At 72.7% G+C, this 227,359-nt stretch carries 200 protein-coding genes, 5 tRNA genes, 3 pseudogenes and 1 riboswitch (1 of these 209 running past the window's edge); of the genes and pseudogenes, 84 read left to right on the top strand and 124 right to left on the bottom strand.

Features of this window, described 5'->3' with window-relative positions; all coding sequences use genetic code 11:
* From ACGF07_RS05265 to ACGF07_RS05295, 7 genes are all read right to left on the bottom strand, one after another.
* A protein-coding gene (locus tag ACGF07_RS05265; protein ID WP_392895620.1) for a pyruvate dehydrogenase crosses the window boundary here: on the bottom strand, window positions 1-454 show its start. It extends 1,280 nt beyond the left edge of the window; only the first 454 of its 1,734 coding nucleotides appear in the window; its start codon is at window positions 452-454; its stop codon lies off the left edge, out of view.
* Window positions 455-582: 128 nt separating this feature from the next.
* On the bottom strand, window positions 583-2,988 hold the full coding sequence (locus ACGF07_RS05270) for a glycoside hydrolase family 65 protein (RefSeq protein WP_392895622.1): 2,406 nt from the start codon (window positions 2,986-2,988) through the stop codon (window positions 583-585).
* The gene (locus ACGF07_RS05275; protein WP_392895624.1) at window positions 2,985-3,734 is read right to left on the bottom strand and encodes an HAD family hydrolase; all 750 of its coding nucleotides are present in this window, start codon (window positions 3,732-3,734) and stop codon (window positions 2,985-2,987) included. Before ACGF07_RS05275 ends, ACGF07_RS05270 begins: the two co-directional genes overlap by 4 nt.
* Before the next feature lie 122 nt (window positions 3,735-3,856).
* Window positions 3,857-4,657, bottom strand: a complete 801-nt coding sequence (locus tag ACGF07_RS05280) for a VOC family protein (RefSeq protein ID WP_350743099.1) — start codon at window positions 4,655-4,657, stop codon at window positions 3,857-3,859.
* Between the two features lie 192 nt (window positions 4,658-4,849).
* On the bottom strand, window positions 4,850-5,359 hold the full coding sequence (locus ACGF07_RS05285) for a PT domain-containing protein (RefSeq protein ID WP_392895626.1): 510 nt from the start codon (window positions 5,357-5,359) through the stop codon (window positions 4,850-4,852).
* A 149-nt stretch (window positions 5,360-5,508) separates the two neighbouring features.
* On the bottom strand, window positions 5,509-7,200 hold the full coding sequence (locus tag ACGF07_RS05290; protein ID WP_392895628.1) for an LCP family protein: 1,692 nt from the start codon (window positions 7,198-7,200) through the stop codon (window positions 5,509-5,511).
* A 343-nt stretch (window positions 7,201-7,543) separates the two neighbouring features.
* On the bottom strand, window positions 7,544-8,530 hold the full coding sequence (locus ACGF07_RS05295) for a helix-turn-helix transcriptional regulator (protein WP_350746220.1): 987 nt from the start codon (window positions 8,528-8,530) through the stop codon (window positions 7,544-7,546).
* Window positions 8,531-8,892: 362 nt separating this feature from the next.
* Here ACGF07_RS05295 and ACGF07_RS05300 point away from each other — a divergent pair, with 362 nt between their 5' ends.
* From ACGF07_RS05300 to ACGF07_RS05310, 3 genes are all read left to right on the top strand, one after another.
* On the top strand, window positions 8,893-9,129 hold the full coding sequence (locus ACGF07_RS05300; RefSeq protein ID WP_350746217.1) for a hypothetical protein: 237 nt from the start codon (window positions 8,893-8,895) through the stop codon (window positions 9,127-9,129).
* A 273-nt stretch (window positions 9,130-9,402) separates the two neighbouring features.
* On the top strand, window positions 9,403-10,293 hold the full coding sequence (locus ACGF07_RS05305) for a hypothetical protein (protein WP_392895631.1): 891 nt from the start codon (window positions 9,403-9,405) through the stop codon (window positions 10,291-10,293).
* Entirely contained in the window at window positions 10,227-10,934 is a 708-nt protein-coding gene (locus tag ACGF07_RS05310) for a VOC family protein (RefSeq protein WP_350746212.1), read from the top strand. Before ACGF07_RS05305 ends, ACGF07_RS05310 begins: the two co-directional genes overlap by 67 nt.
* Window positions 10,935-11,022: 88 nt before the next feature.
* Here ACGF07_RS05310 and ACGF07_RS05315 read toward each other — a convergent pair whose 3' ends face one another.
* Complete coding sequence (locus ACGF07_RS05315) at window positions 11,023-13,545, bottom strand: AAA family ATPase (protein ID WP_392895633.1); 2,523 nt, start codon at window positions 13,543-13,545, stop codon at window positions 11,023-11,025.
* A gap of 241 nt (window positions 13,546-13,786) precedes the next feature.
* Here ACGF07_RS05315 and ACGF07_RS05320 point away from each other — a divergent pair, with 241 nt between their 5' ends.
* The 8 genes from ACGF07_RS05320 (at window position 13,787) to ACGF07_RS05355 (ending at window position 25,457) form a co-directional block, all read left to right on the top strand.
* Window positions 13,787-16,063: a TOMM precursor leader peptide-binding protein gene (locus ACGF07_RS05320; RefSeq protein WP_392895635.1), complete on the top strand. Its 2,277-nt coding sequence runs from the start codon at window positions 13,787-13,789 to the stop codon at window positions 16,061-16,063.
* 20 nt (window positions 16,064-16,083) lie between these two features.
* Window positions 16,084-17,709: a SagB family peptide dehydrogenase gene (locus ACGF07_RS05325; RefSeq protein WP_392895637.1), complete on the top strand. Its 1,626-nt coding sequence runs from the start codon at window positions 16,084-16,086 to the stop codon at window positions 17,707-17,709.
* Complete coding sequence (locus ACGF07_RS05330) at window positions 17,706-18,518, top strand: HlyD family efflux transporter periplasmic adaptor subunit (RefSeq protein ID WP_350746200.1); 813 nt, start codon at window positions 17,706-17,708, stop codon at window positions 18,516-18,518. Before ACGF07_RS05325 ends, ACGF07_RS05330 begins: the two co-directional genes overlap by 4 nt.
* An 11-nt stretch (window positions 18,519-18,529) precedes the next feature.
* Window positions 18,530-20,806, top strand: a complete 2,277-nt coding sequence (locus tag ACGF07_RS05335; RefSeq protein WP_392895639.1) for an NHLP family bacteriocin export ABC transporter peptidase/permease/ATPase subunit — start codon at window positions 18,530-18,532, stop codon at window positions 20,804-20,806.
* Window positions 20,803-23,757, top strand: coding sequence for an NHLP bacteriocin export ABC transporter permease/ATPase subunit (locus ACGF07_RS05340; protein ID WP_392895641.1), 2,955 nt, complete (start codon window positions 20,803-20,805; stop codon window positions 23,755-23,757). The genes ACGF07_RS05335 and ACGF07_RS05340 overlap by 4 nt, the downstream gene beginning before the upstream one ends.
* Window positions 23,758-23,782: 25 nt before the next feature.
* Window positions 23,783-24,133 (top strand): YciI family protein, encoded by a 351-nt coding sequence (locus tag ACGF07_RS05345; RefSeq protein WP_392895643.1) that lies wholly within the window; start codon window positions 23,783-23,785, stop codon window positions 24,131-24,133.
* 5 nt (window positions 24,134-24,138) lie between these two features.
* Window positions 24,139-24,486 carry a YciI family protein gene (locus ACGF07_RS05350; RefSeq protein ID WP_392895645.1) on the top strand — a complete coding sequence of 116 codons (348 nt, stop codon included), beginning with the start codon at window positions 24,139-24,141 and terminating at the stop codon, window positions 24,484-24,486.
* 251 nt (window positions 24,487-24,737) lie between these two features.
* Window positions 24,738-25,457, top strand: a complete 720-nt coding sequence (locus ACGF07_RS05355; protein WP_392895647.1) for a G1 family glutamic endopeptidase — start codon at window positions 24,738-24,740, stop codon at window positions 25,455-25,457.
* 121 nt (window positions 25,458-25,578) lie between these two features.
* Here ACGF07_RS05355 and ACGF07_RS05360 read toward each other — a convergent pair whose 3' ends face one another.
* From ACGF07_RS05360 to ACGF07_RS05390, 7 genes are all read right to left on the bottom strand, one after another.
* A complete protein-coding gene (locus tag ACGF07_RS05360; protein WP_392895649.1) occupies window positions 25,579-26,352 on the bottom strand; it encodes an alpha/beta fold hydrolase in 774 nt (257 codons plus the stop codon).
* Window positions 26,345-27,286, bottom strand: a complete 942-nt coding sequence (locus ACGF07_RS05365; protein ID WP_392895651.1) for a Rieske 2Fe-2S domain-containing protein — start codon at window positions 27,284-27,286, stop codon at window positions 26,345-26,347. The genes ACGF07_RS05360 and ACGF07_RS05365 overlap by 8 nt, the downstream gene beginning before the upstream one ends.
* Window positions 27,287-27,291: 5 nt before the next feature.
* On the bottom strand, window positions 27,292-28,515 hold the full coding sequence (locus ACGF07_RS05370; protein WP_392895653.1) for a flavin monoamine oxidase family protein: 1,224 nt from the start codon (window positions 28,513-28,515) through the stop codon (window positions 27,292-27,294).
* Window positions 28,512-29,747, bottom strand: a complete 1,236-nt coding sequence (locus ACGF07_RS05375) for a cytochrome P450 (protein WP_392895655.1) — start codon at window positions 29,745-29,747, stop codon at window positions 28,512-28,514. Before ACGF07_RS05375 ends, ACGF07_RS05370 begins: the two co-directional genes overlap by 4 nt.
* 19 nt (window positions 29,748-29,766) lie before the next feature.
* Window positions 29,767-30,636: an ABC transporter permease gene (locus tag ACGF07_RS05380; RefSeq protein WP_350747527.1), complete on the bottom strand. Its 870-nt coding sequence runs from the start codon at window positions 30,634-30,636 to the stop codon at window positions 29,767-29,769.
* Window positions 30,633-31,628 (bottom strand): ABC transporter ATP-binding protein, encoded by a 996-nt coding sequence (locus tag ACGF07_RS05385; RefSeq protein ID WP_392895658.1) that lies wholly within the window; start codon window positions 31,626-31,628, stop codon window positions 30,633-30,635. The genes ACGF07_RS05380 and ACGF07_RS05385 overlap by 4 nt, the downstream gene beginning before the upstream one ends.
* Window positions 31,629-31,721: 93 nt before the next feature.
* Window positions 31,722-32,090, bottom strand: a complete 369-nt coding sequence (locus ACGF07_RS05390) for a hypothetical protein (protein WP_223886012.1) — start codon at window positions 32,088-32,090, stop codon at window positions 31,722-31,724.
* Between the two features lie 397 nt (window positions 32,091-32,487).
* Between ACGF07_RS05390 and ACGF07_RS05395 the strand changes: the two genes are divergently transcribed.
* From ACGF07_RS05395 to ACGF07_RS05405, 3 genes are read left to right on the top strand one after another with little or no spacing between them, the layout of a single operon-like run.
* Complete coding sequence (locus tag ACGF07_RS05395; protein WP_392895660.1) at window positions 32,488-33,768, top strand: cytochrome P450; 1,281 nt, start codon at window positions 32,488-32,490, stop codon at window positions 33,766-33,768.
* Window positions 33,765-34,724 (top strand): class I SAM-dependent methyltransferase, encoded by a 960-nt coding sequence (locus tag ACGF07_RS05400; protein WP_392895662.1) that lies wholly within the window; start codon window positions 33,765-33,767, stop codon window positions 34,722-34,724. Before ACGF07_RS05395 ends, ACGF07_RS05400 begins: the two co-directional genes overlap by 4 nt.
* Window positions 34,725-34,748: 24 nt before the next feature.
* The gene (locus tag ACGF07_RS05405; protein ID WP_030245889.1) at window positions 34,749-34,934 is read left to right on the top strand and encodes a hypothetical protein; all 186 of its coding nucleotides are present in this window, start codon (window positions 34,749-34,751) and stop codon (window positions 34,932-34,934) included.
* 133 nt (window positions 34,935-35,067) lie between these two features.
* Here the strand turns inward: ACGF07_RS05405 and ACGF07_RS05410 are convergent, their stop codons facing one another.
* Both ACGF07_RS05410 and ACGF07_RS05415 read right to left on the bottom strand, forming a co-directional pair.
* Entirely contained in the window at window positions 35,068-37,074 is a 2,007-nt protein-coding gene (locus ACGF07_RS05410) for a carbamoyltransferase C-terminal domain-containing protein (protein WP_350748210.1), read from the bottom strand.
* Window positions 37,075-37,404: 330 nt separating this feature from the next.
* Entirely contained in the window at window positions 37,405-37,914 is a 510-nt protein-coding gene (locus tag ACGF07_RS05415; RefSeq protein WP_392895665.1) for a hypothetical protein, read from the bottom strand.
* A gap of 716 nt (window positions 37,915-38,630) precedes the next feature.
* Between ACGF07_RS05415 and ACGF07_RS05420 the strand changes: the two genes are divergently transcribed.
* Complete coding sequence (locus ACGF07_RS05420) at window positions 38,631-39,923, top strand: TerD family protein (protein ID WP_392895667.1); 1,293 nt, start codon at window positions 38,631-38,633, stop codon at window positions 39,921-39,923.
* Between the two features lie 245 nt (window positions 39,924-40,168).
* Here ACGF07_RS05420 and ACGF07_RS05425 read toward each other — a convergent pair whose 3' ends face one another.
* The 5 genes from ACGF07_RS05425 to ACGF07_RS05445 all read right to left on the bottom strand — a co-directional run bounded on the left by ACGF07_RS05425 (window position 40,169) and on the right by ACGF07_RS05445 (window position 43,615).
* Window positions 40,169-40,885: a hypothetical protein gene (locus tag ACGF07_RS05425; protein WP_392895669.1), complete on the bottom strand. Its 717-nt coding sequence runs from the start codon at window positions 40,883-40,885 to the stop codon at window positions 40,169-40,171.
* A gap of 22 nt (window positions 40,886-40,907) precedes the next feature.
* On the bottom strand, window positions 40,908-41,594 hold the full coding sequence (locus ACGF07_RS05430; protein WP_392895671.1) for a pentapeptide repeat-containing protein: 687 nt from the start codon (window positions 41,592-41,594) through the stop codon (window positions 40,908-40,910).
* A gap of 76 nt (window positions 41,595-41,670) precedes the next feature.
* Window positions 41,671-41,841, bottom strand: a complete 171-nt coding sequence (gene amcA / locus ACGF07_RS05435; protein ID WP_355366996.1) for a multiple cyclophane-containing RiPP AmcA — start codon at window positions 41,839-41,841, stop codon at window positions 41,671-41,673.
* Window positions 41,838-42,980: a cyclophane-forming radical SAM peptide maturase AmcB gene (gene amcB, locus ACGF07_RS05440; RefSeq protein ID WP_392895673.1), complete on the bottom strand. Its 1,143-nt coding sequence runs from the start codon at window positions 42,978-42,980 to the stop codon at window positions 41,838-41,840. The genes amcA and amcB overlap by 4 nt, the downstream gene beginning before the upstream one ends.
* Window positions 42,981-43,000: 20 nt before the next feature.
* Complete coding sequence (locus ACGF07_RS05445) at window positions 43,001-43,615, bottom strand: ATP-binding protein (protein WP_392895675.1); 615 nt, start codon at window positions 43,613-43,615, stop codon at window positions 43,001-43,003.
* A 273-nt stretch (window positions 43,616-43,888) separates the two neighbouring features.
* Here ACGF07_RS05445 and ACGF07_RS05450 point away from each other — a divergent pair, with 273 nt between their 5' ends.
* On the top strand, window positions 43,889-45,154 hold the full coding sequence (locus ACGF07_RS05450) for a helix-turn-helix domain-containing protein (protein WP_392895677.1): 1,266 nt from the start codon (window positions 43,889-43,891) through the stop codon (window positions 45,152-45,154).
* A complete protein-coding gene (locus ACGF07_RS05455) occupies window positions 45,151-45,681 on the top strand; it encodes a GNAT family N-acetyltransferase (protein ID WP_392895679.1) in 531 nt (176 codons plus the stop codon). The genes ACGF07_RS05450 and ACGF07_RS05455 overlap by 4 nt, the downstream gene beginning before the upstream one ends.
* Window positions 45,682-46,254: 573 nt before the next feature.
* Here ACGF07_RS05455 and ACGF07_RS05460 read toward each other — a convergent pair.
* From ACGF07_RS05460 to ACGF07_RS05470, 3 genes are all read right to left on the bottom strand, one after another.
* Window positions 46,255-46,581: a DUF3631 domain-containing protein gene (locus ACGF07_RS05460; RefSeq protein WP_392896064.1), complete on the bottom strand. Its 327-nt coding sequence runs from the start codon at window positions 46,579-46,581 to the stop codon at window positions 46,255-46,257.
* Window positions 46,571-46,643, bottom strand: a tRNA-Lys gene (locus ACGF07_RS05465). Before ACGF07_RS05465 ends, ACGF07_RS05460 begins: the two co-directional genes overlap by 11 nt.
* 200 nt (window positions 46,644-46,843) lie before the next feature.
* The gene (locus ACGF07_RS05470; RefSeq protein WP_392895681.1) at window positions 46,844-47,554 is read right to left on the bottom strand and encodes a DNA polymerase beta superfamily protein; all 711 of its coding nucleotides are present in this window, start codon (window positions 47,552-47,554) and stop codon (window positions 46,844-46,846) included.
* A gap of 295 nt (window positions 47,555-47,849) precedes the next feature.
* Here ACGF07_RS05470 and ACGF07_RS05475 point away from each other — a divergent pair, with 295 nt between their 5' ends.
* The 3 genes from ACGF07_RS05475 to ACGF07_RS05485 all read left to right on the top strand — a co-directional run bounded on the left by ACGF07_RS05475 (window position 47,850) and on the right by ACGF07_RS05485 (window position 50,705).
* A complete protein-coding gene (locus ACGF07_RS05475) occupies window positions 47,850-49,073 on the top strand; it encodes a DNA glycosylase AlkZ-like family protein (RefSeq protein ID WP_392895683.1) in 1,224 nt (407 codons plus the stop codon).
* 10 nt (window positions 49,074-49,083) lie between these two features.
* Entirely contained in the window at window positions 49,084-49,845 is a 762-nt protein-coding gene (locus ACGF07_RS05480; protein ID WP_392895685.1) for an SDR family oxidoreductase, read from the top strand.
* Window positions 49,846-50,009: 164 nt separating this feature from the next.
* Window positions 50,010-50,705: a tyrosine-protein phosphatase gene (locus ACGF07_RS05485; RefSeq protein WP_350741492.1), complete on the top strand. Its 696-nt coding sequence runs from the start codon at window positions 50,010-50,012 to the stop codon at window positions 50,703-50,705.
* A gap of 4 nt (window positions 50,706-50,709) precedes the next feature.
* Here the strand turns inward: ACGF07_RS05485 and ACGF07_RS05490 are convergent, their stop codons facing one another.
* Window positions 50,710-51,159 (bottom strand): RICIN domain-containing protein, encoded by a 450-nt coding sequence (locus ACGF07_RS05490; RefSeq protein WP_392895687.1) that lies wholly within the window; start codon window positions 51,157-51,159, stop codon window positions 50,710-50,712.
* A gap of 112 nt (window positions 51,160-51,271) precedes the next feature.
* Window positions 51,272-52,018 (bottom strand): low temperature requirement protein A, encoded by a 747-nt coding sequence (locus ACGF07_RS05495; RefSeq protein ID WP_392895689.1) that lies wholly within the window; start codon window positions 52,016-52,018, stop codon window positions 51,272-51,274.
* Window positions 52,019-52,083: 65 nt separating this feature from the next.
* On the opposite strand from ACGF07_RS05495, the gene ACGF07_RS05500 reads away from it, so the two are divergent.
* Window positions 52,084-53,202, top strand: coding sequence for a hypothetical protein (locus tag ACGF07_RS05500; protein ID WP_392895690.1), 1,119 nt, complete (start codon window positions 52,084-52,086; stop codon window positions 53,200-53,202).
* Window positions 53,203-53,312: 110 nt separating this feature from the next.
* Window positions 53,313-53,648, top strand: a complete 336-nt coding sequence (locus ACGF07_RS05505; RefSeq protein WP_392895692.1) for a hypothetical protein — start codon at window positions 53,313-53,315, stop codon at window positions 53,646-53,648.
* Between the two features lie 57 nt (window positions 53,649-53,705).
* Here the strand turns inward: ACGF07_RS05505 and ACGF07_RS05510 are convergent, their stop codons facing one another.
* The 6 genes from ACGF07_RS05510 to crcB (ACGF07_RS05535) all read right to left on the bottom strand — a co-directional run bounded on the left by ACGF07_RS05510 (window position 53,706) and on the right by crcB (ACGF07_RS05535) (window position 59,464).
* Window positions 53,706-54,569, bottom strand: a complete 864-nt coding sequence (locus tag ACGF07_RS05510; RefSeq protein WP_392895694.1) for a TIGR02452 family protein — start codon at window positions 54,567-54,569, stop codon at window positions 53,706-53,708.
* A 216-nt stretch (window positions 54,570-54,785) separates the two neighbouring features.
* Complete coding sequence (locus ACGF07_RS05515) at window positions 54,786-57,077, bottom strand: DEAD/DEAH box helicase (RefSeq protein WP_392895696.1); 2,292 nt, start codon at window positions 57,075-57,077, stop codon at window positions 54,786-54,788.
* Window positions 57,078-57,274: 197 nt separating this feature from the next.
* The gene (locus ACGF07_RS05520) at window positions 57,275-57,991 is read right to left on the bottom strand and encodes a hypothetical protein (RefSeq protein WP_392895698.1); all 717 of its coding nucleotides are present in this window, start codon (window positions 57,989-57,991) and stop codon (window positions 57,275-57,277) included.
* 140 nt (window positions 57,992-58,131) lie between these two features.
* Window positions 58,132-58,506 carry a fluoride efflux transporter CrcB gene (gene crcB, locus ACGF07_RS05525; protein ID WP_350741476.1) on the bottom strand — a complete coding sequence of 125 codons (375 nt, stop codon included), beginning with the start codon at window positions 58,504-58,506 and terminating at the stop codon, window positions 58,132-58,134.
* Complete coding sequence (locus tag ACGF07_RS05530) at window positions 58,503-58,952, bottom strand: DUF190 domain-containing protein (RefSeq protein ID WP_392895700.1); 450 nt, start codon at window positions 58,950-58,952, stop codon at window positions 58,503-58,505. The genes crcB (ACGF07_RS05525) and ACGF07_RS05530 overlap by 4 nt, the downstream gene beginning before the upstream one ends.
* Window positions 58,949-59,464 carry a fluoride efflux transporter CrcB gene (gene crcB / locus ACGF07_RS05535; protein ID WP_392896065.1) on the bottom strand — a complete coding sequence of 172 codons (516 nt, stop codon included), beginning with the start codon at window positions 59,462-59,464 and terminating at the stop codon, window positions 58,949-58,951. The genes ACGF07_RS05530 and crcB (ACGF07_RS05535) overlap by 4 nt, the downstream gene beginning before the upstream one ends.
* A gap of 91 nt (window positions 59,465-59,555) precedes the next feature.
* Between crcB (ACGF07_RS05535) and ACGF07_RS05540 the strand changes: the two genes are divergently transcribed.
* The 4 genes from ACGF07_RS05540 (at window position 59,556) to ACGF07_RS05555 (ending at window position 60,330) form a co-directional block, all read left to right on the top strand.
* Window positions 59,556-59,897: a metallopeptidase family protein gene (locus tag ACGF07_RS05540; protein ID WP_350741470.1), complete on the top strand. Its 342-nt coding sequence runs from the start codon at window positions 59,556-59,558 to the stop codon at window positions 59,895-59,897.
* A 127-nt stretch (window positions 59,898-60,024) separates the two neighbouring features.
* A tRNA-Glu gene (locus ACGF07_RS05545) sits at window positions 60,025-60,097 on the top strand.
* Window positions 60,098-60,155: 58 nt separating this feature from the next.
* Window positions 60,156-60,229 (top strand) — tRNA-Asp (locus ACGF07_RS05550).
* A 27-nt stretch (window positions 60,230-60,256) separates the two neighbouring features.
* Window positions 60,257-60,330, top strand: a tRNA-Phe gene (locus ACGF07_RS05555).
* 129 nt (window positions 60,331-60,459) lie between these two features.
* Here ACGF07_RS05555 and ACGF07_RS05560 read toward each other — a convergent pair.
* The 4 genes from ACGF07_RS05560 to ACGF07_RS05575 form a co-directional block, all read right to left on the bottom strand.
* Window positions 60,460-60,720 carry a helix-turn-helix domain-containing protein gene (locus tag ACGF07_RS05560; protein WP_392895702.1) on the bottom strand — a complete coding sequence of 87 codons (261 nt, stop codon included), beginning with the start codon at window positions 60,718-60,720 and terminating at the stop codon, window positions 60,460-60,462.
* A 13-nt stretch (window positions 60,721-60,733) separates the two neighbouring features.
* The gene (locus ACGF07_RS05565; RefSeq protein ID WP_359975481.1) at window positions 60,734-61,069 is read right to left on the bottom strand and encodes a helix-turn-helix transcriptional regulator; all 336 of its coding nucleotides are present in this window, start codon (window positions 61,067-61,069) and stop codon (window positions 60,734-60,736) included.
* Window positions 61,066-61,443, bottom strand: a complete 378-nt coding sequence (locus tag ACGF07_RS05570; protein ID WP_392895704.1) for a type II toxin-antitoxin system RelE/ParE family toxin — start codon at window positions 61,441-61,443, stop codon at window positions 61,066-61,068. The genes ACGF07_RS05565 and ACGF07_RS05570 overlap by 4 nt, the downstream gene beginning before the upstream one ends.
* 73 nt (window positions 61,444-61,516) lie before the next feature.
* Window positions 61,517-61,897 (bottom strand): hypothetical protein, encoded by a 381-nt coding sequence (locus ACGF07_RS05575; RefSeq protein WP_392895706.1) that lies wholly within the window; start codon window positions 61,895-61,897, stop codon window positions 61,517-61,519.
* Between the two features lie 550 nt (window positions 61,898-62,447).
* Here ACGF07_RS05575 and ACGF07_RS05580 point away from each other — a divergent pair.
* Window positions 62,448-64,109: an RICIN domain-containing protein gene (locus ACGF07_RS05580; RefSeq protein WP_392895708.1), complete on the top strand. Its 1,662-nt coding sequence runs from the start codon at window positions 62,448-62,450 to the stop codon at window positions 64,107-64,109.
* Between the two features lie 144 nt (window positions 64,110-64,253).
* Here ACGF07_RS05580 and ACGF07_RS05585 read toward each other — a convergent pair whose 3' ends face one another.
* The gene (locus tag ACGF07_RS05585) at window positions 64,254-65,768 is read right to left on the bottom strand and encodes a glycoside hydrolase family 28 protein (protein ID WP_392895710.1); all 1,515 of its coding nucleotides are present in this window, start codon (window positions 65,766-65,768) and stop codon (window positions 64,254-64,256) included.
* A gap of 329 nt (window positions 65,769-66,097) precedes the next feature.
* Between ACGF07_RS05585 and ACGF07_RS05590 the strand changes: the two genes are divergently transcribed.
* A complete protein-coding gene (locus ACGF07_RS05590; RefSeq protein ID WP_392895712.1) occupies window positions 66,098-68,533 on the top strand; it encodes a non-reducing end alpha-L-arabinofuranosidase family hydrolase in 2,436 nt (811 codons plus the stop codon).
* Between the two features lie 413 nt (window positions 68,534-68,946).
* On the opposite strand, the gene ACGF07_RS05595 is transcribed toward ACGF07_RS05590, so the two are convergent.
* Together ACGF07_RS05595 and ACGF07_RS05600 are read right to left on the bottom strand one after the other, a co-directional pair.
* Window positions 68,947-69,996 carry an alpha/beta hydrolase family protein gene (locus tag ACGF07_RS05595; protein ID WP_392895714.1) on the bottom strand — a complete coding sequence of 350 codons (1,050 nt, stop codon included), beginning with the start codon at window positions 69,994-69,996 and terminating at the stop codon, window positions 68,947-68,949.
* Window positions 69,997-70,146: 150 nt separating this feature from the next.
* Window positions 70,147-71,058, bottom strand: a complete 912-nt coding sequence (locus ACGF07_RS05600; RefSeq protein WP_392895716.1) for a zinc-binding dehydrogenase — start codon at window positions 71,056-71,058, stop codon at window positions 70,147-70,149.
* Window positions 71,059-71,267: 209 nt separating this feature from the next.
* Between ACGF07_RS05600 and ACGF07_RS05605 the strand changes: the two genes are divergently transcribed.
* Entirely contained in the window at window positions 71,268-72,242 is a 975-nt protein-coding gene (locus ACGF07_RS05605) for a LysR family transcriptional regulator (RefSeq protein ID WP_392895718.1), read from the top strand.
* Here the strand turns inward: ACGF07_RS05605 and ACGF07_RS05610 are convergent.
* The 3 genes from ACGF07_RS05610 to ACGF07_RS05620 form a co-directional block, all read right to left on the bottom strand.
* The gene (locus tag ACGF07_RS05610) at window positions 72,217-73,425 is read right to left on the bottom strand and encodes a serine hydrolase domain-containing protein (protein ID WP_392895720.1); all 1,209 of its coding nucleotides are present in this window, start codon (window positions 73,423-73,425) and stop codon (window positions 72,217-72,219) included. The two genes, ACGF07_RS05605 and ACGF07_RS05610, sit on opposite strands and share 26 nt — an antisense overlap.
* Before the next feature lie 177 nt (window positions 73,426-73,602).
* Window positions 73,603-74,508: a hypothetical protein gene (locus ACGF07_RS05615; RefSeq protein ID WP_392895722.1), complete on the bottom strand. Its 906-nt coding sequence runs from the start codon at window positions 74,506-74,508 to the stop codon at window positions 73,603-73,605.
* Window positions 74,505-75,023, bottom strand: a complete 519-nt coding sequence (locus ACGF07_RS05620) for a SigE family RNA polymerase sigma factor (protein WP_392895724.1) — start codon at window positions 75,021-75,023, stop codon at window positions 74,505-74,507. Before ACGF07_RS05620 ends, ACGF07_RS05615 begins: the two co-directional genes overlap by 4 nt.
* A gap of 141 nt (window positions 75,024-75,164) precedes the next feature.
* Between ACGF07_RS05620 and hrpA the strand changes: the two genes are divergently transcribed.
* Both hrpA and ACGF07_RS05630 read left to right on the top strand, forming a co-directional pair.
* Window positions 75,165-79,148, top strand: a complete 3,984-nt coding sequence (hrpA, locus tag ACGF07_RS05625; protein ID WP_392895726.1) for an ATP-dependent RNA helicase HrpA — start codon at window positions 75,165-75,167, stop codon at window positions 79,146-79,148.
* Between the two features lie 106 nt (window positions 79,149-79,254).
* Window positions 79,255-79,328, top strand: a tRNA-Asp gene (locus ACGF07_RS05630).
* 358 nt (window positions 79,329-79,686) lie between these two features.
* Here the strand turns inward: ACGF07_RS05630 and bldC are convergent.
* Both bldC and ACGF07_RS05640 read right to left on the bottom strand, forming a co-directional pair.
* Entirely contained in the window at window positions 79,687-79,893 is a 207-nt protein-coding gene (bldC, locus tag ACGF07_RS05635) for a developmental transcriptional regulator BldC (RefSeq protein WP_014137253.1), read from the bottom strand.
* Window positions 79,894-80,381: 488 nt separating this feature from the next.
* Complete coding sequence (locus ACGF07_RS05640; protein ID WP_392895728.1) at window positions 80,382-81,290, bottom strand: hypothetical protein; 909 nt, start codon at window positions 81,288-81,290, stop codon at window positions 80,382-80,384.
* Between the two features lie 197 nt (window positions 81,291-81,487).
* Between ACGF07_RS05640 and ACGF07_RS05645 the strand changes: the two genes are divergently transcribed.
* Both ACGF07_RS05645 and ACGF07_RS05650 read left to right on the top strand, forming a co-directional pair.
* Window positions 81,488-82,645, top strand: coding sequence for a Glu/Leu/Phe/Val dehydrogenase dimerization domain-containing protein (locus ACGF07_RS05645; RefSeq protein ID WP_392895730.1), 1,158 nt, complete (start codon window positions 81,488-81,490; stop codon window positions 82,643-82,645).
* Window positions 82,646-83,062: 417 nt separating this feature from the next.
* Window positions 83,063-83,317: a DUF3073 domain-containing protein gene (locus ACGF07_RS05650; RefSeq protein ID WP_350745700.1), complete on the top strand. Its 255-nt coding sequence runs from the start codon at window positions 83,063-83,065 to the stop codon at window positions 83,315-83,317.
* 209 nt (window positions 83,318-83,526) lie between these two features.
* Here the strand turns inward: ACGF07_RS05650 and purM are convergent, their stop codons facing one another.
* From purM to ACGF07_RS05665, 3 genes are all read right to left on the bottom strand, one after another.
* Window positions 83,527-84,660 (bottom strand): phosphoribosylformylglycinamidine cyclo-ligase, encoded by a 1,134-nt coding sequence (purM, locus tag ACGF07_RS05655; protein ID WP_350745697.1) that lies wholly within the window; start codon window positions 84,658-84,660, stop codon window positions 83,527-83,529.
* Between the two features lie 100 nt (window positions 84,661-84,760).
* Complete coding sequence (gene purF, locus ACGF07_RS05660) at window positions 84,761-86,344, bottom strand: amidophosphoribosyltransferase (protein WP_350745694.1); 1,584 nt, start codon at window positions 86,342-86,344, stop codon at window positions 84,761-84,763.
* Window positions 86,345-86,634: 290 nt separating this feature from the next.
* Window positions 86,635-87,633 carry a hypothetical protein gene (locus tag ACGF07_RS05665; protein WP_392895733.1) on the bottom strand — a complete coding sequence of 333 codons (999 nt, stop codon included), beginning with the start codon at window positions 87,631-87,633 and terminating at the stop codon, window positions 86,635-86,637.
* Between the two features lie 126 nt (window positions 87,634-87,759).
* On the opposite strand from ACGF07_RS05665, the gene ACGF07_RS05670 reads away from it, so the two are divergent.
* Both ACGF07_RS05670 and ACGF07_RS05675 read left to right on the top strand, forming a co-directional pair.
* The gene (locus tag ACGF07_RS05670; protein WP_392895735.1) at window positions 87,760-89,043 is read left to right on the top strand and encodes an adenylosuccinate synthase; all 1,284 of its coding nucleotides are present in this window, start codon (window positions 87,760-87,762) and stop codon (window positions 89,041-89,043) included.
* Window positions 89,044-89,230: 187 nt separating this feature from the next.
* The gene (locus ACGF07_RS05675) at window positions 89,231-89,833 is read left to right on the top strand and encodes a GNAT family N-acetyltransferase (protein WP_392895737.1); all 603 of its coding nucleotides are present in this window, start codon (window positions 89,231-89,233) and stop codon (window positions 89,831-89,833) included.
* 104 nt (window positions 89,834-89,937) lie between these two features.
* Here the strand turns inward: ACGF07_RS05675 and ACGF07_RS05680 are convergent, their stop codons facing one another.
* Window positions 89,938-90,069 carry a hypothetical protein gene (locus ACGF07_RS05680; RefSeq protein ID WP_350745684.1) on the bottom strand — a complete coding sequence of 44 codons (132 nt, stop codon included), beginning with the start codon at window positions 90,067-90,069 and terminating at the stop codon, window positions 89,938-89,940.
* 392 nt (window positions 90,070-90,461) lie between these two features.
* Between ACGF07_RS05680 and ACGF07_RS05685 the strand changes: the two genes are divergently transcribed.
* From ACGF07_RS05685 to metG, 3 genes are all read left to right on the top strand, one after another.
* Window positions 90,462-91,310 carry a helix-turn-helix transcriptional regulator gene (locus ACGF07_RS05685; RefSeq protein WP_350745682.1) on the top strand — a complete coding sequence of 283 codons (849 nt, stop codon included), beginning with the start codon at window positions 90,462-90,464 and terminating at the stop codon, window positions 91,308-91,310.
* A complete protein-coding gene (locus tag ACGF07_RS05690; protein WP_350745680.1) occupies window positions 91,307-91,507 on the top strand; it encodes a DUF397 domain-containing protein in 201 nt (66 codons plus the stop codon). The genes ACGF07_RS05685 and ACGF07_RS05690 overlap by 4 nt, the downstream gene beginning before the upstream one ends.
* Window positions 91,508-91,720: 213 nt before the next feature.
* On the top strand, window positions 91,721-93,454 hold the full coding sequence (gene metG / locus ACGF07_RS05695) for a methionine--tRNA ligase (protein WP_392895740.1): 1,734 nt from the start codon (window positions 91,721-91,723) through the stop codon (window positions 93,452-93,454).
* Between the two features lie 67 nt (window positions 93,455-93,521).
* On the opposite strand, the gene cutA is transcribed toward metG, so the two are convergent.
* The 4 genes from cutA to ACGF07_RS05715 form a co-directional block, all read right to left on the bottom strand.
* The gene (gene cutA / locus ACGF07_RS05700; protein ID WP_392895742.1) at window positions 93,522-93,869 is read right to left on the bottom strand and encodes a divalent-cation tolerance protein CutA; all 348 of its coding nucleotides are present in this window, start codon (window positions 93,867-93,869) and stop codon (window positions 93,522-93,524) included.
* A gap of 105 nt (window positions 93,870-93,974) precedes the next feature.
* Window positions 93,975-94,943 (bottom strand): class I SAM-dependent methyltransferase, encoded by a 969-nt coding sequence (locus ACGF07_RS05705; protein WP_392895744.1) that lies wholly within the window; start codon window positions 94,941-94,943, stop codon window positions 93,975-93,977.
* A 38-nt stretch (window positions 94,944-94,981) separates the two neighbouring features.
* Window positions 94,982-95,980, bottom strand: a complete 999-nt coding sequence (locus tag ACGF07_RS05710) for an NAD(P)/FAD-dependent oxidoreductase (RefSeq protein WP_392895746.1) — start codon at window positions 95,978-95,980, stop codon at window positions 94,982-94,984.
* 105 nt (window positions 95,981-96,085) lie between these two features.
* Complete coding sequence (locus ACGF07_RS05715; protein WP_392895748.1) at window positions 96,086-97,093, bottom strand: hypothetical protein; 1,008 nt, start codon at window positions 97,091-97,093, stop codon at window positions 96,086-96,088.
* Between the two features lie 166 nt (window positions 97,094-97,259).
* On the opposite strand from ACGF07_RS05715, the gene ACGF07_RS05720 reads away from it, so the two are divergent.
* Window positions 97,260-98,315 (top strand): aldo/keto reductase, encoded by a 1,056-nt coding sequence (locus ACGF07_RS05720; protein ID WP_392895750.1) that lies wholly within the window; start codon window positions 97,260-97,262, stop codon window positions 98,313-98,315.
* Between the two features lie 48 nt (window positions 98,316-98,363).
* Here the strand turns inward: ACGF07_RS05720 and ACGF07_RS05725 are convergent, their stop codons facing one another.
* The gene (locus ACGF07_RS05725; RefSeq protein ID WP_392895752.1) at window positions 98,364-98,993 is read right to left on the bottom strand and encodes a GNAT family N-acetyltransferase; all 630 of its coding nucleotides are present in this window, start codon (window positions 98,991-98,993) and stop codon (window positions 98,364-98,366) included.
* A gap of 23 nt (window positions 98,994-99,016) precedes the next feature.
* Entirely contained in the window at window positions 99,017-99,916 is a 900-nt protein-coding gene (locus ACGF07_RS05730; protein WP_392895754.1) for an NAD(P)-dependent oxidoreductase, read from the bottom strand.
* A gap of 97 nt (window positions 99,917-100,013) precedes the next feature.
* On the opposite strand from ACGF07_RS05730, the gene ACGF07_RS05735 reads away from it, so the two are divergent.
* Complete coding sequence (locus ACGF07_RS05735) at window positions 100,014-100,475, top strand: helix-turn-helix domain-containing protein (protein WP_350745728.1); 462 nt, start codon at window positions 100,014-100,016, stop codon at window positions 100,473-100,475.
* On the opposite strand, the gene ACGF07_RS05740 is transcribed toward ACGF07_RS05735, so the two are convergent.
* The gene (locus ACGF07_RS05740) at window positions 100,385-100,873 is read right to left on the bottom strand and encodes an LURP-one-related/scramblase family protein (protein ID WP_392895756.1); all 489 of its coding nucleotides are present in this window, start codon (window positions 100,871-100,873) and stop codon (window positions 100,385-100,387) included. The genes ACGF07_RS05735 and ACGF07_RS05740 overlap by 91 nt on opposite strands.
* 93 nt (window positions 100,874-100,966) lie before the next feature.
* On the opposite strand from ACGF07_RS05740, the gene ACGF07_RS05745 reads away from it, so the two are divergent.
* Both ACGF07_RS05745 and ACGF07_RS05750 read left to right on the top strand, forming a co-directional pair.
* Window positions 100,967-101,476: a GNAT family N-acetyltransferase gene (locus ACGF07_RS05745; RefSeq protein WP_392895758.1), complete on the top strand. Its 510-nt coding sequence runs from the start codon at window positions 100,967-100,969 to the stop codon at window positions 101,474-101,476.
* Window positions 101,477-101,628: 152 nt separating this feature from the next.
* Complete coding sequence (locus tag ACGF07_RS05750) at window positions 101,629-103,443, top strand: NHL domain-containing thioredoxin family protein (protein ID WP_392895760.1); 1,815 nt, start codon at window positions 101,629-101,631, stop codon at window positions 103,441-103,443.
* An 87-nt stretch (window positions 103,444-103,530) separates the two neighbouring features.
* Here ACGF07_RS05750 and ACGF07_RS05755 read toward each other — a convergent pair whose 3' ends face one another.
* Window positions 103,531-104,838: a M18 family aminopeptidase gene (locus ACGF07_RS05755; protein WP_392895762.1), complete on the bottom strand. Its 1,308-nt coding sequence runs from the start codon at window positions 104,836-104,838 to the stop codon at window positions 103,531-103,533.
* Between the two features lie 457 nt (window positions 104,839-105,295).
* Window positions 105,296-107,125, bottom strand: a complete 1,830-nt coding sequence (locus ACGF07_RS05760) for an acyl-CoA dehydrogenase (protein WP_392895764.1) — start codon at window positions 107,123-107,125, stop codon at window positions 105,296-105,298.
* 215 nt (window positions 107,126-107,340) lie between these two features.
* On the opposite strand from ACGF07_RS05760, the gene ACGF07_RS05765 reads away from it, so the two are divergent.
* The 4 genes and pseudogenes from ACGF07_RS05765 (at window position 107,341) to ACGF07_RS05780 (ending at window position 110,346) form a co-directional block, all read left to right on the top strand.
* Entirely contained in the window at window positions 107,341-107,844 is a 504-nt protein-coding gene (locus tag ACGF07_RS05765) for an SseB family protein (RefSeq protein ID WP_380413491.1), read from the top strand.
* A gap of 219 nt (window positions 107,845-108,063) precedes the next feature.
* Window positions 108,064-108,279: pseudogene (locus ACGF07_RS05770) on the top strand (pirin family protein); the annotation flags it as partial.
* Between the two features lie 108 nt (window positions 108,280-108,387).
* Window positions 108,388-109,353 carry a pirin family protein gene (locus tag ACGF07_RS05775; RefSeq protein ID WP_392895766.1) on the top strand — a complete coding sequence of 322 codons (966 nt, stop codon included), beginning with the start codon at window positions 108,388-108,390 and terminating at the stop codon, window positions 109,351-109,353.
* A gap of 147 nt (window positions 109,354-109,500) precedes the next feature.
* Complete coding sequence (locus tag ACGF07_RS05780) at window positions 109,501-110,346, top strand: PE-PGRS family protein (protein WP_392895768.1); 846 nt, start codon at window positions 109,501-109,503, stop codon at window positions 110,344-110,346.
* Here ACGF07_RS05780 and ACGF07_RS05785 read toward each other — a convergent pair.
* The 13 genes and pseudogenes from ACGF07_RS05785 to ACGF07_RS05845 form a co-directional block, all read right to left on the bottom strand.
* Window positions 110,276-111,814 carry a PE-PGRS family protein gene (locus ACGF07_RS05785; protein ID WP_392895770.1) on the bottom strand — a complete coding sequence of 513 codons (1,539 nt, stop codon included), beginning with the start codon at window positions 111,812-111,814 and terminating at the stop codon, window positions 110,276-110,278. The two genes, ACGF07_RS05780 and ACGF07_RS05785, sit on opposite strands and share 71 nt — an antisense overlap.
* A gap of 341 nt (window positions 111,815-112,155) precedes the next feature.
* Window positions 112,156-113,733 (bottom strand): N-6 DNA methylase, encoded by a 1,578-nt coding sequence (locus ACGF07_RS05790; RefSeq protein ID WP_392895772.1) that lies wholly within the window; start codon window positions 113,731-113,733, stop codon window positions 112,156-112,158.
* Window positions 113,733-115,166 (bottom strand): restriction endonuclease subunit S, encoded by a 1,434-nt coding sequence (locus tag ACGF07_RS05795; protein ID WP_392895774.1) that lies wholly within the window; start codon window positions 115,164-115,166, stop codon window positions 113,733-113,735. Before ACGF07_RS05795 ends, ACGF07_RS05790 begins: the two co-directional genes overlap by 1 nt.
* The gene (locus ACGF07_RS05800) at window positions 115,163-118,723 is read right to left on the bottom strand and encodes a DEAD/DEAH box helicase family protein (protein WP_392895776.1); all 3,561 of its coding nucleotides are present in this window, start codon (window positions 118,721-118,723) and stop codon (window positions 115,163-115,165) included. The genes ACGF07_RS05795 and ACGF07_RS05800 overlap by 4 nt, the downstream gene beginning before the upstream one ends.
* Before the next feature lie 127 nt (window positions 118,724-118,850).
* Window positions 118,851-120,050 (bottom strand): IS110 family transposase, encoded by a 1,200-nt coding sequence (locus ACGF07_RS05805; RefSeq protein ID WP_392895778.1) that lies wholly within the window; start codon window positions 120,048-120,050, stop codon window positions 118,851-118,853.
* A gap of 268 nt (window positions 120,051-120,318) precedes the next feature.
* Window positions 120,319-120,786 (bottom strand): NUDIX hydrolase, encoded by a 468-nt coding sequence (locus ACGF07_RS05810; protein WP_392896067.1) that lies wholly within the window; start codon window positions 120,784-120,786, stop codon window positions 120,319-120,321.
* 168 nt (window positions 120,787-120,954) lie between these two features.
* Window positions 120,955-122,340, bottom strand: a pseudogene (locus ACGF07_RS05815) (NUDIX domain-containing protein); the annotation flags it as partial.
* Window positions 122,341-122,562: 222 nt separating this feature from the next.
* On the bottom strand, window positions 122,563-123,609 hold the full coding sequence (locus tag ACGF07_RS05820) for a hypothetical protein (protein WP_392895780.1): 1,047 nt from the start codon (window positions 123,607-123,609) through the stop codon (window positions 122,563-122,565).
* Window positions 123,603-124,625 carry a glycosyltransferase gene (locus ACGF07_RS05825; RefSeq protein WP_392895782.1) on the bottom strand — a complete coding sequence of 341 codons (1,023 nt, stop codon included), beginning with the start codon at window positions 124,623-124,625 and terminating at the stop codon, window positions 123,603-123,605. The genes ACGF07_RS05820 and ACGF07_RS05825 overlap by 7 nt, the downstream gene beginning before the upstream one ends.
* Complete coding sequence (gene serS, locus ACGF07_RS05830; protein WP_392895784.1) at window positions 124,626-125,918, bottom strand: serine--tRNA ligase; 1,293 nt, start codon at window positions 125,916-125,918, stop codon at window positions 124,626-124,628.
* Entirely contained in the window at window positions 125,911-126,621 is a 711-nt protein-coding gene (locus tag ACGF07_RS05835; protein WP_392895786.1) for a histidine phosphatase family protein, read from the bottom strand. Before ACGF07_RS05835 ends, serS (ACGF07_RS05830) begins: the two co-directional genes overlap by 8 nt.
* A complete protein-coding gene (locus tag ACGF07_RS05840) occupies window positions 126,618-127,577 on the bottom strand; it encodes an aminoglycoside phosphotransferase family protein (protein ID WP_392895788.1) in 960 nt (319 codons plus the stop codon). The genes ACGF07_RS05835 and ACGF07_RS05840 overlap by 4 nt, the downstream gene beginning before the upstream one ends.
* Window positions 127,577-128,827, bottom strand: a complete 1,251-nt coding sequence (locus tag ACGF07_RS05845; protein ID WP_392895790.1) for a methionine adenosyltransferase — start codon at window positions 128,825-128,827, stop codon at window positions 127,577-127,579. The genes ACGF07_RS05840 and ACGF07_RS05845 overlap by 1 nt, the downstream gene beginning before the upstream one ends.
* A 210-nt stretch (window positions 128,828-129,037) precedes the next feature.
* On the opposite strand from ACGF07_RS05845, the gene ACGF07_RS05850 reads away from it, so the two are divergent.
* The 3 genes from ACGF07_RS05850 to ACGF07_RS05860 are packed head-to-tail and all read left to right on the top strand — an operon-like array spanning window position 129,038 to window position 132,505.
* The gene (locus ACGF07_RS05850; protein WP_392895792.1) at window positions 129,038-130,429 is read left to right on the top strand and encodes a helix-turn-helix domain-containing protein; all 1,392 of its coding nucleotides are present in this window, start codon (window positions 129,038-129,040) and stop codon (window positions 130,427-130,429) included.
* On the top strand, window positions 130,426-131,310 hold the full coding sequence (locus ACGF07_RS05855) for a phosphotransferase family protein (RefSeq protein WP_392895794.1): 885 nt from the start codon (window positions 130,426-130,428) through the stop codon (window positions 131,308-131,310). The genes ACGF07_RS05850 and ACGF07_RS05855 overlap by 4 nt, the downstream gene beginning before the upstream one ends.
* 31 nt (window positions 131,311-131,341) lie before the next feature.
* Window positions 131,342-132,505 (top strand): damage-control phosphatase ARMT1 family protein, encoded by a 1,164-nt coding sequence (locus ACGF07_RS05860; protein ID WP_392895796.1) that lies wholly within the window; start codon window positions 131,342-131,344, stop codon window positions 132,503-132,505.
* Between the two features lie 92 nt (window positions 132,506-132,597).
* Here the strand turns inward: ACGF07_RS05860 and ACGF07_RS05865 are convergent, their stop codons facing one another.
* The 5 genes from ACGF07_RS05865 to ACGF07_RS05885 form a co-directional block, all read right to left on the bottom strand.
* A complete protein-coding gene (locus tag ACGF07_RS05865) occupies window positions 132,598-132,933 on the bottom strand; it encodes a hypothetical protein (RefSeq protein WP_392895798.1) in 336 nt (111 codons plus the stop codon).
* 285 nt (window positions 132,934-133,218) lie between these two features.
* Window positions 133,219-134,970, bottom strand: a complete 1,752-nt coding sequence (locus ACGF07_RS05870) for a relaxase/mobilization nuclease domain-containing protein (protein WP_392895800.1) — start codon at window positions 134,968-134,970, stop codon at window positions 133,219-133,221.
* Window positions 134,967-135,710: a plasmid mobilization protein gene (locus ACGF07_RS05875; RefSeq protein WP_392895802.1), complete on the bottom strand. Its 744-nt coding sequence runs from the start codon at window positions 135,708-135,710 to the stop codon at window positions 134,967-134,969. Before ACGF07_RS05875 ends, ACGF07_RS05870 begins: the two co-directional genes overlap by 4 nt.
* 290 nt (window positions 135,711-136,000) lie before the next feature.
* The gene (locus tag ACGF07_RS05880) at window positions 136,001-136,939 is read right to left on the bottom strand and encodes a DUF2637 domain-containing protein (RefSeq protein ID WP_392895804.1); all 939 of its coding nucleotides are present in this window, start codon (window positions 136,937-136,939) and stop codon (window positions 136,001-136,003) included.
* Window positions 136,940-137,096: 157 nt separating this feature from the next.
* Complete coding sequence (locus ACGF07_RS05885; protein ID WP_392895806.1) at window positions 137,097-137,774, bottom strand: ATP-binding protein; 678 nt, start codon at window positions 137,772-137,774, stop codon at window positions 137,097-137,099.
* 174 nt (window positions 137,775-137,948) lie between these two features.
* Between ACGF07_RS05885 and ACGF07_RS05890 the strand changes: the two genes are divergently transcribed.
* On the top strand, window positions 137,949-138,443 hold the full coding sequence (locus ACGF07_RS05890; protein ID WP_392896069.1) for a transcriptional regulator: 495 nt from the start codon (window positions 137,949-137,951) through the stop codon (window positions 138,441-138,443).
* Window positions 138,444-139,038: 595 nt separating this feature from the next.
* Window positions 139,039-139,875, top strand: coding sequence for a hypothetical protein (locus ACGF07_RS05895; RefSeq protein WP_392895808.1), 837 nt, complete (start codon window positions 139,039-139,041; stop codon window positions 139,873-139,875).
* 285 nt (window positions 139,876-140,160) lie between these two features.
* Here ACGF07_RS05895 and ACGF07_RS05900 read toward each other — a convergent pair whose 3' ends face one another.
* Together ACGF07_RS05900 and ACGF07_RS05905 are read right to left on the bottom strand one after the other, a co-directional pair.
* Complete coding sequence (locus tag ACGF07_RS05900) at window positions 140,161-141,207, bottom strand: hypothetical protein (protein WP_392895810.1); 1,047 nt, start codon at window positions 141,205-141,207, stop codon at window positions 140,161-140,163.
* Window positions 141,208-141,437: 230 nt separating this feature from the next.
* Complete coding sequence (locus ACGF07_RS05905; RefSeq protein ID WP_392895811.1) at window positions 141,438-143,180, bottom strand: recombinase family protein; 1,743 nt, start codon at window positions 143,178-143,180, stop codon at window positions 141,438-141,440.
* Window positions 143,181-143,215: 35 nt separating this feature from the next.
* Between ACGF07_RS05905 and ACGF07_RS05910 the strand changes: the two are divergent.
* Window positions 143,216-143,950, top strand: a pseudogene (locus ACGF07_RS05910) (pirin family protein); the annotation flags it as partial.
* A gap of 605 nt (window positions 143,951-144,555) precedes the next feature.
* Window positions 144,556-145,899, top strand: coding sequence for a hypothetical protein (locus tag ACGF07_RS05915; protein WP_392895813.1), 1,344 nt, complete (start codon window positions 144,556-144,558; stop codon window positions 145,897-145,899).
* On the opposite strand, the gene ACGF07_RS05920 is transcribed toward ACGF07_RS05915, so the two are convergent.
* Window positions 145,850-147,943: a tetratricopeptide repeat protein gene (locus ACGF07_RS05920; protein WP_392895815.1), complete on the bottom strand. Its 2,094-nt coding sequence runs from the start codon at window positions 147,941-147,943 to the stop codon at window positions 145,850-145,852. The genes ACGF07_RS05915 and ACGF07_RS05920 overlap by 50 nt on opposite strands.
* A 192-nt stretch (window positions 147,944-148,135) precedes the next feature.
* On the bottom strand, window positions 148,136-148,957 hold the full coding sequence (locus ACGF07_RS05925; protein ID WP_350746938.1) for an integrase: 822 nt from the start codon (window positions 148,955-148,957) through the stop codon (window positions 148,136-148,138).
* Window positions 148,958-149,160: 203 nt separating this feature from the next.
* Here ACGF07_RS05925 and ACGF07_RS05930 point away from each other — a divergent pair, with 203 nt between their 5' ends.
* Window positions 149,161-149,286: a hypothetical protein gene (locus tag ACGF07_RS05930; protein WP_350746936.1), complete on the top strand. Its 126-nt coding sequence runs from the start codon at window positions 149,161-149,163 to the stop codon at window positions 149,284-149,286.
* Between the two features lie 100 nt (window positions 149,287-149,386).
* On the opposite strand, the gene ACGF07_RS05935 is transcribed toward ACGF07_RS05930, so the two are convergent.
* Both ACGF07_RS05935 and ACGF07_RS05940 read right to left on the bottom strand, forming a co-directional pair.
* Complete coding sequence (locus ACGF07_RS05935) at window positions 149,387-150,004, bottom strand: TIGR03086 family metal-binding protein (RefSeq protein ID WP_392895818.1); 618 nt, start codon at window positions 150,002-150,004, stop codon at window positions 149,387-149,389.
* Entirely contained in the window at window positions 150,001-150,867 is an 867-nt protein-coding gene (locus ACGF07_RS05940; RefSeq protein ID WP_392895820.1) for an alpha/beta hydrolase, read from the bottom strand. Before ACGF07_RS05940 ends, ACGF07_RS05935 begins: the two co-directional genes overlap by 4 nt.
* Before the next feature lie 175 nt (window positions 150,868-151,042).
* Between ACGF07_RS05940 and ACGF07_RS05945 the strand changes: the two genes are divergently transcribed.
* A complete protein-coding gene (locus ACGF07_RS05945) occupies window positions 151,043-151,717 on the top strand; it encodes a TetR/AcrR family transcriptional regulator (protein WP_392895821.1) in 675 nt (224 codons plus the stop codon).
* Window positions 151,718-151,738: 21 nt separating this feature from the next.
* Here ACGF07_RS05945 and ACGF07_RS05950 read toward each other — a convergent pair whose 3' ends face one another.
* Entirely contained in the window at window positions 151,739-153,052 is a 1,314-nt protein-coding gene (locus tag ACGF07_RS05950; protein ID WP_392895822.1) for an amidase, read from the bottom strand.
* Between the two features lie 69 nt (window positions 153,053-153,121).
* Window positions 153,122-153,352 (bottom strand): hypothetical protein, encoded by a 231-nt coding sequence (locus ACGF07_RS05955; RefSeq protein ID WP_350748154.1) that lies wholly within the window; start codon window positions 153,350-153,352, stop codon window positions 153,122-153,124.
* Window positions 153,353-153,536: 184 nt separating this feature from the next.
* Between ACGF07_RS05955 and ACGF07_RS05960 the strand changes: the two genes are divergently transcribed.
* Window positions 153,537-154,487: an LAETG motif-containing sortase-dependent surface protein gene (locus ACGF07_RS05960; protein WP_392895824.1), complete on the top strand. Its 951-nt coding sequence runs from the start codon at window positions 153,537-153,539 to the stop codon at window positions 154,485-154,487.
* Between the two features lie 99 nt (window positions 154,488-154,586).
* On the top strand, window positions 154,587-155,381 hold the full coding sequence (locus ACGF07_RS05965) for a hypothetical protein (protein WP_392895826.1): 795 nt from the start codon (window positions 154,587-154,589) through the stop codon (window positions 155,379-155,381).
* 608 nt (window positions 155,382-155,989) lie between these two features.
* Here the strand turns inward: ACGF07_RS05965 and ACGF07_RS05970 are convergent.
* The gene (locus ACGF07_RS05970) at window positions 155,990-156,628 is read right to left on the bottom strand and encodes an ATP-binding protein (protein WP_350748162.1); all 639 of its coding nucleotides are present in this window, start codon (window positions 156,626-156,628) and stop codon (window positions 155,990-155,992) included.
* A gap of 229 nt (window positions 156,629-156,857) precedes the next feature.
* Here ACGF07_RS05970 and ACGF07_RS05975 point away from each other — a divergent pair, with 229 nt between their 5' ends.
* From ACGF07_RS05975 to ACGF07_RS06025, 11 genes are all read left to right on the top strand, one after another.
* Window positions 156,858-157,685, top strand: coding sequence for a hypothetical protein (locus ACGF07_RS05975; protein ID WP_392895828.1), 828 nt, complete (start codon window positions 156,858-156,860; stop codon window positions 157,683-157,685).
* Between the two features lie 186 nt (window positions 157,686-157,871).
* Entirely contained in the window at window positions 157,872-158,630 is a 759-nt protein-coding gene (locus tag ACGF07_RS05980; protein ID WP_392895830.1) for a YcnI family protein, read from the top strand.
* A 75-nt stretch (window positions 158,631-158,705) separates the two neighbouring features.
* Complete coding sequence (locus tag ACGF07_RS05985; protein WP_392895831.1) at window positions 158,706-159,392, top strand: SCO family protein; 687 nt, start codon at window positions 158,706-158,708, stop codon at window positions 159,390-159,392.
* Window positions 159,389-159,895, top strand: coding sequence for a copper chaperone PCu(A)C (locus tag ACGF07_RS05990; protein ID WP_350741561.1), 507 nt, complete (start codon window positions 159,389-159,391; stop codon window positions 159,893-159,895). Before ACGF07_RS05985 ends, ACGF07_RS05990 begins: the two co-directional genes overlap by 4 nt.
* Before the next feature lie 11 nt (window positions 159,896-159,906).
* Entirely contained in the window at window positions 159,907-161,991 is a 2,085-nt protein-coding gene (locus ACGF07_RS05995) for a FixH family protein (RefSeq protein WP_392895833.1), read from the top strand.
* Complete coding sequence (gene efeB, locus ACGF07_RS06000; protein WP_392895835.1) at window positions 161,988-163,283, top strand: iron uptake transporter deferrochelatase/peroxidase subunit; 1,296 nt, start codon at window positions 161,988-161,990, stop codon at window positions 163,281-163,283. Before ACGF07_RS05995 ends, efeB begins: the two co-directional genes overlap by 4 nt.
* A 214-nt stretch (window positions 163,284-163,497) precedes the next feature.
* On the top strand, window positions 163,498-164,433 hold the full coding sequence (gene pheA / locus ACGF07_RS06005) for a prephenate dehydratase (RefSeq protein WP_392895837.1): 936 nt from the start codon (window positions 163,498-163,500) through the stop codon (window positions 164,431-164,433).
* 558 nt (window positions 164,434-164,991) lie between these two features.
* Window positions 164,992-166,266 (top strand): serine--tRNA ligase, encoded by a 1,275-nt coding sequence (serS, locus tag ACGF07_RS06010; RefSeq protein ID WP_350741569.1) that lies wholly within the window; start codon window positions 164,992-164,994, stop codon window positions 166,264-166,266.
* Window positions 166,263-167,096, top strand: coding sequence for an HAD family hydrolase (locus ACGF07_RS06015; protein WP_350741571.1), 834 nt, complete (start codon window positions 166,263-166,265; stop codon window positions 167,094-167,096). Before serS (ACGF07_RS06010) ends, ACGF07_RS06015 begins: the two co-directional genes overlap by 4 nt.
* A gap of 155 nt (window positions 167,097-167,251) precedes the next feature.
* Window positions 167,252-167,983 (top strand): FadR/GntR family transcriptional regulator, encoded by a 732-nt coding sequence (locus ACGF07_RS06020; RefSeq protein WP_392895838.1) that lies wholly within the window; start codon window positions 167,252-167,254, stop codon window positions 167,981-167,983.
* Window positions 167,984-168,133: 150 nt separating this feature from the next.
* Window positions 168,134-169,375 (top strand): CynX/NimT family MFS transporter, encoded by a 1,242-nt coding sequence (locus ACGF07_RS06025; RefSeq protein ID WP_392895840.1) that lies wholly within the window; start codon window positions 168,134-168,136, stop codon window positions 169,373-169,375.
* 127 nt (window positions 169,376-169,502) lie between these two features.
* On the opposite strand, the gene ACGF07_RS06030 is transcribed toward ACGF07_RS06025, so the two are convergent.
* A complete protein-coding gene (locus tag ACGF07_RS06030; protein WP_392895842.1) occupies window positions 169,503-170,228 on the bottom strand; it encodes a DUF4386 domain-containing protein in 726 nt (241 codons plus the stop codon).
* Between the two features lie 152 nt (window positions 170,229-170,380).
* On the opposite strand from ACGF07_RS06030, the gene ACGF07_RS06035 reads away from it, so the two are divergent.
* On the top strand, window positions 170,381-171,100 hold the full coding sequence (locus ACGF07_RS06035) for a TetR/AcrR family transcriptional regulator C-terminal domain-containing protein (RefSeq protein WP_392895844.1): 720 nt from the start codon (window positions 170,381-170,383) through the stop codon (window positions 171,098-171,100).
* A gap of 142 nt (window positions 171,101-171,242) precedes the next feature.
* Here ACGF07_RS06035 and ACGF07_RS06040 read toward each other — a convergent pair whose 3' ends face one another.
* Window positions 171,243-172,130 (bottom strand): LLM class flavin-dependent oxidoreductase, encoded by an 888-nt coding sequence (locus ACGF07_RS06040; protein WP_392895846.1) that lies wholly within the window; start codon window positions 172,128-172,130, stop codon window positions 171,243-171,245.
* Between the two features lie 80 nt (window positions 172,131-172,210).
* On the opposite strand from ACGF07_RS06040, the gene ACGF07_RS06045 reads away from it, so the two are divergent.
* Together ACGF07_RS06045 and ACGF07_RS06050 are read left to right on the top strand one after the other, a co-directional pair.
* On the top strand, window positions 172,211-172,525 hold the full coding sequence (locus ACGF07_RS06045; protein ID WP_392895848.1) for a hypothetical protein: 315 nt from the start codon (window positions 172,211-172,213) through the stop codon (window positions 172,523-172,525).
* Between the two features lie 68 nt (window positions 172,526-172,593).
* Window positions 172,594-173,802, top strand: a complete 1,209-nt coding sequence (locus ACGF07_RS06050) for a hypothetical protein (RefSeq protein WP_392895849.1) — start codon at window positions 172,594-172,596, stop codon at window positions 173,800-173,802.
* Between the two features lie 332 nt (window positions 173,803-174,134).
* Here ACGF07_RS06050 and ACGF07_RS06055 read toward each other — a convergent pair whose 3' ends face one another.
* Window positions 174,135-175,073: a DUF72 domain-containing protein gene (locus ACGF07_RS06055; protein ID WP_392895851.1), complete on the bottom strand. Its 939-nt coding sequence runs from the start codon at window positions 175,071-175,073 to the stop codon at window positions 174,135-174,137.
* An 82-nt stretch (window positions 175,074-175,155) separates the two neighbouring features.
* Window positions 175,156-175,356: a hypothetical protein gene (locus tag ACGF07_RS06060; RefSeq protein WP_350741596.1), complete on the bottom strand. Its 201-nt coding sequence runs from the start codon at window positions 175,354-175,356 to the stop codon at window positions 175,156-175,158.
* A 260-nt stretch (window positions 175,357-175,616) separates the two neighbouring features.
* On the opposite strand from ACGF07_RS06060, the gene ACGF07_RS06065 reads away from it, so the two are divergent.
* Window positions 175,617-176,468, top strand: coding sequence for an HAD family hydrolase (locus ACGF07_RS06065; RefSeq protein WP_392895853.1), 852 nt, complete (start codon window positions 175,617-175,619; stop codon window positions 176,466-176,468).
* Between the two features lie 79 nt (window positions 176,469-176,547).
* On the opposite strand, the gene ACGF07_RS06070 is transcribed toward ACGF07_RS06065, so the two are convergent.
* From ACGF07_RS06070 to ACGF07_RS06120, 11 genes are all read right to left on the bottom strand, one after another.
* Window positions 176,548-178,245 carry a GAF domain-containing protein gene (locus ACGF07_RS06070; protein ID WP_392896071.1) on the bottom strand — a complete coding sequence of 566 codons (1,698 nt, stop codon included), beginning with the start codon at window positions 178,243-178,245 and terminating at the stop codon, window positions 176,548-176,550.
* Window positions 178,246-178,423: 178 nt separating this feature from the next.
* The gene (gene cydD, locus ACGF07_RS06075) at window positions 178,424-181,969 is read right to left on the bottom strand and encodes a thiol reductant ABC exporter subunit CydD (RefSeq protein WP_392895855.1); all 3,546 of its coding nucleotides are present in this window, start codon (window positions 181,967-181,969) and stop codon (window positions 178,424-178,426) included.
* Between the two features lie 4 nt (window positions 181,970-181,973).
* Window positions 181,974-183,110 carry a cytochrome d ubiquinol oxidase subunit II gene (cydB, locus tag ACGF07_RS06080; RefSeq protein ID WP_392895857.1) on the bottom strand — a complete coding sequence of 379 codons (1,137 nt, stop codon included), beginning with the start codon at window positions 183,108-183,110 and terminating at the stop codon, window positions 181,974-181,976.
* Window positions 183,111-183,139: 29 nt separating this feature from the next.
* Complete coding sequence (locus ACGF07_RS06085; RefSeq protein WP_392895859.1) at window positions 183,140-184,684, bottom strand: cytochrome ubiquinol oxidase subunit I; 1,545 nt, start codon at window positions 184,682-184,684, stop codon at window positions 183,140-183,142.
* A 466-nt stretch (window positions 184,685-185,150) separates the two neighbouring features.
* Complete coding sequence (locus ACGF07_RS06090) at window positions 185,151-186,515, bottom strand: oxygenase MpaB family protein (RefSeq protein ID WP_392895861.1); 1,365 nt, start codon at window positions 186,513-186,515, stop codon at window positions 185,151-185,153.
* Window positions 186,516-186,895: 380 nt separating this feature from the next.
* Window positions 186,896-188,515: a sensor histidine kinase gene (locus ACGF07_RS06095; protein WP_392895862.1), complete on the bottom strand. Its 1,620-nt coding sequence runs from the start codon at window positions 188,513-188,515 to the stop codon at window positions 186,896-186,898.
* Between the two features lie 12 nt (window positions 188,516-188,527).
* Entirely contained in the window at window positions 188,528-189,355 is an 828-nt protein-coding gene (locus ACGF07_RS06100; RefSeq protein WP_392895864.1) for a response regulator transcription factor, read from the bottom strand.
* 178 nt (window positions 189,356-189,533) lie between these two features.
* Window positions 189,534-190,010, bottom strand: a complete 477-nt coding sequence (locus ACGF07_RS06105; protein ID WP_392895866.1) for a carboxymuconolactone decarboxylase family protein — start codon at window positions 190,008-190,010, stop codon at window positions 189,534-189,536.
* A 178-nt stretch (window positions 190,011-190,188) separates the two neighbouring features.
* Window positions 190,189-191,361 carry a damage-control phosphatase ARMT1 family protein gene (locus ACGF07_RS06110; RefSeq protein WP_392895868.1) on the bottom strand — a complete coding sequence of 391 codons (1,173 nt, stop codon included), beginning with the start codon at window positions 191,359-191,361 and terminating at the stop codon, window positions 190,189-190,191.
* Window positions 191,362-191,431: 70 nt separating this feature from the next.
* Complete coding sequence (locus ACGF07_RS06115; RefSeq protein WP_350744210.1) at window positions 191,432-192,166, bottom strand: helix-turn-helix domain-containing protein; 735 nt, start codon at window positions 192,164-192,166, stop codon at window positions 191,432-191,434.
* A gap of 319 nt (window positions 192,167-192,485) precedes the next feature.
* Window positions 192,486-193,148: a DUF4097 family beta strand repeat-containing protein gene (locus ACGF07_RS06120; protein WP_392895870.1), complete on the bottom strand. Its 663-nt coding sequence runs from the start codon at window positions 193,146-193,148 to the stop codon at window positions 192,486-192,488.
* A gap of 443 nt (window positions 193,149-193,591) precedes the next feature.
* Here ACGF07_RS06120 and ACGF07_RS06125 point away from each other — a divergent pair, with 443 nt between their 5' ends.
* Together ACGF07_RS06125 and ACGF07_RS06130 are read left to right on the top strand one after the other, a co-directional pair.
* Window positions 193,592-194,818, top strand: coding sequence for a cytochrome P450 (locus tag ACGF07_RS06125; RefSeq protein WP_392895872.1), 1,227 nt, complete (start codon window positions 193,592-193,594; stop codon window positions 194,816-194,818).
* A gap of 8 nt (window positions 194,819-194,826) precedes the next feature.
* Window positions 194,827-195,027, top strand: coding sequence for a ferredoxin (locus ACGF07_RS06130; RefSeq protein WP_350744213.1), 201 nt, complete (start codon window positions 194,827-194,829; stop codon window positions 195,025-195,027).
* 162 nt (window positions 195,028-195,189) lie between these two features.
* On the opposite strand, the gene ACGF07_RS06135 is transcribed toward ACGF07_RS06130, so the two are convergent.
* The 4 genes from ACGF07_RS06135 to ACGF07_RS06150 form a co-directional block, all read right to left on the bottom strand.
* On the bottom strand, window positions 195,190-195,612 hold the full coding sequence (locus tag ACGF07_RS06135) for a hypothetical protein (RefSeq protein ID WP_392895874.1): 423 nt from the start codon (window positions 195,610-195,612) through the stop codon (window positions 195,190-195,192).
* Window positions 195,613-195,736: 124 nt separating this feature from the next.
* The gene (locus ACGF07_RS06140) at window positions 195,737-197,947 is read right to left on the bottom strand and encodes a transglycosylase domain-containing protein (RefSeq protein WP_392895876.1); all 2,211 of its coding nucleotides are present in this window, start codon (window positions 197,945-197,947) and stop codon (window positions 195,737-195,739) included.
* A 315-nt stretch (window positions 197,948-198,262) separates the two neighbouring features.
* Complete coding sequence (locus ACGF07_RS06145; protein ID WP_350749030.1) at window positions 198,263-198,463, bottom strand: DUF397 domain-containing protein; 201 nt, start codon at window positions 198,461-198,463, stop codon at window positions 198,263-198,265.
* Window positions 198,456-199,322 (bottom strand): helix-turn-helix transcriptional regulator, encoded by an 867-nt coding sequence (locus ACGF07_RS06150; RefSeq protein ID WP_350749028.1) that lies wholly within the window; start codon window positions 199,320-199,322, stop codon window positions 198,456-198,458. The genes ACGF07_RS06145 and ACGF07_RS06150 overlap by 8 nt, the downstream gene beginning before the upstream one ends.
* 254 nt (window positions 199,323-199,576) lie before the next feature.
* Between ACGF07_RS06150 and ACGF07_RS06155 the strand changes: the two genes are divergently transcribed.
* From ACGF07_RS06155 to ACGF07_RS06165, 3 genes are read left to right on the top strand one after another with little or no spacing between them, the layout of a single operon-like run.
* Complete coding sequence (locus ACGF07_RS06155; protein ID WP_350749025.1) at window positions 199,577-199,939, top strand: ATP-binding protein; 363 nt, start codon at window positions 199,577-199,579, stop codon at window positions 199,937-199,939.
* A complete protein-coding gene (locus tag ACGF07_RS06160) occupies window positions 199,936-200,181 on the top strand; it encodes a hypothetical protein (RefSeq protein ID WP_392895879.1) in 246 nt (81 codons plus the stop codon). The genes ACGF07_RS06155 and ACGF07_RS06160 overlap by 4 nt, the downstream gene beginning before the upstream one ends.
* Complete coding sequence (locus ACGF07_RS06165) at window positions 200,178-200,300, top strand: hypothetical protein (RefSeq protein WP_392895881.1); 123 nt, start codon at window positions 200,178-200,180, stop codon at window positions 200,298-200,300. Before ACGF07_RS06160 ends, ACGF07_RS06165 begins: the two co-directional genes overlap by 4 nt.
* A gap of 61 nt (window positions 200,301-200,361) precedes the next feature.
* Here ACGF07_RS06165 and ACGF07_RS06170 read toward each other — a convergent pair whose 3' ends face one another.
* The 5 genes from ACGF07_RS06170 to hisC form a co-directional block, all read right to left on the bottom strand.
* Window positions 200,362-200,958, bottom strand: a complete 597-nt coding sequence (locus tag ACGF07_RS06170) for a DUF5666 domain-containing protein (protein ID WP_392895883.1) — start codon at window positions 200,956-200,958, stop codon at window positions 200,362-200,364.
* 13 nt (window positions 200,959-200,971) lie between these two features.
* The gene (locus ACGF07_RS06175) at window positions 200,972-202,183 is read right to left on the bottom strand and encodes an ABC transporter permease (RefSeq protein WP_392895885.1); all 1,212 of its coding nucleotides are present in this window, start codon (window positions 202,181-202,183) and stop codon (window positions 200,972-200,974) included.
* Window positions 202,180-202,983 (bottom strand): ABC transporter ATP-binding protein, encoded by an 804-nt coding sequence (locus ACGF07_RS06180; RefSeq protein ID WP_350749015.1) that lies wholly within the window; start codon window positions 202,981-202,983, stop codon window positions 202,180-202,182. The genes ACGF07_RS06175 and ACGF07_RS06180 overlap by 4 nt, the downstream gene beginning before the upstream one ends.
* A gap of 3 nt (window positions 202,984-202,986) precedes the next feature.
* Entirely contained in the window at window positions 202,987-204,381 is a 1,395-nt protein-coding gene (locus tag ACGF07_RS06185) for an efflux RND transporter periplasmic adaptor subunit (protein ID WP_392895887.1), read from the bottom strand.
* A gap of 300 nt (window positions 204,382-204,681) precedes the next feature.
* Complete coding sequence (gene hisC, locus ACGF07_RS06190; protein WP_392895889.1) at window positions 204,682-205,767, bottom strand: histidinol-phosphate transaminase; 1,086 nt, start codon at window positions 205,765-205,767, stop codon at window positions 204,682-204,684.
* A gap of 337 nt (window positions 205,768-206,104) precedes the next feature.
* On the opposite strand from hisC, the gene ACGF07_RS06195 reads away from it, so the two are divergent.
* From ACGF07_RS06195 to ACGF07_RS06205, 3 genes are all read left to right on the top strand, one after another.
* Window positions 206,105-207,262: a LacI family DNA-binding transcriptional regulator gene (locus tag ACGF07_RS06195; protein ID WP_270145572.1), complete on the top strand. Its 1,158-nt coding sequence runs from the start codon at window positions 206,105-206,107 to the stop codon at window positions 207,260-207,262.
* 717 nt (window positions 207,263-207,979) lie between these two features.
* The gene (locus ACGF07_RS06200) at window positions 207,980-208,915 is read left to right on the top strand and encodes a metallophosphoesterase (protein WP_350748561.1); all 936 of its coding nucleotides are present in this window, start codon (window positions 207,980-207,982) and stop codon (window positions 208,913-208,915) included.
* Between the two features lie 263 nt (window positions 208,916-209,178).
* On the top strand, window positions 209,179-210,033 hold the full coding sequence (locus ACGF07_RS06205; protein ID WP_392895891.1) for a hypothetical protein: 855 nt from the start codon (window positions 209,179-209,181) through the stop codon (window positions 210,031-210,033).
* Between the two features lie 36 nt (window positions 210,034-210,069).
* Here ACGF07_RS06205 and ACGF07_RS06210 read toward each other — a convergent pair whose 3' ends face one another.
* Together ACGF07_RS06210 and ACGF07_RS06215 are read right to left on the bottom strand one after the other, a co-directional pair.
* On the bottom strand, window positions 210,070-210,606 hold the full coding sequence (locus ACGF07_RS06210; protein ID WP_392895893.1) for a hypothetical protein: 537 nt from the start codon (window positions 210,604-210,606) through the stop codon (window positions 210,070-210,072).
* A gap of 91 nt (window positions 210,607-210,697) precedes the next feature.
* A complete protein-coding gene (locus ACGF07_RS06215; RefSeq protein ID WP_392895895.1) occupies window positions 210,698-211,693 on the bottom strand; it encodes a LysR family transcriptional regulator in 996 nt (331 codons plus the stop codon).
* Between the two features lie 107 nt (window positions 211,694-211,800).
* Between ACGF07_RS06215 and ACGF07_RS06220 the strand changes: the two genes are divergently transcribed.
* On the top strand, window positions 211,801-212,187 hold the full coding sequence (locus ACGF07_RS06220; RefSeq protein WP_350748564.1) for a VOC family protein: 387 nt from the start codon (window positions 211,801-211,803) through the stop codon (window positions 212,185-212,187).
* A 130-nt stretch (window positions 212,188-212,317) separates the two neighbouring features.
* On the opposite strand, the gene ACGF07_RS06225 is transcribed toward ACGF07_RS06220, so the two are convergent.
* A complete protein-coding gene (locus ACGF07_RS06225; RefSeq protein WP_350745926.1) occupies window positions 212,318-213,085 on the bottom strand; it encodes a DUF2637 domain-containing protein in 768 nt (255 codons plus the stop codon).
* Window positions 213,086-213,191: 106 nt separating this feature from the next.
* Window positions 213,192-213,449, bottom strand: coding sequence for a hypothetical protein (locus ACGF07_RS06230; RefSeq protein WP_350745929.1), 258 nt, complete (start codon window positions 213,447-213,449; stop codon window positions 213,192-213,194).
* A gap of 71 nt (window positions 213,450-213,520) precedes the next feature.
* Here ACGF07_RS06230 and ACGF07_RS06235 point away from each other — a divergent pair, with 71 nt between their 5' ends.
* Window positions 213,521-215,131: an IS21 family transposase gene (locus ACGF07_RS06235; protein ID WP_392895897.1), complete on the top strand. Its 1,611-nt coding sequence runs from the start codon at window positions 213,521-213,523 to the stop codon at window positions 215,129-215,131.
* Window positions 215,132-215,525: 394 nt separating this feature from the next.
* Here ACGF07_RS06235 and ACGF07_RS06240 read toward each other — a convergent pair whose 3' ends face one another.
* The 6 genes from ACGF07_RS06240 to ACGF07_RS06265 form a co-directional block, all read right to left on the bottom strand.
* Window positions 215,526-215,945, bottom strand: a complete 420-nt coding sequence (locus ACGF07_RS06240) for a PIN domain-containing protein (RefSeq protein ID WP_350745934.1) — start codon at window positions 215,943-215,945, stop codon at window positions 215,526-215,528.
* Window positions 215,942-216,163 (bottom strand): type II toxin-antitoxin system VapB family antitoxin, encoded by a 222-nt coding sequence (locus ACGF07_RS06245; protein WP_392895900.1) that lies wholly within the window; start codon window positions 216,161-216,163, stop codon window positions 215,942-215,944. The genes ACGF07_RS06240 and ACGF07_RS06245 overlap by 4 nt, the downstream gene beginning before the upstream one ends.
* 135 nt (window positions 216,164-216,298) lie before the next feature.
* Window positions 216,299-218,113, bottom strand: a complete 1,815-nt coding sequence (thiC, locus tag ACGF07_RS06250; protein ID WP_392895902.1) for a phosphomethylpyrimidine synthase ThiC — start codon at window positions 218,111-218,113, stop codon at window positions 216,299-216,301.
* A riboswitch (TPP riboswitch) is annotated at window positions 218,108-218,243 on the bottom strand. (Overlaps the previous gene by 6 nt.)
* A 146-nt stretch (window positions 218,244-218,389) precedes the next feature.
* Window positions 218,390-218,590: a DUF5326 family protein gene (locus ACGF07_RS06255; RefSeq protein WP_350745953.1), complete on the bottom strand. Its 201-nt coding sequence runs from the start codon at window positions 218,588-218,590 to the stop codon at window positions 218,390-218,392.
* A gap of 192 nt (window positions 218,591-218,782) precedes the next feature.
* Entirely contained in the window at window positions 218,783-219,451 is a 669-nt protein-coding gene (gene tenA, locus ACGF07_RS06260) for a thiaminase II (RefSeq protein WP_392895904.1), read from the bottom strand.
* Window positions 219,452-219,582: 131 nt separating this feature from the next.
* On the bottom strand, window positions 219,583-219,900 hold the full coding sequence (locus ACGF07_RS06265) for a cupin domain-containing protein (protein WP_392895906.1): 318 nt from the start codon (window positions 219,898-219,900) through the stop codon (window positions 219,583-219,585).
* A 107-nt stretch (window positions 219,901-220,007) separates the two neighbouring features.
* Between ACGF07_RS06265 and ACGF07_RS06270 the strand changes: the two genes are divergently transcribed.
* Window positions 220,008-220,388: a phage holin family protein gene (locus ACGF07_RS06270; protein WP_392895908.1), complete on the top strand. Its 381-nt coding sequence runs from the start codon at window positions 220,008-220,010 to the stop codon at window positions 220,386-220,388.
* A gap of 77 nt (window positions 220,389-220,465) precedes the next feature.
* On the opposite strand, the gene ACGF07_RS06275 is transcribed toward ACGF07_RS06270, so the two are convergent.
* Window positions 220,466-220,891, bottom strand: coding sequence for an SsgA family sporulation/cell division regulator (locus ACGF07_RS06275; protein WP_392895910.1), 426 nt, complete (start codon window positions 220,889-220,891; stop codon window positions 220,466-220,468).
* 216 nt (window positions 220,892-221,107) lie between these two features.
* Here ACGF07_RS06275 and ACGF07_RS06280 point away from each other — a divergent pair, with 216 nt between their 5' ends.
* Entirely contained in the window at window positions 221,108-221,665 is a 558-nt protein-coding gene (locus ACGF07_RS06280) for an NUDIX domain-containing protein (RefSeq protein WP_350745962.1), read from the top strand.
* A gap of 3 nt (window positions 221,666-221,668) precedes the next feature.
* Here ACGF07_RS06280 and ACGF07_RS06285 read toward each other — a convergent pair whose 3' ends face one another.
* From ACGF07_RS06285 to pdhA, 4 genes are all read right to left on the bottom strand, one after another.
* The gene (locus tag ACGF07_RS06285; protein ID WP_392895912.1) at window positions 221,669-223,507 is read right to left on the bottom strand and encodes a globin domain-containing protein; all 1,839 of its coding nucleotides are present in this window, start codon (window positions 223,505-223,507) and stop codon (window positions 221,669-221,671) included.
* Between the two features lie 230 nt (window positions 223,508-223,737).
* Window positions 223,738-225,120 (bottom strand): dihydrolipoamide acetyltransferase family protein, encoded by a 1,383-nt coding sequence (locus ACGF07_RS06290; protein WP_392896073.1) that lies wholly within the window; start codon window positions 225,118-225,120, stop codon window positions 223,738-223,740.
* A gap of 5 nt (window positions 225,121-225,125) precedes the next feature.
* On the bottom strand, window positions 225,126-226,124 hold the full coding sequence (locus ACGF07_RS06295) for an alpha-ketoacid dehydrogenase subunit beta (RefSeq protein WP_392895914.1): 999 nt from the start codon (window positions 226,122-226,124) through the stop codon (window positions 225,126-225,128).
* Window positions 226,124-227,263, bottom strand: coding sequence for a pyruvate dehydrogenase (acetyl-transferring) E1 component subunit alpha (pdhA, locus tag ACGF07_RS06300; protein WP_392895916.1), 1,140 nt, complete (start codon window positions 227,261-227,263; stop codon window positions 226,124-226,126). Before pdhA ends, ACGF07_RS06295 begins: the two co-directional genes overlap by 1 nt.
* Window positions 227,264-227,359 lie beyond the last annotated feature (96 nt).

The raw sequence follows: 227,359 nt of genomic DNA on the forward strand, positions 1-227,359 counted from the left end.
CGGGCGAGCCGAGGGCGTGCTGGATCGCGATCCGCAGCAGCCGGGGCAGCTGGGCGGGGGTGGTGAGCATCTCGCACCAGCTGCTGCAGTCGGTGAACACCCGCTCGGGGTGGGTCTCCTGGAAGAAGCCGGTGCCGATCTGCCCGGACGGGATGTGCGAGGCGAGGGCGAGCACCGGCAGGCCGCTGCGCTGGGCGTCGTACAGGCCCTGGATCAGGTGGGTGTTGCCGGGGCCGCAGGAGCCGGCGCAGACCGCGAGGCGGCCGGAGAGCTCGGCCTCGGCGGCGGCCGCGAAGGCGCCGGCCTCCTCGTTGCGGACGTGCACCCAGCCGATCCCCTCGGCCCGGCGGATCGCGTCCACGACGGGGTTCAGGCTGTCGCCGACGACGCCGTAGACCCGCTCCACCCCGGCCTGCCGGAGCACCTCCACCATCTGTTCGGCCACGCTCGCCACGGGCGCACTCCTTCGGTCGACGCAGGACACCTGCACCCTCCGACGGGAGGGCGGTGCGCTGCACCCGGGGTGGGCCCAACGGGTGAGGGCCGCCACGCGGCGGGAGCGGCCCCGGCCCGCCCCGGCGGCTACTCCGCCGCCAGGTGGTCGGTCTGCCCCAGCTTGCCGGCGGCCAGGCCCGCCTGCGGCTGGCGGCGGGCGGGTTCCCGGCCCGGGGGCTGGGCGCAGCGCTCCTGGGCGGGCGGGGCGGTGGTGGGCAGGGTGACCGGGGAACCGGCCTTGACCTGCACCAGCTCGCCGTCGTGCCACAGGTGCATCACCTCGCCGCGGCGCAGCGTGTAGGTCGTCCCGTCGTGGCCGATCCGCACGCCGAGCAGGTTGTCGCGCACCAGCAGCGAGAAGCTGAGCCGCATCAGTCCGGAGGGCAGCCGGGGCCGGAACGACAGGGTCTCGGTGTGGTCGCGCAGCCCGCCGAAGCCGGCCACCAGGGCGATGCAGGCCCCGGCGAGCGAGGCCATGTGCAGGCCGTCGCGGGTGTTGCCGCCGAGGTCGTGCAGGTCCATCAGGGCGGCTTCGGCGGTGTAGTCGTATGCGAGGTCGAGTTGGCCGACCTCGGCGGCGATGACGGCCTGGGTGCAGGCGGAGAGCGAGGAGTCGCGGACGGTGAGCCGCTCGTAGTAGGCGAAGTTGCGGGCCTTCTGCTCGTCGGTGAAGGCGTCGCCGCGGACCTGCATGGCGAGCACCAGGTCGGCCTGCTTGACCACCTGCTTGCGGTACAGGTCGAAGTACGGGTAGTGCAGCAGCAGCGGGTAGTTCTCGGGCGGGGTGTTCTCGAAGTCCCAGATCTGGTGGTGGGTGAAGCCGTCGGCCTGCGGGTGGACCCCGAGGTCCTCGTCGTACGGCACGTACATCGCGGCGGCGGCGTCGCGCCAGGCGGCGGTCTCCTCGGTGTCGACGCCGAGGGCGGCGGCCTCGCGCGGGTGGCGGACGGCGGCCTCGGCGGCGGCGCGCAGGTTGCTCTGCGCCATCAGGTTGGTGAACACGTTGTTGTCGGCGACGGCGCTGTACTCGTCGGGGCCGGTGACGCCCTCGATCCGGAACTTCCCGGCGACGTCGTGGTGGCCGAGCGAACGCCACATCCGGGCGGTCTCCACCAGGATCTCGAGGCCGTAGACGCGCTCGAACTCGGCGTCCCCGGTGGCCCGGACGTAGCGGGCGACGGCGGCGGCGATGTCGGCGCCGATGTGGAAGGCGGCGGTGCCGGCCGGCCAGTAACCGGAGCACTCCTCGCCGCGGATCGTCCGCCAGGGGAACACGGCTCCGGCCAGGCCGAGCTGGGCGGCGCGTTCGCGGGCGAGCGGCAGGGTGGTGTGCCGCCAGCGCAGGGCCTGGTTGACGGCTCCGGGCAGGCAGTAGGTGAGCACCGGCAGGACGAAGGTCTCAGTGTCCCAGAAGCTGTGCCCGTCGTAGCCCGGGCCGGTCAACCCCTTGGCGGGGATGGCGCGTTCCTCGCTGCGGGCGCCGGCCTGGAGGACGTGGAAGACGGCGAACCGGACGGCCTGCTGGAGTTCGACGTCGCCCTCGATCTCGATGTCGCTGGTGTCCCAGAAGTCCTTGAGGAACTGCAGCTGTTCGGCGACCAGGCCGTCCCAGCCGGTGTACCGGGCGGCGGTCAGCGCGGCCTCCACCTGGTCCCGGACGGCGGGCAGCGAGCGGGTGCCGGACCAGCCGTAGGACATGAACTTGACCAGCCGCAGCCGCTGCCCGGCGCCGAGCACGGTGGTGACGCTGATCCGGCAGTGGTCGGACTCGGCCTCGGCGACGGTGTCGAGCCGCTCCGGGCCCTCGATGACGTGGTCCATCCCGGCCGCGACCCGGATGCCGCTGAAACGGGTGCGGTGCACCAGGACGGCCTTGGTGCCGCTGGCGTGGTGCGCCTCGGCCTGGAGCGGGGCCTCCAGCACGGCGGCCGCGCGCGGATCGCCCTCGGGGCCGCCGGGCAGCTGCTCGTTGGCGACCAGCTCGGACTGGAGCACGATCCGCACCGGCCCGTCCACCGCCTCGACGCTGTACTCCACGGCGGCGATGGCGCGCTGGGTGAGCGAGACGAGCCGGGAGGAGCGCACCCGGATCGTCCGCCCGGCCGGGGAGCGCCACTCGGCCTCGCGGTGCAGCATGCCCTCGCGGAAGTCCAGCCACCTCTTGTGGCTGATCAGTTCGCCGTAGCGCAGGTCGAAGGGCTCGTCGTCCACCAGCAGTCGGATGATCTTGCCGTTGGTGACGTTGATGACGCTCTGGCTGGACTCGGGGTAGCCGTAACCGCCCTCGCCGTAGGGCAGCGGGCGGAGTTCGAAGACGCCGTTCAGGTAGGTGCCGGGCAGGCCGTGCGGCTCGCCCTCGTCCAGGTTGGCGCGCAGGCCGATGTGCCCGTTGGAGAGCGCGAAGACGGACTCGGCGCGGGCCAGCGCGCCCAGGTCCAGGCCGTGTTCGGCGATCTGCCACGGATCGATCGCGAAGTTGTCCGCAGGACTCATGCGTCCTCGCCCCCCAGCAGGTCGGAAAGGTCGTCCACCACCACGGTGGCACCGTCGCGGCGGAGTTCGTCGGCCTGGCCGGTGCGGTTGACCCCGACCACGGCGCCGAAGCCACCGGCCCGGCCGGAGGCGACCCCGGCGAGCGCGTCCTCGAAGACGGCGGCGTGCGCGGGTTCGACGCCGAGCTCCCGGGCCGCGTACAGGTAGGTGTCGGGGGCGGGCTTGCCCGGCAGGCCCTGCTGCTTGGCGACCACGCCGTCGACGATCACGTCGAAGAGCTCCAGGATGCCCGCCGAGCGCAGCACGTCGCGGCAGTTGGCGCTGGAGGAGACCACCGCGCCGGGCAGTCCGAGCGCGCGCAGCCGGTGCACGTAGGCGACGGAGCCGTCGTAGGGCTTCACCCCCTGCTCGCGGATCAGCCGCAGCACGGTGTCGTTCTTGGCGCGGCTGATCCCCTGCACGGTGCGGGCGTTCGGGGGGTCGTCCGCCGTCCCCTCGGGCAGGTCGATGCCCCGGCTGTGCAGGAAGGCCCGGGTGCCGTCCAGGCGTGGTCGGCCGTCGACGTAGGTGTCGTAGTCGGTGACGGCGTCGAAGGGGATGAACTGCCCGCCGGTGCGGGCGGCTTCGGCGCGCAGGAAGGCGTCGAAGGTGTCCTTCCAGGCCGCGGCGTGGACCGTGGCGGTCTGGGTGAGCACCCCGTCGAGGTCGAAGAGGAAAGCGCGGATGTCGTCCGGTAGGCCCAGCATGGCTGCAGTCTTACCCGGATCGCGGAGGAAACCGCCCTTTCCCGGCGGCGCGTCGCGGGAAGGGCGGCTTCCGGTTGCCGGGCCGCCGGACCGGGGCCGGGCCGGCGGCACCGCGGCCGTCACTACGGCGAGTCGGGCATCTGCGCCTCGGGCGCCTGGATCACCGCGAAGGCGGCGCCCTGCGGGTCCCGGACCACGGCCATCCGGCCGGACTGCATGTCGAACGGCGGCTGGATGACCGAGCCGCCCGCCTTGACCAGGGCGTCCACCACGGAGTCGGTGTCGTCCACCGAGAAGTAGGTCATCCAGTGCGAGGGCGTGTCGCCCGAGAGGTACCCGGGGATCTTCTGCATGCCGCCCACCGTGCGGTCGGCGACGTTCAGCGAGTAGTAGCCGTCCATGCCCTGGATGGTGGCCGGGCGCAGACCCAGCGCGGGCTGGTAGAAGCGGCCGGCCGCTTCGGTGTCGGAGGTGTTGAGCTCGTTCCAGACCAGTGCGCCGGGCTCGTTGACGATGCCCGCACCGATGAAGTCCATCGCCTGCCAGACGCCGAACACCGCGCCCGTCGGGTCGGCGGCGACCAGCATCCGGCCGAGCGTGCCGACGTCCATCGGGTCGTAGAGGATCGTGCCGCCGGCGTCGGCGATGGACGCCTTGGCCGCGTCGACGTCGTCCGAGGCGATGTGGGTGGTCCAGGCGACGGGCGGCACCGGCTGGCCCTCGGGCGCGGACTGGCCCATGATCCCGGCGACCGGGCGGTCGTTGAGCGTGCACACGGCGTAACCGCCGAACTCGGCCGGGCCGACCTCGCCCTGCCAGCCGAACAGGTCGCGGTAGAAGTCGATCGCGGCCTGCTGGTCGCTCGCCATCAGGTCGACCCAGCACGGGGTGCCGGGCTTGTACGGATCGGTCACTACGGGCATTGCTGGGCCTCCCGGAGGCGGTGGTGGCCGGCTGGGGTCGCCGGGCGGGCGACGGCCCGGCCCGGCCGGTCACGGTCGTCGGCGGGGACGGCCGTGCGACGGGGGTACACCGCCCACCTTCGGCCCGCCGCCCCGGATCCGCCACCCGACGGCACCCTGGCGGGCGACCGGGTACGGGGCGGCACCGGGCGCTCACCCGGTGTCGTGCCGCCTGGCGGTGACGAAGTACGGCTGCACCTTGCCGCTCTGCGCGTAGTCCTTCAGCCGGACGAGGAGTTCCGCCCAGGTGCCGGCCACCGCCGGGACGCCCTCCTCGCTGCCCGGCTGCCAGCCGCCGTGCCGGAACAGCAGCCGGGTGCGCTCGGGACCGCCGGGCTGGTCGGCGGGCTGGTCGGTGGGCTGGCCGGTGGGCTGGCCGGCGGGCTGGCCGCCGGGCTGGTCGGTGAGGTCCCAGCTGATCCAGGTGCCGGCCCAGTGCGGCGGGAAGGCGCCGGCGTTGGCCCACACCACCCGGTCCCGGTCGGCCCGCTCGCGGCGCAGCCGGAACGGCTCGGGGACGTCGGGGAAGTCGAGCAGCAGGACGTCGCCCTCCCGGTCCACGGCGGTCGTCCACCAGCCGGTCAGCCCGTCGTGCGTGTCGAGCGCGTCGAGCACCACGGCCCGGGGCGCGGCGATGTCGAGCTGCATGGCGATCTCGGGCATGGGGTCCGCCTTTCGGACAGCGTCTGCGGTGCCGCAGGGCCCCCTCCGGGGCACGCGGCCCCAGGGCCACCATGGCACGGCCCCCGGGCCGCCGCGCCCCGGAGGGCGCGGGGCCGGGGCCGTCGCTGTCCGTCCTCCGGTGGCGGCGGTCAGCCGCCGCTGCCGTAGGTGGTGTTCGCGCAGATGTCGTCGTCCGCGGAGCGGGCGTCGTTGGTGACGGTGGTCGGCAGCGGCTGGGGCGGGGTCTGGCCGCCCGGGGTGGTGGCGGGCGTCCCGGAGGACGTGCCGGCCCCCGTGGTCGCCGCGAAGTCCTGGCCGACGATCACCGAGATGCCACGCGAGCTGCCGGAGGACAGCTCGGCCCCCGGGAACAGCGCGGCGATCTTCTCGGCGTTCGCCTTCTGCCCGGATCCGTACTCGATCATGGTGGTCTTGTACTTGGTGCTCGCCGCCTGGCCCGCGGTGGTGGCGCTGAACTTGGCGGACTTCAGCAGGTCGGTGCCCTTGCCGGCCAGGCCGTTGGTGGTGGTCCCGTTGTAGACCGACACCTTGATCGCGGCGTTGGCGGCGTCCCCGGCCGGAGCGGCCGCAGTGGTGGGCGCGGCCTGCGACGGCGCGGCGCTCGGGCTGGCGGGCGCGTCGGGCTGCTGGCCGGTGGCGTTCTGGCCGTCGATGGTCTGGTCGGCCTTGAGGGTCTCCCAGAGTTTGTTGGAATCCGGCTGGACGAGGTCGATGTTGGCGTCCTGGGTGCGGTAGCGCCAGGGCACGGTGACGAACTTGAGGTCGTGCATGTCGATGTTCTTCAACGACAGGCCGAAGGAGAGCAGCTTGTCCGCGGAGTCCAACCCCGGGTCCACGGTCAGCGACTTGGTCGCGGCGTCGGCCAGCGGCAGCAGGTTGGTGGGGTTCAGCCCGTCCTTCTTCATCTTCGTGGCGAGCGAACTCATGAAGGCCTGCTGGCGCTTCATCCGGCCGATGTCGGAGCCGTCGCCGATGCCGTGCCGCAGCCGCACGTAGTCGAGCGCCTTCTGGCCGTCCACGGTCTGCTTGCCCTGCGGGAGGACGAGGTCGCCCTTCTTCTTCAGGTTGGGGTTGATGTCGCCCTCGTAGATCGGCTTCGGCAGGCAGACGTCGACGCCGTTGACGGCCTTGGTCATCGCGGCGAAGCCGTTGAAGTCGACCACGATGGTGTGGTCGACCCGGATGCCGGTGAGCTTCTCCACCGTGTTCTGGGTGCAGGCCGGGTTGCCGTTGTCGGTGCCGCCGACCGAGAAGGCGGCGTTGAACAGGTCGCTGCCGCCCTTGGTCCACTTGCCGTTGGGCAGCTTGCAGGACGGTATCTGGACCACCGCGTTGCGCGGGATCGAGATGCCCACGGCGTGCTTGTGGTCGGCGTAGACGTGCAGCAGGATCGTGGTGTCCGAGCGGGCGCCGCCGTCCTCGCCACCGCCGAGGTCGGAGTTGTTGCCACCCCGGCTGTCGGAGCCGATCAGCAGCAGGTTGACCGGCTTGTTGCCGTCCGCGTCGGCCTTGGACTCCGGCGGGCGGTCGGTGGCGATCGCGTCCGCGTCGAAGGACTTGATGTTGGCGTTCAGCTTGAAGTAGATCGCGCCGCCGGCACCCGCGATCAGCACCAGCACCCCGGCCGCCGACCAGGCGACGATCTTCTTCACGTTCTTCTTGGGCTTGGCGTTCCTGCGCGCAGCCGCCCGTCCGCCAGTCGTGGCGCCCGCCCGGGCGTCCGCCCGGCCGCCCTTGCCCTGCGCGGCTCGGCGAGCCTCCGCCCGGCCGCCGCTGCGGGGCCCGGGGACCGTGCCCGACGCGTCTTCCGTCGTGGGCACGTCCTCGCCCCGAGCCGGGCTCTCGCCCCTCCGACCTGACATGCGCGTACCTTTCACCGACGGAAGCGACGCCCCGGACGATCTGGCGCACCGCACACAGAAGAGACGGACGAGGCCTCTCCCGGGTTGCACGTACGACAGTCGGTAGAGACCGACCATCGTGGCTTCCGATCATATTGAGAGCAAAGGCGATCACGGTCCTCAGGTACACCTACGACCCCGGGGGCACAGGGCGCCTCCCCGACATAACGCCTGAAACCGTCCGATTCGGATGGGCCCCGGGACGGCCGGGCGTCCACCGCGCGCGGCCGCCGTCACGGAGGGTGCGCGGGTCTACCGGGTGCTACAACCAGCCGCGGCGGCCGGCCAGCAGGCCGGCCTCGAAGCGGCTGCGGGCGCCGAGGCGGTCCATCAGGTCGGCCATCATGCGGCGGGCGGTGCGCAGGGAGAGGCCGAGGTGCTTGCCGGCCGCCTCGTCGGTGTAGCCCTGGCCGAGCAGGCGGAGGAGTTCCTGTTCCTGGCGGGTGAGGCCCTGCTCGTCGCGCTCGCGCGGGGCTCCGAAGGGCGTCGCGTCGGACCAGGTCTGCTCGAACAGGGAGACCAGGGCGGTGAGCACGCCCGGGGAGGAGATCTGGACCGCGCCCTTGAGGGTGTTCGCCGGGTCGATCGGGACCAGCGCGACCCGCCGGTCGATGACCAGCATCCGCAGCGGCAGCGCGGGCACCGTCCGCACCTCGCAGCCCAGGCCGGTCAGCCACTCGGCGTGCTGGACGGTGGCCCGGTCCTTGCGGACCGAGTCCAGGTAGACGGTGCGCATGGTCACGCCCCGGGCGAGCAGCGCCTCGTTGTCGGGGCGGCTGGCCTGGAGGGAGGCGGCGGACTGGGCGCCGCCGGGGCTGAAGGTGAGCAGTTCCTCGCGGACGGAGCCGACCAGTTCCTCCATCCGCGCCTGCACGGTGGCCATGCCGATCAGCCGTTCCAGCCTGGCGTCCTCGTTCGCGGACTCGTCGCGGAACTGCGCGAGCATGCTGGTGATCTCGGCCTGGCGCTGCTCGAATTCCAGCTGGGCCTGTTGTTGCACCGATTCGTAGTACCGCAGCAGGGCGGGCAGTCCGACCCTCGGGTCGACCGGCCGCAGGCCGCCCGGCGGTTCGCCGGGGACGTCCTCGCAGGGGCGGAGCAGGCGGAGGTCGGCGAGCTGGTCGAGGGCCGCTCGGACCTGCTGCTCGGTCAGACCGAGCTTCTCGGCCAGCCCCTCGGCAGGCAGTTGATGGTCCGTCAGCATCAACCGGTAGACCGCCTGCGCGGAGTCGTCGATCCCCCGCATCATCGGCGCAACACCCCCCGCAGCGTGTCCCGATTCCCGCACTTCGGCGGACAAGTCCGGGCCCGATCATGCCAGGGCGGGATGGTCGAGACAACCGCGGTGACGCTCCGTTTCCGTCCCCGGAGAGGCCCACCGCAAACGAGGTCAAGGGAAGGTAATGGCACCAAGGTGCCACGGCGATCTTCCTGCCGCCCCGAACACCTTCCGATACCCCTCGACGTCCTCCAGACTTTCCGTTGTCGGGGAGCCGCGAGCTTCCCCGACGGGCCCGCCGATGACCACGCACCGTCATCACCGACGGTCGACCGACGAGGTCGTGGAAATGGCCGGCGCCCGCTTCCGAAACACATGTCCTGGGGGATGTCATGCTGCTTTCCTGCCGTAAGTTCGCCTGTACCGCCGCGGCCGCGCTGGCCGTCGCCTGCGGCGTCCTGGCCGGGTCCGCGCACGCTGCGGCGGGCTCCGCGCCCGCCGCCGGCGCCACCGTCTCGGTCCCCGGTGCGGTGCACCACTTCGCCGGCAGCCTCTCCAGCCAGATCCGCGAGTCGCAACTGCTCATGCTGACCGGAGCGGCCGCCCCTGCCGACTGGCGCTGGGGCTGACCTCCGCCCGCCGCGACGGCATCTGACGTCTCCTCACCACGGCCGGCCGCCGGGCAGTCCGGCCGGCCGGTGACGGAGGCACCGGCGACCGCCGTCCGTTCCCGGCCCCGTTCCCGGCCCCTCCTCGGCCCGCTTCCGGCGGTGCCGGACGGGCCGCGACGGGCCGTGACGGGGACCTCCCGGCCGCGCCGCCCCACCCGGGCGGCCGCGGCCGGAGGGAACTGCGGGCCGCCCTCACAATTTGAATGTGCAACAAACCTGTCAGGAGCGACAGTGCCGGTTATCGAGCCGATTGTGCTGGACTTCTTCGGCATCGAGATCGCCCTCGTCCAGGCCGACCGCGACGAGATCTCGTTCCAATTCGGGCCGCACCTCACCGGGATTTCCCGGGACCCCGACCACCTGCGGGTGGAATTCTCGTGCACCCCGGGAAGGGACGCGCCCGCCGATTTCCTGGTGCGGCGCAGCGACGGCACGCCATTGCTGCGCCGGGCCTTTCGGGGCTGGGGCAACGTACCCCCGGCGGTGCCGCCGTTCGCGGCCCTGCAGGACCGGTTCTGCCTGGCCCGGGCGGTGGTGCTGGCGAAGGGCGGCGCCACCGTCGCGCTGGTCGGCGGTCCGTACGCGGAACAGGCCAACGTGGGCGCCGCACTGGCCCAGCGCTCCTGGGAGTTCGTCTCCGGACGGCTGCTGGTCCTGGACCGCCGCACCGGGCACGCACTGCCCTACCTCGCGCCGCTGGAGGCGCGCGGCCCGGCCGCCGCCCGGCTGCGCGGTACCGGGCTGCCGGAGGGGATGTGGCGCACCGTCACCTCGCCGGTCGGCGGCGAGGTGCTGCAGGTGCGTCCGGAGTGCCTCGGCCCGACGGTGCCGGTGCGCGCCCGGCTCGCCCCGCCCGCGCTGGTCCGGCTGTGTCGCAGTGCCGACGAGGAAGTCCGGCTGGCACGATGGGAGTTCACTGCCCAGACCTGGCCGGCCGGGTCCGCCGGGCTGCTCGCCGGGGCGCCGACCCACTGCCTCTACCTGCCCGGCGTGAGCGGGGCGGAGGAGGCGGCGGGTCTGATCGATCACGCAATGACCAAGGAGAAGGACGAGTCGTGCCTCGACGTACCCGCTATGCCATCGGCGCACCGTGCTGGGCTGACTGCATCACTCCCGATCTGAGCGGCAGCCGGGAGTTCTACTCGGCGCTGCTCGGCTGGGAGTTCGTCACCGAGTCACCGGACTACCAGCTGGCGGTGCTGCGCGGAGAGGTCATCGGCGGCTTCGGCGCCGCCCCGGCGGGGCTGCCGCCGCAGGCCTCCTGGAACGTCTACCTGGCGACCAAGGACGCGGACGACAGCTGTGCGCAGGTCGGCCGGCTGGGCGGGCGCGTGGTGATGCCGCCGGTGCCCGCCGGGGACAACGGCCGGCTGTTCCTCGCCGTCGACCCGTCGGAGGTCACGGTCGGCTTCTGGGAGGGCCGCCGGGCCGAGGGGGTGGTGCTGGCCGACGAGCCGGGCGCGATCTGCGGCCACGAGCTGCGGGTGCCGGACGCCTCGCGCGCCGAGTCCTTCTACGGCGCCATGTTCGGCTACCGGCTCGCCCCGGACGGGGGGTTCGAGCTGGACGGCGTCGCCCACGCCCGGGTGGTGGTGAGCGACCAGGGCCGTCCGCTCTGGCTGCCGGCCTTCGGCGCGGCCGACCCGGTGGACGCCGTGCGCCGGGCGGTGGAGCTGGGCGCCCGGCTGGTCCGGCCGGGCCGGGAGCAGCCGCCGGTGCTGCGCGACCCGTGGGGCGCGGAGTTCGGCGTGCTGCCCGCGTAGCCGCCGTGGGGCGCGGAGTTCGGCGTGCTGCCCGCGTGGCCGCCGCCGGTCGCAGGGTCCGGCGTGCTGCCCGCACAGCCGCCGCGGGTCACAGGGCCTTGACGGCGGCGCCGAGTTCGGGCCTGCCCTTGATCGCCAGCTTGCGGTAGATCCGGCCCAGGTGGGTGTCCACGGTGCGCTTGCTGAGGCACAGCCGTTCGGCGACCTCCAGGTTGCTCAGGCCCTGCAGCACCAGTTCGGTGACCCGGCGCTCGCTCGGGGTCAGCCGGACCGGCCCGGCGTCCCGGGTGCCGATGGCCGGGCCGCTGCGTTCCTCGGCCGGGCGCGGCCGGGCGTCGCCGCCGGGCAGCGGGTCGGCGGCGATGGTCCGGGCGGCGGCGTGCTCGCCGAGCGCCTGGTAGGCCTGCGCCGCGTGGGTGCGCCAGGGCACGCAGGCCGGGTTGGCGACGCCCCGGGCGGCCAGCTGGTGCCCGCACTCCAGGAAGAGCCGCAACGCCTGCTGGTGGTCGCCGCGGTGGGCGGCGACCAGGCCGCGGGCCTCCAGCACCACCGCGCGCAGCAGCGGGTGGGCCTCGGCGGGCAGGTCGACCGCGGCCAGTTCGGCGACCGCCGGTCCGGCGGCCTCCACCGGCAGGCCGCGGCGCAGCCGGGCGCGCACCACCAGCGCCTTGGCGGCACCCGCCAGTTCCTCCGCCCGGACCTGCCGGGCCAGTTCGGCAGCCAGCTCGGCATCGGCGAGCGCGGCGTCCAGCCGGCCCTGGCGGTGGGCGATGTCGGAACGGGCCAGCAGGGCGAGGGCGAGTTCGCCGCGGTGGTTCCAGCGCTGGGCGGAGCGGACGGCGCGGGCCGCCCAGGCGGCGGCCTCGTCCAGCCGTCCGGTCCAGGCGTAGGCCATCGCGGCGCCGAGCACCTCCGGCCCGGCTTCGGCGGGCGAGACCCGGCGCACGCAGCGCGCCGCCAGCCGTACCGCCGCGCGGGGCAGGCCCCCGGCGGCGGCCGAAGCGGCCAGCGCGCCGAGCATGGCGGGTGCGGCGGGTTCCGCAGGGTGGCGGCGCAGCGCGGCGAGCGCGGGCCGCAGGGCGGTGCGCCGGCCGGTCAGCAGGGTCTGTGCGGCGAGCGGCAGCAGCAGGTCGGCGGGGGGCTCGGGGGCGGCCGCGAGGGCCCCGGCGGCCTCCGCGAAGGGAACGGCGGCGGCGCCGGCCGCGTCGAGGGCGAGCACCGGGCCGGCGAACGGCCGCAGCAGCCGGGCCCGTTCGAGCGGGTCGGCGGACTCGGCGAGTCCGGCGGCGCAGCGGGCGGCGGCGGCCACGTCGCGGTGGAGCTCGACGGCGCCGAGCTGCCCGGTGAGCGAGCGGACCAGCGCGGGGTCGGAAGCGTCGGCGAGGGCGCGCTGCAGGTAGCGGGCGGCGTCGTCCCAGTGGCCGTCGGCGGCGGCCTCCCGGGCGGCGGTGCGCAGCACCGGGACGGCCCAGTCCAGGCCGGTGGTGCCGGAGGACATCAGGTGTTCGGCGGTGCGGGCGGCCGGGGCGCCCAGCCGCACCAGAAGGGCGGCGGCCCGCTCGTGCAGGGCGACCAGGACGCGCGGGTCGGTGCGGGCGAGGACGGCGGTGCGGACCAGCTCGTGCCGGAAGGTCTCGGGCGGCCCGGGTTCGATCAGGTCGGTGCGGCGCAGCGCCTCGCGCGCGTCGTCGGCGAGCAGTTCGCCCTGGCCGGTGAGCAGGGCGGCGGTGGCGAGGTCGGCGTCGGCGCCGAGCACGGCGAGGGCGGTGAGCAGTTCGGCGGCCCCGGGGTGGCTGCGCCGCAGCCAGCTGAGGGTGGTGTCGGCGAGGGTGCCGGCGCCGATCCGCAGCACGGTGGCGAGGTCGGGGGAGCCGGCCGAGACCCGGGCGGCGACCAGGCGGGCGGTCAGTTCCTCCAGCACCAGCGGGTTGCCGCGGGAGAGGTTGTGGCAGACGGCGGCCAGCTCAGGGTCGACCGGTGCGTCGAACTCCTCGGCGACCCGTTCGGCCACGCAGCTGTCGCAGAGCGGGCCGGGGGTGAGGGTGCGGGCGTGGCCGAGGGCGCCGAGTTCGGCGGCCAGCGGGTCCTCGGCCTCGTCGGCGGTGGTGGCGAGCAGGAGGACGGGCAGGCCGTCGAGGCGGCGGGCGAGGTAGGAGAACCACTGGCGGGACTCCTCGTCGGCCAGGTGGAGATCGTCCACGGCCATCACCACCGGGGTCCGGGAGGTGAGTGAACGGGCCGCGTGGAAAAGGCTGTTCAGGATCCGCTCGCGCCCGTTCCCGGCGTTTTCGGTGTCCGCCGGGAGGGCTTCCGCGAGGAATTCTCCGGGCGATTCACCGGGGAATTGCGCGGTGGCCGCCCGGCCGTTTGTCATGCGCATGAAGGGGTCGAAGAGCTGACGCACCACACCGTACGGAAAGTCCCGCTCGTTGTCGTGACATCGGGCCCGCAGCACCACCGCCTCGCCCGGTATTCGCGCCAGCGCGGCCCGCAGCAGCGCGCTCTTCCCGATCCCCCGCGAGCCCCTGACCAGCACGACCGCGGCCCGCCCGGCCGCCGCGCCGGCCACCGCCCGGGCCAGCTCGGCCAGCTCCGTTTCCCGGTGCAGCAAAACTCCAGTCGGCACCGCAACCCCCCGTCGACACCTTCCCGCGGACACACAAGTATCGCCCTCCCCACCCGCGTGTCAACGCTCGGGGCGAATACGTACGGCCCTACGTACCGGCGGCCCGGAATACGTAATTCCGCGCGATGCGTAACTCCACCGCGTTGCCGAATATGCAGTATGTACATCTCTTTTGACGCCGTGTTCGAATATTCGCAACGAACTTGTGAACCCAGGGGGATGACTTATGGAGCGTCCGCGGCTCAAGGCCCATTTCCTCACCGAGACGGTGGGAGAAAAGGTCTTCCTGCTCGGAGAGGGGCAGGACTACCTCGTCCCGGGAGCCGCCGCGGTGCGCCTCCTGCCCTACCTGGACGGACGGCGCACCGTCGCCGAGATCCTCCAGGAGCTGGCCACCGAGGTCCCGCTCGGCCAGGCGCTGACCGCGCTGCGCCGCTACGAGGCGGCCGGGCACCTCGCCGAGGGCCGGCCCGACCTGCCCGACCACGTGCTCGCCTACTGGGACGCCCAGGGCGTCGACCCGGCCGTCGCCCTCGAGGCCGCCCGGGCCACCGAGCTGCTGGTGCTGGCCCTCGGCGCCGCCGAGGCCGCCCCGCTGGTCGACGCGCTGGCCGGCACCGGCCTGCGGGCCCGCGCCGTCACCGAGGACGCGGCGGTCGCCGCCGGTCCGGACACCCTGGTGATCGCGCTGACCGACGACTACCTGGCCCCCGCCCTGGACCGGCTGAACACCGCCCGGCTGGCCGACGGCCGCCCCTGGCTGCTCGCCAAGCCCACCGGCACCTCCCCCTGGCTCGGCCCGCTGCTGCGCCCCGGCGAGACCGGCTGCTGGACCTGCCTCGCCCAGCGGATCAGCGGCAACCGGCAGGTCGAGCGCTACCTGGCCGGCAAGCGCGGCGAGACCGTGCCGCTGCACCCGATGCGCGCCGCGATCCCGGCCGGCCCGGCGATGGCCGCCCAGCTGCTGGCCACCGAGACCGCCCGCATCCTGGCCGACGGCTGCTGCTCCGCGCTGTCCGGCACGATGGTCACCCTCGACCTCAACACCCTGCAGACCACCGAGCACACCCTGGTCCGCCAGCCCCAGTGCCCCAGCTGCGGCGACCCGGCGCTGCTCACCGAGCGCAGCCCCAAGGTCGTGCTCCAGCCCAGCCCCGCCCGGCACACCACCGACGGCGGCTACCGCGTCCAGGCCCCGCAGGTCACCTACGACCGGCTGAAGCACCACATCAGCCCCCACCTGGGCGCGATCACCCGCCTCGGCGCGCACGAGGACACCGGCAACGGCATCACCTACAGCTTCACCGCCGGCCACAACTTCGCCATGGTCAACGACAACATGGACCTGCTGCGCCGCAACATGCGCGGCCAGAGCGGCGGCAAGGGCCGCTCCGAGATCCAGGCCAAGGTCAGTGCGATCTGCGAGGCCATCGAGCGCTACTCGGCGGTCTGGCGCGGCGAGGAGCCCGTCGTCCGCGCCGCCTACCGCGACCTCGACCCGGCCGTCGCCGTCCACATGGACACCCTGCTGCAGTTCTCCGAGGCCCAGTTCGCCGGCCGCGCCGAGTGGAACGCCGACCCCAAGCACCGGCTGCACCTGGTGCCCGACCCGTTCCCGGTCGACGCCGAGCTGGACTGGTCGCGCGCCTGGTCGCTCACCCACGACGAGGAGCGGCTCGTCCCCTCCGGCTACGCGTGGTACGGCCACCCGGACCTCCAGCAGCACTTCTACTGCGTCGGCGACTCCAACGGCTGCGCCAGCGGCAACACCCTGGAGGAGGCGATCCTCCAGGGCTTCTGCGAGGTCGTCGAGCGCGACGCGGTCGCCCTGTGGTGGTACAACCGGCTCGCCCAGCCCGAGTTCGACCTCGACTCGCTGAACGACCCGTACGTGGACACCATGCGCGCCTTCTACGCCTCGGTGGACCGCGAGCTGTGGGTGCTGGACCTCACCTCCGACCTCGGCGTGCCGGTGTTCGCCGCGGTGTCCCGGCGCAAGCACGAGGTCGAGGACATCATGGTCGGCTTCGGCGCCCACCCGGACCCGAAGATCGCCGCGATCCGCGCGCTGACCGAGGTCAACCAGTTCCTGCCGTTCGTGGACCGCCGCGACGAGGACGGCAACACCCTCTACCGCACCGACGACCTGGAGACCCTGGAGTGGTGCCGGACGGCGACGGTCGCCGGGGAGCCCTGGCTGCTGCCCGACCGCGCGCAGCCCGCCAGCACCCTGGCCGACTTCGCGCCGCTCACCGGTGACGACCTGGCCGGGCACGTCCGGGACTGCGTCGAGCGCGCCGCCCGGGCCGGCGTCGAGGTGATCGTGCTCGACCAGAGCCGCCCCGACCTCGACCTCGCCGTGGTCAAGGTGATCGCCCCCGGCATGCGCCACTTCTGGCGCCGGCTGGCCCCCGGCCGGCTGTACGACGTGCCGGTGCGGATGGGCCGGCTGGCCGCTCCGCACACCGAGGAGCAGCTCAACCCGAAGAACGTCTTCTTCTAGAACGGCCGGGTACTGACGCCATGACCACCGAGACCACCGAGACCACCGGAACCGTCGGAACCGCCGGGGCCACCGCGAGCGCCGGGAGCGTCGTAGCCGCCGGAACCGCCGGAACCGCCGGAGCCGCGGGGTCCACCGCGACCACCGGCCCCGACGGCATCCACCTGGCCGCGGCCGCCCGTACGGTGCGCCGGCTGCGGCTGCGCCCCGACGGCGCGTTCGCCCCGCTCGGCCCCAAGGCCGTCCGGCTGACCGCGCCGGTCGGCGCGCTGAACCTGCCCGACCTCGCGCCCGGCGCCCTGGAGGCCGTCGCCGCGCTGGCCGCCGGGGAGCAGACCGAGGAGGAGCTGGCCGCCCTGGTCGCGGCCCGGGACGGCGACGCCGGCCTGCTGCGCTGGCAGCTGACCCGGCGCCGGCTCGGGACGGCCGGGCTGCTGGAGCACTCCGTCCACCTGGTGACCGGCACCGCGGACGAGCCGCTGGCCCGGCTGCGGCCGATCGGCCGGGGAGCCGCCGAGCCGGGGCCCACCCCGGACCCGACCGGGCAGGTGAAGCTGTCCCGCTTCGCCTCCGCCGCGGTCGAGGACGGCGCCCTGCTGGTGCGCGCCCCCGGCAGCCCGCTGGCCGTCCAGCTGACCACCCGGGCCGCCGGCCTGCTGGCCGCGCTGGCCGGCTGGACCAGCCCCGCCGCGCTCGCCCAACTGCCCGGCGGCCTGCCGCTGGACGCCGTCCGGCAGACCCTGCGGCTGTTCGCCGCGGCCGGGCTGCTGGCGTACGGCGCGCCCGGCGCGGAGCCGGAGGCCGAGGAGCAGCGCTTCGCCCAGTGGCAGGCCGCCGACCTCGCGTTCCACTCCCGCACCCGCCGGCCGACCTCCGTCGCCGGGTACGGCGGCACCTACCGGTTCGGCGACCGCTTCGCCCCGGAGCCGGCCTCACCGGCGCCCTTCCCGGGCGAGAAGGTCGCCCTGCCCGTCCCGGACCTCGACGAACTCGCCCGCACCGACCGGCCGTTCACCGAGGTGCTGGAGCAGCGCCGATCGGTGCGCGACCACGACGAGCAGGCGCCGATCACGCTGGAGCAGCTCGGCGAGCTGCTCTACCGCAGCATGCGCCGGCGGCAGACCTTCACCGGCGGCGACGGCCAGGAGCTGGCCGACCGGCCGTACCCGAGCGGCGGCGCGGTGCACGAGCTGGAGGTGTACCCGCTGGTGACCTCCTGCGCCGGGCTGGAGCCGGGCCTGTGGCACTACGCGACCGACCGGCACGAACTGGAGCTGGTCAGCGCGCCCAGCGCGGCGACCGCCCAACTCGTGAAGAACGCCCGCGAGTCCAGCCTGATGCCGAGCGACCCCCAGGTGGTGCTGCTGGTCACCGCGCGCTTCGGCCGGGTGATGTGGAAGTACGAGACGGTCGCCTACCCGCTGATCCTCAAGCACGTCGGCGCCCTCTACCAGACCCTCTACCTGGTCGGCACCGCCATGGACCTCGCGGTCTGCGGCCTCGGCGGCGGCGACGCGGCCGACTTCGCCGCGGCCAGCGGCCTCGACTACTTCACCGAGGGCAGCGTCGGCGAGCTGGTCGTCGGCAGCCGGCCCCCGACGCTGCGCCAGGACGTCGGCGTTCCACGGAGAGAAGCCAGACGATGAAGTTCCGTTTCAAGGCCCTGCAGCGGATGCGCGAGCCGGACGAGCTCGACTCGCCCACCCTGCTCGCCGCGCCGCGGGGTTGGATCGCCCTGTTCGTCGTGATGATCACCATGGCGGCGGCGCTGCTGTGGACCTTCGCCGGGAACATCCCGATCACCGTGGACGCCCCCGGGCTGCTCACCCGCCCGCACGGCACCGCGATGATCCAGAGCCCGTACGGCGGCATGGTGCGCACCGTGCTCGCCAAGCCCTCCGACCAGGTCAAGCAGGGCCAGTCGGTGGCCCGGGTGGAGGACGCCGAGGGCCGCAGCCGGGAGATCACCAGCCCGTTCGGCGGGCGGGTGGTCGGCCTGTCGGTCACCGACGGCCAGGTGGTCTCCCCCGGCTCGCCGGTGGTGTCGGTCGAGCGGATCGACGACCCCCAGGAGGGCGTGGTCGCGATGGTCTTCGTGCCCGCCACCCGCACCGTCGGGCTCGAGCCGGGCGACCAGGTGGACCTCAACGTGTCCACCACCCCGGCCGGCGCCTTCGGCCTGCTGCGCGGCACCGTCAGCTCGGTCAGCCCGTACGCGCTCACCAAGGAGGCCGTCTCCGGCCTCGTGGGCGGCGAGCTCGCCGCCCAGCGCTTCCTCGGCAAGGAGGCGCCCCGGCTGGTCGTCGTCGAGCTGACGCCCGACCCGAACACCCCGACCGGCTACTCCTGGACCTCGCAGAGCGGGCCGCCGAACCCGCTCGGCACCCAGGTCGCCGTCACCGCCACGATCAACGTGGGCAAGCAGACGCCGTTCAACCTGATCCTCGGCCGCTGAGGGGGGCTCCGATGACAGCCACGATCCCGGAGACCGCCCGGGCGACCGCTCCGGAACCCGGACCGGCCGAGAAGAAGCGCCGCCGCGGCCGCCCCACCCGGGCGGCCGCGCCGCGGCGCTGGCGGCACGTCGTTCCGACCGTCCTGCAGATGGAGTCGGTGGAGTGCGGCGCCGCCAGCCTCGCCATGATCCTCGCCTACCACGGCCGCTGGGTGCCGCTGGAGGACCTGCGCGGCGTCTGCGGCGTCTCCCGCGACGGCGCCCGCGCCTCCACCCTGCTCAACGCCGCCCGGACGTACGGGCTCAAGGCACGCGGCTACCAGACCGAGGCCGAGAACCTCCGCGACCTCGACGGCCCCGTGATCATCTTCTGGGCCTTCCAGCACTTCATGGTCGTCGAGGGCATCCGCACCCGGTACGGCCGCACCGTCGTCGCCGTCAACGACCCGGCCAGCGGCCCGCGCCTGATGGAGTGGGACGAGTTCGACTCCGGCTTCACCGGCATCGTGCTCTCCTTCGAGAAGGGCCCCGACTTCCGGCCCGGCGGCGACCGCGGCGGCGTCGGCCGCGCCCTGCTGGAGCGGCGCCTGCCCACCGGACGAGCCATGCCGCTGGTGCTGCTCGCCAGCCTGCTGCTGGTCCTGCCCGGCATCGCGATCCCCGCGTACACCCGGGTGTTCATCGACCGGGTCCTGGCCGGCAGCGGGAGCGGCTACCTCCTCCCGCTGCTGGCCGCCATGGCCGCCACCGCCGTGGTGGTGTTCGTGCTGACCTCCGTCCAACGGCACTACCTGCTGCGGATCGAGATCCGGATGGGGCTGGTCAGCTCCGCCCGGTTCTTCCGGCACCTGCTGCGGCTGCCGGTCGACTTCTTCCTGCAGCGCCGCCCGGCCGAGGTGGCCAAGCGGGTGTCCGGCAACGACGTCGTCGCCGAGATCCTCTCCCGCGACCTCGCGCTCACCGTGATCAACCTCGGCCTGGTGCTGTTCTACGCGGCCGTGCTGATCCGCTACGACATCCTGCTCGGCGTGGTCGGCGTCGGCATGGCGCTGCTCAACGTGGTCGTGCTGCAGGCCGTCGCCCGGGCCCGCACCGACGCCGTCGCCGCGCTGCGCACCGACCGCGGCAACCTCACCGCGACCACCTTCACCACGCTCGCGCTGATCGAGACCGTCAAGGCCACCGGCGCCGAGCAGGACGCCTTCAGCCGTTGGGCCGGCTTCCTGGCAAAGGTCGTCACCGCCAAGCAGAAGCTGGGCATCCCCAGCGCCGTGCTCACCGTCGTGCCGCCGATGCTGGCCGCGCTCAACAGCGGGCTGATCCTGCTGGTCGGCGGCCAGCGGGTGGTGGACGGCGCGATGAGCGTCGGCATCCTGGTCTCCTTCCAGACCCTGCTGGCCGCGCTCAGCCGCCCCGTCACCCAGCTCACCAACCTGGGCGGCCGGCTCCAGGACGTCACCGCCGACATCAAGCGGCTGTACGACGTCGAGCGCTACCCGGTGGCCGCCGCCTTCGCCAGGCCCGAGCCGCCGGCCGGCCCCAAGCTGGACGGCAACCTGGAGTTCGAGGACGTCAGCTTCGGCTACAGCCCGCTCTCCGAGCCGATCATCAAGGACCTCAGCCTCACCGTCGTCCCCGGCCGCCGGATCGCCGTCGTCGGCGGCTCCGGCAGCGGCAAGTCCACCCTGGGCCGGCTGCTCACCGGCCTCTACACCCCGTGGTCCGGCCGGATCCTGCTGGACGGGCGCCCGCGCGAGGAGATCTCCCGCACGGTGCTGGCCGCCTCCCTCGCCTACGTGGACCAGGACATCTCGCTGTTCGAGGGCACCGTCCGGGACAACCTCACGCTCTGGAACGACGACGTCCCGGACGAGGCCGTCACCGCCGCGCTGCGCGACGCCGCCGTCTTCGACACCGTGATGACCCGGCCCGGCGGCATCCACAGCCCGGTCCTGGAGGGCGGCCGCAACTTCAGCGGTGGGCAGCGCCAACGGCTGGAGCTGGCCCGGGCCCTGGCCACCGAGCCGACCCTGCTGGTGCTGGACGAGGCCACCAGCGCGCTCGACCCGGAGACCGAGCGCGTGATCATGGACAACCTGCGCCGCCGCGGCTGCGCCTGCCTGATCATCGCGCACCGCCTCTCCACCGTCCGCGACGCCGACGAGATCATCGTGCTGGACCAGGGCGCCATCGTCGAACGCGGCACCCACGACGAGCTGTTGGCGCTCGGCGGGCACTACACCGCGCTCATCGAGTCGGCGCGCCGCGAGGAGGAGGACGAACTGTGAGCCTGGCCGTGGAAGTCTTCTCGCCGTTCTTCACCGAGGCCGCCGAACCGGTCGATCCGCTCACCGACCGCTACCTCGTGCTGGACGACCCCGGACAGATGCTGCTGGTCCGCTCGGGCGCCGTCGACCTGTTCGCCGTCCGGCTCGACTCCGGTGCGCCGCAAGGCCGTTGGCACTTCCTCTGCCGGATCGAGGCGGGCACCCTGGTGCCCGGGGCGGCCGCCGGCCCGCGGCGCGGCATCGTCGCCCGTCCGGTGCTCGGCGCGGAGCTGTCCTACCTCGCCACCTCCTGGGTCGAGGGCCTGTCCGCCCGCGGCCGGGAGTGCGGCACCGCGGCCGGCGCCGCCGTCCGGGCCCTGCCCGAGGGCGAACAGCAGCTCGCCGCGGACCAGTTCCTCGCCGGACTCGGCCGCGGCCTCACCGCGCTCGCCGGCGCCCTGCGCGACACCCTGCCGCCGCGCGAGTTCACCCCGCTCGACCCCGCCGGGCCGACCGCCCTGAAGCGCGGCCAGGCGCTGCGCTCGGTGGACGGCCTCCAGTGGGTGCGGATCGAGGAGGGCGCCGTCGAGGCCCCCGAGGGGGCGGCGGGGGAACTCACCGAGGGCGCCGAGATCTGCCTGACCGAACGGGACTGGCTGGTCGCGGCCGGACCGGCCGTCGTCCGGGCCCGCTCCCCGCGCGCACTGCTCGACGAGGGCGGCCTCTGGGAGCGCCTCGCCGCCCACTGCGGACGCCTGCTGGACGCCGTCGACCGCCGGATCGAGGCCCGCCGCAGCACCGAGACCGAACTCATCACCACCCGCCGCGAACGCGACGCCGGGACCCTCGCCCACTCCGCGCGCGGCTTCGAGACCATCCTGCGCGACACCGCCTCCCGGCTGCGGATCGGCGACGCCACCGGCGACGAACCGACCCTCGCCGCCGCCCGGCTGGTCGCCGCGCACGAGGGCTTCACCGTCACCGCCCCGGTCGCCGGGAACGGCCACGACCGCCGACTGGACCGGCTCCAGGCGATCGCGCTCGCCTCCAACGTGCGCACCCGCTCCGTCCGGCTGGACGGCGCCTGGTGGCGCAACGACCTCGGCGCGATGGTCGGCTACCGCAAGGCCGGCGCCCCCGTCGCCCTGCTCCCGCTGGGCAACGGCTACGTCCTCGCCGAGGGCGGCAAGGTCACCCCGCTGACCCGGGAGCTGGCCGCCGAACTGCAGAACAAGGCCACCGTGCTGTACCGGCCGCTGCCGCCGACCGTCCGCTCCGTCGCCGGGCTGCTCCGCTTCGGCCTGCGCAACAACCGGCAGGACCTGTGGATGTTCACCGGCATGGCCGCCCTGGTCGCGCTGATCGGCCTGCTCGTCCCGGTGATGACCGGCGAGGTGCTCGGCACCTTCGTCGCCCACGCCCAGCGCAACCTGATCACCGAAGGCGCCCTGGTGGTGATCGGCTCCGCGATGGCGGTGGCCGCCCTGTCCATCGTGCAGAACATCGCGGTGCTGCGGATCGAGAGCCGTTCCACCGCCGCGATGCAGGTCGGCGTCTGGACCAGGCTGCTGTCGCTGCCCGCGCCGTTCTTCGCCAACTACTCCACCGGCGAGCTCGGCACCACGGTGCTCGGCGTCAGCGCCGCCCAGGAGACCCTGTCCGGGATGATGACCACGGCGACCCTCGGGCTGCTCACCGGTCTGGCCAACCTCGTGCTGGTCTTCTTCTACGACCTGCGGCTGGCCGGCCTCGCCACCCTGCTGGTGCTGGTCGGCGTCGGCGTCGGCCTGGCCGCCGGGCGGCTGGAGGTCCGCTGGCAGCGCAAGCTGTACGCGCACGAGCAGGCCATGTCCGCCCGCGTCTTCCAACTGCTGACCGCCGTACCCAAGTTGCGGGTCACCGCGGCCGAGGACCGGGTGTTCGGGGTGTGGGCCGCCGAACTCGGCAAGGGCCGCGGCCTCGCCGCCTCCTCGCGCCGGATCCAGAACGCCGTCACCACCTTCAACGCGGGCTTCCCGCTGGTCTGCTCGGTGGTGATCTTCGGCGTCATCGCCGGCCCGCTGGACGGCGCCGTGCCGATCCCGGTCTTCCTCTCCTTCTTCACCGCCTTCAACCTGCTGATCGCCTCCAGCCTGCAGTTCACCTCCGCCGCGGTCACCGCACTCGGCGTGGTGCCGATGCTGGAGCGGCTGCGGCCGATCCTCGAGGAGAAGCCCGAGGTCGACGACAGCAAGGCGGACCCGGGCGACCTCTCCGGCCGCCTGGGCCTGAGCCACGTCACCTTCCGCTACGGCGAGGACGGCCCGGCGGCCCTGCAGGACGTCACGCTCAGCATCGAACCCGGTGAGTTCGTGGCCATCGTCGGCCCGTCCGGCAGCGGCAAGTCCACCGTGCTGCGCCTGCTGCTCGGCTTCGAACGGCCGGAGAGCGGCACCGTCCTCTACGACGGCCAGGACCTCGGCGAACTGGAGGTCTCCGCGGTGCGGCGCCAGTGCGGCGTGGTGCTCCAGAACGGCGCACTGCTGGCCGGCGACATCAAGGCCAACATCGTCGGCTCCACCAACCACACCCTGGACGACGCCTGGGCCGCCGCCGAGATGGCCGGCATCGACAAGGACATCGCGGCCATGCCGATGGGCATGAACACCGTGCTCTCCGAGGGCACCAGCACCCTCAGCGGCGGCCAGCGGCAACGCCTGATGATCGCCCGCGCGCTGGTCTCCCGGCCCCGCATCGTCTTCTTCGACGAGGCGACGAGCGCCCTGGACAACCCCACCCAGCGGCTGGTCACCGAGTCCACCCGCCGGCTCAACGCCACCCGGGTGGTGATCGCCCACCGGCTGTCGACGGTCGCCGAGGCCGACCGGATCATCGTGATGGACCGGGGCCGGGTGGTCCAGCAGGGCCGCTACGAGGAGCTGCTGGCCGACCGGGACGGACTGTTCGCCCGGCTCGCGCACCGGCAGATGTGAGCCGATTCCACCCTGGGGAGGGGACATGGAGTACGCCCTGCTGGTCTTCGGCCAGGAGACCGACTGGGACCGCATGACGCCCGAGGAGCGCGAGGCGAGGTTCACCGCCAACCGCGCCTTCGGCCGGGAGCTGGCGGAGGCCGGCGTGCGGATCGTCTACGGCGCCCGGCTGGCCCGGCCCGCGGCCGCCGAGGGCGAGCCCCGGGCGGCGGAAGGCGTCCTGGAGGTCGGGGGCCTCTGGGTGATCGAGGTGCCCTCCGAGGAGGAGGCGCTGAGCTGGGCGGCGAGACTGCCGGTCAGCGAATCGGGCCGGGTGGAGGTCCGTCGCTGCGACGGGCCGCCGCGCACCAACCGGCCGGTGCGAACGGAGAACTGAGGATCATGGAATACACCCTGCTCATTCACGGCGACGAGCGGGTCTGGAACGCGCTGAGCGAGGCCGAGGAGGCCGAGCTCGACGCGGCGCACGGGCGGTTCGGGAGGCAGATGCACGAGGCCGGCGTCACCGTGCGGTACGGCGGCGGCCTGCGGCGCAGCTGCAGCGCCCGGCTGGTGGTGCCGGGCCCGGACACCCCGGTCTCCGACGGCCCGTACCGGGAGGGGCACGAACACCTCGGCGGCCTCTGGGTCATCGACGTCCCGGACGAGGCCACCGCCGTCTCCTGGGCCCGCCGGATGCCCGCGGCCCCCGGCGACCTCGTCGAGGTCCGCCCGGTGCGGGTGACCTGAGGATTCGTGACGAGGAGCGGGAGGTCGGCCGGGCCGACTTCCCGCTCCTCGCGCTTCTCGACAACGGGTGTCCACCGCGGGCAACGTCAAGTGCTGGGCTCGGCATGGCAATTACTTCTTCAACCTTTTCACCGCTCCCCTTGCTGAGATCATGACAGGTCGGCAATCCTGCTCCTGCCACGCCGCCACGGCCACCCCCACGGATCGAACGGCGTGTGAGCCGCCTGCCCGTCCCCCACGAAGGAGCAAGCATGCGCAAGGTCCTGATACGCGTCGCCGCCCTCGCTGCCGCGGTCACCGCCGTCGCCGCGCCCGCCGTACCGACCACGGCGGTGGCCGCTCAGGCACTGTCGTTCCGCCCGCTGAGCTACAACACCAACGGCTACAACTGGGGTGGTTACGCGGCCACCGGCAGTGGCTTCACCTCCGTCTCGGCGTCCTGGACCGAGCCGAACGCGGTCTGCAACTCCACCAACGACCTCTACGCCCCGTGGGTCGGCATCGACGGCTACGGCTCCTCCACCGTCGAGCAGACCGGGGTGGCGACCGACTGCTCCAGCGGCAGCCCGGTGAACCAGGCCTGGTACGAGATGTACCCGGCGAGCCCCGTCTACCTGAGCCTCAGCTCGTACCCGGTGTCCGCGGGCGACCACATCACCGCCTCGGTGACCTACGCCGGGAGCAGCCGGTACACCCTCAAGCTGACCGACTCCACGCGCGGCTGGACCTACAGCACCACCAAGTCCCTCTCCGCGCAGCGGACCAGCGCCGAGGTCATCATCGAGTCGCCGACCGGCTCCTACCCCAAGTTCGGCACCCTGAGCTTCACGTCGGCCACCGTCAACGGCAGTCCCCTCGGCTCCTACGGCCCGGTCGCCCTCTACCCCAGCGCCAACGGCGTCTACGAGGCCCGCACCAGTGCGCTCGGCTCCGGCGGCACCAGCTTCACCGACACCTACCTGCACCAGTAACCGCCCGCGTCGACGCCGAAGCGGCCCGCTCCCTGCGCCGGCAGGGGGCGGGCCGCTGGGCATGCGTGGTTTCTCAGGCGTGCGAGGTCTCAGGCGTGCGGGGAATCAGGCGCGTGGGGTCTCAGGCCAGGTGGGCGGCGAGCAGCGGGGCGCAGGTGGCCGGGCGCTCCAGGAGCGGGAGGTGGCCGGTCTCCGCGAGCGTCTCCAGGCGGCAGTGGGGGACGGTGTCCCGCAGCAGTTCGGCGTTGCGGACGAAGGCGGGCATGTCCTCGTCGCCGAGGACGACCAGTGTCCGTGCCGTGATGCGGCGCAGGTCGTCCGCGGTGTGGCGGTGGGCGGTGAGGGTGTCCATCGCGCCGTTGCCCAGTTCGGCCCAGCTGTGCCGGGCGACCACCGATCGCAGGGCGGCCCGCAGTTCGGGGTGGCGCCGGGTGCCGGTGAAGATGTCGGGCGGGGGCTGCATCCAGAGGTCGGCGAGCTGTTCGCCGGGCCCGACCATGCGGTGGAGCATCATCAGCTGGCGGTAGCGGACGCGGGCCGAGTCCTCGTTGGGCGTACCGGCCAGGGTGGGCGCGGCGAGTACCAGACGGTCGACCAACGCGGGTTTCTGGAAAGCCAGTTGGATGGCCGACATGGAGCCGAAGGAGAGTCCGACCAGCCTTCGGGCGCCGGTCTCCTCCGCCACCTCGGCCAGCTGCCCGGCCAGGGCGGTGAGCGGCAGCCCCGGGGGGAGCGGGGCGGAGCCGCCGTGGCCGGGCAGGTCGACGCCGATGTGGGTCCAGCCGGGGAGGCGGTCCCACAGCGGTTGCCAGGTGGTGGAGTCCATCGTGTAGCCGTGGAGCCAGAGGACGGCGGGGCCGTCACCGTGGCGGTGCAGGTGCAGGCCCTCAGGCATGACGCCCTCCGGAGAAGTCGGTGCAGAAGGAACGGAAGGCGAGCACCGGCTCGTCCCGGGCGTCGTAGCGCGGCGCCATGTCGTGGTCCAGGTGCTCCCAGACGACCTTGTCCTCGGCGAGCGCCTTCTCGCTGCCGCCGAGCAGGGCGGGCAGCGCGGCCCGCTGGTCCTCCCGCACGCCGATGGCGACCCGGGCGACGCAGCCGCCGTCCGCCGTCGGCACCGAGCCGGTGACGATCACCTGCCGTTCCGCCTCCGGGCCGAACTCGGTGACCACGACGTTGGGGCTGAACGCCTGGGCGTGGAAGCGCGGCTTGTAGTCCCACCGGACGCGGCCGGTGCGGACCGCCTCCCAGCGGATCTCCTCGAGCGTGCGGGCGTCCTGCCAGGGCGAGGTCTGCATCAGGAACCTGCCCTCGATGACCAGTTCGCCGGCCTCCCCGACGCGCGTGGCCATCCCCTGGTTTCCGGGCACCCCGTGGACGGCCTTGAAGTGGTCGGGGTCGAAGGCGTTCTCCACCACGTACTCGGACGGGACGTCCACCGGCAGGCTGACGGCCGCGACCAGGGGGTACTCGCCCGCCCAGCCGGCGACCGCCCGCTCGAAGCCGCGGTCGCCGTCCGGGTCGTCCGAGAGCCGGACGAACAGCGCGTCGCCCCATTCCAGCACCCGGTGCTCGGCGACCGACCAGTGCTTGGACGGGTCGCCCAGGCCGATCCGCTTGCCGTGGAACGGGCAGACCACGCAGTCGCCCTCGCGCCGGCCCCCGTAGCCCAGGTGGGCGCCGCGGTGCGGGCAGGAGGCGTCCAGGACGCGGACCCGCTCCCCCTCGCGGACGGCGATCAGGCGGCGCGGGCCGACCGCCAACGGGGTGATCTCGTCGGTCAGTTCGGAGCGGAAGGCCAGCAGGTACCAGCCGTGGTGCACGGACATCGGACTCACGTTCGTCGAAGGGCCTTGAGGACTTGTTCCGCGGCGCGCTCGCCGCTCTCCAGGGCGCCGTGGACCCAGGGCAGCCGCTCGCCCGTCACGGTCGCCTCGCCGGCGAAGAACAGCGTGCCGTCCACCGGCTCCGCCCACTGCCGGGCGGCGTCCTCCAGCCCGGCCCGGGGTGCGGTGAACGCACCACCGGCGTACCGGTCCCGGCCCCAGTCGGCGACGGTCAGGCCGAGGACGGCGGCGTCCGCGGTCCAGGGCAGCGCGGTGGCCAGCAGGGCCGCCAGGGCCGCCCGGTCGCCGGCGGCCGCGCGCAGTTCGGCGGCGGCGCCGGCCTTGGCGACGAGCAGCACCTCGGGGCGGCCGGCGGCGCAGCGGGTGAAGCCGCTGCGGCCGTCCACGTCGAAGACGATCACCGTGTCGGGGGCGGGCCGGTCCAGGGTCACGACGGCGCAGTAGCCGTCGCCCGACGGCAACTGAGCGGCGGCCGTCAGCTTGTCGGCGGGCAGCCCGGCGATCCCGCCCACGGCGGCGGGCGGGACGGTGAGCACCGCGGCCCGGGCGGCGGCCGTCCCGGTGCCCGTCTCCACGGTGACCCGCCCGGGCCGGTACGCCAGCTCCCGGACCGGCACGCCGAGCCGCACGTCCAGGCCCTCGGCCAGCCGCTCGGGCAGCCGGGCGAAGCCGCCCTCGACGGCGAACTCGCCCTCGCCCGCCGTGTCCCCGGCGTGCGCCGCGGCGATGCCGGCGGCGCTCAACTCCTCCGGCTCGGCGGCCCAGTTCTGCCGGAACCACTCGCCGGCCGCCGCGGCCTCCGGGCCGGTGCTGCCGTGGGCCCGCAGCCAGGTGCCGACGGACAGGCCGGTGACGCCGGGCGCGCGCTGCAGCATGGCCTCCAGCTGCCAGGGCGCCCGGCGGCCGAAGCTCAGCAGGCCCATCTCCCGGTGGGCGCCGTCCTCGACGATCCGGGCGGTGACCCGGCGCGGCACGGCGGCCGTCCGGTCCGGTCCGGCCAGCTCGTGCACCGGGTTGTGCTCCCCGTGCACCACCTGGGCGCCGAGCTCCAGCGGCGGACCGCCGTCGGCGGGGTGGAAGGTGTGGATCCGGCCGCCGAGCCGCTCCCTGGCCTCCAGCACCACGACGCGCAGCCCCGAGCGGGACAGCAGGCGGGCGCAGTTCAGGCCGGACGCCCCGGCGCCCACCACGATCACGTCGTACCCGGTCACAGCTCTCCCCCGAGGTCGTTCGGCCGTCCCCCGACGTGGACCGGCCGGCCCCCGAGGTCGACCGGGAAGGCCCGCAGCCGCCGCGGCACCAGGCACTGGTCCCAGTCGGGCGCACCCGACGGGCCGCGCAGCGCCGGGAACCGGCCGACCAGGCGCGGCAGCAGCAGCGCGGCGGTCTGCCGCACGAGCGGCGCGGCCAGGCAGAAGTGCGGGCCGCCGCCGAAGCCCAGGTGCGGGTTGGGGCTGCGGTCCAGGCGCAGCGCGTCCGGGTCGGCGAAGACCTCCGGGTCGCGGTTGGCGGCGGTGAGCACCGCGAGGACCCGCGCGCCGGGCGGCAGCACGCCGCCGTCGAGCGCGACCCGGTCGGTGGTGACCCGGGCGGTGAACGGGATCGGCGCCTCCAGCCGCAGCAGCTCGTCCACCGCGAGCCGGGCGGCGTCCTCGTCGGCCCCGGCGAGCGAGGCGACGGCCGTGCGGTCGGGCAGCAGCAGGTGCAGGGCGTTGCCGATGAACTCGGCGAGCGGCTGCCAGCCGCCGATCACCGCGAGGTTGAGGATGCCGAGCATCTCGCCGCGGCTCAGCCGGTCGTCGGCGGCCAGCGCGGTCAGCGGCACCCGGACGCCCGCGGCGGTGGCCCGGGCGGTGTGCCCGTCCAGGTAGTGGGTGAGCGCGCCGGCCGCGCTGCGCCCGAGGGCGGCGCGGGCCGGCGCCACCATCGGGTCGAGGTTGACGGAGGCGGCGCGGGCGAGGGCCTCGAACCGCTTCAGTTCGCCCGCGGGCAGCCCGAAGAGCCGGGCGTACACGGCGGTGGCGAGCGGTCGGCCGAGGTCGGCGACGGCGTCGATCCGGCCGCCCGGCGGCAGCCGGTCGAGCAGGGCGTCCACGTCGGCGCCAAGCCCCTCGGCCAGCGGGCGGACGGCCGCCGGCCCCAGCAGCAGCGCCCCGGGGGCCCGGAGCCGGTGGTGGTCCGGCGGGTCGGTGGTGAGCATGGACGGCGGCAGGGCGTCGTCGCGGGTGCGCTCGCGCTGGCCCTGCGCGGCGGAGAAGCGCGGGTCGCGCAGCACCGTCACGCAGTCGGCGTGCGCGGTGACCAGCCAGAGCCCGGACGCGGCGTCGTGGTGGACCGGGTCGTTGGCCCGCAGCCACCGGTACGCCGGGTGGGGGTTCGCCCGCCCGGCCGGGGCGAAGGGGTGGATCAGGTGCTCGGGCAGACGCACCGGCGCCGTCGTCATGTCCAACTCCGAGAGGGTCTCAGCGGACCCGCGGTCCGCGCCAGCGGAAGGAGAAGGCGGTCAGCACCAGCCCGGCCAGCGACCAGGCGACGAGGACCATCGCGATGTGCCCCAGCTCCCAGTTCCCGGCCGGTTCCACGGCGGTGAAGGAGTCCGGCAGGAAGACCGAGCGGAAGCCCTGGGCCATCCACTTGACCGGGAAGAACGCGGCCACCGTCTGCATCCAGGCCGGGAGTTGCCCGAACGGGAAGAACACGCCGGAGATGAACTGCAGCACCATGAACACCGGGGTGACGATCGCCGCCGCCGACCGGCTGTTGGGGATCAGCGCCGAGTAGGCGGCGCCGGCCATCGCGCAGGCGACGGTGCCGAGCGCCAGGTCCCAGCCGAGGGTGAACCAGCGCTCCGGGGTGCTGGGCAGCGGCAGCCCGAACAGGGCCAGCGCGATGCCGATCAGCAGCACCGCCTCCAGGGCGGTGGTGACGATGACCCGCACCAGCTTGCCGACGAAGTACGCCGACTTGGGCATCGGCGTCATCGCGAGCCGGCGGACCGTACCGGTGTCGCGTTCGATCGCGATGTTGATCGCCAGGCCGGAGAAGGCGGTGCTCATCACCCCGGCCGCGATGATGCCGGCCATGAAGACCTGCTTGAGGTCGGTGTCGGTGCCGGCCACCTTGCCGGAGAAGATCGAGCCGAAGACGACCAGCAGGATCACCGGGAACATCAGCGTGAAGACCAGCGACTGCTTGTTCCGGAAGAACGCCCGCAGCTCGACCTTGGAGCGGGCCGCGCCGGCCCGCCAGATGCCGGGCATCCGGGCGGCGCGGCGGGGCGGGGCGGTGGTCGCGGCGCCGGCGGCGGTCGCGGTGGGTTGGGTGAGGGTCATCGCTTGCCCGCCTCGTGGGTGATGCTCTGGCTGGTGTCGGCCCCGCGGTCGGTGCCGTCGGCGTTCTCCCGGATCAGGTCCAGGTAGACGTCCTCCAGGGTCGGCCGGTGCACCCGCAGCTCGGGCAGCTCGCCGACGCCTGCCTGGTGCGCCCACGGGACCAGCACCGCGAGCAGCGCGGTCGGGGCGTGGGTGGCGATCCGGAGCAGACCGTCCGCGCCCACCGGGGCCGGCCGGGCCCCGGTTGGCAGCGACGGCAGTGGACGGCCGGCCAGCTCCGGCGGAATCCGGAAGGAGACCGTGGTCGGAGTCTGCGAACGGCCGCCGAACTCGGCCAGCGGCCCGCACTGGACCACTCGGCCGGCGACGATCACCGCGGCGCGCTGGGCCAGCGCCTCGGCCTCGTCCAGGTAGTGCGTGGTGAGCACGGTGGTGCGACCGCGCTCGGAGAAGTAGCGGACCAGGTCCCAGGCCTCCCGGCGAGCCACCGGGTCCAACCCGGTGGTGGGTTCGTCCAGGAAGATCAGGTCCGGGTCGCCGACGATGCCGACCGCGACGTCGAGTCGGCGGGCCTGGCCCCCGGAGAGGTCCGTGCTCTGCTTCTTCTCGTGCTTGCCCAGCCCGACCATGTCGATGACCTGGCCGACGGGCAGCGGGTTCGGGTAGAACGCCGCGAAGTGCTCGACCACCTCACGGACGGTCAGGTCCGAGTAGGCGCCGGTGGTCTGCGGGACCACCCCGATCCTGGCGCGCCACTCGCGCCGGTCCTCGGCTGGGTCGCAGCCGAGGACCCGCACGTCACCGCCGGTTCGCTGGCGGACCCCTTCCAGGATTTCGACGGTCGTCGTCTTGCCCGCGCCGTTCGGCCCGAGCAGGGCGAAGACCTCACCCTGGTGGATGTCCAGATCCAGGCCCTGGACCGCGTGCCAGTCGCCGTAGCTCTTGCGCAGGCCGCGGACTGAGACGGGGTGGTCCCCGACGGCAGTCGCCACTGTGGATCGCTCCTTGGTGGGGTGTTCAGGCCGACCTGGTCCTCAGGTCGGCCGGCCGGGCACCTTGCCCGGCGGGCGGGTTTCCCGGCTGGATCAGGTGCAGCAGCAGCACGGGCAGCAGCAGGAGTTGCCACCGGCCGCGATGTCCGACAGGTCGCCCTCGCTCAGCTCGGCGGTGTCGATCTGCGGGGTCTCCGGAATGTGGAACTCGTAGCGACCGGTCGCCAGACCGATCTCGTACAACTCCACCTGCACCTCGAGGTTGCCCTCCTGCTCGCCCTCGGCGGCAGTCTGGACGATGACGATCTCGGCGTCGGCCGGGAGCTCCAGGCCGGCCTCGGCGAGGGCGGCACGGGCGTCGGTACGCAGGCGGGCCGCGTACTCCTCGCTCGACCAGGCGCTGATCAGGGCGCGGGTGTAGCCGTTGACGAACTCGGCCCGCTTCCTCTGGTCCAAAGCCATGAGAATGTTCCTTTTCTCGGGATTCCGGTTTGCCGGCGGTTCCCGTGCTCCGTGCCCGGTGCTCGTGCCCGGCGCTTCCCGGCGCCGCCGACAAATGAAGAATGACACGGCCGCAATTGGCCGCCAAGACCTCACTTCCGGTGCCCGGACTAAGTATTGAGCACATGCGGCCGGTGCGGTAGATTTCAGCCGTCACGCGCCCTTGAATACGCATCAGAATACGTATCGGAATACGCATCGGAATGCGGACGGGATACGTACCGGAAATGCGTACGTACGCATTCGGCGGGCGCGTACGCATTCCGGAAGTCCCGGGTGAGCATCGAGAGGAATCACGGGGGTGGTCCGCACCGTGCCTACGCACACCGTCCCGCCAGGCCCAGCCGACGACGTCGACATGGCGCTGATGAGGGAGTCGCCGCTCGACTTCATCACCGGCCTGGCCCGCACCTACGGCGACATCACCCGCCACCGGGCCGACGGCGAGACCGTCTACCTGCTCAACCGGCCCGAGTACGCCCGGCACGTGCTGAAGGACAACGGCGCCAACTACACCAAGGAGGGCACCCCGGACGACGCCATGCTGCGTCCGCTGCTCGGCAACGGGCTGCTCACCAGCAACGGCGCCGACTGGGCCCGCCAACGGCACCTGACCGCGCCCGCGTTCCGCCCCAGCGCGGTCCGCACCTTCGACCGGATCGTCACCGACGCGACCGCCGGGATGCTGGAGCGCTGGCGCCCGTCCGTCGAGGCCGGCACCCCGCTGGAGATCGACCAGCACCTCACCGCGCTGACCCTGGGCATCCTCACCCGCGCCATCCTCGGCGCCGACATCGACGGCATCGGCGAGGGCTTCGGCCGAGCCGTCGACGCCGTCAACCGCTGCATCGGCCACTACGTACCGAGCCCCGACCCCGACCCGGCCGACACCGCCCGCCGCTACGCCGACTTCGGCCGCGCCCGGGTCTTCCTCGACACCGTCACCCGCACGCTGATCGCCGCCCGCCGCGCGGGCGGCAGCAGCACGGCGGGCGGCGACCTGCTGGACACCATGATGTCCACCGACCACCTGGTCTCCGACGCCGACCTGCGCGACCAGGTGCTGACCATCGTGATGGCCGGCCACGAGACCACCGCCAAGTCCCTGACCTGGACGCTCTACCTGCTCGACCGCCACCCCGAGGAACTGGCCAAGGTCCGCGAGGAGGTCGACCGGGTGCTCGGCGGCCGCCCGCCGACCGCGGCCGACCTCCAGGACCTCCCGGCCTGCCGGCGGGCGGTCCAGGAGGCCATGCGGCTCTACCCGCCGGTCTGGCTGATCTCCCGCCGGGCGGTCGGGTCCGACGTCATCGGCGGGTACGACGTCGAGCCCGGCACCCTGGTGTGCGTCAGCCAGTGGGTGCTGCACCGCCACCCCGGCCACTGGGACGAGCCGGACGCCTACCGCCCGGACCGCTTCGACGGCGCCGTGCTGCCCAGCCACCTCTACCTGCCGTTCGGCGGCGGGGACCGGATCTGCGTCGGACAGCACTTCGCGATGCTGGAGGCCGTCCTGGTGCTCGCCTCCCTGCTCCAGTCGGTCCGGCTGGAGCTCGTCGAGGGCTTCCCGGTCGAACCCGAGGCGCTCGTCACCCTCCGCCCCAAGCACGGCATGACGATGATCGCGAGGCCCCGATGACCACCACCGTCCGTCCGCTCGGCGGCTCGTACGACCCGGCGCGCACCACCGGCGGCGGGCTGGCCGCCGAACTCGACCGGCTGGAGGCGCAGGCCGCGCTCTCCTTCCCCGAGGAGCTGCGCATCCTGCGCGAGCTCGGCCTGCCCGGCGGCACCCCGGACGGCGGCACCGCACCCCGGGCCGACTCCGTGCCCCGGTCCGGCACCGCACTCCAGGCCGACCCCGCGCCGCAGGCCGACGCCGCACCCCGGCCCGGCACCGTGCTCGAACTCGGCGCCGGCCCGGGCGCGGTGACCCGCCGGCTGCGCGCCGCGCTGCCCGCCGGCACCACCCTGATCGCCGCCGACATCGACGGCGACCTGCTCGCCCACGCGGCCGGCCCCGGCGTGACCCTGCTGGTCGCCGACGGCGCCGACCTGCCGCTGCCGGACGCCTGCGTGGACTTCGTCCTGCTCCGCTACGTCCTCCAGCACGTCCCGGACCCGGTCGCCGTGCTCACCGAGGTCCGCCGGGTGCTGCGCCCCGGCGGCACGGTCGCCTGCACCGAGGTCGACTCCGCGCTCTGGGGCGCCGCCGAGCCCTCCTACCCCGAACTCGCCGGCGTGCACGCCAAGATGGCCGCCGCCCAGCGCGCCGACGGCGGCGACCGGTCGATCGGCCGCCGGCTCCCCCGGCTGCTGCGCGCGGCCGGCTTCGAGCAGGTCGTGCTGCGCCCGTTCGCCACCACCAACGACGACCACCCCACCGACGCCTTCGCCCCGCAGCTCGGCCCGCAGCGGCTGGAGCCGCTGGTGGCCCGGGGCCTCCTCTCCCTGGCCGACCTCGCCCTCGCCGCGGACCGCTGGAACCGCTTCCGGTCGGACCCCGACGCCTGGGTGATGCTCCTCGGCCTCACCGTCGCCGCGACCGCACCCGCGGGCCGCGGACCGCAGGAAACCGTCCGAGAACAGCACTGACGAGCAGCACCGAAAGGAAGAACCGTGCACCCCAAGGTCAAGATCTTCATCACCATCTTCTGCTACATCAGCGCGGTGGCCGGCCTGATCACCGCCGTGATGGACGCCAGCCACAAGCCCGCCCAGACCACCGACGCGGTCGTCGCCGGCGTGCTCGGCGTCGCCTTCCTGCTGGGCGGCCTGGCGCTGACCCGGAAGCCGCGCTACTGACGGCTCCGGCAGTGACACCCTTACGGCGCGAGGCGCACAACGGGTCGGGGGGGGGGGGGGGGGGGGGGGGGCCCCCCCCCCCCCCCCCCCCCCCCCCCCCCCGTTCCCGGTGCCGTCCGGGCCCGTCCGGCCCCTAGCGGGAGCGTCGCAGCGGGTTGATCACCCCGAACGCCCCGGTCAGCGTGGACGGGTCGACGAAGGAGCCGCCCGGCCCGTGGGTGCGGCGGAAGTTGTTCACCAGGCCGGTGAACGACGGGTCCACCTTCGCCCGGTACGCGGCCAGCAGGTTGACCCGCTCGGGCGTCGAGAGCTCCTGCTCGGCACGGAGCTGGTGGCTGCGCGACAGGTGGTACATGCCCTCGACCGTGTAGCCGGCGTCCAACCAGCCCTGCCACAGCGCGTCGCGGTCCGCCTCCTGCCCGGCGAAGTACTCCAGGGCGCGCGGCCGCGGCTCGGTCGGCGCCGCCGTGGCCGGCACCGGCTCGGCCCGCAGCTCGACCCGCCGCCCGCACAGGTAGAGCACCGGAACGCCCTTGCGGACGCAGAAGTTGAGCGCCTGCGCGGCCTGGTCGACGACCGCCTCGGCCTTGTCGTTGAGCGAGGTGTTGCACAGGATCGGCACCCCGGTCGCGGCCCGGAACGCGTCCAGCGCCCGGTGCAGCGGCGGGTTGGACTCGGCGGTGACGGTCTGGTGCCGCGCCGAGCCGTCCAGGTGCACGATCGCCGGGACCAGCTCCCGCACCTCCGGCCGCACCTGGACCGCCTCCAGCATGTACGGCGACTCGCGGTCGGAGGCGAACCACTCGCCCGCGTACTCGGCCATCACCATCGGCGCGACCGGCCGCCACCACTGGCGCCGCTTGTACTCGTTCAGCAGGTCCTTGACCTTCTGCGAGCGCGGGTCGCCGAGCAGGCTGCGGTGGCCCAGCGCGCGCGGCCCGAGCTCGGCCCGGCCGTCCACCCAGGCGATCACGCCGTCGGAGACGTCCGCGACGAAGCGCTCGGCCTCGAAGTCCGTCACCGAGACGATCCAGGGCGCGAACTCGGCCAGCGCCTCCGCCACGTCCAGGACGTCCCGGCCGTAGTACGGCGAGACGATCCGCAGGTCGGCCCCGTCCAGCGCGCCCGCCCCGTACAGGCCGAGCAGGCCGAGGCCGATGCCCTGGCCGGAGTCGTTGGCGCACGGCGGGGTGACCAGGCCCTTGAAGCCGAACCGGTCCATCAGCAGGGTGTTGGTCGGGCAGTTGAGCGCGTAGCCGCCGGTGGTGGCCAGGTGGGTGTCCTCGGCGCGGATGCCACCGACCTCCAGCAGCCGCTCCACGTTGCGGATCGCCACGCCCTCGCAGCAGCGCTGGATCACCTTCATCACCGCGCTGCGCAGGTGGTCCTCGCGGCTGAGCGTGTCGTCCAGCTCGACGTCCGCGAGCTGGAGCTCGGCGGCCTCCACCACCGAGCGGACCAGGTCGTGGGCGGCCTTCCAGGGCTGGGTCGCGGAGCCGCCGAAGAAGGTGACGTCGGCGATCGCCGCCTCGGCGTCGAAGTCGATCGCGGCCGTCGAGGCGGAGGCCAGCGCCATCAACGAGCCGGGCTCCAGCCCGAACACCGTCTCCGCGGCGGTGTACAGCGGGCCGGGCGACTCCACCGGCTCGAAGGTGATCCGGCCCTGCTTCACCACGCAGCCGGCGTACCAGTAGGTGTTGGGACGGCTCTCCTGCGCGTAGTCGGGCAGCGCGTCGATCGCCAGGCCGACGATCTGGCCCTCGCGGAACAGCGGGACGTCCCGCAGCACCCCGCTGAACAGGTGCGCCAGGCTGTGCAGCGGGAACTCCTCCGCCCCGGCCGGCTTCGGCACCGGCTGCGCCTTCGGCAGCCCGGGCGTGCCCCAAGTGGCGGTGATGTCGTCGAGGGTCAGCCCCTCCTCGGCCAGCAGCGCCGACAGGAAGGCCTCGGCCCGGCCCTCGGTGTAGAGCGGCCAGAAGTGGTGCTTCTGACCGCTGACCCGCTCCAGCTCCCAGACGCGGACCAGTTCGACGTCCGCCCCGTCGCGGCGCCACAGCGCCACGTTCTGGTCGTGCCGGACCGAGAAGACCGCACCCGGCCCCGGCGGCGTGAGATAGGCGGAAAGGAAGTGCTCGGCCACGGTTACCTCTTTTTCCTCGGTCTGCCAGGTTCTGTCAGGACGAGGTATTTCCGGCCCGTGCGCGGGGGGATTTCCCGCACCCCGCCAGGGCCGGCCGCCTGCCCCCGGCGCCAGCGACTACCCGGTCATTCGACCACGCGTGCGGACGCCCGGTACATACTGAAATCCCCGTTTACGCACGTCCGGGCGGCCCGCATACGCATGCGCAGCGGATTCCGGGGGCCGCGGGGTCCGAATCGGAAAGCCGGGAACGGGAAGGGCCCCGGCCGGTGGGACCACCACCGGCCGGGGCCCGATCCCCGGTGGGAGGGGTGCGGCGGTCGCCCGGTCTCAGGCGCCTGCGCCCGCCTTCGCGTCGTGCTCGGCGAAGAACTCGTCGGCGATCGCCCGGGTGCGCGGCAGCCCGGCGACGGGCTCGCCGATCACCCGGCCGGCGAGCTCGGTGGCCAGCCGGGCCACGTCCTCCCGCAGCTCCGCCTCGGCCAGCACCCGGTCGGCCTCCAGCCGGACCTTCGCCTCCGCGAGCATCCGCTCCCGCAGCTCCTGCCCCTCGGCCCGCAGCCCGGCGATCAGCGCCGCGCCCTCCTCGGTGGCGGTCTGCCGGATCAGCGCCGCCTCGTGCCTGGCGCCGGAGAGCTCCGCCTGGAACTCCTCGTAGACGCGCTCGGCCTCGGCCCGCGCCTCCTCGGCCCGCTCCACACCCCCTTCGGTGGCATCCCGCCGTTCCGCCAGGGTCTTCTCGATGCGCGGGAGCAGCAGCGCCCCGAGCACCCCGAACACCAGGAAGAAACAGACGAGTCCGATGACGAGTTGGGCGACGTCAGGCTTCAAAGGTCCCATGGCAGCACGATAGTTCGGCCCTCCTCCGCCACCCGCCCCGGGTACCCGGCCGGCCCCCGGACACGACGAAGGGCGCCCTCCGGAGGGGAGGACGCCCGGGTCGGACACGATCGCTGAGGGTGGGCCGCCAGGGGCTCGAACCCTGAACCTACTGGTTTAAAAGTTCGATACGGACCACGCTGCAACGGGCTGAAGCGGATCACTCACCCTCCAGCGGCCGTTCGAGCACAAGTAGGGGCCGACCGGCCACTCCCGCCAGTTGGCGTTTCGCATGAGCCCGAGCCATCGCAACGAGATGCTCGGCAACGTCAGGAACGGTGAAGTCGCCGATCTGCTCCTGGCGAGATTTCACCTGGACGTGCCAAGAGGTCGGGCCGTCACATGAGAGATCTTCCAGCCCCTCAGGGATGATCCGATCCGCGTCGAGGGCACCGGACACAACGCGGCCGCATAGCCACGCGCCTACAGCATCCTGGTAGGGGAAACCACGGCTGGCGCGCGCTCCCGAGCGCGTCGTCGTCCAGAGAGCCTCGGCCGATTCGTTGATCAGTTCGCTCCGAACCCTGCGGCTGCTGGGCCCACAGCACACCGACACCCGGCCCGTGCTGTGCCTCCGTTCCAACGCCACCCGCACGCCTGCCACCGGAATCTCTGCATTTCTCCTGCGCGGTCGAGCAGTTGCCGTCACCATGGACGGGTCGCCACAGGAGGCTCACATGACCATCGCGCTCTCCAAGGGGGCGAACGCGCTTCTGACCGCCCCCCGCTGCCGGGTGACCGTCGTGGCTTCCGGTTTGCCCGTCGATGTCTCCGCGGTTCTCCTCGGATCCGGGGGCAAGGTTCGTGGCGACGACGATTTGGTGTTCTACAACCACCCGTCCCAAGACGGCGTCACGGCAGCCGGTCCCACCGTCACGGCAGACCTCGACCGCGTCCCGTCCTCGGTGGAACGCATCGCTGTGGTGGCGAGTGTCGAAATCGGCTACCCCTACGGCCGCTTCGACACGAAGAGCACACCGAGCGTCGGCATCGAGTGCGGTTCCGCGCAATTCGTTTTCCTTCCGCCGCCGATGAATGGCGGAGAGACCGTGGCGGTTCTCGTCGAGCTCTACCGGCGAGAGGGCACGTGGAAGGTTCGGGCTGTCGGGCAGGGGTGGTCCAGCGGATTGGCAGGTCTGGCGGCGGACTTCGGCATCGTCGTAGATGACCCCGGGCCTGTTGCCGCCCCTCCGGCAGAGCTCATGCCCCCGTCAGCGGCGACGGGAAGTGCATTGCAACCGCGTATTCCTGCCGACCGGGCAGCCCCGACCGACCCGTCGCAGCCGCCCGGACACCCTCTGCCTACCTCTGTGCTAGGTTCGTCCGCCCTTCTCAGGCCATCCAAACCCCTCGGCAGAGTCTCCCTCAGTAAGGGCGGCCAGGCCACAATCAACATGCGTAAGGACGATCCGCGCCTCGTCGTCACCGCCAGCCTGGAATGGAACGGTGGCAGTAGGGCTCGGCGTCAAGCCGGCGCAGACCTGGATCTGTACGCCCTCTACGTACCCCGCAGCGCCGTCACCCCCAAAGGCCCCCGGCCGACCAGATCTGAGCAGGTCATCTACTACCGGCAACTCGGTTCTCCGGTCGAAGCCCCGTACATCGCTCTCGACGGCGACGCTCGCAACCCCGGACGAGAGACCATCACTATTCGGCGGCCGGACCTTCAGGGCTACGTCCTCATTTGCGCGTACAGCGCAGTCGAGAACGGCACAGGCTCTTTCAAGTCCTACGGCGCCCGAGCCGTGGTCACTGACGGGCGCGGATCCATCGTCACCGTCCCGCTGTACAACAACCGCAACCTGTCCTATTGGGTCGCCATCGCGCTCATCGACTTCACCGTCCCCGGCGGTGTTGAGGTCCGTCACGTGGAGAAGTACAGCGGAAACCACCAGGAGGCCCGCCCCATGCTGTACTCCAACGGCAACTTTCGGATGAGCACGGGACCGGTAGAATTCAAGACCAAGTGAGCTGCGCATGGCTGCCACGTTGTTCGGGGCGCGAGCACCCAGCGGACGCGCGGGAAGCGCAGACGGCCAGTGCCGGCCACCGTCTCCCCCGTTGGCTCTATGTCACCCTCCGGGTGGGAAGGCCGGCAGCTGGTCCTAACAGCGTAGGTCGACGCCGTGATCCACCGGAAAGTACGGCAGGAATGGCCATCCTTGACGCCCAGCCCGGCGGCCCGGGACCGGTGGACTGAGCCGCCCCCGCCCGGTCAGACCAGTGTCGGGAGAACTCCGCGTGGCCAGTGGCCGAGCCAGAATGCGGCGGTGGACGGCTCCGGCCGGTCCTCCGTGGAGCCGTCGTGGGGCAGCAGTTCGGTCGGGGCGATGTAGCCCTCGCCAGGTTCCAGGCGGATGCGGTACACGTTCAACCGGTGACCGGCGGCGATGTACGCGCGAAGGTCTTCGGTATGCGGGTAGCGGTTCTCGGGGTCAGGATGGACGGTTCGGCAGATGGCCTGGATGTCGATGTCGCCGAGCAGGATGTACCGGGTGTCGGGGCCGAGGTTGATGCACAGGCGACGCCGGCCCAGGTGCTTGGCGTGGTAGGCGAGCTTGTCCCAGTTGTCGACGTGAAGGCCGATGCGTCGGCCGTCGCGGTAGTTCGGCGTGGTCGTGAGGGCCTTCGCGGGGCTTGCAGCTCGCCCGAGGTGGACGGCGTTCGGGTCGCCGAGTGGATCGGCCAGCGCGTCGAGGCTGGCTGGCGCCGGTCCGTCGGGCAACCTCACCAGCTCGACCAGCGTGGTGTCGCGGGTGAGCGCGGTCGGTCGGAGCTGGTGGGCAAGGTTGGCGGTGAGGGGCTGCCAGGGGCCGTCGGGAAGGACGGCCCCGTCCTCGTAGTCAGCTTCGCCGTAAGCGGTGCGGACGCCGGCGACGTCGCACCGCTCGGCGAGCGCGGCAGGGTCGTGGTGGGCGATGGCGAGGTTCATTCCGGGCTCCTCCCGGTTGGTCTCACCGGCGGTCGTCCAGGGTGTCCGCGAACGTCACGTCCAGCTCGGCGACCAGGGCTTCGGCGAGCTCGGCCTGCTGGGCCCGGTCGATGATGACCTTGCCGAGGTTGGCGGTGCCCCGGACGGTGCTCAGGTCGTTGCCGCGCAGGTCGAGGTCCTGGTACTTGCCCCGGCCGAACTCGGCCAGTCGCAGGCTGCAGGCGTCGAGGACTGCCCGGCTGAGGTCGCTGCCGGTGAACGTCGCCTCGTTCAGGACGCACTTCGAGAAGACCAGCGGTCCGATGGCCCGGACCCGCTCGAAGCTGCTGTAGTCGAGCTTGCAGTTCTCGAACAGCACGTTGTCGAGGGTCACGCCGGTGAGCTGGGCGCCCATGATCTTGCAGCTGCGGAAGACGACACGGGAGAGCTTGGCGTCCGTGATGCGGGCGGTGGCGAGGTCGCAGGTGTCGAACTCGACGGAGTCGAGCCGGACCTTGTCGAGCTGGACCCGGTCGGCGCGAAGTCCGGTGACGCGGCCGGTGATGAGGCTGGTGTCGGTGAGGTCCAGGTCCCGCAGGTTGGCGTCGGTGTACTGGAAGTCCTGGACGATGCCCCGAGCGGAGTCGAGCGTGCTGACGTTGGACAGGTAGAGGCCCGGCTCGTTCAGGCTGGGCAGGGTCACGGTGACGCGGCCGAAGGTGCTGTCCACGGGCTTGCTCCGCTCTCTCGGTTCGGGGGACCGGGCCCGCACCGCGCTGGTGCGGGCCCGGGTGGCTCAGCTAGTGCTACTTGCCCTTGTTCGACCAGTTGTCCCACGTCGGCCGGTTGTCGAACGACGATCCGGCGTTGTCCCAGGTGGGCCGGTTGTCGAACCCGGCGACGGCGACGGTTCGGCCGGCGGTGAGGTCGGCGACCACCGGGGCGTCGGTGGCGGCCAGCAGTTCAAGGACGGTCATGCGGCTTGCTCCTCTCGGACGGTATCGGACAGTGCGGTGATGAGGGCCTGCCTGGACACGCGGCAGTAGTTCGTCTCGGTGGTGTCCAGACGGCCGTTCTCGAAGTAGCGATTGCCGGCCTGGGCTCCCCGGCAGAAGTCGAAGAACTCGCAGGTGGCCTCGCACTCGTCCAGGCCGGTCAGGAACTCGCGCACGTACCGGAGTTCGTGCGCGCGGTCCAGCATGGAGCCGATGCTCAGCTCCATGACGTTCCCGGCCCGGAAGTCCTCGTATGCCGGATCACTGATCCCGGCGAGCTCGGGCGAGAGCAGGACGACGTCTCCAGCGGACGAGACGGTCGGAATCGGGTCGATCAGCAGCTCGTCCCACGCCGCTTCTCCGCCTGCGCGGGCGGCCTGCAGGTAGCTACCGAGGCGGTCGACCTCGCGGATGGTCAGGCCGCAGTGCCGGCGGGACCACGCGATTGCCCGGCGCCAGAACTCGCGGGCCTGTCCGACGGTGGGCACCGCGCGGTCGGTGTTGACGCCCTCCAGCTCCTCCATGTTCAGGCCCACGGTGTGGCAGCCGAGGTGGGCCATGAAGTCCAGCAGGCCCTCGGGGTCACCGATGCTCTCGGCACTGACGACCGCTATCGCGGAGAAGCGCACGCCGTGTTCGCGCAAGTACCCGATGCCCTTCGTGATCCGGTCGAAGGCGGGGCGTCCCGCCCAATCGACGCGCTGGTGGTTGAGCGCGGCCGGACCGTCGATGCTCACCCCGACCCGGAACCCGTAATCGGTCAGGAAGTCGCACCACGCCGGGGTGATCAGCACGGCGTTGGTCTGCACCGAGTGCTCGACCAGGCCGGCCTGCCGCAGTGGCTCGAACGGGGCCAGCAGCTCGGCGAACCGCCGACGGCCGATGGCCAGCGGCTCGCCGGCGTGCCAGACGATCTCAACCGGTGTCGCCGAGGTGGTGTCGGCGAACTCGGCGACCGACCGGGCCACGGCCTGGGCGACCTCGATGGGCATCGGTGTGCGCCGGTCGCGGTCAGGCAGGTAGCAGTAGGTGCACTTGAGGTTGCAGAAGCCGTCCGGCTGCACGACGACCACCTTCGGACGGCGGGCGATGCGGCTCCGGTAGCGGTCCAGGGTCTGCATCGTGCGGACTCCTTCGCGAGTCAGATTGAGGGTGCCAGCGGCTCGATGTCGGGAGTGGGGGCCGCGATCCGGGGCAGTGGGGCACCGGTGAGCTGGTGGTCGGTCAGGACGCCGAGCAGGCCGAGCACGACGAGGTGGCCGGTGATCCAGACCGTCTGCAGGGCGGTGCTGATCGGATCGCGCGCCGAGCCTCTGTGCTGGCGCCTCACGGTTTCCCACCGACTCGAAGGTCGGCATGGACGGTCTTGCCGAGAGGTTCCAGAGATACTCCCCAGCGGCCGTGGGTGAGCTTGTGGACGAGTTCGACCCCGCGGCCGGACTCGTCGCCGCTGCCCCGCCTTGATCCGCACCGGCAGGATGCGGCAGCCGTCTGCCACCAGGATCCGCACCGAGGCGGCCGTCGTCCGGACGATCTGGGGCGTCATCTTCTTGTGGCAGCCGGTCTTCGCCGCGTTGGTGACCATCTCCGAGACCACGAGCACGGCATCGTCGACCAGCTCTTCCAGACTCCAGTCGGCCAGCGTTCCCCGGACCAGTCGTCGGGCCTGCGACGCTGACTCCGGCCGGTAGGGAAGGTCGATGCTCGTCCCGGAGGCTGGTTCCTGTTCCTCCAGCGCGCTGATCGTGCCGGTCACGCTGGCACGCCTGGGTTGAGCCGCGTAGTGGCCGGGGCTCGCCCGGGAAGACCAGAGGGGAACGGCATCGCGGACTCCAGGGGTGAAGGCAGGGATGTGTCGGTGCCACCGCCGCGGGGTACCGGCGGCGGCCGCACACCCAGTGAACGACTGCCAACGCCTCGGTGGTGAGGCAAAGTTCGGTGCGGCATGGCCCGGCACCAACCGGAAAACTTGACTGTCCCATTACCCGAAGCCCTGCACACCAGGTGACAACGCGGCTACGTTGACCGCATGGTGGCAAACGTCGCTCTCCGCCGCAGGATGGCCGAACGCCGCATGACCAAGGCCGAGTTAGCGCGCGAAGTGAATGCCGAGATCAGGACCCTGACCGGGAAGCCGGGCACCGTATCAGAGCGCACGGTCCACAACTGGCTCACCGGCGTGACCCGGTGGCCCCCGGGAAAGATCCGCGTCGCACTGGGTGCAGTATTCGACTGCATGCCCGAACAGCTCGGCTTCGCCCCCACGGGCCGGGCCCGCACCACACCGGAGGCAGACGTGAGGCGACGCGACTTCATAGCGGCCGCCGGCGGCACTGCCGTGGCCGCTCTCACCGGCACGGCTGCCGCCCCCGCACCGCGCCGCATCGGTGGCGCTGACATCCAGCTGCTGGAGGCCCGCTTCACCGAGGTCATCGCCAGCGACCACCGTCACGGCGGCCGGGTCAGCATCGAGGCCAAGGCGGTCGCTCTCGCGAACGAGGCACTCGCCCTCCAGGAACACGGCACCGCAAGCCAGCGGATCCGGTCGGCCCTGTACGCCTGCGCGGCCTCCTTCATGTCGAGCGCGATGTGGGCGGCCATCGACGGCCGCCGATTCGACGCCGCTCTTCAGCATCACCAGAAGGCGGCCTCTATCGCCGCGATGTCCGGCGACTCCGCCATCCAGTTCCGGATCTGGTCGCACGCCGGGAGTCTCTACCGCCACCTCGGCCGCCCCGGTGACGCGCTCGCCGCGAACGACGTGGCCCGCAGCCTGCCGATCGCCCGGCGAGACCCGCTGTTCGCCTCCCTCGGCCATGCCCGGCACGCTGCGATCCACGGCCTCACCGGCGACACCAACGCCGTCCGACGCTCCCTCGGCCATGCGCAGGACGCCCTCGACCGCGCCGATGCCGCAGCGTCCCGACCCGTGTGGATCACCGCGTTCTACGACCAGGCCGAACTCGACTCCCTCGCCCTCGCCGCTCACCTGGCCGCTGGCAACTGGGAAGACGCGGAAGCCCACGCTCACCGCAGCATGGCGCTTCGCCGTGGTGCGATGCAGCGCTCCCATGCGATCACCACCGTTCGCCTCGCCCATGCCCAACTCGGCCAGGGTGACTTCGAGCCCGCTGTCGCCACCGCCATGTCGGTGCCGGCCGCGGTCTCCGCCCACCCTCGCGTCACCGGCATGCTGGCCTCGTTCGGCACCAAGCTGACCGCTCAAACGGCCGGCAGTGGCCCGGCGCTGACCTGGACCGAGTACGCCCACGACACCTGGAGGACCACCGCGTGACCGTCGAACTCCGCCACTACACCGATCTCACTCCCGATGCCCGCCAGGACCTCCTGGACGTCTACGCGGACGTCCGCGCCCCGCTGCTGCACCTGGCGAACTACCGTGTCGAGGCGTTCGCCGAACGCCTCGACCGGCACGCGACCGAGCCAGGCTTCGAAGCCGTCATCGCGTACGACGGTAAGTCGGCCATCGGGTACACCTACGGGAATACGCTGACGGCCGATGACCGATACTGGAAGCGCATGACCGAACCGCTGCCCGACAGCTTCAGCGAGGTCAGCACTCTGGTAATCAAGGAGATCGGCCTCCGCATCCCATGGCGGGGCACCGGCACCGCGCGGCGCATTCATGACGAACTCCTGGCCGGTCGCACCGAGGAGCGCGTCACCCTGATGGTCAACCCCCTCGCCGGAGACGGAAAAGTCCAGGCCCTGTACGAGTCCTGGGGATACGAGGCCTTCAACGGCCAGCAGCCCTCGCCCGAGTCGCCCCGCCTCACGGCCATGATCCGAGCTCGGAGCTGACAGGAGGACGGGCAAAGACCTCTTGCCGATCGGTGCAGCCCTACAAGAAGGGGCAACCAGGCGTGGCCGCGGAGATCGTCGTCTGCGGCCCGGTCGGCGTCGGCCGGCGGCGGGCGCTGCTATCCCTCCCCCTCGCCGGCACCCCTGAGCCGACCGGGAAGCCTCCGACCCCGCGGGGGCGGAGGCGGGTAAGGACTCCTTACCCCACAACTTGCTCCGCCTGCGGTTCTGGCTCGGAGCTTCGTCGTGGCCTGAAGCTGGTGTCTGCCAGCCGCAGCCCTGAGGATCTTCTGCCCGCCGGGATTGCGTTGCAGTCGTCCCACTCGTTGCGGGCCTGGTCACGCTGGTAAGGGTAGTGATCGAGGGACGCTTGGGCTCATTGCGGGAAAGTGACCCGTCCCCGCTCTGAGCTGGGCGGGGACGGGTGGTACCGGTGGTGGCGGGTCAGGTGCTGGTGGCGGGTCGCTCACCGGGTTCCGGGCAGTAGCGGTTCCAGGGACCGAGGAAGCTGTTACGGGTGAAGCCCTTGCGCTGTGTGTCGCGGTCGAAGCGGATGTTCGCCGAGCCGATGCCTTAGTCCTTGGGTAGGAGCTGTAGCCCGCGCGCGGTCAGACCGTTGATGCCGTACTCGGCCCAGGGCGCCTCGCCGTCGGCGTTCAGGGCCGTCAGGATGTGCTCGGTGGACAGGGCGCCCGGTTGCCTCCAGTGGCGAAGACGCGGCGGATGTCGACGAGGACCCTGGCCTTCAGGCCGCCGTCCTCGCCTGATCTGCCATCCGCTTACGCATCGCTCACGCAGACGGCCCGCAAACGCAGCAGCACCCCGGCTACTCGGATGAGCCGGGGTGCTGCGCTGCAGGTCGGAGGGGGTGTAGCCCCCTCGTCGCAGGTGGGCCGCCAGGGGCTCGAACCCTGAACCTACGGATTAAAAGTCCGCAGCTCTGCCAATTGAGCTAGCGGCCCGCGGCCCCGGTCCCGGTGGTGCCTGGTGGGGAGGGCCACGGCGATCCTACCCGGTGGGGCCCAGGGCTCCGCCAGTGGATTGGCCGGGCGCGCCGGGCCGGTGGGACGGGCACCGTGGCGGGGTCCCGCGGTGGCGCGCCGTGGCGGGGTGCCGTGGCGGCGCGCCGTGGCGGGGTCCTGCCGCGACCCGTGGGGCGGGCTCAGTGCGAAGGCTCGGGGGGCCGGCCCTGCGGCGGCCGGTAGTGGGCGGCGCGGACGCGGCGGAGCCAGTCCTCGGCGGGGCGCGGGTCGGGGGCGTCAGGCAGCACGCCGGGCCGGGCGAGCCGTTCGGCGGCGTCGGCGAGCAGGCTCCCGGCGCTGTCCGGGCGGTCCGCGATGCGTTCGCCCAGCTCTCGGACGCGCTCCGGGTCGGACAGCCGGATCAGGTTCCGGCCGGTCTCGTGCAGCCGGACGGCCTGCTCCACCAGCCGGACCAGGTGCCGGGCGTGCTTGGCGGCCCGGCGGCGGCTCGCCGGGTCGGTGGTGTCGCGGCTCAGCAGTTTGCGGAACTGCTGGTCGGCGTAGCCGAGATAGGCCTTGCGGACGGCCGGCCCGCTGAGGAAGGCCGAGCGGATCCCCACCAGCTCGCGGCCGAGCGGGGTGACGGTCTCGTACAGGTCCTCCGGCAGCCAGACCAGCTCGGAGGCGGTCGGGTTGCAGGACAGCGCCAGCCGGCACCACTTGGCGGCCTCGTGCAGGGTGACGTCGGGCGCGGTGCTCACGTGCGACTCGACCGGGCGGTGCAGGCCGTGCAACTCCTCGGTGGGGGTGGCGAACAGGCCCAGCCGGTCGAGGTCCGAGCCGGCGTGGGCGAAGCCGTACGCGGTGGAGCCGACGATGCCGGACAGCAGGACGGTGCCGGGGGCGGCCACGGGCGGACTCCTCTCGAAGGGCGGACCGGAGGCCGGCCCCCCAGCTCGAATCGAACGTCGGATCCGAGGCCGCCGCCGAAATGGCCGCGGAGATCCGGCTCGGCGGCCTCACGGACGACCGGACGGACGGGCGACCGGACCGACAGGCGGCCAGACGCACGGGCGGGCGGGCGGCCAGACGGACGCAGGGACGGACGGGCGGCCACCGCCTCCGTCCCGCAATCCTCCCCGCTGCGGGCCGCGCCGGGCGAGCGAGTTTCCGCTCCGAGGCGCTTCCGCCGCCGATACTGGCCCCATGGAGCATGATCCCCACCCGCAGGCCGTCGGCATCGAGAGGTTGCGGGCCTGGTGGTCGCACCGGCAGTGGCTGGACCGCCCGCACACCGGGGCGTCCGCCGCCGAGGTGCTGGCCGCCACCGGCTGGGCCCGTTCGGTGGGCGGTGCGGCCCCGTACCTGGGCCTGTTCGCCCGGGCCGGGCTCGGCCGAGCGGCCGTGGACGCGGCGGTGGCCGCCCTCGAGGTGCACGAGCTGCCGTCCGCACGCGGCTGCACGTACGTGCTGCCCGCCGCCGACTTCGCGCTCGGCCTGGCCGCCGGCGCGGCCGCCCCGGAGGGCGAACTGGCCTCGGCGGCCAAGCACCTGGGGGTCGGCCGGGACGAGGTGGAGCAGCTCTGCCTGGCCGTCGAACGGGTCCTGGCCGGCAGCGGGCCACTGGATCCGGCCGCCATCCGGGCGGCGGTCGGTGACGCCGCCCGGCCGCTCGGCGAGGCGGGCCGCAAACGCGGCCTGACGACCACCCTGCCGCTCGCCCTCGGTCTGCTGCAGGCGCGCGGCCGGATCCGCCGGGTGCCGGTCAACGGCCGTCTGGACCAGCAGCGTTACGGCTACGTCGGCTGGGACCAGCCGGTCCGCGGGGACGCCGTCGACCTCGCCCGCCGGTACTTCTCCTGGGCCGCCCCCGCCACCCTCAAGCACTTCCGCTGGTTCTCCGGCTTCACCGCCGCCACCGCCCGGCGGGCCGCCGCCGAGGCCGGGCTGGTCCCGCTGGCGCCCGGCTCCGACCTGCTGATGCCGCCCGAACTCGCCGAGGAGTTCGCCGCTTTCGAGGTGCCGAGGGATCCGCACTACACGCTGCTGGCCGGCATCGACGGCATCCACCTGCTCCACCGCGACCTGCCCCGGCTGCTCGACCCGGCCGACGCCGCCCGCCCCCTGCCGGCCGGCCGCGCCGGGCGCACCTTCGGCACCGAGGCCGACCCGCAGACCCACCTGGTGCTCGACCGCGGGCGGATCGTCGGCCTGTGGGAGTACGACACCGAGCGGGCCGAGATCGTCCACCAGCTGTTCGTCCCGCCGGACGACGCGCTGCGCGACGCCCTGACCCGCACCGAGGCCTTCGTCCGGGACGAGCTCGGCGATGCCCGCGGCTTCAGCCTGGACTCGCCGAAGAGCCGGGCGCCGAAGGTCGCCGCCCTGCGGGCCGCGATGTCCCGCGCCTCCGGCCGAACGGCCGGGTAGCGTACGGGCCATGACGACCACCAGCACCGACGACGTCCTCGTCGTCACCGGCGCCGGCCGCGGCATCGGTGCCGCGACCGCCCGGCTGGCCGCCCGCCGCGGCTACCGGGTCTGCGTCAACTACCGTACGGACGACGCCTCGGCCGCCGCCGTGGTGGACGCCATCCGGGCCGAGGGCGGCACCGCCCTGGCCGTACGGGCCGACGTCAGCCGCACCGCCGAGGTGGAGCGGCTGTTCACCACCGTGGACGCCGAACTCGGGCCGCTCACCGCCCTGGTGAACAACGCGGGCACGCTGGAGAAGCAGTGCCGGCTGGAGGACATCGACGAGGCCCGGCTGAACCGGATCTGGGCCGCCAACGTCACCGGGCCCTTCCTGTGCGCCGCCCAGGCCGTCCGCCGGATGTCCACCCGGTACGGCGGGCGCGGCGGCGCGATCGTCAACGTCGGCTCGGCGGCCTCCCGGCTCGGCTCGCCGAACGAGTACGTCGACTACGCGGCCGCCAAGGGCGCGGTGGACTCGATGACCCGCGGGCTGGCGCTGGAGGTCGCGGCCGAGGGCATCCGGGTCAACTGCGTCCGCCCGGGCCTGATCCACACCGGCATCCACGCACTCGGCGGCGAACCCGGCCGGGTCGACCGCGTCGCGCCGGGCCTGCCGATGCGGCGTGGCGGGCAGCCGGAGGAGGTCGCCGAGGCGGTCCTTTTCCTGCTCTCCCCGGCCGCCTCGTACACCACGGGGGCGTTCCTGGAGGTCTCCGGGGGGCGCTGAGGGCCACCCGCCACGGCTCCGGTCCCCGGGCTCAGCAGCCGGGGACCGAGGCGCCGGGGACCGAGGGGCCGGAGGGCGGGCAGCGCTCCCCGGGCCGGGGTTTCAACGCACCGCCTCCTCCGGTTTCCTTCCGCCGGTCCGGCCTCGCCCGTACGGTGGACGCCATGACCGACGCCTTCATCGACATCCCCGGTGTGCGCAACTTCCGTGACGCCGGCGGGGTCGGCACCCTGCGCCGGGGCGTGCTGTACCGCTCCGGCTCGTTCCACCTGCTCACCGAGGAGGGCGCCCGTCGGCTGAAGGCCCTCGGCCTGCGGACGGTCATCGACCTGCGCAGCCCGGTCGAACTCCAGGTCTGGCCGGACCAGCGGCACGACCTCGACCACGAGACCCTCAGCCTGCCGACCCTGCCCGCCAACCGCGAGGACCTCGACCGGCCCTGGCCCGAGGACCAGGCCGCCCTCTACACCTTCATGCCGGAGACCGCCGGGCCCTCGCTCGCCGCGGTCATCCGCCGCCTGGCCGCCCCGGAGGCGCTGCCGGCCGTCGTCCACTGCGCCGTCGGCAAGGACCGCACCGGCTTGACCATCGCCGTCCTGCAGTCCCTGCTGGGCGCCTCCGACGCCGACATCACCACCGACTTCCTGCGCTCCAACGCGGGCCTCGGCCTGGACCGCGGGCCCGTCCCGTACATCGACGAGGCCGGCACCGAGCGCGTCTCCCGCCCGGTGGGCGCCGAGCTCATCGCCTCCTCCCTCGCCTGGATCCGCAGCCACCACGGCACCGTCCCGGCCTACCTCCTGGCCCAGGGCGTCACCGAGGCCGAACTCGACGCCGTCCGCGCCAACCTCTCCGGCTGAGCCCCTACCCCCACCGCTCGAAGCGCCACCACTGGGTGGGCGCGTCCACGTCCTCCCACTGCTGGACGCCCGCGTCCGGCTCCGCCGGGGCGGTCAGCGGCTTGCCGCTGATGAAGCTGGTGACGGTGTACGTCCCCGGCGCGTCGACGTGGGCCTCCAGCAGCCATTCCTGCGCACCGAAGGCGTTGGCGGACCACAGCTGGATCGGGACGCCGTCCTCCGGGGAGGCGCCCGTGACGTCCAGGCGTTTGCCCCCGGCGGCGCTCTCGATGTGGAACAGCGCGCCGCCCGGGTGGACGGCGCTGAGCTGCCAGAGCTGCGCCTCGGAGCCGTCGTCCGCGCCCACGCGCACCCGGGCGCCGCTGCGCCGGGAGTCCTGGGCGACCTCGAGCAGCAGGCCGCTGCCGACGTTGCGGATCCGGTAGCGGCCGTCGGTGATCGCGGCCTCGCCCACGCCGCCGGCCCCGGCACCGGCCCCCCGGACGGTCTCCCGGTCGGTCCCTCGGTCGGTCCCTCGCTCAGTCGCTCGGCCGGTCGCTCGGTCAGTCGCTCGGCCAGTCCCTCGGTCAGTCATGACGGGAGTGTCCCACCGGCGGCCGACAGCCGGACTCGTACCCGAACACAGCGGCCAGCACGGCCACGACCGCGCCCACTTGGGCCAGTGCGGAGACCCCGGTGCCCAGCGGAACGGTCACCGCGACCGCCGCCGCGCCGACCAGCCGGGGCAGTTGGGGGCGCAGCCCGAAGAAGCGCCGGACGGCCGTGTTCGCCGCCAGGTAGAGGGTGATGCCCCCGGCCAGCGCGACGGCCTGCGGGAGGGTGGTCGCGGCGCCGGGGTGGGCGACCGCCGACTTCACCCCGGCGGCGAACAGCAGCACGCCGAGGAGCAACGCGAAGTGGCCGAGGTAGTAGACGGTGACGGCGGCCCGGTTGCGTTCGGCGGAGGGCAGCGCCGCCATGTGGTGCTCGGCGTGCGCGTCGTCGTCGTACCCGAAGTACGCCCACCAGAGGCCGACGCACACGGTCAGGCAGAGCAGGGCGACGGCGATCAGGGCGGGCCCGAGCTCGGCCGCTCCGGCGCCCGCCCCGACCGCGATCACCGACTCGCCGAAGGCGATGATCACGATCAGCCCGTGCCGTTCCACGAAGTGGTCCGCGCGCAGCCGGAACTCGGGCAGCCGGGCCACCCGCGGGGTGATGAACTGCATCGCGAAGGCCACCGCCCAGCAGACCAGTTGGGCTGTACCGGCGAGGTAGCCGCCGGTCACGACCAGGGTGCCGACGACCAGGTTGGACGCCCCCATCCGCAGCACCGCGGCGGGGCCGGAACCCGGCAGGGGTTTCCGGTGGACGGACCGCGCCGCCTATGCTGCGGCGGATGTCCACCGAGCAGAACGCCCAGCCGACCGGCGACCACGTCCCGTCGCGACGTCAGCAGCCCACCCTGCTCGGCGCCGTGGCCGAGCTGGAGGCGGTGGTCGCGGCCGGGTACGACGAGCACGTCGGCCGGTTCCTGGGACCGGTCGGCGCGCTGTTCGGTTCTGCGGGAGTCGCCGAGCGGCAGGCCGCCGGCCCGCGGCTGGCCGCGCTGCTGCCGGACGCCCCGCCGTTCCCCCGGGCCCACCTGGCCATGGTCGTCGGCGCCTGCGTGGAGTCCGGCGCCGACCCGGTGGCCTGCTCCGGGCCGGTACTGGCCGGCCTGCGCGGGGCGCTGACCGGCGCCCAGCGACTGGTGGAGCACTGGGCGCGGACCGGCGGCGGGCCGCTGCCGGATCGGGAGGAGGACGATCCGGCCGGGGCGCACGCCCGGATCGCGGACCCGGCGCACCTGCCCGAGTGGCCCGCGCACCTGGCCGTGGTCGCCTGGTGGACGCTGCACCTGTGGCAGCAGGCCGCCTGGGCGGTCTACGCGCACGCCCCGGCCCGGACCGAGGCCCGCTCCTCGGGCGTCACCGAGGTGCTGCTGGAGCTGATCGGCCGGTACCAGGGCGGGCGGCACGACCTCGAGGGCCTGGCCCACCTGGCCCAGGTGCTCGACGACGAGCCGCTGCTGGTGCTCGACCGACCCACCGGCACCGGCTACCTGCTGCGGATGAGCGGCCTGAGCGACACCTTCCAGCTGCACACCCTGCTCGCCGACGTGCTGATCGGCGGCGGCCACCTCCCCGGTGCCCCGCAGGACCCGGAGGTGGTGGCGCTGGCCCGGACCGGCGTCCCGGACGGCCGCCGGCTGATCGCCACCGGCGCCTTCAACCTGGTGGCACCGGACGGCTCCTGGTTCTGGAACGAGGGCACGCCCGGTGACATCCCCGTCCTGGACGGCGTGCGCACCCTGGTGCTGGAGCCGCTGCCGTACGAGCGGAGTTGGTCGGCCGGGCGGTTCATCCAGGAGCTCCCGGGCGACCTGCGGCTGGAGCGGGTGCTGGACCGGGCGGAGGCGGCGCGGCTGCTGGCCCGGACGGTGCCGGGCGTCCCGGCGGCGCAGGCCTTCCGGTAGGAGGCCCCGGTGGGCCGTCCCGTTCGCCGGGTTATGGTCGGAAGCCGACGCAGCCCTGCGGCCGCGGCCCCCGTGGACCCGGCCCCGACGAGTGACGAGTGGAGTCGACGATGGCGAAGGTCCCGGACGTGCTCTCGGCCGCCGCGCCCGCGGCGCTGACCGCGGCGAGCGGCCTGGTCGGCGGCTACGGCGTCGCCCGCTGGAGCGGCCGGCGCGAGTTGGGCGGCGCGGTGCTGGCGGTGGCCGGTGCCGGGGCGGCCGCTCAGTGGCGCCGGACCGCGGGCCCGGCCGCCGCGGCGGCGCTGACCGGCCTGTACGTGGCGGCCTTCGGCGGCTCGCACCCCCTCGCGAAGCGCATCGGCGCCTGGCCGTCCGTCCTCGCGGTCACCGGCGTGGTCACGGCCGCCTCCACGGCCGCCACGGTGCTGGCCGCCCGCAAGCGGTAGCTCGGGCGCAGCCGCCCGCACGCAGTGGCCCAACCGCAGCCGCCCGCACGCAGTGGCTCAGGCGGGGTCGACCGCCGGGCCGAACCGGGCCTCGAAGGCCGCCCGGTTGGCCGAGACCGGTGAGCGGTCCCAGACCGCGAACGCCACCTGGTCGAAGGCGGCCCCGTACCGGGCCAGCGCGCCCTCGAAGGCCTCGGCCACCTGGGCCGGGTCGTTGCGGAACACCCCGCAGCCCCAGGCACCGAGCACCAGGGCGCGGACCTCGTGCCGGGCCGCCGCGGCGAGCACCCGGACGGCCCGCTCGGCGAGCACCCCGCGGACGTCCGTACCGGGTGAACGCCGTTCCAGCTGGCCGGCGTTGGGGGCCGGGGAGGTCAGGAAGGTGACCGGGTAGGGCCGGTCCAGCAGGGCGCCCCGCCCGTCCCGGATCACCGGGACGCCCGGCGAGACGATCACCCGGTGGCTGTACCGCAGGTCGGTCGAGGCCCGGTGGGCGTCGTAGTAGTCGGGCGCCTGGAGCAGGCACGAGTACAGCAGCGCACTGCGGCACAGGTCCTCCTCCTGGGCGCGGGCGCCGCGCAGGTAGCCCCCGCCTGGGTTGCGCGCGGAGGCGAAGTTCAGCACCCCGACCGGCCCGGCGCCGGCCGCGACCAGCCGGCGGGCGGCCTGGACGCTCCCCTCGGCCGTGACCTCGATCCGCCCGGCCGCCGGCCCCGGCCCCGGCTCGGACGAGGCTCCCCGCTCCGCCCCCGGGGACGCCAGCAGAGCGTCCAGCTCCGCCGGCGCGTACGACACCGTGGCCGCCTTCGCCGCCGCCAACTCCTCCCCCACCTGCACGAGTTCGCCCCCGGCCGCCCGGTAGCTCCCCCGCTCGGCGATCTCCTCGTTCACCGCTGCCACATCACGCAGTCTGCTGCTCATGCCGGTGACGCTACGGGACTACCGCCGACCGGCGCCACAGGTTATTCTCACTTGCAGAACAACGACGCCCCGGGGCGCGCAGGGGGGTGCGCAAGGGGGGTGCAGGGGTGTCGGGGAACGCGAAGGGCCCGCTCCGGGAACGGAGCGGGCCCTTCGTGTGTCCGGCCTCAGTCAGCCCGACCGGCGGTCGGCCACCGGTCGGGCGAGGTCAGCAGGTCAGTTCTTCCAGCGCGGCTTGCGGTCGTCGCGGTTGAAGCCGCCGCGCTCGCGGTCGAAACCGCCGCGGTCCCGGTTGAAGCCACCGCGGTCGGCCTGCGGACGGCCGCCGGAGCGGTGGTCGTCGCGGCGCGCGAACGGACGGCTGCTGGCGCCGCGCTCGTCGCGGTCCCGGCCGAAGGACGGACGGTCACCGAAGGAACGGGCCGGACGGTCGCCGAAGGAACGGCCGCCGCGGTCGTCGCGGCCGGCGAAACCGCCGGGGCGACGCTCGTCGCGGTCGAAGCCACCCGAACGGCGGTCATCGCGCTCACGGCCACCGAAGCCACCGGAACGACGGTCGTCACGGTCGCGGTTGAAACCGCCCGAACGACGCTCGTCACGGTCGAAGCCACCCGAACGGCGGTCATCGCGCTCACGGCCACCGAAGCCACCGGAACGACGGTCGTCACGATCGCGGTTGAAACCGCCCGAACGACGCTCGTCACGGTCGAAGCCACCCGAACGGCGGTCATCGCGCTCACGGCCACCGAAGCCACCGGAACGACGGTCGTCACGGTCGCGGTTGAAACCGCCCGAACGACGCTCGTCACGGTCGAAGCCACCCGAACGGCGGTCATCGCGGTCACGGTCGCGCGAGAACGCCGGACGCTCGCTGCGCACCTCGCGGTACGACGGGGCGCGGTCCTCCGCCTGCGGCGCGGCCGCGGCGGGGGCGGCGGCCTCGGCGACGACCGGGGTCTCGGCCTGCTCGCCCGCCTCCTCGGCGGCCGGGGCCTCGTCCTCGATGCCCAGCTCGGCCCGCTCGCGCGCCGCACGGGCGGCCAGGCGGTCGGCCTCCTCGCGCAGCTCGGTGGCGCGGCGCTGGGCGCGCTCCAGCTGGCGGGTCATGTCGGCGAGCTCGCGCTCGGCGGCACCGGCGATGTTCGCGGCGCTCTCGGCCTGGACCTCGGTGAGCGAGCGGGCGCCGGTGATCCGGGCGACCTCGGCGTCGAAGGCGTGGTCCAGGATGTGGCGGCTGGCGTCGACGCCCGCGTCCTCCATCAGGCGGAAGACGCCGCGGCGCTGGTGCGGCAGCACCAGGGTGACGACGGTGCCGGAGCGGCCCGCACGGGCCGTGCGGCCGGAGCGGTGCAGGTAGTCCTTGTGGTCGCCGGCCGGGTCCACGTTGAGGACCAGGTCGATGCCGTCGACGTGGATGCCGCGGGCGGCGACGTCGGTGGCGACCACCACGTTGACGTAGCCGTCCTTGAAGTCGCCGAGGACGCGGGTGCGGGCGCCCTGGGTCATGCCGCCGTGCAGCGCGTCGGCCTTCACGCCGGCCTCGATCAGCTGCTCGGCGACGCGGTCGGCGCCCATCTGGGTGCGGACGAAGATGATCGTGCGGCCCTTGCGGGCGGCGATCGCGTTGGTGATCGGCGCCTTGTCCTTGGGCTTCACCACGAGGATGTGGTGGGTCATGGTGGTGACGGCGCCGGCCGAGGGGTCGACCTCGTGGGTGACCGGGTCGTTCAGGTAGCGCTTCACCAGGGTGTCGATCTCGTTCTCCAGGGTGGCGGAGAACAGCAGGCGCTGGCCGCCGGCCGGCACCTGGTCGAGGATCTCGGTGACCTCGGGCAGGAAGCCCATGTCGGCCATCTGGTCGGCCTCGTCGAGGACGGCGACCTGGACGTCGTCGAGCTTGGCCGACCCGCGGTTGATCAGGTCGCGCAGGCGGCCCGGGGTGGCGACGAGGACGTCGACGCCGCGCTCCAGCGCGTAGATCTGGTTCGACATCGAGGTGCCGCCGCAGACGACCTTGAGGCGCAGGCCGAGCACCGAGCCGAACGGCTCCAGCGCGTCGGCGACCTGCATGGCCAGCTCGCGGGTCGGGACGAGGATCAGACCGCGCGGGTGCTTGGCGCGGGTGCGGTCGCCGTCGGCCAGACGGGTCAGCAGCGGCAGGCCGAAGCTGAGGGTCTTGCCGGAGCCGGTGCGGCCGCGGCCCAGCACGTCCTTGCCGGCCAGGGCGTCCGGGATGGTCGCGGCCTGGATCGGGAACGGGGTGGTGACGCCGCGCTTGGCGAGGGCGCGGACGATCTCGTCCGGCAGGCCCAGGTCGCCGAAGGTGATGGTCGGCTCGGCGGCCTCCGCGCTCTCCTCGGCGGCGGCCTCGGCGGCGGTCTCCTCGGCGGCGATCTCCGCGGCCTCGGCGGTCAGTTCGGTGGTGTCGGCGGTGTCGGGGGCGTCGGTGACATCGGCGGCGGCCTCGTTCGCGGGCATGGCGAAGCGGGCGTCGTCAACGAGAGACATGCAAAACCTTCCGGAAGTGGCACGCGCCAAAGTCCGGGGTTCTGTTTCACAACCGCCTCTATGCGGTCAGCCACGGATCGCCGGAACGCGCCAAGGGCGCCAGATGGGAAAGGGCGCCAGTCAAATGGATCAAACGAACGATCTACCACCATAGAGGAGCTTCCGGATCGAAGGCAAACGCCCAGGCCAGGCCCCTGCTACCCAGCCGCCCGCGGGCTCGGCGCCGAGGAACCGGAGCTGCCGGTGGAGGGCTGCGGGGCCGGCGGGACGGTCGCGGCGGGCGTGGTGTGCTCGGGCTCCGGCGAGCTCGACGGGTGGCTGGTCGGGGTGGCCGACGGCGTCCCGGCGGAGCCCCCGGAGCGGCCCTCCCCGGTGCCCCCCGCCCCGCCCGTGCCGGACCCGGCCGCGCTGCCGGTGCCGCCCCCGCCCGAGGTGCCGCCGCCCGGACGCGGTGCGGGGCTCGTGTTCCCGCCGCCCGTCGAACCGGCACCGCCCGGCGCGTTCTCGGGGGCGCCCGCCGCCGGCACCGGGACCACGCCGGCGACCGCGCCGTTCGCGCCGGGCGCGATCTCGCCCGCCACGGTGGCCGTGGCCCCGGGGGGCGCGTTCTCGGCCTGCACGCCGCCCGGACGCTCCGGATGCCCGGAGGGCGCCCCCGAGTGCCCGGCGCCCGGCGAGGCCGAGGGTCCGCCGGTCGCCCCCGGCTTGCCCACCGGACCGGCCTGCCCGACCGGAGCCACCCCGCCGGGCTTGTCCTCCGCCGCCGGACCGACCGACATGCAGCCGGTCAGCCCGAGTCCCGCCACCGCCAGCACCGCCGCCGCCCGCACCCCGCGCGACCGCCGGGCCGCCGTCTCCCGCACCGGCGCGGCCATCCGCGCGCCGACCGTCCGCACCGCCCGTACCGAAGCCACCGCGCTCCCTCTCCACCGCCCCACCCGGGCCGCCCACTGACGCGCGGCCGCTTCCGGTGCCCAACGCGCACCGGGTGCGCCGGGACACGGGTCGGCGCGGTGCTCGTCGCGCCCCGCCGGCCCGCCGGCCCCGGGTCGGCTCAGCCCCAGAGCGCCGAGGCGAGCTCCGCCCCCGCGTACACGGCGGCCAGCCCGGCCGCCAGGCTGCCGGCCACGTTGGCCGCCGCGTAGCGCACGGCGCCGGACTCGGCCAGCCGCAGCGTCTCGTACGAGAAGGTCGAGTAGGTGGTCAGCGCCCCGCAGAAGCCCGTGCCGACCAGGAGCCGGACCTGCTCGGAGGCCGCGCCGGCCGCCACCGCCCCGGTCAGCAGGCCGAGCACCAGGCAGCCGGACACGTTCACCGTGAAGGTGCCCCACGGGAACACCGAGTCGTGCCGGGACTGCACCGCCCGGTCGGTCAGGTACCGCAGCGGCGCGCCGACCGCCGCACCCGCCACCACCAGCAGCCAGTTCACTCCGCGCCCCCGCCCGGGCCCGTGCTGCCCGGGTCCGTCCTGCCCGGGTCCGTCCCTTCGAGGGCCGTACCGGTTCCGCCCGCTCCCCCTGCTCCCCCTGCTCCCCCTGCTCCCCGGCCGGTGTAGCGGACGACCTCGCAGCGGTCCAGCACCACCAGCCCCTCCCCCACCAGCTCCTCCAACTGCGGCAGGAACGCCCGCACCCGCTGCTCCTCGTCCACGATCACCACCGCCACCGGCAGGTCCCCGCTCAACGACAGCAGGCGCGCCGTGTGCACCAGCGACGAGGCGCCGAAGCCCTCGATCCCCCGGAACACGCTCGCCCCGGCCAGCCCGGCAGCCCGCGCCCGGTGCACGATCTCGCTGTACAGGGGGCGGTGGTGCCACCTGTCGCTCTCGCCGACCAGCACGGTCAGCCGCAGCGCGGGCCCGCTCAGCCGGCTCACCGGCCACCCCCGCCACGGACCGCTCCCCGGGCCGGCCCGGGGAGCCGACGGCGGATCAGACGCCGGGTCAGCACCGCCGCCGCCCACACCGCGCCCAGCGCACCGAACAGGGTCAGCCCGAGGTACGCCAGCCCCGGCCCGAGCCGCCCCGCCTCCAGCAGCCGGCGCACGTCCACCGCGTACGTCGAGAAGGTGGTGAAGCCGCCCAGCACCCCGGTGCCGAAGAACGGCCGCAGCAGCGGATGCGCCGGCCGCCCCTCGGTGACGGCCACCAGGAACACCCCGATCACCGCGCAGCCGACCACGTTGACCAGCAGCGTCGTCCAGGGGAAGGCCGTCGGCCCGGTCTCCCAGCCCAGCCCGGCCGCGTACCGGCCCACCGCCCCGATCACCCCGCCCGCCGCGACCACCGCGACGGCCGGCCCCTGCCCGCGCAGCACCGGCGCCCGGCCGCGCACCGCCGCCGCGCCCGGCGGCCCCGTCCGCGCGGGCTCCTCCGCGGTGTCGTCCATCGCGCCCTCCGAGGTCGTCACAGCCCCATCAAACACCGCTGTCCGCTGCCTGGCACACCGTCATCCCAGACCCGACAATGATCCGGTGGAGATGACCCGGGAAGAGTTCGAGACGCTGGTCAGCGACGCCCTGGACCAGATTCCCCCGCAGCTCGCCGCCATGATGGACAACGTCGCGGTCTTCGTGGAGGACGAACCCGACCCCGGCGACCCGGAACTCCTCGGCCTCTACGAGGGCACCCCGCTCACCGAGCGCGGCGAGTGGTACGCCGGCGTCCTGCCCGACCGCATCCTGATCTACCGCGGCCCCACCCTGCGCCACTGCGACACCCGCGAACAGGTGGTCGAGGAGGTCCGCACCACCGTCATCCACGAGGTCGCCCACCACTTCGGCTTCGACGACCACGAGCTCGACGACCTCGGCTGGTCCTGACCCCGCCCCGGGCCGGGCGCCCACGGCCCGCGCCCCCACCCGGCCCAAACCCGTTTTGGCGATCCGCCCCGCATCCCATATGCTTCTCGACGTCCCCGAACGCTGGAAACAGCGGGACAGGCCGCAAGCCCTCATCGTCTAGTGGCCCAGGACGCCGCCCTTTCAAGGCGGTAGCACGGGTTCGAATCCCGTTGGGGGCACGCGCAGTACCGTAGTAAAGTGCAGTGATCGCAAGACCTTAGTGGCTCGCCACTACAAGGTCCCGTGGAGCAGTTGGTTAGCTCGCCACCCTGTCAAGGTGGAGGTCGCGGGTTCAAGTCCCGTCGGGATCGCTCGTCTCGCCAGAGACGGTGCAGTACGGCCAGGTAGCTCAGTTGGTACGAGCGTCCGCCTGAAAAGCGGAAGGTCGCCGGTTCGACCCCGGCCCTGGCCACATAGCCTGAACAGGCACGATGCCCTCGAAGCAGCTCGCTTCGGGGGCATTTTCGTGCCGTTTGACGCCAACGGGACGGCGGACGGTCAGGCCCTCCGCCCCTTTGCCGCAACTCCACCGCCCCCACCGTCACGCCGCGTCGGCGTGACGGTGGGGCACGAAGCGCATCGTCGTCCTTCCGTCCAGCGGGGACAGCCGGATGTCGAGGTCTGCCTCCAGCGCCTCGGCGAGCCGCGCCAGGAGGGGAAGGGTCGGGGTCGTGTCCCCCAGTTCAACGCGGGAGACGCCAGGCTGCGTCATGCCGGCCCGCCGGGCGAGCTCCGTCTGGGAGATCCCCAGTTGCCTTCGCCTGTCCCGCAGAGCGGCCGACAGCTGCTGCCCGTAGTCCACGGCTTCCTCCTGGCTATGCGGCGCGAGCGGCGAAGCTGACTGCCGTGCCCGAGGTCGCCAGATGGACGTCCACGGACACCTCCAGAGCCGCGGCGATCCGGAGAAGCAGGTCGGACGTGACCGGGAGGACCCCACCAACCTCGATGTGTTCCACCTCGTCAGCGGTGCTACCGAGGCGAACCGCCAGCTCGTCCTCGCTCAGTCCCAGCTGGGTACGCCGGTCGTAGACCAGCTGACCGAGCGCCATGGCCAGACGAATCTGCTCTCGCTCGGCGATGATCGCCGGGGGCTCGAACTCCCCGTGGATCGCGCGCTTGTCCCGAGCCAGCTGCCAACGTGCGTGGTTCACCGTTCCTCCTCCGCCGTGTTGCGACTGTAGATCTCATGAGCTTCCGGATGCCCCGTCTCACACACCAGCTTGGCAGCCTTGGCTCGCTTGACCTCCGCTTCCTCACGCATTCGGGTCTTGCGAAAGACAGTGAGCAGAACGATGCGGCGTCCAGGCGCCAGCCAGTAGCTGATCCGCACCGCGTTCCCGCTCAGACCGAGGCGCAGTTCCCGCACCCCATCACCCAGGGTCCGCGAGTGCGGCTCGTCGAGCGTGGTCGGGTACTCGGCAAGGAGATCAGCCTTCTCCTCGACCTGCCGATAGTGCTGCGGGGTGAGACTCGCAAGCCAGAGACGCACCTCCGGTTCCAGCTCGATGGAGTAGCGCTCGCCCATACCAGCCACTGTATATCACGCAGATGGTATGGGCCGTCGGTTCGTTTCGAGCGCCCCGAGCATGCAGGTGGCGTCAGCCTCGCAGCCCCCGATCGTCGAGGCGGCGCAGCAGGCCGGGCAGGTGCCGGTGCTGGTCGCGGAGCGCGGCCAGCCGCCGCCGGAACTCGGCACCGCGTCCGACGTGGTCACAGGCACCACGGAGCTGGACCAGGAGGGCCGTGGCAGTGTCGTAGCGGGCCGTCTGCTTACGGGTGACGAGGTTCTCGACCTCGTGCCAGGTCGCTTCCTCGTCGGCGGCCAGGGCGGTCAGCTTCTTCGCCCGTGCCTCGGCTCGGACCTGCTCGGCGAGCTGCCGACGCTCGGCGACTCGGGTGTGCGCGGCATCCAGCAGTTCTGCGGCTGAGCGCTGCCCCGGCACGGTCGCGACAGACGGCTCGCCGCGCAGCCGGCGCACGAGTTCGGCACCCAGGTGAGGCTCACCACCCAGCGCGAGGCGCAGGAGGAGGTCATCCTTCTCCGTCTCGGGAAGTGCGGCGATCAGCGGCGCCAGTCCTTCTTCCCGGGCCGCTTCCGGGGCGCGGGGGCAGGCGGGCTGGCCCCGGCGGCGACCGCCAGCAGGTCGGCGTCGACACGCAGGAAGGTCCGGTGGATTCCGATCGTTCCCGCTGGCGACCCACCGCACCAGGCGTACAGGCGCAGTGGGTCCGGCGGGAACGGGACCGGAGATGTGAAACCGGGGACCGAATATCCGGCTCTTCGCGGCAACCTTTCCGACCTCCGCGGCCACTCAGTGGTGTCCGGCCAAGTGGTTCGGTCAGATGCGACGGCTGAAAGAGAGCACAGACGTGTCCCTTGAACGAGAGCACAGAGACGTCCCTCGCCCGCTCCGCGTCGCCGGTGGCGTCGCGCGGGTGGGCGGCCACGGGCGCGGAGCCCGCCCGTCGCATCGCGCCCGTCGGCTGTACCGGCGCCGGGGTTTCTGGGCGGCTGTCGGGCTGGCGGTCGTGGGCGCCTCGGTGGCCGTGGTCAACACGGCCTCGGCGGGCACCGTGACCGTGGACACGAGCCCCTGGTACCTGCTGGTCAACCGCAGCACCGGCCAGGTGCTGGACGACTACGGCTACGGCGCGTCCGACGGCGCCTCGGTGGTGCAGTGGAGCCGCACCGGCGAGGCGAACCAGCAGTGGAAGTTCCTCGACGCGGGCGACGGGAACTACCGGTTGCAGAACCGGTACTCCGGGAAGGTGCTGGACGACTACGGCTGGTCGAAGGCCGAAGGCGCGCAGGTGAGGCAGTGGCGTGACCTGAACGGCGCCAACCAGCAGTTCCACCTGGAGAAGTCGCCGGACGGCTACGTGCGCCTGATCAACACCTTCAGCGGCAAGGCCGTCGAGGTCCCGCTCGGCTCCAAGGCCGACGGGGGCCAGATCGCCCAGTACCACGACTGGAACGGCGCCAACCAGCAGTGGCAGCTCGTCCCGGCCGGCGGCACGGGAGGCACCGGGGGCTCCGGCGGCACGGGAGGCACCGGGGGCTCCGGCAGCGGCGGCACTCCCACCAAGCCTGGCACGCCGGGCGGCAGCAACTCGGCGAAGAGTTTCATGGGCAGCAACACGGTGCTGATCGGCGGCTCGATGTCCGACGCATCGGCGAGCGCCGCGCCGTTCGACGTGCAGTACGCCTACGTGCACAGCCAGCCCGCGCCCTCCTCGGACTACTACACGGCGGCCCGCTGCCAGGACGGGTGGACGGGCTGGTGGGGCTGCTGGAACGGCAGCACCACGGCACCCGGCACGTACGTGACCTGGCGGGACGCCAAGGCGGCTCAGGAGACCTACCAGGGCAAGCCGCGCCCGCAGAAGTTCCTCTGGACCTGGTACTCGCTGCGCGACCTCGGTGACGCGGCGGGCCAGGGCGACGGTCCGGGCGAGGTCAAGGCCATCAACCGGGCCGACCTGCTCACCCGGTACCTGAACGACTACCGCTTCTTCCTCCAGAAGATCGGTACCTCGCACGACATGATCGATCTCGAACCCGACTTCTGGGGCTACGTCCGGTCGCTCGGCGACCCGCACCAGGTCGCCGCGCAGGTCGCGGCGGCGAACCCGACGGACTGCGGATCGCAGGAGAACAGCGCCGCCGGACTCGCCCAGTGCCTGATCTCGATGGCGCACAGGTACGCTCCGAACACCGCCGTCGGAATGCACCTGTCCTGCTTCGACTGGCAGCAGAACACCCCGCAGTGCGTCAAGGACTACGCCCACCTCGGCGCACAGAACGCCGACTTCCTGGCCACCGACGTGTCGGACCGCGACGCGGGCTGGTACGCGCAGCCCGCCCACGGCGGCCTCGACAACTTCTGGACCGACCAGAAGGCCGCCGCCCAACTGTCGTTCTACAGGACGATGGCCGAGTCCGTGGGCAAGCCGGTGGTCCTGTGGCAGATCCCCGTGGGCAACATGGCGCAGAACAACACGCTCAACCACTACAAGGACGACAAGGTGGACTGGTTCTTCGCGCACATGGACCAGGTGGCGAACGCCCACATCGCCGGTCTTCTCTTCGGCGCGGGGCAGCAGGAGCAGACCTCGGCCGAGACCGACGGCGGGAACCTGATCAACAAGACGATCGCGTACCACAACTCCGGTGGTGCGGCGCTCAAGTAGGCGGAAGAGCGACTGCGGCCCCGCCGATGGGCGGGGCCGCGGTCGTTGTCCTGCTGCGCACCCGGGGCGTCGGGGCGGCATGCCCCGGGCCTTCCCCACGAGCCCGGAGGAGCGGGCGCGGTCCGGCCGGTGCCGGTGGTGGGGTCAGAGAGCGGGGAACGCGGGGAAGGTGCAGGTGGGGGCCGTTCCCGGGCCGTTGGTGGTGGTCAGGGTGACGTCGGGGCCGGACGGGTGGAGGTCGCTGTCGCCGGCGGTGATGCGGGCGTTGGCGGCGGTCGCTGTGGTGACGTCGAGGTTGACGTGTTGCAGGGTCAGTTCGAGCGGGTGGGTTTTGTCCAGTCCGACGAGGGTGGATTTCGCCCCGCGGGGGGAGTGGGTCGCGGTGACGCCGTCGACGGTGATGCCCGTGAACCAGGGGCTGTTGGGGCCGCTGCCGCCGGAGTAGTGGGTGTCGAAGACGAGCGGGGCGCGGACGGCGTCGAGACAGGTGTTCAGGTAGGTGACGCCGGTGACCCTGCCGCCGTTGGCGGGGGAGCTCTTGATGCGGATGCCGGTGCTGGAGCCGCTGGTGTTGCCGAGGGCGTCGGTGCCGGTGAGGGTGTTGTCGCGGAAGAGGACGTTGGAAACGCCGCTGGTGGTCTCGCTGCCGATGGAGATGCCGTGGGTACCGTAGAAGTGGTTGTTCTTCACGGTGATGTTGCTGCTGGGCCTGTTGCCGCCCTTGATGGCGATGCCGTCGTCGCCGTCCATGATGGAGGAGTCGGTGATGGTGACGTTGGTGGCGCCGGCCGGGTCGATGCCGTCGGTGTTGCGGGCGGTGGCCGGGGTCTTGATGCGTACGCCCCAGGCGGTGAAGCCGTTGCCGCCGTTGTAGACGACGTGGAAGTTGGGAGAGCTCAGCAGATCGACGTGGTAGAGGGTGAAGTTGTCGGAGTTGTCGGCCTGGATCAGGCGGGGGTTGTTCTGGTTGGAGCCGGCTTTCTGGGCGTCGGCGGCGAGCTGCCACCAGCTGGTGGTGGTGCCGAGGACGGTCTGGTCGCCGCGGCCGTCGATGCGGCCCTGGCTGCCGTCGGCGGCGCGGACGGCCTCGATGCCGGCGTTGGCTCCGGCGACGCTGATCAGTGGTTTGCAGCCGCCGCCGGAGGAGGCGAGGGTGCCGCAGCGCGGCTTGCCGCTGATCTGGTAGTCGGCCGGGTTGCGTGAGCCGTAGAGGGTGACACCACTGTCCAGCAGCAGGACTTCGCCTCGGTGGACGGCCAGCGGTCCGGTGAGGAAGGCGTTGTGGCCGGCGTCCGTCGCCTGCAGGCGGACGGCCACCGTCTGCTGTCCGGTCTGGGCGCAGGTGTCGAGGGCATGCTGGATGCGGATCGTGTCCGGTGGGGTGGTTTCGCTGCCCTGGTCGGTAGCGCGGGTGGGCATGGTCCGGGCGGCGGGGACGGTGGCGCACACGGTGGTGGGCAGTGCGGGCTCGGTGACATGGCGGGTGTCACCGGTCGCTGTCCCGGCCGCCACGGTCGATCGCGTGGGGGCCTTCGGGGCCGGGGCGGCCTGGGCGACCAGGGGGACGGCGGCGCCCATGACGGCGAGGACTCCGGCGGCGGCGAGCACGCGGCGGGCCGGCGGGCGTCGGCGGTGTGTGCGTCGGTCGAGATCTGGCAACGGTCCGTCCTTCGGGAGCGGCGGCCCGCGGGCGCGGGCCGATCGTCCGTCAGTTGCCGCCGTTGCCCAAAACGTTGCCGTGCCGTGCGAAGGTGCGCGCCTCTCGGCCGGGCGGGCCGGGACTCCACGGATCGCACCGGTTGCGCCGACCCCGGGGCCGCCGCGGGCGCCCACGCGGCGCGGACCGGCACCGCCCCGACGGGATGAGGAGCGCGCCGGTCCGCTCGACGGAAATTCTCCTCGCCGCACGGCAACCCTTCCGCGAGCAGCGGCAACTGACGGGTGACCGGGGCGTCAGACGGAGGCCCCCAGAGCCAGAGGACAAGCCTTTGCCAGATCAGAACCGCTCTCATCGCCGCCGTCCGGCAACCCGCCGCGTGCTCGCCGTCGCCGGAGTCCTCGCCGTCACGGGTGCCGCCGTACCGCTGGTCGCTCAGGCCGCGTTCACCTCGAACGCCGGCACGCCGACCACGCTGGGCGCGGGGGCGGCCGGCAGCGGCCGCTACTTCGGCACGGCGGTGGCCGCGGGCAGGCTCGGGGACTCGACGTACTCCACCATCCTCGACCGGGAGTTCAACGCGATAACCCCCGAGAACGAGATGAAGTGGGACAGCACCGAACCCTCCCGGGGCTCGTTCAACTTCGGCCCCGCCGACGCGATCGTCGGCCACGCCGCCGCGCACGGCCAGAAGATGCGCGGCCACACCCTGGTCTGGCACTCCCAGCTGCCCGGCTGGGTCGGCTCGATCAACGACGCCAACACCCTGCGCAGCGTCATGGACAACCACATCACGCAGGAGATGACCCACTTCAAGGGCAGGATCTACGCCTGGGACGTGGTGAACGAGGCCTTCGCCGACGGCCCCAGCGGCCAGCACCGCAGCTCGGTGTTCCAGAACGTGCTGGGCAACGGCTTCATCGAGGAGGCGTTCCGCACCGCCCGGGGCGTCGACCCCGGGGCGAAGCTCTGCTACAACGACTACAACATCGAGAACTGGTCCGATGCCAAGACCCAGGGCGTCTACGGCATGGTCAAGGACTTCAAGTCCCGCGGCGTGCCGATCGACTGCGTCGGGTTCCAGAGCCACTTCGGCGCGGGCGGCCCGCCGGCGAACTTCCGGACCACGCTGTCGAGCTTCGCCGCGCTCGGCGTGGACGTCCAGATCACCGAGCTCGACATCGCCCAGGCCCCCGCGAGCGCGTACGCCGACACCGTCCGGGACTGCCTCGACGTCGCCCGCTGCACGGGCGTCTCGGTGTGGGGCGTCCGCGACAGCGACTCGTGGCGCGGCGGTGAGAACCCGCTTCTGTTCGACGCCAGTGGCAACAAGAAGCCCGCCTACGCCGCAGCGCTCACCACCCTCGGCGGGGGCAGCAGCGGTGGCGGCGGCACACAGGGCGGGGGCATCAGCTCCGGCACCGTCTACTCGCTCTCCGCGGCGGTCGGCGGACGCGTCCTGGACGAGCCCGCCGGGCAGAACGGCAACGGCACCCCGCTCCAGGTGTGGGACGCCAACGGCGACGCCGCCAACCAGCACTGGCGCGCCGACCGCAACGCCGACGGCTCCTACACGTTCACCAACCTCGCCAGCGGCCGAGTCCTGGACGAGCCCGCCGGCCGGACGGCCAACGGCACGAAGCCGGTGGTCTGGGACGCCAACGGCGGTGCCAACCAGCACTGGCGCGCCGACCGCAACGCCGACGGTTCCTACACCCTGATCAACGTCGCCAGCGGCCGGGCACTCGAACTCCCCGGCGGCCAGAGCGCCAACGGCACCTCCGTCCAGATCTGGGACTCCTGGGGCGCCGCCAACCAACACTGGAACCTCGGCTCGTCCGCACCGACGGGCCGCGGCACCTGCGCCCTCCCGTCGACGTACCACTGGTCCTCCACGGGCGCGCTGGCGCAGCCGGCGAACGGCTGGGCCGCGGTGAAGGACTTCACCGACGTGGTCTACAACGGCAAGCACCTGGTCTACGCGTCGAACGTGAACGGCTCCTCGTACGGCTCGATGATGTTCAGCCCCTTCACGAACTGGTCGGACATGGCATCGGCCGGGCAGACCGGGATGAACGAGAAGGCGGTGGCGCCCTCCCTGTTCTACTTCGCGCCGAAGAACATCTGGGTGCTCGCGTACCAGTGGGGTCAGTGGCCGTTCGTCTACCGCACGTCCAGCGACCCGACCAACCCCAACGGCTGGTCCGCGCCGCAGCCGCTGTTCACCGGCAGCATCCCCAACTCCGGCACCGGCCCGATCGACCAGACCCTGATCGCCGACGACCAGAACATGTACCTGTTCTTCGCCGGTGACAACGGCAGCATCTACCGGGCGAGCATGCCCATCGGAAGCTTCCCGGGCAACTTCGGCTCCTCCTACAGCACGGTCATGAGCGACTCGGAGAAGAACCTCTTCGAGGCCCCGCAGGTCTACAAGGTCAAGGACCGGAACCAGTACCTCATGATCGTCGAGGCCCGCGGCGCCAACGAGCAGCGCTACTTCCGCTCCTTCACCGCCTCCAGCCTGAACGGCTCCTGGACCCCGCAGGCCGCCGGCGAGAGCAGCCCCTTCGCGGGCAAGGCCAACAGCGGCGCCACCTGGACCGACGACATCAGCCACGGCGACCTGGTCCGCGACAACCCCGACCAGACCATGACCATCGACCCCTGCCACCTGCAGTTCCTCTACCAGGGCAAGTCCCCCACGGCGACCGGCTCCTACGACCGGCTGCCGTGGCGGCCGGGCGTCCTCACCCTCCAGCGCTGACCCCGCCTGATCCACGGTGATCGCGATCGGATGCGGCCCGCCGGCGCGTGGACGAGCGGTCCGCGCCGCGCGCGGCTCCACCCGCTGACCCGGTCGCGCACCGCCTCGAGGAACCCCAGCCGTACGCCGGCTGGGGTTCCTTGTTCATCGACTTCCATCGCCGGTAGCCGAAGCGTTCAGCCGCAGCACGACGTGACGGAGGACCGCCGAGGCGGCCCACCGGACATCGTCCTCGTCGTCGTCCTGGAGGCCCGGCGCCGCTGCCGGACGGCCGCGCGAGGTGCCGGGCGCGCGATCCCCGGAGGCCGGCTCGGCCGGAAGAGCGGGGGGTCACCGGTCCGACCCCGGCCCTTCTGCGGCCGTCGGTGACGCGGGCGGCCCGGCCCCCGGGTCGGATCGGGGGGCCGGTCGGTTCAGCCGAGGCGGGTGGCGAGCCAGTCGGCGGTGGTGGGGAGCCAGTCGGGGAGGGCGGTGCCGAGCAGGTGGTTGCCGTGGGGGACGAGGAGGAGTTCGGCGTTCGGGGCCCGGGAGGCGAGGGCGGTGGCGGCGGTGACGCCCGGGATGCGGTCCTCGCCGCCCTCGACCACCAGCAGCGGGAGGGTGATCGTCGGGGCGAGGGCGGTCAGGTCGATCCGGGCCGCGAAGGCGCGGGCGGCCTCGGGGCTGCCGCAGCGCTGGGTGAGGGTCTCGGTGACGAAGGGGACGAGCCCGTCCCAGTCCAGCCGGTAGGGGCCGCTGACCGTCACGGCGGCGCGCAGCCGGGGCTCGTGGGCGGCGGCCTTCGCGGCGTAGTAGCCGCCCAGGCTGAGGCCGACGACGGCGGTGCGGGCGGGGTCGAGGCCGTCGCGCCCGGCAAGTGCGTCGAGGGCGCGGCCGACCACGTGGTGGTAGTCGGGTTCGGGCGCGCTGGTGGCGGCGAGCACGCCCTGTCCGGGCCCGTCGATCGCGAGCACCGCCAGGCCGCGCGCCAGCAGGGCCTCGGCGAGGGCGTGGAACTCCTCCTTGGCGGAGTCCATGCCCGGCACGACCACCACGACCGGGGCTCCGGCCTCCCCGGCCCGGGCCGGGCGGCGCAGCCAGCCCGCGAAGCCCTCGCCCGCCACCCGTTCCGCGGTCGGCTCCAGCAGGGCCAGTGCCCGCCGCATCGCCTCGTCCGCGTCGGCGGCGAGCCGGGCGGCGGCGGCCCGGTCGGGGTGGGGCAGCAGTCCGGCGGCGTGGAACCAGCGGGCGGCGGTGCGGTAGGAGGTGCCGGCGGTGACGGTGCGGCCCTCGGCCTCGGCGCGCTCCGCTTCGGCGCGGTACCGGCGGCCCGCGGCGGCGAAGGCGGCCGGCCAGTCGTGGAGGGAGGTCAGCGGGGCGGTCACCCGGGCGTACTCGTAGAGGTCGAGGCCCGCGCCGTGGGCGCGCGGGCGGTTCTCGGCGATGAAGGCGGGCAGCAGCCCGGGGGTGTCGAGGACGGACATGGTGGGAGTCCCTTTCGGTGAGGGGTGCCAGGAGGGTGAGCAGTGCCGGGAGCTGGGAGGCACCGCGAGGGGCAGCAGGCCGGGCGGGTCAGGTGGTGCAAACCGCCAGGCAGGCCAGACAGGCCACGCAGGCCGGGCAGGCCCGGCGGGTCAGGCGACGGTCAGGACGGCCTTGCCGCGGATCCGGCGCTCGCGCAGGTCGGCGAGCACCGTGGCGGTCTCCTCCCAGGGCGCGATCCGGCCGAGCTCCGGGGTCAGCCGGCCCTGGGCCGCCAGGCGCACCAGGGCGGCCAGGTCCTGGCCGTCGGGCACGTCGGAGTCGGCGTAGTGGAAGTGCCGCAGGGTGGCCGACTCCGGGCCGTTGAAGAAGTCGAAGAAGTCGAGCGTGGCGGGCGTCCGGGAGGCCTGGCCGAACCAGACCAGGGTGCCGCGCCGGGCCAGCCGGGCGAGGGCGAGCGGCAGGGCCGCGCCGCCGGTGGACTCCAGCACCAGGTCGTACGGGCCGCGGGCCTCGGCGAGGTCGTGCACCACCTCGGCGGCTCCCAGCTCGGCCAGTCGGCGGCCGCGTTCCGGGGAGGCGGTGACGACGGTCAGCTCGGCCCCGGCCGCGGCGGCCAGCTCGGTGAGGTAGTGGCCGACCCCGCCGGAGGCCCCGGTCATCAGCACCCGCCGCCCGGCCAGGGCCCCGGCGGTCCGGAGCAGCCGCAGCGCGGTGAGGCCGGCGAGCGGCAGGGCGGCGGCGCGTACGGCGTCCAGGCTGTCGGGCAGTTCGGCGAGCGAGGTGGTCGGCACGCACACGTACTCGGCCCACCCCCCGGCCGGCGGGTGGCCGACCACGCGCCGGCACACGCCGGGCCCCGAGCCGTCGGCGGCGGCCTGCACGACCAGTCCGGCGACGTCCTTGCCCGGCCGCCACCCGGGCCTGGGCGCCTCCAGCTGGAACGTCTCCCCCCGGTTCACCGAGAAGGCCTCCACCTTGACCAGCACCTCGCCGGGCCCCGGCCGCGGCTGCTCCACCTCCGCGAACCGGACCGTCCCGTCCGCCGCCACCAGCGCCTTCATTCCCGCTCCCCTTCCGTCGGACCGGTCTCCAGCTCACCGCGCCCGGCCCGGCGGGGTCCAACAACCGGCGGCGGGCGGCGACAACCGACAGTTGTCGGGCAGGTGCGGAAGGAAGGGTGGGGAAGGAAAGGTGGGGAAGAGGGGCACGAAGAAGAGGGGCAGGGGGGAGCCGAAGGCCCCGGAGTCCGGGCACGGCTTAGGGTGCCCGGGTGGATCTGGATCTGGGGCAGGTGCGGGCGTTCGTGGTGGCCGCCGAGGAGTCGCACTTCGGGCGGGCCGCCGGGTGGTTGGGGATCAGTCAGCAGGGGCTGTCCAAGCGGGTGGCCCGGCTGGAGGCGGCGCTGGGGGTGCGCCTGCTGGAGCGGGACGCCCGCGGGGTGGCCCTGACGGGGGCCGGGCGGCGGTTCCTGGAGCCGGCCCGGCGGGTGCTGGCGCAGGGGGAGCGGGCGGTGGCCGCCGTGCAGGGCGCCGGGCGGCCGCTGCGGATCGACGTGTGGGGGCACCTCTACGCGCCGATGCGCACGCTCGCCCAGGCGGTGGACGCGGCGCCCGGCCTGGAGGTGGATCCGGTGCCGGGGCGGGATCTGCCGTCGGTCGCGGCGGCGGTGCTGCGCGGGGAGTCGGACGCCGGGTTCGGCCGGGTGCACGCCCTGCCGGACGGCGGTGACGCCGGGCTGACGCACCGCCTGGTGCGGCTGGAGCCGGTCGACGCCCTGCTGTCCGTGGACCATCCGCTGGCCGGCCGCGACACCCTGGGCCCGGCCGAGCTGGGCGGCAGTGTGCTGCGCTACCCGGCGGCGGTGGACCGGCTGGACTTCCTGAACCGCTTCGCCACCCGCTTCGGCATCACCGAGCGGGTCGGCTCGACCAACCTGGGCCTCGAGCACTTCGTCGACCAGGTCGCGGCCGACCCGGCCTGCTTCTCCCTGGTGCCCGCCGACAACCCGCTGCCCGACCGCCCCGGTGTGCGCACCGTCCCGCTGGTCGGCCCGACGCCGCTGTACGCCTGGTCGCTGCTCTGGCGGGCCGAGCGGGGTACCGATCCGCACCCCCAACTGGAGCGGCTGCTGCGGGCGTTCACCGCGGAGGCGGCTCGCAGCCGGTGGCTGGAGTACGACCCGGCCCGCGACTGGCTGCCGGACGCCGACGAGGCCGCGCTCACCCCGCCACGGCCTGGTAGCTGAGCACCTCGAAGTCCCGTGCCACGGCCGGCGGGGTGGCGCTCTCGAACATCCGCTGGGTGAGCAGGACACCGGTCAGCCGTTCCGCCGGGTCGTTGAACCACACGGTGCCGAGCCCGCCGTCCCAGCCGTAACGGCCGGGGGCGGCGAAGCCGGTGCGACGGGTGGCGACGGAAAGGCCGAAGCCCCAGCCGGTGAGTTCGTCACGCCCCAACAGGGGTGCGGCGGCGGCGAGTCGGGCGGGGCCGAGGTGGTCGGTGGTCATCAGCTCGACGGCCGGGCGGGAGAGGACGCGCACGCCGCCGGGGCCCTCGCCGCCGGCCAGCAGCATCCGGGCGAAGGCGAGGTAGTCGTCGAGCGTCGAGACGAGGTCGCCGCCGCCGTCGTCGAGGCGCGCCGGCCGGGCCCAGGCGCTGTCGGCCGGGTCGTCGTACGGGACGAGCCGGCCGCTCGCGCGGTCGCGCACGTACTCGACGGGGAGCCGGTGCAGTTGGTCGGTGGGCACGGTGAATCCGGTGTCGCGCATGCCGAGGGGGTCGAGGACGCGCTCGCGCAGCACCTCGCCGAGCGGTTTGCCGCAGGCGCGGGCGAGCAGGATCCCGAGGACGGTCGAGCCGGTGTGGTAGTGCCAGCCGGCGCCGGGCTGGTGCAGCAGCGGCAACTCGCCGAGCAGCCGCAGGAATTCGTCCGGCTCGGGGTAGTCCGTCCGGGGCGGCCGGACGTCGACGCCGCGCTCGGCCGTGGCCCGGACGATCGGGGCGGTGGGCGGGAGCATCGCGAAGCCGTAGCCGAGCCCGAAGGTGAGCAGGTCGCGCAGGGTGATCGGCCGGACGGCCGGCTCGGTGTCGGCGAGCTCGCCGTCCGGGCGGCGCAGCACCCTGCGGTCGGCCAGCTCGGGGAGCAGGTCGTCGACCGGGTCGTCCAGCCGCAGCAGGCACTCCTCGACCAGGGTGAGCGCGGCCGCCGCGGTGATCGGCTTGGTCATCGAGGCGATCCGGAACAGGGTGTCCCGCCGCATCGGGGCGGTGCCGGCTGCGTCCCGGCTGCCGAGCACCTCGACGTGGGTGTCGCCGTCCCGTTCCACGGCGGCCACCAGGCCCGGCACCTGGCCCTGTTCGACGTGCCCGGCCAGCACCGCGCGCATCCGGCCGAGCCGCCCCTCGGACAATCCCGTCGTGCCGCTCATCGGCCACCTCCGCCTCTCGACGCCCTGTCACCCGCACTGGAGTCCACTGTGACGCGGCGCACTGACAACCGGGCGCAGGGCACCGGCCACCCGCGACGCAGGGCACCGACAACCGGGGATGCAGCGCACCGGCCACCCGGGGCGCAGCGCACTGACTCCCCGGGCGCGCCCGCGGCCTCAGCGGGACCGGAACCACTGGTCGCTGCTGCCGATCAGGCCGCCGTCCGCGCCGAGGTAGCGGAGGGTGCCGGCGTCGACGTCCCGCGTGCCGGCGATGGCGAACCAGCGCGTGGGCGAGTCCCCCACCGGAACGGGTACGGCCTCGGTGGAGCCACCACCGTGCCAGGTGACCGCGACCCTGGCGACGTCGGGGCGGACGCCCACGATCACGACCGGGAGGCGGCTGTCCGGCGCCCCCTGGTCCTCGAACGCCGCTCCGCCCTCCTCGACGCCGGGCGGCCCGGCGGCCGGTGCTCCCGGTGCCGGGACCTGCTGCCACGATCGGCCGCCCTGCTCCTCGCCGTCGACGACGAGGTAGAGCGCCACCACGTCCCGCATGGGGCGCCAGGTCAGCCCGGTCCCCGTGCCGCCCCGACCGGGCGGCGGGTCGCCGGCGCCGCCGCGCCCGTCCGCGACGATCAGCCGGTCCTGTCGCGCACCGTCCTCCGCGGTCGCGGTGGCCGGCCACAGCGCCACCCACGCCTGCCACCTCCTGCCGTCCGCGAACCCCTGCCCGACCATCGTCCGGACCGGGGTGAACGGGTCCCGCGCGGCACCGCTGGGAGCGGCCGCGCCCACCGGAGCGGACGGGGCCGGCCCGGCCGCCACCGCCGAGCCGCCCGCCCGACGCCCGTACCCGCCGGACGCCGCCACCGCCCCGGCCACCGCCACGACCAGCACCGCGGACGCCGCGGCGGTCAGCAGCCGCCGGCGCCGCAGCCGGCGCCGCCCGCCCGCGATCAGCCGCTCGTACGGCACGGGCCCCGCCTCGACGCTCCCGGCCAGGTCGCTCAGTCCGGCCGCGGCCGCGGCCGCGACCGCCGGCGCCGAGCCCTCGTCCCCGCGCATGGACTCCCTGCTCATCTTCCGCCTCCGACAGTCGTCAGCTCGCTCAGTGCGGGGGCCGCCCGGAGCTTGGCCAGCCCCCTGGCCGCCTGGCTCTTCACCGTCCCGACCGAGCAGCCCATCGCCGCGGCGGTCTGGGTCTCGGTGAGGTCCTCCCAGTAGCGCAGCACCACGGCCTCGCGCTGGCGCGGAGGCAGGGCGGCGAGCGCGGTGAGCAGCGCGGCGCGGTCGTCCGGGTCGGCCCCGGCGGGTGCCGGGCGTTCCGGGACGGCCGGCACGAGGTACTCGGTGAGTCTGCGCCGGAACTTCCGGGCGTGTTCGTTGACCAGGATCCGGCGGACGTAGGCGTTCGGGTCGTGGGCCGCCCGGACCCTCTCCCACGCCACGTACGTCCGCTCCAGCGTCTGCTGGACCAGGTCCTCGGCGCCGTGCCGCTCGCCCGCCAGCAGGTACGCCGTCCTGAGCAGCCGCGACCACGCACTGCCGGCGAACGCCCGGAACTCCTCGTCCCGGCCGGCCTTCTGCTCGCCCATGAACACCCCCTCCCCCGCCAGAGCCCGCGGCGGCCCCGGACCGTTGCCCCGCCGTTCGCGATTCCCGGCCGGCGGCTGTGACACTGGAGGGGCTCGAAAACCGAGGTGCGCTCCGCCGTGCCTCCTTGCGAACCTAGAGGGATGCCCGCAGTGAGTTCTCCCGCAGTCCAGTCCGCCCCCGCGCCCGCCGAGGGTCCCGGGATCGGTGAGCTGGCCGCCCGTCTGCCCGAGCTGACCCTGCGCGACCAGGTGCGGATCGGGCGCCGGCTGGAGGGGGCCCGCCGGGTCCGCAAGCCCGAGGCCCGCCAGAAGATCGCCGCCGAGATCGCCGCCGACATCGACCGCGCGGAGCTGGTGGTCGAGCGGCGCCGCAGTGCCGTCCCGGAGATCAGCTATCCCGCCGAGCTGCCGGTCAGCCAGAAGAAGGACGACATCCTGGCGGCGATCCGGGACCACCAGGTGGTGATCGTCGCGGGTGAGACCGGCTCCGGCAAGACCACCCAGATCCCGAAGATCTGCCTGGAGCTGGGCCGCGGCGTGCGCGGCCTGGTCGGCCACACCCAGCCGCGCCGGATCGCCGCCCGCACGGTGGCCGAGCGCGTCGCGGAGGAGCTGAACAGCCCGCTGGGCGAGGCGGTCGGCTGGAAGGTCCGGTTCACCGACCAGGTCGGCCAGGACACCCTGGTCAAGCTGATGACGGACGGCATCCTGCTGGCGGAGATCCAGACCGACCGGGACCTCCGCCAGTACGACACCCTGATCATCGACGAGGCGCACGAGCGCAGTCTCAACATCGACTTCCTGCTCGGCTACCTCAAGCAGCTGCTGCCCCGCCGCCCCGACCTCAAGGTCGTGATCACCTCGGCGACCATCGACCCGGAGCGCTTCGCCCGGCACTTCGGCGACGCCCCGGTCATCGAGGTGTCCGGCCGCACCTACCCGGTCGAGGTCCGCTACCGGCCGATCGTCGAGGAGACGGACGACGACGACGCGACCGACGCCGACCGCGACCGGGACCAGATCCAGGCCATCTGCGACGCCGCCCAGGAGCTGCAGGACGAGGGCCCCGGCGACATCCTGGTCTTCCTCTCCGGCGAGCGCGAGATCCGCGACACCGCCGACGCCCTCACCAAGCTCAAGCTGCGGGGCACCGAGGTCCTGCCGCTGTACGCCCGGCTGAGCTCGGCCGAGCAGCACCGGGTGTTCCAGCGCTCCAACCTGCGCCGGATCGTGCTGGCCACCAACGTGGCCGAGACCTCGCTGACCGTCCCCGGCATCAAGTACGTGATCGACCCGGGCACCGCCCGGATCTCCCGCTACAGCCACCGCACCAAGGTGCAGCGGCTGCCGATCGAGGCGATCAGCCAGGCCAGCGCCAACCAGCGCAAGGGCCGCTGCGGCCGCACCTCGGACGGCATCTGCATCCGGCTGTACTCGGAGGAGGACTTCCTCTCCCGTCCCGAGTTCACCGACGCCGAGATCCTGCGCACCAACCTGGCCTCGGTGATCCTGCAGATGACCGCGGCGGGCCTGGGCGACATCTCCGCCTTCCCGTTCCTCGACCCGCCGGACTCCCGCAACATCAAGGACGGCGTGCACCTGCTGCACGAGCTGGGCGCGCTGAACCCGGACGAGAAGGACCCCCGCAAGCGCCTGACCCCGCTCGGCCGCAAGCTCGCCCAGCTGCCGGTGGACCCGCGGATGGCCCGCATGGTGCTGGAGGCGGACCGCAACGGCTGCGTGCGCGACGTCATGGTGATCGCCGCCGCGCTCTCCATCCAGGATCCGCGCGAGCGCCCCGCCGAGAAGCGCCAGGCCGCCGACGACCGGCACCGCCGGTTCTCCTCGGAGACCTCGGACTTCCTCTCCTACCTGGCGATGTGGCGCTACGTCCGGGAGCAGCAGAAGGAGCTGTCCTCCTCGGCCTTCCGCCGGATGTGCAAGACCGAGTTCCTGAACTACCTGCGGATACGGGAGTGGCAGGACGTCTACACCCAACTGCGCACCGTGGCGAAGCAGTTGGGTGTCACCATCGAGGAGCCGCATCCGGACGCCGAGCCGGACGCCGACCGGATCCACCAGTCGCTGCTGGCCGGTCTGCTCTCCCACGTCGGCCTGTACGACGTGGAGAAGCGCGAGTACGCCGGTGCGCGCGGCGCCCGTTTCGCGGTCTTCCCGGGCTCCGGCCTGTTCAAGAAGCCCCCGCGCTGGGTGATGTCGGCCGAGCTGGTGGAGACGTCCCGGCTGTGGGCGCGGATCAACGCGAAGATCGAGCCCGAGTGGGTGGAGCCGCTGGCCGGCCACCTGATCAAGCGCAGCTACAGCGAGCCGCACTGGGAGAAGAAGGCCGGCGCCGTGCTGGCCTACGAGAAGGTGACCCTCTACGGGGTGCCGATCGTGGCCCAGCGCAAGGTCAACTACGGGCGGATCGACCCGGAGCTGTGCCGCGAGCTGTTCATCCGCAACGCCCTGGTCGAGGGCGACTGGGAGACCCACCACCGGTTCTTCGCCGAGAACCGCAAGCTGCTCGGCGAGGTCGAGGAGCTGGAGAACCGGGCCCGCCGCCGGGACATCCTGGTGGACGACCAGACCCTCTTCGACTTCTACGACGCCCGGCTGCCCGACGAGATCGTCTCCACCCGGCACTTCGACTCCTGGTGGAAGAAGGCCCGGCACGAGCAGCCGGACCTGCTGAACTTCGAGAAGTCGATGCTGATCAACGACGCCGCGGACGGCGTCACCGAGGCCGACTACCCGGACTACTGGCAGCAGGGCAAGCTGCGCTTCAAGCTCACCTACCAGTTCGAGCCGGGCAGCGACGCGGACGGCGTGACCGTCCACATCCCGCTGCCGGTGCTCAACCAGGTGACCGCGGAGGGCTTCGACTGGCAGATCCCCGGTCTGCGGGAGGAGCTGGTCACCGCGTACATCAAGTCCCTGCCGAAGGCGCTGCGGCGCAACTTCGTGCCCGCGCCGGACTTCGCCAGGGCGGCGCTGCGCGAGGTGAAGGACCGCCAGGAGCCGCTGCTGCCGTCCCTGGAGCGCGCCCTGAAGCGCCTGACGGCCGTCACGGTGCCGCCGGAGGCCTGGGACGACGACCGGGTGCCGGACCACCTCAAGGTGACCTTCCGGGTGGTGGACGGGCGCCGCAGGCTCGCCGAGTCCAAGGACCTGGAGGAGCTGCGGCTGCGGCTCAAGCCGAAGCTCAAGGAGACGCTCTCCTCGGCGGCCTCCGGCCAGGGCATCGAGCAGAGCGGCCTGACCGCCTGGCCGGCCGGGCTGCCGGTGCTCCAGCGCACCTTCGAGCAGCGCTCCCGCGGCCACTCGCTGCGCGCCTACCCGGCGCTGGTGGACGAGGGCGCGTCGGTGGGCGTCAAGCTGTTCGACACCCCGCAGGCGCAGGAGCAGGCGATGTGGGAGGGCACCCGCCGGCTGCTGATGCTGACGGTCAACTCCCCCGCGAAGTCGATTCAGGGACGGCTCGGCAACCAGGCGAAGCTGGCGCTCTCGCACAGCCCGCACGGTTCGATCGGCGCCCTGTTCGAGGACGTCGTGTCGGCCGCGACGGACCGGCTGATGACCCTGGCGGGCGGCCCGGCCTGGGACGAGGCGGCCTTCGGCAAGCTGCACGACAAGGTGCGCGCGGACCTGTACGACCTGTCCGCGGACACCACGCTGAAGACGGCCACCGCGCTGATCGCCTTCCACAAGGCGTCGACCCGGCTGAAGACGGTGAGCAGCCCGGTGCTGCTGAACGCGGTGAACGACATCCGGCTGCACCTGGCCTCGCTGGTGCACCCGGGCTTCGTGACGGCCACCGGCTGGCAGCGGCTGCCCGACCTCAAGCGGTACCTGCTGGCGGTGGACCGCCGGCTGGAGGCCCTGCCCAACCACCCCCAGCGCGACGCCCAGCAGCTGCTGAAGGTGCAGCAGGTGCAGCAGGCGTACGGGGAGCTGCTGGCGGCGGTGCCGGCCGGGCGGCAGCCCTCGGAGGAGGTGCGGGCGATCCGCTGGATGATCGAGGAGCTGCGGGTCAGCTTCTTCGCCCAGTCGCTGGGCACGCCGAGCCCCGTCTCGGAGAAGCGGATCATGAAGGCGATGGACGCCGCGCGGGCCACGCTCTGAGCTGCGGGTGGGCCTTCAGGAGCCAGTTCGACCTGGGGGCCCACCATGGGCTACGATCTGTCTTGTTCGCAGCGCGGCAAGCGAGTGAACGAGATCAGAAAACTCTGGTCCCGTGGAGCAGTTGGTTAGCTCGCCACCCTGTCAAGGTGGAGGTCGCGGGTTCAAGTCCCGTCGGGATCGCCGCAGCGCGAGAGGCCCGGAACCGTCAGGTTCCGGGCCTCTCGCTTTTCACCGTCCGGTCTTCTACCCCGCACCGGGCCCGGATCGCAAGCGGTAGGGCGTGTGACGGTCACCACGTCCGCCCTCCGGAGATCGGCCCCGGAACGGCCCGCGAGAGACACCACTAATTTAATATGTAAAATTGCACTTTTATTCACTGTAAATCCCCCCCACCCCATGCGCATCAAATCGTTATACGGAGTTCAACATTCCGTCGACCGGAAGACTCCGGGAGTCGGTCGTCCGGGAACGACAAAGGGGCCGCCGACCGGACCCGGCGGAGTCCGGTTGGCGGCCCCTTTGAAGAGCCTTCGGCCTATCAGGCCTCAGTGCGCTGGGCGGGAATCCCGGCCAGCAGGGCGCGCACCTCCGCCTCACGGTAACGGCGGTGACCGCCGAGCGTGCGAATCGACGTCAGCTTGCCGGCCTTGGCCCAGCGGGTGACCGTCTTCGGGTCCACGCGGAACATGGTGGCAACCTCTGCCGGCGTCAGCAGGGGCTCAGCATCAGGGGTACGAGCGGTCATGAGCGGCCTCCTCGGGAGAACCGAACCAGGGCGGTTCTATCCTTCAAATTCTGCACCTTGGCCCGCGATGCCCGAAATGGCATAGACGGGCCGAGTCGGTTATAGGACGAACGGCTTGTCCTGGTGTCTACAACTACACCATCCGTCCAGCCCTATCGACCAAACCGCCAAAATTGACCCCTCACGGGTTCAAGGCCGACGGATGGCGATGGACCACCCCATAACGGACAGTCACGCGACCGTGACATCCGGTTACGAGGGGACCAGACCCTCCGTTTCCCCGCAAAGCACGCATCGACTCCAGAACCACCCAAAAGTGGGCACGCTCACGTGAAGTTGGGCTGGTTGTCCCATTTTTGCACATAGGGGTAAGTTCGCGTCAACGGTGAGTAGTGTCACGTTCGGCAGCTATTGACCCGAACCGGGACCTTGGTCAGCGCAGGCCGCGGACCAAAGGCCCGACACAGTCATACACGGCCGCTCGGACGTCAGTTCGCGTGCCGCAGCGCCTGCACCCGGCGCCACCGCCCCGTCAGTTCCGCGTACACGCGCACGGCCTCCGCCGTGTCCCCCGCCCGCAGCGCGCGCAGCCCCTCCTCCAGCTCCCCCGCCGAACGGTCCGCCAACAACCGTTCCGGCCCCAGCAGATGCACCAGCCCCCCGTAGTCCAGCTCCACCAGCGAGCGCGGGTGGAACTCCTCCAGCCACCGCCCGACCTGCTCCGCCCCCAGGACCAACCGCCCCTCCGGCACCGCCTCGCGCAGCGCCCGGTAGGCCCGCGCCACCCGGCGCCGCGCCTGGGCCATCGGCACCAGGTAGAACAGCGCCGCCGGCCGCTCCCCCGCCCCTTCCCCCTCCTCGTCCGCTCCCCCCGGCACGAAGCACCGGTCCTCGTCCCCGAACGGCAGGAACCACCGCACCGGCACCTCCCACCGGCTGGTCAGGATCCACGGCCGGGCGTCCGGGTGCCCGGCCAGCCAGCGCTCCCGGTCCGCCTCGGCGGCCTCCCGGACCACCGGTGGCACCGCGGCGTCCAGCAGGGCCACCGGAGCCCCCTCCCGCAGCGCCTCCAGGGCCTGCCAGCTGCGCAGCCTGGTCGCCCAGGGGCACACGTACAGTACGCCGTCCACGGCCCGCAGGTACGCCCGCCCGCTCTCCCGCTCCGGCAGCGCCCGCGGCGTCCGGGCGGCCAGCTCCGCGAGCGCCTCCCGCTGCTCCGCCAGCACCGCCGCCGCCACCGGCCGCGCCGCCTCCGCCGCGTCCGGCCCGTGCTCCGCCGCGTACGCCTGCCAACGCGCCCGCTCGGGCTCCGGGTACGCGGCCAGCGGCTCGTAGACGCGCAGGTGGGCGGCGTAGGGCGGCTGTACGGAAGTGCGTACGACGGTCACGTCCTGCATGGTCGCACGCGCCGCCCGGGCCCGGGAGGGCGCGGCCCGAACGGTTCGCGCCCGCACCGCTCACGGCCCCGCGTCTCACCCCTCGGACAACCGGTACAAGCTCGGACAAGAGGGCGGATCGGCCCCCCGCACGCGACTACGCTTCGCCCTAGGCGCCCGCACCACAGCAGCGGGCCTTCCCTACTGGAGTCACCACAGTGACCGACGTGCAGACCCCCGCCACGCACCCCGCACCCGGAGTGCTCAGCAGGATCTTCCGTACCGAGCAGGACGGCGCCCTCGGCGACGGCCACGAGCAGGTCGTCCTCTGCCACGACCGCAGCTCCGGCCTCAAGGCGATCATCGCGATCCACTCCACCGCACTGGGCCCGGCCCTCGGCGGCACCCGCTTCTTCCCGTACGCCTCCGAGGAGGCGGCCCTGGAGGACGCGCTGAACCTGTCCCGCGGGATGTCCTACAAGAACGCGCTGGCCGGGCTGGACCTCGGCGGCGGCAAGGCCGTCATCATCGGCGACCCGAACAAGGACAAGAACGAGGCGATGCTCCGTGCCTACGGCCGCTTCGTGGAGTCCCTGCGCGGGCGCTACGTCACCGCCTGCGACGTGGGCACCTACGTCCAGGACATGGACGTCATCGCGCGCGAGACCGAGTTCGTGACCGGCCGCTCGCCCGAGCACGGCGGCGCCGGCGACTCCTCCATCCTGACCGCCTTCGGCGTCTTCCAGGGCATGCGGGCCTCCGCCCAGGCCCGTTGGGGCCAGCCGACCCTGCGCGGCAAGCGCGTCGGCGTCGCGGGCGTCGGCAAGGTCGGCCACTACCTGGTCGGCCACCTGGTCGCGGACGGCGCCACCGTCGTCGTCACCGACGTCTCCGAGGCCGCCGTCAACCGCGTGCGCGCCGCCCACCCGGAGGTGGAGGTGGTCGCCGACACCACCGCCCTGCTCCAGGCCCAGCTGGACGTCTACGCCCCCTGCGCCCTCGGCGGCGCGCTGACCGACGCCACGGTGGCGGCGCTCGGCGAGCGCGGCACCTCGATCGTCTGCGGCGCGGCCAACAACCAGCTGGCCCACCCGGGCGTCGAGAAGGACCTGGCCGACCGCGGCATCCTGTACGCCCCCGACTACCTGGTGAACTCCGGCGGCGTGATCCAGGTCGCCGACGAGATCGAGGGCTTCAACTTCGAGCGGGCCAAGAACAAGGCCACCAAGATCTTCGACACCACGCTGGAGATCTTCACCCGGGCCGCCGCCGACGGCGTCCCGCCGGCGGTCGCCGCCGACCGCCTCGCCGAGAAGCGGATGCGCGAGATCAGTGCGCTGCGCACGGTCCTGCTGCCGGGCGCCCGCCGCTCCTGACCGACCCCGGTCGCGCTGACCGGATGCGCGGGGGGCCGGCCCTCCCCGTCCGCCCCGGGCGGCCCGGGGAGCACCCAGTGGCCCCCCGCGCATCACGATGTGGAACCGGATTCTCACTTCTCCGCCCGAACGGGTGATCCGACGCCCCCCTAGGGGGGATAATCGGTCCTGGAACGACGGACCTCGAACACCTACGGACAGCGCGCAAAACGCCGCAAAACCTCCCCTGACCTGGGAAGACCCGGTCTCGGGTGCAGCCGGTGCGCGCCACGTCACACCGACGACGTACCGTCCAGCGGCGGAAACAGGTACCGTTAATGCTCCAAGGGACGGTCCTCCCATTCGGGCAGGCCGGTCCTGATCATGAACACGTGTCAGACTCGGGGCCGTGAGCCCCATCGTTGAGGGGGTCGACCCATGGGGCGCGGCCGGGCCAAGGCCAAGCAGACGAAGGTCGCCCGCGAGCTGAAGTACAACAGCGGCGGGTTCGACGCTAACCGTCTGTCCCACGAGCTGGGCGTATCGCCGTCCACCGCTGCGATCGACCCTGAGCCGATCGAGGAAGAGGACGACGACCCGTACGCGGAGTACGCCGCCCGCTACGGCGCCGTCGACGACGAGGACGACAACGAGCCGGGTGCCGGGTCGTCCCGGGCTTCCCGCCGCTCGTAACCCACAGCATCACCGGACCGGTCCGGCGCCTCGAGCGCCGGGCCGGTCTTCGGCGTTCCCGCGCGCCCCGCGCCGCCGCCCCTCTGGGAACGGCAGGGCCCCTCCGGCGCACCGGAGGGGCCCTCCCGTCTCTCGTCCCCGCTTCTTCCCGTCGGCGCCCTGAGCGCCCCGGGTGTCCGCGGGGTCCGCGGCGTCCGGGGGGGGCGTGCTCAGCCCGCCGTGAAGCCCTCGTAGGCGTTGTAGAGGGCCGCGCCGCCCTCGTGCTCGTCGGTGCGCTCGACGACGTCACCGAGCAGCCAGGCCTCGACCCCGCGGTCCTCCAGGAGCGACAGCACCACGTCCACCGAGTGCGGCGGGACGACCGCGACCATGCCGACGCCCATGTTCAGCGTCTTCTCGATCTCCAGGGTGGCCACCTTGCCGACCTCGGCGACGGTCCGGAAGACCGGCAGCGGGGTCCAGGTGCCGCGGTCCAGGCGGGCGTGCAGGCCGTCCGGGATGACCCGGGCCAGGTTGGCCGCCAGACCGCCGCCGGTGACGTGCGAGAAGGCGTGCACCTCGGTGGCGCGGATCAGCGCCAGGCAGTCCAGCGAGTAGATCCGGGTCGGCTCCAGCAGTTCCTCGCCGAGGGTGCGGCCGAACTCCTCGACCTTGCGGTCCAGCTTCCAGCCGGCCTCGTTCAGCAGCACGTGGCGGACCAGCGAGTAGCCGTTGGAGTGCAGGCCGGAGGCGGCCATCGCGATCACCACGTCACCGGCCCGCACGCGCGCGGCGCCCAGCAGCGCGTCGGCCTCCACGACACCGGTGCCGGCGCCCGCGACGTCGTACTCGTCCGGTCCGAGCAGCCCGGGGTGCTCGGCGGTCTCGCCGCCCACCAGGGCGCAGCCGGCCAGGGCGCAGCCCTCGGCGATGCCCTTGACGATCGAGGCGACCCGCTCCGGGACGACCTTGCCGACGCAGATGTAGTCGGTCATGAACAGCGGCTCGGCGCCGCACACCACGATGTCGTCCACGACCATGCCGACCAGGTCGTGGCCGATGGTGTCGTGCTTGTCCATGGCGGCCGCGATGGCCACCTTGGTCCCCACGCCGTCGGTGGCCGAGGCCAGCAGCGGCCGCTGGTAGTCCTTGAAGGCGGACACGTCGAAGAGGCCGGCGAAGCCGCCCAGACCGCCGACCACCTCGGGGCGGTCGGCCTTCTTCACCCACTGCTTCATGAGCTCGACGGCGCGGTCGCCCGCCTCGATGTCGACGCCGGCGGCGGCGTAGGTGGCACCGGCGGAGGGGCGACGCCCGGCGTCTCCGTTGGGGGTGGTGGCGGGCGACGGGTGGGAGGAGGTCACTGCGTGCGGCCCTTTCGGGTCTGGTGGGGGTGGTTCGTACAGCGGAGGGGGGTGGAACGGCGGTGGGGCCCCGGTTCGCGGGACCCCACCGTGGGAGCTCTTACGGCCTGCGCAGCGCGTCGGCCGCGCCCGCCCCGCCGAGCAGCGACTGGACGCCGTCCAGGTCGCTGCCGCTGGTCGGCTTGCCGCGGACGGCGGGCTGCTGCTGGCCGCCCTTGATCTCGGCCTCCAGCAGGAGCTTGCCGAGGAGCGCCGGGTCCGGCAGCTCCATCGGGTACTCGCCGTCGAAGCAGGCCCGGCAGAGCCTGTCCTTGGGCTGCTTGGTCGCCTCGATCATGCCGTCGATCGAGATGTAGGCGAGCGAGTCCGCACCGAGGGTGCGGCCGATCTCCTCGATGGTCATCCCGTTGGCGATCAGCTCCGCGCGGGTGGCGAAGTCGATGCCGAAGAAGCAGGGCCACTTCACCGGCGGCGAGGAGATCCGGATGTGCACCTCGGCCGCGCCGGCCTCGCGCAGCATCTTCACCAGCGCGCGCTGGGTGTTGCCGCGCACGATCGAGTCGTCCACGACCACCAGGCGCTTGCCGGCGATGACCTCGCGCAGCGGGTTCAGCTTGAGCCGGATGCCGAGTTGGCGGATGGTCTGGCTGGGCTGGATGAACGTGCGGCCCACGTAGGCGTTCTTCACCAGGCCGGAGCCGTACGGGATGCCGCTGGCCTCGGCGTAGCCGATCGCCGCCGGGGTCCCGGACTCGGGGGTCGCTATCACCAGGTCCGCCTCGACCGGGGCCTCCTGCGCCAGGCGGCGGCCCATCTCCACGCGGGAGAGGTGCACGTTGCGGCCGGCGATGGAGGTGTCGGGGCGGGCCAGGTACACGTACTCGAAGACGCAGCCCTTGGGCTTGGCCTCGGCGAACCGGGAGGTACGCAGGCCGTTCTCGTCGATGGCGATCAGCTCGCCGGGCTCGACCTCGCGGATGAAGGAGGCGCCGACGATGTCGAGCGCCGCCGTCTCGGAGGCGACCACCCAGCCGCGCTCCAGCCGGCCGAGCACCAGCGGGCGGATGCCCTGCGGGTCGCGGGCGGCGTAGAGGGTGTGCTCGTCCATGAAGACGAGCGAGAAGGCGCCCTTGACCTTGGGCAGCACGACCTTGGCCGTCTCCTCGATGGAGAGGTCCGGGTGTCCGGCCAGCAGCGCGGTCACCAGGTCGGTGTCGTTGGTCGCGGCGGTCCGCCCGGAGCGGGAGACGTGCTCCTCGCCGGGCAGTTCGGCGACCATGGCCGCCAGTTCGGCGGTGTTCACCAGGTTTCCGTTGTGGCCGAGGGCCAGCGAACCGTGCACGGTCGCCCGGAAGGTCGGCTGGGCGTTCTCCCAGACCGAGGAACCGGTGGTCGAGTAGCGGGCGTGTCCGACGGCGATATGCCCGTGCAACGACCCCAGCGAGGCCTCGTCGAAGACCTGGGAGACGAGTCCCATGTCCTTGAAGACGAGAATCTGGGAGCCGTTGCTCACTGCGATGCCCGCGGATTCCTGACCGCGGTGCTGCAGGGCGTAAAGGCCGAAGAACGTGAGCTTGGCGACCTCCTCGCCGGGAGCCCAGACACCGAAGACGCCACACGCGTCCTGGGGGCCTTTCTCACCGGGAAGAAGATCGTGGTTGAGTCTTCCGTCACCACGTGGCACGCCTTCGAGTCTAGGGCAGTTGGCACAGGCTTCCGGAACCTCCGGCTGCCGGTTCGTCCGACCGCGAGGGAGTAACGCGCGTAGACAAAACCCCTTACGGGCTGGGGATTTCAGCCGGGGGGAATTCCGGCCGGTCTCGGTTGGCCTTGTGGTTCGCGCCTGTTGGGGAGTCCGGTGCGCGGTTCCGTGCCCGGCGGGCCGGTTGCCGGGCGGAGGCGAACGTGAGCCTGCTCACCCGGGGTTCGGCCCGGGTTCACGCGGGGGTCCCCCGCCGTCGCGGGCCGTCCCCGTCAGGCGGCCGGCAGCAGCAGGCCCCAGGAGCCCGGGTGCACCGTCCAGGTCCTGGCCCGGACCGGGCCGACCTGGTGGCCGTCCGCCTCGTAGCCGAAGCCGCGCCCCACCACCGAGACGCTCGCCGCCCGGGCGCGCACGAGCGCGCCGGACGCCCGGACCACCACCTCCAGGACGCCCGCGCCGTCCGCCGGGGCGTGGGCCGCGCCCTTCCCGCCGCCGCCCACGCCGTTGATCGCGCCGTTCGGGCCGGTGATCGCGCCGTTCACGCCGGTGATCGCGCCGCCGTCCTCAGCGCCGTCCACGGCGCCGATCGGGCCGCCGTCCCCGCCGCCGACGACGCCCCGGCCGCAGCGCAGGCTCAGCTGGACCAGCCGGACCGGCCGGTGCACGTCCGCGAGCAGCCGGCCGTCCGCCTCGACCCGGACCCGCGGGCTGTGGTCGACAGCCTCGGCCGTGAGTGCGTTCCCCTGCTCGGCCGCAGCCAATTTCGCCCATAGCGAACGCCAGCCCCCCGAACGGCCCCCCATGCGGCGGGTGCCGGCCCCGGTGATCCGCACTCCCGCGAGGGCCACCCCGCCGCCGTCGTCCACCAGCAGGTCGAAGGTGCGGGGCGCGCCCGTGAGCACCGCCCGCGCGGCCCGCACCGGCTCCCCCGGCACGCCGAGCGCCCGGGCCGTCGCGAGGTCCTCGGCCCGCCCGACCGGAACCATGCCCACCGGATCCGCGCCCAGCTCACGGTGGCGGTGCAGGGCCTGCAGCACGCGCTGGAGGGCCAGGTCGGAACCGATCACCACCGGTCGCCGCCGCCCCCGGTGCGAAAGCACCCGGTCGAGTTCGGACGGGCTCTCCGGGTAGGCCACCTTCACGTCCGTCCCCCCGCAGAGCACGTCCTTCGCGATCCGCACCGACTCGCCGTCGGTCTGCCGGGCCATCGGGTCGAGGAGCAGCAGGATCGGCTCGGGGCCGCTGGTTGCAGGCGTGGACAGGGACGACACGACCGGTCCTTCCTCAGGTAATCTCTCGGTGCAAGAGCCCCTTGCGCCGTAGCGCCAGGGGCTTCGTCTATCTCGGGGCAGACAGCGGCCTACGCAGGATGCCCCAACCGGAAGGGGTGTACGCCTGTGCCGGCACTCGTGCTCGTTGGCGCTCAGTGGGGGGACGAGGGCAAGGGGAAGGCCACCGACCTCCTCGGCGGCTCCGTCGACTACGTCGTCCGCTACCAGGGCGGCAACAACGCCGGTCACACGGTGGTCATCGGTGACCAGAAGTACGCCCTGCACCTGCTCCCCTCCGGCATCCTCAGCCCGAACGTCACGCCGGTGATCGGCAACGGCGTCGTGATCGACCCGGCCGTGCTGCTCTCCGAGCTCAGCGGCCTGAACGAGCGCGGCATCGACACCTCCAAGCTGCTGGTCTCGGGCAACGCCCACCTGATCACCCCGTACCACCGCACCCTGGACAAGGTCACCGAGCGCTTCCTCGGCAAGCGCCGGATCGGCACCACCGGCCGCGGCATCGGCCCGACCTACGCGGACAAGATCAACCGCGTCGGCATCCGGGTCCAGGACCTGTTCGACGAGTCGATCCTGCGCCAGAAGATCGAGGCGGCGCTGCACGACAAGAACCAGATCCTGGTCAAGCTGTACAACCGCCGCACCATCCCGGCCGACCTGGTGGTCGAGGAGTACCTGGGCTACGCGGAGAAGATCAAGCCCTTCCTGGCCGACACCACCCTCGTCCTGGACAAGGCGCTCAAGGCGAACAAGGTCGTCCTGCTGGAGGGCGGCCAGGGCACCCTGCTCGACGTCGACCACGGCACGTACCCCTTCGTGACCTCGTCGAACCCGACCGCGGGCGGCGCCTGCACCGGCGCCGGCATCGGCCCCACCAAGATCGACCGGGTCATCGGCATCCTCAAGGCCTACACCACCCGCGTCGGCTCCGGCCCGTTCCCGACCGAGCTGTTCGACGAGGACGGCGAGGCGCTGCGCCGCATCGGCGGCGAGCGCGGCGTCACCACCGGCCGCGACCGCCGCTGCGGCTGGTTCGACGCCGTGATCGCGCGCTACGCGACCCGGGTCAACGGCCTCACCGACTTCTTCCTGACCAAGCTCGACGTGCTGACCGGCTGGGAGCAGATCCCGGTCTGCGTCGCGTACGAGATCGACGGCAAGCGGGTCGAGGAACTCCCCTACAACCAGTCCGACTTCCACCACGCCAAGCCGATCTACGAGACCCTGCCGGGCTGGAGCGAGGACATCAGCAAGGCGAAGACCTTCGCCGAGCTGCCCAAGAACGCCCAGGCGTACGTGAAGGCCCTGGAGGAGATGTCCGGCGCGCCGATCTCCGCCATCGGCGTCGGCCCGGGCCGGGACGAGACGATCCAGATCAACTCGTTCATCTGAGCCGGACGCCCGGCCGAGGTCGGCCGAGCGCCGGTCCGGCGCCGACTGCGCGCCGACCGGGCACTTCGAGGGGCCCTGCGGACACGACGTCCGCGGGGCCCTTCGCCGTGTCCGGGCCCCACCCCAACCGTTTGCACTAGTGCAGACCTCCATTGCATCTAGTGCAGTGGCGCGCTACGTTCGGATCATGACCGCGAAGCTGCCCACGCCCGTCACCCTCACCGGCCGCCACATCCGCCTGGAGCCGCTGGAGCGCCGCCACGCCGCCGACCTCTGGGCCACCGTCGGCTCCGACCCCGAGGTCTGGCGCTGGACCATGTCCCTCCCGCCCGGCTCCGAGGAGGAGCTCGGCGCGATCCTCGACGCCCGCGTCGCCGAGGCGGCCCGGGGGGAGTCCGTGCACTTCGCCGCCGTGGACCTCGCGAGCGGCACCGCCGTCGGCATGACCGGGTACCACGACTACAGCGCCGAGGACGAGTCCGTGGAGATCGGCGGCACCCTGTACGCCCGCTCGGCCTGGCGCACGGCGGTCAACACCGAGTCCAAGCTGCTGCTGCTCACCCACGCCTTCGAGGACCTGGGCATGGGCCGCGTCTTCTGGAAGACCGACGCCCTCAACGAGCGCTCCCGCGCGGCGATCCAGCGGCTCGGCGCCCAGTTCGAGGGCGTCTTCCGCCGGCACCGGCTCCGCCCCACCGGCAGCTGGCGCGACAGCGCCTACTTCTCGATGCTCGCCGACGAGTGGCCGCCCGCCAAGTCCCGTCTGGTGGAACGTCTCTCGCGCGGCTGACCGGTCCCGCTCCGGCCCGGGGCCGCCCTCCGCGGGCACCGGGCCCCGCGTCAGCCGGCCCCGCGTCCGCCGGGCACCGGCCCCGCCCCGGCCCGTCGGCCCTGCTACTTCCGCTCGCCGGCGGCGGAATGGCGGGGGGCGAACTCCCGCTTCGCGGGACGCGGTTCGCGGGGCTGCACGTTGACCAGCCACACCAGCCAGCCGACGAAGAGCACGGCGAGGAGGAGCGCGGACAAACCGGCGACGAAAAGGGCATTCACCGGTTCGGCGAATTCCGGCGGGGAAGTCGCGGGCCGCACACCCGGTCGGGAAGGAGGCGTGGAAGGCGGAGAGGCGAGGGAAGGGGCACGGCTGTCTCCGGTCGGTGATGCCGAACGCCCTGGCCATGCACCTGACGTGTCATTGCGGCTGTTTGGCAGGGCTGAAAGGCGACTTGGCGACTGTTTAGGCGACAACAAGTCAGTGTGTGACACGGATGACCATAGAGTCAGGGTGCCAGAGTTGCTACTGAGGGAGTGAACGTTCACTCCATCGTGGGGTATCTCCCATTTCGCTGGCCAGTACCCGTGCATCACGGCACACTTCACCGGAAGCATCGACCGTCAGCCGCGATCCGGAGAAGAGAGTCATGCCACCCCGCTTGTCGCCGACCGTGCGCCAGCAGCGGCTCGGGATCGAGCTGCGCAAGATGCGCGAACGCGTGGGCGTGACGCCCAAGACCCTGGCCGCCACCATCGGCACCGACCTGCCCAAGATCTCCCAGATGGAGAACGGGAAGTCGGGCATCAGCGCCGAACGGCTGCGGACCTGGGCGCGCGTCTGCGGCTGCCCCGACGGCCCTTACCTGGACGCCCTGATCGCCATGACCCAGGACCGCCGCAAGTACTGGTGGGACGGCTACCGGGGCCGGATGCCCAGCGGGATCGTCGACATCGCCGAGATGGAGCACCACGCGGAGTCGCTGTCCATCCTGAACAGCACCTTCATCCCCGGGCTGCTGCAGACGCCGGCGTACGCGAGCGCGGTCTTCGAGCGCCTCCCCCCGCAGGCCCGCCAGGAGGCGGAGGTCCGGATGGCGTTCCGGATCCGGCGCCAGCAGATCTTCGTCGACCGGCCGAAGCCCTACAGCGCGATCCTGCACGAATCCGCGCTGCGAATGCAGTTCGGCGGACCGGAAGTGCTGCGCGAGCAGTTGGGGAGCCTGCTGGAGAATTCCGAACGGCCGGGCGTGGAAATCCGGGTGATCCCGTTCAGCGTCCCCACCTACACCGGCTCCGGCGAGAGCCTGTACCTCGCCCGGGGGCCGGTTCCGGAACTGGACACCGTCCAGATCGACCTCTCCCACGGGCCGAAATTCGTGCACAGTGAAGAGGAATTGGCCTCCTACCGCCGGATCAAGGAGAAGACCGCGGCGATCGCGCTCGACCCGGACGAATCCCGGGACTTCATCCGGACCCTGCTGAAAGACTTCGCATGAGTGCGTGGCACAAAGCGTCCGCCAGCGGCGAGAGTACCGACTGCGTCGAGGTCAGAGCCGCCGGCGGACTGGTGGAGATCCGGGAGTCCGACCGGCCCGAGATCATCGTCCGGACCACTCCGCGCCGGTGGGCGGCGTTCGTCCGCGGGGTGAAGGCCGGGGAGTTCGACCGGTACGCCGACGTCACCCGGCTGTGAGACCCGCGCGCCGCCCGTACGCCGCGCCGCCCGGCCCCGTACGCCGCGCCGCCCCATCGCGTACCCAGCGCCCTCCTGCACCGCCCGGCCCCGTACGCCGCGGCCCGTGCTCGAGCCCGTCGGCGGTAGGCTTGGCAGCCCACAGTGGACCCCTGCGCCTGGCACAGCACTCCGGGTGGGGTGCGCGTGCGGGAGAAATCGGAGCATCCGAGGATGGCTCGGCACCTGATCACCAGCGCCCTTCCGTACATCAACGGGATCAAGCACCTGGGCAACATGGTCGGGTCCATGCTCCCGGCGGACGTCTACTCCCGCTACCTGCGACAGCGCGGCCACGAGGTGCTCTACATCTGCGCCACCGACGAGCACGGCACGCCCGCCGAGCTGGCCGCGCAGGAGGCCGGACTCCCGGTCGCCGAGTTCTGCGCCCGGGCCCACGACGCCCAGAAGGCGGTCTACGACGGCTTCGGGCTGTCCTTCGACCACTTCGGCCGCAGCTCCTCGCCGCAGAACCGGGAGATCACCCAGGAGATCGCCCGCGAGCTGCACCGCAACGGCTTCATCGAGGAGCGCTCGATCCGCCAGGTGTACTCCAACGCCGACGGCCGCTTCCTCCCGGACCGCTACATCGTCGGCACCTGCCCGCACTGCGGCTACGACAAGGCGCGCGGCGACCAGTGCGAGAACTGCACCCGGGTGCTGGACCCGACGGACCTGCTGGAGCCGCGCTCGGCCATCAGCGGCAGCTCCGACCTGGAGGTCCGGGAGACCCGCCACCTGTTCCTGCTCCAGTCGAAGCTGACCGAGGACGTCGAGCGGTGGGTCGCCGGCCACGCCGACGACTGGCCGGTGCTGGCCTCCTCGATCGCCCGCAAGTGGCTGACCGAGGGCCTGCAGGACCGCGCGATCACCCGCGACCTCGAGTGGGGCGTCCCGGTGCCGGCCGACGTCTGGCCCGAACTCGCCGCCGAGGGCAAGGTCTTCTACGTCTGGTTCGACGCCCCGATCGAGTACATCGGCGCCACCAAGGAGTGGGCGGACGCGGCCCCGGCCGGGCAGTCGCGGGACTGGAAGTCCTGGTGGTACGAGGCCGACGAGACCGTCCGCTACACCGAGTTCATGGGCAAGGACAACGTCCCGTTCCACACCGTGATGTTCCCGGCCACCATCCTCGGCTCGCGCCGCCCGTGGAAGAAGGTCGACTACGTCAAGGCCTTCAACTGGCTGACGTACTACGGCGGGAAGTTCTCCACCAGCCAGAAGCGCGGCATCTTCAGCGACGTCGCGCTCGAACTGCTGCCGGCCGACTACTGGCGCTACTTCATGATGGCGCACGCGCCCGAGTCGGACGACTCCAGCTTCACCTGGGACCTCTTCGCCGCGGTGGTCAACAAGGACCTCGCCGACACCCTCGGGAACTTCGTCAACCGGGTGCTGTCCTTCAGCCGCAAGCGCTTCGGCGACGACGTCCCCGGCGGCCACCCGGCGGGCGAGGCCGAGCAGCGCCTCGGCGAGCAGACCGCCGCCCTGCTGGCCGAGTACGAGGCCCAGCTGGACGGGCTCAACTTCCGCAAGGCGGCGCAGGCCCTGCGCGCGCTCTGGAGCGCCGGCAACGCCTACCTGGACGAGAAGGCCCCCTGGCTCCAGGTGAAGACCGACCCGGAGGCGGCGGCGCTGACCCTGCGGACGGCGATGAACCTGATCCACCTGTACGCGGTGGTCTCCGCGCCCTTCATCCCGACCGCTGCGGCGGCGATGCGCGGCGCCTTCGCCGTGCCCGGCGACTCCCCGGCGGCCACCCGCAGCTGGGTCGGCGCGCAGGAGGCCCGCTCCCTGGACCTGGTCCCGGCCGGGACGCCGTTCACGGTGCCGCCGGTGCTGTTCGCCAAGATCACGGATGACGACCTGGCGGCCTGGACGGAGCGCTTCGGCGGCACGGAGGGCTAGCCGTTCCGGCAGGGGGGGCGCGCCGGGCGCGGCGGGGCGGTCCGTACGGCGGCGGGGAGCCCGGGCGCTACCCGGCCGCCGTCTCCGCCGCCACCCAGGCCAGGTAGCCGGGGCTGCCGGACACCACCGGCACGGCGACCACCTCGGGCGTCTCGTACGAGTGCCGCCCGGCGACGAACCCGGCCAGGCGGTCGGCGAGTTCGGCCCGGGTCTTGAGGTCGATCCGCCACTCCTCGGCGTCCTGCACCTCGCCTTCCCACCAGTACACCGACCGGACGGGGTACACCTGGGCGCAGGCCGCCAGGCGCTCCCGCACCACGGCGGCGGCCAGCGCCCGGGCCTGCTCCTCGCTCCCGTGGGTGGTGGTCACCACGACGAAGCCCGGCCGGTCCGCTGTGCTGTCGTTCGCTGTCATGCGCCGACGGTATCCCGGCGGTGTCCCGACGGTGTCCCGGAGCCCCGCCGCCGCGGCCTCGGAAGCGCGGCGGCGGGGCGGCTCGGGTGGCGGCCCGGGGCCAGGTCAGGGCCTGCGGGCGGTGTGGACGGTCATCGCCGAGAGGTAGAAGGCGTCCGGACGGTTGAGGATGCCGGTGGGCGCGTCCTCGTCGAGCAGCGCGTCCAGGGTGGCGCGGTCCTCCGCGGTGAGCACCTCGGCCAGTTGGTCACGGCGGCGGTCCAGCTGGGCGTGCAGGTACTCGCGGACGGGGCGGGCGAGCGGCGCCGGGTGGTCGACCAGGAAGGTGCGGGTGCCGCTGGGGGTGAGTCCGGCCCGGCGCAGCATGGCCGGCCAGTCCTCGACCTCCTCGGTGGCGTCGGGCAGTTCGGCACGCATCGCGCTGAAGCCGTCCTCGTGGGCCGCGTCCAGCCGGGCCTGGAAGCCAGGCCGGCCGAGACCGAAGTCCCGGGGCAGGAAGCGCGGCGGCAGACCGCTCTCGGCGACGGCGAGCAGGCCGCCGGGGCGCAGTCGCTCGCCGAGGGCGGTGAGCGCGGCCTGCTGGTCGCCGAGGTGGTGGATCGCGTTACCGGACCAGATCAGGTCGGCCTCCCCGAGCTTGCCGAACTCGGCGGGCAGGTCGGCCTGTTGGGTGCGCAGTCGGCCGCCGGAGCGGGTTCGGGCGCGTTCCAGCAGGGCGGGCGACTGGTCGACGGCGACCACCTCGGCCGCCGGGAAGGCGTCGGCGAGCATCCCGGCGATCACCCCGGGGCCGCTGCCGACGTCGAGGACCCTGCGGACGGCGCCCTCGCCGGCCAGGCCGGCCAGCCAGCGCGCGGCCTCGGTGACGGCTCCGGCGCGCAGGTCGGCCTCCTGTTCCAGGTAGGCGGCGAGGGCGTCCCAGTCGAGGTCGGCGGCGGGGGCGTGGCCGTGGCCGTGCGCGTGCGCGTGGCCGTGGGCGTGGGCGTGGGCGTGGGCGGGCTGGTGCTGCTGGTGCTGGTTCTGCTGGTTCTGCTGGTTCTGCTGGTTCTGCTGGTTCGGCTGGTGCGAGGACACGGGGCTTCTCCTGTGGTGGGTTGACGAAAGCTTCCCGCTCAGGCGGGTACGGCGGCGCCGGACGCGCGGTGTCGGGCGACCGACCGCTCGACCTCCTCCGCCACCAGGTCGTGGTTCAGCGCGAAGGCGGCCGCGGCGCCCGCCCCGGCGGCGGTGACAAGCTGGGCGCGCGGGTCGGCGACGTTGCCGACCGCCCAGACGCCGGGCACGCTGGTGCGGCCCGTCCGGTCGGTGGTGACCCAGCCGTGGTCGTCCCGCGCGCAGCCGAGGCCGGACAGCAGCGCGTCCCGGGGCGCCGGCCGGGGGAAGACGAATACCGCCTCGCGCGGGACCACCCGTCCGTCGGCGAGCTCGACGCCGCGCAGCCGTCCGCCGTCGGCGTCGGCGTCGGCGTCGGCGTCGGCGTCGGCGACCAGCCGGACGACCCTGCCCTCGACCACCCGGACGCCCCGGGCGGCGAGCCGCTCGCGGTCGGCGCCGGTCAGCGCCAGGGAGTGCGCGAGCAGCACCACGTCCGCGGACCACTGCCGCAGCAGCAGCGCCTGGTCGACGGACCCCGGATCGGTGCCGAGCACGCCGAGCGGGCGGTCGCGGACCTCCCAGCCGTGGCAGTACGGGCAGTGCAGCACGTCGCGGCCCCACCGCTCGGCCAGGCCCGGCAGCTCCGGCAGTCCGTCGCGCAGCCCGCTGGCCACGACCACCCGGCGGGCGTGCAGCACCGGCCCGCCGGCCAGGTGCACCGCGAAGCCGGGCCCGGCCTCCCCGGCGGGCTCGATGTGCTCGACCCGCCCGTCGATCAGCTCCACCCCGTACCGGGCGACCTCCTCGCGCCCGACCGCCAGCAGGGCCGCCGGGGGCATGCCGTCCCGGCTCAGGTAGCCGTGCAGCTGGGCGGCGGGGGCGTTGCGCGGCTCACCCGCGTCCACCACCGCGACCCGCCGCCGGGCCCGGCCCAGCACCAGGGCCGCGTTCAGTCCCGCCGCGCCCGCGCCGACCACCACCGCGTCGTGGCGCGCCGTCCTCCTCGTTCCGCTCATGGCGTTCACCTCCGACGCCAGGCTGCGGCCGGGCCCACGGAACCGGCAAGCTTTGTTGCTGCTCCAGCAAAAGCCGTCCCGGCCGGAGCCGCCCCGGGGTCCCGCTCACCCGCCCGTCCGCCGCCAGTACCAGCGGGCCGCCACCGCCAGCGCCACCCCGTATCCGGCGAAGGCCCCGGCCCCCACCCACGCCACCTGCAGCGTCTGGGCGGTCGTCGCGAACTCGCCCCGCCGGATGCCGACCACACCCGCGCTGCACAGCGCCAGGTAGCCGATCCCGACCAGCCCGTACGGCGCCAGCGTGGCCGCGCCCAGCAGCGCCGGGGTGAGCGGCAGCCAGCGGGGCACCCGGTGGCCGCGCAGCGGCAGGGTCCAGCGCGGGAAGACCTGCCCCCACGGCCGGACCAGCCCCCACAGCAGGAACACCCCGACCGCCGCCAGCAGCACGGTGCCGTCCAGCCCCCAGGACTCCAGGGTCAGCCAGATCCCGGAGGAGCCGTTGTGCACGTAACCGGCGTACACCTCGTCACCGCTGACCCCGGCGAAGGAGCCGCCGAACGCCCAGACCAGCTTCATCACCACGTACGGCACGAAGGCCAAGGTCCCTGCCCAGGAAGCGAGTTGGACGACCGCCGGAGCCGACACCGCGGCACTCCCCGACGGACCGGCCGGCGGCGCCCCGACCGCGATCGGGCCCCGCAGGGAGCGGGCGGCACCGGCCAGCAGCACTGCCCCCGCCGCCGCCAGCACCTTCTGCACCGCGTCCGGAACGCTGTCCACGCCCTGCCCGAACACCAGCGTCACCACGTCCATCAGCAGGCTCCAGGCCGCCAGCACGGCCAGCCCGCACAGCACCCACAGCACCCGGGTCGGCCAGCGCGCCGACCGGTCCTGCGACCACCCCGCCGACCGCGGCCGGGCAGCCGACCACTCGGCCGCAGTCGCCCACCCGGCCGCAGTCGCCGCCAGGCCCACGGCAGTGACCAGCCACCCCGCCCAGCGGGCGCCCCACAGCGCCGTCCCGCTCAGCGCGCAGCCCACCCCGAACGCGGCGTAACCGATCCCCCAACCCACCGCCGCCCGAACGCCGTTGACCCACCCTCGCTCCGTCATGGCCCCCAGGCTCGCCCGCGCCGCCGCACCCCGGCCTCCGCCGGGATGACGATCCGGCTCCCCCGCCCGAGGGATCCCGCGCCGCCCTTGCCCTGGAGCGCACTCCAACTCCTAGCCTCTGACCCGTCACCGCACCACCGACCCACCACCACCAGGGAGCACGACCATGCGCTACCGCGTCCTCGGCGGCACCGGCATCGAGGTGAGCGCCTACTGCCTCGGCACGATGATGTTCGGCGCGATCGGCAACCCGGACCACGACGACTGCGCCCGGATCATCGGCACCGCGCTGGACCGGGGCATCAACTTCCTCGACACCGCCGACATCTACTCGGCCGGCGAGTCGGAGGAGATCGTCGGGAAGGCGCTGGCCGCCCGCGGCGACCGGGACGACGTCGTGCTCGCCACCAAGGCGCACTTCCCGATGGGCGAGGGCCGCAACCGGGGCGGCAACTCCCGGCGCTGGATCGTCCGCGAGGTCGAGGAGAGCCTGCGCCGGCTGCGCACCGACTGGATCGACCTCTACCAGATCCACCGGCCCGACCACACCACGGACATCGAGGAGACCCTCGCCGTCCTCGGCGACCTCGTCCGGGCCGGGAAGATCCGGGCCTTCGGCTGCTCGACCTTCCCCGCCGAGCAGATCACGGACGCCCACCACGTCGCCGAGCGCCGGGCCCTGCCGCGCTTCCGCACCGAGCAGCCGCCGTACTCGCTGCTCGCCCGCGGGGTGGAGCGGGACGTGCTGCCGGTGGTCCAGCGGCTCGGCATGGGCGCGCTGACCTGGGGGCCGCTGGCCGGCGGCTTCCTCACCGGTCGCTACCGCAAGGGCCGGGAGATCGACCTCGGCCGCGGCCGGGCCGCCCTCAACCCGGGCCGCTTCGACCCGGCGCTGCCCGCCACCGCCGCCAAGCTGGACGCGGTCGAGGCCTTCACCGAGCTCGCCGAGGACCTCGGCCGCACCCTGCCCGAGCTGGCCGTGGCCTTCCCGCTGGCCCACCCGGCGGTCACCTCGGTGATCATCGGCCCGCGCACCATGGAGCAGCTGGAGTCCGCCCTCGAGGGCGCCGACCTCGTCCTGGACGACGCCGTGCTGGACCGGATCGACGCCGTCGTCCCGCCCGGCACGGACCTCTACCGGGCCGACGGTGCCTGGCAGCCGCCGGCCCTCACCACCCCGGGCCTGCGGCGCCGCCCGACCGCCGAGCGCTCGGCGGCCTGACGTCACCCGCGGTCCGGGGCGCCCGCGCCGGCGACGGCGCCCGGCAGGTCAGCACTCGGCCGCTCGGGAAGGCTCGGCCGGTCGGGAGGGCTCGGCCGGTCGGGAGGGCTCGGCCCGCGGCGCGGCGAAGCAGTGGACGAGGACCGTACGGCCCGAGGCCCAGCGCTGCTCGCCGCTGCCCAGCAGGGTCCAGCCGAGGCGCCGGTAGAGGGCCACGGCGGCGGTGTCGGTGGACAGTACGTCGAGCACCGGGTGCAGCCCGAGCGCCCGCGCGTGCACCACGGCGCGCGCCAGCAGGTGGGCGCCGGTGCCGTGGCCGCGCGCCGTCGGGGCGACGTACAGCCGGCCGATCACCGCGGTCAGCTCCGGGCGCCCGCCCGTCCGCAGCCCCCACAGACCGGGGGCGGCGTCGCCCGGCGCGCTGCGGGCGAGCCCGATGTGCCCGGTGATCCGGCCCTCCGCCTCGGCGACCCAGGCGGCCAGCAGGCCGTCGGGGGTGAGCCAGGCGGCGGGCCGCTCGGGCCAGTCGGCGGGGTAGCCGTCGACGGCGTGGACGTCGGCCAGCACCCGGACGCAGTCGGCGAGGTCGGCGGGGCGGCGCCGTCGGACACCCGCCCCCGAACCGTTCCACCGGGAGCCGGACGCGACGACGTTGGCGCGTTCTTCAAGGTCAGCCATGCCGGTACGTTACCGGCCGCCCCTCACCGCCGCAGCAGGTCGACCACCCCGGTCAGGTCCTCCTCGCCGCTGCCGATCTCCAACCGACGCTCCATCAGCCGGAAGTAGGGCTCCAGCAGTTCCGGGCTCACCCCCTGCTCCTCGGCGGTGCGCAGCAGCGTGCCCTTGCCCGCGACCTGCATCGCCAGGCTGGACACCACGTCCTTGGTGTAGTCGCCGCTCTCCAACTGCTCGGCGGTCGTGGCGATGCTCCCGGACATCGCCGTCACGTAGTCGCTGAGCAGCGGCGCCAGGTCGCCCGGCGCGACGGCCTCGCCGCGGACCAGGGCGAAGGCGTGCGCGACCCCGGCGAACATCCCGTACATCGCGCTGAGCAGCGCCACGTCGTGCAGCGCCGCGTACCCGGCGTCCTCGCCCACGTACCGGGTGCCGGCCGGGGCGGCGAGGGTCGCCCGGTGCTTCTCGAACAGGTCGGCGGAGCCGCTGTAGAAGACGTACGCCCCGGTCGCCGGGACGCCGATCATCGGCGGAACGGCCATGATCCCGCCGTCCAGGTAGCGGGCGCCGCGGCGCGCGGCCCAGGCGGCCCGGGCCCGGGCCTGCTCGGGGGTGCTGGTGATCAGGTTGACCAGGTCCTTGCCGGTCAGGTCGACGTCGGCCAGTGCCTCGTCCACGGAGGCGTCGTCGAGCAGGCAGACGACGACCAGCCGGTTGGCCGCGACGGCCTCGGCTGCGGTGGCGGCGACGGTGGCGCCGCGGACGGCGAGGCCGTCGGCGCGGGCGGCGGTGCGGTTCCAGACGGTCAGCGGGTGCCCGGCGGTGAGCCAGGCCCCGGCCAGCGCGGTGCCCATCGCGCCCAGGCCGAGCAGGGTCAGCGGGGTCGGCGGGGTCCGGCGGATTTCATCGACTGCGTTCGTGGTCATGCCGATCAGCCTCCGCGCCGGCTCCCGGAACGATCAAGTACGCACTTCGAAGTGGGTGGTTACCCTGGGGTGAGCATCGAGGTCGGAAGGGGTGGGCATGGCGACGGTGCGGAGGCCGGGCTCGTACGTCTGCGGGATCGACGCCGCGATGGACGTGATCGGCGGCAAGTGGAAGGTGCTGATCCTCTGGGCCCTGGGCGAGCGTCCGGACTGCCGGTTCGGCGAGCTGCGCCGGCTGGTGCCGGGGATCACCGAGAAGGTGCTGGCCGCCCACCTGCGCGAGCTGGAGGCGGACGGCATCGTGCACCGGCAGGCGTACCAGGAGGTGCCGCCCCGGGTCGAGTACGCGCTGACCGAGGCGGGGCGGCGCCTCAACGCGGCGCTGTCGCCGCTGGGGGCCTGGGGCCGGGAGCACGTCCTCGGCGGCGCGCCGCACCCGGTGCAGCCCGGGCACGGGCGCCCGGAAGCTCAGTCCTCCTCGGCCGCCAGGTGGTCCACGCAGGCCGCGACGGCGAGCAGCAGCCCGGTGTCGGCGCCGTCCGCGATCTCCACGCCGTAGGTGTCGCGGATCCGGAACCACTTGCGCGAGATCCGGGCGAGCTCGTCGCCGTGGTCGTTCTCGATCCGGTAGTCCTTGTCGATCAGGTCGCCGTGGATCTTCAGCTCGCCGCCCGAGGCCAGCTCCACCAGGTACTTGTCCCGGAACGGGGTGAACAGCTTCTCCCGCACGGTCGCGACCGTCTCGCCGTCGGCGTCCTCGATCCGCATCGCGTCGCGGACGGTGAGCATCTTCTCCTTCACCACCGCGACCACCCGGCCGTGCGCGTCCTTCAGCTCGAAGGTGTGCCGCAGTCGCAGCACCTTGCCGTCGACCAGGTACGCCTTCTCGCCCCGGTCGTCCTCGATCCAGTAGTCGTCGCCGACCGCGAACAGCTTCTCCCTGACCAAGTACCGCACCACAGTCTCCTCCGTCGTCGGATGTCGGACCCCATTCGACCCGACCCCCCACCCGGCGGGAAGTACCGGCGCGCACCCGCGTTCAATACCGCCATGCACCCCGACCTCCTCGCTCCGCTCCGCAGCGAGCGCCTCGACCTCCTGCCGATCGGCCCCGAGCACGCCGACGAACTGGCCGCCGCCCTCGCCGACCCCGCCCTGCACGCCTTCACCGGCGGCCGCCCGGCCACCCCCGAGGAGCAGCGCGCCCGCTGCGCCCGGCTCGCCGCCGGTTCCCCCGACCCGGCCGAGCAGTGGGGCAACTGGGTCCTGCGGCTGCGCGCCGACGGCGCCCTGACCGGCTACGTCCAGACCACCGTCCGCGCCGGGGCCGCCGAACTCGCCTGGGTGGTCGGCACCCCCTGGCAGGGCCGCGGCCTCGCCACCGAGGCCGCCCGCGCCCTCCTCGCCCACCTGGCCGCCCTCGGCACCACCACCGTCACCGCCCACATCCACCCCGACCACCACGCCTCCGCCCGCGTCGCCCGCGCCCTGGGCCTGCGCCCCACGCCCCGCACCCAGGACGGCGAGATCCGCTGGCAGGCGGACCTCCTCCGGCCGTAGCCCGCGCCCCGCCCGCCCCGCAGGCCCCGCGGGCCCGGGCCCCCACCGCACCGCCCAGCCGACCCGCCACCGACCGCCTCGACCTCCACCGCCTCGCCCCTTCCCCACCCGCCCCGGAATGCCCACCGCCACCGATGGGGTTGGATACAGGCATGGCATCTCGTGCACGCGTACGCGCCCCCGAACTGGTCGGGGCAGGCGGTTGGCTGAACACCGGCGGCAAGGAGCTCACCCTCGCCGACTTCCGGGGCAAGATCACCATCCTGGACTTCTGGACCTTCTGCTGCATCAACTGTCTGCACGTCCTGGACGAGCTGCGGGAGTTGGAGGAGAAGCACCGCGACACCGTGGTGATCGTCGGGGTGCACTCGCCGAAGTTCGTGCACGAGGCCGACCACCAGGCCGTGGTGGACGCCGTCGCCCGGTACGAGGTGCACCACCCGGTGCTGGACGACCCGGCCCTGGCGACGTGGAAGCAGTACGCGGTGCGGGCCTGGCCGACGCTGGTGGTGATCGACCCGGAGGGGTACGTGGTCGCCCAGCACGCCGGCGAGGGCCACGCCCACGCGATCGCCCGGCTGGTCGAGGAGCTCGAGGCCGAGCACGCCGCCAAGGGCACGCTGCGCCGCGGCGACGGCCCGTACGTGGCGCCCGAGCCGACCGCCGGGGACCTGAAGTTCCCGGGCAAGGCCGTCCGGCTGGCGACCGGCCACTTCCTGGTCGCCGACTCCGGCCACCACTCGCTGGTCGAACTGGCCGAGGACGGCGAGACGGTGGTGCGCCGGATCGGCGACGGTGAGCGCGGTCTGGTGGACGGCACCAGCCCCCGGTTCAGCGAGCCGCAGGGCCTCGCGCTGCTGCCGGAGGGCCACGACTACGACGTGGTCGTCGCCGACACCGTGAACCACGCGCTGCGCGGAGTCCGGCTGGCCGACGGCAGCGTGACCACCCTGGCCGGCACCGGCCGTCAGTGGTGGCAGGGCTCGGCCACCGAGGGCCCGGCCCGCGAGGTGGACCTCTCCTCGCCGTGGGACGTCGCCTGGTTCGACGGCCGGCTCTGGATCGCGATGGCCGGTGTGCACCAGCTGTGGGCCTACGACCCGGCCGCCGGCACGGTCGGCGTGGCGGCCGGCACCACCAACGAGGGCCTGGTGGACGGCCCGGTCGCGGAGGCCTGGTTCGCCCAGCCCTCCGGGCTGGCGGTCTCCGCGGACGGCGAGCGGCTCTGGGTGGCGGACTCCGAGACCTCGGCGCTCCGCTGGGTTTCACGTGGAACCGCGACGGTCCACACCGCCGTCGGCACCGGCCTGTTCGACTTCGGCCACCGCGACGGCGCCGCCGACCAGGCGCTGTTCCAGCACCCGCTGGGCGTCACCGTGCTGCCGGACGGCTCGGTCGCCGTCGCGGACACCTACAACCACGCGCTGCGCCGCTTCGACCCGGCGACCGGCGAGGTCACCACCCTCGCCACCGACCTGCGCGAGCCCTCCGGGGCCGTGCTGGTGGACGGCGACATCGTGGTCGTGGAGTCGGCCCGGCACCGGCTGACCAGGCTGCGGCTGCCCGAGGAGGCCGTCCAGGTCGAGTCCGTGGCGCACCGCACCCAGCGCGCGGCCACCGAGGTGGCGCCCGGCGTCTTCCGGCTGGACGTCGTCTTCGAGGCCCCGAGCGGCCAGAAGCTCGACGAGCGCTACGGCCCGTCCACCCGGCTGCTGGTCAGCTCCACCCCGCCCGAGCTGCTGGTCTCCGGCGCCGGGGCGGACTCGGCCCTCTCCCGCGAGCTGGTGCTCTCCGACCGGGTCACCGAGGGCGTGCTGCACGTCTCCGCGATGGCGGCCTCCTGCGACGACGCCCCGGACATCGAGTACCCGGCCTGCCACGTGCACCAGCAGGACTGGGGCGTGCCGGTGAAGCTGGTCGCCGACGGCGCCCGCCGCCTGCCGCTGGTCCTGGCCGGCATGGAGTGACCGACCGGACGGAACAGGGGCGGGGCCCGGCACGAACGCCGGGCCCCGCCCCTTCCGTCGGGAGCGAGCCCTCCGAGAACGCCTTGCTCAGCCCTCCAGGAACGCCTTGATCGCGCTCGCCAGCAGATACGGGTCCTCGGCTCCGCACAGCTCGCGCGCCGAGTGCATGGACAGCGCCGCGATGCCGCAGTCCACCGTCCGGATCCCCAGTCGCGCCGCGGTGATCGGGCCGATGGTCGTCCCGCAGGGCATGGCGTTGTTGGAGACGAAGGTCTGCCACGGCACGCCGGCCTTCTCGCAGGCGGCGGCGAACACCGCCCGGCCGACGCCGTCGGTCGCGTAGCGGTTGTTGACGTTGACCTTCAGCATCGGGCCGCCGTTGGGCATCGGGTGGTGCCCCGGCTCGTGCCGCTCGGTGTAGTTGGGGTGCACGGCGTGGCCCATGTCCGAGGAGAGGCAGACGGTGCCGGCCAGCGCCCGGGCCCGGTCCTCCGGGCTGCCGCCGCGGGCGTGGATGGTCCGGTCGAGGACGTTGCCGAGCAGCGGGCTCTGCGCGCCGGTGTCGGACTCGCTGCCGGTCTCCTCGTGGTCGAAGGCGGCCAGCACCGGGATGTACGGCAGCTCGCCGGCGCCCTCAGCGGTGGCGACGGCGGCGAGCGCCGCGGTGGCCGCGTGCACCGACAGCAGGTTGTCCAACCGCGGGGCGGCCAGCAGTTCCTGGTCGCGCCCCAGGTAGGAGGGCGGCTGGACGTCGTGGGTCATCAGGTCCCAGCCGATCACGTCCTCGACGGCCAGCCCGGCCCGCTCGGCGACGTAGGCGATCAGCGATCCCTCGTCCACCGGGCCGAGCCCCCAGATCGGGGTGACGTGGCGCTGCCGGTCGAGCTTCATGCCGTCGTTGACCTGGCGGTCCAGGTGGATGGCGAGCTGCGGCACGCGCAGCAGCGGCTCGTCCAACTGGACGAGCCGCTCGTTTCCGTCCCGGAGGGCGAGTCTTCCGGACAGCCCGAGGTCGCGGTCGAGCCAGGTGTTCAGCGGCACCCCGCCGTAGATCTCGACCGCGACCTGCCGCCAGCCCGCCGAGCCGGTGTCCGGCAGCGGCTTGACCCGCAGGTTGGGCGAGTCGGTGTGGGTGCCGACGATGCGGAACGGCGTCTCCGGACCGGCCCCCTCCGGCAGGTACCAGGCGATCAGCGCGCCGCCGCGGATCAGGTAGCGCCCCCCGGCCGCCCCGTCCCAGGCGTCCGTCTCGGCGACCTGACGGAACCCCGCCTTCTCCAGGCGCTCGGCCGCACTCGCGACCGCGTGGTACGGGGACGGCGAGGTGCCGAGGAACGCGATCAGGTCGTCGGTGTGCGTCCGGTCGAAGAAGGCCCGGCGGGCGGCGGTCGACATACTGCTCCTGGGTCGAGGGAGGGCCGAAGCCGGATGGGGAGTCGGCTTCGCCCCTTGAGCATATGCCCGTACACGGACATGGCATGAGGACGCTCGGGTCCGTGCGGAAGCCGGACACGGCGGCGGGTGGGCCGCCCTGACCTCCTGGTCCTCCGAGCCGCCACCGGCACCGGTGCCTCCGCCGGGCCCGGACGGCCGCCGGCGCGCGAAGTCTCCGGGGGGCGTGCCCGGTTGACGCCGCTCCGGACGGCGGGCACCGCGGACGAGACCGCCGCACCCCGGTCGCATGCCCCGCAACCGCGTAGCGCGGGCCGCCGCGAGCGCCGCCCCTCCCCCGGAGACACCGAAGGGCCCGGTGGCAGCCGGGCCCTTCGGTGTGAGGGTTGCGTCAGGCGGTCAGGAGGTGCCGCTCGCGGCGCGCCCCGGGAGGGGCCGGCGGGCGGCGGGTGGGCGTGGCCTAGAAGGCCTCCTCCGCCAGCTCCATGATCTCGTTGTCGATGCCCTCGGCGATCGCCCGCTGCGGGGCGACGGTCGGCAGGACGTTCTTGGCGAAGAAGCGGGCGGCCGCGACCTTGCCCTGGTAGAACGGCACGTCCTTCTCGGAGGCGCCGGCCTCCAGCTTGGCCAGGGCCACCGCGGCCTGGCGCAGCAGCAGCCAGCCGACCACGACGTCGCCGGAGACCATCAGCAGGCGGGTGGTGTTGAGGCCCACCTTGTACATGTTCTTGACGTCCTGCTCGACCGAGGAGAGGTCGGCGAGGAGCTTGCCGACGATCGCCTCCAGGTCGCCGGCGGCGGTGGCGAGCAGCTTGCGCTCGGCGGCCAGGGCGTCGCCGCCCTCGGCCGAGGCGAGGAACTTCTGGATCTGCTCGGACAGCGCGGTCAGCGCCTGGCCGCCGTCCTTGACGATCTTGCGGAAGAAGAAGTCCTGGCCCTGGATCGCCGTGGTGCCCTCGTAGAGGGTGTCGATCTTGGCGTCGCGGATGTACTGCTCGATCGGGTACTCCTGCAGGTAGCCGGAGCCACCGAAGGTCTGCAGGGACTGGGCGAGCTGCTCGTAGGACTTCTCCGAGCCGTAGCCCTTGACGATCGGCAGGAGCAGGTCGTTGAGGCGCTCGGCGGCCTCGTCGCGCTCGCCGCGCAGCTTGGCGGCCAGCATGTCGTCCTGGACCGACGCGGTGAACAGGACCAGCGCGCGCATGCCCTCGGCGTAGGCCTTCTGGGTCAGCAGCGAGCGGCGCACGTCCGGGTGGTGGGTGATGGTGACGCGCGGGGCGGTCTTGTCCAGGAACTGCGAGATGTCGGCGCCCTGCACGCGCTCCTTGGCGTACTCCAGGGCGTTCAGGTAGCCGGTGGAGAGGGTGGCGATGGCCTTCGTGCCGACCATCATGCGGGCGAACTCGATGATCTTGAACATCTGGCGGATGCCGTCGACCTTCTCGCCGAGCAGCCAGCCCTTGGCCGGGTGCTTGGCACCGAAGGTCATCTCGCAGGTGTTCGAGGCCTTGAGGCCCATCTTGTGCTCGACGTTGGTGGCGTAGACGCCGTTGCGCTCGCCGAGCTCGCCGGTCTCCCAGTCGAAGTCGAACTTCGGGACGATGAACAGGCCCAGGCCCTTGGTGCCCGGCTTACCGCCCTCGGGGCGGGCCAGCACCATGTGGATGATGTTCTCGGACATGTCGTGCTCGCCCGAGGTGATGAAGCGCTTCACACCCTCGATGTGCCAGGAGCCGTCCTCCTGCTTGATCGCCTTGGTGCGGCCGGCGCCGACGTCGGAGCCCGCGTCGGGCTCGGTGAGGACCATGGTGGAGCCCCACAGGCGGTCGGTCATCCGCTTGGCGATCTCGAGCTGCTCCTCGGTGCCTTCCTCGGCGATGACGCCCGCGAAGGCCGGGCCGGAGGAGTACATCCAGATGGCCGGGTTCGAGCCCAGGATCTGCTCGGCGAAGGCCCAGATCAGCGAGTTCGGGGTGACCTGGCCGCCGATGGACTCCGGGATGCCCAGGCGCCACCACTCGGCGTCCATGAAGGTCTGGTAGCTCTTCTTGAACGCGGCCGGGATCGGGGCGGTGTTGGTCTCCGGGTCGAACACCGGCGGGTTGCGGTCGGTGTCGGCGTAGGACGCGGCGAGGTCGTTCTCGGCCAGGCGCGCGATCTCGCTGAGGATGTTCTTCGCGGTGTCGACGTCCATGTCGGCGAACGGTCCGGTGCCGTACACCTGGTCGCGACCGAACACCTCGAAGAGGTTGAACTCCACGTCCCGCAGGTTGGACTTGTAGTGACCCATGGCCTGTTTTCTCCGGTTCGTCGCTTCCGGGTGACCGCCTCGTTTCGGGCGCCCCGTACCCACCAGTAGGCATCATGATGCTACCCAGCGGTAACTTGGGCAAGCCCTCGGCGGTGAATCGGCTATGAACGTGGTCACGTCCCACAGCCGACGCGGCCACTCCTTGTCAGGATCGGCGCCAGCGCGGGCGGGTGCGCTCCCGCTAGCCTGTCCGTGTGTACGGATATGACCAGAACGCATACCCGGGCGACCCCTACCAGCAGCAGGCGGGTCCGCAGCCGGGCATGAACGGCATGCCCGGACCCGACGCGTACGGCGCGCAGGGGCAGGCGCCCCAGCAGTCGCTGTACCCGGAGCCCTCCCCGCCGTCCCTGGCGGACGCCGTCCGGGCCTTCACCACCGGCTCGATGGCGGTCGAGGACTTCCAGGCGATCTTCATCACCTCGAAGGTGCACTGCCCGCGCGGCGACCGCCCCGGCTTCCTGGCGCTGCACAACACGCCGACACCGGTGATCCCGATGTTCAGCTCGCTCAAGGAGCTGCGCCGCTACGCCGGCAAGGACTCCAAGCACTTCACGGTCACCGGCGCGGAGGTGCTGGACCTGCTGCCGACCGGCTACGGCTTCGCGCTGGACATGGAGGGCGAGCACCGGATGGTGTTCGACGCCAAGGCGGTCGAGCAGATGGTCGACTTCACCATGCGCCGGATGTACGGCTGACCCGTCGCGCACCACCCGTCGCCCGTCACCCGCCACCCGTCGACCGCCGCCCTGCGGCCGGGCCGGCCGGGCCGACGCGCGCCGCGCGCCCCGGCGGCCCACCCTGGGAGGGGAGCCGCGCTCTTCCGCAACCACTTAGTTCAATTTTCAACTTGCCTGTTGTTGAGAATTGAACTAACCTCGTGGACGTAGGCCAGAGACCCCCCGAAGGAGGCCGACATGCCCGCCGTGACCGTCGACAACCCGCTGACCCTTCCGCGCGTCACCACGCCGGACCAGGCCGTCGCGAGCGCCCGGCCCGTCCGCACCGTGGTCACCGCCCCCGAGGGCTACGAGGGCGAGGGATTCCCCGTCCGCCGCGCCTTCGCCAAGATCGACACCAAGCACCTCGACCCGTTCATCATGATGGACCAGATGGGCGAGGTGGACTACGCGGCCGGCGAGCCCAAAAGCTAGTCCAGTTGGGGGACTAGTCGCAAGAGGGCTCTGACCTGCAGAGACGCAGTTCGAACATCGCATTCCAACCCAACTGAGGAGGCCGGCATGCCTGCCGTGACCGTTGAGAACCCGCTGATCCTGCCGCGCATCGCGGCCCCCGCCAACGGCGCTCAGCCCCGCCCCGCACTGGCCGTCTCCACCGCCATCGAGGGCTTCGAGGGCGAGGGCTTCCCCGTCCGCCGCGCCTTCGCGAAGATCAACCAGAAGTACCTGGACCCGTTCATCATGATGGACCAGATGGGCGAGGTGGACTATCAGGCTGGTGAGCCGAAGGGGACGCCCTGGCATCCGCACCGGGGCTTCGAGACTGTCACGTACATCATTGACGGCACCTTCATCCACCAGGACTCGCACGGCGGCGGCGGGGTGATCACCGACGGCGACACCCAGTGGATGACGGCCGGCTCGGGCCTGCTGCACATCGAGACCCCGCCGGAATCGCTGGTGCTGTCCGGCGGCCTCTTCCACGGGCTGCAGCTTTGGGTCAACCTGCCCGCCGCCGACAAGATGATCGCGCCCAAGTACCAGGACATCCGCGGCACCAGCGTCAAGCTGCTGGGCTCCTCGGACGGCGGCGCGCTGGTCCGGCTGATTGCCGGCGACATCGACGGCCACCAGGGCCCCGGTGCCACCCACACGCCGATCACGATGATCCACGTGTCGGTGAACCCCGGCGCCCAGGTCACCCTGCCATGGCGGGCCGACTTCAACGCGCTGGCCTACGGGCTGGCCGGCAGCGGCTCGGCCGGCGAGGAGCGGCGGCCGTTCCGCATGGGCCAGGCCGTGGTCTTCGGCGAGGGCGATTCCCTCACCATCCGGGCCGACGAACAGCAGGACTCGCGCAGCGCCAACTTCGAGGTGGTGCTGCTCGGCGGCCTGCCGATCCGCGAGCCCGTCGCCCACTACGGTCCGTTCGTCATGAACAGCCACCGCGAGCTCCAGCAGGCCATGGAGGACTTCCAGGCCGGCCGCCTCGGAACCATCCCCGCCGATACCAACCTGGGACGCTGACGGGTACAGCGGCGAGGGCACGGACCGGAAACGGTCCGGGCCCTCGTATGTTCGGTTCAGACCGTCGACAGCCGCGCTGCGGCCCGGCCACAACGAACTACAGGGAAGTGGTAGCGACGACCTACCCTGACCTGGCTCAATAGCAGCATGGAGATCGGCGAGAACTGGGCGTACCGCGCCCAGCCCAAGGTGCTCGGCAGTGTGATCCGCCGTGTGGAGATCGTCCGGGTCGGCGGCCCGCGCCGGACCGCTCAGGTGCACATCAGATTCCTCGAAGGCGAGGACGCCGGCCTGCAGGACTGGGTTGCCCCTGTCTCCCTGGTCGCGCCGTGGGACGACGTCGCGGTCTTCCGGAGCGACGATGCTGCTGAACTGGCGCTGGTCGAGGCATCCCGGCACGTGCGGAAGACTGCCGAGTTCGAGACCGCCCGAATGGTTCTCGGCTTCGTCCGTCCCAAGAGCCATCTACGGCTGCGCACGACTGCGGCCGATGCCGGCGTGCTTGAGCTCACCGCTCTCGATGCCACCGCTGACCGACTCGGGCTCGATGCGGCTGAGCTGCGTGCCGATCCGATGGTTCATGAGAATCGGACCGGCCTGGTACTGGCGGGTTGGCCGGTCACCGAGCGGATCGCCCGGCGAGCCGCAGAGGTCCTGGCCGAGGAGATCCTCCCGGAGGTCGAGCGTCGGCAGGAGGCTCTCGACCAGGAACGTGCTCAGCCCTCATGGCAGTCGTGGAATCGTCGTCGCGACGAACGGAAGCTGCAGGCGGAGGAGGAGCTGCTGCGGACCGTGCGCGAGTGGTGCGGTCAGGAGCGAGTGGAGCGGTTCGACGAGTTGCTCGCGCTGCGAGCCGAGGTCGAGCGGCTTGGCACCATCGTCGAGCGGGCCCTGAAGGCCCTGCGCGACCGGGGACACGGCGTCATCGCCTCCACCATTGAGCGCGACCTTGGGGTCCGTATCTCCAGCCTTGATCCCGAGGTACGGCGCTGACGTCGCGCCACGGGTCGGTCTGCTGCCGCGGCTGGACGGGCTCGGCGGGCGGCGCCTCCTTCTCTGGCCGATGCGGGCTCCAGCCGTTGAGGAACGGCCGGATCGCGTCGGCCGTAGGCTCGGTCTCGAAGGCTTCGACACCGAGACCCCTTCCGAGCGCCGTCGGGTCGATCCTGTCCGCCTCCGCTCTGCCCCAAGCGGCCCACTCCCGGAACCTCCGCACCTCCCCCTCGTTGCCGGTCCGGCTTGCGGCTTCGTCCAGTGCGGCACAGAATTCCCGGATTTCCCGCGCCCCCTGCCACCGTTCCAGCGCCGACCCGAACCTCTCAAGGCGTGAGGCCTCGACGGCCTTGGCGCCAGCCGCAGCGACCGCAGCCTCCCAGTCCCGCTGCTTGCGTGCCTTCTCCTCGGTCGCCAAGCGCTGCCGCTCGGCCTCCGCCCTCTCGCGCTCCTCCCGCAGCCGACGTTGCTCGGCTTCGCGCTCCAGCTGGAGGCGCTCCTGTTCCTCGGCGCGCGTCTTCAGCTTCCGGAAGAGCGAGCTGATCTGCTCCTCCACCGGCCGCTTCGGAGTGTCGGCACAGTCGGTCTTCCAGCCACCGCCGTATCCGTAACCCCCCTGGGGCGCCTCGACGACCTGGAGGTCGAGTTCACCGGACGGCTCGGACCGGTGAGCAGGAGTCACCCGCTGCCAGTCGTACGTCTTGCGCCGTCCCGTGGCCTGGGGCACATACTTGACGTGCTTCTGCCGCTCCTTGAAGCTCAACTCCCATGTCCTGCCATGGACGGAGAGGAGCGGCCGCGGCTGCTTCCGCTTCTTCAAGATCGCCACGTCACCGTGTCGCGACAGCGCCTCCTGTGCGATGAGACGGACGATCGACAGCACACGAGGGAGTACCTCCTCGGAGACCTCGAAGGCGCTGTGATCGGCTTCCAACGCTGCGACCACAGCGTCCACGTCCGTGATGACCCGGCTGCGTTGCAGCCGAATCCGGTTCCACTCGGTCTCATCCAGCCCGTTGTCACGCAGCAGGCCGAGGTAGAAATCGCCTTTCTCCCGGCCGCTGTACTTCAGCTGATAGCCCTCAGGTGCACAGGTGCGAGCCGCGTCGAAGGCCCTGCGCAGCCTTGCCCGTTCCTCCGGCGACGGATCGGCGATCGTCAAGAAGCGCCCCGCCTGCCGGACTTGCTCGATCAGCGCCGGACCGCTCACCGCCCTGGATTCCTTCGGTGGCTTCGGCGGTTGCCGCACTGCTGGCGTCAGGGTGTTGGCCTTGCCACCCGGTTGGCCCGTCTCCGCAAGTCTGCTCTGTGGCGCCGTGTCGGCGGCGGCCTTGGCCGGGGCCTTGGGCGTCATCGCCGAGGTCAAGGGCGCCAGGGCCGGGCGGTCCGGGTGATGGCCGTGTTCCAGATAGAACCGGCCCGCATCAGTAATCTCCGCCTGCCACTTCACCCCCTCAGCCTTCGGCATCGAGATGAGGCCGCGCCCCTTCAGGGCACGAGCAGTCAGGGCGAGCTCAGACTCACCGGAGGTGACCGGGCTCCCGCCCCCGCCGATGCGAGTCAGAAGAGAGAGCTGACGCTCATTGAGTGGTGACCAACGAAGCATGCTGCCGTCCTACCCCGTCAGCATCTGCTGAGACAACCACCTTCTGCTCGCGCAGCTTCGCTCTCAGCCCCCAACTCAGCGTCGTCCAAGCGGTTCCCGACACAGCCGACCTGTCAGTCCGCGCATACCCCGTCCCTGGCGGCATTACGTCGCCAGGGACGGGAGCAGACCGGCTGGGGGGTACGACAATGCCGCCGCCCCTATCACGTCTGAGCGATAGCCTCTTCAGCTGCGGTGTCGGGCTTTACCTCGCCGCCCAGGGCCTCGGCGATTGCTTCGAACTCGGCGAGGGCGGCCTGAAGGTCCTCCACGATCTCTTGGGCGATGACCTCGGGAGCGAGAAGGTCGCCGGCCTCGTCGAGCGCCGGGTCTTTCAGCCAGACGACGTCGAGGTTGACCTTGTCCCGCGCGATCAGCTCGTCATATGTGAAGCGCTTGAAGCGGCCGTCCCCGGTCTCCGTGCGCGCAGATCGGTCGTCCGGCTTGTATGCCTGGATGAAGCCAGCCAGGTCGGCGAGGCGCAAGGGGTTCTTCTTGAGTGTGAAGTGCATGCCCGTACGGAAGTCATACACCCACACCTCGGAGGTGTTGGGAACGTCTCCAGAACGTGGGGGCTTCTTGTCGAAGAACAGGACGTTCGCCTTGACCCCGCCCGCGTAGAAGATGCCGGTGGGGAGACGCAAGATCGTGTGGAGGTCGAACTCCTGAAGGAGGCGGCGGCGCACCTTCTCGCCTGCGCCGCCCTCGAACAGCACGTTGTCGGGCAGGACAACGGCGGCCCGGCCATCCATCTCCATCAGCGACATGATGTGCTGCAGGAAGTTCAGCTGCTTGTTGGTGGTCGTCGCCCGGAAGTCGGAACGGTCGTAGCTCATGTCCTCCCGGTCGGTCTTGCCGTCCGTGCCTACGACGGTGATCGCCGACTTCTTGCCGAACGGAGGATTGGCAAGAACCAGCGAGGCCCGGCGAGAGGGGACCTCAGCGAGAGCGTCGCCGGTGGTGATTAGGGACTGGCCGTCGGCTTCGCCAATACCGTGCAGCAGCATGTTCATCGCGGCGAGGCGAGCTGTACCAGGCACCAACTCGTTGCCCCAGATGCTGCCCTGGCCGAGGGCGAGCCGCTGCTCACGGGAGAGATCCTTGAGATGGTGCTCGCGGATGTAGCTGTGTGCAGCGATAAGGAAGCCCGCAGTGCCGCAGGCCGGGTCGGTGATTCTGTCGTTCGGGCCGGGCCGCATTACCTGCACCATAGCGTCGATGAGCGGGCGCGGGGTGAAGTACTGGCCTGCTCCGGTCTTTGTGTCCTCAGCGCCCTTGGCAAGCAGCCCCTCGTAGGCGTCGCCCTTGAGGTCCGTGCCTTCCATGACCCAGTCGGTCTTGCCGATCAGATCGACGACCAGCTTCTCGAGGAGGGCAGGCTCCGTGATGCGGTTCTGTGCCTTTGCGAAGACGGTGCCCAAGGTGGTGCCTGGGTGCTTGCCGAGCTCAGTGAGCACCTTGCGGTAGTGGATCTCCAGCTCCACACCGCGCTTGGACGCCAGCGACTGCCAGTCGTAGGCGGCCTCGACGATCGACGGAGTGGCCTCGCGAGCGAACGGATCGCTGGTCAGCTCGTCGGCCATCTTGAGGAACAGCAGGTACGAGAGCTGTTCGACGTACTCGATGGTGGAGAGGCCATTGTCGCGCAGGACATTGCAGTAGTTCCAGAGCTTCGCGACGAGCGAGTTGGTCTGCGCGGCCGCTTTGGCGGGGATGGTCGAGGCTGCTTCGGTGGTGCTCATCAGAGCTCGAACTCCTGCTGGATGGTGGTGCGGAAGAGGGGAGCTGCGCCGGCAGGCGGAGTCGGGGGCTGTTTGAGAGCGGTCGCCGACGGACTAGTACGGCGCGTGCGGGTGGCCTTCACCGCAGACTTCGCTAGCTTCCGGTCAGCCTCGATCCGAGCCAGCAGTCCAGAGGCGGGCTCGTCGTCATGGTCTTGACGGACGAGGGCACCGGTAAAGGCACGGTTGAGTAGGGCATCGCGAAGCCTCTGAGCACGTACGCGACCATGGCTCAGACCGCGTTCCAATGCATCAGCATCGGTAAGCAATTCCTCGCAGCGTTGGACTCTCCGCTTCTGTTCCTCAAGCGGTGGGATCGGGAACTCGACGGTCTTCAAGCGCTTGGCCGAGAGATGCGCAATGTTCGTCGTAATGCGAATCTCACGCATGAATCGCCGGGCGTGCATGTGGCGCCGGAAGACCATCAGAGCCCACTCTGGAAGCACGTCTGGGCGGGCGCGAAAACGCAATAGACTGTTTGTGAAGGCCACGTTCGGAGGCGTTCCACGATAGAGAGCTGGACGGCCAACAAGGTGTGGACTCTGGCCTTCATTGAGCAGCACATCGCCGGTCTTCAGCTTGAACTTCTCGAATACTCCGGAGAAATCCATCTCCATGACGTCGGAGGTATCGATTCGATCCTCGAAGACATTTGCCACTCGGAGGTATGGGCGCATCTCTGGGCCATGATGCCAATCTGGGTGTCGCTGTCGACCGAGGTCGATAGCACCGGCATCGCCGATGGTCGTGACTTCCCAGGATTCGGGGGACTTCTCGGGAACAAGCGACAGCAGGATCGCCTTGCGGAAGGCGGAAATCTTCCGCTGCGCGGTTTCGAGATCTCGAACGCCCAGGTCTAGGCGAGATAGATGACTTTCAAGGGCTTCCACGATTCGCGCCTGCTCGGCGAGCGGAGGTAGCGGAATTCGGACGCGCTTCAACTTGGCCGTGCTCAGCGTGTAGAGTCCGCTTGTGGTCTGCGCCACATCCCGAAGCTGCTTCGAAACGAGCGGAGCATTCCAGGCCAATTCGAGATATTTCGGATCAACGGCGAAGCTCGGCCTCACCCGGATCAGGTGGTTTTGATGCACGGCGTTGGCGATTTCACCGCGCCACATCGCTGCCCGGCCGATCTGACTTGGACTTCCGTTCCCCTCAACGACCAGTAGGTCGCCAGCCTTGAGTCGAAAGCGTTCGATCTCTCCCTCGAAGAGCTCGACTTCGTGAACTTCTTCAAGATCGAGCGAGCCCCGCCCAACATTGGCAACGCGGAGAAATGGGTAGACGTTATCGACGGGACGCCGCTTTTGCTGCTTCTGGATCCCGCCGGTAATTTCAGCCACTTCCTCCAGTTGAACAAATGTCCACCCCGGCGGAATCTCCGTGTTGCTCAAGCCAGTTCTCGATTCAGCTCATTCAGAAGGTCGTGCGGGTCTCGTCCAGGGAACGCGAGGGCGAGGCCCCTGCCTCCACCACGCCCCGTGAAGGGCTCGGCACGGAAGTCCGCCGGTGCGATGCCGACATCGCTGGCGACGACGTCGCGGATGGACTCCAGCCACCACAGCTGGTCACCCGTGAACTCCGCGCCTGCCTGTCGCTGCCGTAGCAGCCAGCCCTCGAAGCGCTCCTCCACGGTCTCACGGTAGGGCCGGAGCTCCGAATCGACCCCGAGCTCGTAGCGGATGAGGGAGATCAGATCCGGCACACCAGCCTGCTTGCCGGACTGCTGAGAGGCATGGCCGAGGTCCTCGTAGTAGGTCCACAGGACCTGCGGGGTCCAGGCGAAGTCGGGGCGGCGGATCTGGTCGGCCAGCTCCTTCAACGCTGCGTACGCCTCCGTCGGAGCGACGGACCGGGGGCTGGTGAGGGCGATGGAGACGGCGGCAATCTCATCGCGACGCTCCCTGAGCATGCGGCTCCAGCGGTCGACCTCCTCTCGCGCTCGTTCCTCCCTCGGGACCGCACGGACCTCGGTGACCTCGACCGCCGTGGTCTCGTCCAGCAGGTAGTCCTTGTCACGGCGGATCTCGATGATCTGCTTCCGCAGGTCGGGGTTGCCGGTCAACGGGGCAATCGCTGCCTCGACCAAGGCGTGCGCGGCTCGCTCGCCGCCTTCCGCCTTGGCGCGGTCCTGCCGGTCAGGGTCGACGGCCTTGATGATCGCGCCGGCGATCTCGGAGAGGGTGCGGCCGCCAGCAGCCCGGATGAGCTGCTCGCGCTCGCGCTCGTTGAGCTGTTGGTTGAGGCGGGCGAGGCGTCCGGCGAGGATCTCTGCTTCAGAGGCGCTGATCGACTTCGTGCCAGCCTTGTCGAGGAGCTTTGCCAGGGAGATCTGGCGTTCTCCGGCCGGGACAAGCGGGCGAGCGTCGACAAGCGGTGAATCGGTGACACCGACGGCGTCGACGAGGACGAAGCGGTCCTTGCGCACCCTCTCGTCCCCTTCCGGGGTTACCTCTCGCAGCTCGGTAGCGTCAATGGTGCGGGCGCCGCGACCCTTCATCTGCTCGAAGAGGACGGCACTGCGCACCTCACGGAGGAAGATCACGCATTCCAGGGCCTTCACGTCAGTTCCGGTGGCGATCATGTCGACGGTAACGGCGATCCGCAGCCGTGGGGACGTGCGCAGGTCGCGGATCAATTCATCGGGGTCGTCACCGGCCTGGCGGCTCTTGTATGTGATCTTCTTCGCGAAGTCGTCGCCTCGGCCGAACACCTCCTTGGCCTGGGCAAGGACGTCTTCAGCGTGATCTTCTCCGACCGCGAAGATCAGGGTCTTGGGAAGCTCCTTTCGACCCGGAAACCAGCTCTGCCAGTTATTCCGGAACGTAGTGAGCACTGCCCGGATCTCGTCGACCGCCACCACAGACCGGCCGATCTGGCGGGTGGTATATGTGAAGTCGTCCTCCAGCTCCCTGTAGGTCTTGCGGCGTGTCCGGCGGTCCCGCACCCCGACTGTGGTGCCCTGCTCTATGGTTGCGCCGCCGTCCTCGCGCAGGTCCGTGCGGATGCGAATGACGTCGAAGTCGACGTTGACGCCATCGGCGACGGCCTGTGGGTAGGTGTACTCGGAGACCAGGTTCCGGCCGAAGAAGCCGAGGGTTTGCAGGGTCGGGGTGGCGGTGAGACCCACCAGGTGGGAGTCGAAGTACTCCAGGACCCCGCGCCACAGGCCATAGATGGATCGGTGGCATTCGTCGACGATGATCAGGTCGAAGGACTCGATCGGCACCGCCGGGTTGTAGCCGACCTCGATGGGCCGCTCAACCTCGTAGGACTTCTCGTATGCCCTGTCGTCGCTCGCCTCGTCGGCCGGATCGTCGTCGATCAACTGCTCACCGGTCAGGAGGCGGTACATCTTCTGGATGGTGCAGATCACCACCGAGGCGCTGTCCTGCAGGCCGGCGGCACCCAGACGCTCGACGTTGTAGATATCGGAGAGCTTGCGCCCGTCGTCGGGGGTGGTGAACTTCCGGAACTCGTCCAGCGCCTGCTTGCTCAGGTTGTTGCGGTCCACCAGGAACAGCACGCGGCGGGCTCGGGCGTGCCTGAGCAGTCGGTACGTCTGGGAGACCGCGGTGTAGGTCTTGCCAGCTCCGGTAGCCATCTGGATGAGGGCGCGGGGCTTGTCCAGGGCGAGCGAGCTCTCCAGGCCGTTGATCGCCTCGATCTGCGCCGGGCGCAGGCCGTTGCGCTGCAAGGCCGGCATGTCACGCAGCGCCGCGCGGAGGGTCTGGGCTTCTGGGTGCTCGTCAGCGCGGCGCATCCACGCCGCCACCGTCTCGGGGCGGTGGAAGGCGAACACCTCACGGGATCGTGCGTCGGGGTCGAGACGATTGATGAAGTACGTCTCCGTCCCAGTAGTGGCGTATCGGAAGGCGAAGGGCTCGCCCTCGCGCCAGACCGCGAGCCGGTGCTCCTTGAGGACACCGCCGGCGTACCGGTTGTTCTGTGCGACGGCGCTGGCCAGATGGGTGCCCTCGCGCTTGGCCTCGATGACGCCGACGATGCACCCGTCGACGTAGAGCACGTAGTCGGCGCGGCCGGTGGCGAGAGTGAACTCGCGCACCGCCACACCCTGGCCAGCCAACGGGTTGACCTCGCCACGGTCCTGCACCAGCCAGCCAGCAGCGACGAGGAGGCGGTCGATCTCCTCGCGGGCCTGGACCTCGTTGAGCGGCGCTTTCCTTTGGGCACGGTGGATGATCGCGTCGCGAGCGGCCGGATCGACGGTGCGCGGGGCCTGGCGGGCGTCCTCGTACGCGGCCTGCTGGGCCGCACGTAGCTCCGCGACCTGTGCCGCCAGCTGCTCGAGTCGTGCCAGCAGCGCAGCGTTGTTGGCGTCGGCGCTGGCGATCAGCCGCTGCGCTTCGGCCCGCGCCTTCCGCTCGGCCTCCAACTCGTCGGCGGATTCGGCGAGGCGAGTGCGGGCTTGGGTGAGGGCTTGCCGGTGTCCGGTCAGAGCCTCATGCAGCTCGGCGCGCTCGTTCGGATCGGTGACAGCGCCGGCGGCCCCAGGGTCGGCGGGCGGCACGAACTCTGCGATTGTCCGACGGTTGTTGATCGCGTCGTGGAACCACAGCCCGAGTTTGTAGCAGGTCCGGACCGCCGCGAGCGCGCGCGACGTGTCGAAAAGGTGCTGGTGAGCAGCCTTGTTCCGATCGACACGAACGCGGTCGAAGTCGTCACGAATCTCCGGCACCAGGACCCCGGCACGGGTCAGCGCCGTTAGCCTGTCAATCTGCTTGTCACCCGCCACCCGCATGCCCATCCGGGTGATGAGCTCCTGTGCAAGGACCTCACCAAACTGCCCCGCCTGTACGAGCGATGCGTTCGGGTTCGTGAAGACGGTCGCCTCGGCTTGGGCACCATAGAGCGACAGCAGCGGCTTCAGGGGGAAGAGGATGCCGAAGTTCGGCGAGGACTTGGCCAGATGCTGCAGTCGCTCGTCCATGTCCCCCAGCTACTCCGGCCATCAAGTGGCCATGGATGTCCTGTCGCCCTGTGTAACGTGCCGACGCTGATTGTAGAAGGACGCGGGCCGGTGGCGAGAGAGATCAGCAGGAGTCTCAATGACGCAGTCAAGCCGTCTGCGTGACCGGATCGGCGGTGAAGACCCGGTTGTCGCGCAGGAGGGCCCACAGGACGCTGACGCGCCGACGAGCCAGTGCGATCAGAGCTTGCACGTGCTTGAGCCCCTCGCCGCGCTTCTTCAAGTAGTAGTCCCGGTTGGGGCCGTCCTTGATGACGCTGGTCTGCGCGGACAGGTAGAACACCCGTCGCAGGCGGCGGCTGTAGCGCTTTGGTCGGTGGAGGTTGCCGGTGCGGCGTCCGGAGTCGCGTGGCACTGGGACGAGGCCGGCCGCGGAGGCGAGGTGGCCGGCGTCGGCGTAGGCGGACAGGTCGCCGGCGGCGACGACGAACTCGGCGCCCAGGATCGGGCCGATGCCCGGCATCGACTCGATGATGTGCGCCTGTGGGTGGGTGTGGAAGGTCTCCTTAATCTGCTTGTCGAGACCGTTTTTCCGCTCGTCCAGCGCGATGAGCTGGATGGCGAGGTCGGCGACGATCGAGGCGGCGACGCTCTCGCCGGGCAGCACGGTGTGCTGGGCCTCAGCCGCCTCCAGCGCGGTCGCGGCCACCTTGTCCGCCGAGCGGACGCCCCGCTTGCGTAGCCATGACTCCAACCGCGAGCGGCCGAGACGGCGTATCCCGGCCGGTGTCTGCCGATGCGTGAGCAGGGTGAGAGCACCCTTGCTGGCGGACCAGTCGAAGGCCCCCTCCAGGGCCGGGAAGATCCCGGTCAGCACGTCGCGAAGCCGGTTGACCATCCGCACCCGGTCGGCGACCAGGTCGGCGCGGTGGGCGACCAGCAGCGCGAGGTCGGAGACCAACTGGGCGGGCACGTCCACGGCGGCGAAGTCCCGTCGCACACGCGAGGTCTCCGCAATCACGAACGCATCGCGAGCGTCGGTCTTCGCCTCGCCCCGGTAAGCTCCGGCCATCCGGTTCACCGTACGGCCCGGGACGTAGACGGGCTTCTGCCCGTGCGAGGCGAGCAGGGCCAGCAGCAGCGCGGACGCGGTGCCGGACAGGTCGATCGCCCATTCCACCGCGTCAGCCATGGCCAGCGCCTCGGCGATCGCTTCCAGGATCGCTGCCTCGTCGTTGTCGATCTTTTTCGACCAGACCTGGAACCCCAACTCGTCCACCGCAGCCGCCCAGTGGTGGCCCTTGCCCGCGTCGACCCCCACCCAGATCCGGGCCCGTCGCTCTGTCATCCGATGCTCCCCACGCCGAACCAGCACTCGTCGGCCCGAAGAACACCCCGCCGTCAGCTCCGTAAACAGCGACCAGGACGCAGATCTCAATCAGCGGTCAGGGCGCCCCGAAGAGCCGGACGGCCACTCCTGGAGAGCCACCAACGGCAAGCCCTGTTCAGCCACATCCGGCCCTCCCGGGCCGACTAACACCTTACGGAGTCCTGTTGCACAACTGATCTCTCGTCAGACTCGTTGGTGGGCTGGTAGGGAAGAGACTCTCAATGGCTCAGCCGAGGTAAGGGTAGGAGCCGGCGACATAGTCGCCGATCTGCTGACGCATGCTGGGGTGGATGTCGTACTGGTCGAGGTCCTCGGGCTGGATCCAGCGGACGCCGTCCGCCTCGTCGTTGATCGTTGGCTGGCCACCGACGGGGTGGCCGATGTAGGTGTTCTCGTACTGCTGGCGGATCTCGCCGTCGGTGTAGGCCACGATGTGGTTCGGGTTGGTGTAGACGCCGAGGAATCCGGTGATCTCGGCGTGGATACCGGTCTCCTCCAGGCACTCGCGCACGGCGCACTGGGCGGCGGTCTCGCCGATGTCCTGGGCCCCGCCGGGCAGGGCCCACTGGCCGGTGTCGCGGCGGCGCTGGAGCAGGATGGCACCGTTGTCGTCGACGACGAGCAGGTTGCTGGCGGGGATGAGGGTGTTGGCCTTGGGGGCGTCGGGGTCGTTGAGGTATTCGGTCCTGCCCATGCCGGAACTCCTTGAGTGCTGATGCGGACGTGCCGAGGTGCGGCGGGCCGGCTGCGGATGTTGGAATCGGGCAGTTCCGTGCTCCAAGTAGGTGGTCGCCGAGATGGATCGGGCGTCGAGGGCTGCCTTGACCCGCCGGGCGAGGCGAGGGATGAGGAGAGCGTCGATCTGGTCGGCGGCGTAGAAGGCGTACTCGCCGATCTCTACCCCGTCCAGGTCGATCTGAGCCTGCTCGGAATCCGGGAGGATGCCTCCGTCGAAGACGAAGAGCAGCTTGTCGCCCTCGGTCGGGTGGGGAGCCCAGTCCGCGATGAGAAGGTCGCCGATGGACGGGGTGATTCCGAGCTCTTCCTTGACCTCTCGGGCCGCACCGCCGCTCGGGGTCTCGCCGGGGTGGAGGTAGCCGCCCGGGATCTCCCACCCCGGTTTGTACGTGGGCTTCACCAGGAGCACTCGGTCGGCCTCGTCGAAGAACAATACGCCGGCTGCAGTACGTGGCTGGGCAACAGCCTCAGGTTCGTCGGGACCGGTGGTGCGCTCGGTTCCACTTACGGATGACCGTCCACTCACAGCGCTGCGCAGGCTTCGGCGTGGCTCCGCTGGCTGCTGGCCGGGCAGCGCACGCGGTTTGGGTGACCGAGCGGGCACATCCGATGACGCGTGCGACGGGGGTAGTGGTCGCGAAGAGCGTCTTGCGACGGGGCGCGGTACGGGCGAGGTCGGATCATCCAAGAAGCGGACCACCGGCTTCCGGTAACAGACAGCCACACCGGACGCGGTGGTGAGTTCCACCAGCTCAAGTGCGAGGTCGCACGTGGTGGGGCCGTCGGCCTCGGCCAGTACTCGCTGAAGGTCGACGACCGTCTTGGCCAGCTCCCAGGAGCTGCTCACGAAGCGGAAGACCCCGAGTGCCGGCTCGTCGGCGAGCTTGAAGTCGATGCTGGTGCTGGGCATGGGGCCTCGACCGGACTTCGCCGCCAGCCTGCGTTCCTCGATGCTTTCTGGACACCCACACGGCTTGCCGGCATCCGCCTCCGGCGCGAACAACCGGGTGCCGTCGCAGTCGTGGAGTACCTTGCCTTTGTAGCCGAAGAGCAACATGCGGGCCTGGACAGCGGATGGTCCCTCAACGATGACCCGCACCGTGTCGTAGTCGGTCAGCACCTCCAAGGAGTCCTCGGTCGTCGTCTCCCACTCCGCGGGCTCACCACCAAGCAGACTCGCGACACCTGCGGCAACGTCCGGGGCGGCCATGGTCACGCGCCACGCGTCCAGCGCCTGCGGTCGGTTGTCCACCAGCCGCCCCGCCCGGAAGCGGCCGACGTAGTCCGGCTGGCTCTCCGAGCCGCTGCCGGAATCCTGTCCTCTGCTTGCCACAGCCAGCAGCCCTTTCTCACGTACACGACGACCCGTCAGGTTGAACGCCGAGCCTCCCAGCCTGTGATGAGCGTATGCCGTGAAGACAGCCTTGATGCGATGCGCTGATTGGCTGAGGCCGCATGCCCCCTTCTCACATGCATGCTGCTGCCCGTCTCGTAGCGTCAGCCCACGCACCGGCGAGCTGGGCGCGGAGGTGGGCCTGGCGGGCGTGGTGGTGCTGCCGCTCCAGCCGCCAGGCGCAGAGGTGGCATGCCGCGAGTGTGATGGTCTCGCCTTCGACGGTGAGTGTGCCCAACTCGGCGACTTGGGTGACTACCTCGCACTTGAAGCAGAACCCAATCGTCCAGGCGAAGCGGAGTCGGAACTCGGCGGGCGGGTTCCGGTTACGTCGTGGCTTCACGTTCTGTCGCTCCAGCTCGACCGAGGTAGGGGGAGGGACATGGCGGAGATGACGTCGCGGCGGTGGATCTCGCGCTCGATGACGAAGGCGACCTCGGGCCACGGCAGGGCCATCGGTGAGGTGAGGCTCCAGAATCCGTGGCTTGCCCGGACCAGGGCGCTGACTCCGAGCGGTGTGGCGTCGGCGGGGACGGCAGAAAGGATTCGGCGGAGTACACCGCCGGCCCCTCGGGCCGCAGGGGCGATGCCGTTACCGACCAGCAGCGTCGCGGTTCGAACGGCGTCGAGCACGTCGGTAGCCACACCGGACGTCGCGAAGCGGCCGAAGGCCAGCTCCCACCATGGGCGACGGGTGCGGGCCCAGGCCAGGCGCTCAAGGCCGGAGCCCAGGTCCACCGCCATGCAGCTGGGATCCGCAGCGTTCCAGAGCAGGACGATGTCACCGATGGGAAGGTCCAGGTGCCGGAAGTGCACCGTCAGGCCGCAGACTTCGCGGCGTTGCCAGACGGCGTTGCGGCCGTGGATGGTGAGGTGTCTGGCGTGGAGGCCGATGCCGGACAGCAAAGTGAGCCAGTGGTCGAAGATTTCGGTGAACTCGGCTGTCCGAGTAACGGGTTCGATGCGCGAGATGTTGACGAACGAGGTGAGGAATCCCTCCCTCAGGGCGCCGACGTGGTCCCGCTCGCCGGTCAGTCGGACGACCGGCTGGGGGAGGTAGCCACGGCGGAAGACGTACGGCTTGCCGTCCTTGAGAAGAGGGTCGACAGCCTGGACGGCGGAGATCGTCAACTCGGTGTCCCGGCCCCACCGCATGGGCAGCGGTCTCGCACGGGCGACGCCAGCCGCGCGGAAGCCGCTCTCCAACTGCTGCAGCAGACCGGCCCACTGGATCGGCCGACTGGCCGGCCGGTACGGCGTCCCCCGGTCGCGGTGGTGGATCTCGAAGCGGCCGTCGGCGTCATGCTCGATCTCCCACTGCGGGCCGAGCACGAGGCGGTCGCTCAGGAGATCGAGCGGCCTCGACGGTGGGTCCGCGGTCAGCACGGCCTGGTCGCGAGGGCGCGGAAGTGTCGCTCGGGGTCGAACCGGTTCAGGCCGATGGCCTGCACGGTCGAAGCTTCCAGTTCTAGGCACTGCTCGATCGCAGTGGCGAGCGCCAGGGCCGCGTCCTCGTCGTCGCGCTCAGGATCGACCCTGGCGACGGCTCCGGTGTTCTCGCACAGGGCTGCCTCCGCGCAGGTGCCGTCTCGCCAGCAGAGCGCGGCGACGGGCGTACCGGCACGCAGGGACTCCCCGAAAACGGCGGCGCCGGCCTCCACGTAGCTTCGTGAGCAGGTGTAGACGTAGACCGAGGCGTCGGAGAACGCGGCCGTCTTGGCTGCCCCTCCGACCTCGCCGACCCAGCTGACGTGATCAGCCGCGAAGAGTGCCTGGTGACGTCGGACGTAGTCGTTGTCGAAGACCGGTCCGACGACGTGTATCCTCCGGCCGAGCAGCTGGGCCGCGCGCACCGCGAGGTGCGGCGACTTCTCCTCGTCGATCCGGCCGAGCCAGACGAGGTCGCGGCCGGGTCGGGCGGGAGGTTCGGCTTCACCGAGCCCGAGGTGGACCGCGTGCTCCAGCACCGGTGCGTGGGCGGCGTACAGTCCCGCCATCTCGGGCGAGTAGCAGTAGAGCCGGGAGCGCTTCGCGTCGAAGGCGTCGGCGCCGTGCCGGAAGACCGGCGAGTGCTGGAAGGTCGCGACGTCGCAGTCGAGATCAGCCCAGACCCGACGCCACCCGGGGAGCGACGGGTACTCGTGTCCGACCACGAGCAGGTCGTAGCCGGTGGAACGCAGGTCCCGAGTCTGCCGGGTACCCGGCTGGAGGTCTTCGAGACGGATCGGACGAGTGGTCCAGTCCGATCCGAGGTCGGTCCTCCAGCCGGGGCCGAGGAGGTGTACGTCGGCGCCTGCGGATCGGGCGCCTTCCGCCACTGCCCAGAGCCAGCGTTCGATCCCGCCGTAGCCGACGGGCGGGAAGGTGTAGCTGCTGGGGAAGTCGCAGATGCCGACTAACACTTATGCCTCCGTTGTTCCGTCCGCCGAGATCCGGCGGAATCCGAGGTAGGGCACCAGGGCCTCGGGCAGGACAATGGAGCCGTCCTGCTGCTGGCACTGTTCGAGAAGGGCGGCCAGGGTGCGGCCGATGGGCAGTCCGGAGCCGTTGAGGGTGGCGACGGGCTTGGTCTTACCGTGCTCGTCACGGGTGCGGATGCCCGCGCGGCGGGCCTGGAAGGAGCCGCAGTCCGAGACGGAGGAGATCTCACGGTAGGTCTGCTGGCTGGGCAGCCAGACCTCGATGTCGTAGGTGATCTGGGCGGAGAAGCCGAGGTCGCCGGCGGCGAGCTGGACGACCCGGTAGGCCAGTCCCAGCTCCTTGAGGCAGGCTTCGGCGTGGCTGAGCATCTTCTCCAGCTCGGCCTGGGAGTCCGCGGGGTCGCAGATGCGGACCATCTCGACCTTGGAGAACTGGTGCTGCCGCAGGATGCCGCGGGTATCCCGGCCGTAGGAGCCGGCCTCAGAGCGGAAGCACGGGGTGTGCGCGGTGAGGGCCAGGGGGAGTTCGGCGGGCGGGATGATCTCGTCCGCGTAGAGGTTGGTGAGCGGGACCTCGGCGGTCGGGATCAGGAATAGCTCGCGCTCGCCCATGCCGGTGGCGAAGAGGTCCTCCTCGAACTTCGGGAGCTGGCCAGTGCCGGTCATGGTCTGCCGGGTGACGAGGTACGGGACCGCGTGTTCGACGTAGCCGTGCTGCTTGGTGTGCAGATCCAGGAAGAGCGTCGCCAGGGCGCGCTCGATGGCGGCGCCGGCACCGCGCGAGACGCTGAACCGGGAGCCGGAGAGCTTGCTGGCACGGGCGAAGTCGAGGATGCCGAGGGCCTCGCCGAGGTCCACATGGTCCTTCGGTTCGAACGAGAAGGACGGCGGCGCGCCGAAGCGACGGATCTCGACGGCGTGCTCGTCCGAGTCGCCCTCGGGGGTGCTGTCGAGCGGCAGGTTGGGAATGGTCAGCAGGAAGTCGCGCAACTCCTGCTGCACCTGCTCCTGCTCCGCCTCGGCCGACCGGATCTCTTCCTTGAGGTCGCGGGCCCGGTCCTTCAGCGTCTCGGTGTCGCCGCCCTGGCGGGCCGCCTGCTGGACCTCCTGGGCGACTCGCTTCGACTCGGCCCGCAGCTCGTCCACGCGAGTGATGAGCTGGGATCGGCTGGACTGAAGAGACTCCAACGCAGAGAGATCCAGGGTGTAGCCGCGGCGGGCGAGGCGGCGGACCGCCTCGGAGCCCATCTCGATGAGGGCGCGGGGATCATGCATGGGAGTTCGTCTCCTCCAGCTGGACAGATGGTCCATCGAAGGTAGCAAGCGTGCGCCGGTCTTCTGGCCGCGATGACCATCCGCCCGCTGCGGCGGTCTCCTGTTTCTCCGCGTCCAGGAGTTCGAGCAGGGACGCGGTGAGGTCTTCGAGTTCGCGGTCCTCGAACCTGACCAGGTACAGGCAGGGCACCTCGTCGAAGAAGATCGGCATGGCCCGCCCGGGGGCGTCGCGCGAGGTCTGTCTGTGCCACCGCAGCACGGAGGCCAGCAGGCCGTGCGCGACGACCGTCCGAGGCGAGGGCAGCTGGAGTGCGCTCCGGAGGCCGGCAAGCATTCTGCGGATGGCCTCGCGCTGCGACTCGGCGGCCCCGGGCGGGTTCTCCCATGGTCCGGCGGCGACTAGCCAGCGCGCGTACTCCGTGAAGGGCCCGCCTTCGAACTGCCCGTAGTCGACTTCATTGAGGGCCGGCTCGACCCTGACGGGCTGATCGGCATCGCCCATCAGCAGGCGTGCCGTCTCACCCGTCCGGGCGAACGCCGAGGTGAGCCAGATCTTCGGTTGAACGGCAGTGATCACGCCGCTACCGGTCCGGCAGGCGACGCGTCCTGCCGGATCCAGCGGAAGATCGACAGTCGGGTCGCCGTTGACCCGGTGAGCCGCGCTGTAGTGGGTACTGGAATGGCGCAGGAGGTAGGTGGTCACGTCTGGCCGGCCTTCTCCGGCACCGCAGTGAGATCGAGGTCGCCGGCCAGCCCCGCGATCACCCGCTCCATCACGGAGGCGCGGTGGTCTCCCACCTCGCGGTAGTAGAGGAGACCGTCCACGCAGAGTGCGAGGCTCCAGTGGCGTAGCCGCCGCGGATCGAGGCCGGCGGTGGTGACGGCGATCTCGAAGCGGTCCCGGGTGTGTGTGCCCAGGTTGTAGTAGACGGTCCAGAAGGCCCAGTCGAAGACCTCGTCGCCGACCATCGGCAGGGGGTCAGCCAGGACCGGCTTCCGGCGGTCGTCGAAGAGGACGTTCTCGCGGTAGACGTCCGCGTGAAGGACTGATGCCCGTGCCGCGTCCGGGTGCAGTCCGGTGACCAAGCGCTCACCGAGCCTTGCCCAGTCGACCTCCAGCTGGGGGCGCTGCACCTCCAGGCGTCGGTGCACTCGCGGGACCAACTCGCATTCGAGGAAGTCGTGGAGGCTGGGAAGTGCTGCAGCTGCGGTGTTCGCGACCCGGCCGAGGCGATGCAGTTGCCGCAGAGCGGCGGCCACCGCCTCGTACTCGTGCGTCTCCGGTCTGACGGAACCGCCGGGCACGGCTGCCACCATCTCCAGGGCGGCGACGCCGAGGTCGTCCGCGTGCTCGAGCACCCTGACAGCCGGCCCGGCCGCCCAGATGCCGAGCACGATCATCTCGTTGCGGTAGCGGCTGTGGTCGGGCCATGCCTTCAACAGGACCTTGCGCCCGCTGGTTCGCTCACGCGCCACCATCAACAGGGAGGCGTGGCCGGCGTCGTGGTAGCCGTCGGGGGTCAACTGCCAGCGGCGTGCGGCTTCGTTGAGGAGCTCGGGGGCGCGGGCCAGCCACCCGTGCACCTCCGGACCGTAGTGCTCCCGGAGCCGCTGCCAGGCGCTGCGCGGGGGGAGGAGCGTGGGCGATCCGGCGTGCATCAGCTGAGCCGGACGCCGTGGTGGACCAGCTCGGCGGTGAGCTCCGGGAAGCCCCCGAGGGCCAGGGCGACCTGGGCTTGTACCTTCTCGATCTCCGGGTCCTCGGCCGCGAGCCGGACCAGGACCTTCCAGGGCTGGTCGAGCCGGTGGCCGGTCGCGCTGACCAGGTGCACCTCGGCATAGCTGCCGGTCTCGTCGTACAGGCGCTGGGCGAGGCGGGTGGCCGCGAGGTTGTAGAGCTTCCCGACGTGGTAGACGGGGTTCTTACCGCTGGCCCCTTCCAGGTTCATCGGGCGGAGCGGGGTGATGAGGCCGTTGACCCGGTTGCCGCGGCCGACGACGCCCTCGTCGCCCGACTCGATGGAGCTGCCGGTGTAGGTCAGGTAGAGCTCGTCCTTCTCGGGGACGTCACGGGCGTTGAGGAGGAAGGTGACCTCCACGCCGGGGAGGTGCTGCTCGGCGAACCGGGCGCACTCGGCCAGGACCTCCTCCTTGTTGGCGAGGTACGAGGCCCGGTCGGGCACGTGCTCGGACTTCTGCGGGACGCACAGGATGGCCTCGGCCTTGGCGCCGTCGAAGTGCCCCATCAGCTTCACGTCGGAGCCGCACCAGGGATTCGCCAGGGTGAAGTCGCTGACGCCGGAGAGGTGGTTGACGAGCGCGTGGGCGAACTGCTCGAACGGGGCCATCGGGGCCCAGCCGGTGCCGAGCGAGGTGTCGTTGGCGATGAGGGTGTGGCGCTCGCGCAGGTCGTCCACCGAGCGGGGCGCGAACCAGCGCGATCGGTCGGTGCCGCTCTCGTCGGTGACCACCGCGCCGGGGCTGGGGTTGCTGGTGATGTTGAAAACCAGGTCGAGGTGGCCGGCGAGCTCGGGCAGCCGGTCGCGGAAGAAGGCCAGGACGGCCTGCTCGACCAGCTCCCGCACCGGGATGTCCTCGCCGCCGCATGCGTAGGCGGCCCGGCCGTTGACCAGTACCTTCACCGGAGCCGTCATCCGGCCGGCGCCGTAGCGGACCTCGCAGGAGCCGCCGAGCAGGGCGAGCTTGTCGAAGTTGTGGTGGAGCACGGCGCCGAAGCGGTCGAGCGTGTAGCGGCTGTACGCGCGGGAGAGCTCCTCAGCCAGGTGGTCGGCGAGGGTGTCGGGGTGGCCGAGTCCCTTGCGTTCCAGCAGGACGAGGTCGGTGGGGAGCGGACGCCCGGTCTCGATGGTGATGCTGCTGTGCTCCACGGTCGTGCTGACTCGCTGCATGGCGATCTCCTCTTCCGTCGGTCCGGCTACGGCGGCAGCCCGCGGGGGCGTTCGGCGCGTAGTTGTGCCGAACACCTGCACGTCAGGCTCGTAGCGGTGTGTAATGGGCGCTTAGCGCTCGGAAACATTCAGCCCTGCCGGGGAACCGCTCGACCAGTACCGGCATTCGGACAGCGACCGCTGTCCACATGAGACGCCCTGGGGGATCAAGTGCCGCGACCACTCAAGCCTCTGGACCCCACCCGATCCGCGGCCCACTGGTTCGGCGCGGAGCTTCAGTACTGGCGGAAGCTCAGGGGGCTGAGCCAGGACAGGCTCGGGCAGTTGGTCCACCTGAGTGGGGACCTGATCAGCAAGATCGAGCGGGCGGAGCGGCCCTGCAAGCTTCACCACGCCCAGGCGTTAGACGCGGTCTTGGACACCGGCGGAGTGCTCGCGCGAAGCGTCGTGCTGGCCGCGGCTGAATTGGACAACCGCTCAGAGGTAATGGACAAACGGCGCAACGGGGCCGTCAAGCCTCCCCGAAGGGAGCTGCTCGGGGGCACGCTGGAAATGCCACCGCCAGCCTCCGAGTGGAATGAGTCCGACCCCGTGGAACGACGCAACTTCCTTGCCGTGACGAGTGCAGCTCTCGCCGCCGGCCCTCTGGCCCAGCTCCTGACCTCCACCCCGGCCACCGCGGTACCCGCAATGGTCCGGCCCGCCGACGTCGAGCAGATCCGCACCGCAGCGACCACACTGCGCAGCTGGGACAACCTCTACGGCGGCGCCGGCGTCGTCCGTGACACGGCGCTCGCCCAACTGCGCTGGGCAGCCGGTCTCCTGAAGAGTCGCTGCCCCGCGCCGTTGCGGGCTGAACTGTTCGGAGCCGTCAGCCGCTTGGCGACCGTGGTCGGCGCCTCGGCTTTCGACGCCTTCGCCCACGAAGACGCCCGCCGACTTTTCGCCTTCGCCACCTCGTGCGCCGAGGAAGTGGACAACTGGCCGCTACGCGCCATCTCCTACAACCTCCGCTCCCGCCAGGCCATCTGGTGTGGGGACCCCGACGCCGGGCTCACCTTCGCCGAGCTCGGCCTGGCACGCGCCGACCGGCTCTCCCCCGCGGAGCAGTCCATGCTCCACAACGCTCGCGCTCGGGCCCTGGCGAAGATGGGTCGAGCTCAGCAGACCCTGGCCGCGATCGGCGCGTCCGACGACTCGTTCACGTCGATCGCCCCGGCCGCTGAAGGGCCGTGGATGGCGTATTACGACGGCGCCCAGCACCACGGCGACACCGGCCACGCCCTCTTCGACCTCGCCCTCGCCGGCCATCCGCCGCAGGAAGCCCTTCGGCGACTCCAGGCAGCGGTCGACGGCCACGGCGACGGATTCGCCAGATCCCGTGCGTTCTCCCGAACCAAGCTCGCCACGCTCCAGATGGCTGCCGGTGACCCTGAGCAGGCGTTGGCCGAGGGCCGGACCGCGCTCGCCGAGGTCAGCGACCTCCGCTCGCTGCGTGCCAACCACGAGCTGGCTGAACTCGGCCGGGTCGCCCATCGCCACCGCAACCTTGGCGACGTCCGGGACCTGCGGGAACAGATCGCCGATACGGTGGCAGCGTGAGCAACATCGAGGACTCCCACTCCCTACTGCTCAAGGCGTGCGCGACAGTGGGCCTGTCCGCAGCGGGAGCCGAACCGATCCGGATCGGGGAGAACGCGCTGTGGCGATTGCCGCTGGGGATCGTGGCTCGCATCAGCCGCCCCGGCCAGTCGGCTGCTGCCGGACGCGAACTGGCGGTCGCACGCTGGCTGCGCGACTGCGGGGTTCCTGCAGTTCGCCCGCTCGAGCACCTGCGGGAGCCAGTGGATGTCGACAACAACCCCGTGACCTTCTGGCACGAGCTGCCCCAGCACCGCCCAGGAACCGCTGCCGACATCGCGCCGCTCCTGCGGCGGGTCCACAAGCTTTCCGTTCCTGACTTCCCGTTGGGCCAGCTCGACCCGTTCGTTCGGCTGGCCACCAGGATCGACGGGGCCGCCACCCTCGACGACACGCAGCGACAGTGGCTGCGGGACCGCTTGGCAGAGCTCCAGACAGCGTGGCTGAGCCTCCCGCCCGGCCTGCCAGCGAGCGTCATTCACGGCGATGCATGGGGCGGCAACGTGGCGGTCACACCGATCACCACCTACCTGCTCGACTTCGAACGAACCTCCCTCGGGCCTCCCGAGTGGGACCTGACCGCTACCGCCGTCGGCTTCGCCACCTTCGGCACCGTTTCGGACAGCGAGTACACCGCCTTCTGCGAGGCGTACGGTGCCGACGTGATGACCTGGGCCGGCTACCCGGTGCTGCGGAGCATCCGCGAGCTCCGGGTCACCTGCTTCGCTCTCCAGCACGCGGCAGCCGATCCGGCTCGACACCGGGCGGAAGCCCACTACCGCCTCTCCTGCCTGCAAGGGCAGAACGGTCCACGCCCGTGGGGTTGGACAGCTGTCAGCTGAGATGTCGATGAGAGAGACGAACCCGACCGCGATGACTGCACCCGTGATCCGCAGTAATGTCCCCGGATCCTTCGCTTGGGGTGTCTTCCACGACCGTCACCCCAAGCTCATCCAGCAGGTCCTCGACGCGCTGCCGTACGGGCCGAGCGAGCGAGCCGCGATCGAGGAGCTCCTCGCCGAGAGCACCGAGGGTGTACTACAGCCACTCAGCACCAGTGCCCACGACCACCAGCAGTGGCTGGAGTGGGGTGAGGGTCTGTTCGGACGGCCGTGGGGCGAGGCGCCGTTCCTGTGGGCCGAGAGCTACTTCTACCGCAGGCTGCTCGAAGCCACCGGCTACTTCCGGCCCGGGGCCTGGCAGGGCATCGACCCGTTCGCGCCGTTCAAGGACGCCGAACTCGCCGGCCCGGCCGTCGACGCCGAGTTGGCGGCCCTGGGCGACCTGCGCTCGGACTTCACCGACAAGCGAGCCGCCGCGCTTCTCTCCTCGGCGCTCTGGGGCAACCGCGCCGACCTGAGCTTCCAGATCACGGCGGAGGCCGGAGCGTCGGTCGCGTCCGACCTGGTGGCTGACGACAGCGAGTCGCTCTGGGCCGAGCTGGAGCGTGCCGAAGGCGGGCGTGTCTGCATCATTGCGGACAACGCGGGCCGGGAGCTCCTGCCGGACCTGGTGCTGGTCGACCACCTCCTCGCTTCCGGTCTGGCGGCGCAGGTCGTCGTGTACGTGAAGCCGCAGCCGTACTACGTGTCGGACGCGACGATGGCCGATGTCCTCGCCACCGTCGAGCGTCTGCGCACCGCGACCACGGCGGCTGCCGGGACGATCGGCGAACGGCTGTGGCGAGCGATGAACAGCGGCGCGCTCGTGGTCCGCACGCACCCGTTCTTCTGCGCACCACTGCCGTTCCATGACATGCCGGCCGACCTCCGGGCCGAGTTCACCGGCGCGGCGATGACGATCCTCAAGGGTGACCTCAACTACCGGCGGCTGGTGGGCGATCAGCTGTGGCCGCCGACCACTGCGTTCACCGAGGTGGCCAGCCACTTCCCCTCAGCCGTCACGGCGCTGCGGACGCTGAAGTCGGACGTGATCGTCGGCGTCGACGCTGCCGTCGTCGCTCAGCTCGACAGTGCCGGGACGCCGTGGCGTACCAACGGCCGCCACGCCGTGATCCAGGTCGACCTCCGCCGGTAGTCGAGCGCCGTCCGCCCACCCCGCTGTCCTCGCTCGTCTGGGCGTGACACGGCAAGCGTCGGAGGTGAACAGCGGCGGGTGCGGCGTGGACCTCAGTCCAGGTTCCAGGTCGTTCCGGCGAGGAGGCCGTCGAAGGCGAGAGCTCTCATGGCGGTGTCGAAGTCGTCCCACTCGTACTCGGGTTCGACGTAGTGCCGGTCGAAGTCGGCCCGGGTGAGGTCGGGCTCGCGCCATTCGTGGGCGCAGCGGCAGCGGACGAAGATCTGGTCGCGGACGGCGAGGAGGAGCCAGTCGCGGCGGGCGCCGCAGCCGGTGCAGGTGATGGTGATGCCGCGGGGGTTGAGCTCGGCGGGATGCGGGACGGCGCGGATGACGGCACGCGCGGGTTCGGGGGCGGGGTTGTAGAAGTCGTGGTCGTAGTCGGTCATGCGGTCCCTTCGGGTCGGCAGCGGGGCAGCACGGGACCATACGACGTGCACTGCCGGAATGGATCCCTCCCAGCGAGAAGGACATCGAATCGACACCGTCACCTTGCTGCAGGGTAGTTGTGGCGCTCCGGCCGCCGGGTTTCCTCGGGAAATCCCGGCGGTCTGCTTCGTTGGCTGGGCCCTGCCTTCGGCTGCGGCTGACGGGTGATGTCCGTGCAGGGCGGGATTGGTAGGTGGGGGCTGGTGGGCGGGTGCGGAGGCTCCGTACCCGCCCACCTGGGTTGGTCAGCGTGTTCGGCGCACCTGGTCGGGTGCGGCCGGCGCCGGCGGTGTGATGACCGCGGTGGCCGGTGTGCCGGGGGTGCGGGCGGTGGTGCGGGCGCGGGCTGCCCTGGTGCGCAGTTCGTCGGGGGTTGCGGCCGGTGCGGGGGCGGGGAGGCCCGCGTCGCGGCGGATGCGCCAGGTGAGGACGGCGGCGGGTGAGTCGGCGGTGGCGAGTTCGCGGCGTCCGGCGGCGTTGGTGAGCAGGGTGGTCGGGTTGTGGCCGGCGGCTTCGGCTTGGGCGAGGGTGGCGGCGAGGGCTGCCCAGTTCTCTTCGGCGAGGAGCCGGGTGGCCTGGTCGGCGGGCAGGGTGCGGCGGACGGCGTCGGCCTGCCGGTCGTGGTCGGGCTTCGGGAGGAGTCGGCCTTCGAGGGTGAGGTGGGCGATCGGTTTGGCCGCGTGCCGGGTGTAGACGGCGCGCAGGTGACCGGCCGCCGCGCGGGCGGCGTCGGCCTGGTGCCGGTGGCCTTGGGCGGCGTGCCACTTGGCGATCACGACGGCGAGCAGGACGAGGCTGGTCAGGGCCGTGGCGGCGGCCGTGCTGTCCTCGCCCCGGCCGGTGGAGGGCCCGGCGTGGAGGAGTTCGCGGGCGGCGGAGCGCATCGCGCGCAGGTCGGCGCCGGCTGCGCGGGTGTGGGCGGTGCGGGTGTACTCCAGGGCCCGTGCGGCCTGGTGGAGTTCCTTCCTGCTGAGGGGCGGGCTGGTGGCGGCGAGCGTGTCGAGGACTTCGAGGCTGCCCCGGATGACCGCCTCCGCGCGAGCGGCGTCCTGGTCGTCGTCGAAGGCCGGGTAGGCGCGTTCGATGGTGGTGCTGGCCCGGTGGCGGCCGTCAGCGGGCCAGGTGCGGGCGTCGGGCGTGGGGAAGGCGGGTTCGTCAACGCCGAGGGCGAAGCGTGCCTGGATCTTCGGCTGGGTGAGGTCGGAGGCGAGCTTGCTGCCGGAGAACCAGATCGGCCCGCTCTCGCCGCCGGTGGGGAGGGCGAACTTGTAGCCGGTCACGTCGCCGGAGGGCGCACGGCGCACGGCGAGGAGCACGCCCTTCGCGGCGAGCCGGGCGGTGAACTCCTCCTCGTCTGCGGCCCCGGCCAGGGCCTGGCGTACGGCAGTGCGCAGGCGGTCGCGGTCGGTGCCTTCCCGGCCGAGGCGCTGGGCCTTGCGCAGTTCGGAGCCCTTGGCGCGCTTGGGGATGGCATCCCGGTATTCGCGGGTGCGGGTGTCGGACAGGTCGACGAGCTTGTACTCGCGTTCGATCTTGGTGAGTTCGGCTTCGACGCTGTACTGGTCGCCGCGCAGGCGGGCCTGGGTGAGGTCGGCCCGCACGACGGTGGCGAGGATGTGGATGTGGTTGTCGGCGTGGCGCACAGCGACCCACCGGCAGGCTTCCTCGTCGCCGTCCGGGGCGATGCCGGCGGCGGCAATGACACGGCGTGCGATGGCGGCCCAGTCCTCGTCGCCGAGGATGCGGTCGTCCGGGTCGGCGCGGATCATGCGGTGGTAGACGTGCTTGTTGATCTTCCTTCCGTACTGGACGACGTGGAGGTCGAGGGCGTCCCGGAGTTGTTCGAGGGTGGCGGAAGGGTGCCGTCCGGGGTCGGGGACGAAGCCGTCCCAGGAGGCGACGAGGTGAGGGTCGGTGTGCTCGTTCGCCTTGCCGGGACCGAACAGGTAGCGGAGCGCGCCGAGGGTGTCGTTGCCGCGGACGGCCTTGCTGATCAACGGCGCTTCGCCTTCGCCAGCCCCGACGCGGCGGAGTCGACTCGGTCGAGGAGCCGCAGTCCCGCCTCGAAGGCACGGTGGACGGCGGTCGCGGCGTCCTGGACCGCAGCAGGCTGGAGGTCGATGCCGGAGTTGTAGTCGCGGCCGAGCTGGTTGAGGTTGCTCATCGCGCCGGCGTGCTGGCGGCGGGTCGCCCTGAGTTCGTCGACCGCCGCATCCAGGCTCGCGTCCCGTCCGCCGAGGCCGAAGCTATCCTCGGAGAAAACCTTGCGCGCGAGGTAGTGCGCGACGGACAGTTTCGCGGCCTTCGCCCGGTTCTCGATATCTGCCTTCTCTTCGGGGGTGACACGAAGGGAGACCTTCGTGTGCTTCGGGTTCTCGTCGTCACGGCGGCGACGCTTGGGCTTAGGGCGCTCGTCGGCACGATCGGTGCGGGCGATCGATGCGGCGGGCGGCAGCTCGTCGTCGGCGGCGGACGCGACGACGAGGTTGGTGGGCTTCTCCTGGAGTGCCGCGCCCTCGCGGTGCTCCTGTGGTGTTGCCGCGCGCGCCCTCGCGCTCGGCAACACCACCCCGCCCACGCCCTCCTGGGCGCGGGCGTCCGCGTCCGGGCCCCGATAAGGGGGCCGGACGCACTCGCTTGCTCCGCTGTTGTCGTGGAGGTGGTCAACTCCGTTGCGGTCCTGGGAGCTTACTGGCTTCCCGAGCAGGCTGTGCAGGGTTCGTCGGACGGTGTTCACGCGTGTCGTTCCTCGGTGGCGGCTGGCGATTCGGGCTGGTGGGTGTGTGGGTGGGCAGTGTCCGGGTGGTTGCCGGTTTGGCCATGCCGGAATTCGCAGGTATGGGCGACGTGTCAGGCTCGGCCTTCCCAGGACCGAACGCCACACGGGACTGGTGTCCGCGGCGGGGTCGAGTCCGGCCGGGTGCAGTGACCGGGCGGGTGGTGGCCTTCTGCCGAGTGCGGCGGTGGGTCGGCAGAAGTCGGTGTCCGGCTGACCGACCGGGCCGGTCAGCCGGACACCAGGGCCGGTCAGTCGGCCTCGGGGTGCGGAGGGTTCTGTTCGTCGGCTTGCTCCTCGCGGAGCTTTCGCATCAGCTCGGTGAGGCGGGTACTGCCGAGCGGAAGGCCGGCGTCGCGCACGGCCTGCTCGACGATCGCGCGGGTGAGACGGCCCTCGGCGGCGACCGCCGCGCGGCCCACCTCCAGCAGCCGCTCCATCGGCGCGCCCGGCGGACGCCCGATCGGCTTGTTCCCCGCCCCGGCGGCGCCTTCGGCCTGGGTGTCCGGTTCATCGACCGATTGGTCGTCGACCTCTGCCGGTTCGGAGTCGGGCAGCGCGTCGCGCCACTCGGCGGGCAGAAGTCCGGCGGCGGACATGAGCGTCAGGAGCGCGTTCTCGTCGCTGCGGTCCTTCGCTCGTTCCGGCCGGAGCTCCGGTTCAGGGTCGGCGGTCACCGGGTCGGCAGAAGTCTCGGTGCGTGGAACGGCGTTCTGCTCGACGGGATCGGTCGGGGTGTCGTGCCCGTGGCGGGCGATGAGGATGTAGAGGTGGACGGCGCCGCCGAGGGCGAGCGGGGCGAGGGTGGACAGGATGCCGACGACGGTGTCGGTGAGCTTCAGCCCGCTGCCGGTGGTGGGCAGTTCGTTGAGGCGGACGGCGTGCAGGGCGTTGGCCCAGACGCTGGTGGCGGTCGCTCCGGCGAAGAGCGTCCAGGCATAGGCGCGGGCGGGCCATCGGGCCTCGCGCAGGACGAGCAGGGCTCGGACGCCGTAGGCGATGAAGCCGTCGACGATGATCGGGAAAAGGTAGGTGAGCGGGCCGCGCACGTGGGTCGCAGCGGCCATCTGCCGCAGGGCGTCGTAGGACAGGACGAAGCCGAGGACGCCGAGCAGGGCGACGGCGAGCCGGTCCCAGATCGTGGCCCGGGCGGACGGGGTGCGGGCAGGGGGTATCGCGATGGTGGTCAAGGGTGGTGCTCCAGGGGTGGCCTCGCCGTGGGCGGGCGTGGCGAGGCAGAGGTGGGGTGAGGTGTGGGGAGGCTGGCGTCCGACCGCGGCCATTCAGCAGCTGAATGGCGCGGCGCTCCAGGCGCTGAACTGCTCCGGCGTTCAGCCGCTGAGCGCCTCAGGCGGCGGTTCGCCTGCGGCGGTCGGTGCCGGTGAGGATGGCGCGTTCGCACATCTCGGCGAGGCGAGAGGCGGTGCGGTCGCCGAGAGCGTTCTTGACCTCGCCGGGCGCCAGGTTGGTGGTGAAGATCGTCGGGAGCAGGTGCTCGTACCGGTGGTCGACCAGCCGCAGGGTCAGCTCCTCGGTCCACTCGGACGCCTTGGCGGCGCCGAGGTCGTCGAGGACCAGCAGCGGGCAGGCCATCAGGTCGCGCATTTCCCGTTCGAGGTCCGCGCCCTGGCGGGGCCGCTGGGAGGCGTACAGCTCAGTGGCGGTGAGCTTGTTCCAGCGCAGGCGCACCCCGGCCTTGAGCAGGCTGCGGATTGCCCCGTACGCCTGGTGGGTCTTGCCCGAGCCGGTGGGTCCGGCGATCAGGAGCGAGGGCCCCTGGGCGATGCCCGGGGTGCCGCCGGGGCCGGGTCGGCAGGCCAGGGTGACCTGCTGGACCCAGGTGGTGACCTCCGGGTGGTCGGCTTCGGCGAGGCGGTAGCGCGGCGGGATGCGCTGGTCGGCGAGCGGTGCACCGCAAGGGCGCGACGCCGTACGCAGGCCCTCGGTGTTGATAGCACCGGGGGCCTTCGGCCTTTTCGGGGCGGCAGGTAGCAAGCCGAGCCGCGATGCGGTTCGGCTTGACAAGCCTTTCACCATGCATCATCATGGCACCCCGGCGGCCGTTATGCAAGTCGCCTCGGAAATGGATGCGAGGTGAATCGAGTGCCTAGGCAGGACAAGTCAGCGGAGGGCTCCTCCGACGAGCCGGTGAAGGAGGAGCCGGGAGGCAGTGCGACGGGCGAGACCGCTGTCGCCGGCTTGAGCGAGGAGAACGCCGCCGAACGAGTCCGGTTGGAGCGCGAGCGACGCGGCTGGAGCACCGGCGAGTTGGCCAAGCGCATGACCGAGGCCGGCTATCCGATCAACCAGTCCTCGGTCTGGCGCATCGAGAGCGGCGAGCCGCGGAGGCGGATCAACCTCAACGAGGCGATCGGCTTCGCCAAGGTCTTCGACCTGTCCCTGGAGGACTTCCTCGGCCCGTCGACCTCGCCCGAAGAGAAGATCATGCAGGAGCTCGCCGAGCACGTGGTCCAGGGCTACCGCCTGGCCGCGCAGGGCGCCGAGTTCACGACCAAGGCCCTGGCCGCCGCCGAGAAGTACTGCCAGGACTTTCCCCACAACCGCAAGCGGCTGCGCGGCAAGATCGCGATCGGCCTGTCCTTCGAGTACCGCAGATACGCGCCGACTCCGCTCGTCCAGGAGTTCCTCAAGGGCGGCAAGATGCCATCCGAGCCGGTCCACACGGACGAGTGACCTGGCTGGGGCCGTCGCCCGAGACACTGTCGGCCGTTTACGAGGCCCGCTCAAGATCTTTATTGGAAAACGGCCGGGACCACTCCTACCGTGCTCACAAGCCCGACCAGCCATTTGGCGCGGCCGGGATCCAGAGCTAACGTCACACCCCACGCGGCCACCAACCGCGCAACGCCCATCCACGACGATCGACCACGGTGCAGGGTTGCAGCCCGCCAGCCACCGAGGAGGGACCCGCATGCTGCCCCAGCAACACGCAGTTGCAGCCCGCGGATCCTGCCAAGCCACCACCGCGCGGTTCGTCTCGGGCTCCGCCGCGACCGCCCCCAGCACCTCCCCCAGACCCATCTGACGGGTCTGTCCCCAGCTGCCCGTCCGCACCCCGCAGGCCACCTGCGCTGGACGCCGACGCAGCTTCTCCGCCGTGCCGCCGCGACAGATCGCGCCCAGCCCGGCTCCCGCGATCTCGATGCTGACGTCCGATCGCCGCCTTCTCGTTCCCCGTCGGGAGCCACTCTCTCGCCAACCGCCCATCCGCGACGTCGTTATGCGGTAGCCCGGGTTGCAGCCCGCCGGCCACCGCAAGAGGAGCCGCATGCCCCAGCTGTCCCTCAGCACTGCCCAGCCGGACGCCCGCTCTGCAGTCATCCACCTGAAGGCCCTTCAGGCCACAGCGGCCACTCGGCCTGTACCGACCAGCACCAGCCTCCTTCGCTCCAGCCATGTGATCGACGGATCGCTCGCAACGCTCCATAACCGGAAGTCCGACGGTGACAAGGGCACCCGCAAGCGGGTTGACCCCTCGGTAGCTCCGGACGTCTGCGCGCCCAACGACGCAGTCGTGGGCCGCTTCCACACCGGCCGCCGGACCGACAACCGCCCTGAGTCGCTGCCCAACTGGCGGGTCTCCAGCACCACCCCGGAGACTGCTGCGGCAGTCTCCCAACTCCTCGGCGGCACACAGGCCGACGAGTGGGCCCAGGGAGTAGTGACCGGTTCGCCTGCGGTTCGCATTGTCCTCGACGGCGCGGACTCCGTCGCGACCGAGATGCGGTTGTGGGGACCGAAGGGGCTCGTCCACCACTGCGACGGTGCCCTGTTCCTGTCGCCGACCGAGGTGCGGGGGGCTCCATGCGGCTGCCCAAGCTCCTCCGAGGAGCGGGCCGCGCTGGCCAAGATGCTCAAGGCCCCCCAGCCCGAGACCACCGTGACCTTCCGCCTAGCGGGGCACTACGGCCTCGGACGGTTCGAGTTCAGTTCGCCCTCCCGGATACTCGCCGACGAAACCTCCGAGATCCGTGCCCAGCTCGCCGGCATCGTGGGCGAAGCGCTCTGCGAACTCGCGCTCGAACTCGTCACGGTCACGGTAGCCGGTGGCGTCGAAGTCTCCTTCCGGAAACCGACGTTGAAGGTCATCGGGCCGTGGAGCTAAGGCTGGACTGACAAGCTCCCACCGAGGCTGGCTCGCCTGTCTGCCAATTCGCACCCCACGTCGAGCGCCGTCCGACACCCTGCCGACACCGCCCGCAGAACGCCCAGGTGCCGGACGGCGCCTTCTTCCGCCGGGCGGTAACCCGTGGGGGCCATGGCCGGGAGCGGTCGGACGACCTCGCCTGCGACGAGGGCCTGAACCCCGAGGCGGGCCTCCGGGACTGCTACCTCGGCGGGCTGGCGAGGGCACCCAGCCGCTGAAGCCGCGCCCCCTCGATTGGTCCCACTACTTCCACTCCACACCCGTCACCGACAGCTTCGTCGCTCCGTACGCCTCCGAGGAGAGCACCGTTGCGGGACCGCCCCCTTGCGGCACTTCCACGACGGCTGGCACTGACCACACCTCCTCGATGCTGGACCACTTGCGGCCCCGTCCCAGCAGCGCGTCGGTGTCGCCGTCGGGCTCGATCCAGTTGGCCGGCGTCCGGCCCCGGTCCAGGTAGGTGCCCTCCAGTGTGCAGGTGACGAGGGAGCCGCCGTCCTTCAGCCGGAACGTCGGCAGCGCGTTTGTCAGCGAACGGAACGAGAGGCTGCGATCGAGCACCTTCTGGTCCCATCCGTTGAAGTAGTCCACCAGGCTGTTGGTGAAGTCGCCTCGTTCGAAGTCGGCGCTCTCCGGCTTCCCGGCCGGCACGGTGAAGCTCAGGTACTGGGCATAGCGCCCACACACACCGGTGTCCGTCTCCGCTGTCGGCGACAGCTCCACGCCTCCCGACGCTCCGCGGGCCAGGGCCGGCATTGCCTTCGGCCGCAGGGAGAGTTGGCCTGGCGCCGGTGTCGCGGAGGGGGCGTCGGTCGGAGCCGTCGTCGGCGGTGCCTCGGTCACCACCCAGGTGGCCACGACCGCCTTCCACTCCCCGCCCGCCTGGTCGCGCGTGAAGAAGGTCAGGGTGGAACTGCGGTCCGTTTCCCGTCCCTCCGTCTTGTTCAGGACGGCGAAGCTCTGCGGCTCTCCGGAGCCGGTCTGCGGGATCAGGTACACCGGGCGGACAGGCCGGATCGGCTCGTTCTTGGTTCCGTTGGCCTGGTGCAGCTGTGCCTCGGCCCGGTTCTCCTTGAGCAGCTGCCCGTCCTCCACCCGGGCGAGCGCCTCGGTATCGCCCTTCTCGGTGGCCGCCTGCCTCTCCCGGACGTACCGCTCGAAGACCTGCTGAGCCTGCGCTTCGGTGAACGACCTTGTCGCACTGGCCGTTGCGCTGCCCGAGGCGCCGGAGGCGGAAGACACCGGAGCCGCCCCGGACCCGCTCCCGGAAGAACAGCCGGCCACGCCCATCGTGAGGAGAGCGGCGGCCCCCAGTGCGCTCCAGCCCCGTGCCCGCTTCCGTGTGATCACTGCGGCTCCCCCTCTGGTCCATCAATCCGATCGGAGGGATCGTATTGGGTCCGGCTGGGGCCCCGGCCCTGACACCGGCTCCCTGGGTAGCAGTGGGGCGAATCGACCCGCTCTTGTCGCGCAGGTCCCGGACATCGTTGTCCGGGACCTGCTTCACCTACTGGCAACCGTCACAGCACGCGCTGACCGCCGTCGTCCGCCGTTTCCTGCCGCTTGGCGAAGTCGATATTCACCCGCTCATGCACCGGCCCTCGTCCGCCCCGCTCCTTGGACTTGGACACGGTGATCCGGTCCACGAAGAGCTTGACGAACTTTCGGCGCTCATCGAGCGGTGCGCTGTTCCACCACGAACCCGGGCCGATGGGGTCGACCTCCGGGTCTTCGGGCAGCCACTCGGCGATGGGGATCACTGGGGTCGCGGCTTCCTCCAGGACCGCGATCCGCGCCTCGGCCGCCTCCAAGAGGCTCAGCAGCGCGGACTCCTCCGCGATGAACCTCCGCCGGCCGATGTCCCCTCGGAAGCCGCCAGCCTTGCGGTCGTCGTACAGCTCTTCCAGCGCCCTCACGGCGTCGGCACGCTCCGCGACCAAGGTCGCGCGCTCACGGGACCGTTCGGGCGACTCATTGGCGACGCCGAACCTGCGTGTTGCTTCAGCGAGAACCGCCAGAGCCTCGTGGTCATGCTCAACCTCCCGCAGCAGGGCGAAGATGCTTCGTCCCACGTGGTCATCCAGTGCCGCCTGGCTGATGGTGCAGTCTCCGGCGTGCTGGCCCGGCAGCACCTTGCGCCGGCGGCAGCGATAGGACCGCTTCACCGGTTTGGCGTCCGCGTGGGAGGTCTTCACGGCTCCGCACTCGCAGAACAGGACTCCCATGGCGGACAGCAGGGATTCACCCCGCGAGAGGCCCTTTCCGCGCCCCCGCCCGTCGAGCCACTCCTGCAGCTCGTGCCAGTCCTCCGGCGGGATGATCGCCTCGTAGATCTGGAGCGGGAGCATCGTCTCGGGGTCCCGGAGGATGCGGTAGGTCTCTATCTGGCTCGTCGTCTTACCGTCTTCCCGGACCTTGTACACGGGCACGGCGGCGAATCCGGCGATCCGGGGGTCCCTGAGGATGCGCTTGACGGTCTTCGTGTCCCACGCGCTGTCCTTCGTCTTCTTGCCGTAGGTCGCGCCACGTGTAGGGACGATGACCTCGTTGTTCATGCTGTTGACGATCCCGCCGAGCGAACCGGGGTGACGGCGGCGCTTGGGGTCGTACGGCGCGTCCTTGTGCTTCTTGATCGTCGCCCAGATGTCGCGGATGACCTCTGGCTCGTTCTCGGTGTGCACGAGGGTCTGTATGACGATCGGCCGACCGTCCGCCGTGAGCCTGGTCTCGGCCCTCAGCTCGAAGCCGTACGGCGCCTTGCCCCCGACGTACCCGCCCAGCTCGCGGGCCGTGGCCTTGGCGCCCCGGACGGCGACGCTCTTGTTCTTGCTCTCGTTGTGCGCCTGGTCCAGGCGCATGAACATGTGGATCAGGTCCACGAGGTTGCCCTTGCGGAACTCACCCTCGGTGACGCTGACAATGGTCACACCGAGGTTCAGCAGCTCGACGACGACCGGGATCGCGTCGAGCGGATCGAGCCGCGAGAGACGGCTGATGTAGTAGACGATCAGCAGGTTGATCCGGCCTGCCCGGCAGTCCTGCAGCAGCTTCTCGAACTCCGGGCGCTCGACCCCGGTGAATGCCGAGATGCCGAGGTCTTCGTAGTACGTGACCGACTTGGCATCCCGTCGCTTGGCCTCCGCCGTACCCAGCTCACGCTGGGTCGTGGTGGACGCCTCGCTCGCGTTCTCCCGCGCGTCGGACTGGCGCGCGTAGACGGCCGCGTGGACGTCCATGCCGGTGATCACTGCTGGTGCGGACATGAAAGCTGATGGTACTAGTCCCCTAACTGACATAACCCAAGGGCACCCCGTGGCACCCGCACCGGGGCTTCGAGACGGTCACCTACATCATCGACGGGACGTTCGTGCACCAGGACTCGCACGGCGGCGGCGGCGTCATCACCGACGGCGACACCCAGTGGATGACGGCCGGCTCCGGCCTGCTGCACATCGAGACCCCGCCGGAGTCGCTGGTGATGTCCGGCGGTCTGTTCCACGGCCTCCAGCTGTGGGTCAACCTGCCCGCCTCGGACAAGATGATCGCCCCGAAGTACCAGGACATCCGCGGCGGCAGCGTCAAGCTGCTCAGCTCCGAGGACGGCGGCGCGCTGCTCCGGGTGATCGCCGGCGAGATCGACGGCCACCAGGGCCCCGGCGCCACCCACACCCCGATCACGATGATCCACGCCTCCATCAGCCCCGGAGCCCAGATCACCCTGCCCTGGCGCGCCGACTTCAACGCCCTCGCCTACGGCCTGGCCGGCCGCGGCTCGGCCGGCCAGGAGCGGCGCCCGTTCGGGATGGGCCAGGCCGTCCTGTTCGGCGACGGCGACTCCCTCACCATCCGCGCCGACGAGAGCCAGGACTCCCGCAACCCCAACTTCGAGGTCGTCCTCCTCGGCGGCCTCCCGATCCGCGAACCCGTCGCCTGGTACGGCCCGTTCGTCATGAACAGCCACCGCGAGCTCCAGCAGGCCCTGGAGGACTTCCAGGCCGGCCGCCTCGGCACCGTCCCCACCGACGCGCACTGATCCCGGCCCCCTGGGCGGCGGCGGAACCGGCCTCCGGTCCCGCCCGCCGCCCGGCCGTTTCCCGGCGCCCGCACGCCTCGGGGCCCCTCCGCGATACGTTGATCCTTTCGGCCGGGTGACCGGACCGGTGGCCGGGGGCTCCTGAGCGGAAGGACGGGGACAGCGCGTGGGAGAGGACCTGAGGCACTGGGTTCGCGTACCCGTGGGACCCGATGCCGACCGCTGGACCACCCGCGGGCGGTGCCGGCGGGTGCTGCTGGTCGTCCACAACGTGACCGCGGCGACCCGGCTGCTCGACGTGCTTCCGCTGTTCCGGGACGACCTCCGGCTCCAGATCCTGGCGACCTGCCCCGGTTCGTCGCCGTTCCGCTCCGGCGTGGCGGAGTTGCTCGCCGCGACGGGAGTCCCGGTGCTGCCCTGGGAGCAGGCGCTCTCGGTGCCGGTGGACCTCGCGGTTTCGGCCAGCTTCGGCGGCCAACTCGCCGATCTGAAGGGGAAGTTGGCCGTCCTCTCGCACGGCGCCGGATACAATAAGAAACTGGCCGCACCGGACACCGGACACCGGACACCGGACACCGGACACCGGACAGCGGACACCGGACAGCGTGTTCGGGCTCGGGCCGGAGTGGGTCCTGTCCGACGACGGCACCCCGATCGCGGACGCCATGGTGTTCTCGCACCCCGAGCAGGTCGCACGGCTCGCCGAAGCCTGCCCCGAGGCCCTGCCGACCGCGGTGCTGGCCGGTGATCCCTGCTTCGACCGCATCCTCGCCGCCCGGCGCCACCGCGACCGGTACCGGCGCGCCCTGGGAGTGCGTCCCGGGCAGCGCCTCGTCCTGCTGAACTCCACCTGGAACCCGACCTCGCTCTTCGGCGACGCCGGCCCCGAGGACGTCCTCCCGCTCCTGCTGCCCCGGCTGACCTCCGAACTCCCCGTCGACGAGTACCGGGTGGCGGCCGTCCTCCACCCGAACGTCTGGCACGGCCACGGCCCCGGCCAGATCCGCCTCTGGCTGGACAGGGCGCGGCGGGCCGGGCTCGCCCTCGTCGACCCGCTCGAGGGCTGGCGGCAGGCCCTGATCGCCGCGGACCTCGTCCTGGGCGACTTCGGGTCGGTCAGCTACTACGCCGCCGCGTGCGGCACGCCGGTCCTGCTGGGGGCTGCCGACCCGGACGTGCTCGGGGCGTCGTCGCCGGTCGCCGCGTTCGTCCGGTCCGCGCCCCGCCTCGATCCGTACGGCGCGCTGCTGCCCCAGGTGGAGGAGGTGCTGGCCGGACACCGCCCCCTCGAAGGGCCCGCCACGCTGACGAGTTCGGTCCCGGGACGCTCCGCGGAGCTGCTGCGCGGGCTCTTCTACGAGCTGATCGGCATCCCCGAGCCGACCGCCCCGGCGCTGCTCGACCCGCTGCCGCTGCCCCCGTACGAGCCGCCGCTGCGGACCGCCCCGCTGCACGTCCTGACCAGCACCGCGGCGGACGGCACGGTCTCCGTCCAGCGCTTCGCCGAGCCCCGTCACGACCCCGGGGGCGAGGGCGAGGGCCACCTCGCCGTGCACGAGGAGACCCTCGATCCCGGCGTGCTGGACCTCGCCGACGTGGTCCTCCGGTACGGCGAGGCGGACGACCCCCGGTTCGGTTCTCCCCGGGAGTGGGCCGCCGAGGTGCTCGGCCGCCACCGGTACGCCTCGCTCGCCGCCTACGTCACCGGCCCGCGGGAGTGCACCGTGCTGCACCGCAGCGGCCTGCTGCTCCGCCTGACGGCCGACGCCGACGGCGATCCGGGCGCGCACGCCTCGGCGCTGCACGCCCGGCTGCGCACCGGCTCCGACCCGACGGAACTGGCCGCCACCGGGCTGACCGTCCGGACCGGAAGCCGGCGGGAGCGGGTGCGGGTGCAGGTCACCGGGCCTCGGGACGGCACCGGTCCCGCAGGGCCGCCAGGTAGCTGAGGTGGACGGCGGCGTTCTCCCGGCTCAGCAGGGCGGCGGCCTCGTCGACCAGCAGGAGCGCCGCGTCGGGCTCGGCGGTGTCGAGGTGGAGCTCGGCGAGGTCGGTCAGCACCCGGGCGGTGTTGTAGCGTTCCCCGCTGTCCCGGAAGAACTCCATTGCGGCCGCGAGCCGTTGCCGCGCCGCGTCGAACCGGCCGAGGCCCCGCAGCGCCCGCCCGCGGTGGCGCTGCAGCAGCGCGTGCGCCCGCGGCAGATCGGCGGCGCCGTCGTCGGCCGGGCCGATGCCGTCGAGCAGCACGTCGGCCTGCTCGAAGCACTCCAGGGCGGACCGGAAGCGCCACTGGCGCAGCCGCAGCAGGCCGAGCGACTCGACGGCCGTCGCCCGGCCGCGCAGGTGGCCGGCCCGGGCCTCGTCCTCGGCGGCCGCCAGCAACTCCCTTTCCGCCTCCTCGTCCTGACGCGACTCCATCAGCGCGAAGGCGAGTTGGGTGTGCATCCGGCCGGCCGTCCGGGTGCCCCGGCAGTGGCGTTCGGCCGTACGGGCCCCGGCCCGCAGGGCGGGCAGCAGGGCGTCGTGGCAGCCGGCCTTGAGCTGCACCGCCCAGAGCGCCTCGACGCTCTGGCAGACCGTGTCGAACCGGCCGAACTCCTCGGCGGCGAGCACGGCTTCCACCAGGTTCCCGAGTTCGGCCGCCAGCGCGGCGACGGCCGCGCCCTCGTCCTCGTAGGGCCCCGGGCCGAGCTCGGCGTACAGCGGGCCGAGGTGCCAGCGCTCCTTCAGCGCCGCGTAGTCCGCCTGGACGGCGAACCGCAGGTACCAGTCCACGGCGCGGGCCACGGCGGCGGCGCACCCCGCCAGGCCGTGCTCGCGGACCGCGGCCTCCTCGGCGTGGGCGCGCACCGCCGGCCGGTAGCGGTAGCGGCCGTCCCCGGTGCTCTCCAGCAGCTGCCGGTCGGCGAGTTCGGCCAGCACCCGGACCGCCTCCGCCTCCGGGACGTCGGCGGCCGCCGCCACGGCGCCCGCGTGCAGGGACGGCCAGGGGCGCAGCGAGCCCAACCGGTAGACCAGGGCAGCGTCCGGGGCCAGGCGACGGTACGCCTCCTCGGCCGCCGCCCGGACCGGGGACGACGCGGCCGCCGGACCGACGAGGGAACCATCGGCCAGGTGCGGGGCCATGGTGCGCAGGGCGAGCGGTGAGCCGGCGCAGCGTTCCAGCAGCGAGGGGAGCGCGGCCCGGGCCGTGGTCATGGCCGGCCGTCCCGCGAGGTCGGTCAGCAGGCGCTTGGCGTCCTTGTCGGACAGCGGGCCGACGGGGATGGTGACGGCGTCCAGTCCGGTCAGGGGACGGCGCGCGACGATCACGGTGAACACCCCTGGTGCGGCCGTGACCAGCGGCTGGACCTGCGCCGCCGACCGGGCGTGGTCGAGCACGACCAGCATGCGGCGCCCGGCGAGCAGGGAGCGGAACAGGTCGATCCGGTCGTCCACCGCGGGCGGCACGTGCTCCGCCGGGACTCCGAGCCGCGACAGGAAGTGCCTCAGGACCGTCGCGGCCGTCGGGGCGGTGTTCGCCGATCCGCCGCGCAGGTCCGCGTACAGGGTTCCGTCCGGGAACCGGCGGGCCTCGCGACCGCCCCAGTGGACGGCCAGGGCGCTGGTGCCGATCCCCTCCGGCCCGTGCAGGACGGCCACCTTGGGGAGTCCGTCGGGCTTGCGGTCGGCCTCGCGGTCCAGCAGCGCCAGCGGTCCCTTGCGGTCGGTGAAGAAACGCGTCGAGGCCGGGAGCGAGCGCGGCACGCCGTGCGCCGCCGCCGCAGCGGCGCCCCCTCCGCTCATCACGGCGGCGAGCACCCTGGCCTGCTCCGGGCTGCGGAGCGCTTGCGCCACCAGCAGGCCCGCGACGGACTCCCGTTCCGCCTGCCCGACCGGGGCCGGCACCTCCCGCCCCACCGCACGGGCCAGCAGCCCGCCGACCGTCTCCCAGGCGCGTTTGCCCGCCTCGTTGGCCATCCCCGCGCCGGCCGCGCCCAGGAAAGCCGTCACCGCCGACAACGACAGCGGATCCACCCGCACCCACCCCCCGGTCCTACGTGGAGCGAGGATCGGCCACGCCCCGGTCTGTTGCGTCCGGCCCAACGGTAGCCTGCCGTACCGGGCGTACGGGGGAACCGGCCGTACGAGGGAACCGGGCGTACGGCGGGCCCGGCCGTCCCGGTGCCGCGGCGGGGCCGGCGGCTACAGCAGCGCGTAGACCGCCGAGGCGTCGTCGTGGGTCTTGCCGCGCGGCCACCGCTCGCAGGCGGCGTCCGCCCGTTCCACCTCGCGGACCTGGGCGATCAGCTCGCCCGGGCCGGCCTCCGCGAGCAACCGCAGCACGTCGCCCCAACTGCCCAGTCCGAAGCGCTCGGTGTAACGCGAGGCGCCGTCGGTCAGCGCGGCCAGGGCGTGCAGCCGGTCCAGCCGGACGAAGCCGGTCTCGGCGTGCTGGGCGGCGCGCGGGCTCGCGGCGGCGATCCACGGCCCGTTGCCCCGGTTGCGGGCGGCCCGCACGGCCGTCGCGTACTCCAGGTGCAGCGCGGCCCGCTCGGCCGAGCCCGGGACGGTCGCCCAGACCTGACGGCGCAGTTCCTCCCCGCCGGGGAAGCGCTGGTTGTCGCCGATCACCTTGGGCGGGGCGTCCTTGAACTCCAGCACCAGCAGCGAGTCGCCGAGCACCAGGTACTCGAGCGACTCGCCGTGCCGCCGGGCCGCGACCACCATCGCGGCGGGCGTGTTGGGGTGGGCGAGGTCGCAGCGGCCGCCGTGCAGCGCGGCCGTCTCGACGATCGCGTCCGCCAGGCACTCGGTGATCGAGCGGTCCGCCCGGTCGGTGAGCCGGGCGAGCAGGTGCACCCCCAACCGGCGGACGTACCAGGCCGTTCCGTGCCGGCACCCGGACTCCAGGCCGGCCGGCGAACTGGCGCCGTCCAGCAGGACCAGCGCCTCCGGCGAGGCCGCCGCGAAGTCCTCGCTCTCCCGGTCGGGCCGCCGTGCTTCCCCTGCGAGCTGTAGCTGCATCCCGACAGTGTGGCCGCCGCCCCCGGCCCGCGCCCAGCCCCTTGCGTCGGTGTGGCGCGGGCCGGCGCCCGCCGCCCGGTGGCAGCCGGGGCAATTCGGCCATACCGTCGGATAGCGACTGGACAATTCGGCCAATCGGGGCCGGTCAGGTTTGGCACCACCTTCGGGTGTCCGGTCGGCCCGGGAGTGACGAGGAGCGGAAGATGTTCTGGCAGTTCATCGTGTTGCTGGCCGCCTCGCTCGGCTTTCCGACCGCCGCCCTGTTCTTCCTGATCGGCGGGCCGCGCTTCCCGGACGAGAACCGGGAGCGGAAGGCCCGGCAGGCCTAGGGCCCGGCCTCCCGGATCCGGCGGACGCGGCGCGCCAGGAGCCCCGAACCCTCGTTTCAGAAACCCCGAACCCTCGTGTCAGGAACCCCGGGCCCCCGCTTCAGGAGCCCTGGGCCTTCCAGCCCGGGTCGCGGCCGAGCAGGGCCAGGGCGCGGTCGAACCGGCCGTCGGCGGCGCCGGGTTGGAGGCCCGGGCGGAAGGCCCGGCCGGGGGCCCGGGCCTCCGGGGTGTTCGGGACGGCCTCGGTCACCGCCAGCAGGGCGCCGACCAGGGCGTCGTCGCCGTCCACCGCCGCGACCAGCTCCTCCGGGGCGCCGAGCGCCGCGGCGACGTCCCAGCCGTGCACCAGGGTGTCGAGCAGGTGGAAGCCCACCGCCTGGGCGAGCGGGAACGGAGCGCCGTCGCGGATCTCGGGCAGCCAGAGCGGACGGTCGGCGGCGGCCGCCGCGCGGAAGGCGGCGGTGAGTTCGGTGCCGGTCCGGCGGAAGGCCTCCGCCGGGTCCGGGCCGACCGGGGCGTCCGCGAACAGCGCGAGGTCCGGCCCCGCGCCGCGGGCGGCCGCGGCGAAGCCCCGGTGCTGGCCCACGCAGTGCTCCAGCAGCCGGCGCAGTGTCCACCCGGCGCAGGGGGTGGGCAGGTCCAGCTGCTCCGGCCGTACGCCGTTCACCACCCCGGCGGCCAACTCCATGGCGCGGTCGTGCAGTTCGACGAGCTTCATGCGGCAGCGACCTCCGAGCCGGCGGCGATGAATCCGATCACCTGGTCAACGACGGCCGGTTCCCTGATGATTCTCCGGTGGCCGAGGTTCTGCGTGACCACCAGGTCGAGCCGGTCGCCGAAGGCCCGCCGCAGCCGGTGTGCCTGGGCCGGCGGGACGACCCGGTCGCCCTCGTCGTGCAGGAGGAGCACCGGCAGGTCGAGGGAGCCCGCCTGGAGGGCGGCGTCGTAGCGCTCCCAGGCTCCGGCGTCCCCGGCGAACAGCTCCTGCTCGATCCGGCGGCGCAGCGCCTCCTCCACCGCGGCGTTCAGGCCCAGCCCGGCGCAGAACGCGGTCGGGAAGAAGCCGACCTCGGACACCCCCGAGACGGCCGCCAGCCGGCCCGCCCGCAGGCCGTCGGCCAGTGCGCCGAAGGCCGCGCACACGCCCAGCGAGTGCGCGACCACGGCCTCGAACGGGCCGTAGCGCTCCTGGAGCCGCAGCGCGATGTCGCGGTACTCGAGCACGCTGGTGGCGTGCTCGCCGGAGTCGCCGTGGCCGGGCGCGTCGAAGGACAGGACGCTGAGGCCGAGCGCCTGCAGCCGGGGCACGAAGGGCGCGAAGCGGGAGGCCCGCGAGCGCCAGCCGTGCAGCAGCAGGACGGGGCGCTCGCCGCCGCCCCAGCGGTAGCCGACGACCTGTCCGCCGTCGACGGCCAGCGGCTCGCGGACGGCCCGCCGGTGGACGTCCTGCTCGTCGGGGCGGACCCGGCTGCGGCGGAGCGGGCGCCGGAAGAGTTCGAAGGCCGCCCGGCCGGCCAGGTCGGGGGCGATCCGGGCGGTGGGGTTGAGGACGGTGCGGATCAGTGCCTGGGTCGGGTCCATCGGGCCTCCCGGTCGGTGCTGACGGGTGTTCCTGCGGGGCCGTGCGGGGTGGTTCCTCGTGCCGCGTCCTGGTTCGGCGCGAGATATTAGCACGATCGTTCGTTCAGTTTTCGGGGCACCGACCGCCCACGCACTACCCTGGGCGCACGCACGGCGAGCAGAACGGGGGCGGACGATGACCGGACCGACCACGGACGGAAGGGTCCTGCGCGGCGAGGAGACCCGCCGGGCGGTGCTCCACCGCGCCGTCGCGATCGCCTCCGTCGAAGGCCTGGAAGCGCTCTCCATCGGCCGCCTCGCCACCGACCTCGGACTCAGCAAGAGCGGCGTCTTCGCCGGCTTCGGCTCCAAGGAGGAGTTGCAGCTCGCCACCGTCCGGGCCGCCCGCCGGATCTTCGCCGACGCCGTGGTCGTCCCGGTCGCCGACACCCCGCCCGGCCTCACCCGGGCCCGCGCCCTGTGCGAGAGCTGGCTCGCCTACTCCCGCGACCGGGTCTTCCCCGGCGGCTGCTTCTTCTACGAGGTCACCGCCGAGTTCGACGCCCGCCCCGGCGCCGTCCGGGACGCGCTGGCCGCCTGCGCCCGGGAGTGGCACGAGACGGTGACGGCCGCCCTCACCGACGCCCGCGCGGCCGGCGCCCTGCGCCCCGACACCGACCCCGGCGACCTCGCCTTCGCCCTGATCGCGGTCCTGGAGACCGCCAACTCGCAGGCCGTGCTGCACGACGACGACACCCCGTACCAGCGGGCCGGCCGCCTCCTGCTGCGCCTGCTGCGGGCCGAGGCCACCGACCCGGCCGACCCGGCCCTCGCCCTCCGGACCGCCGGCACCGGCGACGGGCCCTGGTAGGGCCCGGTCCGGAGCCGGACCCTAGGCCTCCGCCAAGCCCAACGCCCGCTGCAGCACGGCGGCTTGGGCGAGCAGCCGCTCGTCCCCGCCCGCCGCACCGACCACCTGGAGGCCGAGCGGCAGTCCGGTCGCGGTCCGCCCGGCCGGCAGGCTCAGTGCGGGCAGGCCGAGGAAGCTCCACGGCGACGACATCACCGCGTTCCCGGTGGTGTGCAGGCCCTCCGGTGCGCCACCGGTCGCGGACGGCGCGAGCCACAGGTCCACCCCGGCCCCGGCCGTCGCCGCCGCCACCCGCTCGCGCAGCCGCTCCCGGAACTCCAGCGCGGCCGCCCGGTCCTCGGGCGCGATCCCCTGGCCGACCCGGATGCTCGCCACCGTCTCCGGCCGGTACAGGCGACCGAACCGGGCGAACCAGTCGGCGTGGCTGCGGGCCAGTTCGAACCGGTTGACGGCCTGCAACTGCCGGCTGACCTCGGCGAAGTCGGCGAACAACGGCACCCGGCACACCGTCAGACCGGCGCGCTCCAGCCGTTCCAGCCACTCCTCGAAGGCGCTCAGCGCGGCCGGCTCGGCATGCTCCAGGTACGTGCCGTCCGGCACGCCGAGCACGGGCACGCCGGCCTCGGGCTCCCGCCGCCAGTCGTCGCAGAGCAGCGGGGCCGCCAGCGCCACCCCCGCCAGATCGGCGGTGAACACGCCCAGGGTGTCCAGACTGGGCGCGTTCGGGAGCACGCCCGCGGACGGGATCCGCCCGTACGTCGGCCGGAAGCCCACCACTCCGCAGTACGCGGCCGGGCGGATCACCGAACCGACCGTCTGGGTGCCGATCGCCAGCGGCACCAGGCCCGCCGCGACCGCCGCCGCCGAACCGCTGCTGGAGCCGCCCGGGGTGTGCCCGGGGTGGTGCGGATTGCGGGTCGGCCCGGGAGCGCTCGCCGCGAACTCGGCGGTCGCCGTCTTGCCCGCGACCATCGCGCCCGCCGCCAGCAGGCGGTCCACCACGACGGCCTGCGGGCCCGCCAGCACCCCCGGCGGCAGCGCCGATCCGCCGTGCGTGGGCAGCCCGTCCACGTGCACGACGTCCTTCACCCCCACCGCCACCCCGTACAGCGGCGGCCGCCCGGACGGCCGGGGGTGGCGCGCCTCCAACTCCCGGGCCCGCGCCATCAGCCGGTCGTGCCGGCCGGGCTCCGGCACGAAGGCGTGGATCAGCGGGTCGACCCGCTCCACCAGCGCGCAGAGCCGGTCCACGTACGCGGGCAGGCCCGGCTCACCGGACCGCAGGCCGGCGGCCTCACGGGCCAACGAGCGCGGCCGGACGAGGGGTTGCGTCATCCCGCCCACGGTAGCCCTGCTCACGGCGGCGTCGGTCCCCGGCCGCCCGGGGTCATCCGCACGCCGGTCTCACTGGTGCTCGGCCGCCAGGTAGGGCTGCTCGCGCAGGAAGTACGCGCCGCAGGTGTGGCAGCACAGTTCGGGGGTCTTCCCCCAGTCCACCGCCTCCCGCACCGGCGCCTCCGGATCGAGCTCGCGGCCGCACATCGCCACGTTCTGCCCGCCCCGGACCATGTGCCACAGCCGCACCCCGCCGGACTCGCCCTCGGCGCCGTACTCGGCTCGCATCTGGTGCATCATGCACCCCATCGTCCGACCGTCCCCCGGCCCCGGCAACCGGAGGCCGCGCAGCGCGTTTCCCCCGGTCGGGATCCGGCCACCGGCGCCCGGTAGGGTACCCGGGCGCGACCGGCGCCGACGGCCTCCGCCGCGGCCCAAGTCGCCCCGAATCAGCCGAATTTCACCCAAGCTGGAGCCTTTCAACGTGCGCTCTTCCCACATCCTGGCCGCGTCCGCGCTGGTGGCCCTCTCGCTCGGCGCCACCGTCTGCGCCGCCTCCGCGAGCGCCGTCGGGATCAGCCCGACCCCCACCGCGACCGCCACGCCGAGCGCGACCACCCCGCCCAGCACCCCGGCGACCACCCCGGGCACCCCCGCCCCGACGGCCACGGCCAAGCCGACGGCCACCGGTCCGGCCAAGCCGACGAACCTGCCGACCCCGCCGGCCCCGAAGCCGGCCCCCGGCGACGAGTGCCGCGGCGGCGTCTACCAGAGCTCGCTGCTCAAGGTCACCGGCACCGGCCTGTACGGCACCACCCTGACCAAGGGCGGCCCGGCCGCCGAGGTCACCCTGACCTGGGAGAACAAGAGCGGCGTCGACCTGCCCGCCGTCGACAACTCCTTCTACGTCACCGACGAGTTCGACGGCGGTCGGCCGGTCGACTGGAGCACCGAGTTCTTCGACGTCCAGCTGAACACCGGTGACGGGTGGAAGCCCGCGCAGCTCAATGACCGGAGCCTCCGGGCGCCCGAGTTCAAGCTGGCCAAGGGGCAGAAGCTCACCTACAAGGTCCGGATCGCCGCCACCGCGAAGGCCCCGGTCGGCCGCTACGGCGCCAACTACGAAGCGGGCTCCAACGCCTTCGAGAACGCCAAGGTCCCCAACCCGGCCAACAACAAGCCGCAGGCCTGCACCCAGTTCCTCGACGACTACCTGGGCGAGTTCCACGTGGCCGAGGCCGGTGCCGCCACCACGGCGGCCGCCGTCCCGGTCTCCGCCTCCGCCTCCGCCTCGACCGCGGCCGGCCCGGAGCTGGCCCACACCGGTGCCGACTCCAGCACCCTGCCGATCGCCCTGGGCGGCGCGGCCGTGCTGGCGGCCGGTGCCGGAACCGTGTTCGTCCTGCGCCGTCGCAAGGCCGGCGCGCACAGCTGATCCACCCGGAACGAACCCGAGGGGCGTGGACAACCGTTCCCGCCCCTCGGGGGTCTTCCCCCCTCGGAGAGCGACCCCGACCCGACCGCTGGAGCCCCGATGCGACCCGCCCGCCTTCCCGCCGCCTGCACCCTCCTCGTGCTCACCGCGGGCCCGGTCGCCCTCAGCACGGTCCCCGCCCACGCCGCCGACTCCTCCCCCACGGCGGCGCCGTCGGCGGCGCCCGCAGGGACTCCCTCGACGACGCCGTCCGCCCCGGGCCCGAACGCCACGGCCGACCCCACGGGCACCCCGTCCGGCGGCCCGGCCCCCTCCGCCTCCGCCGCACCGACCGCCGCCGGCTCCCCCGCCGACTGCCCCGGGGGTCCGACGCCCGTCACCATGCCGGTCACCGGCACCGGCACCGGCACCGGCACCGGCCAGCTCTCGGTCACCTTCGACTACACCACGACCGCGACGGTCAGGGAACTCGCCACCACCGTCGCCCTCGCCGACGGCGGCACCACCGCCCTCCCCGCCGAACTGCGCGCCCCCGGCGGCACCTGGAAGCCCCTCACCGTCTCCGGCACGCCGACCGACACCGGCACCTACCTGGTCGCCCCCGGCCAGAAGCTCACCCTCCAGCTCCGCGCCGGCACCCTCGGCGACCACCGCCTCACCTTCACCGCCACGTCGGAGCTCCTCCCGAGCGGCTCCGCCCCGGCGAAGAAGGACACCTGCCCCCGGCTCACCGCCGCCTACACCTACCGCACCCCCACCCCGCCGGCCCCGACCCGCCTCGCCGACACCGGCGCCGGCACCGCCTCCCGCCCCCTCGCCGTCGCCGGCACCACCGCCCTCCTGCTCGGCACCGCCCTCCGCTGCCTGACCCGCCGCCGCCCGGCCCAGGACTGACCCGCCCCCGCCCGGCCCAGGACTGACCCCGAGCAACCCCGAGGTCGCCGCCGCCTGGCGAGGGCGTTGAAGGCGCACATGAGGAAGTTGCCGCAACTCGGGTCACGCTCCCCCGGCGTCTCGCCGATGGCGATGACCACCCCGCGAACCTGCTCGTCACGGACGAGAACGCCAAGGCGTACCACCGCAGCGTCTTCGACGCGGGTGCCTGGAGGCTCGCGCTCGTCGCGGCCGGGGTGATCCCGCCGCGCGAGAAGGGGGCCGAAGTGCTTCCAGGCGGCCCCGGACGACGGCATGCACGCCCTGCGGCATGCCCATGCCCCGGTGCTGCTGGGTGCCGGTGAGACGATCAAGGCGCTCGCGGCCTACCTCGGCCACAGCGACCCGGGTTTCACGCTCCGGGCCTGCACCCACCTGATGCCGACGAGCGAGTCCCGGACCCGCTCGGCGATCGACAGGGTCCTGCCGGGTTCGAGGGCTGGGCGCTCTGCGCCGAAATCCGGGGGCATGTGCCCCGCCTGTGCCCTGGCGGCCCGATCACCGCCTCCGGCATCCCTCGGCCAAGGGCTCTGCGAGAACCGTTTCCGCAGGTCGCGCCCGTAACCCCACTACGAGGCCGCCCGCAGCAGCGCGTCGTCCTGCCACTTGAGGATCTTGTCGAAGCTCACGATGGCGCCCCGGAGGGGGTGGTTGCGGAGCTGGACGTGGTCGGTGAGGGCGTGGATGAGGAAGAGGCCGCGGCCGGACTCGGCGGTCAGGTCGGGCAGGGTGTCGAGGTCGACCGGGCGGAGGGTGGGGGCCGGCGGCCGGCAGGGGAGGACGTGGGTGTCGTACGGGTGGCCGTCACGGCGGGGCCGGTGGGTGGCGAGGATGCGGGCCGGGACGGTGGCGCGGGCCCGGCGGGAGCGGCGGGGGCCCCGGGCGTCCGCGGCCGGGCGGGCCGGGGCGGGGGCGGCCGGCCGGCGCGCGGGCGGGGCGGCGGTCGCCGGCAGACCGGGACCGGAGTCGGTGACCTCGATCCGCAGGCGGTCGCCGCTGATCGAGGCGGTGACCTGGAAGCCCTCGTCGGGCCGGCCGGTGGCGCCGTGCTCGACGGCGTTGGCGCAGGCCTCGGTGAGGGCGACGCCGAGGTCGTCGGCGATCTGCGGGTCGACGCCCGCCGTCGCCATCGCACCGAGCAGGATGCGCCGGGCCAGCGGCACGCTGGCCGGGTCGCGCTTGAGGTGCAGAGTCCACCAGATGTCCACGGGAGGTCCCTCCTGGCTGCGGCTCCACATACAACTAGGTATCTCCGGGCGATTCGGCGGTGAACCGTGCCCGGGGGCGGGTACCGCCCGTTCGGCGGATGGACTGGGGACGGGGTCTGTGCCGAAGGGCGCACATGGGCCCGTGCACGCCGCTGCCGAACGGGGCATTCGTACGGATTTCCCACCCTGCCGGTGTCGGCGGTGTACGCGATGAGATGATGGCCCGGCCATGACTGCCCTCCCCGCCGCCCCGCTCCCGGGCGCCCCCGTACCGGTCCGGCCGGTGGGGGCTGCCGCCTGGGACCTGCGGCTTGCCCGGGCGGTCCCCTTCGCGCTGGTGTGCACGCTGATCGCGGCCGCCGGGCACGCCCTGGCGGGTGGCGGCGACGTGCCGCCGGCCGCGCTGGCGACGGGCTTCGCCGCGGTGCTGCTGCTGGCGGTGGCGTGCGGCGGCCGGGAGCGTTCGCTGACGGCCATCGCCGGGGCGCTCGGCGCGGGGCAGCTCGGGCTGCACTGCCTGTTCCACGGCTTCCCCGGTTTCCTCGACGGCTTCGCCGGCGTCCCCGGCGGCGCCCACCACGCTGCGATGACGATGCCGCAGGCGGCCGGCCGGCTGCTCTGCAACGAGGCCCGGCCGGGCACGCTGATCGGCTTGTCCGGCGGTGCCTCCCCGGAGCAGTTGGTCACCTCGGCGGGTCTGGACGCGCACGCGTACGCCGTCGTGCCGTGGTGGCAGGGCGGCGTGCTCGGGATGACGCCCTCGATGCTGGCCGGGCACCTGGCCGCCGCGCTGGTGGCGGGCTGGTGGCTGCGGCGCGGCGAGGCGGCGCTGTGGCGGCTGGTGCGGGTGGCCGCGTCGGCGGCCCGGGAGCACTGGGCGGCGCCGCTGCGGTCGGCGCTGGTGCTGGTGGTCGCGCTGCTGCGCGGCCTGTTCGGCGTGGCCGGTCCGGTCCGCCGGTTCGGGACCGGGGGCGGCGAGGGGCTGCTCCCGGCGGGTGCGGTGCTGCGGCACAGCGTGGTGCGGCGCGGTCCGCCGTGCGGGGCGTTCGCGCACTGACCCGGTGTCGCCGGTACCGCTGAGCGGTGGCGGGTTCCGGGCGTGCGCGTGTCCGGGCCGGTCCGTCCCCCACAGCGACGGCGGCCCCAGGTTTCCCCCCACGTCCCCACGTGCGGCCCCGCCGAGGCACGGTCCACCGTCGCCCGGTGCCGAAGGGCCGCCGAGCTCCGATCGGAGACCCGCATCATGCGTTCCCTTCCTGCCCGCCGTCTCGCCGCCGTCGCCCTGACCGCCGCCGCCTCCGTGGTGGCGCTGGCCGGCCCGGCCTTCGCGCACGTCACCGTGAACCCGGGCTCGGCCGCCCAGGGCGGCTACGCGGCCGTGAACTTCCAGGTGCCGAACGAGAGCGACACGGCGAGCACGGTGAAGCTGGAGGTCAACCTTCCGCTGGACCACCCGCTGGCCTCCGTCCGGACCCTGCCGATGCCGGGCTGGACCGCCACCGTCGAGAAGTCGAAGCTCGACAAGCCGCTCAAGGTGCACGGCAGCGACGTCAACGAGGCCGTCTCCAAGATCACCTGGACCGCCGACGCCGGCACCAAGATCGCCCCCGGCCAGTTCCAGGAGTTCCGGGTCTCGCTCGGCCCGCTGCCGACCGACGCCGACAGCCTCGCCTTCAAGGCCCTCCAGACCTACGACAACGGCGACGTCGTCCGCTGGATCGACGAGGCCCAGGCCGGCCAGCCCGAGCCGGCCCACCCGGCCCCGGTGCTGAAGCTCACCAAGGCCGCCGCCGGTGACGGCCACGGCGTCACCGCCACCGCCTCCCCGGCGGCCGACGCCCACGGCGGCAGCTCCGACCACGCCGCCGCCTCGGACGGCGGTGACAAGTCCAGCGACAGCACCGCCCGGACCCTGGGCGTGGTCGGCATCGTGGTCGGCGTGATCGGCACCGCCGTCGGCGTGCTCGGCCTGCGCCGCAAGAGCAGCGGCTCGGCCTCCTGATCCCCGCGCCGGCGGGGCCGCGCCCACTCCGGACGCGGCCCCGCCGGCGGTCCACCGCGCACGATCGGAACTCCCATGCCCCGCGTCACCCGCACCCACCGCTCCGGCCGCACCGCCCGGCTGGCCGGCGCCGCCGCCCTCGCGCTGGCGGCCGCCCTGACCCTCTCGGCCTGCGGCTCCTCCGGCGGCGGCTCGACCACCGCCAAGGTCACCCAGCAGAAGGACGACAGCCCGTACGAGGGCACCAAGCTGGCGAAGAACTTCGAGAAGCCCGACCTCCAGCTGACCGACACCTCCGGGCAGCCGTACGACCTGCGGCAGCGGACCAACGGCAGGACCACCCTGCTGTTCTTCGGCTACACCAACTGCCCGGACGTCTGCCCGACCACCATGGGCGACATCGGCGTCGCGATGAAGTCGCTCTCCGCGGAGGACCGGAAGAAGATCGACGTCGTCTTCGTCTCCACCGACCCGAAGCGCGACACCCCGAAGGTGCTGCGCACCTGGCTGGACTCGATGGGCGGCGACTTCATAGGCCTCACCGGCGACCTGGAGAAGGTGAAGACCGCCGCCAGGTCGCTCGGCATCATGATCGAGGACCCGGTCGTCAACCCGGACGGCACGGTCACCTCCACCCACGGCGCCCAGGTGCTGGCCTTCCTCCCCTCGGACGACAGGGCGCACGTGCTCTACATGAGCGGCACCGAGGAGAAGACCTACGAGCACGACCTGCCGCTGCTCGCCAAGGGGGTCGCGGCGTGACCGCGGTGGCTCCCGGCACCCGGCGGTTCCGCCGGTCCGCCCTGCTGGGCGCCGTGGTCGCCACCGCCCTGGGCGGCGGTGCCATCCTGGCCGCCTGCGGGACGGGCGGCCAGGACGGCGCCTCGAGCGCGGGCCCGGCGAAGCTGAGCGTGGCCGACCCGTACATCCCGCTGCCCCCGGCCGGGGGCATGGGCGCCGGGTACCTGACCGTCCGCAACGACGGCGGGCCGGACCAGCTGGTGAAGGTGACCAGTCCGGCCGCCGAGTCCGTCACCATCCACCGCTCGACCGCGTCCAGCATGGAGCAGGTGGACAGCCTGGACGTGCCCGCGCACGGCGCGCTGGAGCTCGCCCGCGGCGGCACCCACCTGATGATCATGGGGTGGCAGAAGGCCCCGGCCCTGGGCGACGAGCTGGAGCTCGACCTCACCTTCGCCAAGTCCGGCACGATCGCGGTCAAGGTGCCGGTCAAGGAGCTCACCTACCGGCCCGGCCGGAGTTAGGGGACCCCAGCATGCAGCAGGCCTCGCACCGCGGGACCGCACCCCACCGGGCCACCGTCCGGCGGACCGCCTCCGGGCCGACCGCGTCCGAGCGGACCGCGCTCCGGCGGACGGCAGCCCGGCGCATCGCCGGAGCGCTCGCGATGCTCGGCACGCTGTTCGCCCTGGTGCTCGCCGGCGCCGGCCCGGCCTCCGCCCACGCCACCCTGGAGTCCACCGACCCGCGGCAGAACTCCGTGGTCGCCACGGCCCCGCAGGCGGTCACGCTGACCTTCAGCGAGACGGTGTCGCTCTCCGGTGACTCCGTACGGGTGCTGGACCCGGCCGGCAAGGCCGTGGACACCGGGAACCCGGCCCACGCCGACGGCCGGGGCGACACCGCCCGGGTGGGGCTGCGGAGCGGGATCGCCAACGGCACCTACACGGTCGCCTGGCGGGCCGTCTCGGAGGACTCGCACCCGGTCGGCGGCGCGTTCACCTTCTCCGTCGGCGCTCCCTCCGACACCTCCGTCTCCGCCACCGCGCTGCAGGGCGCCGACGCGGACGGCCTGGTCGCCGCCCTGTACGGCACCGGGCGCACCGTGGCGTACGCGGCGTTCGCCCTGCTCGCCGGGGTGGCCGGGTTCGTGCTGGTCTGCTGGCCGGCCGGGGCCGCCAGGCGTCCGGTGCAGCGGCTGCTGATGACCGGCTGGACGGCGCTGCTGGCCTCCACCGTCGCGGTGCTGATGCTGCGCGGCCCCTACGAGCGCGGCTCCGGCCTCGGGAAGGCGCTCGACCTGTCGCTGGTGCGCGCCACGCTGGACGAGCGGATCGGCACCGCGCTGGCCGCCCGGCTGCTGCTGCTCGCCGCGGGCGGGATCTTCCTGTCGCTGCTGGTCGGGCAGCTGGGGCAGCCGCACCGGACGGCCGCCGCACCGGACGGCGAGGAGGCCCGGGGTCCCGCCGACCAGGACGACGACGAGGCGGCCGAGCTGCGCGAGCTGGAGCAGCGGGCCGCCGAACGGCCGCTGCGCGACGCCCGCCTGGGTCTGGGCGTGGCCGGACTGGTGCTGTCCGTCGCCCTCGCGGCGACCTGGGTGGGTGCCGACCACGCCTCGGTGGGCATCCAGGTCTGGCTGGCGCTGCCGTTCGGCGTGCTGCACCTGATCGCGATGGCGCTCTGGCTGGGCGGCCTGGCCGCGCTGCTGGTCGCGCTGCGCGAGGGGGTCGGCGCCGAGGTGGTGGAGCGCTTCTCGAAGGTCGCCTTCGGCTCGGTGGCCGCCCTGGTCGTCACCGGGGTCTACCAGTCCTGGCGGGGCCTGGGCAGCTGGGGCGCGCTGACCGGCACCGAGTACGGGCGGCTGCTGCTGGTGAAGTCCGGCTGCGTGGCCGCCATGCTCGGCGTCGCGTGGGTGTCCCGCGGCCGGCTGGCCCGGCTGCGCTCGGCGCCCGCCGAGGCCGCGGAGGTCGAACGGGCCGAGGTGCCCGAGCCGGTCGGCGCCCCGGCGCTCAGCGAGGACCCGGTCCGGCAGGCGCAGCTGGACCGGCAGCGGGCCGCCCGGGCGAGTGCCGGGCGCGACCGCGCCCTGACCCCGACCCGGGCCGGGCTGCGCCGCTCGGTGCTGGTCGAGGCGCTCGTCGCGGTGGCGGTGCTGGTGGTCACCACGATGCTCACCAACTCCCCGCCCGGGCGGGTGGCGGGCGCGGTCACGGCGGCGGGGAGCGCCGCTCCGGCGGGCGGGTCCGCGGCGGCGCCGCAGACCGAGCCGGGCCGCACGGTGGAGCTCAAGCTGCCCTACGACACCAAGGGCCGGACGCCGAACGCCAAGGGCACCGCAACGGTCAGCGTCAACCCGGCCGGGACGGGACCGAACGAGGTGAAGCTCGCGCTGGACGGCGCCGACGGCAAGCCGGTGGACGTTCCGGAGGTGCAGCTCGCCTTCACCCTCCCGGACCGCGACCTGGGCCCGCTGCCGGTGACGCTCACCCCGGAGGGCACCGGCCGCTGGAGCGGCACCGCGCAGCTGCCGCTGGCCGGCACCTGGGTGGTCTCGGTGCAGATCCGCTCCTCGGACATCGACCAGACCACCCCGACCCAGCAGTTCAAGGTCGGGTGAACGCGGTGGACGGGAACGGGACGGGCACGGCCGGCGCCGCCGGCCCGGCGGGTGTCACCCGCCGGACGCTGCTCGGCACGGCCGGCGCCGGGCTGCTGGTCGGCGCCGGGGCCGGGGCGGCCGGGGCGGTCGCCTACGACCGTCCGGCCGGCGACCGGGCCGGTAGCGGGGCGGACGGCGGTGGCGCGCTCGGCACGGGCCGGGTGCCGTTCCGCGGCGAGCACCAGGCCGGCATCCTCGAACCGCAGCAGGCCGAGGTGCGGCTGGCCGCGTTCGACCTCGCCGCCGGGGCCGGCCGGGACGGGCTGCGCGCCCTGCTCCAGCGCTGGACCAAGGCGGTGGACCGGCTGACCGCCGGGGAGCCGGCCGAGGAGTTCGACAACCAGGTCGCGCTGGACGCCGGGCCGTGCTCGCTCACGGTCACGGTCGGCTTCGGCGCCGCCCTGTTCGACAAGGCCGGGCTGGCCGACCGCCGCCCCGCGGCGCTCGAGCCGCTGCCCGCGTTCCCCGGCGACGCGCTCGACCCGGCCCGCGGCGACGGCGACCTGTTCGTGCAGGTCGGCGCCGACGACGCGCTGGTCGCCGTGCACGCGCTGCGGACGCTGCAGAAGCTGGCGGCCGGGACGGCGGCGCCGCGCTGGCAGTCGGCCGGCTTCGCCCGAACCCCGGGTGCGACCGCGCGGCCGATGACCGGGCGCAACCTGATGGGCCAGATCGACGGCACCAACAACCCCAAGCCGGGCGAGGAGGGCTTCGCCGCCAAGGTGTTCTGCGCGGGCGGCGGGGACCAGCCGGCCTGGCTGGCCGGCGGCTCGTACCTGGTGTTCCGGCGGATCCGGATGCTGCTGGACCACTGGGAGGAACTGCCGGTGGACCGGCAGGAACGGGTGATCGGGCGGCGCAAGGCGGACGGCTCGCCGCTGAGCGCACCGGCCGGCTCCGGCGAGGGCACCGCGGTGGACCTGTCCGCACAGGGCCCGGACGGCGGCCTGGCGATCCCCGCCGACGCCCACGTACGGGTCGCGGCCCCGGCGGCCAACGGCGGCGCGGCGATGCTGCGGCGCGGCTTCTCGTACCACGACGGTCTGCTGCCGGACGGTTCGCCGGACGCCGGGCTGCTGTTCCTCGCCTTCCAGGCGGACCCGCGCAAGGGCTTCACCCCCGTGCAGCGCAAACTCTCCCGCGGCGACGGCCTCTCCCGCTTCCTGCGGCACGAGGCGAGCGGGCTGTACGCGGTGCCGCCGGGCGTGCCCGCCCAGGGCTACCTCGGGCAGCAGCTCCTGGAGGGGTAGCGGACCGGCCCCGGGCCCGCCGCTTCGGTACGGCCCCGGGGACGGCCCCCCGGGGCCGCGGAGCCCCCGGCGCTCCCGGCGGCCCGCGGCGGACGCCGTGTCCGCGGGCGGTCCCGGCCAGCGGAACGCCTTTCCTGCCGGGGCCGGGAAATCGTTATGGTGACTGCCTCGGCACCATCGGACCCAGGCGGCACCCATTCCCCACGGAGGCGTCATGTCGGCCACCCGCTACACCTACCTCGGCCCGGCCGGCACCTTCACCGAGGCGGCGCTGCACACCCTGCCCGAGGCGGCGACCCGGGAGCTGGTGCCGCTGTCCTCGGTGGCGCTCGCCCTGGAGGCGGTGCGCGGCGGCGAGGCCGCGGGGGCGTTCGTGCCGATCGAGAACTCGGTGGAGGGCGCGGTCACCGCGACCAACGACGAACTGGCCTCCGGCACCCCGCTGATGATCTACCGCGAGGTGCTGCTGCCGATCTCCTTCGCGCTGCTGGTGCGACCGGGGACGGAGCTGTCCGGGATCAAGACGGTGACCAGCCACCCGGTGGCCCAGTCGCAGGTGCGCCGCTGGCTGGCGGCCAACCTGCCGGACGCGACCTGGGAGTCGGCGGCCTCCAACGCGGACGGCGCCCGGCTGGTCGCCGAGGGCCGGTTCGACGGGGCGTTCGCGGGCGAGTTCGCGGCGCCGATCTACGGGCTGGACCCGCTGGTCAAGGACATCGCGGACGCGCAGAGCGCGACCACCCGCTTCGTCCTGGTCGGCCGCCCGGGGCGGGTCTCCTCGCCGACCGGGGCGGACAAGACCTCGATGGTGGTCTGGCTGCCGGACGACCACCCGGGTGCGCTGCTGGAGCTGCTCCAGGAGTTCGCGGTGCGCGGGGTCAACCTGATGCGGATCGAGTCCCGGCCGACCGGGGAGGGGCTGGGCAGCTACTGCTTCCTGATCGACTGCGAGGGGCACCTGTCCGAGCGCCGGGTGGCCGAGGCGATGATGGGGCTCAAGCGGATCTGTCCCCAGGTGCGGTTCCTCGGCTCCTATCCGCGCGCCGACCGCCAGGTGTCCAAGCACCGGCGGCCGGGGACCTCGGACGAGGATTTCGCCGCGGCGGCGGACTGGTTCTCCCGGGCGCTCGACGGCCGCGGGGACGTCTGAGCCGGCCGCCGGCCCTTCCGAGGGCACTCCTGGCGGCCCTTCCGGCCTTGGTGATCCCTTCCGCTTTTCCTGATCGGTGCCGACCGTTGTCGACCGGGGTGATCACGCCGGGCGGGTGACCGTTCCGTCGTCCACAGCCCGCCCCGGGGCCGGAGGCCGCTGTCCACAGGCCTCCCCGCTGTCCACAGCCGAAAGTTATCCACAGGCCTGGGGATGAGTCGACAAACCGGTATAGCCATTGCCCAGAACTGGTCGGATCATCTGTTTGCGTCGCAGAGATGACTAATCGGCCCAGAGTCACCCCCTTCCCTGCAAATCACCCGTTTGAGTGCTTCAATTCCCTCACCCGAGAAGGCCCATTGAGGTTTGAAACCTCAATTCGCTGGTTCCGGTGAGCGGAGTGCCGCCCTCCCCATCGATCCACAGCCCCGGCCGCCGACCTGTGGATAACCCGGCTGCGGCCGGTTCTCCCCAACGGTTATCCACAGGCGCCGGGGAGTTATCCCCAGGGGAAAACCGGTACCGGTGGAGGAACCGCCGCCCGGTACGCTTGGCCCTGTGATTGACCTTCGCCTGCTCCGTGAGGACCCTGACCGAGTGCGCGCCTCGCAGCGCGTCCGTGGCGAGGACGTCGACCTGGTCGACGCCCTCCTCTCCGCCGACGAACGGCGCCGGTCCTCGGGCAGCCGCTTCGACGAACTGCGCAACGAGCAGCGGGTGCTCGGCAAGCAGGTCGCCCAGGCCAAGGGCGACGAGAAGACCGCCCTGCTGCAGCGCACCAAGGAGCTCGCCGCCGAGGTCAAGGCCGCGGACGCCGAGCAGAGCGCGGCCAAGGAGGAGGCGGACCGCCTGCTCCGCTCCCTGGCGAACCTCATCGACCCGGCCGCCCCGGTCGGCGGCGAGGAGGACTTCGTCACCCTGGAGGAGATCGGCACCCCGCGCGACTTCGCCGCCGAGGGCTTCGAGCCCCGCGACCACGTCGAGCTGGGCCAGCTGCTGGGCGCGATCGACACCGAGCGCGGCGCCAAGGTCGCCGGTGCCCGCTCCTACTACCTGACCGGCGTCGGCGCGCTGCTGGAGCTCGCCCTGGTCAACATGGCGATCGCCCAGGCCACCGCGGCCGGCTTCATCCCGATGATCACCCCGGCCCTGGTCCGCCCGGCGGCCATGGACGGCACCGGCTTCCTCGGCCAGGCCGCCGAGAACGTGTACCACCTCGGCGACGAGGACAAGTACCTGGTCGGCACCAGCGAGGTCCCGCTGGCGGCGTACCACATGGACGAGATCATCGACGCCGACAAGCTGCCGCTGCGCTACGCCGGCTACTCGTCCTGCTTCCGCCGCGAGGCCGGCACCTACGGCAAGGACACCCGCGGCATCATCCGCGTCCACCAGTTCGAGAAGGTGGAGATGTTCGTCTTCACCACGCCCGAGGACGCCGAGAACGAGCACCGCCGCCTGCTCCAGTGGGAGAAGGACTTCCTCAACGCGCTGGAGCTGCCGTACCGGGTGATCGACGTCGCCTCCGGTGACCTCGGCGCCTCGGCCGCGCGCAAGTTCGACATCGAGGCCTGGATCCCCACCCAGGGCAAGTACCGCGAGGTCACGTCGACCTCCAACACCACCGAGTACCAGGCCCGCCGCCTGTCGATCCGGATGCGCGAGGAGGGCAGGACCCGCCCGCTCGCCACCCTGAACGGCACCCTGGTCGCCGTCCCGCGCACCATCGTGGCGATCCTGGAGAACCACCAGCAGGCCGACGGCTCGGTCGTCGTGCCGGAGGCGCTGCGGCCGTACCTCGGCGGACGCGCCGTCATCGAGCCGGTCAAGTGACCTCTCCCGCCCACCCCGGCGGTGGCGACCTGCCCTACCGGCTGGTCGCCACCGACCTCGACGGCACCCTGCTGACCAGCTGGGGGACCGTCTCCGAGCGCACCCGCGCCGCCCTGGCCGCGGCCGTCGGCGCGGGCGCGCTGCACATCGTGGTGACCGGGCGCTCGGCCGTCTGGGCCCGTCCGGTGTTCGACGAGATCGGCTACACCGGGATAGCGGTCTGCGGCCAGGGCGCCCAGGTCTACGACGCGGGCGCGCACAAGCTGCTCACCTCGCTCACCCTGGACCGCCGGCTCGCGGCGGTCGCGATCGAGAAGATCGAGGCCGAGACCGGCCCGCTGGCCGTCGCCGCGAACCAGGACGGTCTGGACGGCCAGGTGCTGGCCGGCCCCGGCTACGAGCTGCTGATCGGCTCGGACCTGCCGGTCGTCCGGGTCGACCGCGCCGAACTGCTCGCCTCCCCGGTCAGCAAGCTGTACATCCAGCACCCCCGGCTGACCGACGACGCCCTCGCCGAGGCCGCCCGCTGCGCCGCCGGCGACCTGGTGGGCGTGGTGATGGCCGGGGCGGGCGTGGTCGAACTGCTGCCGTTGGGCCTGTCCAAGGCCACCGGTCTGGCCGTCGCCGCCCGCCGGCTGGGCGTGCGCGCCGCCGACACCATCGCCTTCGGCGACATGCCCAACGACATCCCGATGTTCGGCTGGGCCGCGCACGGTGTCGCCATGGCCGACGCGCACCCGGAACTGCTCGCCGTCGCCGACGAGGTCACCGCGGGCAACGACGAGGACGGCGTGGCCGTCGTCCTGGAGCGCCTCTACCCGGTCCGCTGACCGGGCGCCCTCCTCTTCCTGCCGCTCCTTCCCCTTCCGGCCCGCTCCCTCCCGGGAGCAGACCGGGGGCAGACCCCGGGCAGTTGTAGGATGACCGGGCAAGCGGTTGTAGGATGACCGATGTCCGATCGACGGTGTGCGAAGGGAGGCCCGGAATGAGCGGCGACGGCAACGGTCTGCAGGCGGCCGGACGGCGTTCCCTGGTGGACACCGCGATCGACCAGCTGCGCGAGCAGCTCGCCGACGGCACCTGGCCGGTGGGGTCGCAGATCCCCACCGAGCACGAGCTCGCCGAGCGGCTGCAGGTCGGGCGGAACACCGTGCGGGAGGCGATCCGGGTGCTGGTGCACGCCGGGATGCTCGTCTCGCGGCAGGGCGAGGGGACCTTCGTACGGTCCACCAGCGACCCGGCGGCGGTGCTGCGCGGCGTCCAGCGCTCGGGCATCCGGGACGTCCTGGAGGTCCGCGCGGCGCTGGAGACCGAAGGCGCCCGACTGGCCGCGCTGCGGCACACCCCCGAGGACATCCGGCGGATGCGGGCCGCGCTCGCCCGCGAGGCCGAGGTGATCGCGGCCCACCCCGAGCGGGCCGGCCGCGAGGCCACCGTCGAGCACGACCTGGAGTTCCACACCGCCGTCGTCGAGGCCGCGCACAACCCGGCACTGGCCGAGGTGTACCGCTACTTCGGCGCGTCCGTACGCGAGTCGATGACCTCCGCGTTCGGCGACCACGAGATGCCCGAGGTGGTCGTGGCCACCCACGCGGCGCTGGTCGACGCGATCGAGAGCGGTGACCCGGACCGTGCCGAGGCGGCGTGCCGCGCGCTGCTCGCCGAGCCGACCGCGGCCGTCGAGCAGCTGCTCGCGGCCATCGCGGCCCGGAAGTAGGGCGGCGCGGGACGCCGGCTCCGCCGCTCCCGCACCCCGGCCCTCGCACCCTCCGCCCGAGCACCTCCGCGCCGCCGGCCACCGGCCCGCGCCCGCCCGTTCGCGCCCCCGGACTCCCAGAACCCCGCGTCACGAAAGAACAGCACACCCATGGCCGTCACCCGTGCCCCGCAGCCGGATGTCACCACCACCACCGCCCCGCTGCCCCTGCGCTCCCGGCTGGCCCACCCCGCCCTGCTGCTGACCGGCATCGTGCTGGTCGCGCTGAACATGCGCGCCTGCCTGGCGGCGATCTCCCCGATGGTCGGCGAGATCCAGCGGACCTTCGGCCTCTCGGCCACCGCGAGCGGGCTGATCACCACCGTGCCGGTGCTCTTCCAGGGCGTCGGCGCTCCGCTCACCCCCCGGCTGACCCGCCGGTTCGGCGCCGAGCGGGTCGTGCTGGGTGCGGTGCTGGTGCTGGGCGCGGGCGTGCTGCTGCGGGTGCTGCCGTCGGTGCTCGCGCTGTACGCCGGCTGCGTGGTGATCGGCGTGGCCATCGCGGTGCTGAACGTGTCGATGCCCGGCCTGGTCAAGCGGGAGTTCCCGGACCGCGCGGCGACCATGACCGGCGTCTACTCGACCACCATGCTCGTCGGCGCCACCCTGGCCGCCGGGACGTCCGTGCCGCTGGAACACGCGCTGGGCGGCGGCTGGCGCGCCTCGCTCGGCGCCTGGTCGCTGCTCGCCCTGGTCGCGGCGGCGGCCTGGCTGCCGCAGGTGCTGCGCTCCCGGCAGGAGAAGGCGGCGGTGGCCGCGGCGGCCCAGCCGGGCAAGCCGGTCGAGGGCATCTGGAAGTCCCCGCTGGCCTGGCAGATCAGCCTCTTCATGGGCATCTCGTCGCTGCTCGTCTACACCCTGGTCGCCTGGATGCCGACCATCCTGGCCGACCACGGCATGGACCGCGGCCAGGCCGGCCTGGTCTTCGCCTTCTCCAACCTGGTGCAGGTCGCCGGCGCCTTCCTGGTGCCGCTGATGGCCGGACGGATGACCAGCCAGCGTGCCCTCGCGGTGACCATGGCGGCCCTGAACGGGCTCGGCATCGCCATGCTGCTGGTCGCGCCGGTCTCCGCGGCCTGGGCGTCGGCGGCGGTCCTCGGCGTGGCCCAGGGCGGTTCGCTCGGCCTGGGTCTGGCGTTCATCGTGCTGCGCACCGGCACCGCGGCCGGCGCCGCCCAGCTGGGCGGGATGTCCCAGGCGGTCGGCTACCTGGTGGCGGCGGCCGGCCCGGTCGGCGCCGGTGCGCTGCACCAGCTCACCGGCGGCTGGGAGGCCACCCTGGCGCTGATGCTGGTGCTGGTCGCGGTGGTCGGCGCGGCCGGCTGGGGCGCCGGGCGCAACCGCACGCTCTGACCGGGCGCAACCGGACCCCTGACCAGGCGTCACCGTGCGCTCCGGCCAGGCGTCACCACACGGTCCGGCCGGGCGTCACCGGAGGCGTCGCCCCGCCTCCCCGGGGACACCGGCGGCCGGCCCCGGGCTACCCGGCACCGGCGCCGGCCGCGGCACCGGCTTCGACCGGCGCCGCGGCGGGGCTCGCCGCGGCCGACGGCCGGAAGCCCTTGAGGATCAGGTGGAGGGCGAGGCAGATCTCCCAGAGGAAGACCGGGACGGCGGCGAGGGCCGCCCACACCGAGAACTGCTGGTAGCCGCCGAACATCTGGGCGGCACCCGAGGCGAAGACCAGGGGCCCGCCGACCAGCCCCAGCACGGGGATGAAGCGGGCCACCAGCCCGGCCCGGTGGAGCAGGTACGCGAGCAGCACCGTGTTCGTCCCGCAGACGAAGCCCGGTCCGAGCAGGAACGTCCAGTTGTGGAACGCGACGAGCGCGTGTCCGAGTGTGACGGCCTCGGTGCCGGTCGCACCGGCCGGGTCCTGCCGCAGCGTCACGACGGCGAGGAGCGGGACGACGCCCACGGCGATGACGCCGGCTTCGAGGGTGCGCAGTGCGACGTAGCCGAGGGCGGCGCCCTCGTTGCGGCTCCTGACGACGGGGAAGAGCGCGACCGCCGTTCCGACGACGGCGAGGGCCAGGACCACCTCCAGGAACGCGCCGAGCAGCACCCGGGTGTCGGGGCCCGGGCCGACGACGTAGTCGGAGTGGTGCAGGACCGGTCCGTAGAGGGCGAGGGCCGCGACGGAGGTGACGTGGGTGACGAGGTAGAGGGCGCCGGCGATCGCGGCGGTTCTTCTGGTTGACGTCATGGGAGTCTCCCGCACAGGGAGGCGTACGGCGTACACCTCAGGCTCCGAAAACGTAGGTGTATGCTGTACACCATGTCAAGCGGCGCGTTCGTTCATCACCGGGCGGCTCGGCGACGGACCACCCGGGGGCGGGCGACTCGGCGGCGGGCGGCATGACCGGGCCCGCCAAAACCCCGCGCCGCGCCCCGCTGAACCGGGACCGCGTGCTGCGCGCCGCGGTGGCGCTCGCCGACGAGATCGGCATCGACGCGCTGAGCATGCGCAGTCTCGCCGAGCGGCTGGGCGTCGTTCCCATGGCTCTCTACAAGCACGTGGCGAACAAGGAGGAGCTGCTCGACGGCATGGTCGAGGTCATCGTCGGCGAGATCGCCCCGCCCGCCCGGGGCGCCGACTGGAAGGACGCGATCCGGCAGCGGATCCTCTCGGCCCGGCAGGCGCTGCTGAGCCACCGTTGGGCGTCCCAGGTGGTCGAGTCACGCCGGCACGCCACGCCGGTCGTGCTGGACTACATGGACTCGCTGATCGGCATGTTCCGGGCCGGCGGCTTCTCCGTCGACCTCACCCACCACGCGATGCACGCCCTCGGCAGCCGCATGTGGGGGTTCACCCAGGAGCTGTTCCCCACGCCGCCGCCCCCCGCGGACCCGGAGGCCCGGGCCGCCATGTTCGACCAGCTGGCGGCGCGGTACCCGCACATCATCGAGATGGCCACGGCCGGCTCCCGCGACGGGGGATCGGCCCCGGGCGGGGGCTGCGACGACCAGTTCGAGTTCGAGTTCGCCCTGGACGTCCTGCTGGACGGCTTCGAGCGCCTCCACCGGCAGGGCTGGGACTCCACCGCCCGCCGGCGCCCCACGGGGGCCACCGCGTAGCGCCGTTCCGCGGCCGCCGCTCGGCTGCTGCCCGGCGGCGCTACGACGGAACCGGCCCGTGCCCGGTCGCCCCGCAGGGGGGCGGCGCGGGCGCCCTGGTCGGAGCCGCCGGGCCGGTGGCGGTTCCGACCCGGCGACGGGCTCAGCCCAGCTGGGCGAGGCCCTCGGTGGCGATCCGCTCGAAGACGGCGAGGTCGTTCTCGAAGACCGAGTCCGGCACCGGCCAGTGGATCACCAGCTCGGTGATGCCCAGTTCCCGGTAGGTGCCCGCCCAGTCGACGAAGGCGTCCACCGACTGCAGCGGCCGCTCCGCCGTCGACCCCTGGAGCAGCACCTTCTCCAGCGTCGCGACGTCCCGGCCGCGCGCCTCGCAGGCCGCCGTCAGCTTCGCGATCTGCTGTGCGATCACCCCGGGCGCCTGCTCCACCGGCACGTCCGCCGGGCCCTTCGGGTCGCCGTAGGTCACCCAGCCCTGGCCGTACTCGGCGGCGAGCCTCAGGCCGCGCGGGCCGGTCGCGGCGACGTAGAACGGCACCCGCGGGGTCTGCACGCAGCCGGGGATGTTCCGGGCCTCGACCGCGGAGTAGTAGGTGCCCTCGCGGGTGGTGGCGTCCTGGCGCAGCAGCTCGTCCAGCAGCGGCAGGAACTCGCCGAAGCGGTCCGCCCGCTCCTTCGGCGACCACGCCTCCTGGCCCATCGCGGTGGCGTCGAAACCGGTGCCGCCGGCGCCGATCCCGAGCGTCACCCGTCCGCCGGACACGTCGTCCAGCGTGATCAGCTCCTTGGCCAGCGTGACCGGGTGGCGGAAGTTCGGCGAGGTCACCAGCGTGCCCAGGCGCAGGCGCTCCGTCGCGCAGGCCGCCGCCGTCAGCGTCGGCACGGACCCGAACCACGGCTCGTCGCGGAACGACCGCCAGGACAGGTGGTCGTAGGTGTACGCGGCGTGGAAGCCGAGGTCCTCGGCGCGCCGCCAGATCTTCTGGCCCTCGCTCCACCGGTGGATGGGGAGGATCACGGTACTCAGTCGCATGCCCCCGACCCTACGCGTGCGGACGGCGGGACTTCGGACCGCCCGCACGTCGGCACGAGCAGGTCCGCTAGCGTGGCGCCATGGGCACGATGAGCAGGCGAGAGCTGGCCGCTCTGGTCGAGGAAGCGACGGTCGACACCTACGACGAGCACGAGGAGCTGTCGGCTCTGTTCACCGCCGTCGAGGAGAACCTGGCGGTGCCGTTCAGCACCTCGGTGCTGGGCACCGAGGTGACCGTGCGCGGCATCGACCTCTCACCGGACGGAAGGATCGTCGCCCTGTGCACCCGCGGTGGGTTCCGGCAGGCGATCGGGCTGCTGGACCTTCCGTTGCCGGACCCGGCTCCGGACGGAGCGGAGTGGGTCGAGGCGTACCGCTACTACTGGACGCAGTGAGCGTCGGAACCTTCACGATCGAGAGGGCCTGCATGGCTGCCGTGGTGAGGAACGAGGATGGGGCGTCGTTGCGCGACCTGATCGAGCGAAGCTCCGAACTGAAGGGTGAACTCGTCGCCTTCGCCCAGAGCGCGCGCTTCGACCGGTGGTTGACGCCCCTCCTCCTGGAGGCCGCCGGGGCCCGGCGGCAGTTGGAGGAAGGTGATGCGATCCGGATCATCGACAACTTCGTCCTGCGGTACCGCCTGCCGGACGGCTCGACCGTGGTGGACCGGTTCGTCGCCGGCCGACGGGGCTTGACCGAGGCGGATCGGGAGATGCTGCTCGGCTGGCGTGACCCCGTCGAGGGCATCTTCGAGATCCGGCGCAAGGAGGGGGACGCCGTCGTCCTGCTGAACCTGATCGACGACCTGGAGTACCGCACGTACGCGAACGTCGGGCCAGCGGCCTTCCGCGGAGTGTCCAAGGGGGGATTCCTGCACACCTGCCTGGTGCCCGTCCACTCGGTCGACGGGGCGTGGCTGATCTCCGGAACCATGTCGTCCTACCCGAAGTCCAGCGCCACCGAGATCGTCCGGGCCGCGCTTCAACTGGCCGCCGGTCACCCCGAACTGGTCTTCCGCAACCCCGAGAAGATCGAGCAGGGATGGGAGTCGATGCGGGAGGACCGGGCCGCGTTCATCGAGTTCTGCGGTAGCGACGAACTGGTCCTTTCCCCTGCCGAAACCGAGGAGCGGCTCAACGCCTACTACCGGCACCGGCAGGAAGCCGCCGTCGCCGAGCATCCCGACCGGGCCCGGGGCAGGCAGCTCCCCGGCCTGTCCTTCCCGGCCTTCGAACTGCCGCCGGGACTCGCGGGATCGGAAACGGTCGGCGTCATCTACGACGAAGTCGACGGGCTCAACTTCTACCCGGACTACGGGATGCTGCGGGACCTCTTCGCCGATCCGGCCCTCCCCGGCCGCAGGCAGCACCAGGACCTGCTGCGCGTGTACCTGCGCGAGGAGTCGATTGCACCGCTGCCGCTCCGCCGCCTGGCCGCCGCCCACCCGGAGACCGTCGACGAGGTGTTCCGGAAGCTGCTGCGGAAGCCCGGATTCACCTGGGACGAGCACGGCGAGGAGCTGCTGCGCCGGCGCAAGCCCTGGTACTACGAGCAGGAGCCCCGCCCGGGCGTTTCCGTGATCGGTGAGCGCCTCAGCGAACTCGCTGCTGGCGGCCGTCGGCAGAGGTTCACCAGGACACGGCGCGTGCCGGGTCGACCCGGCCACTCGTGACCGAGGCTGGTTTTCGGTGATCAGTAGCGACCCATGTGCGGCATGGCCTTCTCCGCCAGCTCGATGATCGCCTGTGCTTTCGGGAAGAGCGGAAGGAGCGAGGGCGCAGAAATCCTTATCAAGCGCACAATAGCGTGCGCGTAATGCAGATGTTCCTCGTAATACGACTACTTCGCTGGTCAGGCAGCGATGGGCGAACGAAGCTTGACCGAGGCAGTCGCATGCCCCCGACCCTACGCGTGCGCACCGGCGGGTGGGCCGGCGGCGCCTCGCGGAGGAGCTCCGCGCGCCACCCCCTCCCATCTGGCCGCCTCCCACGCGGCCGTTCCCCCTCACCGGGGCGCGGTCGTCCACGGCGGACGCGCCGCGGTGCCCGGGTCGGCCGCCGGGGCGGCGGCGGACCGGGGGCCGAGCAGCCGGCCCATCGTCTCGGCGGCGCGGACGGCGGCATCGCCGCAGCAGTTGTTGAACAGGACGTGGACCTCGCGGGCCTGCTCGGCCATCGCGCGGACGGCCGGTGTCCAGGACGAGAGCTCCTCGGACGTGTACCGGTGGCGGAACCGCTCCTCCTTCGAGCCCGTCCCCCAGGCGCGGTTGCGCCCGTGGAAGCGCACCACCGCGAGGCGGGCGGTGGTGACCGGCGTGACCGGCGGGATGGACGTGGGGAGCGACTGCGCCGTGTCCACGGCCACGGCGGTCAGGTCCAGGTCCGCCAGCAGGCCGACGGTGGACGCGCGGTGCTCCGGACGCCACCAGTCGGGATGCCGGAACTCCACCGCCACCGGCCAGCCCTCCGTCCGCTCCCGGCACCGGCGCAGCGTCGCCACCGCCGACGGGCCCGGAGCCAGCCACGGGGGGAACTGGAAGAGGACCGTCCCCAGGCGGTCCGCCCGGCGCAGCGGTTCGAGGGCGCCGCTGAAACGGCGCCACACCTCGTCGAGCAGTCCCTGGTCGGCCGCCGTTCGACCGTTCCGCCCGGCGGGGCCGGGCCGTAACTCGGCCGGCAGCGCGCCGGGTCGGGTCGGGTGCCCGGTCAGCAGGGAGAACGCCTTCACGTCGAACCGGAAGCCCGCCGGCGAACGCTCCACCCACAGGGTGCTGTTGCGCGTGCTGGGCAACCCGTAGTACGTGGCGTCCACTTCGACCACGGGGAACCTCGTGGTGTAGTACCGCAGTCTGGCCTCCGCGCCGCGGTGGCCCTCCGGGTACCAGCCGCTGGACAGCAGTTCGCGGTCCGTCCATGAACACGCGCCGACGAGAACGTCTCCCATGGGCGCCGTGTGCCCCGCCGCGGGCCGCCGACACCGGCCGGATGCCGGCGATGGGCCCGGCGGTGCGCGCGCCGGGGGGCGGCTACGGGTGGGGGCGGGTGCGCTGGGCGGGGAGGGCGGCGGCCGGGGCCGGGGCGCGGCGGGCGAGGTCGGCGAGGGTGTGGAAGAGCACTTCGCCGAGCAGGACCGGTTCGCGGGAGGCGGCGGGTGGCGGCTCGTCCGGCTGGGAGGCGGCGGGGCGGCGGGTCTGGGGCGGCTCGTCTCGGAGCTGGCTTGTGGGCATGGCTCTTCCTGCCGACGGGGTGACCGCCAGCAGTCCTGCCCGTTCGGCCCGCGGCGACACTCCGTACGGGGGCGGATCGGCCGGAAACGGTGCGTGCTGGGCCGGAACCCGTCCGTACGGTCATGGCTGTCGGCCCCGGCCCGGCAGGTCACCGGCCCGGTCACGGAAGCGGTCACGCGGGCACCGACGGGGGCGGTGGCGGGAGCGGTCACGCGGGTGCCGACGGGCGCGGTGACGGGGGCGGTGACCGGGCGGCGGCGATGGGCGAAGATGGACCGGTGACCGAACCCCGCACCGCTCCCCGTCTCGTCGCCACCGACCTGGACGGCACCCTGCTCTGCACCGGCGGCACCGTCAGCGAACGCACCGCCGCGGCCCTGGCGGCGGCCGAGGAGGCGGGGATCCAGGTGGTGTTCGTGACCGGGCGGCCGCCGCGCTGGATGCAGCAGCTGCGTCCGCACGTCGGCGGGCACGGGGTGGCGATCTGCTCGAACGGCGGGGCGGTCCTGGACGTCCGGCGCGGCGAGCTGGTGGAGTACTTCCCGATGTCGGCCGGGACGGCGCTGGCGGTCGTCGAGGCGCTGCGGACCGAACTGCCGGGTACCGCCTTCGCCTTCGAGCACGCGGACGGGTGGGCCCGCGAGCCCGGCTACGAGGTGCTGATGTGGGGCGACGACATGGTCTGCGCGATCGGCGCGGCCGAGGAACTGCTGGCCGAGGACGGCCCGGTGCGGGGCCTGTTCAAGCTGCTGGCCAAGCACCCCGACCTCGACCCGGACACCTTCCTCACCGAGGCCAGGAGGGTCGCCGGGCAGCTGGCCGAGATCACCCGCTCCTCGCCGATCCCGCTGCTGGAGATCAGCGCGCCCGGCGTCACCAAGGCGAGCACGCTGGCCCGTTGGTGCGCCGAGCACGGGATCGACCGCAGTGAGGTGGTGGCCTTCGGCGACATGCCGAACGACCTGGAGATGCTGGCCTGGGCGGGCACCGCGTACGCCGTCGCCAACGCGCACCCGCAGGTGCTGGCGGCGGTGCCGCTGCACACCGTGAGCAACGAGCAGGACGGCGTCGCGGCCGTGCTGGAGCGGTTCCTGCCCGGCGTCTGCCTCTGACCGCCGTGTCCGAAGCGGCCGTTGACGCGTTCACAACGTGCGCCGTCGGCCGGGAAGTCCTCCCTCGCCCAGCTTTCACCTAACGCGTGTTGCGCGGTTGCAGCCGGGCCGACCAGCGCACCGTCGTCCCCCTCCGGTGCGGTCCGCGCTCGTGCCAGGCCGCCCCGCCGAGCGCCTCGGCGCGCCGGGTCAGGTTGAGCAGACCGCTGCGCCGGCCGCCCTCCGGGATGCCGACCCCGTCGTCGGTCACGGTGAGCAGGACGCCCGGTCGTCCCGGCCGGTCCGGCGACTCCCGGTCACCGCCGACCGGCCGGCCGCCGTCGTCCAGGTGGACGGTCGCGTCGACCTCCACGCCGACCCGGGAGGCCCGCGCGTGCCGGGCCGTGTTGGAGAGCATCTCGCGCAGCGCGGCCAGGAGTTGGCGTCCGGTGCTCTCACCGACCAGGCTCTCCACGGGCCCCACGAAGCTCACCGAGGGCTTGAAGCCGAGCGCCGCGGCGGACTGGCTGGCCTCCCGCAGCACACGGGTGCGCAGGGTGTCGGGGGCGTCCCCGTGGTTGTCGTGCTGGAGGGCGTAGATGGTGGTGCGGACCTCCTGGATGGTGGCGTCCAGTTCGTCCACCGCGTTGCCGATGCCGGCCCTCACCTCGGGGACGACGGCGCGGCGGGCGGCGCTCTCCAGCATCATCCCGGTGGCGAACAGCCGCTGGATCACCAGGTCGTGGAGGTCGCGGGCGATCCGGTCGCGGTCCTGGAAGACGGCGAGGCGCTGCTGGTCGCGCTGGCCCTCGGCGAGGCGCAGGGCGAGCGCGGCCTGCGAGGCGAAGGTCTCGGCGAGCTGCTTCTCGGAGTCGGTGAAGGGCAGGGCGCCGCGCGGTCGCCAGACGCAGAGGCCGCCGAGCACCCGCCCGGCGGCGACCATCGGGACGGCCATGGACGGGCCGAAGCTGCAGGCGAGCCGGATCACCACGGTCGGGTCGCTGGACATGTCGTCCAGGTAGACGCTCTCCCCCGCGAGCAGCCGGGCCGCGAAGCTGTCCTTGGGCAGCAGCTCGCCGCGGACGAACTCGGCGGCCTCGCCGGAGGCGTGGGCGACCCTCATCTGGCCGTCCTCCTCCTCGGTCGCGGCCCCGCCGGTCCGCGTGGGCAGCAGGATCATGCCGAGCGCGGCGTCCGCCAGCTCCCGCACCTGCTCGGCGGCGACGGTCAGCGCGCCCTCGGCCTGCTCGGTGGAGAGCAGCGCGGTGGTGACGGCGGCGGCCCCGGCGATCCAGCGCTCGCGGCGGCGCCCCTCCTCGTACAGCCGGGAGTTCTCGATCGCCACGCCGGCGGCCGCGGCGAGCGCGTGCACCACTTGTTCGTCCTCCGGGGTGAAGGCGCCGCCGCCGGTCTTCTCGGTCAGGTAGAGGTTGCCGAAGACCTCGTCGCGGACCCGGATCGGCACGCCCAGGAAGGTCCTCATCTGCGGGTGGTCCGGCGGGAAGCCGGAGGAGCGCGGGTCGGCGCCGAGGTCGGCGAGACGCAGCGGCTCGGGGCGGTCGATGAGGGCGCCGAGGATGCCGCGCCCGTCGGGCAGGTCGCCGATCTCGGCGGCGGTGTCGTCGTCGATGCCGACGTGGATGAAGTCGGCCAGGCCGTTCCCGCCGGGGGCGATCACCCCGAGCGCCGCGTACCGGGCGTCGACGAGTTCGGCGGCGCCCAGGGCGATCCGGTGCAGGGTGGCGTGCAGGTCGAGCCCCGCGCCGATGGCGACGACCGCCTCCAGCAGCCGCTGCATCCGGTCGGTGACCGCGGCGGCCGACTGCAGGCGCTCCGCGACCTCGCTGACCAGGGTGTCCAGCCCGAGCGAGGCGATCTCGGGCACCCGGTGGGGCGTCGACTCGGGGGCGGCCTCGGGGGCGGCCTCGGGGAGGTCCGGCGTGGGGTCCATGGAGAAAGCCTAGTTTGTACGGTTTTCAGCCGAAGGAGGACGCGGCCGCCCCGGAACCCACCGGACCGGACGCGGCCGCCCCGGCTCCCGCCGTCTCCAGCAGGCCGTCCGCCTCCCGCTCCCGCCGCCACATCGCGTGCAGCCGCCCGTCCGGGTCGGCGACCAGCTCGGACCAGCGGCCGCGCTCGGCCACCCGGCCGCCGTCCAGCACCAGCACCTCGTCCACGCTGCCGTCGTCCAGCCCGGCGAGCCGGTGGGTGATCAGCACGGTGGTGCGGCCCTCGGTGGCGGCCAGCAGGTCGGCGGTGAGGGCGTCGGCGGTGGGCAGGTCGAGGTGTTCGGCGGGCTCGTCCAGGACCAGCACCGGGAAGTCCGCGAGCAGCGCCCGGGCGAGCGCGAGCCGCTGGCGCTGGCCGCCGGAGAGCCGGGCACCGTGCTCGCCGACCATGGTGTCCAGGCCGTCCGGGAGGCCGTCCGTCCAGTCCAGCAGCCGGGCGGCGGCGAGCGCGGCGCGCAGCTCGGCGTCGTCGGCGCCGGGCCGGGCCAGCCGCAGGTTCTCGCGCAGCGAGCTGTCGAAGACGTGGGCGTCCTGGGCGCAGAGGCCGATCACCCGGCGGACGTCCTCGCCCGCCAGCGCGCAACTGTCCACAGCCTGTGGACGGCCCGCGCCGAGGGTGACGGACCCGGCGCGGGGCTCCAGGAAGCGCAGCAGCGCCTGGGCGAGGGTGGTCTTGCCGGAGCCGGACGGGCCGACCACGGCGATCCGCCGCCCGGGGGCGAGGTCGAGGTCCACCCCGGCGAGGGCGTCCGCGGCCTGCCCGGGGTGGCGTACGGTCAGCCCGCGCACGGCCACGGGCAGCGGCTGCCGGGGCAGTTCCGCGGGGGACGGCGGTTCGGTGACCGGCGCGGGGGCGTGCAGCACCTCGTCCAGCCGGTCCTGCGCGGCGCGGCTGCGCTGGCGGGCCCGGACGGCGAGCGGCATCCCCGTGACGGCCTCGAAGGCGGCCAGCGGGGTGAGCACCACCAGCGCCAGGCAGACCGGCGCGAGCACTCCGCCCCGCACTCCCTGGATGCCGACGGCCGCCGATCCCGCCACCGTCAGCCCGGTGAGCAGCGCGATCAGCCCGGTGCCGAGCGCGGTGGTGGCCGCCGAGCGGGCGGCCAGGCCGGTCAGCGCGGCGTCGGCGGTGCGGACGGCCGCCAGCCGGCCGGGGAGCGCGCCGGCCACCGTGAGCTCGGCGGTGCCGGTGAGGGCGTCCACCACGGCGGTGGCCAGGCGGCCGTGGGCGGGGGCCTGGCGCCGCTCGGCGCCAGCCGACCAGCGGGCGGCCAGCGCGGGCACCAGCACCCCGGCGAGCAGCAGCCCGAGGCCGAGCACCAGCCCGGCGGCGGGCAGGAAGGCGCCCATGACCAGCGTGGAGGCCAGCGCGACCACGCCGGCCACGGCGGCCGGCAGCCGCCAGCGCAGGTGGTGGTCCTGGATCGCGTCGACGTCGGCGACCAGCCGGGAGAGCAGGTCGCCGCGCCGGAAGGCGGGCAGTCCGGCGGGGGCGAGCACGGTCAGCCGGCGGTAGACGGCGGCCCGCAGGGTGCCGAGGGTGCGCAGCACGGCGTCGTGCGAGACCAGCCGCTCGGTGTAGCGGAAGAAGCTGCGGCCGATGCCGAAGGCGCGAACGGCGGTGACGGCCATCATCAGGTGGAGCACCGGGGGCATCTGGGAGGCCCGGGAGATGAGGTAGCCGGAGGTGGCCATCAGCGCGACGGCGCAGCCGAGGGCGAGCGAGCCGAGCAGCACGGCCAGCGCCAGCCGGGGGGCGGCGGGCTCCGGCTCCGGCGCGGGCTCCTCCGGCCCGGCGGGGGCAGGGGTCGGCCGGCCGCTGTGGGTCAGCGGGGTGACGGCCCGCGCGGGTGGTTCGGCGGCCGGGCCGGCCAGCCGGATCCGCTCCTCGGCGACGGCCAGCAGGGCCGGCCGGTGGGCGACGACCAGCACGGTGCGCGCCGGGTCCTCGGCGAGCCTCCGGACGGCGGCCACCACGGCGGCCTCCGAGGCGCCGTCCAGGTGGGCGGTGGGTTCGTCCAGCAGCACCAGCGGCCGGTCGTCGGCGAGCAGCACCCGGGCGAGCGCGAGGCGCTGGCGCTGTCCGGCGGAGAGCCCGGCGCCGTCCTCGCCCAGTGCGGCGTCCAGGTCGGTGACGAAGTCGAGCGCGTGGGCGGCCCGCAGTGCCGCCCACAGCTGGTCGTCGTCCGCCTCCGGCCGGTAGAGCCGCAGGTTCTCGGCGACCGTCCCGGCGAACAGGTGGGGGTGCTGCGGCACCCAGGCGATCTGCCGGCGCCAGCTCTCCGGTTCGAGTTCGGCGAGGTCGTAGCGGTGCCCGTCGGCGGCGGTGATCCGTACGGTGCCGGCGTCGGGGGCGGTGAGGCCGAGCAGGACGGACAGCAGGGTGGACTTGCCGGCCCCGCTCGGACCGGTGAGGGCGGTGCTGGACCCCGGACGCAGGGTCAGCGCGGCACCGTCCAGGGCGGGCACGGCCCGTCCGGGGTGCCGTACGGTCAGGCCCTCCGCGGTGATCAGGGCGCCGGCGAGCGCGGGGGCGGGGCGGGTGCCGGCGGCGGGCAGCGGGGTCTCCAGCACCCGGAAGATCTCGTCGGCGGCGGTCAGCCCCTCGACGCTGGAGTGGTAGAGCGCGCCGACCTGCCGGATCGGGGCGTACACCTCGGGGGCGAGGACGAGGACCAGCAGGCCGGTCTCCAGGTCGAGCGAGCCGTCGACCAGCCGGAAGCCGATGGTGACCGCGACCAGCGCGACGGACAGGGTGGAGAGCAGCTCCAGCGCGAAGGAGGAGACGAAGGCGATCCGCAGGGTGCGCAGGGTGGCCCGGCGGTAGTCGGCGGTGATCCGGGCGATGGTGGCGGCCTGGGCGCGGGCCCGGTTGAACACCTTGAGGGTGGGCAGCCCGGCGACGACGTCGAGGAAGTGGTGGGAGAGCCGGGCCAGGGTGTCCCACTGCCGGTCCATCCGGGACTGGGTGGCCATCCCGATCAGCACCATGAACAGCGGGATCAGCGGCAGGGTGCCGGCGATGATCGCGGCGGAGGTGAGGTCGGCGCCGACGATCCGCAGCAGCACGATCACCGGGACGACCACGGCGAGTGCCAGCTGCGGGAGGTAGCGGGCGAAGTAGTCGTCCAGCGCGTCGACGCCGCGGGTGGCGAGGGTGGTGAGTTCGCCGGTGCGCCGGCCCGCCAGGTAGGACGGGCCGAGCGCGGTGGCGTGGTCGAGCAGCCGGCGCCGCAGGGTGGACTTCACCCGGGCCACCGACCGGTGCGCGGTGAGCTCGGTGAGCCAGCCGACCAGCCCGCGCCCGAGGGCGGTCAGGGCCAGCAGCACCAGGGGAGTGGTCAGTTCGCCGAGACCGGCGCCGCGTTGGAAGCCGCGGACGGTGATCTCGGCGATCAGGCTCGCCTGGGCGACCACCAGGACCGCGCCCGCCCCGCCGAGGAGGACGGATCCGGCGAGGAAGGCCCGGGTGGTGCGGGCCTGTCCGAGGAGTCGGGGGTCGACCGGCTTCATCGTGTCAGACCCGTTCGGTCGGAGCGCCGTGGGCGCCGTGGGCGCCGTGGGCGTCCGGGGCATCCGGGGCGTCCGCGGTGTCCGCGATGGCCGGAGCCGCGGGGGCAGTCGGGGCCGCCGGAGCCGCGGCGGCAGCCGGCGCGTGGTGCCCGGGGATGTGCTGGACGCCGATCCGCTTGCGGAACACCCAGTACGTCCAGCCCTGGTAGAGCAGCACGAGCGGGGTGAACACGGCCGCGACGACGGTCATCAGCTTGAGCGTGTACGGCGAGGAGGCCGCGTTGCCGACGGTCAGGCTCCAACCGGGGTTCAGGGTCGACGGCATGACGTTCGGGAAGAGCACCAGGAAGAGCATCGCGACGGCGGCCACCACCGTCGCCCCGGAGAACGCGAACGCCCAGCCCTCGCGGCCGCGCCGGTTGGCCGCCAGCGCGCCGAGCAGCGCCGCCACGGCGACCACCATCGCGACCAGGCTCCTGGTGTTGCCGCTGTGCGCCTGGGTCCAGATCAGGAAGGCGAGGGCGAGCACGGCCGTCGCCAGGCCGGCCGCCAGGGCGGCTCTGCGGGCCCGCTCGCGGATCTCCCCGACCGTCTTGAGCGCCGCGAACACCGCGCCGTGGAAGGTGAACAGGGCGAGCGTGACCAGCCCGCCGAGCAGGGCGTACGGGTTGAGCAGGTCCCCGAGGCCGCCGACGTAGTCCTTGTGGGCGTCGATGGCCACGCCGCGCACGATGTTCGCGAAGACCACGCCCCACAGGAAGGCGGGGACGAGGGAGGACCAGAAGATCGCCTCCTCCCAGTTGCGCTGCCAGCGGGCGCCGTCGCGCTTGGCCCGGTACTCGAAGGCCACGCCGCGCACGATCAGGCAGACCAGGATGACCAGCAGCGGGACGTAGAAGCCGCTGAACAGGGTGGCGTACCAGTCCGGGAAGGCGGCGAAGGTGCCACCGGCCGCGGTGAGCAGCCACACCTCGTTGCCGTCCCAGACCGGGCCGATGGTGTTGATCAGCACCCGGCGCTCGGCGGTGTCGCGGGCGAGCGGCTTAGTGAGGACGCCGATGCCGAAGTCGAAGCCCTCCAGGAAGAAGTAGCCGATCCACAGGACCGCGATCAGCACGAACCAGACGTCGTGGAGTTGCATGTCAGCTCCTCAGTTCCACGTGGCGCGCGTCAGTACGCGAAGGCGAGCGGCTTGTCGGCGTCCTCGTCCGCGGACGGGCCGCGCAGGGACGGGTCCTCGGCGGGGGGCCGCTCGGTCACCACCGGGCCGGCCTTGGCGTACTTGACCAGCAGCCGCACCTCGATGACGGCGAGGATCGCGTACAGCACGGTGAAGGTGGCCAGCGCGCCGATCTGGGTGCCGATGCCGACGTTGGGGGAGACGGCGCTCGCCGTGGTCATCAGGCCGAACACGGCCCAGGGCTGCCGGCCCATCTCGGTGAAGATCCAGCCGAAGCTGTTGGCGATCAGCGGGAAGCCCATGGTCAGGATGCCGATGCGCCAGCTCCACCTGGTGAGCAGCGGCCCGAGTTCGCGCTTCGGGGTCAGCATCAGCCGCGGCACCTCGGTGTCGCCGGTGCGGAACTCGGGGTGCAGGAGGAACTTCCTGCGGGTGGTCCACAGGCCGATGAGGCCGGCCGTGAAGGAGGTCATCCCGAAGCCGATCATGAACCGGAAGCCCCAGTAGGTCATGAAGACGTTGGGGATGTAGTCCTTGGGGTTGCCGCCGTGCGCGGCGGCCTCGGCGGCGGCGGTGTCGTTGATGCCGGGGACGGCGGAGCTGAAGTCGTTCTTGGCGAGGAAGGACAGGACACCGGGGACCTCCAGCTCGACCGAGTTGTGGCCCTTGCCGACGTCGCCGACCGCGAAGATCGAGAACGGCGCGGGTGCCTGGGTGTCCCAGAGCGCCTCGGCGGCGGCCATCTTCATCGGCTGCTGCTCGAACATGACCTTGCCGAGGCTGTCGCCGCTGAGGGCGGTGCCGGCGCCGAAGACCACGGCGATGACCAGGCCGAGCCGCAGCGAGGTGCGCATCACGGCGGTCTTCCTGGGGTCGGCGGTCTCGGGCCTGCGCTTGGCCCGCCAGAGGTGGAAGGAGGCGATGCCGACCATGAAGGCGGCACCGGTGAGGAAGGCCGCGGTCAGGGTGTGGAACACGACGGTCAGGGTGGTGTTCTGGAACAGCACCTTGGTGATGTCGGTGAGCTGCGCCTTGCCGGTGGCCGGGTCGACCGCGTAGCCGACGGGGTGCTGCATCCAGCTGTTGGCCGCCAGGATGAAGTAGGAGGACAGCACGGTGCCCAGCGAGACCATCCACATGCAGGCGCAGTGGATCCGCTTCGGCAGCTTGTCCCAGCCGAAGATCCACAGGCCGATGAAGGTGGACTCGAAGAAGAAGGCGATCAGCGCCTCCATGGCGAGCGGGGCCCCGAAGACGTCACCGACGAAGCGGGAGTAGTCGGACCAGTTCATCCCGAACTGGAACTCCTGCACGATCCCGGTGACGACGCCCATCGCGATGTTGATGAGGAAGAGCTTTCCCCAGAACTTGGTCGCGTGGAAGTACTTCTCCTTGTTCGTGCGCACCCAGGCGGTCTCCAGCCCGGCCACGATGGCGGCGAGGCTGATGGTGAGCGGCACGAAGAGGAAGTGGTAGACGGTGGTGATGCCGAATTGCCATCGCGCGATGGTCTCGTGAGCGATTGCCAGGTCCACGTCGCCCTCTCTCCAGCCGGCCCGTTCGGGCGTTTCAGGACAAACTCCAACGACAGCCGCAGACCGCGACCCAACGGCACAAGCTTGTCCGCTTGTGAACGTGAACACGTTCACAAGCACCAGTATCCATCATCCTTACGGCGGAAGTGCAGGTGGGGTGGGGTTGACAGGGGTGTGCCATGCGTCACGGTTTGCGCTGCGGTCCGCACAGTCTGCGGATCCGGTGGGGGTCGCGGCAACGAACGACCGGGCGGACGGCGCGCCCGTCTTGGCCGAACCGGCGCTTGACAGCCGCCCGCCCCGCTCGCCTCGGCGAACGGGGCGTGCTACGCGCCGCACGGACCCGGCGCGCTTCAGCGCCCCGGCGCGCTTCACGGACCCGGCGCGCTTCACGGACCCGGCGGCGGGACCGGGCGGAGCGTCGCACGGACGAGGGGGCGCGCTTCAGCGCCCCGGCGGCGCGCCGCTACGGCCGGCCGAGCAGCTGGGCGCCCGCCGTGGAGTCGGCGCGGGCGGTGAAGAACTCGGTGAAGCCCCGCAGGAACTCCTCCTCGGTGATCCGCCCGTCCCCGTCGCCGTCCAGCTGCCGGAACCCGTGCGACAGCTCGGCCGGGTGGACCCTCGGGCCGCCGAACACCGCGCGGTACTCGTCGAACTCCAGGAAGCCGCTGCCGTCGGTGTCGGCCGCGGCGAAGACCTCCCGAAGCGCGGGCAGCAACCCGCGCTCCAGGTAGTCCGCGTCCCGGTCGCAGCCCGCCAGGGTGGCCGCCGTGAACTCCTCCCGGCTGACCCTGCCGTCCCCGTCCGCGTCCATCGCCGCGCGCAGCTGCTCCCACCAGTCCTCGAAGGCCCGGTACACCCGCGCCTCGGCGTCCTCGCTCAACTCCAGCTGCCAGCAGACGTTGTGCGCCATCGCCTTCAGGTCGTGCACGGTGATGCAGCCGTCGCCGGTCTGGTCGAGCACCTCGCGGAAGAACCGGTCCACCCGCGACCCGCGCGCGTCCCCGGCCGGCCGGAACCGGCGCGGCGGGCGCCGCACCTCCTCCGCCGAGCGGTAGCGCAGCCCGTCCGGCAGCAGCGGGACGACGGCCCCGACCCCCCGGTGCAGCACGACGGACAGCAGCGCGGCCCGCCGGGAGGACACCAGGCCCAGCCGCTCCCGCACCACCGGCGGCAGGTCCGCCACCGTCAGCTCCCGGATCACCCGGGCCACCGCCGCCCGCACCACCCGCCACCCCGCGTCCCCGAGGAACCACAGCCGCCGGGGCCGCGGCGCCTCGCGCAGGATGTCGTTCAACAGGTAGCGGGCCGCCTCGGTGAACTCCAGCCGCTCGCGGGCGTACCGGGCGAAGTACCGGGGCAACTCCGCCGCGCTCCGCGGCAGTTCCTCCTCGGGCAGCTCGAAGGCCGCGATCGCCTCCCGGAACTCCCGGTACGCCGCCTCCAGTTGCGTCGCGTCGTACGGATCGCCGCCCAGCCGTCGCATGGCGACCACGCACTCGAACAGCGTCAGCAGCACCCACACCCTGGTCGCCGCGTCCCGCGCGTCGTACGGCCGGCCGTCCGGCAGCGTGCCCCGGATCCGCTTGTGCGACCGGTTCAGCCGCGCCACCTCCCGCCGCAGCGCCTCCGCGTCCTGGTAGAACAGCCGCCGGCCGCTCCCCAGGGTGTGCTCGACCCGCCGCCACGGGTGCGCCCGGTAGGTGGAGTGCTCCGCCATGCCCGCCCCGACGACCGGGTCGGCGGCCTGGAGCACCAGCAGGCGCCAGGCGACGAGGGCGATCCGCCACTCGGACAGGTCGCGCTTGAACGACGCGCCGCGGTCAGCCACGGGGTCCTCCCGGGATCGTCCGCGCGCTGGTCTCCGCACGGCGCCCCTCGAGCACCTCCGCGACCGCCCAGGCCTGCCACGGCGCTTGGTCCAGGCCCAGGCCGGCCGGCTCGGCAACGCCCGTACTCATGAGAGACCTCTTTCCCGCCCGATGGGACCGGCCCGTGCGGGCTCGCACGGGCGACGGCTGCACGGTCGCATGCGATCGAGCGGCGGACGGGGTGAACGGTGGCGCTTCACTCGATCGAGGCGTCGGAAGGCCGGAGCACGGAACCGCAGGACGGGCCGGGGTCCGGTGCGGGGGCCGGGGTGCGGTGGGGTTCGGGGTGCGGGGGGTCGGAGTGCGGCGGGGTTCGGGGTGCGGTCGGCGGAACCGAGGCTCAGGAAGCCCGGTCGCCGTTCGCGGGCAGCTCCACCCGGAAGGTGGCTCCGGCGCCCGGGGCGGTGTCCAGGGTGAGGGTGCCGCCGTGGGCGCGGGTGAGGGCGGTGGCGATGGCGAGGCCGAGTCCGCCGCCGCCTCCGTTGTCACGGCTGCGGGAGGCGTCGACCCGGTAGAAGCGGTCGAAGACCCGCTGGGCCTGTTCCTCGGTGAGGCCGGGGCCGGCGTCGGCGACCTCCAGGAGGCAGGTGCCGTCGGCTCCGCCGCCGACGCCGATCCGCACCGGGGTGCCGGGCGGGGTGTGCTTGACGGCGTTGCCGACGAGGTTGGTGACCACCTGCCGCAGCCGCGCCTCGTCGCCGAGGACGGGCGCGGCGCCGGGTGCGCCGGTGCCCGACGGGCCGGTGAGGGCGACGGGCCGGCTCGGGTCGAGGGCGGTGAGGTCGTGCAGCGCGTCGGCGGCGAGGGTGCGCAGGTCCATCGGGGCGAGGTCGAGCGGACGTTCCTCGTCGAGCCGGGCGAGCACCAGCAGGTCCTCCACCAGGGTGCCCATCCGCACCGCTTCGCTCTCGATCCGGGTCATGGTCCGCTTGACGTCGGCTTCGGTGGGCAGTGCGCCCATCCGGTACAGCTCGGCGAAGCCGCGGATGCCGGCCAGCGGGGTGCGCAGCTCGTGCGAGGCGTCGGCGACGAAGCGCCGCATCCGGGCCTCGGATTCGGCGCGGGCGGCGAAGGCCGCCTCGATCTGGGTGAGCATGCCGTTGAGCGCGATCGACAGCCGGCCGACCTCGGTGCGCCCGGAGAGTTCGGGCATGCGGTGCGACAGCTCGCCGGCGGCGATCCGCGCCGCGCCCGCCTCGATCCGGCGCAGGGGCCGCAGCCCGGCCCGGACGGCGAAGAAGCCGAGCGCGGCGATCAGCACGAAGACGGCGCCGCCGATCGCCAGGAAGGAGGTGCGCAGCTTGTCGGTGGTGGCGTCGATGTCCTCGCGGGAGACGGCCACCATGACGTAGGTCGGGGTGGTGGCCGGTGCGGCGTAGGCGTTGGGGCCGGGCGCCGCCGTGGGCGTGGGCGTGGGCGTGGGCGTGGTGGTGGCGCCCGGTGCGGGGGTCGATCCCGTCGTGGGGGTCGATCCCGTCGTGGGTCCGGGGCCCGGGGCGGGGGCGACGGCGCGGGGCGTCTGGAGCGGCAGCACCAGCACCCGCCAGCTGTGGTTCCCGCGCTGGTCGGGCAGGTTGAAGGGGACGTCGGAGGCGGTCCGGGTGGGGTCGAGTCCGGCCAGCTGGGGCGCCGGGTCGCTGTCCGAGACGGGCTGGCGCATGACGGCCTGGACCTTGCCGTCCGAGGAGAGGTACTGCACCAGGTACTGGCTGGGCAGGCTGATCCGCCGCCCGGTGACGGCCGGCTTGGCGATGTCGGGCGTCGTGGGGCGGCCCGGGGGCTTGCGGGACAGCGGCAGCCCGTACCGCTGGAGCTGCTCGTCCAACTGCTCGACCAGCTGGGCCCGTACGGTGCCGAGCACGAAGGTGTCGCTGACCACGAGCCCGGTGGTGACCAGCGCGAGCGCCAGGACGAGCAGTCGGGCGCGCAGCGACAACCTGGAGGAGAACCGGGCGAGCACGGGCGGGTCCGGTCAGCCCTGCGGGGGGCGGCGCAGCGCGTAGCCGATGCCGCGCACGGTGTGGATCAGCTTGGGGCCGTGTGCCGGGCCGGAGTCGAGCTTGCGGCGCAGGTAGGAGATGTAGGACTCGACGATGGACAGGTCGCCGCCGAAGTCGTACGCCCAGACGTGGTCGAGGATCTGGGCCTTGGAGACCACCCGGCCGACGTTGGCCATCAGGTAGTGCAGCAGCTTGAACTCGGTCGGGGAGAGTGCGACGGGCGTGCCGGCGCGGGTGACCTCGTGGGCGACCGGGTCGAGGCTGAGGTCGGCGACGACCAGCCGGCCGTCCTCGGCGGGGCCGCCGGCCCGGCGCAGGATCGCGCGGATGCGGGCGATCAGCTCCTCCAGGCTGAAGGGCTTGGTGACGTAGTCGTCCGCGCCCGCGGCCAGGCCCTGCACCTTGTCGCCGACGCCGTCCTTGGCGGTGAGGAAGAGCACCGGAAGGTGGTCGCCGGGGTGCCCGTGGGCCGGTCCGGCGATCTGGCCGCGGCTGGTGCGCTCGCGCAGCTTCTCGACCACGGTGAAGCCGTCGAGGTCGGGCAGCATGACGTCGAGGACCACCAGGTCGGGGCGCTCGGCGGTGATCAGCTCCAGCGCCTCGGTGCCGGTCGCGGCGGAGGCGACCCGGAAGCCGGAGAATCGCAGCGAGGCGGCGAGCAGCTCGCGGATGTTCGGCTCGTCGTCCACGACGAGGAGGAAGGCCTCGCCCTGGCCCCCGGTCACGGCGGGGCCGCCCGGTGTGGTGACAGTGCCTTGCACGGGGGTTCTGCCTCCCGGTCGGACGATGACGTTCAGCATGAGGCTAGCTCTCGGAGGCTACGCGGCATGGATGAATGTTGGATTAACACCTTATCGGTCGGTTTTTGGGCGACAAGCCCCACGGGGGCTGGCTCGGTGGTGTGCGTACGGGGCCGGAGCGTACCCGGGTACGCCGACGGCCGGGGAGCAGGCCCCCCGGCCGTCGGCGCCGCTCGCCTCAGTCCTGGGCGAACTGACCCGGCCGGTAGCTGCCGGCGGGCTGGCGGATCATGACGTTGGCGCGGTTGAAGGCGTTGATCAGCGCGATGATGCAGACCAGCGCCGCGAGCTGCTCCTCGTCGTAGTGCTTCGCCGCGTTCTCCCACACCTCGTCGCTCACCCCGGTCCCGTCGGCCAGCCGGCTGCCCTGCTCCGCCAGCTCCAGGGCGGCCCGCTCCGCCTCGGTGAAGACGGTGGCCTCGCGCCAGGCCGCGACCAGGTTCAGCCTGGTCGCCTCCTCCCCCGCGTGTACGGCGTCCTTGAAGTGCATGTCGACGCAGAAGCCGCAGCCGTTGATCTGGCTGGCGCGCAGCCGCACCAGCTCCTGGGTGGCGTACGGCACGGTCGAGTCGGCGATCGGCTTGTTGGCGGCGATGAGGTGCTTGAAGACCTTGCCGATGATCGGGCTGGCGAAGGCGTTCAGTCGGGGTTCCATGGTGTGCTCCCTCGGAGTCGCTCGTCGTTGCTGCCATGAAGACCGCGCAGCCGGTCGGCTTGTGACCGGTTCCGGATGTGTCCTGCGTCACGCCGGGCGGCGTCACGCCGGGCGGCGTCGCTCCGGGCCGGCGTCCCTCCGGGCCGGTGCCGCTCCCCAGGCCCCGGCCCACGCCCTCTCAGGCCCCGCCGTTGACCTGGACGACGGCATGGCGCCCGCTGGTGCGCCATGCCCCGCCGGTCCGGTCGAGGGCGGCGACGAGGTCCGTGTCGACCCCGACGACCACGTCCGACTTCAGGGTCCGCAGCGCGGCGACGGGGGACGGGAAGTGGCCGGCGGCCCCGGCGAAGGCGGTGGTGGGCGGCCAGAGCCGGTCGCCCACCAGGCGGCGGTAGTTGAGGTCGCCCTTGAGGACGGTCAGGGCTGCCCCGCCCAGTTCCGCCCGCAGGTCGGCGGGCATGTCGTGGTACGGCAGCGGCGCGCAGAAGAACGGGTGGGTGCGGACGGCGAGGCGGCCGCCGTCCAGGGCCCGCCACAGCCGCCGGCCGATCGCCTGCGCCCGGCCCCGGGCGCCCCGCAGCCGCCGCAGGGCGGCCAGGACGTCCGCCATGGTGGCGTCGGAGACGAAGTACGGCTGGGGCTTGACGTACAGCACGACCTCGGCGGCCCGGCCGTCGGCGAGCAGGTGGTCGATCAGCACCAGGTCGGGCAGCAGCTCGCGGCCGGCGTTGTCCGCGATCACGGCGACCCGGCCGCCCGGGGCGGCGTCCAGCACGGACCAGAGGGCGGCGCTGTCGTCGACCAGCAGGTCGGGGACGCCGGCCGCCGGGGTGCTCCCCGCAGCCGCCGTGATGCGGAAGCCGAGGTCCGCCCGGTTGCCCCACAGGGCGGAGGACAGCAGCGCCTGGGCGTGGCGCCGTTCCGGGAGGCCGTCGAGCTCGTCGAGGGCCGCCAGTTCGCCGTCCACGGCCGCTCCGGCCAGCTCGGCGTCCTTGAACGGCGCGAACGGATCGACGCCGTGCCAGGCGCCCGGCCCGAAGTACCCGGTGGCGTCGAGCAATCGGCGGTAGAAGTAGCTCTCCGCCCACAGGAACGGCGCCTCGCCCCAGGGCCGCCCCCACAAACCCTCGCCCCAGGCCAGCCACTGGTCGCGGTCGTGGGCGCCGTCCGGCAGCGGTTCGAGCACGCCGGTGGTGCTCTCCGCCGACAGCCGCTCCACCGCCGCCCGTTCGGAGGGTCCGTACGGCAGCGCGTCGAGCACCTGGCGGACGAGCTCCGGGTGGCGCCGGTGGAACACGCCCCAGGCGAAGGAGCCCGGAACGTCGCTGCGGATCACGGGTGCGGTCGGCACGTCGGGTTCGTCTCCTCCGTGGGCGGGTGCGGTCGGCACGTCGGGCTCGTCTCCTCCGTGGGCGGGCTCGTCAGTCGGTGCCGTCCGGGGCGGGCGCCGGCTTGCTGTGGAGGATTTCCCGGGCCTGCTCGGCGGCACGGGCGATGCTCTCCGAGACGAAGTCCATGAAACGGGCGACGTTCTCCAGCCGGACGCCGGCCGGGGTGGCGGCGCCGAGGACACCGGCGCCCTCGCGTGCGATCTGGACGAAGCGGGCGTTGGCGCGGGCGGTGGACATCATCGACTGGTACCAGACGTCGTCGTCGACGACGTAGCGCTCCCGGCGCCGTTCGTCGCGTTCCCGGCGGACGAGGCTCTGGCTGTCCAGGAACGCGATCGCCTTGGAGACGGACGCCGGGCTGATCCGGAGGCGCTGGGCGAGCTCGGACGCGGTGAGGCTGCCCGTGTCGGAGGTGAAGAAGCAGGCCAGCACCCGGGCCGCCATCCTGGGCACGCCCGACTGGATGAAGACGGCGGCGAACATCTCCTCGTACGCGCGCACCGCCTCGACGTCTCGCCCGTCGTCGGCCGGGGGCGCGGCCGCACTCCGGGCGGCGGGCTGCCGGCGGCGCTGGGCGCGGCGTTCGGTGGCCCGGTGGGCGAGTTCGGCGCGGTAGGCGGTGGGGCCGCCGTTGCGCATCACCTCGCGGGTGACGGTCGAGGTCGGCCGCTCCAGGCGCCGGGCGATCTCCGCGTACGCGAGGCCGTCGGCGAGCCCCAGCGCGATCTGCTGGCGTTCCTGTTGGGTGAGCCTGCCTCCCGGCATCGCGGTCTCCTCCGTGGGCGTCCTGTGATGCGGCCACAGTAGCCCCACCTCGAACCCATTGCAACGATACGAGATCCGCCCGCCACTTCCGAGGGGGTGGTACGACCAGAGGACCGCCCCTCTGCCAGCGCTGATGATGCTCTACCGCCGAGCTGTCGCCGACCGCCCGACGCCATGCAACGCGGCTTTTCCTCGGCCGGAAACACGCGCTCGGCGGTCCGGCAGTCGGCGGCACCGAAGGCCGCCGGGCGCCGCGCGGGCCGCGCACGGGCACCCGGCCCTCGCGCGGCCCGTAGGCGGCCGGTCCCCACGGACGGGCTCAGAGGCTGCGGGCGGTGATGTCGCCGTGGTTGGTGGTGGCCCGGATGTCGAGGCCGACGGTGCCGTCGTTGCGCAGCGAGTTGGTGACCCGGCCGTGGGCGGTGCCGGCGTCGAGGGACGCGGAGGTGCCCGCCGCGGCGCCGACGGTGATGCTGCCGGACTCGGCCCGCAGGGTGAGGGTGCCGCGCACGGCCTCGGCGACGCGGATGTCGCCGCGGGCGGTGCTGATGGCCCCCGGGCCGGTGAGCCGGCCGATCTCGACGTCGCCGTCGACCGCGGTCAGGCGCAGGCTCGCGGCCTCGTCCACCTTGATCCGCTTGTAGGCGCCCTCGAAGTCGACGTCGCCCAGGCGCCCCACGCCGCGCAGTTCGGCGGCCGCGGTGCGGGCCTCGACGCGGGAGCCGGCCGGCAGCTGCACGGTGATCTCGACGGCGCCGGGGCCGACCAGGCCGTTCTCGGCCTCGGCGGTGTGGATCCGCAGGACGCCCTCGGCGTAGCTGACGGTGGTCCGCTCGGCGGTCCGCACGTCGCGGCTCTTGCCGGGGTCGGCGGGGCGGACCTCGACGGTGGTGTCGGTGCGGTCGGCGGCGATGAACTGGAGGCGGCCGGCGGGGACGTCCAGGACGGCGGCGATCGGGGCGGCGGTGGCGAAGGTCTGCATGGTCTCTTCTCCTTGTTCGTTCGGCGGGCCCTTCTTGGCCCGTCGTTTCCGACAACGGAAAAGCTACGTTGCGTTCATAGATCTGGCAACGCCTTCGTTGCGTCAAACTGACACCCTCGCAGGTGAAGCGCGCAGAATCGTTGCACCCAGAGTGAATCGAACGCAACAGCACGCCGGAGCAGCCGTTGCAATGCATGTGAAATGAACGCCACGCCGGGCGACCGGCCGCGAATCCCGGGCGGGACGGTGCGCACTCCTCCGTCCCAATAACTGATGAAACGTCAAAATTACTTACTTGCAGCACCGTTGAAGCGAAACACGGCCGCCCTTCGCAGACGGAGGATCTGGCATGATGGGCCACCCGATCCGCGCTCGACCCCGGGTGCCGGTCCGCGCCGGCTTGACTCCTTGATCGCCTCGACGGGCGGAAGGTGAGGATGATCGTGACAGCCACCGACACCCCGGCCGGCGAGGCCCCCGCCTACCCGATGGCGCGCAGCTGCCCCTTCCGGATGCCCGACGGCTACGAACGCCTGCGCGCGGACGGGCCGTTGTCGCGGGTGACGCTCTACGACGGCCGGCAGGTCTGGCTGGTCTCCGGGAGCGCGGAGGGCCGCGCCCTGCTGCTCGACCCCAGGGTTTCCGTGGACGTGAGGCACCCGTCCTTCCCCGCTCTGACCCCGCAGTCCGCCGAGCAGGCCGAGGCCGGGTTCTCGCCGCCGCTGAGCGGCGTCGACGACCCCGAACACGGCCACCAGCGGCGGATGGTGATCCCCGCCTTCGGCGTCCGGCGGATCGCCGCCCTGCGCCCGAGGATCGAGGGGATCGCCGAGGAGCTGGTGGCGACGATGGTGGCCGGAGGCGGCCACGCCGACCTGGTCACCTCGTACTCCCTGCCGCTCGCCTGCGCGGCCAACTTCGCGCTGCTGGGCGTCCCGGACGAGGACGGCCGCTACATCGCCGAACGCACCCGCCAGGTGCTCGCACCGTCCGGCGGAAACGCCCCCGGCCAGGCCGTGAAGCTCTTCGACGAGATCCTCGACCGGCTGCGCGAGCTCATCGCCCGCAAGGAGCGGGAACCGGGCACCGGGCTGATCGACGACCTCCTGGCCGCCAGGGCGGACGGGGGCGGCATGGACGGCGACCGGCTGGTGGCTCTCTGCGCGATCCTCCTGACCGGTGGCGACGACACCACCTCCAGCACCATCGCGGCCGCCGTCCTCGCCCTGCTGGAACACCCGGACCAGCTCGAACGCCTGCGCCTCGAGCCGGAGTCGATCAGCGGAGCGGTCGACGAGCTGACCCGGCTCACCTCCGTCGCGGACGTGCTGCCGCGCGTCGCCACGGCGGACATCGAGCTGGCCGGGCGGACCATCCGGGCGGGGGACGGCGTCCTCGTCTCGCTGATGCTGATGAACCGGGACCACGCGGTCTGGCAGGAGCCCGACACCCTGGACATCGACCGCAAGGCCGGCCGCCACGTCGCCTTCGGGTACGGCATCCACCAGTGCGTCGGCCAGAACCTCGCCCGGGCCGTCATCGAGACGGCCCTGACCGTCCTGCTCCGTCGCGTCCCGACCCTGCGCCTGGCCGTCCCCGCCGACCAGGTGCGGGCCAATCCCCCGTACGTGCTGCAAGGCAGCGTGCCCGCGCTGCCGGTGACCTGGTAGGAGCCTCCGTGGGTACCGACATCGAGATCGACACGGCCCGGTGCATCGGCGCGGCCCTGTGCACCCGGCACGCGCCAGAGGTGTTCACCCAGGACGACGACGGGGTGGTGGAACTCCTCCCGGGCGGCACGGGCACGGCGGCGGACCCGCTGGTCCGGGAGGCCGCCGAAGCCTGCCCCGTCCAGGCCATCACCCTGGGCACCGGGTGACGGGAGCGTCCTGACCGCCGCGGGCGCGACTCCGCTTCCCGAGGCGCCCGCCCCACGGCCGGTCTGCCGGACGGAACGCGGCCTGTACGCCGGGTTCTGTCTCCCGGCGAGGGGCGGCGCAGGAAGTCGGCTCGGCCGACTTCCTGCGCGGGCCGGCCCGGGTCACCGCTTGGGGAAGGCCGCCTTGAGGGCGCCGCTGCGGGTCAGGAAGGCGACCGGCAGCACGGCGAGGGCGGAGAGCCCCTGCAGGGCGGCGTACCAGGGAGGGCAGATGCCGGGGATGAGGTCGACGCCGATGACGGCGATCGGCATGACCGTGGAGATGGTCCGGAGGCGGCCGAAGGCCTCGTAGGAGCCGGCCTCGGCGCGGGCGGTCATCCGGAGGAACAGCGGGGCGAGCGCGGGGAAGATGACGGCGCGGATCCACATGAAGGGCGTGGTCTGCTGCCCGGCGAAGGCCGTCGCGGCGACGGTCCCCAGGACGACGACGCCGATCACGCCGAAGAGCACGAGGCACTTCTTCACGGTGGTGAAGGCGTCGCCGGTACGGGAGTTGTCGAGGTTCGAGCTCGCGGTCATCGCCATGGTCCTGTCCTCCGTGTCGTGGTGCAGACGACGTTACGGAGGCGGCGGACGGTCGAACACGGGTCTGGACCCACACCTGGGGTGGGGCTGGACCCACCCCAGGTGCCGCGGGACGCGGTCTCGATCAGCGCTGCGGGCTCGACGGGCCGGTGCTCGGAGCGTCCGTGCTGGTCGCGGCGCCGCTCGGGCCGGCGGGATCGGGCTTGGGTGTTGGGTCGGGGATGTCGGCCATCGACAGGGACTGCTTGGGCGTGCCCCGCAGGGCCTGGTTCATGGCGTCCCGCCAGATCGGTCCCGGGCCGTCCGCGCCGAACACCTCGGTGCGGTACTTGCCGTTGATGGTGATGTTGCGCATCTCGACGCCGCCGGCGGGGCCGCCGAGCCAGACGGAGGTGGCGAGCTGCGGGGTGTAGCCGCTGAACCAGGCGGCCTTCTTGTGGTCGGAGGTGCCGGTCTTGCCGGCGATCTGCCGGTTCCCCTCCAGGCTGAGCGCGGCGCCGGTGCCGTTGTTCTCGGTCACGCCGTTCAGGACGGTGTTCATCGCCCGGGCCGTCGTCTCGGAGAACACCTGCTCGCAGCGACCGGCCGGAACGGGCACGTCCTTGCCGTCCACCGTGGTGATCCTGTTGATGGCGATCGGACTGCAGTGCTTGCCCTCGGCGGCGAAGGTCGCGTACACGTTGGCCATGGTCAGCGGGCTCATCTCCTCGACGCCCAGACCCATCGCGGGGACCTCGTCCAGCGGCTTGCCGCTGGCCCTGGTGCTGATGCCGAACTTGTTGGCCATCTGCTTGACCGCGCAGAGGCCGATCTCCTGTTCCATCTGCACGAAGTAGGTGTTGACGGAGAGCGCCATGGCCATCTTCAGCTGGTAGGGGCCCTTCTCGCTCGCGGACTCGTTGGGCACCACGGTCTTGGGGCGGGTCTCGTTCTTCCAGGTCCCTTCGCAGGTCTTCATGGTCGGGTACTCGAGCTTGTTCGGGGACGAGTACTCCTGGGTCGGCGGCAGGCCCGCCTCCAGCGCGGCGGCGGCGACGATCGGCTTGAAGGTGGAGCCGGGCTGGAAGCCGTTGCCGCCGCCCATCGAGGCGTCGACGTTCAGGTTGACGACGGTCTGGTTCTTGCTGGTATCCAGGCCGTACGGACGGGTCTGGGCCATCGCCAGGATCTTGCCGGTGCCGGGCTCGACCATGGTGGCGGCGGCCGAGACGCTGTCGGTGACGCGCACGTTGCTGGTCACCGCGTTCTGGGCGGCGGCCTGCTTGTCCGGGTCCAGCGTGGTGTAGATGTTCAGGCCGCCGGTGTCCCAGAGCTTCTTCCGGTCGTCGGCGGACTTGCCGAAGGCCGGGTCCTGCTTGACCACGTGCCGCACGTAGTCGCAGAAGAAGCCCATGCCGGCCTTGGCGGTGATGCAACCGTTCTGCGGCTCAAGGTAGTTGAGTCCGAGCGGGGCGGCCTTCGCCTCCTTCGCCTGGTCGGCGGTGAGGTGCTTGTTCTCCACCATCTTGTCGATGACGGTGTCGCGCCGCTTCTGGGCGGCCTGCGGGTGCAGCTTCGGGTCGTACTGGGAGGGGTTCTGCACCAGCCCGGCGAGGGTGGCGGCCTCCGCGATGGTGAGGTCCTTGTTGCTCTTGCTGAAGTAGCGCTGGGACGCGGCCTCCACGCCGTAGGCGCCGTTCCCGTAGAAGGTGATGTTGAGATAGTTGGTGAGGATCTGGTCCTTGGTCAGGTCCTCCTCCAGCTTGATCGCGACCTTCAGCTCCTGGATCTTGCGGCCCAGGGTCTTGCGCTGCGCCTCCAGTACGGCGTCCCTGTTCTCACCGGCCTTCTCTACGTTGACGTTCTTCACGTACTGCTGGGTGAGCGTGGAGGCGCCCTGGGAGGCGGTGCCGCTCTCCGCGTTCTTGCTCAGCGCCCGCAGCACGCCCTTGAGGTCGACGGCGCCGTGCTCGTAGAAGCGGGCGTCCTCGATGTCGACCTGCGCCTGCCGCATGTACGGGGACATCTGGTCGGCGTTCAGGACGGTGCGGTCGCGCTCGTAGACCTTGGCGATCAGGCCGCCCTTGGCGTCGAAGATCTGGGTGGCCTGGGTGAGCGGCGGGGCCTTGAAGTCGTCGGGGATGTCGTCGAAGCTCTCCGCCGTGTCCTTGGCGGTCAGCCCGATGGCGCCGACGGCGGGCAGGACGAGGCCCGCCAGCAGCGCGCCGGACAGGACGCTCCCACCCAGGAAGGTCGCACCGAGACGGGCCAGCCGAACCGGCCCGTTGCGTGCCGGGCGCGGCTCCGCACCGTCGGAGGAATTCCCAGTCGGCGGCGGCGTGGTGTTCGATTCCATTCCGGCATGCTAACCCTGGATGTTCACTGGTCGAACAGATTTTCTCACAAACCCGCCATGACCTCGCAACATGCGCCACGAGTTCTTCCCCGGGGCGGGCGATCGTGTACGAACTCATCGAACGCAGGAGGAATACGTCCGTCCGAATGCGACCGGCCGCCCCCTCCCACGCGGCGCCCCTCCACCACATTGATGCCCCGACCGGCGCGAAACGTTGCACGCCCGGCCGCCCCACTCAGGACGCCGCCGCAGAGGACCGAGCGCACGGCAACCGGCGGCCTCTTGCGGGGAGCAAGAGGCCGCCGGAACGATTCGCTAGGCGTTGGCGGTCATGTGGTCGAACTCGCCGGCCTTCGCACCCCGGAGGAACGCCGCGAACTCGGGAGGCGTGGTGCCGACGATGACGTCGCCCTCGTCGGACTCACGGAGTTCGATCACCCCGTTGACCGTACGAACTTCGACACATTCCGAGTTAGCCGCCGAATAACTTGACTTCTGCCAGGTAGAGTCAGACATGCTTTCTTTCCATATCCTTCTTGAGGGATCGAATAAACTCCCGGGAGTCCTCCTCCGAGAGCGCCGCCGAGCCGATCCGTTTGAGCAAGGAGCGGAACTGGGCGGTATGGGCCGGCGCATCGTAGAGCACGCTGTCGACGCCTGAATCCATCTGGGCTGTGTCGAGCTCAGGAATCGGTCCTTCGACATAAGTGAAATTTTCGTGGTTGACCGGAAGGGTATCCACGTCGAACAGGACTACCCGGATCGAGATGGTTGGCCGTTCGGAGTCCTCGATCAGGCTTCCAAGCTGCTCGGCCTGTACTTCACGGCCGCCGAACTGCATGCGCAGCGCTGCCTCGTGGATGTAGGCAGAATACGGAGTTCCTCCCGACCGGACCACGGTCTGCCGCTTCAGGCGGAAGGCGGTTCTCAGGTCGACCTCATGCTGCGGGAGCAGCGGGAATCCTCGAGCGAAGACTGCAGAAGCGTAAGCAGCAGTCTGCAGCAACCCAGGGATAAAGGCCATGGTGTAGGTCGAGAGCCCGTGGGCACGGCCCTCCATTTCAGCCATCTCCAGGAAGTGCTGTGAGAGGCGCCCTCGGTACTCCTCCCACCAACCGCCCTTGTCCCGATCCGTAATGATGTCCGCCAGTGCGTCGATCAGGGGCTCGTTGACACACATGCACAACGCAGCGATCGTGCGCAGGCGTTCGACGCTGATGCCGGTCTTCCCGCTCTCCATCTGCGTCACGTGGGCCGGATTGATGCCCAGCGCGCGGGCGAGCTGACTGCCACCGAGGCCGGCTTGCTCCCGCATCCTGCGCAGCTCGGCACCCAGCCGCCGCTGGCGGAGAGTTGGGTTCGATCGAAGCGCCATGGCGTCCTCTCTGCAGGTCGTGAGATCAGTGTGCCTCAGAGCCGATGCCACGTTAGAGGTAACTTCTCGCAGCCCGCCACAAATCTGTGGCGGGCTGCGCTATCGTCATCCTCAGCTCGATCCGACGGCCCGTCAGTCTGTCGCGTTTCCGGGGCAGTAGGCGCACTCTGCCCTGGCGCCGAAGAGCAACCAGCCCCACCTGGCCTGGCTCACGGCATCCCTCTCCCTCCCACCACCCCCTCACGGAGGTTCCCGTGTGCACCCGTAACACGCCCTCGCTCACCCTCTCCAAGCAGGCCCTCCGCGCCGCCCTCACCCGCAGCAACTGCGACCCCGAGACCATCTTCGACGCCGAGCTCGCGCTCGCCGAACTGATCGTCAACGCCTGGCGCTACGGGGACACGACCGCTCCCGTCGTCTTCTTCTCCATCCTCGGCTGCACTCTCCACGTCTCGGTCTCCGACGAGTCCGACGCCCTCCCGCACCAGCGCACACCGACCGGCCTCGCCGAGACCGGGCGGGGCCTCCAGCTCGTCGAGGGCCTCACCCACCGCTGGGGTGTCGACCCGCAGAAGCGCGGCAAGAGCGTCTGGTACGAGCTGGACTTCGCCTCGTGAGCCGCGACCCCGTCGCCCCGGACGACTCCCGCATGCGCGACTACACCAGACCGCAGATCACCGCGCTCCTGGGTGAGTTGCACCGGCGCGGCATTCCCTACGGCCTCCTCTGGGGCTCCGCCTCCACCCCCGAGACCACCCTCGACGGCCGCATCCTGGTCGACTTCGGCAACGCACCCGTGAGCACCCTGCTCAACCTCCTCCACCTGCTCCGCGACCTGGACCGGGACCGGGACCTGTGAAGTTCTTCGTGGGCGCGATCCTCCTCGCGCTGCTCGCCCTCGCGATCGCCACCGTGGCCCTGGGCGTGATCGCCACCCTGAAGATGCCCCGCCCCGACGACCCGGACCAGCGGCGCTGAACGCGCGGAGGCCCTCGCCCCGAGCAGGGCGAGGGCCTCGCGGTCGTCCGGCCGTGCCGGGTCAGCCGCCGGACGCGTTCCGGTTCCCGCCCCCTCCGAAGCCGCCTCCTCCGAAGCCGCCGCCGCCGAAGCCGCCGGCGGAGCCCTCGACGAGTTGGCTGGCGTTGTAGCCGCCGTTGGAGTCCGGCGTCCCCACGACCGTCACGCTCTGGCCGGGCTGGAGGTCGGCGGTCTTGCCCTCCTTGTTGAGCTGGACCTTGGTCGAGTCCGTCGTCGTCACCTTGATCGTGTTGCCGTTGGCGTCCGTCAGGTACACGGTGTTGCCGTCCACGGCCTTGACCGTGCCGCGCGCGAACCCGGGCTGCCCGCCCTGGCCCTGCCCACCCTGGCCCTGGCCGCCCCGGCGGCCGCCGTTCTGCCCGTAGCCGCCCGCGGAGGACCCGGCACCCGCGGCCCGGGTCGAGGAGGACTTCCCACTCGGCGCCTGGCCCTTCTCGTACCAGACCCCGCCCGCGAAGGCGCCCGTGGCGATCACGCCGCCCGCCAGCACGAGGCTGAGCCAGGGCAGCTTCCGTCGCGGCGGTGCCGCCAGCTCGCCGCTGACGTCCCGCGCGTCCGGCGGCGTGGACAGCAGCGTCACCTGATCGTCCTGGTTCATCGTCGTACTGCTCCTACTCGTGCCGGAGGGCGTCGATCGGCCGCAGGGTGGCGGCCCGGTTGGCGGGGTAGCTGCCGAAGAACAGCCCGATGGCGACGGCGATGGCGAACGCGCCGAGCACCGATTCGGGGATCACCACCGGTTTGATGCCGACGATGCTGAAGTGCGAGCCGGCGATGCCCGCCGCCACGCCCAGCCCCGCGCCGATCACCGACAGCAGGGTCGACTCGGTGAGGAACTGCCCGAGGATCACGGCCCTCGGTGCGCCCAGCGCCTTGCGGATGCCGATCTCCCGGGTCCGCTCGGTGACCGTCACCAGCATGATGTTGGTGATCCCGATCCCGCCGACCAGCAGCGAGATCGCCGCGACCGCGCCGAGCAGCACGGTGAACGTCTTGGTCGTGCTCTCCCGGGCGGTGAGCAGCGACGCCTGGTTGGTGATCCGGAAGTCGGCCTTGGTCGGGTCGGCGATCGCGTGCGTCCCGAGCAGCACCCGGGTGATCTCGGCCTGCGCCGCCGTCGTGGTGTCGGCGGACGCCGCCTGCACCAGGATCTGGTTGACCGGGCCGAAGCCGGTGAACGCGTTCTGCACGGTCGGCAGCGGTGCGATCACCACGTCGTCGGGGTCGGTGAAGCCGCTGCCGCCCTTGGCCTGGAGCACGCCCACCACGGTGAACGGCGTCCCGCCGAGGACGATCTTCTTCCCGACCGGGTCCTCGGTGTCGAACAGCTGCTTGGCCGTGGTGGCACCGAGCACCGCGACCTTGCGGGAGCCGAGCACGTCGTCGTCGGTGAAGTACTCGCCCCGCGCGACCTTCTGGTTGGCGGTCTCGAAGTACGCCGGGTACGTCCCGACGATCGAGCCGGGGCTGTAGGAGATGTTCCCGTACAGCGCCGTCCCGCTGGTGGTGACGACGGGCGCCACGGACCTGACCGCCGACGGGTCGGCGCCGCTCGCCAGGGCCTTGGCGTCGGCGACCGTCAGCTTCTTCACCGAGGCCACCGATCGCGAGCCGCCGGCCGCCGAACCGGCGCTGACGGTCAGCGAGTTGGTGCCGAGCGAGGTGATGGAGTCCTTCACCGCCTGCGAGGAGCCGTTGCCGACGGCCAGCAGCAGGATCACCGAGGCGACGCCGATCAGCACCCCCAGCATGGTGAGCGCCGAGCGCACCTTGTTGGCGGCCAGGCCGCCGACCGCGAAGCGGAGCGTCTGCCAGAGGATCACGCCGGCACCCCCACCTGGAGCAGGGCGGGCGGCGGCCCGTCGACCGGCGCCTGCCGGACGTCGCTCACGATCTGCCCGTCGACCAGCCGCAGCACGCGCTTGGCGTGCCGGGCGACCTCGTCCTCGTGGGTGATCAGCACGACGGTGCGGCCGGTGGCGTTGAGCCCGTCGATCAGGGCCAGCACCTCCTCCGTCGAGCGGCTGTCGAGATTGCCGGTGGGCTCGTCGGCGAGCAGCAGCGCGGGGGCCGTGACCAGGGCGCGCGCCACCGCGACGCGCTGCTGCTGGCCGCCGGAGAGCTGGTTGGGCTTGTGCCCGGAGCGGTCCTCCAGCCCCACCAGTGACAGTGCGGCCAGGGCCCGGCGGCGCCGCTCGGCGGAGCGCACGCCCGCGTAGGCGAGCGGCAGTTCGACCTGGGCGAGGGCGGTGGTGCGGGGCACCAGGTTGAAGGACTGGAAGACGAAACCGATCTTGCGGTTGCGGACCAGCGAGAGCTGCTGCTCGTCCAGGTGGCCGACGTCGATGCCGTCCAGCAGGTAGCGGCCGGAGGTCGGGACGTCCAGGCAGCCGAGGATGTTCATCAGGGTGGACTTGCCGGATCCCGAACTGCCCATCACCGCGACGTAGTCGCCCTGCTCGATGTCCAGGCTGACGCCCGCCGGGCCGCCGGTCGCCGGGTCGTCCGGGCCGCGCAGCGCGTGCACGGTGGCGTCGCCGTGCCCGTACGACTTGGTGAGCCGGCTGATCCGGATCACCGGCACGGGCTTCGCGGGGACGCGCTTGTCGATGACGTGACGCATGGCTCAGCCCCTGCCGCCACGACCGCTGCCGCCGCTGCCCGCGGCCCCGCCCGGGAAGCCCGCCCCGGCCCCCGCGCCGCCGGCACCGCCCCGACCGCCGGCGCCGCCGCCGAGACCGGGGAAGGAGGCGTTCGGGAAGCCGTTGGTGCCGCTGGTGGTGGGGAGTTCGACCTTGTCGCCCTCGGCGAGGCCGGACACGACCTGCACGGTGCTGTCGCCCTCGACGCCGACCCCGACGGTGACCCGCTCGGTGCTGCCGTCCGTGTGCACCACGGTGGCGGTCCGCGAGGAGCCGGTGCCCGAGAGGGCGGAGGTGGGCAGCGAGAGCGCGTTGTCCGCCTCGCCGGTGACGACCTGGACGGTGGCGCTGAGGCCGGTGCGCAGGGTGCTGGTGTCACCGCTGAGCTGGAGCGTGGCCGAGTACTGGACGGCGGACGAGCCGGCGGCTCCGGAGCTGCTCACGGGCAGCGAACTGACCGACAGCACCGTCGCGTTGAGCTTGGTGTCGGACTGCGCGTTCAGGGTGACGGTGGCCGCCTCGCCCTTCTTCAGCTTGAGCGAGTCCAGTTCGGAGAAGTTGGCGGTGACCTGCATCCCGGTCGGGTTGGTCAGCACGATGAAGCCGCTGGGGGAGCCGGAACCGGCGCTCGCTCCGGTGGACTTGGCGGTCGAGGAGGACGAGGAGCCGGCGGCGGTGGCGCCGACGGTGTCCCCGACCTTCGCCGAGATCGAGGCGACCGTGCCGTCCACCGACGCGGTCAGGGTGGTGCCGGCCAGCGCGGCCTGGGCGTTGGTGAGGTTGGTCTGCGCGGTGGCGACCTGCTGCTGGGCCTGGGCGACGGCCGCGTCGTCGACCTTGGTGGTGGTGATGGTGGTGGTCTGCGGGGCGGGCGTACTGCTCCCGCCCGCCCCGTGTCCGCCGCCGGAGCCGGCCCCCGCACCCGAGGCCGACGGAGCACTCGTCGAGGAGGAGGACGGCGGGAGCGGCTCGGTGGTCGTCGTGGTGACCCCGGCCTGCGCCTTGGTGAGGTTGGCGTTGGCCGTGGTGAGGGCCGCGCGGGCGGCGTCCAGCTGCTGCTGGGCCGCGGTGGTGTCGACGGTCGCGAGCACCTGCCCCTTCCTGACGGTGTCCCCGACCGCGACCTTGACGGCCGTGAGCCGCCCGCCGGTGGTGAAGTCCTGGGCCGCGTCGGTCGGCGACACCAGGGTGCCGGTTCCGGACACCGTGGCCAGGACCGTCCCCTTGGCGACGGTCGCGGTACGGGCGACGGGCTTGGCCGCGGCCGTGCCGCCGCTGCCGTTGACCGTGGCGTACGCCAGGGCCGCACCGCCCAGGAGGGCCACGCCGAGCGCGGAGTTGACGAGGACGGCGCCTCGCCGCCGTGGGAGCACCTTCATGGCGGACAGCTTCGCTGGGCGCTCTTGCGGAGTCCTGGGCGCGGGCTGGGAGAAGACTGACCGGCCGGATCCGGGCATTGCGGGCCGATCGCCCGTCCCGCGCGGGCGCCTTGGCCCGGGCGTGGCCGATCGTTGGCCGAACTCCCAGCGCTCTCCCAGCGATCCCCAGCCATCCGGGAGGGCGGCTGGGCCGGTCCTCGGGGACGGCGGCCCCGGCGCGTCCCCGGGGAGGGTGCCCCCGGACGCCCCCCGGAAACGCCGCGGGGGCGCACCCGCGTGGAGTGCGCCCCCGCGAGGACCTCAGCCCTCGATCTCCTTGCGGAAGGCCTCCGCCACCGCCAGGAAGATCGAGTTGCCCTCGGTCTCCCCGATCGACACCCGCACGCCCTCCGGGAACGGCCGGACGATCACGCCGGCCTCGGCGCAGGCCACGGCGAAGTCCGCCGAGCGGTCGCCGAGCCACAGCCAGACGAAGTTGGCCTGCGAGTCCGGGATCTCCCAGCCCTGGGCGCGCAGCCCGGCCACCACCCGGTCGCGCTCGCCGACCAGCGCCTCGACCCGCTCCAGCAGCGCCTGCTCCGAGCGCAGCGAGGCGACGGCGGCGTCCTGGGCGAGCTGGCTGACGCCGAACGGGACGGCGGTCTTGCGCAGCGCGTTCGCCACCGGCTCGTGGGCGATCGCGAAGCCGACCCGCAGCCCCGCCAGGCCGTACGCCTTGGAGAAGGTGCGCAGCACGCACACGTTCGGGCGGTCGCGGTAGAGGTCGATGCCGTTGGGCACCTCGGGGTCGCGGATGAACTCGATGTACGCCTCGTCCACGACCACCAGGACATCGGCGGGCACGGCGTCGATGAAGCGTTCCAGCTCGGCGCGGTGGATCACGTTGCCGGTGGGGTTGTTGGGGTTGCAGACGAAGATCAGCCGGGTGTTCGGCGTGATCGCGGCCAGCATCGCGTCGAGGTCGTGGTCGCCGCCCGCGGTGATCGGCACCGGGACGGGAGTCGCGCCGGCGACCTGGGTGATGATCGGGTAGGCCTCGAAGGAGCGCCAGGCGAAGATCACCTCGTCGCCCGGGCCGGCCGTGGCGAGGACCAGCGACTGGGCGACGCCGACCGAGCCGGTGCCGGTGGCGATGTGCTCGGCGGGGACGCCGAAGCGGGCGGCCAGCTCGGCGGTCAGCTCGCTGACGCCCATGTCGGGGTAGCGGTTGAACGAGCCCGCCGCCGCGATCGCCGCCTCCAGCACGCCGGGCAGCGGGTCGTTCGGGTTCTCGTTCGAGGACAGCTTGTAGGCGTCGGCGCCGGCCGGCTTGCCGGGCTTGTAGGTGGGGATGCCGTCCAGGGTCGGCCGCAGGCGCGGGCCCTGCGCTGACGTACCACTGCTCACCGTCGTACTCCTTCGTGTCTCTCCGGTCCGCCCCGCCGTGCCACGGTCGGGATCACCGCCGTGGCCCGGGACATCGGAACGCGCCCGGACCACCCCGGTCGGGTGCCTTGCACGATACCGACCGGCCCTCACCCGTAGGAGTGAGATGCCCGGACGGGTTACAGGCGCGGATCAGCCATTCTGCAGGGTTCCAATGGCACATGTCAGAGGTAAGACGGCTGGTTTCGGGCGGGTATCGAAGGGGCGCACCCCGGCTCGTTCATGGAGAAACGTATCTCCGAAGGCCCCCGATGCGCCGGTCACAGACCCTTGTCAGGAGCCATACGATCGGTCCGCCATGACAGCAGCAGCCAACCAGAGCGGTCGGCGTCCCACCACCTCACGGCGTCTGGAGCGGGCCGGCATCCGGGATGTGGCAGCAGCCGCCGGAGTGTCGATCACCACCGTCTCCGACGCTCTGAACGGAAAGGGCCGCCTGCCCGACGAGACCCGCAGCCGGGTGCGCGAGGTCGCCGAGCGCCTCGGCTACCGCCCCTCCGCGGCGGCCCGCACCCTGCGCACCGGACGGTCCGGCCTGATCGGGCTGACCGTCACGACCTACGGCGAAGAGCCCTTCACCTTCACCGAGTTCGCGTACTTCGCCGAGATGGCCCGGGCCGCCACCAGCGCCGCCCTGGGCCGCGGCTACGCGCTGGTGGTGCTGCCCGCCTCCTCCCGCCACGACGTCTGGGGCAACATCGCCCTGGACGGCACCGTGGTGATCGACCCGCCCGACCAGGACCCGCTGGTCAGCGAGTTGTACCGGTCCGGCGTCCCGGTGGTCAGCGACGGCAAGCCCGGCAACTGCCCGGTCACCGCCTGGGTCGACAACGACCACGAGGCCGCCGTGCTCGGCATCCTGGACCACCTCTCCGAGGCCGGCGCCCGCCGGATCGGCCTGCTCACCGGCACCAGCACCGACACCTACACCCGGCTCTCCACCGAGGCCTACCTCGGCTGGTGCGCCAAGGTCGGCCAGGAGCCGGTGTACGAGGCGTACCCCGCGCACGACCCGGCGGCCGGCGCGGTGGCCGCCGACCGGCTGCTCGCCCGCCCGGACCGCCCGGACGCCGTCTACGGGCTGTTCGACCCCAACGGCACCGACCTGCTCGCCGCCGCCCGCCGGTACGGCCTCCGCGTGCCGGACGACCTGCTGCTGGTCTGCTGCAGCGAGAGCGACGTCTACGCCGCCACCGAGCCGCCGATCACCACGCTCTCGCTCAAGCCGCGCAAGATCGGCACCACCGTGGTCAACCTGCTGATCGACGCCATCGAGGGCGTCGACTCCGGCACCGGCGTGGACATCGCCCGGCTCTTCCCGCCGCGCTTCCGCACCGCCGGGAACGGCCCGCCGCCGGGCACCCTGATGCCCACCGAGCTGATCGTCCGCGCCTCCTCCCAGCGGCGGAGCCCGCGCACCACCGTCAGCCCGCCCCGTCCGCCGGGCGAGGTCTGAGGGGCCGGCCCGGCCCCCACCCCCTCGCCCGTCAAGCGCGGTCCAGACCTCGGACGAGGCCCGGACCGGGCGCGGAGCGGGCCGACGCCCCGCCGACGCGCTGACGAGACCCTACCGAGCCGGGACAAAACGGACCTTGCGGGACGGCCCGGCTGACGCTCCGGAGGATTGGATACCCACCAGGTGACGACGGCGGGAGAGTGGTCTTCCTATGATGGGCGAATGACTCCCGAGGACCGCTTCCCCGGACCCGAGCACCCCCACTCGGGCCCCCGCCACCAGCCGGACCTCGACGTGCTGCCGTACGGCACCTACTACGAACCCGAGTCCGCACCGGGCTACCAGGACGCTCCGTACGACGCGGAGACCTACAGCGGCTACGGCGGCGCACGCTACCTGGAGCAGCACTGGCCCGCGGACGGCCAGCGGCACGGCCACACCGTGCACGCCCAGGGAGTCGGCGCCGACCACCCCCGGGCGTTCGCGCACCAGGGGCAGGGCGGGTACGACGGCGCCGACGGCTACGAGGAGCAGGGGGGCTTCGAGGAGCAGCAGGGCGCCTACGAGGAGCGGAACGGGTACCAGGAGCGAGCCGGCTACGACGGAGCGAACGGCTACCAGGACCGCCCCGGCTACGAGGAGCCGGGCACGTACGAGGAGCAGGCCGCGTACGAGGACCACGGCGGCTACGACGACCGCTCCGGCTACGAGCCCACCCTGCCGGACCAGCCCTCCCCCGCCCACCGGCTCGCCGGCCGCGACGACCCGCCGACCATCGAGCTGGGCCCGCCGCTGCCCGACCCCGCCGCGCCGACCTACCCGTACCCGGCCCCCGGCCCCGGCGAGCCGCCCGGCCCGGTCTACGTCGTCGGCGACGTGCACGGCTACCTCGAGGAACTGCGCGCCGAACTGCGCCACCAGGGCCTGATCGACGAGGACGGCCACTGGTCGGCCGGGCGGGCCCGGATCTGGTTCCTCGGCGACTTCACCGACCGCGGCCCGGACGGCATCGGCGTCATCGACCTGGTCATGCAGCTCGCCGCCGAGGCCGCCGCGGCCGGCGGCTACTGCCGCGCCCTGATGGGCAACCACGAACTGCTGTTCCTGGGCGCCGCCAAGTACGGCGACGAGCCCGTCCAGTCCACCGCCGGCACCGCCTCCTTCCTCGCCGCCTGGCGGCTCAACGGCGGCCAGCAGAACGACCTGGACCGGCTGGAGGCCCACCACATCAGCTGGCTCTCCCGGCTGCCCGCCATCGCGCTGGAGGACGGGCACCTGCTGCTCCACTCCGACACCACCGCGTACCTGGAGTACGGGGAGTCCATCCCCGACGTCAACGACGCCGTGCACAGCGTGCTCGCGGACGGCGGCGTCGACGAGTGGTGGGACTGCTTCCGCCGCTTCACCAAGCGCTTCGCCTTCCGCGGCGACGCCGGACCGACGGCCGTCCACGAGCTGCTCGACACCTACGGCGGCACCCGGATCGTGCACGGGCACAGCCCGATCCCGTACCTCACCGGCGCGGTGCACGCGGACGACGGGCAGCCGCCGCACATCCCGGGGCCGTACGTCTACGCGGACGACCTGGCGGTGGCGATGGACGGCGGGGTCACCATGGAGGGTCGGCTGCTGGTCGCGCGACTGCCGATCTGACGACCTGATCCGCAGTCAATCCGCTGGAATCGTCGAACGCTTGTTCCCGGCGCTCGCGGTGCCGAATGCGCGCGGCCCGGGGCGCGAAATTCCGGAAACCGACTGTCAGCACAGGCGCGCCCGCCCCTACCATGAGGCACACCACACCCGGCCGCCCGTCCGGCGGCCCGCCTCCGCGCCCGTTTCGGCGTCCTGAGGGTCCCCGCGTCCTCGATGCGCGTCCTTCCTCGATGCCGGTCGGGGTCCGCATGAACGGGGTCCCCATGTCCAACCCCCCGCCGCTGCTCGCCGAGGACCGCCCGGAGTACGAGCGCCTCCTCGGCGAAGCCCTGCGCGACCGCACCGTCCTCGCCGCCCTGCGCGCCCCGGGCGCGCTCACCGCCGACCAGCTGCGCGTCCGCGCGCTGCGGGACGCCGACCGCGTCAACGCCGCGGCCGCCACCGAGTACGCCCACTACACCGGGCTGCGCGAGAGCCTGCGCACCACGCCCCCACCGCCGACCGACGCCGAGCCGTACGCCCCCGGACTGCTCAGCCAGCTGCGCTCGGGCAACGGCGGCGCCGGGCTGTTCCCCGTCCTCACCGTGCTCACGCCGATCCTCGCCTGGTCCGCCGCGCTGGTGCTGCTGCTGATCGGCTACCTGCTGCGCGCCGCCGACTCCGGGCTCGCCCTCGCCGGTTCCCTGGTCACCGCCGGCTGGGTGGCGCTCGCCGCCGGGGTCGTCGCGATGGCCGTCGGCACCATCGGGCTGCTCCTCACCGCCATACGCGGCGGAGCGGCCGTCCCGGCCGGCATCGACCGGGAGCTGGCCGCCGAACTCACCGCAGCCCGCGGCGAATGGCGCACCGCCCTGCGCGACCGCGGCCTGCTGCCCTACCTCCACGCCCACCTGCCGGCCGTGCCCGGCCGCCCCGCCCCCGCCTTCGGCAGCCCCGGGTTCACCCCACCCGACTTCAGCAGCCCCGACGGCACCGGCCCCGGCCGCACCGGCCCCGGCCCGGGCGACCCCGCCGGCGCCGCGGGGCACACCGCCCGGCCCGCCGCCTTCACCACCCCCGACTTCACCGTCCCCGGCTACACCTCGCCGGACTTCACCGGGCCGGACGACGTGCGCTGAACCGAGCCGCGGCCGTGCGGCCGGGGCCTCCGCCGGTCAGACGGCCGGCACCGCCGTCGCCACGCCGGTGTTCCGCGCCGGCCGGCCGTCCGACGGCGAGGTCGACGGCGGGGTCGACGGCCGGGCCGACAGCCGGGCGGACAGCGCCCGCTGGCCGTTCGCGATCCACCGCACCGGCCAGCGCAGCAGCACGTACAGGGTCAGCGCCCAGCCCAGCGCGTGCACCGTCCACACGCCCGCCATGGTCGGGCCGCCCCAGGCGTGGTGGTAGTCGGTGTGCAGGTACCAGATCGGGTAGCCGAAGTTCCGCACCGAGTTGAACAGCGCGTAGCCGACGACGACCAGCGCCGCCGCGTCCAGCGGCAGGCCGAGCACCAGCCGGGCCAGCACCCGGCCGCCCGTCCAGCCCCTGCCGCCGGACACCCGCTGCTGCCACCGGGCGGCCCGCCCGGGCCGCCCGGTCAGGACCAGTGCCGCCCCCACCGCGCCGGCCGGCAGCGCCAGTCCGGCCCGGACGGCGTCGCGGACGACGGTGCCCACGGCGGTGCTGGACTGACGGTGGATCGCGGACATCCTCGGGCTCCTTCACCCTCGCTCGGCTGTTGTCCTCATCCTGGCGCGGCACCACCCCGCCGATCGTCACACCGGGGAGCCGGATCGGACGTCATACCGGGGTACTACCCGCCCCCGCCCCCGGCTCCTCGGCGGCGGACGCGCCCGCCGTGCCCACCACGTCCGCCGCGCCCACCACGTCCGCCACGTCCGCCGCGGCCCGCGCGAACTCGCGGACCCGCGCGGTGGTGTTGCCCCGCCGCCAGACCAACCCCCGCTCGATCAGCGGGGCGTCGTGGATCGGGACGTACGCGAGGTCCGGCCGCGGGTAGTACCGGCGGCAGAGCTCGCCCACCGGCAGGACGCCCCGGCCCATCGCCACCAGGCTGAGCATCTCGGAGAACGTCCCGCCGACCGGGCCCTCGGGGACCGGGCGGCCGGACGGCGTGCGGTCGGGCGTGCGGTCCCGCTTGAAACCGACCGAGGTCACCGCCGGGTACTGCACCACCGGGTGGTCGGCAAGCACCTCCAGCGACACCGAGGCCTCGGCGGCCAGCCGGTGCCCGGCCGGCACGGCCAGGACGCGCCGCTCGGTGAGCACGACGGGCCCGAGGGCCATGCCACCGAAGGGGAAGGACGCGACCAGCACGTCGATCGAGCCGTCCTCCAGGCTGGACCGGGAGTTGGCGAGCTGCACCTCACGGACGTCCACCCGGCAGTCGGGGTGGCGCTCCCCGAACAGCGCAACGGCCCTGGTCACCACCGGCGCCGTCCACTCCCCGAGGAACGCGACCCGCAACTCCCCGGTCACCCCCGAGCTGGCGTCCACCGCCCGGCGCACCGCCTCCTCGATCGCGGCCACCGCCGGCGCCAGGTCCTCGGCAAGCCGGCGCCCCACCGCGGTGATCCGGACGGACCGGCTGGTGCGCTCGAACAGCGGGCCGCCGATCCGGCGCTCCAGCGTCCTCACCACCTGGCTGACCCGCCCGGTGCTGAGGTGCAGCCGCTCGGCGGTCCGGCCGAAGTGCAGCTCCTCGGTCAGCGCGAGGAAGACCTCGATCTCCAGTCGTTCCAGCACGTCGGCCCCCGTCGTTGAACCCGCGATCATTAAGTCAGGCTCAACGATCGTACGGCGATCGGGCATTGATGTCCGCCAGCGGGCGGAGGATCGTGGAACCCGTTCCCACCCGCCACTCCCGACCGGAGCCGATCACCATGCGCGTCATCGCCCTCGACCACCTGGTCCTCAACGTCAGCGACATCGAGCGGTCCCTGGCCTTCTACACCGGACTGCTCGGCCTGGAGCCCGTCCGGGTCGACGAGTGGCGGGCCGGCAAGGTCTCGTTCCCCTCCGTCCGGGTCACCGGCGACACCATCATCGACCTGTTCCACCGCCCCCGGCACGAGTCCAACGTCGACCACATCTGCCTCACCGTCGAGCCCCTCGACTGGCAGGAGGTCATCGACTCCGGCGCCTTCACCGTCCTCGAAGGCCCGGTCAGCCGCTACGGCGCCCGCGGCGACGCCGTCTCCCTCTACGTCCAGGACCCGGACGGCAACACCGTCGAGCTCCGCTGGTACCCCCAGGACGCCACGAGCTGACCGGCCGTCCTCGCAGCGGGAGGCGCCGTCCCGGCCCGACAGGGGTGGGCCGGGACGGCGCCCCCGACCCCCACCGCGCGGGAGCGCCGCCCGGGTCGGACCGGGGCGGCGCTCCCGCGTGCCGCGTCGGTCAGCGGCGCGCCCGGTGCCCGGCCGGGCGGTCGAGCCGCTGACGCGCACCCCGGGCGGCGGTGAGCTGGCGCACCAGCTGGTGGAGCGAGATGACGCCGGTGAGCGGGGGCAGCCCGGCGACGACGACGGCGGACGGTGTCCAGGAGACGTCGGCGACGCACAGCGCGGCCGCGATCCCGGAGAAGAGCACGACGACGACCCAGGAGTGGAACGGCTGGCGGCCGTGCTGGACGGCGCGCAGGACAGAGAGGCACCCCGCGAGCCACGGCCCGTAGACGACCACCGGCCACAACGGCGACAGGCCGCACGGCACGCGCGGGAACGCCATCTCCTGCAGCGGGCCGTAGGAGAACACCCAGCCCAGTGCACAGGCCGCGATCACCGTCACCGCGGTGAGCACGCCGATCAGGGAGCTGATCAGTTGGGGCCAGGCCGGCCGGGGGAAGGGGGACCGTCGGCGGTGGCGGGAGGCCGGCGGGCCGGCGGGTCGGCCGGTCCCGGTCGGGTCCGGTGGGTCGACCGGTGCCCGCGGGGGCGGTACGAACGGCGCCTCCGTCCCCCAGCCGCCGGCCGAGGTGACGATGGAGTGGAACGCCTGGGCGTCGCCGTAGGCGGCGCTGAGGGCATGGGTGAAACCCTCGCCGTACCAGTCGTCCGCCGGACGGGACGCCTCGTGGTCACCGGCGCCGGTCCAGGCCCCGCCGCCCGGCTCGCCGTAACCGTGGCCCCCGTACCCGCCGAGGAGATCGGTCACACGGTCGTACACGGCACGCTCCTCACGTCGGGACCGGGCCGTGGCCCGGTCCGGCTCCCGGTCCGGCTCCTGGCCCTGGCCCCGACCCGCACCGCGGATCCCGGTGCGACCGGCGCCGTCATGACTCGGCCGGGAAGAGCAGGGCCCCGATCCGGGCGGCGAAGTCGCTCTCCAACTGGCCGATCCTCCGCACGAGGTCGGCCAACGGGCGCGAGGTGTGCGACAGGACGGTCCGCTCGCCGTTGCGCGAGAGGTAGCCGGTGGACACGTCGCCCACGGCGTTCCGGCGGTCGGGGACGAACAGCCACGGTCCGAGCGGAACGACCGGATCCCGGACTGCGGCCGACAGGGCGTGGGGCAGGCATGGTGAGGTCACGGGTTCCTCAACGAGGAGCGGGCGGAGCGGTTTTACGACATCCGGGCGTCCTTCCATATTCGATATCGGAGATGCTCGGCAAATTACCCAGAATAAATGCGCGAGGGGTCAATCTTATCCCGTCGAGCACCTTTCCCGACGCGGCCCGGCGAGTAATCCTATACTCACCACCGGGCGCCGCTCGCCAAAAATCCCCATGCAAAAGAATCGCAAGAGAAACGTTTCACCGCCCTTCTCAATGCTATGTTCCCTGCTTGCCCTTGGCATATTCGTCGACTAACGTCGTACCGACTTCGACCCTGGGAGGCTTCTTGCTCAGCTGGAAGGAATATCGGGAAGCCGTTAAGCTCCATCACCAAGGATGGTCGACGATAATGATCTCCCGACATCTCGGGCGTGATCGAAAAACAGTGAGGTCATATCTACGCGGAGAGCGAATCCCGGGCATCCGAATTTCCTCCCAGGACGGCTTCCTCCGGTTCCTGCCGTACTGCCGTCAACGGCTCGCGGAGGACCCCCACCTCGCCGCGACGATCCTCTTCGACGAGGTCGTCGACCTCGGTTACACGGGCGGCTACTCGACCTTCACCCGGGCCCTGCGCAGGCACCGGGCACGGCCGCGCTGCGCACAGTGCGAGGAGGCGGCCCCGGAGTGGGGCAGCCCATCCGCTCCCGAACCGAGCGGGACGGCCGTCGAGTTCGACTGGCTCCGGATCCCCGTACCACCGGCGAGCTGGGGCTACGGCAACCGGGCACGGCTGCTCATCGGCTCGCTCAGCGGTCCCGGCCCGGACGTCGGCGGCGACCTCGGCCGCTGGGCGGTCGCGCTGGCGGAGGACCAGGACCTGCCCCACCTCGTGGAAGCCGTCGACCTCGTGCTGAGGCGGCTCGGCGGCACCCCCCGGTGCTGGCGGTTCGGCCGGACGCCGGCCGTGTGGTGCGCGAGGACCGACCGGGTGACACCGGTGTTCGGCGAGGTGGCCCGGCACTACGGCGTGCGCGTCGAGTGCCGCCAGCCGGCCGACCGCCGTTCCCACACCCGCCGGACCCTGGACGAGGCCCTCCGTTCCTGGTCACGCGGACTGACGGACGACACCACCCTCCAGGACGCCCGGCACGGCCTGGTCCGGCTGGCCGCACACCTCGACAACCGCGCCAGGGGCTCCGACCGGGCACGCCGTGCGGCCGGCGGCCCGCACCCGGCCACCGCACTCCGGGAACTGCCGCCCACGCCCTACCCCGTCCGCGTCCGCGCCGGCCGGACCGTCACCGCCGACGGCCTGGTGCCCTTCCGCGGCAACTTCTACGCCCTGCCGGACCACCTGGTCGGCGCCCCGGTGGAGGTCCGCCAGTGGCTGGACGAACCCCACCTGTCCATCGCCACACCCGCGGGCGCCGTCATCGCCCGTTGCCCGCTCGCCCCCGAAGGGGCCGGACTGACGGTCGTCGAACACGACAGCGCCGTCGCCGTACTGGAGCGGCACCCCGTGTCGGCCCCCGACACCCCGCCCTGCCGGCGGAACACACCGCGCCCGCCGTCCCCGCAGGCCCTGGCCGAGGCCGACGCGCTGCGCGCCCGGTCCGACGTCCCGCCCGGTCGCCACCTCGCCGGGGACGGGGACGACACGACGCCGCGGGTGCCCGCCCAACGGGACCGTCCGCCCGGCGGGACCGGCGCCTGAGCGACCGTCACCAGCCCCTTGCGGCGCGGGCTGCGGCGTGGACCGCGCGCGGCCCGACGGCGCCGGAGCCCCACCTCCGGTACCACGTCATTCCGGACCGCCCGTGCGCGCTCGGAAGCGGTGCGATCACCGCCCAGCCCTCCGGGCGGCGCTGGACACGGCTGCGGCCCTGGAGCCGATCCGGACTCCCGAGCCGCAGCCGTCGTCGACGTCAGTCGGCCAGCGGGAGGTAGACCCGGTGGCCCTGGGCCGCGAACTCGGCCGACTTCGGCCGTGCCTTCCAGGGCCTCGGCGTCGTAGCCGGACTTGACGGCGGACGAGCCGTCGCCGTGCTCGTCGCGAATCCTCATCGAGCAGAACGTGGAAGCAAGCACCGCGCGACGAACGGACCCACCTACTGCGGAACGTCACGGACGCTGCGTTGGACAACGTCGGTCAGCACCCCGGCCGCGGTGACGAAGTCGTTGTCGTCGTGCAGCACGATCAACCCGTGGTGGGCCGCGGTGGCGCAGATCATCAGATCGACGGTGGACAGCGCCCGGACGGCTCCGCCGCTCTGGGCGAGCCGAAACTGAGCGGACTCGATCCAGCCCCACATGTTCTTCGGCAGGGGCACGTCGGGGTAGAGGTCGGCGAACATCTCGCCCATCTGCTCGTAATGGACGAGGTGGCGGGCGGAACGCCTGAACTCGGTGCGTTGGGGAGCGCACGACCCGATCACGCGCAGATCGATGTCCTCCCCCCATGCATCGTTCAGGTGCTGCTCGCGAAGCAGCCGCCACACGGCAGTGGAGTCCGCGAGGTACCGGATCACTCAGCTCCCCGCTTCTCCGCGTCATGGAGCTGCTGCCAGCCCTCGTAGTCCCACTCCCGGGCAGCCTGCATGTGCCGAGCACGCCGAGCAGCACGCTCGTGTCTCTCGGCGTACTCGCGGAGGGCGGTGTTCACCACGTCCTTCTTGGTCGCCCCTCCGGAGAAGCGCAGAGCCTTCGCCAGGGCGTCATCATCCAGGTCGATGGTCGTCACGCTCATGCATGCCTCCGACATATAAGGCCAACAACACCTCTGAATATAGCAGCGGCCGTCCTGGACCGGGCCGGAAAGGACGGGCGCCGCTCCCCGGAGACCAGTCCCGGGGAGCGGCGCCTTCCGGAGCCACGTCGCGCGTCAGTCGGCCAGCGGGAGGTAGACCCGGTGGCCCTGGGCCTTGAACTCCTCGGACATGGCCTGCATCCCGGCCACGGCCTCCGCGCCGAACTCGGTGGAGACGGCGGCCGAGCCGTCGCCGTGCTCGTCGCGGATCTTCTGCGAGATCTTCATCGAGCAGAACTTCGGGCCGCACATCGAGCAGAAGTGAGCCGTCTTGGCGGGCTCGGCGGGGAGGGTCTCGTCGTGGAAGTCCCGTGCGGTCTCCGGGTCGAGGGCCAGGTTGAACTGGTCTTCCCAGCGGAACTCGAAGCGGGCGTCGGACAGGGCGTCGTCCCAGGCCTGGGCGCCGGGGTGGCCCTTGGCGAGGTCGGCGGCGTGGGCGGCGATCTTGTAGGTGATCACGCCGGTCTTGACGTCGTCCCGGTTGGGCAGGCCCAGGTGTTCCTTGGGGGTGACGTAGCAGAGCATCGCGGTGCCCCACCAGGCGATCATCGCGGCACCGATGCCCGAGGTGATGTGGTCGTAGCCGGGGGCGACGTCGGTGGTGAGGGGGCCGAGGGTGTAGAACGGCGCCTCGTCGCAGATCTCCTTCTGGAGATCCATGTTCTCCTTGATCTTGTGCATCGGGACGTGGCCCGGCCCCTCGATCATCACCTGGACGTCCCGCTCACGGGCGATCCGGCCCAGCTCGCCGAGGGTCCGCAGCTCGGCGAACTGCGCCTCGTCGTTGGCGTCCGCGATCGAGCCGGGGCGCAGGCCGTCACCGAGCGAGAAGGTGACGTCGTAGCGCGCCAGGATGTCGCAGAGTTCCGCGAAGTTGGTGTACAGGAAGTTCTCCTGGTGGTGCGCCAGGCACCACGCGGCCATGATGGAGCCGCCGCGCGAGACGATCCCGGTCTTGCGGCCCGCGGTCAGCGGGACGTACCGCAGCAGCACGCCGGCGTGGACGGTCATGTAGTCGACGCCCTGCTCGCACTGCTCGATGACGGTGTCCCGGTAGACCTCCCAACTCAGCTCCTCGGCCCTGCCGTCCACCTTCTCCAGGGCCTGGTAGAGCGGCACGGTGCCGATCGGCACGGGGGAGTTGCGCAGGATCCACTCGCGGGTGGTGTGGATGTTGCGGCCGGTGGAGAGGTCCATGACGGTGTCGGCGCCCCAGCGGGTGGCCCAGGTCATCTTCTCCACCTCCTCCTCGATCGAGGAGGTGACGGCCGAGTTGCCGATGTTGGCGTTGATCTTCACCAGGAAGTCGGTGCCGATGATCGCCGGCTCCACCTCCGGGTGGTTCACGTTGACCGGGATGACGGCCCGGCCGCGGGCCACCTGCTCGCGCACGAACTCGGGCTCCAGGCCCTCGCGCAGCGCCACGAACTCCATCTCCGGCGTCACCACGCCCCGCTTGGCGTAGGCGAGTTGGGTGACGGCGGCGCCGCCGCGGCCACGCAGCGGGCGGCGCGGGCGGCCGGGGAAGACGGCGTCCAGGTTGCGCAGGTCGCCGCCGCGCGGCGCGGTGTGCCTGATCCCGTCGTCCTCCGGGCGCGGCTCCCGGCCGTCGTACTCCTCGACGTCGCCGCGCTGGCGGATCCAGGCGTCGCGCAGCGCGGGCAGGCCGCGCCGCACGTCGGGCTCGTACGCCGGGTCGGTGTACGGGCCGGAGGTGTCGTACAGCGGGACGGCCCGGCCGTCGGTGAGCCGCACCTCGCGGTAGGGCACCCGGAGGTCCGGGCGGGAGCCGCTCCGGTAGGCCTTGCGCCAGGCCGGGCTCGGGTAGCCGGTGCGCTCGCTGCTGGGGGTGCTCGGGGCAGGCTGCGGCTGTGCTTCGAACGTGGTCATCTGACCTCTACTCCCTACGCCGGCATTATCCGGTCCAGGTTCCTGCGGTCGACGCAGCCGTCGGTCCGTCCGTCGACGTCCCGGTCAGCGTCCTCTCAGCCCGGTGCTCCGAGCTCCCGCGTCCGCAGGCGGTGTTGCCTGCACATGACGCCCAATACCGTAGCGAGCCGGTCGCCGCAGGTCCAGACGGCCCGGGCGGCGGTCCGGCCGGAAAAGGCCGGGGCCCGGCCCCCGTGGACGGGGTACCGGGCCTCCGGACGTGGGGCGGTGCCGGGGTCAGCTCCGCGCGGCCTTCTTCACCAGGATCACCACGGCGGCCGCGATGCCCACCACGACCAGCAGCTTGATCACGATGCTCAGCAGGGCGCCGACCACGCCGAAGACGAAGGCGATGAGGTTCCAGGCCAGCACCAGGACCAGCACCGGGATGACGATGTTGCGCACCCAGGAGGGCAGCGACTTCCAGAGCTCGGCCATGTCGGTTCCTCTTCTCCCCTCGGGTCGGCTGCCGTCCGGTGCCGCATCCCGCTTGCTGTCGATGCTTCGATCGTACGGGGGTCCCAGCGGCGGAACGAGGCCCGACGGCCCGGAGAGAACCCCTAGATCCCCCCGATCCCCGCCCCCGGGGTGACCCCCTAGAGGACCGGGTCGGGCACCCCCGGACGGCGGTCAGACCGGCCAGCGCTCCCCGCGCCAGGCGGCGTCCCAGAACATCCACTCGTAGCGCGAGGTCGTCCTGAAGTGCTCGACCACCCTGCGGCGTTCGGCCGCGGACAGCTCCTCGCCGATCCGGTCGGCGAGCGCCAGCACCCGGCGCACCACGGACTGGAAGGCCTCGTCGCCGTAGGTGGCGATCCACTTCGTGTACAGCGGGTCGGGGGAGCCCTGGGCGAGCAGCGCCTCGCCGACCCGGGCGTAGATCCAGTAGCAGGGCAGCACCGCGCCGAGCGCCTCGGCGAAGGACCCGCCGTAGACGGTGGCCAGCAGGTAGCTGGTGTAGGCGCGGGTGGTGGGCAGCACCGGCTCGGCGGCGGCCTCCTCGGCGGTGCCGCCGAAGGCGGTGAGGAACTCCGCGTGCATGCCCTGCTCGGCGGCCAGCGCGCCGACCGCGTCGTCGGCGAAGGCCCGGACGTCCTCCTCGCCGGGCGCCTTGGCGGCGCAGACGGCGAGCGCGCGGGCGTAGTCGCGCAGGTAGTGGGAGTCCTGGACGACGAAGTGGCGGAAGGCCTCGCGCGGCAGGGTGCCGTCGGTGAGGCCGCCGATGAAGGGGTGGGCGAGGATCTCCGCGTAGATCGGCTCGATCGACGCCCAGAGTTCCTCGGTCAGGCTTCGGCTCATGGCGACGACCCTAAGCGAACGGTCCCCGGGGCGGACCGGCGACCGGGGACACCGGGGCAACCGGGGAGGCCCGGCCCGGGCAACCGGGACGACCGGCCACCGGGACGCCCGGCAACCTGGGCGACCGGCGCTCAGTCCTCCGGCGGGGAGAACACCACCAGCACCCGCAGCTCCTCGGTGATGTGGTGGAAGCGGTGCGGGGTGCCGGCCGGGACGTACACCACGGTGCCGCGCGCCACGGTCGCGGTCTCGGAGCCGACGGTCAACTCCGCGCGGCCGCTGATCACCTGGTAGATCTCGTCCTTGTCGTGCGCGGTCTGCGGGTCGGTGTCGCCGGGGGAGAGCGCGTACAGCCCGGCGGACATCCGCGGTTCGCGCAGGAACCGCAGGTACGCACCGTCGTTGGCCGCCCGCTCGGCGTCCAGTTCGTCCAGCCGGAACAGCTTCACCGCCGCGTCCTCCCTCGTCCGCCCACCGCGTGGACCAGGTGCATTCAACACCACGGCTCCCGGCGGGAGCTTCCCCCGGGAGCCGGGCCCTGCCACTCTTGGGCGGCATGAAGGGTTTCGTCATCAAGACACTGATCAACGCGGTGGCCATCTGGGTCGCCGCCTGGATCGTCAGCGGCATCCAACTCGCCGAGGGCAGCGCCGACTGGCAGCACAAGGCCCTGACGGTGCTCGCCGTCGCCGTGGTCTTCGGCGTCATCAACTGGCTGATCAAGCCGGTGGTGAAGCTGTTCTCGTTCCCGCTGTTCATCCTCACGCTGGGTCTGATCACCTTCGTGCTCAACGCCCTGATGCTGTTGCTGACCTCCTGGGCGTCCAGCAAGCTGTCGCTGGACTTCCACGTGGTCAACTTCGTCTCCGCCCTGGTCGGTTCGCTGATCATCAGTCTGGTCTCCTGGGGCCTGCACCTGGCCCTGGACGACGACTGACGGTGTCGTGCGCGGGCCCGGAAGGGGCTCGTGCCCGGGTGTTCCGCCCGGGTGCGGGCCCCTTCGCCGTTCCGGCCTCACCCCGCGTCGCGGCCCCCGCCGAGGAGGTCCGCGAGCAGGGCCTCGAGCTGCCGCTCGGTGAGTCCCCGCCCCATCGGCACCAGCCGCTCGGTGCGCGCCAGGAAGGCGGTGAGCGGCGCCGCCGGCGCACGCAGCAGGGCCCGCCCCTCGGGCGAGTGCAACACGATGCGGACCCCACCGGGCTCCCCGTCGGCCGGGCGGATCCGCACGTCGCCCTCGCCGGCGGGCCCGCTGAGGCCGGCGACCAGCAGCTCGCGGGCGAACACCCAGCTGACCGGTGCCCCACCGGGCGGGTGGAAGGTGAACCGGACGGCGTACGGGTCGCCGGGCTCGTACGCCAGCTCCACCGCGACGCCGACGGACGCCTCGGGCGAGGCCACCAGCTCCATCACCAGGTGCCCCTGGACCGTGCTCTGCTGCATGACGCCAGTACCTCCCTTCCGCCCGGCCCTGCCCGGGCCACCCCGTCCCGCCCCGCGCCGGCAATCCCTGCCCGCTCGGCCCCGGCCGCCCCTGCCCACCCGGGCCGGCCCGCCCCGCCCCGGCGGGCCGGGACGGATCCAGCCGACCGGGTCGGCGTTTCGACCCCCGCCCGGTGCGGGAGACTCCCGCACAACGCTCCAGCCCCGGAGGTCGCCATGGGCCCCGACAACCGAACCCCGCCACCGCGCCCGGTCGTCAAACGCACCGCCCGGGCGATCCTGCTGGAGCTGGACCCGGACGATCCGTACGGCCCGGCCTCGATCGTGCTGATCCGGCGGGTCCGGCCCGGGGCGCCGCACCCGTACTGGATCACCCCCGGCGGCGGGGTCGAGCGCGAGGACCGGACGGTGGTCGAGGCGCTGCACCGCGAACTGGACGAGGAGCTCGGCGCCAAGGTTGTGGACGTGGTGCCCGCCTTCGTCGACACCATCAGCCACCCCCTCCCCCCGGGGTCCCCGACCGACGACGGCACCCCGCCGCACCCGCACGGGGTCAAGGTCCAGCACTTCTTCGTCTGCCGACTGGCCTCGATGGACCTCAGCCGACGGCACGGGCCCGAGGTGTCGGATCCGAACGGCGAGTACGAGGTGGTCCGGCTGCCGTTCACCCGCGAGGGCGTCACCTCCGTGAACGTCGTCCCGCCCCGGCTGCGGGCGTACCTGGCGGCCAACATCGAGGGCATCCGGGCGCTCCTCGCTCCCGACCTCGGCTGAGCTTCAGCCCGCCGCCAGGTCGCCCACCAGGTCGTGGCGGATCCGCCCGGCCGGCACGCCCGCCCGCAGCAGCGCCTCGACGCCGCGGCGGACCATCGCGGGCGGGCCGCTGAGCACCGCCTCGCGACCGGCCCAGGACCCGAACCGGCCGACCACCTCCGGAAGTTCACCGGCCAGCGCGCCCTCGACCGGACCGGTGCCGGACAGCACCGGCCGCACGGTCAGCCAGGGGTTGCGCCCGGCCAACTCGCGCAGACCGTCCAGTTCGTACAGCTCGGCGGCACGACGGGCGCCGTAGAACACCTCGACGCTGCGACCGGCCGCTCCGTGCTCGGCGGCCTCCTCGACCAGTGCCCGGATCGGGGCGATGCCGGTGCCCCCGCCGAGGCAGAGCAGGTCGGCGCCGGCGGTGTGGTCGACGGTCATCGCGCCGGCCGCCGGGCCGAGCCGCAGCACGTCACCGGGGGCCGCCCGGTGCACCAGCGCGTTGCTGACCCAGCCCGCCTGGACGGCCTTGACGTGGAAGGTCAGCAGACCGTCCGGGCGGGGCGCCGAGGCGAAGGAGTAGTGCCGCCAGACCCGCGGCCACCAGGGCGTCTCCAGGCTGCAGTACTGGCCGGCCCGGAACGGGTAGGCCTGGTCCGGCCGGACGGTGATCACCGCGACGTCCCGGGTGCGGCGCTCGTGCCGGACCACCTCGCCCTGCCACCAGGGCGGCGAGGTGCGGGCGGCCTCCTCGGCGGCCTCGATCATGGTGGTGGAGATCAGCCGGTAGGCCCGGCGCCAGGCGATCTCGGTACCGGCGTCCCAGCGGCTGCCCGCGAACGCGGCCAGCGCCTGCACCAGGCACTCCCCGACCGGGGCGTAGTGGCCGGTCAGGGTGCCGTAGCGGCGGTGGCCGCGGCCGAGCGCACCCAGCCTGGCCCGCAGCGCCGCCGGGTCCCCCGCGCCGCGGGCGGCGGCGAGCAGGGTGCGGAACAGCCGGTCGCGCTGGACGTCCATGGCGGCGGGGAAGAGCGAGCGGACCTCGGGGTGGCGCAGGAAGAGCAGGGCGTAGAAGTGCGCGGTCGCCCGGTCGGCGACCGGTTCGACGACGGCGAGGCTGGCCAGGATCAGGTCGACGTCGTGCGAGGTCAGCGGGAGGTCGACGGCGGGGTTGCTCCGCAGAGCGCTGTCGGGCGCGTCGGCGGGATGCCCCACCGGGAGGCCGGGCGTGTGCGCGGGGTGGGAGGTGCAGGCGGGGTGGGAGGTGCAGGCGGGGTGGGAGGTGCAGGCGGGGTGGGAGGTGTGCCCGGGGTGGGGCGCGGCGGGCGGCTGCGCGGCCCAGGCTTCGCTCCACCGGTCGCCCTGGCCCGACCAGTTGAGGCCCGGAGCGTCGGCGAACAGGGGCTGGAAGGCGGGGGCGGTGCCGGTGGTCGAGGGCGGCGCCGGGTAGCTCGGCGCGGGTACGGTCGGCGGCTGGGTGGGCCGCTCCGGGATCACCGGACGGGCGGGCGCGGCGCCCGCAGCAGGCAGGTCACCCCCCGCGGGGACGGCACCCCCGGTGGGGCCGGCACCCCCGGTGGAAAGGACGTCGGCGGCGGGCGCGACGGCCCCAGCGGGCGCGGCGCCCCCAGCGGGTACCGCGTCCGTCACCCGCGGCAGGACGGCCGTCGGCGCCTCCGCCGGCGCCGACGGCGGGAGGTCCGGCGGGTCCAGCGGCATCGGCGGGCGGACGGACCGTTCCCCGGCCGGGGTTCCGGCCGCCTCCGGCCGGGGCGGCAGCTCCGGAAGCCCCGGGACGGAGGCGGCCCCCGCCGAGCCGTGCCCGGTGCGGATCAGAAGTGTTCTGCGGGGCTTCACCGCTACGTTTCGAGTACCCAAGAGAATCGTTTCGCCTCCGGCCGGCCTGCGCCACCACCTGGCTTGGCTCTGCTGATGCCTAGGCAGCGTGGCACGCCCGAAGTACTCATCCGACAAATCACGCGAAGCCCGGACGCCCGGCCCGGGAACGCGCTACTCTCGCTCGATCGGCGGTCGCCCTGAGTGCCGAGCAGCACACCCAGGGCGATCACCGCCTGGTCGGACCGGGCTCAGAGCTGCCGCAGCAGCATCCCCGGCTGCTCGACGCAGTCCGCCACGAAGCGCAGGAAGCCGCCCGCCGTGCCGCCGTCGCAGACCCGGTGGTCGAAGGTGAACGACAGCTGGGTCACCTCGCGCACCGCCAACTCCCCACCGTGCACCCAGGGTTTGGCGACGATCCGGCCGACCCCGAGCATCGCCGCCTCGGGGTGGTTGAGGATCGGCGTGGAGCCGTCCACGCCGAACACCCCGTAGTTGTTCAAGGTGAACGTACCGCCGGTCAGTTCGGCCGGAGTGAGCGACCCCTTGCGCGCCGACTCGGTCAACCTCCCCAGCTCCTCGCCGAGTTGTTCGGTGCTGAGGCGCTGCGCGTCCCGCACCACCGGGACGACCAGGCCGCGTTCCCCCTGGGCGGCGAAGCCCAGGTGCACCGCCGAGTGCCGGACGATCCCCGAACCGTCCTCGGTCACGCTGGAGTTGAGCTCGGGGAAGCGCGCCAACGCGACCGTGCAGATCCGGGCCAGCAGCGCCAGCACGCTCACCTTCGGGCCCGCCGTCGCGTTCAACTGCCGCCGCAGCGCCATCAGTTCGGTGGCGTCCGCGTCGACCCAGCAGGTCGCGGCCGGGATCTCCCGGTGGCTGCGGCTGAGCTTGTCGGCCACCGCCTTGCGCAGTCCGCGCAGCGGGACGACGTCCGCCCCGGCCGCCGGAGCGGCGGCCTGCGCGGTGACCGCCGGAGCCGCCACCTTGGCCGCGACCGCCCGCTCGACGTCCGCACGCATGATCAGTCCGTCCGGGCCGCTCCCGGTGAGCGCGGCCAGGTCGACCCCCTGCTCCCGGGCCAGCCGCCGCACCAACGGCGAGATCACCGGCACCACGGCCGGCCCGGCAGGAACCGCCGGAGCCGCCGGAGCCGCCGCAGCAGGAGCCCCAGCAGCGGAAACGGCAGCAGCGGCGACCGGGGCCGGCGCGGCCACCGCAGCGGGACCGGCCCCGCCGACCCGACGCCGCCGCGCACCCCTGCTCTCCGCGACCCCGTACCCGACCAGCGGCCGTTCGACCTCCGCGGCGGAAGCATCGGCGGGAACAGCGGCGGACGCGCCTCCCGGCCCGTCCAGCACCCCGCCGTCCAGCGCACCGCCCTCCGCCGGCGCCACCGCGACCGTCACCAGCGGCGCGCCGACGGCGATCTCCTCACCCTCCCCGCCGTACCGCGCGGTGACCACCCCGCCGTACGGGCAGGGCACCTCCACCACGGCCTTGGCCGTCTCCACCTCCACCACCGGCTGGTCGACCGCGATGACGTCACCGACCTCGACCATCCAGCGGACCACCTCCGCCCCGGTGAGTCCCTCACCGAGGTCGGGCAGCCGGAACTCCCGCACGACGGGCATCATCCTCAGTCCTCCCACTGCAGCCGGGCGACCGCGTCCAGGATCCGGTCCACCCCGGGCAGGTGGTGGTGCTCCAGCATCGGCGGCGGGTACGGGATGTCGAAGCCGGTGACCCGCAGCACCGGCGCGGCCAGGTGGTGGAAGCAGCGCTCGGTGACCCGCGCGGCGATCTCCGCCCCGGTCCCGCCGAAGCCGCTCGCCTCGTGCACCACCACGGCCCGGCCGATCGAGCGCACCACCCGGGTGACGGTCTCGTCGTCGAAGGGCACCAGGGTGCGCAGGTCCAGCACCGCGAGGTCCCAGCCCTCGGCGCGCGCCGCCTCGGCCGCCTCCAGGCAGACCGGCAGCGAGGGGCCGTAGGTGATCAGCACGGCGGAGGTGCCGGTGCGCCGCAGCACGGCCCGGCCGATCGGCTCCACCGGCGCGGCCGGGTCGAACTCGGCCTTCCCCCAGTACAGCCGCTTGGGCTCCAGGAAGACCACCGGGTCGTCGGAGGCGATCGAGGCGCGCAGCAGCCCGTAGGCGTCCGCCACCGTCCCCGGGGTGACCACGTGCAGGCCCGGGGTGCTGGTGTAGTACGCCTCGGAGGCGTCGCTGTGGTGCTCGACGCCGCCGATGCCGCCGCCGTACGGGATGCGCACGGTGATCGGCAGCGGGAGCTTGCCCGCGGTGCGGTTGCGCATCTTGGCGACGTGCGAGAACAGCTGCTCCAGCGCGGGGTAGGCGAAGGCGTCGAACTGCATCTCGACCACCGGGCGCAGCCCGTACATCGCCATGCCGATCGCGGTGCCGAGGATGCCGGCCTCGGCCAGCGGGGTGTCCAGGCAGCGCTCGGGGCCGAACTCGGCGGTCAGCCCGTCGGTGATCCGGAAGACGCCGCCGAGCCGGCCGACGTCCTCGCCGAGCACGTGCACCGCCGGGTCGTCGCGCATGGCGTCGCGCAGTGCGGAGTTGAGCGCCTGCGCCATGGAGGCGGTGCGCGCGGAGACGGCTGTCGGGGACATCAGTGCTGCACCTCGGCCTCGGCGGCCAGCTCGGCGGACAACTGGGCGGCCTGTTCCCGCAGTTGCGGGGTCGGCTCGGCGTAGACGTGGGCGAACAGCGCCATCGGGTCGAGCTCCGGGTCGGCGTGGAACTCGGCCCGCATCCGGGCCGCGAGCTGCTCCGCCTCGTCGGCCGCGTCCTGGACCAGCCGGTCGTCCAGCCCGCCGAGGTCGCGCAGTGCGCGCTCCATCAGCAGGATCGGGTCGTGCTCCCGCCAGGCGGCCACCTCGGGCTCGGTGCGGTAGCGGGTGGCGTCGTCGGCGTTGGTGTGGGCCTCGATCCGGTAGGTGAGCGCCTCGACCAGGGTCGGGCCCTCGCCGCTGCGGGCCCGCTCGACCGCCTCGGTGAGCACGGAGTGCAGGGCGGGCGCGTCGTTGCCGTCCACCAGCCGGCCCGGCATGCCGTAGCCGACGGCCTTGTGGGCCAGGCTGGGCGCGGCGGACTGGGCGCTGAGCGGGACGGAGATGGCGTAGCCGTTGTTCTGCACCAGGAAGACCACCGGGGCCCGGAGCACGGCCGCGAAGTTCAGCGCCTCGTGGAAGTCGCCCTCGCTGGTGCCGCCGTCGCCGAGCATGGCGAGTGCGACCACCGGCTCGCCGCTCAGCCGGGCGGCGTGCGCCAGGCCGACGGCGTGCGGCGCCTGGGTGCCGAGCGGGGTGCAGAGCGGGGCGGTCCGGCTGGCGCGCGGGTCGTAGCCGGTGTGGGCGTTGCCGCGCAGCAGGGTCAGCGCCTCCAGCGGGTCGACGCCCCGGGAGACCACGGCGAGGGTGTCGCGGTAGCTGGGGAACAGCCAGTCGCGCTCGCCGAGCACCAGCGCGGCGGCCACCTGGCAGGCCTCCTGGCCGGTGGAGGCGGGGTAGACGGCGAGGCGGCCCTGCTTGGTGAGGGTGGTGGCCTGCTGGTTGTAGCGGCGGCCGATCACCAGGCGGCGGTAGAGCTCGCGCAGCAGTGCCGGGTCGTACTTCTCCAGGGCGGGGGTGCCGAGCACCCGGACGGGGGAGACGTCCGGGAGGAGGGGTGCGGGGTCGGTGCGGGGGGCGGTGGCGCCGGGCAGCCAGCCGGGTACCACCGTGTGGTGTCTGTGGTCGAGAACGGTCATCTCGGGGCACCTCCAGGGGTGGCGGGGGCTCCCTACCGATTGTTCGGTCGTCTGTTCATCTTGACCAGAACCGTGACAAGGTGGTGGACATTCGGC

It is taken from the genome of Kitasatospora sp. NPDC048194 (assembly GCF_043202455.1).
Classification (GTDB): Bacteria; Actinomycetota; Actinomycetes; order Streptomycetales; family Streptomycetaceae; genus Kitasatospora.

Bases quoted from the DNA above. Each gene is read 5' to 3' on its own strand.
- ACGF07_RS05270 (WP_392895622.1), bottom strand. From the start codon at position 2,988: ATGAGTCCTGCGGACAACTTCGCGATCGATCCGTGGCAGATCGCCGAA.
- ACGF07_RS05275 (WP_392895624.1), bottom strand. From the start codon at position 3,734: ATGCTGGGCCTACCGGACGACATCCGCGCTTTCCTCTTCGACCTCGAC.
- ACGF07_RS05280 (WP_350743099.1), bottom strand. From the start codon at position 4,657: ATGCCCGTAGTGACCGATCCGTACAAGCCCGGCACCCCGTGCTGGGTC.
- ACGF07_RS05285 (WP_392895626.1), bottom strand. From the start codon at position 5,359: ATGCCCGAGATCGCCATGCAGCTCGACATCGCCGCGCCCCGGGCCGTG.
- ACGF07_RS05295 (WP_350746220.1), bottom strand. From the start codon at position 8,530: ATGATGCGGGGGATCGACGACTCCGCGCAGGCGGTCTACCGGTTGATG.
- ACGF07_RS05300 (WP_350746217.1), top strand. From the start codon at position 8,893: ATGCTGCTTTCCTGCCGTAAGTTCGCCTGTACCGCCGCGGCCGCGCTG.
- ACGF07_RS05320 (WP_392895635.1), top strand. From the start codon at position 13,787: ATGGAGCGTCCGCGGCTCAAGGCCCATTTCCTCACCGAGACGGTGGGA.
- ACGF07_RS05325 (WP_392895637.1), top strand. From the start codon at position 16,084: ATGACCACCGAGACCACCGAGACCACCGGAACCGTCGGAACCGCCGGG.
- ACGF07_RS05330 (WP_350746200.1), top strand. From the start codon at position 17,706: ATGAAGTTCCGTTTCAAGGCCCTGCAGCGGATGCGCGAGCCGGACGAG.
- ACGF07_RS05335 (WP_392895639.1), top strand. From the start codon at position 18,530: ATGACAGCCACGATCCCGGAGACCGCCCGGGCGACCGCTCCGGAACCC.
- ACGF07_RS05345 (WP_392895643.1), top strand. From the start codon at position 23,783: ATGGAGTACGCCCTGCTGGTCTTCGGCCAGGAGACCGACTGGGACCGC.
- ACGF07_RS05350 (WP_392895645.1), top strand. From the start codon at position 24,139: ATGGAATACACCCTGCTCATTCACGGCGACGAGCGGGTCTGGAACGCG.
- ACGF07_RS05355 (WP_392895647.1), top strand. From the start codon at position 24,738: ATGCGCAAGGTCCTGATACGCGTCGCCGCCCTCGCTGCCGCGGTCACC.
- ACGF07_RS05360 (WP_392895649.1), bottom strand. From the start codon at position 26,352: ATGCCTGAGGGCCTGCACCTGCACCGCCACGGTGACGGCCCCGCCGTC.
- ACGF07_RS05365 (WP_392895651.1), bottom strand. From the start codon at position 27,286: ATGTCCGTGCACCACGGCTGGTACCTGCTGGCCTTCCGCTCCGAACTG.
- ACGF07_RS05375 (WP_392895655.1), bottom strand. From the start codon at position 29,747: ATGACGACGGCGCCGGTGCGTCTGCCCGAGCACCTGATCCACCCCTTC.
- ACGF07_RS05380 (WP_350747527.1), bottom strand. From the start codon at position 30,636: ATGACCCTCACCCAACCCACCGCGACCGCCGCCGGCGCCGCGACCACC.
- ACGF07_RS05390 (WP_223886012.1), bottom strand. From the start codon at position 32,090: ATGGCTTTGGACCAGAGGAAGCGGGCCGAGTTCGTCAACGGCTACACC.
- ACGF07_RS05395 (WP_392895660.1), top strand. From the start codon at position 32,488: ATGGCGCTGATGAGGGAGTCGCCGCTCGACTTCATCACCGGCCTGGCC.
- ACGF07_RS05400 (WP_392895662.1), top strand. From the start codon at position 33,765: ATGACCACCACCGTCCGTCCGCTCGGCGGCTCGTACGACCCGGCGCGC.
- ACGF07_RS05415 (WP_392895665.1), bottom strand. From the start codon at position 37,914: ATGGGACCTTTGAAGCCTGACGTCGCCCAACTCGTCATCGGACTCGTC.
- ACGF07_RS05420 (WP_392895667.1), top strand. From the start codon at position 38,631: ATGACCATCGCGCTCTCCAAGGGGGCGAACGCGCTTCTGACCGCCCCC.
- ACGF07_RS05425 (WP_392895669.1), bottom strand. From the start codon at position 40,885: ATGAACCTCGCCATCGCCCACCACGACCCTGCCGCGCTCGCCGAGCGG.
- amcA (WP_355366996.1), bottom strand. From the start codon at position 41,841: ATGACCGTCCTTGAACTGCTGGCCGCCACCGACGCCCCGGTGGTCGCC.
- amcB (WP_392895673.1), bottom strand. From the start codon at position 42,980: ATGCAGACCCTGGACCGCTACCGGAGCCGCATCGCCCGCCGTCCGAAG.
- ACGF07_RS05450 (WP_392895677.1), top strand. From the start codon at position 43,889: ATGGTGGCAAACGTCGCTCTCCGCCGCAGGATGGCCGAACGCCGCATG.
- ACGF07_RS05475 (WP_392895683.1), top strand. From the start codon at position 47,850: ATGGAGCATGATCCCCACCCGCAGGCCGTCGGCATCGAGAGGTTGCGG.
- ACGF07_RS05480 (WP_392895685.1), top strand. From the start codon at position 49,084: ATGACGACCACCAGCACCGACGACGTCCTCGTCGTCACCGGCGCCGGC.
- ACGF07_RS05485 (WP_350741492.1), top strand. From the start codon at position 50,010: ATGACCGACGCCTTCATCGACATCCCCGGTGTGCGCAACTTCCGTGAC.
- ACGF07_RS05500 (WP_392895690.1), top strand. From the start codon at position 52,084: ATGTCCACCGAGCAGAACGCCCAGCCGACCGGCGACCACGTCCCGTCG.
- ACGF07_RS05505 (WP_392895692.1), top strand. From the start codon at position 53,313: ATGGCGAAGGTCCCGGACGTGCTCTCGGCCGCCGCGCCCGCGGCGCTG.
- ACGF07_RS05510 (WP_392895694.1), bottom strand. From the start codon at position 54,569: ATGAGCAGCAGACTGCGTGATGTGGCAGCGGTGAACGAGGAGATCGCC.
- ACGF07_RS05515 (WP_392895696.1), bottom strand. From the start codon at position 57,077: ATGTCTCTCGTTGACGACGCCCGCTTCGCCATGCCCGCGAACGAGGCC.
- crcB (WP_392896065.1), bottom strand. From the start codon at position 59,464: ATGGACGACACCGCGGAGGAGCCCGCGCGGACGGGGCCGCCGGGCGCG.
- ACGF07_RS05540 (WP_350741470.1), top strand. From the start codon at position 59,556: ATGACCCGGGAAGAGTTCGAGACGCTGGTCAGCGACGCCCTGGACCAG.
- ACGF07_RS05570 (WP_392895704.1), bottom strand. From the start codon at position 61,443: ATGGGCGAGCGCTACTCCATCGAGCTGGAACCGGAGGTGCGTCTCTGG.
- ACGF07_RS05595 (WP_392895714.1), bottom strand. From the start codon at position 69,996: ATGTCCGTCCTCGACACCCCCGGGCTGCTGCCCGCCTTCATCGCCGAG.
- ACGF07_RS05600 (WP_392895716.1), bottom strand. From the start codon at position 71,058: ATGAAGGCGCTGGTGGCGGCGGACGGGACGGTCCGGTTCGCGGAGGTG.
- ACGF07_RS05610 (WP_392895720.1), bottom strand. From the start codon at position 73,425: ATGAGCGGCACGACGGGATTGTCCGAGGGGCGGCTCGGCCGGATGCGC.
- ACGF07_RS05615 (WP_392895722.1), bottom strand. From the start codon at position 74,508: ATGAGCAGGGAGTCCATGCGCGGGGACGAGGGCTCGGCGCCGGCGGTC.
- ACGF07_RS05620 (WP_392895724.1), bottom strand. From the start codon at position 75,023: ATGGGCGAGCAGAAGGCCGGCCGGGACGAGGAGTTCCGGGCGTTCGCC.
- hrpA (WP_392895726.1), top strand. From the start codon at position 75,165: ATGCCCGCAGTGAGTTCTCCCGCAGTCCAGTCCGCCCCCGCGCCCGCC.
- bldC (WP_014137253.1), bottom strand. From the start codon at position 79,893: ATGACCGCTCGTACCCCTGATGCTGAGCCCCTGCTGACGCCGGCAGAG.
- ACGF07_RS05640 (WP_392895728.1), bottom strand. From the start codon at position 81,290: ATGCAGGACGTGACCGTCGTACGCACTTCCGTACAGCCGCCCTACGCC.
- ACGF07_RS05650 (WP_350745700.1), top strand. From the start codon at position 83,063: ATGGGGCGCGGCCGGGCCAAGGCCAAGCAGACGAAGGTCGCCCGCGAG.
- ACGF07_RS05675 (WP_392895737.1), top strand. From the start codon at position 89,231: ATGACCGCGAAGCTGCCCACGCCCGTCACCCTCACCGGCCGCCACATC.
- ACGF07_RS05685 (WP_350745682.1), top strand. From the start codon at position 90,462: ATGCCACCCCGCTTGTCGCCGACCGTGCGCCAGCAGCGGCTCGGGATC.
- ACGF07_RS05690 (WP_350745680.1), top strand. From the start codon at position 91,307: ATGAGTGCGTGGCACAAAGCGTCCGCCAGCGGCGAGAGTACCGACTGC.
- metG (WP_392895740.1), top strand. From the start codon at position 91,721: ATGGCTCGGCACCTGATCACCAGCGCCCTTCCGTACATCAACGGGATC.
- cutA (WP_392895742.1), bottom strand. From the start codon at position 93,869: ATGACAGCGAACGACAGCACAGCGGACCGGCCGGGCTTCGTCGTGGTG.
- ACGF07_RS05710 (WP_392895746.1), bottom strand. From the start codon at position 95,980: ATGAGCGGAACGAGGAGGACGGCGCGCCACGACGCGGTGGTGGTCGGC.
- ACGF07_RS05715 (WP_392895748.1), bottom strand. From the start codon at position 97,093: ATGACGGAGCGAGGGTGGGTCAACGGCGTTCGGGCGGCGGTGGGTTGG.
- ACGF07_RS05720 (WP_392895750.1), top strand. From the start codon at position 97,260: ATGCGCTACCGCGTCCTCGGCGGCACCGGCATCGAGGTGAGCGCCTAC.
- ACGF07_RS05725 (WP_392895752.1), bottom strand. From the start codon at position 98,993: ATGGCTGACCTTGAAGAACGCGCCAACGTCGTCGCGTCCGGCTCCCGG.
- ACGF07_RS05730 (WP_392895754.1), bottom strand. From the start codon at position 99,916: ATGACCACGAACGCAGTCGATGAAATCCGCCGGACCCCGCCGACCCCG.
- ACGF07_RS05735 (WP_350745728.1), top strand. From the start codon at position 100,014: ATGGCGACGGTGCGGAGGCCGGGCTCGTACGTCTGCGGGATCGACGCC.
- ACGF07_RS05745 (WP_392895758.1), top strand. From the start codon at position 100,967: ATGCACCCCGACCTCCTCGCTCCGCTCCGCAGCGAGCGCCTCGACCTC.
- ACGF07_RS05750 (WP_392895760.1), top strand. From the start codon at position 101,629: ATGGCATCTCGTGCACGCGTACGCGCCCCCGAACTGGTCGGGGCAGGC.
- ACGF07_RS05755 (WP_392895762.1), bottom strand. From the start codon at position 104,838: ATGTCGACCGCCGCCCGCCGGGCCTTCTTCGACCGGACGCACACCGAC.
- ACGF07_RS05760 (WP_392895764.1), bottom strand. From the start codon at position 107,125: ATGGGTCACTACAAGTCCAACCTGCGGGACGTGGAGTTCAACCTCTTC.
- ACGF07_RS05775 (WP_392895766.1), top strand. From the start codon at position 108,388: ATGCCTGCCGTGACCGTTGAGAACCCGCTGATCCTGCCGCGCATCGCG.
- ACGF07_RS05780 (WP_392895768.1), top strand. From the start codon at position 109,501: ATGGAGATCGGCGAGAACTGGGCGTACCGCGCCCAGCCCAAGGTGCTC.
- ACGF07_RS05785 (WP_392895770.1), bottom strand. From the start codon at position 111,814: ATGCCGAAGGCTGAGGGGGTGAAGTGGCAGGCGGAGATTACTGATGCG.
- ACGF07_RS05790 (WP_392895772.1), bottom strand. From the start codon at position 113,733: ATGAGCACCACCGAAGCAGCCTCGACCATCCCCGCCAAAGCGGCCGCG.
- ACGF07_RS05800 (WP_392895776.1), bottom strand. From the start codon at position 118,723: ATGGACGAGCGACTGCAGCATCTGGCCAAGTCCTCGCCGAACTTCGGC.
- ACGF07_RS05805 (WP_392895778.1), bottom strand. From the start codon at position 120,050: ATGACAGAGCGACGGGCCCGGATCTGGGTGGGGGTCGACGCGGGCAAG.
- ACGF07_RS05810 (WP_392896067.1), bottom strand. From the start codon at position 120,786: ATGGGCAGGACCGAATACCTCAACGACCCCGACGCCCCCAAGGCCAAC.
- serS (WP_392895784.1), bottom strand. From the start codon at position 125,918: ATGCATGATCCCCGCGCCCTCATCGAGATGGGCTCCGAGGCGGTCCGC.
- ACGF07_RS05840 (WP_392895788.1), bottom strand. From the start codon at position 127,577: ATGCACGCCGGATCGCCCACGCTCCTCCCCCCGCGCAGCGCCTGGCAG.
- ACGF07_RS05845 (WP_392895790.1), bottom strand. From the start codon at position 128,827: ATGCAGCGAGTCAGCACGACCGTGGAGCACAGCAGCATCACCATCGAG.
- ACGF07_RS05860 (WP_392895796.1), top strand. From the start codon at position 131,342: ATGACTGCACCCGTGATCCGCAGTAATGTCCCCGGATCCTTCGCTTGG.
- ACGF07_RS05865 (WP_392895798.1), bottom strand. From the start codon at position 132,933: ATGACCGACTACGACCACGACTTCTACAACCCCGCCCCCGAACCCGCG.
- ACGF07_RS05895 (WP_392895808.1), top strand. From the start codon at position 139,039: ATGCCCCAGCTGTCCCTCAGCACTGCCCAGCCGGACGCCCGCTCTGCA.
- ACGF07_RS05900 (WP_392895810.1), bottom strand. From the start codon at position 141,207: ATGGGCGTGGCCGGCTGTTCTTCCGGGAGCGGGTCCGGGGCGGCTCCG.
- ACGF07_RS05905 (WP_392895811.1), bottom strand. From the start codon at position 143,180: ATGTCCGCACCAGCAGTGATCACCGGCATGGACGTCCACGCGGCCGTC.
- ACGF07_RS05925 (WP_350746938.1), bottom strand. From the start codon at position 148,957: ATGCAGCTACAGCTCGCAGGGGAAGCACGGCGGCCCGACCGGGAGAGC.
- ACGF07_RS05930 (WP_350746936.1), top strand. From the start codon at position 149,161: ATGTTCTGGCAGTTCATCGTGTTGCTGGCCGCCTCGCTCGGCTTTCCG.
- ACGF07_RS05935 (WP_392895818.1), bottom strand. From the start codon at position 150,004: ATGAAGCTCGTCGAACTGCACGACCGCGCCATGGAGTTGGCCGCCGGG.
- ACGF07_RS05940 (WP_392895820.1), bottom strand. From the start codon at position 150,867: ATGGACCCGACCCAGGCACTGATCCGCACCGTCCTCAACCCCACCGCC.
- ACGF07_RS05945 (WP_392895821.1), top strand. From the start codon at position 151,043: ATGACCGGACCGACCACGGACGGAAGGGTCCTGCGCGGCGAGGAGACC.
- ACGF07_RS05950 (WP_392895822.1), bottom strand. From the start codon at position 153,052: ATGACGCAACCCCTCGTCCGGCCGCGCTCGTTGGCCCGTGAGGCCGCC.
- ACGF07_RS05955 (WP_350748154.1), bottom strand. From the start codon at position 153,352: ATGATGCACCAGATGCGAGCCGAGTACGGCGCCGAGGGCGAGTCCGGC.
- ACGF07_RS05965 (WP_392895826.1), top strand. From the start codon at position 154,587: ATGCGACCCGCCCGCCTTCCCGCCGCCTGCACCCTCCTCGTGCTCACC.
- ACGF07_RS05975 (WP_392895828.1), top strand. From the start codon at position 156,858: ATGACTGCCCTCCCCGCCGCCCCGCTCCCGGGCGCCCCCGTACCGGTC.
- ACGF07_RS05980 (WP_392895830.1), top strand. From the start codon at position 157,872: ATGCGTTCCCTTCCTGCCCGCCGTCTCGCCGCCGTCGCCCTGACCGCC.
- ACGF07_RS05985 (WP_392895831.1), top strand. From the start codon at position 158,706: ATGCCCCGCGTCACCCGCACCCACCGCTCCGGCCGCACCGCCCGGCTG.
- ACGF07_RS05995 (WP_392895833.1), top strand. From the start codon at position 159,907: ATGCAGCAGGCCTCGCACCGCGGGACCGCACCCCACCGGGCCACCGTC.
- pheA (WP_392895837.1), top strand. From the start codon at position 163,498: ATGTCGGCCACCCGCTACACCTACCTCGGCCCGGCCGGCACCTTCACC.
- ACGF07_RS06020 (WP_392895838.1), top strand. From the start codon at position 167,252: ATGAGCGGCGACGGCAACGGTCTGCAGGCGGCCGGACGGCGTTCCCTG.
- ACGF07_RS06025 (WP_392895840.1), top strand. From the start codon at position 168,134: ATGGCCGTCACCCGTGCCCCGCAGCCGGATGTCACCACCACCACCGCC.
- ACGF07_RS06030 (WP_392895842.1), bottom strand. From the start codon at position 170,228: ATGACGTCAACCAGAAGAACCGCCGCGATCGCCGGCGCCCTCTACCTC.
- ACGF07_RS06035 (WP_392895844.1), top strand. From the start codon at position 170,381: ATGACCGGGCCCGCCAAAACCCCGCGCCGCGCCCCGCTGAACCGGGAC.
- ACGF07_RS06040 (WP_392895846.1), bottom strand. From the start codon at position 172,130: ATGCGACTGAGTACCGTGATCCTCCCCATCCACCGGTGGAGCGAGGGC.
- ACGF07_RS06045 (WP_392895848.1), top strand. From the start codon at position 172,211: ATGGGCACGATGAGCAGGCGAGAGCTGGCCGCTCTGGTCGAGGAAGCG.
- ACGF07_RS06055 (WP_392895851.1), bottom strand. From the start codon at position 175,073: ATGGGAGACGTTCTCGTCGGCGCGTGTTCATGGACGGACCGCGAACTG.
- ACGF07_RS06060 (WP_350741596.1), bottom strand. From the start codon at position 175,356: ATGCCCACAAGCCAGCTCCGAGACGAGCCGCCCCAGACCCGCCGCCCC.
- ACGF07_RS06065 (WP_392895853.1), top strand. From the start codon at position 175,617: ATGGGCGAAGATGGACCGGTGACCGAACCCCGCACCGCTCCCCGTCTC.
- ACGF07_RS06070 (WP_392896071.1), bottom strand. From the start codon at position 178,245: ATGCAGCGGCTGCTGGAGGCGGTCGTCGCCATCGGCGCGGGGCTCGAC.
- cydD (WP_392895855.1), bottom strand. From the start codon at position 181,969: ATGAAGCCGGTCGACCCCCGACTCCTCGGACAGGCCCGCACCACCCGG.
- cydB (WP_392895857.1), bottom strand. From the start codon at position 183,110: ATGCAACTCCACGACGTCTGGTTCGTGCTGATCGCGGTCCTGTGGATC.
- ACGF07_RS06100 (WP_392895864.1), bottom strand. From the start codon at position 189,355: ATGCTGAACGTCATCGTCCGACCGGGAGGCAGAACCCCCGTGCAAGGC.
- ACGF07_RS06105 (WP_392895866.1), bottom strand. From the start codon at position 190,010: ATGGAACCCCGACTGAACGCCTTCGCCAGCCCGATCATCGGCAAGGTC.
- ACGF07_RS06115 (WP_350744210.1), bottom strand. From the start codon at position 192,166: ATGCCGGGAGGCAGGCTCACCCAACAGGAACGCCAGCAGATCGCGCTG.
- ACGF07_RS06120 (WP_392895870.1), bottom strand. From the start codon at position 193,148: ATGCAGACCTTCGCCACCGCCGCCCCGATCGCCGCCGTCCTGGACGTC.
- ACGF07_RS06135 (WP_392895874.1), bottom strand. From the start codon at position 195,612: ATGGCGATGACCGCGAGCTCGAACCTCGACAACTCCCGTACCGGCGAC.
- ACGF07_RS06140 (WP_392895876.1), bottom strand. From the start codon at position 197,947: ATGGAATCGAACACCACGCCGCCGCCGACTGGGAATTCCTCCGACGGT.
- ACGF07_RS06145 (WP_350749030.1), bottom strand. From the start codon at position 198,463: ATGTCTGACTCTACCTGGCAGAAGTCAAGTTATTCGGCGGCTAACTCG.
- ACGF07_RS06150 (WP_350749028.1), bottom strand. From the start codon at position 199,322: ATGGCGCTTCGATCGAACCCAACTCTCCGCCAGCGGCGGCTGGGTGCC.
- ACGF07_RS06170 (WP_392895883.1), bottom strand. From the start codon at position 200,958: ATGAACCAGGACGATCAGGTGACGCTGCTGTCCACGCCGCCGGACGCG.
- ACGF07_RS06180 (WP_350749015.1), bottom strand. From the start codon at position 202,983: ATGCGTCACGTCATCGACAAGCGCGTCCCCGCGAAGCCCGTGCCGGTG.
- ACGF07_RS06185 (WP_392895887.1), bottom strand. From the start codon at position 204,381: ATGAAGGTGCTCCCACGGCGGCGAGGCGCCGTCCTCGTCAACTCCGCG.
- ACGF07_RS06195 (WP_270145572.1), top strand. From the start codon at position 206,105: ATGACAGCAGCAGCCAACCAGAGCGGTCGGCGTCCCACCACCTCACGG.
- ACGF07_RS06205 (WP_392895891.1), top strand. From the start codon at position 209,179: ATGTCCAACCCCCCGCCGCTGCTCGCCGAGGACCGCCCGGAGTACGAG.
- ACGF07_RS06210 (WP_392895893.1), bottom strand. From the start codon at position 210,606: ATGTCCGCGATCCACCGTCAGTCCAGCACCGCCGTGGGCACCGTCGTC.
- ACGF07_RS06215 (WP_392895895.1), bottom strand. From the start codon at position 211,693: ATGATCGCGGGTTCAACGACGGGGGCCGACGTGCTGGAACGACTGGAG.
- ACGF07_RS06220 (WP_350748564.1), top strand. From the start codon at position 211,801: ATGCGCGTCATCGCCCTCGACCACCTGGTCCTCAACGTCAGCGACATC.
- ACGF07_RS06235 (WP_392895897.1), top strand. From the start codon at position 213,521: ATGCTCGGCAAATTACCCAGAATAAATGCGCGAGGGGTCAATCTTATC.
- ACGF07_RS06245 (WP_392895900.1), bottom strand. From the start codon at position 216,163: ATGAGCGTGACGACCATCGACCTGGATGATGACGCCCTGGCGAAGGCT.
- thiC (WP_392895902.1), bottom strand. From the start codon at position 218,113: ATGACCACGTTCGAAGCACAGCCGCAGCCTGCCCCGAGCACCCCCAGC.
- ACGF07_RS06255 (WP_350745953.1), bottom strand. From the start codon at position 218,590: ATGGCCGAGCTCTGGAAGTCGCTGCCCTCCTGGGTGCGCAACATCGTC.
- tenA (WP_392895904.1), bottom strand. From the start codon at position 219,451: ATGAGCCGAAGCCTGACCGAGGAACTCTGGGCGTCGATCGAGCCGATC.
- ACGF07_RS06270 (WP_392895908.1), top strand. From the start codon at position 220,008: ATGAAGGGTTTCGTCATCAAGACACTGATCAACGCGGTGGCCATCTGG.
- ACGF07_RS06275 (WP_392895910.1), bottom strand. From the start codon at position 220,891: ATGCAGCAGAGCACGGTCCAGGGGCACCTGGTGATGGAGCTGGTGGCC.
- ACGF07_RS06280 (WP_350745962.1), top strand. From the start codon at position 221,108: ATGGGCCCCGACAACCGAACCCCGCCACCGCGCCCGGTCGTCAAACGC.
- ACGF07_RS06290 (WP_392896073.1), bottom strand. From the start codon at position 225,120: ATGCCCGTCGTGCGGGAGTTCCGGCTGCCCGACCTCGGTGAGGGACTC.
- ACGF07_RS06295 (WP_392895914.1), bottom strand. From the start codon at position 226,124: ATGTCCCCGACAGCCGTCTCCGCGCGCACCGCCTCCATGGCGCAGGCG.
- pdhA (WP_392895916.1), bottom strand. From the start codon at position 227,263: ATGACCGTTCTCGACCACAGACACCACACGGTGGTACCCGGCTGGCTG.